195 protein-coding genes (1 of these 195 only partly in view) are annotated in these 230,686 nt (G+C 61.8%); 120 read left to right on the forward strand and 75 right to left on the reverse strand.

Annotated features, from left to right (window positions below; translation table 11 throughout):
- Positions 1–59: 59 nt before the first annotated feature.
- The 5 genes from ACJJV2_RS05215 to ACJJV2_RS05235 all read left to right on the forward strand — a co-directional run bounded on the left by ACJJV2_RS05215 (position 60) and on the right by ACJJV2_RS05235 (position 4,621).
- Positions 60–944 (forward strand): NAD(+) kinase, encoded by an 885-nt coding sequence (locus tag ACJJV2_RS05215; RefSeq protein ID WP_043334090.1) that lies wholly within the window; start codon positions 60–62, stop codon positions 942–944.
- 16 nt (positions 945–960) lie between these two features.
- A complete protein-coding gene (locus ACJJV2_RS05220; protein ID WP_405278736.1) occupies positions 961–2,037 on the forward strand; it encodes a metallophosphoesterase in 1,077 nt (358 codons plus the stop codon).
- A gap of 314 nt (positions 2,038–2,351) precedes the next feature.
- Positions 2,352–3,263: a rhomboid family intramembrane serine protease gene (locus ACJJV2_RS05225; RefSeq protein ID WP_405278738.1), complete on the forward strand. Its 912-nt coding sequence runs from the start codon at positions 2,352–2,354 to the stop codon at positions 3,261–3,263.
- Between the two features lie 138 nt (positions 3,264–3,401).
- The gene (locus ACJJV2_RS05230; RefSeq protein WP_131432440.1) at positions 3,402–3,677 is read left to right on the forward strand and encodes a YeaC family protein; all 276 of its coding nucleotides are present in this window, start codon (positions 3,402–3,404) and stop codon (positions 3,675–3,677) included.
- Complete coding sequence (locus ACJJV2_RS05235) at positions 3,665–4,621, forward strand: DUF2797 domain-containing protein (protein WP_242007667.1); 957 nt, start codon at positions 3,665–3,667, stop codon at positions 4,619–4,621. Before ACJJV2_RS05230 ends, ACJJV2_RS05235 begins: the two co-directional genes overlap by 13 nt.
- A gap of 158 nt (positions 4,622–4,779) precedes the next feature.
- Here ACJJV2_RS05235 and ACJJV2_RS05240 read toward each other — a convergent pair whose 3' ends face one another.
- The gene (locus ACJJV2_RS05240) at positions 4,780–6,375 is read right to left on the reverse strand and encodes a RimK family protein (protein ID WP_405278741.1); all 1,596 of its coding nucleotides are present in this window, start codon (positions 6,373–6,375) and stop codon (positions 4,780–4,782) included.
- Between the two features lie 168 nt (positions 6,376–6,543).
- Here ACJJV2_RS05240 and ACJJV2_RS05245 point away from each other — a divergent pair, with 168 nt between their 5' ends.
- The 6 genes from ACJJV2_RS05245 to pepN all read left to right on the forward strand — a co-directional run bounded on the left by ACJJV2_RS05245 (position 6,544) and on the right by pepN (position 13,712).
- Positions 6,544–7,185 (forward strand): GNAT family N-acetyltransferase, encoded by a 642-nt coding sequence (locus ACJJV2_RS05245; RefSeq protein WP_405278743.1) that lies wholly within the window; start codon positions 6,544–6,546, stop codon positions 7,183–7,185.
- Between the two features lie 78 nt (positions 7,186–7,263).
- A complete protein-coding gene (locus tag ACJJV2_RS05250; RefSeq protein WP_054556286.1) occupies positions 7,264–7,752 on the forward strand; it encodes a YajQ family cyclic di-GMP-binding protein in 489 nt (162 codons plus the stop codon).
- Positions 7,753–8,053: 301 nt separating this feature from the next.
- On the forward strand, positions 8,054–8,896 hold the full coding sequence (locus ACJJV2_RS05255) for a S1 RNA-binding domain-containing protein (protein ID WP_175089419.1): 843 nt from the start codon (positions 8,054–8,056) through the stop codon (positions 8,894–8,896).
- A 162-nt stretch (positions 8,897–9,058) separates the two neighbouring features.
- Positions 9,059–10,270, forward strand: a complete 1,212-nt coding sequence (locus ACJJV2_RS05260) for a glycerate kinase (protein WP_404325069.1) — start codon at positions 9,059–9,061, stop codon at positions 10,268–10,270.
- 265 nt (positions 10,271–10,535) lie between these two features.
- The gene (locus tag ACJJV2_RS05265; protein ID WP_225996323.1) at positions 10,536–10,961 is read left to right on the forward strand and encodes a YbaN family protein; all 426 of its coding nucleotides are present in this window, start codon (positions 10,536–10,538) and stop codon (positions 10,959–10,961) included.
- 99 nt (positions 10,962–11,060) lie between these two features.
- Entirely contained in the window at positions 11,061–13,712 is a 2,652-nt protein-coding gene (gene pepN, locus ACJJV2_RS05270) for an aminopeptidase N (protein ID WP_405278746.1), read from the forward strand.
- A gap of 200 nt (positions 13,713–13,912) precedes the next feature.
- Here pepN and ACJJV2_RS05275 read toward each other — a convergent pair whose 3' ends face one another.
- The 10 genes from ACJJV2_RS05275 to ACJJV2_RS05320 all read right to left on the reverse strand — a co-directional run bounded on the left by ACJJV2_RS05275 (position 13,913) and on the right by ACJJV2_RS05320 (position 24,594).
- A complete protein-coding gene (locus ACJJV2_RS05275) occupies positions 13,913–14,200 on the reverse strand; it encodes a hypothetical protein (RefSeq protein WP_043334097.1) in 288 nt (95 codons plus the stop codon).
- A 61-nt stretch (positions 14,201–14,261) separates the two neighbouring features.
- On the reverse strand, positions 14,262–16,472 hold the full coding sequence (locus ACJJV2_RS05280; RefSeq protein ID WP_405278748.1) for an EAL domain-containing protein: 2,211 nt from the start codon (positions 16,470–16,472) through the stop codon (positions 14,262–14,264).
- Positions 16,473–16,732: 260 nt separating this feature from the next.
- Positions 16,733–17,368 (reverse strand): endonuclease III, encoded by a 636-nt coding sequence (gene nth, locus ACJJV2_RS05285; protein ID WP_043334098.1) that lies wholly within the window; start codon positions 17,366–17,368, stop codon positions 16,733–16,735.
- A 90-nt stretch (positions 17,369–17,458) separates the two neighbouring features.
- Positions 17,459–18,169 carry an electron transport complex subunit E gene (locus ACJJV2_RS05290; RefSeq protein ID WP_405278750.1) on the reverse strand — a complete coding sequence of 237 codons (711 nt, stop codon included), beginning with the start codon at positions 18,167–18,169 and terminating at the stop codon, positions 17,459–17,461.
- Positions 18,162–18,941 (reverse strand): electron transport complex subunit RsxG, encoded by a 780-nt coding sequence (gene rsxG / locus ACJJV2_RS05295; RefSeq protein WP_405278753.1) that lies wholly within the window; start codon positions 18,939–18,941, stop codon positions 18,162–18,164. The genes ACJJV2_RS05290 and rsxG overlap by 8 nt, the downstream gene beginning before the upstream one ends.
- Positions 18,938–19,978 (reverse strand): electron transport complex subunit RsxD, encoded by a 1,041-nt coding sequence (gene rsxD, locus ACJJV2_RS05300; protein ID WP_405278755.1) that lies wholly within the window; start codon positions 19,976–19,978, stop codon positions 18,938–18,940. Before rsxD ends, rsxG begins: the two co-directional genes overlap by 4 nt.
- A 91-nt stretch (positions 19,979–20,069) precedes the next feature.
- A complete protein-coding gene (rsxC, locus tag ACJJV2_RS05305; protein WP_405278757.1) occupies positions 20,070–23,066 on the reverse strand; it encodes an electron transport complex subunit RsxC in 2,997 nt (998 codons plus the stop codon).
- Positions 23,066–23,704, reverse strand: coding sequence for an electron transport complex subunit RsxB (rsxB, locus tag ACJJV2_RS05310; RefSeq protein ID WP_043334101.1), 639 nt, complete (start codon positions 23,702–23,704; stop codon positions 23,066–23,068). The genes rsxC and rsxB overlap by 1 nt, the downstream gene beginning before the upstream one ends.
- A gap of 1 nt (position 23,705) precedes the next feature.
- Positions 23,706–24,287 (reverse strand): electron transport complex subunit RsxA, encoded by a 582-nt coding sequence (rsxA, locus tag ACJJV2_RS05315; protein ID WP_043334102.1) that lies wholly within the window; start codon positions 24,285–24,287, stop codon positions 23,706–23,708.
- A 16-nt stretch (positions 24,288–24,303) separates the two neighbouring features.
- The gene (locus ACJJV2_RS05320) at positions 24,304–24,594 is read right to left on the reverse strand and encodes a hypothetical protein (protein WP_152965392.1); all 291 of its coding nucleotides are present in this window, start codon (positions 24,592–24,594) and stop codon (positions 24,304–24,306) included.
- A 29-nt stretch (positions 24,595–24,623) separates the two neighbouring features.
- Here ACJJV2_RS05320 and ACJJV2_RS05325 point away from each other — a divergent pair, with 29 nt between their 5' ends.
- Positions 24,624–25,130, forward strand: coding sequence for a DUF3465 domain-containing protein (locus ACJJV2_RS05325; protein WP_405278760.1), 507 nt, complete (start codon positions 24,624–24,626; stop codon positions 25,128–25,130).
- Between the two features lie 125 nt (positions 25,131–25,255).
- On the opposite strand, the gene metG is transcribed toward ACJJV2_RS05325, so the two are convergent.
- A complete protein-coding gene (gene metG / locus ACJJV2_RS05330) occupies positions 25,256–27,307 on the reverse strand; it encodes a methionine--tRNA ligase (protein ID WP_405278762.1) in 2,052 nt (683 codons plus the stop codon).
- A gap of 249 nt (positions 27,308–27,556) precedes the next feature.
- On the opposite strand from metG, the gene ACJJV2_RS05335 reads away from it, so the two are divergent.
- Complete coding sequence (locus ACJJV2_RS05335) at positions 27,557–28,030, forward strand: TerB family tellurite resistance protein (protein WP_052384628.1); 474 nt, start codon at positions 27,557–27,559, stop codon at positions 28,028–28,030.
- A 189-nt stretch (positions 28,031–28,219) separates the two neighbouring features.
- Here the strand turns inward: ACJJV2_RS05335 and ACJJV2_RS05340 are convergent, their stop codons facing one another.
- On the reverse strand, positions 28,220–28,897 hold the full coding sequence (locus ACJJV2_RS05340) for a cell wall hydrolase (protein ID WP_082388629.1): 678 nt from the start codon (positions 28,895–28,897) through the stop codon (positions 28,220–28,222).
- A gap of 619 nt (positions 28,898–29,516) precedes the next feature.
- On the opposite strand from ACJJV2_RS05340, the gene ACJJV2_RS05345 reads away from it, so the two are divergent.
- The 4 genes from ACJJV2_RS05345 (at position 29,517) to ACJJV2_RS05360 (ending at position 34,241) form a co-directional block, all read left to right on the forward strand.
- Positions 29,517–30,230, forward strand: a complete 714-nt coding sequence (locus ACJJV2_RS05345) for an RNA pseudouridine synthase (RefSeq protein WP_159055855.1) — start codon at positions 29,517–29,519, stop codon at positions 30,228–30,230.
- A 162-nt stretch (positions 30,231–30,392) separates the two neighbouring features.
- A complete protein-coding gene (gene apbC / locus ACJJV2_RS05350) occupies positions 30,393–31,229 on the forward strand; it encodes an iron-sulfur cluster carrier protein ApbC (RefSeq protein WP_276315243.1) in 837 nt (278 codons plus the stop codon).
- A gap of 125 nt (positions 31,230–31,354) precedes the next feature.
- A complete protein-coding gene (gene dcd / locus ACJJV2_RS05355) occupies positions 31,355–31,921 on the forward strand; it encodes a dCTP deaminase (protein WP_043334107.1) in 567 nt (188 codons plus the stop codon).
- Between the two features lie 340 nt (positions 31,922–32,261).
- Complete coding sequence (locus ACJJV2_RS05360) at positions 32,262–34,241, forward strand: autotransporter outer membrane beta-barrel domain-containing protein (RefSeq protein WP_405278766.1); 1,980 nt, start codon at positions 32,262–32,264, stop codon at positions 34,239–34,241.
- A 165-nt stretch (positions 34,242–34,406) separates the two neighbouring features.
- Here the strand turns inward: ACJJV2_RS05360 and purN are convergent, their stop codons facing one another.
- Both purN and purM read right to left on the reverse strand, forming a co-directional pair.
- Positions 34,407–35,183: a phosphoribosylglycinamide formyltransferase gene (gene purN, locus ACJJV2_RS05365; protein WP_054556275.1), complete on the reverse strand. Its 777-nt coding sequence runs from the start codon at positions 35,181–35,183 to the stop codon at positions 34,407–34,409.
- Positions 35,180–36,262: a phosphoribosylformylglycinamidine cyclo-ligase gene (gene purM / locus ACJJV2_RS05370; protein ID WP_054556274.1), complete on the reverse strand. Its 1,083-nt coding sequence runs from the start codon at positions 36,260–36,262 to the stop codon at positions 35,180–35,182. Before purM ends, purN begins: the two co-directional genes overlap by 4 nt.
- A 312-nt stretch (positions 36,263–36,574) precedes the next feature.
- Between purM and ACJJV2_RS05375 the strand changes: the two genes are divergently transcribed.
- The 3 genes from ACJJV2_RS05375 (at position 36,575) to ACJJV2_RS05385 (ending at position 38,999) form a co-directional block, all read left to right on the forward strand.
- Positions 36,575–37,684 carry an AI-2E family transporter gene (locus ACJJV2_RS05375; RefSeq protein ID WP_405278768.1) on the forward strand — a complete coding sequence of 370 codons (1,110 nt, stop codon included), beginning with the start codon at positions 36,575–36,577 and terminating at the stop codon, positions 37,682–37,684.
- A gap of 40 nt (positions 37,685–37,724) precedes the next feature.
- Positions 37,725–38,423 carry a DnaA regulatory inactivator Hda gene (gene hda, locus ACJJV2_RS05380; RefSeq protein ID WP_043334111.1) on the forward strand — a complete coding sequence of 233 codons (699 nt, stop codon included), beginning with the start codon at positions 37,725–37,727 and terminating at the stop codon, positions 38,421–38,423.
- Positions 38,424–38,525: 102 nt separating this feature from the next.
- Positions 38,526–38,999, forward strand: a complete 474-nt coding sequence (locus ACJJV2_RS05385) for a phosphate-starvation-inducible protein PsiE (RefSeq protein ID WP_107336345.1) — start codon at positions 38,526–38,528, stop codon at positions 38,997–38,999.
- 149 nt (positions 39,000–39,148) lie between these two features.
- Here the strand turns inward: ACJJV2_RS05385 and ACJJV2_RS05390 are convergent, their stop codons facing one another.
- From ACJJV2_RS05390 to ACJJV2_RS05405, 4 genes are all read right to left on the reverse strand, one after another.
- Positions 39,149–39,970, reverse strand: coding sequence for a TIR domain-containing protein (locus tag ACJJV2_RS05390; protein ID WP_405278771.1), 822 nt, complete (start codon positions 39,968–39,970; stop codon positions 39,149–39,151).
- Positions 39,971–40,046: 76 nt separating this feature from the next.
- Entirely contained in the window at positions 40,047–40,478 is a 432-nt protein-coding gene (locus ACJJV2_RS05395) for a secondary thiamine-phosphate synthase enzyme YjbQ (protein WP_405278773.1), read from the reverse strand.
- A gap of 244 nt (positions 40,479–40,722) precedes the next feature.
- Positions 40,723–41,493: a hypothetical protein gene (locus tag ACJJV2_RS05400; protein ID WP_405278775.1), complete on the reverse strand. Its 771-nt coding sequence runs from the start codon at positions 41,491–41,493 to the stop codon at positions 40,723–40,725.
- A 394-nt stretch (positions 41,494–41,887) separates the two neighbouring features.
- Positions 41,888–42,796, reverse strand: coding sequence for a LysR family transcriptional regulator (locus tag ACJJV2_RS05405; RefSeq protein ID WP_043334115.1), 909 nt, complete (start codon positions 42,794–42,796; stop codon positions 41,888–41,890).
- A 717-nt stretch (positions 42,797–43,513) separates the two neighbouring features.
- On the opposite strand from ACJJV2_RS05405, the gene ACJJV2_RS05410 reads away from it, so the two are divergent.
- The 3 genes from ACJJV2_RS05410 (at position 43,514) to ACJJV2_RS05420 (ending at position 46,850) form a co-directional block, all read left to right on the forward strand.
- Complete coding sequence (locus ACJJV2_RS05410; protein ID WP_405278778.1) at positions 43,514–45,535, forward strand: TonB-dependent receptor domain-containing protein; 2,022 nt, start codon at positions 43,514–43,516, stop codon at positions 45,533–45,535.
- 367 nt (positions 45,536–45,902) lie between these two features.
- Entirely contained in the window at positions 45,903–46,364 is a 462-nt protein-coding gene (locus ACJJV2_RS05415; protein ID WP_043334117.1) for a flavodoxin domain-containing protein, read from the forward strand.
- Between the two features lie 69 nt (positions 46,365–46,433).
- Complete coding sequence (locus tag ACJJV2_RS05420) at positions 46,434–46,850, forward strand: hypothetical protein (RefSeq protein ID WP_405278780.1); 417 nt, start codon at positions 46,434–46,436, stop codon at positions 46,848–46,850.
- 202 nt (positions 46,851–47,052) lie between these two features.
- Here ACJJV2_RS05420 and ppnN read toward each other — a convergent pair whose 3' ends face one another.
- Complete coding sequence (gene ppnN / locus ACJJV2_RS05425; RefSeq protein ID WP_277876238.1) at positions 47,053–48,465, reverse strand: nucleotide 5'-monophosphate nucleosidase PpnN; 1,413 nt, start codon at positions 48,463–48,465, stop codon at positions 47,053–47,055.
- A gap of 16 nt (positions 48,466–48,481) precedes the next feature.
- Positions 48,482–48,781 (reverse strand): hypothetical protein, encoded by a 300-nt coding sequence (locus tag ACJJV2_RS05430; RefSeq protein WP_043334118.1) that lies wholly within the window; start codon positions 48,779–48,781, stop codon positions 48,482–48,484.
- Between the two features lie 307 nt (positions 48,782–49,088).
- Here ACJJV2_RS05430 and ACJJV2_RS05435 point away from each other — a divergent pair, with 307 nt between their 5' ends.
- Positions 49,089–50,030 (forward strand): LysR family transcriptional regulator, encoded by a 942-nt coding sequence (locus ACJJV2_RS05435; RefSeq protein ID WP_043334148.1) that lies wholly within the window; start codon positions 49,089–49,091, stop codon positions 50,028–50,030.
- Positions 50,031–50,354: 324 nt separating this feature from the next.
- Positions 50,355–52,091 (forward strand): acetyl-CoA hydrolase/transferase family protein, encoded by a 1,737-nt coding sequence (locus tag ACJJV2_RS05440; RefSeq protein WP_405278783.1) that lies wholly within the window; start codon positions 50,355–50,357, stop codon positions 52,089–52,091.
- Positions 52,092–52,148: 57 nt separating this feature from the next.
- On the opposite strand, the gene ACJJV2_RS05445 is transcribed toward ACJJV2_RS05440, so the two are convergent.
- The 5 genes from ACJJV2_RS05445 to ACJJV2_RS05465 form a co-directional block, all read right to left on the reverse strand.
- Entirely contained in the window at positions 52,149–52,478 is a 330-nt protein-coding gene (locus tag ACJJV2_RS05445; RefSeq protein WP_054556269.1) for a YkgJ family cysteine cluster protein, read from the reverse strand.
- A gap of 79 nt (positions 52,479–52,557) precedes the next feature.
- Complete coding sequence (locus ACJJV2_RS05450) at positions 52,558–55,044, reverse strand: YjbH domain-containing protein (RefSeq protein WP_405278786.1); 2,487 nt, start codon at positions 55,042–55,044, stop codon at positions 52,558–52,560.
- 99 nt (positions 55,045–55,143) lie between these two features.
- Positions 55,144–56,058, reverse strand: a complete 915-nt coding sequence (locus ACJJV2_RS05455) for a hypothetical protein (RefSeq protein WP_405278788.1) — start codon at positions 56,056–56,058, stop codon at positions 55,144–55,146.
- Positions 56,052–56,840: a YjbF family lipoprotein gene (locus ACJJV2_RS05460; RefSeq protein ID WP_405278790.1), complete on the reverse strand. Its 789-nt coding sequence runs from the start codon at positions 56,838–56,840 to the stop codon at positions 56,052–56,054. Before ACJJV2_RS05460 ends, ACJJV2_RS05455 begins: the two co-directional genes overlap by 7 nt.
- Positions 56,840–57,343, reverse strand: a complete 504-nt coding sequence (locus ACJJV2_RS05465) for a hypothetical protein (protein ID WP_405278792.1) — start codon at positions 57,341–57,343, stop codon at positions 56,840–56,842. The genes ACJJV2_RS05460 and ACJJV2_RS05465 overlap by 1 nt, the downstream gene beginning before the upstream one ends.
- A gap of 1,443 nt (positions 57,344–58,786) precedes the next feature.
- Here ACJJV2_RS05465 and ACJJV2_RS05470 point away from each other — a divergent pair.
- The 11 genes from ACJJV2_RS05470 (at position 58,787) to glmS (ending at position 75,170) form a co-directional block, all read left to right on the forward strand.
- Entirely contained in the window at positions 58,787–59,986 is a 1,200-nt protein-coding gene (locus ACJJV2_RS05470) for a polysaccharide export protein (protein WP_405278794.1), read from the forward strand.
- Between the two features lie 73 nt (positions 59,987–60,059).
- Complete coding sequence (locus ACJJV2_RS05475) at positions 60,060–62,423, forward strand: GNVR domain-containing protein (RefSeq protein WP_405278796.1); 2,364 nt, start codon at positions 60,060–60,062, stop codon at positions 62,421–62,423.
- A gap of 198 nt (positions 62,424–62,621) precedes the next feature.
- Positions 62,622–63,917 (forward strand): sugar transferase, encoded by a 1,296-nt coding sequence (locus ACJJV2_RS05480; protein ID WP_249330547.1) that lies wholly within the window; start codon positions 62,622–62,624, stop codon positions 63,915–63,917.
- Between the two features lie 2 nt (positions 63,918–63,919).
- A complete protein-coding gene (locus tag ACJJV2_RS05485; RefSeq protein ID WP_107336356.1) occupies positions 63,920–64,987 on the forward strand; it encodes an EpsG family protein in 1,068 nt (355 codons plus the stop codon).
- The gene (locus ACJJV2_RS05490; protein ID WP_405278799.1) at positions 64,984–66,375 is read left to right on the forward strand and encodes a hypothetical protein; all 1,392 of its coding nucleotides are present in this window, start codon (positions 64,984–64,986) and stop codon (positions 66,373–66,375) included. Before ACJJV2_RS05485 ends, ACJJV2_RS05490 begins: the two co-directional genes overlap by 4 nt.
- A gap of 151 nt (positions 66,376–66,526) precedes the next feature.
- Positions 66,527–68,044, forward strand: a complete 1,518-nt coding sequence (locus ACJJV2_RS05495) for a polysaccharide pyruvyl transferase family protein (protein WP_405278801.1) — start codon at positions 66,527–66,529, stop codon at positions 68,042–68,044.
- 1 nt (position 68,045) lies between these two features.
- Positions 68,046–69,320 (forward strand): glycosyltransferase, encoded by a 1,275-nt coding sequence (locus ACJJV2_RS05500; RefSeq protein ID WP_405278803.1) that lies wholly within the window; start codon positions 68,046–68,048, stop codon positions 69,318–69,320.
- Entirely contained in the window at positions 69,313–70,068 is a 756-nt protein-coding gene (locus tag ACJJV2_RS05505; protein WP_405278805.1) for a glycosyltransferase family 2 protein, read from the forward strand. The genes ACJJV2_RS05500 and ACJJV2_RS05505 overlap by 8 nt, the downstream gene beginning before the upstream one ends.
- Positions 70,052–71,002 carry a glycosyltransferase family A protein gene (locus tag ACJJV2_RS05510; protein WP_043334129.1) on the forward strand — a complete coding sequence of 317 codons (951 nt, stop codon included), beginning with the start codon at positions 70,052–70,054 and terminating at the stop codon, positions 71,000–71,002. Before ACJJV2_RS05505 ends, ACJJV2_RS05510 begins: the two co-directional genes overlap by 17 nt.
- 681 nt (positions 71,003–71,683) lie before the next feature.
- Positions 71,684–73,030, forward strand: a complete 1,347-nt coding sequence (locus ACJJV2_RS05515; protein ID WP_405278807.1) for a UDP-glucose dehydrogenase family protein — start codon at positions 71,684–71,686, stop codon at positions 73,028–73,030.
- Positions 73,031–73,223: 193 nt separating this feature from the next.
- On the forward strand, positions 73,224–75,170 hold the full coding sequence (gene glmS / locus ACJJV2_RS05520; RefSeq protein WP_279835955.1) for a glutamine--fructose-6-phosphate transaminase (isomerizing): 1,947 nt from the start codon (positions 73,224–73,226) through the stop codon (positions 75,168–75,170).
- 106 nt (positions 75,171–75,276) lie between these two features.
- On the opposite strand, the gene ACJJV2_RS05525 is transcribed toward glmS, so the two are convergent.
- Entirely contained in the window at positions 75,277–75,621 is a 345-nt protein-coding gene (locus ACJJV2_RS05525) for a hypothetical protein (protein WP_405278810.1), read from the reverse strand.
- On the reverse strand, positions 75,621–76,382 hold the full coding sequence (locus tag ACJJV2_RS05530) for a sulfite exporter TauE/SafE family protein (protein WP_054556253.1): 762 nt from the start codon (positions 76,380–76,382) through the stop codon (positions 75,621–75,623). The genes ACJJV2_RS05525 and ACJJV2_RS05530 overlap by 1 nt, the downstream gene beginning before the upstream one ends.
- A gap of 828 nt (positions 76,383–77,210) precedes the next feature.
- On the opposite strand from ACJJV2_RS05530, the gene ACJJV2_RS05535 reads away from it, so the two are divergent.
- From ACJJV2_RS05535 to ACJJV2_RS05605, 15 genes are all read left to right on the forward strand, one after another.
- Positions 77,211–78,263, forward strand: coding sequence for a glycosyltransferase family 2 protein (locus tag ACJJV2_RS05535; protein ID WP_405278812.1), 1,053 nt, complete (start codon positions 77,211–77,213; stop codon positions 78,261–78,263).
- On the forward strand, positions 78,260–79,441 hold the full coding sequence (locus ACJJV2_RS05540; RefSeq protein ID WP_405278814.1) for a glycosyltransferase family 4 protein: 1,182 nt from the start codon (positions 78,260–78,262) through the stop codon (positions 79,439–79,441). The genes ACJJV2_RS05535 and ACJJV2_RS05540 overlap by 4 nt, the downstream gene beginning before the upstream one ends.
- A gap of 226 nt (positions 79,442–79,667) precedes the next feature.
- Positions 79,668–80,777: a glycosyltransferase family 4 protein gene (locus ACJJV2_RS05545; RefSeq protein WP_405280683.1), complete on the forward strand. Its 1,110-nt coding sequence runs from the start codon at positions 79,668–79,670 to the stop codon at positions 80,775–80,777.
- Between the two features lie 1,387 nt (positions 80,778–82,164).
- Positions 82,165–83,283 (forward strand): polysaccharide export protein, encoded by a 1,119-nt coding sequence (locus tag ACJJV2_RS05550; protein WP_405278816.1) that lies wholly within the window; start codon positions 82,165–82,167, stop codon positions 83,281–83,283.
- A 90-nt stretch (positions 83,284–83,373) separates the two neighbouring features.
- Entirely contained in the window at positions 83,374–85,593 is a 2,220-nt protein-coding gene (locus tag ACJJV2_RS05555; RefSeq protein WP_405278818.1) for a polysaccharide biosynthesis tyrosine autokinase, read from the forward strand.
- Positions 85,594–85,648: 55 nt separating this feature from the next.
- The gene (locus ACJJV2_RS05560; RefSeq protein ID WP_405278820.1) at positions 85,649–86,959 is read left to right on the forward strand and encodes an exopolysaccharide biosynthesis polyprenyl glycosylphosphotransferase; all 1,311 of its coding nucleotides are present in this window, start codon (positions 85,649–85,651) and stop codon (positions 86,957–86,959) included.
- A gap of 151 nt (positions 86,960–87,110) precedes the next feature.
- Positions 87,111–88,253 (forward strand): DegT/DnrJ/EryC1/StrS family aminotransferase, encoded by a 1,143-nt coding sequence (locus ACJJV2_RS05565; protein WP_405278822.1) that lies wholly within the window; start codon positions 87,111–87,113, stop codon positions 88,251–88,253.
- A gap of 2 nt (positions 88,254–88,255) precedes the next feature.
- Positions 88,256–88,750 (forward strand): WbqC family protein, encoded by a 495-nt coding sequence (locus ACJJV2_RS05570; protein WP_405278824.1) that lies wholly within the window; start codon positions 88,256–88,258, stop codon positions 88,748–88,750.
- A complete protein-coding gene (locus tag ACJJV2_RS05575; protein ID WP_405278826.1) occupies positions 88,741–90,210 on the forward strand; it encodes a lipopolysaccharide biosynthesis protein in 1,470 nt (489 codons plus the stop codon). The genes ACJJV2_RS05570 and ACJJV2_RS05575 overlap by 10 nt, the downstream gene beginning before the upstream one ends.
- Entirely contained in the window at positions 90,204–91,328 is a 1,125-nt protein-coding gene (locus tag ACJJV2_RS05580) for a glycosyltransferase family 2 protein (protein WP_405278828.1), read from the forward strand. The genes ACJJV2_RS05575 and ACJJV2_RS05580 overlap by 7 nt, the downstream gene beginning before the upstream one ends.
- Positions 91,329–91,472: 144 nt before the next feature.
- A complete protein-coding gene (locus ACJJV2_RS05585) occupies positions 91,473–92,462 on the forward strand; it encodes a phosphoribosyltransferase family protein (protein WP_405278830.1) in 990 nt (329 codons plus the stop codon).
- Between the two features lie 114 nt (positions 92,463–92,576).
- Positions 92,577–93,374, forward strand: a complete 798-nt coding sequence (locus ACJJV2_RS05590; RefSeq protein WP_405278832.1) for a glycosyltransferase family 4 protein — start codon at positions 92,577–92,579, stop codon at positions 93,372–93,374.
- A gap of 8 nt (positions 93,375–93,382) precedes the next feature.
- The gene (locus ACJJV2_RS05595; RefSeq protein WP_405278834.1) at positions 93,383–94,501 is read left to right on the forward strand and encodes a hypothetical protein; all 1,119 of its coding nucleotides are present in this window, start codon (positions 93,383–93,385) and stop codon (positions 94,499–94,501) included.
- A gap of 111 nt (positions 94,502–94,612) precedes the next feature.
- Positions 94,613–95,779: a glycosyltransferase family 4 protein gene (locus ACJJV2_RS05600; RefSeq protein WP_405278836.1), complete on the forward strand. Its 1,167-nt coding sequence runs from the start codon at positions 94,613–94,615 to the stop codon at positions 95,777–95,779.
- A gap of 693 nt (positions 95,780–96,472) precedes the next feature.
- Positions 96,473–97,579: a glycosyltransferase family 4 protein gene (locus tag ACJJV2_RS05605; RefSeq protein WP_405278838.1), complete on the forward strand. Its 1,107-nt coding sequence runs from the start codon at positions 96,473–96,475 to the stop codon at positions 97,577–97,579.
- Between the two features lie 14 nt (positions 97,580–97,593).
- Here the strand turns inward: ACJJV2_RS05605 and ACJJV2_RS05610 are convergent, their stop codons facing one another.
- The 3 genes from ACJJV2_RS05610 to ACJJV2_RS05620 form a co-directional block, all read right to left on the reverse strand.
- On the reverse strand, positions 97,594–98,850 hold the full coding sequence (locus tag ACJJV2_RS05610) for an NAD(P)/FAD-dependent oxidoreductase (RefSeq protein WP_405278840.1): 1,257 nt from the start codon (positions 98,848–98,850) through the stop codon (positions 97,594–97,596).
- A gap of 243 nt (positions 98,851–99,093) precedes the next feature.
- Positions 99,094–99,666: a carboxymuconolactone decarboxylase family protein gene (locus ACJJV2_RS05615; protein ID WP_405278842.1), complete on the reverse strand. Its 573-nt coding sequence runs from the start codon at positions 99,664–99,666 to the stop codon at positions 99,094–99,096.
- A 65-nt stretch (positions 99,667–99,731) separates the two neighbouring features.
- On the reverse strand, positions 99,732–101,060 hold the full coding sequence (locus ACJJV2_RS05620) for an aspartate aminotransferase family protein (protein WP_405278844.1): 1,329 nt from the start codon (positions 101,058–101,060) through the stop codon (positions 99,732–99,734).
- Between the two features lie 166 nt (positions 101,061–101,226).
- On the opposite strand from ACJJV2_RS05620, the gene ACJJV2_RS05625 reads away from it, so the two are divergent.
- The 4 genes from ACJJV2_RS05625 (at position 101,227) to eat (ending at position 106,093) form a co-directional block, all read left to right on the forward strand.
- Positions 101,227–102,159 (forward strand): MurR/RpiR family transcriptional regulator, encoded by a 933-nt coding sequence (locus ACJJV2_RS05625; protein WP_405278846.1) that lies wholly within the window; start codon positions 101,227–101,229, stop codon positions 102,157–102,159.
- Positions 102,160–102,337: 178 nt separating this feature from the next.
- A complete protein-coding gene (locus ACJJV2_RS05630) occupies positions 102,338–103,744 on the forward strand; it encodes an ethanolamine ammonia-lyase subunit EutB (RefSeq protein ID WP_153636186.1) in 1,407 nt (468 codons plus the stop codon).
- Positions 103,741–104,601: an ethanolamine ammonia-lyase subunit EutC gene (eutC, locus tag ACJJV2_RS05635; protein WP_405278848.1), complete on the forward strand. Its 861-nt coding sequence runs from the start codon at positions 103,741–103,743 to the stop codon at positions 104,599–104,601. Before ACJJV2_RS05630 ends, eutC begins: the two co-directional genes overlap by 4 nt.
- A 73-nt stretch (positions 104,602–104,674) precedes the next feature.
- A complete protein-coding gene (eat, locus tag ACJJV2_RS05640) occupies positions 104,675–106,093 on the forward strand; it encodes an ethanolamine permease (RefSeq protein ID WP_405278850.1) in 1,419 nt (472 codons plus the stop codon).
- Between the two features lie 118 nt (positions 106,094–106,211).
- On the opposite strand, the gene thiE is transcribed toward eat, so the two are convergent.
- Both thiE and thiM read right to left on the reverse strand, forming a co-directional pair.
- Positions 106,212–106,835 (reverse strand): thiamine phosphate synthase, encoded by a 624-nt coding sequence (gene thiE, locus ACJJV2_RS05645; RefSeq protein ID WP_405278852.1) that lies wholly within the window; start codon positions 106,833–106,835, stop codon positions 106,212–106,214.
- On the reverse strand, positions 106,825–107,664 hold the full coding sequence (gene thiM, locus ACJJV2_RS05650; protein WP_405278854.1) for a hydroxyethylthiazole kinase: 840 nt from the start codon (positions 107,662–107,664) through the stop codon (positions 106,825–106,827). Before thiM ends, thiE begins: the two co-directional genes overlap by 11 nt.
- 409 nt (positions 107,665–108,073) lie before the next feature.
- Here thiM and ACJJV2_RS05655 point away from each other — a divergent pair, with 409 nt between their 5' ends.
- Positions 108,074–109,159: an endonuclease/exonuclease/phosphatase family protein gene (locus ACJJV2_RS05655; RefSeq protein WP_405278856.1), complete on the forward strand. Its 1,086-nt coding sequence runs from the start codon at positions 108,074–108,076 to the stop codon at positions 109,157–109,159.
- A gap of 191 nt (positions 109,160–109,350) precedes the next feature.
- On the opposite strand, the gene yghX is transcribed toward ACJJV2_RS05655, so the two are convergent.
- Positions 109,351–110,238, reverse strand: coding sequence for a YghX family hydrolase (yghX, locus tag ACJJV2_RS05660; protein WP_405278858.1), 888 nt, complete (start codon positions 110,236–110,238; stop codon positions 109,351–109,353).
- Between the two features lie 457 nt (positions 110,239–110,695).
- On the opposite strand from yghX, the gene ACJJV2_RS05665 reads away from it, so the two are divergent.
- From ACJJV2_RS05665 to ACJJV2_RS05690, 6 genes are all read left to right on the forward strand, one after another.
- Entirely contained in the window at positions 110,696–111,778 is a 1,083-nt protein-coding gene (locus ACJJV2_RS05665) for an iron ABC transporter permease (RefSeq protein ID WP_084589434.1), read from the forward strand.
- Positions 111,775–112,626, forward strand: coding sequence for an ABC transporter ATP-binding protein (locus ACJJV2_RS05670; protein WP_405278861.1), 852 nt, complete (start codon positions 111,775–111,777; stop codon positions 112,624–112,626). The genes ACJJV2_RS05665 and ACJJV2_RS05670 overlap by 4 nt, the downstream gene beginning before the upstream one ends.
- On the forward strand, positions 112,623–113,846 hold the full coding sequence (locus ACJJV2_RS05675; protein WP_405278864.1) for an ABC transporter substrate-binding protein: 1,224 nt from the start codon (positions 112,623–112,625) through the stop codon (positions 113,844–113,846). Before ACJJV2_RS05670 ends, ACJJV2_RS05675 begins: the two co-directional genes overlap by 4 nt.
- A 145-nt stretch (positions 113,847–113,991) precedes the next feature.
- Positions 113,992–114,162: a hypothetical protein gene (locus ACJJV2_RS05680; RefSeq protein WP_153636178.1), complete on the forward strand. Its 171-nt coding sequence runs from the start codon at positions 113,992–113,994 to the stop codon at positions 114,160–114,162.
- Between the two features lie 51 nt (positions 114,163–114,213).
- Entirely contained in the window at positions 114,214–114,612 is a 399-nt protein-coding gene (locus ACJJV2_RS05685) for a Lin0512 family protein (RefSeq protein ID WP_303595489.1), read from the forward strand.
- A complete protein-coding gene (locus tag ACJJV2_RS05690; protein ID WP_054556226.1) occupies positions 114,609–114,977 on the forward strand; it encodes a Lin0512 family protein in 369 nt (122 codons plus the stop codon). The genes ACJJV2_RS05685 and ACJJV2_RS05690 overlap by 4 nt, the downstream gene beginning before the upstream one ends.
- A 109-nt stretch (positions 114,978–115,086) precedes the next feature.
- Here ACJJV2_RS05690 and ACJJV2_RS05695 read toward each other — a convergent pair whose 3' ends face one another.
- The 3 genes from ACJJV2_RS05695 to ACJJV2_RS05705 all read right to left on the reverse strand — a co-directional run bounded on the left by ACJJV2_RS05695 (position 115,087) and on the right by ACJJV2_RS05705 (position 119,014).
- Positions 115,087–116,181 carry an NAD(P)-dependent alcohol dehydrogenase gene (locus tag ACJJV2_RS05695; protein WP_405278867.1) on the reverse strand — a complete coding sequence of 365 codons (1,095 nt, stop codon included), beginning with the start codon at positions 116,179–116,181 and terminating at the stop codon, positions 115,087–115,089.
- Between the two features lie 116 nt (positions 116,182–116,297).
- Positions 116,298–117,326 carry an HlyD family secretion protein gene (locus ACJJV2_RS05700; RefSeq protein WP_054556224.1) on the reverse strand — a complete coding sequence of 343 codons (1,029 nt, stop codon included), beginning with the start codon at positions 117,324–117,326 and terminating at the stop codon, positions 116,298–116,300.
- A gap of 86 nt (positions 117,327–117,412) precedes the next feature.
- Positions 117,413–119,014, reverse strand: a complete 1,602-nt coding sequence (locus tag ACJJV2_RS05705) for an MFS transporter (protein WP_405278869.1) — start codon at positions 119,012–119,014, stop codon at positions 117,413–117,415.
- A gap of 118 nt (positions 119,015–119,132) precedes the next feature.
- Here ACJJV2_RS05705 and ACJJV2_RS05710 point away from each other — a divergent pair, with 118 nt between their 5' ends.
- Complete coding sequence (locus tag ACJJV2_RS05710; RefSeq protein ID WP_405278871.1) at positions 119,133–119,882, forward strand: IclR family transcriptional regulator; 750 nt, start codon at positions 119,133–119,135, stop codon at positions 119,880–119,882.
- A 238-nt stretch (positions 119,883–120,120) separates the two neighbouring features.
- Here ACJJV2_RS05710 and ACJJV2_RS05715 read toward each other — a convergent pair whose 3' ends face one another.
- Positions 120,121–120,816, reverse strand: a complete 696-nt coding sequence (locus ACJJV2_RS05715; RefSeq protein WP_405278874.1) for a haloacid dehalogenase type II — start codon at positions 120,814–120,816, stop codon at positions 120,121–120,123.
- Between the two features lie 349 nt (positions 120,817–121,165).
- Here ACJJV2_RS05715 and ACJJV2_RS05720 point away from each other — a divergent pair, with 349 nt between their 5' ends.
- Positions 121,166–121,291 (forward strand): hypothetical protein, encoded by a 126-nt coding sequence (locus tag ACJJV2_RS05720; protein WP_267895301.1) that lies wholly within the window; start codon positions 121,166–121,168, stop codon positions 121,289–121,291.
- A gap of 448 nt (positions 121,292–121,739) precedes the next feature.
- Positions 121,740–121,985, forward strand: a complete 246-nt coding sequence (locus ACJJV2_RS05725; protein ID WP_043333917.1) for a hypothetical protein — start codon at positions 121,740–121,742, stop codon at positions 121,983–121,985.
- A gap of 155 nt (positions 121,986–122,140) precedes the next feature.
- Here the strand turns inward: ACJJV2_RS05725 and ACJJV2_RS05730 are convergent, their stop codons facing one another.
- On the reverse strand, positions 122,141–122,656 hold the full coding sequence (locus ACJJV2_RS05730) for a lactoylglutathione lyase family protein (RefSeq protein WP_043333918.1): 516 nt from the start codon (positions 122,654–122,656) through the stop codon (positions 122,141–122,143).
- A 242-nt stretch (positions 122,657–122,898) separates the two neighbouring features.
- On the opposite strand from ACJJV2_RS05730, the gene ACJJV2_RS05735 reads away from it, so the two are divergent.
- Positions 122,899–123,774, forward strand: coding sequence for a LysR family transcriptional regulator (locus tag ACJJV2_RS05735; RefSeq protein WP_405278877.1), 876 nt, complete (start codon positions 122,899–122,901; stop codon positions 123,772–123,774).
- A gap of 126 nt (positions 123,775–123,900) precedes the next feature.
- On the opposite strand, the gene ACJJV2_RS05740 is transcribed toward ACJJV2_RS05735, so the two are convergent.
- From ACJJV2_RS05740 to ACJJV2_RS05765, 6 genes are all read right to left on the reverse strand, one after another.
- Positions 123,901–124,224, reverse strand: a complete 324-nt coding sequence (locus ACJJV2_RS05740; RefSeq protein WP_405278879.1) for a gamma-glutamylcyclotransferase — start codon at positions 124,222–124,224, stop codon at positions 123,901–123,903.
- Between the two features lie 76 nt (positions 124,225–124,300).
- Positions 124,301–125,284 carry a LysR substrate-binding domain-containing protein gene (locus tag ACJJV2_RS05745; RefSeq protein ID WP_165873978.1) on the reverse strand — a complete coding sequence of 328 codons (984 nt, stop codon included), beginning with the start codon at positions 125,282–125,284 and terminating at the stop codon, positions 124,301–124,303.
- A gap of 297 nt (positions 125,285–125,581) precedes the next feature.
- Positions 125,582–126,058, reverse strand: a complete 477-nt coding sequence (locus ACJJV2_RS05750) for a GFA family protein (RefSeq protein WP_054556217.1) — start codon at positions 126,056–126,058, stop codon at positions 125,582–125,584.
- Positions 126,059–126,214: 156 nt separating this feature from the next.
- Positions 126,215–126,541 (reverse strand): gamma-glutamylcyclotransferase family protein, encoded by a 327-nt coding sequence (locus ACJJV2_RS05755; RefSeq protein WP_054556216.1) that lies wholly within the window; start codon positions 126,539–126,541, stop codon positions 126,215–126,217.
- A 254-nt stretch (positions 126,542–126,795) separates the two neighbouring features.
- Positions 126,796–127,395: an HD domain-containing protein gene (locus tag ACJJV2_RS05760; protein ID WP_054556215.1), complete on the reverse strand. Its 600-nt coding sequence runs from the start codon at positions 127,393–127,395 to the stop codon at positions 126,796–126,798.
- Positions 127,395–128,564 (reverse strand): TauD/TfdA family dioxygenase, encoded by a 1,170-nt coding sequence (locus ACJJV2_RS05765; RefSeq protein WP_054556214.1) that lies wholly within the window; start codon positions 128,562–128,564, stop codon positions 127,395–127,397. The genes ACJJV2_RS05760 and ACJJV2_RS05765 overlap by 1 nt, the downstream gene beginning before the upstream one ends.
- 540 nt (positions 128,565–129,104) lie before the next feature.
- Here ACJJV2_RS05765 and ACJJV2_RS05770 point away from each other — a divergent pair.
- From ACJJV2_RS05770 to ACJJV2_RS05795, 6 genes are all read left to right on the forward strand, one after another.
- Positions 129,105–129,773 carry an ABC transporter permease gene (locus ACJJV2_RS05770; RefSeq protein ID WP_176677398.1) on the forward strand — a complete coding sequence of 223 codons (669 nt, stop codon included), beginning with the start codon at positions 129,105–129,107 and terminating at the stop codon, positions 129,771–129,773.
- Between the two features lie 45 nt (positions 129,774–129,818).
- Positions 129,819–131,000, forward strand: a complete 1,182-nt coding sequence (locus ACJJV2_RS05775) for an ABC transporter ATP-binding protein (RefSeq protein WP_248377406.1) — start codon at positions 129,819–129,821, stop codon at positions 130,998–131,000.
- Between the two features lie 4 nt (positions 131,001–131,004).
- Positions 131,005–131,736 (forward strand): ABC transporter permease, encoded by a 732-nt coding sequence (locus ACJJV2_RS05780; RefSeq protein WP_216060389.1) that lies wholly within the window; start codon positions 131,005–131,007, stop codon positions 131,734–131,736.
- Between the two features lie 102 nt (positions 131,737–131,838).
- The gene (locus ACJJV2_RS05785) at positions 131,839–132,720 is read left to right on the forward strand and encodes a glycine betaine ABC transporter substrate-binding protein (protein WP_279838585.1); all 882 of its coding nucleotides are present in this window, start codon (positions 131,839–131,841) and stop codon (positions 132,718–132,720) included.
- A gap of 245 nt (positions 132,721–132,965) precedes the next feature.
- Complete coding sequence (locus ACJJV2_RS05790; RefSeq protein ID WP_405278884.1) at positions 132,966–134,270, forward strand: MmgE/PrpD family protein; 1,305 nt, start codon at positions 132,966–132,968, stop codon at positions 134,268–134,270.
- Between the two features lie 189 nt (positions 134,271–134,459).
- Positions 134,460–135,302 carry a nitrilase-related carbon-nitrogen hydrolase gene (locus ACJJV2_RS05795; RefSeq protein ID WP_131432377.1) on the forward strand — a complete coding sequence of 281 codons (843 nt, stop codon included), beginning with the start codon at positions 134,460–134,462 and terminating at the stop codon, positions 135,300–135,302.
- A gap of 107 nt (positions 135,303–135,409) precedes the next feature.
- Here the strand turns inward: ACJJV2_RS05795 and ACJJV2_RS05800 are convergent, their stop codons facing one another.
- From ACJJV2_RS05800 to ACJJV2_RS05810, 3 genes are all read right to left on the reverse strand, one after another.
- Positions 135,410–136,897 (reverse strand): CoA-acylating methylmalonate-semialdehyde dehydrogenase, encoded by a 1,488-nt coding sequence (locus ACJJV2_RS05800; protein ID WP_405278887.1) that lies wholly within the window; start codon positions 136,895–136,897, stop codon positions 135,410–135,412.
- A 95-nt stretch (positions 136,898–136,992) separates the two neighbouring features.
- Positions 136,993–138,276 carry a Xaa-Pro peptidase family protein gene (locus ACJJV2_RS05805; RefSeq protein WP_248377416.1) on the reverse strand — a complete coding sequence of 428 codons (1,284 nt, stop codon included), beginning with the start codon at positions 138,274–138,276 and terminating at the stop codon, positions 136,993–136,995.
- 103 nt (positions 138,277–138,379) lie between these two features.
- Positions 138,380–139,261, reverse strand: a complete 882-nt coding sequence (locus tag ACJJV2_RS05810) for a phytanoyl-CoA dioxygenase family protein (protein WP_200017222.1) — start codon at positions 139,259–139,261, stop codon at positions 138,380–138,382.
- Positions 139,262–139,373: 112 nt separating this feature from the next.
- Between ACJJV2_RS05810 and ACJJV2_RS05815 the strand changes: the two genes are divergently transcribed.
- A complete protein-coding gene (locus ACJJV2_RS05815; RefSeq protein WP_405278890.1) occupies positions 139,374–140,336 on the forward strand; it encodes a LysR family transcriptional regulator in 963 nt (320 codons plus the stop codon).
- 80 nt (positions 140,337–140,416) lie between these two features.
- On the opposite strand, the gene ACJJV2_RS05820 is transcribed toward ACJJV2_RS05815, so the two are convergent.
- Positions 140,417–141,430, reverse strand: coding sequence for a methylenetetrahydrofolate reductase (locus tag ACJJV2_RS05820; RefSeq protein ID WP_405278892.1), 1,014 nt, complete (start codon positions 141,428–141,430; stop codon positions 140,417–140,419).
- Positions 141,427–141,891, reverse strand: a complete 465-nt coding sequence (locus ACJJV2_RS05825; protein ID WP_405278894.1) for a methylenetetrahydrofolate reductase C-terminal domain-containing protein — start codon at positions 141,889–141,891, stop codon at positions 141,427–141,429. The genes ACJJV2_RS05820 and ACJJV2_RS05825 overlap by 4 nt, the downstream gene beginning before the upstream one ends.
- Positions 141,892–142,509: 618 nt before the next feature.
- Between ACJJV2_RS05825 and ACJJV2_RS05830 the strand changes: the two genes are divergently transcribed.
- From ACJJV2_RS05830 to ACJJV2_RS05855, 6 genes are all read left to right on the forward strand, one after another.
- Positions 142,510–143,280 carry a class II aldolase/adducin family protein gene (locus ACJJV2_RS05830; RefSeq protein ID WP_405278896.1) on the forward strand — a complete coding sequence of 257 codons (771 nt, stop codon included), beginning with the start codon at positions 142,510–142,512 and terminating at the stop codon, positions 143,278–143,280.
- 29 nt (positions 143,281–143,309) lie between these two features.
- Complete coding sequence (locus ACJJV2_RS05835; protein WP_405278898.1) at positions 143,310–144,080, forward strand: SDR family oxidoreductase; 771 nt, start codon at positions 143,310–143,312, stop codon at positions 144,078–144,080.
- A 122-nt stretch (positions 144,081–144,202) separates the two neighbouring features.
- The gene (locus ACJJV2_RS05840; protein ID WP_405278900.1) at positions 144,203–145,498 is read left to right on the forward strand and encodes an aconitase X; all 1,296 of its coding nucleotides are present in this window, start codon (positions 144,203–144,205) and stop codon (positions 145,496–145,498) included.
- Positions 145,489–145,902 (forward strand): aconitase X swivel domain-containing protein, encoded by a 414-nt coding sequence (locus ACJJV2_RS05845; RefSeq protein ID WP_405278902.1) that lies wholly within the window; start codon positions 145,489–145,491, stop codon positions 145,900–145,902. Before ACJJV2_RS05840 ends, ACJJV2_RS05845 begins: the two co-directional genes overlap by 10 nt.
- 34 nt (positions 145,903–145,936) lie before the next feature.
- Positions 145,937–146,845 carry a DMT family transporter gene (locus ACJJV2_RS05850; protein ID WP_405278904.1) on the forward strand — a complete coding sequence of 303 codons (909 nt, stop codon included), beginning with the start codon at positions 145,937–145,939 and terminating at the stop codon, positions 146,843–146,845.
- Positions 146,846–146,863: 18 nt separating this feature from the next.
- A complete protein-coding gene (locus tag ACJJV2_RS05855; protein WP_405278906.1) occupies positions 146,864–147,748 on the forward strand; it encodes an NAD(P)-dependent oxidoreductase in 885 nt (294 codons plus the stop codon).
- Positions 147,749–148,401: 653 nt separating this feature from the next.
- Here ACJJV2_RS05855 and ACJJV2_RS05860 read toward each other — a convergent pair.
- The 3 genes from ACJJV2_RS05860 to ACJJV2_RS05870 form a co-directional block, all read right to left on the reverse strand.
- A complete protein-coding gene (locus ACJJV2_RS05860; protein ID WP_405278908.1) occupies positions 148,402–149,460 on the reverse strand; it encodes a glycine betaine/L-proline ABC transporter ATP-binding protein in 1,059 nt (352 codons plus the stop codon).
- A gap of 11 nt (positions 149,461–149,471) precedes the next feature.
- Positions 149,472–150,335: an ABC transporter permease gene (locus ACJJV2_RS05865; protein WP_405278910.1), complete on the reverse strand. Its 864-nt coding sequence runs from the start codon at positions 150,333–150,335 to the stop codon at positions 149,472–149,474.
- Positions 150,336–150,409: 74 nt separating this feature from the next.
- Positions 150,410–151,417, reverse strand: a complete 1,008-nt coding sequence (locus tag ACJJV2_RS05870) for an ABC transporter substrate-binding protein (protein WP_405278912.1) — start codon at positions 151,415–151,417, stop codon at positions 150,410–150,412.
- Between the two features lie 262 nt (positions 151,418–151,679).
- On the opposite strand from ACJJV2_RS05870, the gene ACJJV2_RS05875 reads away from it, so the two are divergent.
- Complete coding sequence (locus tag ACJJV2_RS05875) at positions 151,680–152,801, forward strand: mandelate racemase/muconate lactonizing enzyme family protein (protein ID WP_405278914.1); 1,122 nt, start codon at positions 151,680–151,682, stop codon at positions 152,799–152,801.
- Positions 152,802–152,831: 30 nt separating this feature from the next.
- Positions 152,832–153,761: a 2-hydroxyacid dehydrogenase gene (locus ACJJV2_RS05880; RefSeq protein ID WP_405278916.1), complete on the forward strand. Its 930-nt coding sequence runs from the start codon at positions 152,832–152,834 to the stop codon at positions 153,759–153,761.
- 455 nt (positions 153,762–154,216) lie between these two features.
- On the opposite strand, the gene ACJJV2_RS05885 is transcribed toward ACJJV2_RS05880, so the two are convergent.
- The gene (locus ACJJV2_RS05885; RefSeq protein WP_405278918.1) at positions 154,217–155,101 is read right to left on the reverse strand and encodes a hypothetical protein; all 885 of its coding nucleotides are present in this window, start codon (positions 155,099–155,101) and stop codon (positions 154,217–154,219) included.
- A 162-nt stretch (positions 155,102–155,263) separates the two neighbouring features.
- On the opposite strand from ACJJV2_RS05885, the gene ACJJV2_RS05890 reads away from it, so the two are divergent.
- Positions 155,264–156,148, forward strand: a complete 885-nt coding sequence (locus tag ACJJV2_RS05890) for a LysR family transcriptional regulator (RefSeq protein WP_405278920.1) — start codon at positions 155,264–155,266, stop codon at positions 156,146–156,148.
- A gap of 98 nt (positions 156,149–156,246) precedes the next feature.
- Here ACJJV2_RS05890 and ACJJV2_RS05895 read toward each other — a convergent pair whose 3' ends face one another.
- Positions 156,247–156,918, reverse strand: coding sequence for a GntR family transcriptional regulator (locus tag ACJJV2_RS05895; RefSeq protein ID WP_405278922.1), 672 nt, complete (start codon positions 156,916–156,918; stop codon positions 156,247–156,249).
- Between the two features lie 174 nt (positions 156,919–157,092).
- Complete coding sequence (locus tag ACJJV2_RS05900) at positions 157,093–157,980, reverse strand: LysR family transcriptional regulator (RefSeq protein WP_405278924.1); 888 nt, start codon at positions 157,978–157,980, stop codon at positions 157,093–157,095.
- A 114-nt stretch (positions 157,981–158,094) separates the two neighbouring features.
- Here ACJJV2_RS05900 and ACJJV2_RS05905 point away from each other — a divergent pair, with 114 nt between their 5' ends.
- The 6 genes from ACJJV2_RS05905 to ACJJV2_RS05930 all read left to right on the forward strand — a co-directional run bounded on the left by ACJJV2_RS05905 (position 158,095) and on the right by ACJJV2_RS05930 (position 165,376).
- On the forward strand, positions 158,095–159,561 hold the full coding sequence (locus tag ACJJV2_RS05905; RefSeq protein WP_405278926.1) for an aldehyde dehydrogenase family protein: 1,467 nt from the start codon (positions 158,095–158,097) through the stop codon (positions 159,559–159,561).
- Positions 159,562–159,570: 9 nt separating this feature from the next.
- Entirely contained in the window at positions 159,571–160,572 is a 1,002-nt protein-coding gene (locus ACJJV2_RS05910) for a dipeptidase (protein WP_405278928.1), read from the forward strand.
- A gap of 119 nt (positions 160,573–160,691) precedes the next feature.
- On the forward strand, positions 160,692–162,308 hold the full coding sequence (locus tag ACJJV2_RS05915; RefSeq protein WP_405278930.1) for a BCCT family transporter: 1,617 nt from the start codon (positions 160,692–160,694) through the stop codon (positions 162,306–162,308).
- 1 nt (position 162,309) lies between these two features.
- A complete protein-coding gene (locus ACJJV2_RS05920; RefSeq protein WP_405278932.1) occupies positions 162,310–164,109 on the forward strand; it encodes a hypothetical protein in 1,800 nt (599 codons plus the stop codon).
- Positions 164,106–164,894 (forward strand): DUF3726 domain-containing protein, encoded by a 789-nt coding sequence (locus ACJJV2_RS05925; protein ID WP_405278934.1) that lies wholly within the window; start codon positions 164,106–164,108, stop codon positions 164,892–164,894. Before ACJJV2_RS05920 ends, ACJJV2_RS05925 begins: the two co-directional genes overlap by 4 nt.
- Before the next feature lie 98 nt (positions 164,895–164,992).
- Positions 164,993–165,376: a RidA family protein gene (locus ACJJV2_RS05930; RefSeq protein ID WP_054556192.1), complete on the forward strand. Its 384-nt coding sequence runs from the start codon at positions 164,993–164,995 to the stop codon at positions 165,374–165,376.
- 167 nt (positions 165,377–165,543) lie between these two features.
- Here the strand turns inward: ACJJV2_RS05930 and ACJJV2_RS05935 are convergent, their stop codons facing one another.
- From ACJJV2_RS05935 to ACJJV2_RS05950, 4 genes are all read right to left on the reverse strand, one after another.
- A complete protein-coding gene (locus ACJJV2_RS05935) occupies positions 165,544–165,756 on the reverse strand; it encodes a DUF2474 domain-containing protein (RefSeq protein WP_405278937.1) in 213 nt (70 codons plus the stop codon).
- 11 nt (positions 165,757–165,767) lie between these two features.
- The gene (gene cydB / locus ACJJV2_RS05940) at positions 165,768–166,775 is read right to left on the reverse strand and encodes a cytochrome d ubiquinol oxidase subunit II (RefSeq protein WP_405278939.1); all 1,008 of its coding nucleotides are present in this window, start codon (positions 166,773–166,775) and stop codon (positions 165,768–165,770) included.
- 17 nt (positions 166,776–166,792) lie between these two features.
- The gene (locus ACJJV2_RS05945; RefSeq protein WP_405278941.1) at positions 166,793–168,208 is read right to left on the reverse strand and encodes a cytochrome ubiquinol oxidase subunit I; all 1,416 of its coding nucleotides are present in this window, start codon (positions 168,206–168,208) and stop codon (positions 166,793–166,795) included.
- A gap of 548 nt (positions 168,209–168,756) precedes the next feature.
- Positions 168,757–170,178 carry a PLP-dependent aminotransferase family protein gene (locus ACJJV2_RS05950; protein WP_405278943.1) on the reverse strand — a complete coding sequence of 474 codons (1,422 nt, stop codon included), beginning with the start codon at positions 170,176–170,178 and terminating at the stop codon, positions 168,757–168,759.
- A 562-nt stretch (positions 170,179–170,740) separates the two neighbouring features.
- On the opposite strand from ACJJV2_RS05950, the gene urtA reads away from it, so the two are divergent.
- From urtA to zigA, 14 genes are all read left to right on the forward strand, one after another.
- The gene (gene urtA / locus ACJJV2_RS05955; RefSeq protein WP_405280686.1) at positions 170,741–172,015 is read left to right on the forward strand and encodes an urea ABC transporter substrate-binding protein; all 1,275 of its coding nucleotides are present in this window, start codon (positions 170,741–170,743) and stop codon (positions 172,013–172,015) included.
- A gap of 135 nt (positions 172,016–172,150) precedes the next feature.
- Positions 172,151–173,803, forward strand: a complete 1,653-nt coding sequence (gene urtB / locus ACJJV2_RS05960; protein ID WP_405278945.1) for an urea ABC transporter permease subunit UrtB — start codon at positions 172,151–172,153, stop codon at positions 173,801–173,803.
- Positions 173,804–173,806: 3 nt separating this feature from the next.
- Complete coding sequence (urtC, locus tag ACJJV2_RS05965; protein WP_405278947.1) at positions 173,807–174,976, forward strand: urea ABC transporter permease subunit UrtC; 1,170 nt, start codon at positions 173,807–173,809, stop codon at positions 174,974–174,976.
- On the forward strand, positions 174,973–175,800 hold the full coding sequence (gene urtD / locus ACJJV2_RS05970) for an urea ABC transporter ATP-binding protein UrtD (protein WP_175089551.1): 828 nt from the start codon (positions 174,973–174,975) through the stop codon (positions 175,798–175,800). Before urtC ends, urtD begins: the two co-directional genes overlap by 4 nt.
- Positions 175,801–175,847: 47 nt before the next feature.
- On the forward strand, positions 175,848–176,591 hold the full coding sequence (gene urtE, locus ACJJV2_RS05975; protein ID WP_405280689.1) for an urea ABC transporter ATP-binding subunit UrtE: 744 nt from the start codon (positions 175,848–175,850) through the stop codon (positions 176,589–176,591).
- Positions 176,588–177,526: an urease accessory protein UreD gene (locus ACJJV2_RS05980; protein ID WP_405278950.1), complete on the forward strand. Its 939-nt coding sequence runs from the start codon at positions 176,588–176,590 to the stop codon at positions 177,524–177,526. The genes urtE and ACJJV2_RS05980 overlap by 4 nt, the downstream gene beginning before the upstream one ends.
- A 40-nt stretch (positions 177,527–177,566) precedes the next feature.
- Positions 177,567–177,869: an urease subunit gamma gene (ureA, locus tag ACJJV2_RS05985; protein WP_024952521.1), complete on the forward strand. Its 303-nt coding sequence runs from the start codon at positions 177,567–177,569 to the stop codon at positions 177,867–177,869.
- A gap of 11 nt (positions 177,870–177,880) precedes the next feature.
- On the forward strand, positions 177,881–178,210 hold the full coding sequence (locus ACJJV2_RS05990; RefSeq protein ID WP_107336426.1) for an urease subunit beta: 330 nt from the start codon (positions 177,881–177,883) through the stop codon (positions 178,208–178,210).
- 117 nt (positions 178,211–178,327) lie between these two features.
- Entirely contained in the window at positions 178,328–180,031 is a 1,704-nt protein-coding gene (gene ureC, locus ACJJV2_RS05995; RefSeq protein ID WP_405278953.1) for an urease subunit alpha, read from the forward strand.
- A gap of 74 nt (positions 180,032–180,105) precedes the next feature.
- Positions 180,106–180,723, forward strand: a complete 618-nt coding sequence (locus tag ACJJV2_RS06000; RefSeq protein ID WP_405278955.1) for an urease accessory protein UreE — start codon at positions 180,106–180,108, stop codon at positions 180,721–180,723.
- A complete protein-coding gene (locus ACJJV2_RS06005; protein WP_405278957.1) occupies positions 180,713–181,414 on the forward strand; it encodes an urease accessory protein UreF in 702 nt (233 codons plus the stop codon). The genes ACJJV2_RS06000 and ACJJV2_RS06005 overlap by 11 nt, the downstream gene beginning before the upstream one ends.
- A gap of 81 nt (positions 181,415–181,495) precedes the next feature.
- Positions 181,496–182,134: an urease accessory protein UreG gene (ureG, locus tag ACJJV2_RS06010; RefSeq protein WP_175089557.1), complete on the forward strand. Its 639-nt coding sequence runs from the start codon at positions 181,496–181,498 to the stop codon at positions 182,132–182,134.
- A 103-nt stretch (positions 182,135–182,237) separates the two neighbouring features.
- Complete coding sequence (locus ACJJV2_RS06015; protein WP_405278960.1) at positions 182,238–182,822, forward strand: HupE/UreJ family protein; 585 nt, start codon at positions 182,238–182,240, stop codon at positions 182,820–182,822.
- A 353-nt stretch (positions 182,823–183,175) separates the two neighbouring features.
- Positions 183,176–184,432 (forward strand): zinc metallochaperone GTPase ZigA, encoded by a 1,257-nt coding sequence (zigA, locus tag ACJJV2_RS06020; RefSeq protein ID WP_405278962.1) that lies wholly within the window; start codon positions 183,176–183,178, stop codon positions 184,430–184,432.
- Positions 184,433–184,610: 178 nt separating this feature from the next.
- Here zigA and ACJJV2_RS06025 read toward each other — a convergent pair whose 3' ends face one another.
- Positions 184,611–185,480 (reverse strand): EamA family transporter, encoded by an 870-nt coding sequence (locus ACJJV2_RS06025; protein WP_405278964.1) that lies wholly within the window; start codon positions 185,478–185,480, stop codon positions 184,611–184,613.
- A gap of 133 nt (positions 185,481–185,613) precedes the next feature.
- On the opposite strand from ACJJV2_RS06025, the gene ACJJV2_RS06030 reads away from it, so the two are divergent.
- Entirely contained in the window at positions 185,614–186,099 is a 486-nt protein-coding gene (locus ACJJV2_RS06030) for a MarR family transcriptional regulator (RefSeq protein ID WP_324690035.1), read from the forward strand.
- A gap of 45 nt (positions 186,100–186,144) precedes the next feature.
- On the opposite strand, the gene ACJJV2_RS06035 is transcribed toward ACJJV2_RS06030, so the two are convergent.
- Both ACJJV2_RS06035 and ACJJV2_RS06040 read right to left on the reverse strand, forming a co-directional pair.
- A complete protein-coding gene (locus ACJJV2_RS06035; protein ID WP_405278966.1) occupies positions 186,145–186,999 on the reverse strand; it encodes a metal ABC transporter permease in 855 nt (284 codons plus the stop codon).
- Positions 186,999–187,883, reverse strand: coding sequence for a metal ABC transporter ATP-binding protein (locus tag ACJJV2_RS06040; protein WP_405278969.1), 885 nt, complete (start codon positions 187,881–187,883; stop codon positions 186,999–187,001). The genes ACJJV2_RS06035 and ACJJV2_RS06040 overlap by 1 nt, the downstream gene beginning before the upstream one ends.
- Before the next feature lie 126 nt (positions 187,884–188,009).
- Here ACJJV2_RS06040 and ACJJV2_RS06045 point away from each other — a divergent pair, with 126 nt between their 5' ends.
- From ACJJV2_RS06045 to ACJJV2_RS06070, 6 genes are all read left to right on the forward strand, one after another.
- Entirely contained in the window at positions 188,010–189,050 is a 1,041-nt protein-coding gene (locus tag ACJJV2_RS06045; RefSeq protein WP_405278971.1) for a zinc ABC transporter substrate-binding protein, read from the forward strand.
- A gap of 80 nt (positions 189,051–189,130) precedes the next feature.
- Positions 189,131–189,559, forward strand: a complete 429-nt coding sequence (locus ACJJV2_RS06050; RefSeq protein ID WP_405278973.1) for a DUF4440 domain-containing protein — start codon at positions 189,131–189,133, stop codon at positions 189,557–189,559.
- Between the two features lie 139 nt (positions 189,560–189,698).
- The gene (folE2, locus tag ACJJV2_RS06055; protein ID WP_405278975.1) at positions 189,699–190,598 is read left to right on the forward strand and encodes a GTP cyclohydrolase FolE2; all 900 of its coding nucleotides are present in this window, start codon (positions 189,699–189,701) and stop codon (positions 190,596–190,598) included.
- A gap of 455 nt (positions 190,599–191,053) precedes the next feature.
- Complete coding sequence (locus ACJJV2_RS06060) at positions 191,054–192,028, forward strand: TRAP transporter substrate-binding protein (protein WP_405278977.1); 975 nt, start codon at positions 191,054–191,056, stop codon at positions 192,026–192,028.
- Positions 192,029–192,031: 3 nt separating this feature from the next.
- A complete protein-coding gene (locus ACJJV2_RS06065) occupies positions 192,032–192,661 on the forward strand; it encodes a TRAP transporter small permease (RefSeq protein ID WP_405278979.1) in 630 nt (209 codons plus the stop codon).
- Entirely contained in the window at positions 192,658–193,941 is a 1,284-nt protein-coding gene (locus ACJJV2_RS06070) for a TRAP transporter large permease (RefSeq protein ID WP_024952532.1), read from the forward strand. The genes ACJJV2_RS06065 and ACJJV2_RS06070 overlap by 4 nt, the downstream gene beginning before the upstream one ends.
- Before the next feature lie 174 nt (positions 193,942–194,115).
- On the opposite strand, the gene ACJJV2_RS06075 is transcribed toward ACJJV2_RS06070, so the two are convergent.
- Complete coding sequence (locus tag ACJJV2_RS06075) at positions 194,116–195,084, reverse strand: DMT family transporter (RefSeq protein WP_405278982.1); 969 nt, start codon at positions 195,082–195,084, stop codon at positions 194,116–194,118.
- Between the two features lie 177 nt (positions 195,085–195,261).
- On the opposite strand from ACJJV2_RS06075, the gene ACJJV2_RS06080 reads away from it, so the two are divergent.
- The gene (locus ACJJV2_RS06080) at positions 195,262–196,182 is read left to right on the forward strand and encodes a LysR substrate-binding domain-containing protein (protein ID WP_405278984.1); all 921 of its coding nucleotides are present in this window, start codon (positions 195,262–195,264) and stop codon (positions 196,180–196,182) included.
- A 128-nt stretch (positions 196,183–196,310) separates the two neighbouring features.
- On the opposite strand, the gene ACJJV2_RS06085 is transcribed toward ACJJV2_RS06080, so the two are convergent.
- From ACJJV2_RS06085 to ACJJV2_RS06100, 4 genes are all read right to left on the reverse strand, one after another.
- Positions 196,311–197,891, reverse strand: coding sequence for an aldehyde dehydrogenase (NADP(+)) (locus ACJJV2_RS06085; RefSeq protein ID WP_405278986.1), 1,581 nt, complete (start codon positions 197,889–197,891; stop codon positions 196,311–196,313).
- A gap of 458 nt (positions 197,892–198,349) precedes the next feature.
- Complete coding sequence (gene araD1, locus ACJJV2_RS06090; protein WP_405278988.1) at positions 198,350–199,363, reverse strand: AraD1 family protein; 1,014 nt, start codon at positions 199,361–199,363, stop codon at positions 198,350–198,352.
- A gap of 10 nt (positions 199,364–199,373) precedes the next feature.
- Positions 199,374–200,546 carry an L-rhamnonate dehydratase gene (locus tag ACJJV2_RS06095; RefSeq protein WP_405278990.1) on the reverse strand — a complete coding sequence of 391 codons (1,173 nt, stop codon included), beginning with the start codon at positions 200,544–200,546 and terminating at the stop codon, positions 199,374–199,376.
- A 60-nt stretch (positions 200,547–200,606) separates the two neighbouring features.
- Positions 200,607–201,635: a 4-hydroxythreonine-4-phosphate dehydrogenase PdxA gene (locus ACJJV2_RS06100; RefSeq protein ID WP_215823095.1), complete on the reverse strand. Its 1,029-nt coding sequence runs from the start codon at positions 201,633–201,635 to the stop codon at positions 200,607–200,609.
- A 224-nt stretch (positions 201,636–201,859) separates the two neighbouring features.
- Here ACJJV2_RS06100 and ACJJV2_RS06105 point away from each other — a divergent pair, with 224 nt between their 5' ends.
- Complete coding sequence (locus ACJJV2_RS06105; protein WP_054556160.1) at positions 201,860–202,588, forward strand: FadR/GntR family transcriptional regulator; 729 nt, start codon at positions 201,860–201,862, stop codon at positions 202,586–202,588.
- 96 nt (positions 202,589–202,684) lie between these two features.
- On the opposite strand, the gene ACJJV2_RS06110 is transcribed toward ACJJV2_RS06105, so the two are convergent.
- From ACJJV2_RS06110 to ACJJV2_RS06125, 4 genes are all read right to left on the reverse strand, one after another.
- Positions 202,685–203,308 carry a helix-turn-helix domain-containing protein gene (locus tag ACJJV2_RS06110; RefSeq protein ID WP_405278993.1) on the reverse strand — a complete coding sequence of 208 codons (624 nt, stop codon included), beginning with the start codon at positions 203,306–203,308 and terminating at the stop codon, positions 202,685–202,687.
- 300 nt (positions 203,309–203,608) lie between these two features.
- Entirely contained in the window at positions 203,609–203,989 is a 381-nt protein-coding gene (locus ACJJV2_RS06115) for a nuclear transport factor 2 family protein (protein WP_284892004.1), read from the reverse strand.
- A gap of 145 nt (positions 203,990–204,134) precedes the next feature.
- The gene (locus ACJJV2_RS06120) at positions 204,135–205,511 is read right to left on the reverse strand and encodes an NAD(P)/FAD-dependent oxidoreductase (protein ID WP_405278995.1); all 1,377 of its coding nucleotides are present in this window, start codon (positions 205,509–205,511) and stop codon (positions 204,135–204,137) included.
- A 157-nt stretch (positions 205,512–205,668) separates the two neighbouring features.
- A complete protein-coding gene (locus tag ACJJV2_RS06125) occupies positions 205,669–207,432 on the reverse strand; it encodes a BCCT family transporter (protein WP_405278997.1) in 1,764 nt (587 codons plus the stop codon).
- A 1,249-nt stretch (positions 207,433–208,681) separates the two neighbouring features.
- Between ACJJV2_RS06125 and ACJJV2_RS06130 the strand changes: the two genes are divergently transcribed.
- The 5 genes from ACJJV2_RS06130 (at position 208,682) to ACJJV2_RS06150 (ending at position 220,397) form a co-directional block, all read left to right on the forward strand.
- Positions 208,682–214,087 carry an Ig-like domain-containing protein gene (locus ACJJV2_RS06130; protein ID WP_405278999.1) on the forward strand — a complete coding sequence of 1,802 codons (5,406 nt, stop codon included), beginning with the start codon at positions 208,682–208,684 and terminating at the stop codon, positions 214,085–214,087.
- A gap of 10 nt (positions 214,088–214,097) precedes the next feature.
- The gene (locus ACJJV2_RS06135; RefSeq protein WP_405279001.1) at positions 214,098–215,966 is read left to right on the forward strand and encodes a TolC family protein; all 1,869 of its coding nucleotides are present in this window, start codon (positions 214,098–214,100) and stop codon (positions 215,964–215,966) included.
- Between the two features lie 21 nt (positions 215,967–215,987).
- Positions 215,988–216,857, forward strand: coding sequence for an efflux RND transporter periplasmic adaptor subunit (locus ACJJV2_RS06140; protein WP_405279003.1), 870 nt, complete (start codon positions 215,988–215,990; stop codon positions 216,855–216,857).
- 33 nt (positions 216,858–216,890) lie between these two features.
- Positions 216,891–218,231: an efflux RND transporter periplasmic adaptor subunit gene (locus ACJJV2_RS06145; RefSeq protein ID WP_405279005.1), complete on the forward strand. Its 1,341-nt coding sequence runs from the start codon at positions 216,891–216,893 to the stop codon at positions 218,229–218,231.
- Positions 218,232–218,363: 132 nt separating this feature from the next.
- Entirely contained in the window at positions 218,364–220,397 is a 2,034-nt protein-coding gene (locus ACJJV2_RS06150) for an HlyD family efflux transporter periplasmic adaptor subunit (RefSeq protein WP_405279007.1), read from the forward strand.
- 28 nt (positions 220,398–220,425) lie between these two features.
- Here ACJJV2_RS06150 and ACJJV2_RS06155 read toward each other — a convergent pair whose 3' ends face one another.
- The gene (locus ACJJV2_RS06155) at positions 220,426–221,541 is read right to left on the reverse strand and encodes an NAD(P)H-dependent flavin oxidoreductase (RefSeq protein WP_405279009.1); all 1,116 of its coding nucleotides are present in this window, start codon (positions 221,539–221,541) and stop codon (positions 220,426–220,428) included.
- Between the two features lie 193 nt (positions 221,542–221,734).
- On the opposite strand from ACJJV2_RS06155, the gene ACJJV2_RS06160 reads away from it, so the two are divergent.
- From ACJJV2_RS06160 to ACJJV2_RS06175, 4 genes are all read left to right on the forward strand, one after another.
- On the forward strand, positions 221,735–223,465 hold the full coding sequence (locus tag ACJJV2_RS06160; RefSeq protein ID WP_405279011.1) for a thiamine pyrophosphate-dependent enzyme: 1,731 nt from the start codon (positions 221,735–221,737) through the stop codon (positions 223,463–223,465).
- Positions 223,466–223,814: 349 nt separating this feature from the next.
- A complete protein-coding gene (locus ACJJV2_RS06165; RefSeq protein WP_405279013.1) occupies positions 223,815–224,981 on the forward strand; it encodes a nucleotide sugar dehydrogenase in 1,167 nt (388 codons plus the stop codon).
- Positions 224,982–225,230: 249 nt separating this feature from the next.
- Positions 225,231–226,568: an O-antigen ligase family protein gene (locus tag ACJJV2_RS06170; RefSeq protein ID WP_405279015.1), complete on the forward strand. Its 1,338-nt coding sequence runs from the start codon at positions 225,231–225,233 to the stop codon at positions 226,566–226,568.
- A 209-nt stretch (positions 226,569–226,777) separates the two neighbouring features.
- Positions 226,778–227,428: a DsbA family oxidoreductase gene (locus ACJJV2_RS06175; RefSeq protein ID WP_054557317.1), complete on the forward strand. Its 651-nt coding sequence runs from the start codon at positions 226,778–226,780 to the stop codon at positions 227,426–227,428.
- Between the two features lie 181 nt (positions 227,429–227,609).
- On the opposite strand, the gene ACJJV2_RS06180 is transcribed toward ACJJV2_RS06175, so the two are convergent.
- A complete protein-coding gene (locus ACJJV2_RS06180) occupies positions 227,610–228,944 on the reverse strand; it encodes an aminotransferase class I/II-fold pyridoxal phosphate-dependent enzyme (RefSeq protein ID WP_216060927.1) in 1,335 nt (444 codons plus the stop codon).
- Positions 228,945–229,255: 311 nt separating this feature from the next.
- On the reverse strand, positions 229,256–230,686 hold the 3' portion of the coding sequence (locus ACJJV2_RS06185; protein ID WP_405279018.1) for an SDR family NAD(P)-dependent oxidoreductase. Its footprint extends 6,726 nt past the window's final position; only the last 1,431 of its 8,157 coding nucleotides appear in the window; the start codon falls outside the window, past its right edge — the gene reads right to left on this strand; its stop codon occupies positions 229,256–229,258.

Below are 230,686 nucleotides of genomic sequence, written 5' to 3' on the forward strand. Positions count from 1 at the left end.
ACATTGCTGCTCGCGCGGTGAGTCCGCATAATGGCCGGCATGACAGCCTGGGAGGCGTGATGAAGCAGCAATTCAATACGATCGGCGTGATTGGCCGGCTGGGCAGTGCCCAGGTGGTGGATACGCTCAAGCGCTTGATTCGCTTTCTGGATTCCCGTGGCCTGGCCATGGTGATCGAGGAACGCACTGCCACGCTGCTGCTGGACCACGGTCTGCAGGTGGCCAGTCGCCGTCAGATGGGCGAGCAGTGTGATCTGGTGATCGTGGTCGGCGGCGATGGCAGCCTGCTGGGCGCCGCGCGCGCGTTGTGCCGCAGCGGCACGCCCGTGCTCGGGGTCAATCGTGGGCGACTCGGCTTTCTGACCGACATTCGCCCCGATGAGCTCGAGGAGAAGGTGGCCGAGGTGCTGGGCGGTGACTATCTCAGCGAGCAACGCTTCCTGCTCGAGGCCGAGGTTTACCGCGAAGGCGAGCGCATCGGGGCGGCCGATGGCCTCAATGATGTGGTGCTGCACCCCGGCAAGGCGGCGCGCATGATCGAATTCGAGCTGTTCATCGATGGCCAGTTCGTCTACTCCCAGCGCTCGGATGGCTTGATCGTCGCCACGCCGACCGGCTCGACCGCCTATGCGCTGTCCGGTGGCGGCCCCATCGTGCATCCGCGTCTCGAGGCGATCACCCTGGTGCCGATGTTCCCGCATACCCTTTCCAGCCGTCCGATCGTGATCGATGCGGCCAGCGAGATCATCCTGCATATCAGTGCCAGCAACTCGACCTATCCGCATATCAGCTGCGATGGCCAGACCCAGGTGGTGGCCAAGCCCGGGGATGTGCTCAAGATTCGGCGCAAGAGTGAGCGTCTGACGCTGATTCATCCGCTGGAGCACAACTATTTCGAGATCTGTCGCACCAAGCTCGGTTGGAGCAATCGCCTCGGCGAATGACCTCAAGGCTCACAGCATGCAAGCATTCGTGGCGCCACAGGATGGCTATGACCTTATCGGCGATGTACACGGCTGCGGCGCCACTCTGGCGACGTTGCTGGAGACGCTCGGCTATCACATCATTGATGGCGTCTATCGCCACCCGACCCGCAAGGTCATCTTTCTCGGCGATATCATCGATCGTGGCCCACGCATCCGCCTGGCGGTGCAGCTGGCCAGCAGCATGGTCAATGCCGGCGAAGCGCTGATCGTGATGGGCAATCACGAATACAATGCCCTGGCGTATTGTCGGCGCGCACGCCCGAGTGCAGGCGGCGAGCATCGTGATTTCCTGCGCTCGCATACCTCACGTCACAATCGCATCATCCGCGAGACGCTTGACCAATATCAGCATCATCCCGATGAGTGGGACGAGGCGCTGCGCTGGTTCATGCGCATGCCGCTGTGTCTGGAGCTGCCGCCGCTGGCCCCCGGCCAGAGCGGGCTGCGCGTGGTGCACGCCTGCTGGGACGAGCCACTGGTGCGTACCTTCCTGGAGCGCTACCCCGATGGCTGCATCGATGAAGACTTTCTGCATGAGTCCATCGAGCACGACAGCTTCGCCTATCGCGTGCTGGACCGCATGACGCGCGGCGCGAATCTGCGCTTGCCGGAAGGGGTCGAGATCCACTCCGGCGATGGTTTCACGCGCCGAAGCTTCCGCACGCACTTCTGGGCACGTGAGCCCCGCACCTACGGCGATGTGGTCTTCCAGCCCGACAACCTGCCTGGCGAGCTGGAATCGCGCTGGTTGAGTGAGCAGGAGCTGGCCAATCTGCCTTACTACGGGCCAGAGCAGCCACCGCTGTTTCTCGGGCACTACTGGTGCGAGGGTTTGCCGGCGCTGCCGGCCCCCAACATCGCCTGCCTGGATTACAGTGCGGTCAAGTTCGGGCGCTTGGTGGCATATCGCTTCAGTGGCGAAGCCACGCTGGATGCCGCCAACTTCGTCTGGGTACCGGTACCGCGTGAGCCCTCCCGACGCCCCGTGCCGGAAGAGCTGTCCCGCGACACCCTGTCGAACCAGTCTTTCGCCAACGGCGCCAGTCAATAGCACTGGCCATTGGCACTGCTCAATAGCACTGGTTCATGGGCACGCCCCAATAGCGCCAGTGATGCTGCTGGCGAATGACGATTGTTTTTTACAATCACATATCGGTGAACCAAAGCCCGATTGCGCACTCTGAGTAAGTGTTCCCTTGAATGATCCTTGCTCAGTCCGGTGCCCCCCACCGGGCTTTTTTTATGTCTGTCATAAAGCCAGACACCTGCGGCGCTGTGGTAGATTTTCGCAGGCTGGTCTGACTTCTCCTTGTTTATCAACGTGTACTGAGTCTGTTCAGTCGCGTGTCATCTCCAGAGGCATACATGTTCAAGGTTCTGACGCTGCCCGAATCCTTCGACAGCCGCCCCCTGCGCGAAGCCCTGTGGGCCGAGAAGATCGGTCACCAGATCACTCTGAGCCAGACTCGCCCGACAGAGGCTGCGTCTGGCGACGATGCCGAGAGCCACGAGGGCGGCCAGGAGCTGTGGCTGGCCGACCCCGAGCAGCTGCCGCGCGTCATCGCGATGCTCGAGCGCCAGTCACGCGGTGAACCGTTGCGGGACGCCTCTGCGGGCGCCGCTACGCGCGGCACCGCCCGTTCTCAGTCCCTCATCGCCCTGATGCGCCAGACACCGCTTACCTGGCTGGTCGGTCTGGCCTGCTGCGTCACCGTGCTGTTTCAGTATGCGCTGGGCCAGGCGGCGGTATTCGAGTGGCTGGCCATCGTGCCCTTCGAGCTTGTCGGCAGTCGGCACATCGCACCCGAGCCGCTGTCCGTAACGCTGGCGGGGGAGTGGTGGCGGCTCTGGTCGCCGTCGTTGATGCACTTCGGGGTACTGCACCTGGTATTTAACCTGCTGTGGCTGTGGCTGTGGGTGTTCGGGCGACAGATCGAGGCCATCGATGGCGGTTGGCGCTTCGCGCTGGTCGTGGTGCTGAGCGGCGTGGCGGCCAATCTGGCGCAATACGCCACCGGCAGCGTGCTGTTCGGTGGGCTGTCGGGGATCGACTTCGCCGTCATCGGCTATGTCTTCATCGCCGCCCGCCGCCGCCCCGCGCTGGGCTATCAGATGCAGCGCTCGCTGATGATCTTCATGCTGATCTATCTGGTGCTGTGCATGACGCCGCTCTCGAGTGCCATCGGCCTGGGCGCCATCGCCAACGAGGCGCATCTTGGTGGCCTGCTGACCGGTCTGCTGCTGGGCTGGCTGCTCCCCAGGCGCAGCGCAGGCTGAGCGTTGGCGATTCGGCCCCAGGGATGGCACTGCCGGAAATGACACTGCGCGAAACGACAATGCTAGAATGGCGGCCATCCCCAGTGACTCCGATGGTCCGCCTTCGGCAGTCGTGGACCCGTATCAGGAGAGTATGTGATGAGCAACATGTCCTTTGACGGCATGGTCGAGCAGATGACGCCGACCATCTACGAGAGCCTCAAGCAGTCCATGCAGCTGCGCAAATGGCCGGATGGCCGCGTGCTGACCCAGGAGCAGGTCGAGCTGTGCATGGAAGCCGTCATCAAGTACGAAGCGCACAACAACGTGCCGGCCGAGTCGCGTGTCGGCTTCATCGACAACGGCACCTGTGGGCCGCGTGATGACGACAGCACTGCAAGCGATGAGCCGGAGCAGATCAAGTGGGTCAACTGACGCTGGATGATGCCCTGAGTGCGGATGAAACCTCTGGTAAGGCTCAGGATGCGGCGCCCATCACGCTGAGTGGCAACCTTCACAAGATGTCCATCGTGCCCGCCGGTGAGGCGCTTGCGATCGATACCTCGTTTGATGCGCCGTCGGTCACGCGCGAGCCGCTGGCGGCCAACTATGGCCTGCGTCTGGGCGAGATCACCCAGCCGCTGAATGCCTATATCGGTCACAAGGTGCGATTGAGCTTCACCGGTCAGATCCACTGCAGCCATTGCGGTCGCAAGACCAAGAAGAGCTTCGCGCAGGGGCATTGCTATCCGTGCTTTCGCAAGCTGCCGCAGTGCGATGGCTGCATCATGAAGCCGGAGACCTGTCACTACGCCGAAGGCACCTGCCGTGATCCGCAGTGGGGCGAGGAGCATTGCTTCCAGCCGCATATCGTCTATCTGGCCAACTCCTCCGGACTCAAGGTCGGCATCACGCGCAAGACCCAGATGCCGACGCGCTGGTTCGATCAGGGTGCCATCCAGGCGCTGCCCATCGTCGAGGTGTCCAATCGCCTGCAGTCGGGGCTGGTCGAGGTGCTGTTCAAGCAGGCGCTGAACGACCGCACCAACTGGCGCGCGATGCTCAAGGGCGATGTGGCAGAGCTGGACCTGGAAGCCGAGCGGGATGCCTTGCTGGCCCAGATGTCAGAGGGCCTGGCGGCGCTGCAGGCGCATTGCGGCGAAGGCGCCATCCGGGTGCTCGACACCACGGCGCTGGCCTTCGAGTTTCCGGTGCGCACCGCGCCGACCAAGGTCACCTCGTTCAACTTCGACAAGACGCCAGTGGTGGAAGGCGTACTCGAAGGGCTCAAGGGCCAGTATCTGATTCTCGACAGCGGCGTGATCAATCTGCGCAAGTTCACCGGCTATGAGATCGAGGCCCAGCTCGGCGAGCAATGAGCCGCGGCTGAGCCATACCCAAGAGCTCAGCACCGCACACACGACAGCGCCCACGCTCCGTCACGGAGGGTGGGCGCTGTCGTTTCAGTGCTTATTGTTTCTTGTTTCTTGTTTCTCGCTTCTCGCTTCTCGCTACAGGCTTGCAGACTCGGGGCGTGTCAGCCCAGCACGGGCTGGCGGCGCGCCTGCATGCGCGCCAGAAATACCTGCATCACGCGCCGGTAGAGCTCGCGTCCCAGCACCACATCCTCGACGCCGGCATCCAGATTCGGATTGTCGTTGACCTCGATGACCACCACGCGGTCCTCCAGCTGTTTCAAGTCGACGCCATAGAGGCCGTCGCCGATCAGGCGGGTCGCCTTCAGGGCCGCCTTGATCACGGCCGCTGGCACCTCGCTCGGGTCGACCGTCGCGAAGCCGCCGGAGCGGGTACGCGCGCCGCTGTGGTCGTAGATCTGCCAATGGCCACGCGCCATGTAGTAACGGCTGGCGAACAGCAGCTTGCCGTCGAGCACGCCGATGCGCCAGTCGAACTCGGTCGGCAGCCACTCCTGCAACAGCAGCAGGGCGGAGTCATGGAACAGTCGCTCGGCTTCGCGCACCAGTGTCTCGGGGCCATCGATCTTGACGATGCCGCGGGAGAAGGCGCCATCCGGCACCTTCATCACCAGCGGGTAGCGCATGTGCTGACCGCGCTCGGCCAGCTGGCGCAGTTCGCCCCGATGGATCAGGCGTCCCTGTGGGGCACTCAGGCCGCGTGCCTTGAGAAGCTCATGCAGGAAGACCTTGTTGGTGCAGCGCAGGATCGACTGGCTGTCATCGATTACCACCAGCCCTTCATGCTCGGCACGCTTGGCCATGCGATAGGTGTGGTGATCCAGACTGGTCGTCTCGCGGATGAACAGGCCATCGAACTCGGCCAGACGGCCTTCATCGCGCCGGGTGATCAGGCTGACATCGATGCCCAGGCGTCGTCCTTCGCGGATGAAATGCTTGAGTGCGGTACGGTTGGACGGTGGCAGCGCCTCGTCCGGGTCGACCAGCATGGCGAGGTCGAAGCGGTAATGGCGGCGTGCCTTGGGCGTGCGCCACACCTTGCGCGAATGGCGATTGAGCGCCTGGGCGAAGCGGTCTTCATCCGCCGCTGCCAGGTGGCTCAGGGATTGCGGGCGCACCCGCTTGAGCACCCAATGTTCGCCACGGCCTTCAAGACGCACTTCCAGCAGCGGGCAGGGCAGGCGCTCGAACAGCTTGCGTGCGAGACGTGCAAGCGCCGGGTCTGCGCTCTCGCCGAAGGTCAGCAGCAGGTCGAGTCGTGGCGGCTTGCCAGCCCCATGCGTCACGCCTTGCGGGGCGGGCAGGGCGCCCTTGCGTGTCAGCTCCTCGAGCAGCACGCGGATGCCGCCCAGTTCCATGTCGATCAGCGACTTGCGTGACAGCTGATTGAGGGTCTCCACCGACGGCAACGCCTTCTGACCGCGCGCCTGGGCCAGCAGCGAGACGTAATAGCCGATGCCCAGGTAATCCAGTCCGCCACACAGATTGATGACGTGGGTGGCGGGCTGCGGCGCATCGTCGGCGCGCTGGGCTGGCGCATCGCTTGAGAGTTCGGAAAGAAAGTCATGGGCGCTGATGACATCATCACTGGGATAGAAGGCGCGCCAGTCAGAAACACGGTCAACCACGATACGCAGGCGGGACATTGCGAAGCCTCGCAAGGCGGGCACCGAAGCGGTGCCGAATGCGCGCATCATGAGAAACAATCCCCGTCATCGCAATAGGCTGGAAAGTGAAATAATTTCATGCAAAGAGACCAAGACAAGACGCGCCTGCATGCCCAGAATGCAGCGCATTGCTACCGCCCCGCGACACGCTGATCCTCGGACAGCGTCAGGGCGCTGACAGGCGGGAGAGCCTGCACCATGACCCCCATTCTGCGCCCGGCCATCCGGGCCGATCTCGACGCTCTGGTAGAGCTCGAGGAAGTCAGTTTCGACAGCGACTGGTTCAGTCGTCGTCAGCTGTCCCATCTGATTCTGCGTGCCCATGCCCGTACCCTGGTGATCATCCAGCCCGATGACGATGTCATCCCGTCCGCACCGGCGGTGGACGATGTGATGGCCGCGCTATGGCCGGCCGGTAGCGTCGAGCGCGATGACGCCACGCCGCTGCGCAGCGTGCTCGGCTATGGCACCGTGCTGTTTCGGCGCAACTCACGCCGGGCGCGACTCTATTCCTTCTGCCTGCACCCGGAATCGCGTGGCCGCGGCCTTGCCCAGCGCATGCTGACATCGCTTGAGCAGCTGGCCATCGCGCAGGGCTGTACGCAGTTCGATCTCGAGGTGCACACCGGCAATGGCGCGGCGATCGCGCTCTACGAGCGTCACGGCTTCGAGAAGTGTGGTCGCCTGCGCGATTACTATGCCGATGGGGCGGCCGCCTGGAAGATGCGCAAGGCACTGACGCTGGATTCGCCGGCGCCGGTGGCTGAGGAACTCGCGGCCGGTGAGGCCGGTGAAGCGCACCCGGGGTCGCCCTCGACGGTGAATGCCGGCGCCGCCTGAGCCAGGGGCATGGCGCGCGTGGCCCCCATGGGCTAGGATGCGCTGTTTATTCTTCATGGCTTCAAAGGAATCGCTCCCATGCCGTCATTCGATATTGTCTCCGAACTCGACAAGCACGAAGTTCAGAATGCCGTCGATCAGGCCAATCGCGAACTCGCGACGCGCTTTGATTTCAAGGGCGTGACTGCCAGCTTCGAACTCGAGAAGGAAGAGAACGTCAATCTGGAAGCCGACGCCGACTTCCAGTTGCGTCAGATGATCGAACTGCTCAAGGGCCGTCTGATCGCGCGCGGCATCGACGTGCGCTGCCTGGAAGAGAAGGACGCCGACACCGCTGGCGTGCGTGCCCGTCAGCAGCTGGTGCTGCGTCAGGGGCTGGACCAGCCGACCGCCAAGAAGATCGTCAAGGCGCTCAAGGATGCCAAGCTCAAGGTCCAGGCACAGATCCAGGGCGAGAAGGTCCGCGTCACCGGCAAGAAGCGTGACGACCTGCAGGGCGCCATGGCGCTGCTCAAGGGCGATGAGAGCCTCGAGCTGCCGCTGCAGTTCAACAATTTCCGCGATTGATCCAGCGCGCAAGTGACTGGCGATCGCCATTCTCAGCACCGTTCGCTATCGGCGTGCGGTGCTGTATTCGTTTGATTCGCTGATTTGCGGTGTCGTGAGAGTCACTGATTCGCTTGTTTGCGGGATCAACAGATTCGCTTTGAAAGCATCATGTCTCGTCGCTGGCGCTACGCTTGTCCAGCTCGGTGCTTCACTCGAGACGACCGGACGCGTCGCTTTCAAAGCGTCTCACCCTATTCGTACGTAATATCTGCGCCATGCGGGCCGCCTCGGCACCCGACAACGCGCAAAGAGAGGTTATATGTCTGCTCCGCTCGCTATCGGCCAGCGCAACACCCTGACGATCACCAAGCGGGTCGGCTTCGGCGTCTTCCTCGATGGTGGGGATCGCGGGGAAATCCTGCTGCCGACGCCCTTCATTCCGGCGGGTGCCGACATCGGTGACGAAGTCGAAGTCTTCGTCAGCCTGGATGATGAAGACCGCCTGTTGGCCACCACGCGCTATCCACGCGCCATGGTCGGCGAATTCGCCGCGCTCAAGGTGGTCGAGGTCAATGACATCGGCACCTTCCTCGACAATGGCCTGGGCAAGGACCTGCTGCTGCCCTACGGCGAGCGCAAGCGTGAGCTCAAGGCCGGCCAGTTCGCCATGGTGCACGTCGGTCTCGACAAGCACAGTGACCGCATGGTCGCCTCGATGCGTCTGGATCGCTGGCTCGACAAGACTCCGGCTACCTACGCGGTGGGCCAGGAAGTCTCCGGTCTCGTCGCTGCGCGCACCGACCTGGGCATGAAGATCATCATCGATAACGCCCATTGGGGCCTGGTGCACCACGACCGTATCTTCACGCGTCTTCGCATCGGCAATCGTCTGCGTCTGTGGGTGTTGAAGAATGACGGCAACGGCAATGTCGATCTCACGCCGCAGGCGCCGGGTCCGGCTGGCCATCAGCAGCTGGCGGACCGCATTCTGGCCGCGCTGGAAGCCAGTCAGGGCGTGCTGCCGCTGGGTGACAAGAGCGAACCGGAAGCCATCAGTGAAGCCTTCGGTGCCAGCAAGGCCAACTTCAAGCGCGCCATCGGTCACCTGAAGCGCGAAGGCAAGGTCACGCTGGCGCCCACCGAGACGCGTCTGGTCAAGTAAGTCACTGCTGTCAGCCTGTGCTGCCACTGCCACCCGCGGGAGACCGACGGGTGGCAGTTTGCGTTTCAGGCTGCCGCATGGCACCAATGACAGCGTATCATGGGGGTATCTTGTGCTGAGTTGCCCCCAATCGCTCCTTCACTTTCGACAAGGAATGTCTGCATGACTGTCTCTGCTTCTGCTGCCTCCTCCGCTTCTGCTGCCTCCGCTTCTGCTGGTTCGCCGCGTCTGTTGATTGCTCCTGACAGCTTCAAGGAAGCGCTGGCAGCCAGTGATGCCGCCGAAGCCATGGCGCGGGGTGTTCGCCGGGTACTGCCCGAGGCACAGATCGATCTCTGCCCGCTGGGGGATGGCGGTGAGGGCACGCTGGCGGCATTGTTGGCGGCGGCCAGTGAAGCAGACCCCATCGAGGCGCGCAGCGCTCAGGTGCGTGATCCGCTCGGGCGTGAAGTCACCGCCCAGTGGGGCTGGCAGCCGGGTAGCCGCACGGCCATCGTCGAGCTGGCCGAAGCCAGTGGTCTGCATCTGGTCAGCCCTGATGAGCGCGACGCGCGTGTCGCCGACACGCATGGCGTGGGTGAGCTGATCCTGGCGGCGCTGGACGCCGGTGCCGAGCGACTGATCGTCACGCTGGGCGGCAGTGCCACCAACGATGGCGGCAGCGGCATGCTGCGCGCGCTCGGGCTGCGTCTGCTCGACGCTGACGGCAATGAGCTGCCCGCAGGTGGCGCGGCCCTCGCGCGTTTAGCGAGCCTGGACGTCACTGCGCTGGACCCACGCCTGGCCAACCTCAAGGTGTCTGCCGCGGTCGATGTCGACAACCCCCTGTGTGGCGCGCGTGGCGCGAGCGCCGTGTTCGGCCCGCAGAAGGGCGCCGATGCTGCGGTGGTCGAGGAACTGGATGCGGCACTGGGCCACTTCGCGCGCCTGAGCGCTGAAGTGCTGGGCACAGACCAGCAGCAGTTGGCCGGTGCAGGGGCCGCAGGCGGCATGGGCTACGCGGTGGCGGCCTGGTTGAACGGCGAATTGCGCCCGGGCATCGAGCTGGTGATGGAGCGCCTCAATGTGAGCGAACGTCTGGCGGGCTGTGATCTGCTGATCACTGGGGAAGGCGGTCTGGATGGCCAGAGCCTGGGCGGCAAGACCCCCATCGGTGCGGCGCGTGCCGCGCGAGCCGCTGGGGTGCCCGCCATCGTGTTGGCCGGACGACTGGCCGAGGGCTGGCAAGCCGCCCATGATGAGGGGGTCAGTGCCGTCTTCACGCTGTGTGACAGCGCCATGCCGCTTGAGCAGGCGCTGGCGCGCACCTCGGAGCTGCTGGCTGACCGCTGCGAGGCTATCATGCGTCTCTGGCAGTTGGCGCAGCGCGGCTGATCGCAGCCCGGCTGATCGCAGCCCGGCTGACTGCAGCTAACCCACGCCCAGCTCGACGGATTGCGGCATTGAATCCGGCCGCAGACAGCGGCCCACGGCCCCCATGGCGGGGGGGCGTGGCCTTTCGCGATATCGGCAAGCCCGTTACCATGCACGCAGTTGCTATCAGGCGGATAGTCAGAAAGTACTTTTCCCATGAACGACTTGGCGTTTGACTGATAGCAGGAAGCACACGGTGTGTGACCGCAGGTGGTGAGGAACCGACATGATGATCTTTCGGCGCATGAAGCGTATCTGCTGGCTTGGCCTGGCCTGGTTGTTCTTCGGCATCGGCTTCGCTGGCATGTTTCTGCCGCTGCTGCCCACCACCGTCTTCATGCTGCTGGCGCTGGCCTGTGCCAGCCGAGGCTCACCGCGCTTTGCACGCTATATCCGGGAACATCCCCAGATCGGGCCGACGCTGGTGGCCTGGGAGCGCGAACGCGCCATTCCGCTGCGCGCGCGCATCATGGCAGTCAGCATGCTGGCCGTCTCGATGCTGATCATCCTGTTCACCGTCTCAGTGCTGGCCGTCAAGGTCTCGCTGCTGGTCTTCCTGTCGCTGCTGGCACTTTGGCTGGCCACACGCCCGGAGCCCAAGGGCGAGGGGGCGAACCTTGCCGTCAGTGGCGAATCCCTTCCGCGCGAATGAGCGCTTCATCGCGGGCAGGTGAGGTGTCTGCTCCCTCGCTGTCCGCTGTCTTCCTGCCGTGAGGAGTCACCTCCCGCGGCGCTGATTGCGGAGTCTTTGATGTCACAACCTGCAGCGATTCATCTTGCCGATTATCAGGCACCCGCCTGGCGTGTGCTGGACACCCGCCTGACGTTTGATCTGGCACCGTCCGCGACCCGTGTGACGACCGTGCTGACCCTCGAGGCCAATCCCGATGCCGCCGTGGGCAGTGATGCCACGCCGCCGCTGGTGCTCAATGGCGAGCATCTGACGCTTGAGTCCGTGCGTGTCGATGGGCGAGCGCTGGCCAGTGATGAATACAAGCTCGACGAGACTCACCTGACGCTGGCCGGCCTGCCGGCCAACTGTGAGCTCGAGACGGTGGTGGTGACCGACCCGGCCGCGAATACCGCGCTGGAAGGCCTCTACGTGTCCTCGGGCATGTTCTGCACCCAGTGTGAGGCCGAAGGCTTCCGTCGCATCACCTACTACCCGGACCGCCCGGACGTGATGTCGGTGTTCACCACCACCATCATCGCCGACAAGGACAGCTACCCGATCCTGCTCTCCAACGGCAACCCCATCGAGCGTGGCGAGCGCGAGGGCGGTCGTCACTTCGTCACCTGGCAGGACCCGCATCCCAAGCCGTGCTATCTGTTCGCGCTGGTGGCGGGAGACCTGGTCAAGCATGACGACAGCTTCACCACCATGAGTGGCCGTGACGTCGCTCTGGAAATCTGGGTCGAGCCGGAAAATCTCGACAAGACTCAGCACGCCATGAACTCCCTCAAGGCCTCCATGAAGTGGGACGAGGAAGTCTACGGTCGCGAATATGACCTCGACATCTTCATGATCGTCGCGGTCAACGACTTCAACATGGGCGCGATGGAGAACAAGGGCCTCAACATCTTCAACAGCGCCTGCGTGCTGGCCAACCCCGATACCACCACCGACGCCGCCTTCCAGCGCGTCGAAGGGGTGGTCGCGCATGAGTACTTCCACAACTGGTCGGGCAACCGCGTCACCTGCCGTGACTGGTTCCAGCTGTCCCTGAAGGAAGGCTTCACCGTCTATCGCGACCAGACCTTCTCCGCCGACATGAACTCGGCGCCGGTCAAGCGTATCGAAGACGTCGCCATGCTGCGTACCGCGCAGTTCGCCGAAGATGCCGGCCCCACCGCACACCCGGTGCGCCCGGCGTCCTATATCGAGATTTCCAACTTCTACACCCTGACCATCTACGAGAAGGGTTCCGAAGTGGTGCGCATGGTCGCCAATCTGCTCGGGGAAGAGGCCTTCCGCCGTGGCAGTGACCTCTACTTCGCGCGCAACGATGGCAGCGCCGCCACCATCGAGGACTTCATCAGCGCGATGAGCGAAGCCTCCGGCCGCGACTTCAGCCAGTTCATGCGTTGGTACTCCCAGGCCGGAACGCCGAACATCGCCGCCAGTGGCACCTTCGATGCCCAGGCAGGCACCTATTCCCTCACGCTGCGTCAGTCCACGCCGCCTTCACCGGGGCAGGCGGAGAAGCTGCCGCTGGTGATTCCGGTGCGCATGGGGCTGGTCGGCGCCGATGGCAGCGATCTGACGCTGACCCTCGACGGCGAAGCGCTGGGCACGGAAACCGTGCTGGAGCTGACCGAAGCCGAGCAGACCTTCGTCTTCACCGGCCTTGCCGGCGATGCCGAGCCGGTGCCGTCGCTGCTGCGTGGCTTCTCCGCGCCGGTCAAGCTGGCCTTTGACTACAGCCGTGAGCAGCTGGCCTTCCTGATGCAGCACGACAGTGATGGCTTCAACCGCTGGGATGCCGGTCAGCGTCTGGCCATGGCAGCGCTTGAAGACCTGATGGCGGCCTGGCAGCGTGGCGAGCAGGAGGCCCAGCTGGATGAGCGCCTGCTGGCCGCCTATCGCTACCTCCTCCAGAGCGAGGCTTCCGACCGTGCGGTGCTGGCCGAGATGCTGACGCTGCCCTCGGAGGCCTATATCGCCGAGCAGCAGAGTGTCGTCGACGTCGATGCCATCCACTGGGCGCGCAAGACCGCCAAGGCGCAGCTGGCCAGCGCGCTGCGCGACGACTTCGTGGCGCTCTATCACGCCAATGCGCAGCAGGGTGACTACGCGCCGACCTTCGAGCAGATGGCGCGTCGCAGCCTCAAGAATGCCGCGCTCAGCTATCTGATGAGCATCGAGGACGAGGAGGGCGTGCGTCTGGCCCAGGCTCAGCTGACGGCGGCCCACAACATGACCGACGTGCGTGCCGCGCTGACGATGCTGGTGCACTCCTCACGCACCGATCTGGGTGACCCGGCGCTCAAGTCCTTCGCCGAGCGCTGGTCGCATGATCCGCTGGTGATGGACCAGTGGTTCTCGATCCAGGTCACGCGTCCGCAGGCCGATGTGCTGGACCGCGTGCGCTTCCTGATGGAGCACCCGGCCTTCTCGTTGACCAACCCCAACAAGGTGCGTGCCTTGATCGGCGCCTTCGCCGGCCAGAACCGCGTCAACTTCCACCGTCTCGACGGCGAAGGCTATCGTCTGCTGGCGGATGTGGTCATCGAGCTCAATCGTCTGAATCCGGAAATCGCGGCGCGTATCATCACGCCGCTGACGCGCTACAAGCGTTTCGATGCCAAGCGTCAGGACTTGATGAAGGCAGAGCTTGAGCGTATCCGTGGCGAGAAACTCTCGAACAACCTGTATGAAGTCGTGGAGAAAGCACTGGCCTGATCCTCTGAGCTGACCCTTGAAGACAGACGGCAGTCATCGCGCGATACGATGACTGCTGCTGACATGAAAAAGCCCCTGCCATTCGGCAGGGGCTTTTTCATGTCACGAGCCTGGCGCAAGTCCCGTCAGGGCATCGCTTTCAAGACCATCGAGTATACGATCATTGCGTACACGGTCATCGCTTTCAGGGTCATCGCGCGTCAGGCAATCATCCAGCCCAGGAAGGTCAGCCCGATGAAGGTCATCAATAGCCCGCCGATGATGGAGCCTCTCAACAGTGACGTGATGCCCTTGAAGAGCAGGTAAAGTCCCAGAATCAATCCCAGCAGGCTGAACAGCGAAGTGCTGAGCCCTAGCTCACCAGTGAGGCCATTGAAGAATCCCGATAGGGCATCATCGAAGTTGGCGAAGAAACCGCCCAGACCTTCGACGATGAAGCGAATGGCGGCACCCAGTTGCGTGCCGATCCAGTTGAAGAAGTCTTCCATAACGCATGATGTCCAGACAGAAAAGAGGCCCCAGTGTGCCATGAAAGACGCGGATGCGCTGTCATCCGAGCTGATACTTGGCGGTGAATGCCTCGATCGCCATCGGCTTGTCCATCAGATAGCCCTGCAGGGCATCACAGCCCATCTCCAGCAGCAGTTCGCGCTGCCTGGGGGTCTCGACGCCTTCCGCCACCACGCACATGCCCAGCTCACGCCCCAGCTGCACCATGAAGTTCACCATGCGGCGATTCATCTCGTCGTTCTCGAGATCATTGACGAAGCTGCGGTCGACCTTGAGCTCATCGAAGGGCAGGTGCTTGATGTAGGTCAGTGAGGAGAAGCCGGTGCCGAAATCATCCAGTGACAGGCGCAGGCCCAGCGAGCGCAGTTCGTGCATGCGTGCGACCGTGGCGGGCATGTCGGTGGCGAAGACGTTTTCGGTCAGCTCCAGCTGCAGATATTGCGGGTCAAGCGTGTGCTGGCTGAGTGCCTTGGCGACATTGCCGACGTAGTGAGTGGAGTCCAGCTGCTTGACGCTGACATTGACCGACAGATAGATCCTGGCGAAGCCGGTGCCTTTCTGCCAGTCCTCCAGCAGCTTGCAGGCCTGCTCCAGCACCCAGTCGCCGAGGCTGTCGATCAGCTGGCTCTTCTCGGCCAGCGGTATGAACTCATAGGGCGAGATATTGCCGAGCTTGGCGTGTCGCCAGCGCAACAGGCACTCGGCGCCGACCAGCTTGAGTCCCCGATCGAATTGCGGCTGCAGTTCCACGTAGAGCTCTTCATTCTCGATGGCGCGGCGCAGATCATTTTCCAGCTGCACAGCGCGCTCAAGCTCCACGCGCATGCTGGGATCAAAGCGGACGGTCTGATTGCGCCCGGCCTCCTTGGCGCGATACATCGCGATATCCGCGCGCCGGATGAGCTCCTCCGCACTCAGATGGCGATCATGGAACATGATGCTGCCCAGGCTCGCCGAGCTGTGATGTTGCAGCGGCTGCGCCTGTGGGCCCAAGAGCGAATACGGCTGGTTGAGCGCCTGCTGCAGGTGCTCCATCAGCTCATCCAGTTCGCGACAGGCAGTCTGTGGATCATGGCTCAAGGGCTGTACCAGGATGACGAACTCGTCCCCGCCGAAGCGCGCCACCAGGTCGCTGTCACGCACCGTGGAGCTCAGGCGGTGGGCCACCTCGATCAACAGATGGTCGCCGGTGGTATGCCCCAGCAGGTCGTTGATCTTCTTGAAGTGGTCCAGATCGATGAAGATGAGCGCGCCGTGGGTGTCACGGGCGTCGGTGATGATGATCGCCTGCTGCAGGCTGTCGATCAGGGTGGCACGGTTGGCCAGCTTGGTCAGCGAGTCGAAGCGACTGTGCTGGTGCAGCAGGGCCTCTGATTCGACGATACGCGTGATATCGGTGATCGAGCCGATCATGCGTAGCGGATTGCCTTCGCTGTCACGCTCGATGACATCGCCCTTGTCGATCACCCAGACGACGTCGCCACCGCGGGTCAGCATGCGGTGGCGGTGATAGTAGGCTGTCTTGCCCGCCATGCAGTCCTGGATGGCGATCATCGCCTCGGGCTTGTCCTCGGGGTGCAGCAGGCTTGCGAATTCTTCCAGGCTGTTGCTGAGCTCGCTCTCCGGGATGCCCAGAATCTGTGACCAGCGGCGATTGTGAGTCACGGAGCTGGTCAGGATGTTCCAGTCCCAGAAGCCTTCCAGCGAGGTGTCATAGATGTGGTCGATCTGGCGGGTCTTGCGCTCATGCTCACGGACTTCGGTGGTGATGTTGTGCGCCAGAACGGCGACCAGCGGCTGACCGTGAATGTCATGGAAGGGCTGCTTGATGGAGCGGAAGTGGTTGACCTCGCCGGTGGTGCCGTCGGTGGCATCCTCGAAGACCGTCTCGCGCTCGAACCTGCTGAGCACCTGCTCCACGCTGCGCCTGAAGAAGTGGCTCTGCTCGGTATTGCCGGTGTAATGACTGTCATCACGTCCGACGATGTCCTCGCGTGAAGTGCCATAGAAGTCGGTCAGGGTGCGGTTGGCGTAGCGAAACAGCCCCTTGGCATCCTTGATGAACATGATGTCGGGGTGGGTGTCGACCAAGGTGCGTAAAAGGTGGTTCTCGGCTTCCAGTGCCTCGAGACGTGACGACATCTCCTGCAGGCGCGAGTGCAGGCAGCTGTTGTCATCAGGCTGGCGGGAATCGTCGGAGCCTTCTGGGCGCGGAGAGCGGCGATCCCCGGCATCGGAAGGTGCGGTCATGGCAGGTTCCTGAGGCGACGGTCTGTGCTCTCAGTCTACGTTGCCGCTTGGTTGAATAGGCGGGGAGGCGGGGTTCATGCTCAATCAACGATCACGCATGCAGCCCACGCCTGCAGGCCACGCAGGATCGGGGCCTTTGCCAAGTACCTGGTGATCAAGTTTCAGTCATCAAGCTGTTGCTCACAAAGCCTCAGTCATCAAGCCCCAGTCATCAAGCCCCTGGTCATGAAGGGGTCATCAAATCCTCGTGCCTTGCGGCGTTACAGGTCGACCTTGTCCTTGTACTCGCAGAGGTCTTCGATGATGCAGCTGCCACAGCGCGGCTTGCGTGCCACGCAGGTGTAGCGGCCATGCAGGATCAGCCAGTGGTGGGCATCGACCAGGAACTCCTTGGGCACATGGCGCATCAGCTTGTGCTCGACTTCCAGCACGTTCTTGCCCGGGGCGATGCGGGTGCGGTTGGAGACACGGAAGATGTGCGTGTCCACCGCCATGGTCGGCTGACCGAAGGCGGTGTTGAGCACCACGTTGGCGGTCTTGCGGCCCACGCCGGGCAGCGCTTCCAGCGCCTCGCGGGTCTGCGGCACCTCGCCACCATGCCGTTCGATCAGCATGCGGCAGGTCTTGATGACGTTCTCGGCCTTGGTGTTGAACAGGCCGATCGTCTTGATGTACTCCTTCAGGCCCTCGACGCCCAGCGCGAGAATGCTCTCCGGCGTATTGGCGACCGGATACAGCTTCGCCGTGGCCTTGTTGACGCCCACATCCGTCGCCTGCGCCGACAGCAGCACCGCGATCAAAAGCTCGAAGGGCGTTGACCAGGCAAGCTCGGTGCGTGGCTCAGGATTCTCGTTGCGCAGACGGGTGAAGATCTCGAGGCGTTTCTGGGCGTTCATGATATCTCGGGTACGGCGGTAAGGGCTTGGGAGCAGACGTCGTCGACACAGGCTGTCAGCCAGCGGGCTGACAGCCTGTGTGAGAGGGGCTCAGGAGATGGTGCCGGTCACGCGTACACGACGCGATACCTTGGGCGCATCGGCGTTGGCCGCCTTGCGGCGCTGCTCGAGGCGCTCATCGATGGTCTTCTTGCCTGCGATGATCAGCCCCATGCAGAAGAAGGCGCCCGGCGGCAGCACCAGGAACAGGAAGGAGTAATCCGGGAAGATCGTCAGCTGCCAGTCGGCGGCCATCGGCCCGACGAGCAGTTCCATGCCGGCAAACAGCGTGCCCTGGCCGAACAGCTCACGCATGGCGCCCAGCAGTACCAGCACGGCCATGAACCCCAGCCCCATCATCAGGCCATCGGTGGCCGCCGGCAGCACGGGATGCTTGGCGGCGAAGGCATCGGCACGTCCGAGAATCGCGCAGTTGGTGACGATCAGCGGTATGAAGATGCCGAGAATCTGATAGAGCTCATAGGTGTAGGCCTTCATCAGCAGCTCGGCACAGGTCACGAAGGACGCGATGATCATCACGAAGGCCGGCAGGCGCACTGCAGAAGGTACCAGGTTGCGGATCAGCGACACCGCCATGTTGGAGCCGATCAACACCAGCAGCGTGGCAAGCCCCAGCCCGATGGCGTTGACGACGCTGGCGGTGACGGCCAGCAGCGGACACAGGCCCAGCAGCTGCACCAGCGCAGGGTTGTTGTCCCACAGGCCGTCGCGGCTGATCTTGCCAAGCGAGATATCACTCATGAGGTTCGTCTCCGCCGTGTTCAGAAGGCGCTGATGGCGTGAGCGTGTCATCAGCGGTGGGAGCTTGCGTGTCTTGCTGGGCCCTGGCGGCGCGGCGGGTCGCGGTCAGCGTCTCGCTGTCGCCGGCCAGCAGCGCCGTGCGGTGCGCCATGAAGTAGATCAATGCCTGACGAACGGCACCCACCACGGCGCGCGGGGTGATGGTCGCACCGGTGAACTGGTCGAAATCACCGCCATCCTTGTTCACCTTCCATTCCACCGAGCTGAGCGTCTGGTCATCGAATTCGTGAATCCAGTCGGACTTGCGCGCTTCGATCTTGTCGCCCAGCCCAGGGGTCTCGGCATGCTTGACGGCACGCACTCCGGCCACGCTGCCATCGGCACGGATACCGACCAGCAGGCGGATATCGCCGCTGTAACCCTTGCCGGTCACCACCGGCAGCAGCACCGCGACGGTCTCGCCATTTCGGGTGGCGCGCCAGCCGGTATCAGCGCTCTCCAGGCCCAGCACCTGGGAGGGCGGCAGGGCAAAGGCCGCGTCGAGCAGGTCATTGTCGTGCAGCGACGGCGGGATGATCTCGGCCAGCGCCGCGCTCTGGGCGGCACGCTCGTTGTCGGCGATGGTCTCGGCGGTGGTCATCTGGGTCACGGCGACGACGCCTGCGGTGACGACGGCGAAGACCGCCAGGCCCAGGGCGGCCCGCGCGATGGTGTGCTTCAGACCCCGGGCGGCCTGGGCTTGCTGTTCGGGCTGATCAGGCGTCAGGCTCATGCCTTGTCCTCCAGCTTGATGCCGCGACGGGCCTTCTTGTGACCATAGCTGCGTGGCTGGGTGTAGTAATCGATGAACGGCACGCTGAAGTTCATCAGCAGCACCGCGAAGGCGATGGCGTCAGGGTAGGCGCCGAAGGTGCGAATCAGGTAGATCAGCACGCCGATGCCGACGCCGTAATAGAGCTTGCCCTTGTTGGAGGTCGCCGCCGTGACCGGGTCCGTGGCGATGAAGAAGGCGCCGAAGATCGCCGCACCGCACAGCAGGTGGAACAGGGGGCTGGCGTGCTGCTCGCCATCCACGAAGGCGAAGATGGCGGAGATCACCGCCAGGCTGCCCAGCATCGCCACCGGGATATGCCAGGTGATCAGGCGACGCGCCAGCAGCACCAGGCCGCCGAGGCCCCAGGCGATGGCCGTCTGCTGCCAGGCCAGCAGGTTGGCGGCAGGCAGCAGGCCCGGGTCTGCCCAGAACTCGCTGCTGGAAAGCTCGCCCTTGTTGCGGAAGGCATCCAGCGGCGTGGCGCCGGTCAGGGCGTCTGGCGTGGCGATCACGCCGAAGAACTGCTGCAGGCTGTCAGTGAAGCCGAGCGCGAAGCCATCCGGGGATGACCAGCGCGACATCTCGACCGGGAAGGAGATCAGCAGCAGCGCGTAGGCGACCATCGCCGGGTTGAACGGATTCTGGCCCAGGCCACCGTAGAGCTGCTTGGCGACCACGATGGCCGCGATCACGCCGGTCAGTACCAGCCACCAGGGCGCCAGCGGCGGCAGCGACACCGCCAGCAGCACGCAGGTCACCAGCGCCGAATTGTCCTTGAGGAAGAAGCTGACCGGACGGCCACGCAGCTTGAGCAGCAGCGCCTCGAGGGCAACACCCGCCAGACAGGCGAAGACGAGGTTGAACAGCACACCCCAGCCATAGTGCCAGCACAGCACGGCGAGACCCGGCAGCGTCGCGGCCAGCACCCAGGCCATCACGCGCGAGGTGGCGGTTGGCCCGTGGGCATGGGGGGAGCTTGCATGCATCAGGCTCATGAGACGGTCAGATCCTTGCGGTAAATGGGCAATGACACGAGGCGTGCTTCAGGATGAGTCGCCATTGGCGCGGTAATTGGGCTCAGGTCACTCATTGGGCGTCCACCAGTGCCTGCACCTCGGCCAATGACTCGCGGGCGTGTTCCAGATTGCGGCGCGTGCGGTCGACCTTGGTCGCCAGGCGCTGACGGTTTTCGTCATCCGCCTCGCTCAATGCCGCCTCTGCCTTGCGGTGGGCCGCCTCGGCCGCCTTGACCGCGATGCTGACCTGCTTGTGACGCTTGGCAAGGTTCTCGGCGCGTGATGCCTCGATCTCGGCCTGGGAGAGCGTCACGTTGCTGGCCATGCTGCCGCGCCCGACAGAACCCGCGGCGGGCTTGGGCGCCTCGGGAATCAATTCGCCCGCGCCCTTGGCGGCAGGCGGCGCCTCAGTGCTGCCAGCTTGCGCGCTGTTGAGGCGCACCTCGGCGGCGCGCAGGTTTTCCTGGGCCGTGGCCAGCAGGGTCTGCAGGTCCTCGATATCGCCTTCGCCACTTTCGCTGGCGCGGGCCAGGGCCTTTTCGGCCTTCTTGACCGCGATATTGGCTGCGGCGCGCGCTGTCTTGAGTGCCTTGATATCGGCGCTGGGTGCCGCAGCTGCCGGTGCAGCAGCGTTGGCAGAAGAGCCAGCCTCACCTGTATCAGTGGTTTGAGCAGAGCCAGCCGCAGCGCTTGCCACAGGGCCTTTATCAGCGCCAGCGGCGTCGGTCGCCGCCTTGAGATCGACTTCGGCCTTGGCAAGGCGGGACTTGGCCTCGGTGACGCTGGCCTCGAGGGCGGGGATGTCACCCTCACCGCTGTCCTGGGCGGTCTTGAGGGCCTTCTCGGCCTTCTTGACCGCGATATTGGCCGCGGCCCGCGCCGTCTTGAGCGCCTTGAGGTCGGCAGCCGGGGCAGCCGCGCCTGTCGAGGAAGTGCTGGCCGCCGCCGGGGCAGCTGACTCGCTGGCCTCGCTGGCAGCCTTGAGATCGCCTTCGGCCTTGGCCAGTCGCGCCTTGGCATCCGTCACGCTGGCTTCGAGGGCGGGGATATCACCCTCACCGCTGTCCTGGGCGGTCTTGAGGGCCTTCTCGGCCTTCTTGACGGCGATATTGGCCGCGGCGCGCGCCGTCTTGAGCGCCTTGAGATCGGCGGCGGGGGCAGCCGTGCCGGCTGTCGAAGCGCCGGCAGCCGCCGGGGCAGCTGACTCGCTTGCCTCGCTGGCGGCCTTGAGGGCGCTCTCGGCGCTGGCGAGCTTGGTCTTGGCCGCGGTCACGTTGGCCTCGAGCTTGGCGATATCGCTCTCGGAGCTCTCACCGCCATCCTGCGCTGCCTTGAGGGCCTTCTCGGCCTTCTTGAGGGCGATGTTGGCCGCGGCGCGCGCCGTCTTGAAGGCCTTGATGTCGGTGGCCGGTGCCGGCTGGGCAGCGGCGGCCGCTGTGGTGGCAGGGGCGGCCGAGGCCGAAGTCGTGTCTGCGGCGGCGCTGGCATCGGCGCGGGCGGCGGCGGACTTCTGGGCCGCTTGAGCGCGCTGCTGACGCTTGGCTTCCTTCTCGGCTTCCTCGCGTGCCATGCGCGCCTGCTTGAATTCGAAGCGGTGACGAGCGCGCTCGGACTTGCGCGCCTCATGCTGGGCGCTGCGAATCTCGCCCTTTGCGAAGCGGTAATACTGCACCAGCGGTATCTGGCTGGGGCAGACATAGGAGCAGGCGCCGCATTCGATGCAATCCGCCAGATTGTAGAGCTCGGCCTTGTCGAACTCGCGTGCCTTGGAGAACCAGTAGAGCTGCTGCGGCAGCAGCTCGGCCGGGCAGGCCTGCTCGCACATGCCGCAACGGATGCACGGCTGCTCGACCGCCGGTGCCGGCAGTGACTCGGGAGAAGAGGCCAGCAGACAGTTGGTGGTCTTGATGATTGGCAGGGCGTCGCTCTCGAGCGTGAAGCCCATCATCGGCCCGCCCATCACCAGACGTGCGATACCCGTCGGCGCAGGCGCCGCCAGGCGCAGCAGGTCTGCAATGGAGGTGCCCAGGCGCGCCTCGACGTTGTGCGGGTGCTGCAGCGCCTCACCGGTCAGGGTGACGACACGCGAGATCATCGGCTCGCCGAAGCACACCGCACGCTGCACGGCGCGCACGGTGCCCGGGTTGTGCACCACCACGCCGACATCGGCGGGCAGGCCACGGCTGGGCACTTCGCGGTCCGTCAGCAGCTTGATCAGCTGCTTCTCGCCGCCGGAGGGATACTTGGTCGGTACCACCACGACTTCGAGGCGTGAATCCAGCGGCGGCAGGCGCTTGTCGGCGCGGCGGGCGCGAATCGCCTGTTCCAGCGCGATGACGGCCTCGGGCTTGTTGTCCTCGATGCCGATCAGGATGCACTCGGGGCCGATCAGGCTGGCGAGAATCTCGAGCCCTTCGATCAGCGCTTCCGGATGCGTGCGCATGGTCAGGTCATCGGCGGTGATGTAAGGCTCACATTCCGCCGCGTTCAGAATCAGGGTGTCGATGGCGTGGCGCTCACGCACCCGCGCCTTTACCGCCGAGGGGAAGCCGGCGCCGCCCTGGCCGACCACGCCGGCATCCTGCAGGCGCTGGATCAGGTCCTGGGCTTCCTGCTGACGCCAGTCGCGCCAGGCTTCCAGGCGCGCCCATTCATCGATCTCACCCTCGCGCTCGATCACGATGCACTGATCTTCCAGGCCCGAGACGTGGGGAATCTGGCGCGGCTCGATGGCGGTGACCACGCCGGTGATGCTGGCATGCACCGGGGCGGAGATCATGCCCTGGGCGCGGGCGATCAGCTCGCCTGTCTTGACGCGCTGGCCGATCTCCACCAGTGGCTGGGCGGGCGCGCCGATATGCTGGCTGAGCGGCAGCACCACCTCACGGGGCAGCGGGGCGGCCACCAGCGGGGCGCGGTTGGAGAGCGCCTTGTGCTCCGGCGGATGGATACCGCCGTGGAAGTCGAACACGCGCGGCGCGCCCTGACCCTTCTGCGTGTGTTCCGCCTCCGCCGTGGCAGAGGAGCGTGAGGAAGTCACCATGGATTTGAGTAACGACAGAACCATCAGGCGACATTCCTTGCAGATGTGGCAGTAGAATCGGCGGCATCGGTCACGATCAGATTGCCGCTGAAGCGGGCATTGTCGCGGGTCGGGCCCGCCGGTTGCGGCCAGTGCCAGCTGCGCACATCAGTGGCGACCGGCACCATGTCGATGCAATCGACCGGGCAGGGTTCGACACACAGATCGCAGCCGGTGCATTCGTCGGCGATCACGGTATGCATGTGCTTGGCGGCACCGAGGATGGCATCGACAGGGCAGGCCTGGATGCACTTGGTGCAACCGATGCACTCGTCCTCGCGAATCACCGCCACCTTGGGCGTGTTGTCGCTGTCGCCATCCAGCGGCGTGGCCTCACGGCCCAGCAGGTCGGCCAGCGAGGCGATGGTGCTCTCGCCGCCCGGCGGGCACTTGTTGATCTCGTCGCCTTCGGCGATGGCCTGGGCGTAGGGCTTGCAGCCCGGATAACCGCACTGGCCGCACTGGGTCTGCGGCAGCAGCTGGTCGATCTGCTCGACGATGGGGTCGCCCTCGACCTTGAAGGCCACGGCGGCAAAGCCGAGCAGGCCCCCGAAGACGACGGCCATGGCCACCAGTGCGACGATGGCGGAGATCAGCGTATGGTCGTTGAAGAATTCGAGCATGTCAGATCTGCACCAGTCCGGAGAAGCCGAGGAAGGCCAGCGACATCAGGCTGGCGGTGATCATCGCGATGGCCGGGCCCTGGAAGGGACGCGGCACATCGGCGACAGCCAGACGCTCGCGCATGGCGGCGAACAGTACCAGTACCAGCGAGAAGCCGACGGCCGCGCCGAAGCCGTAGAGCGTGGCTTCCATGAAGCTGGAGTTGCGGTTCAGGGTCAGCAGCGCCACGCCGAGTACCGCACAGTTGGTGGTGATCAGCGGCAGAAAGATGCCCAGCACCTGATAGAGCAGCGGGCTGGTCTTCTTGACCACCATCTCGGTGAACTGCACCACCACGGCGATCACCATGATGAAGGCGATGGTGCGCAGGTACTCGAGCCCCAGCGGCGCGAGGATGAAGTGATAGGTCAGGTAGGCGCACATCGACGACAACGTGAGCACGAAGGTGGTGGCCAGCGACATGCCCATCGCGGACTCCAGCTTGTTGGAGACACCCATGAAGGGGCACAGGCCGAGGAACTGCACCAGTACGAAATTGTTGACCAGGATGGTGCTGATCAGGATAAGAAGGTATTCACTCATCAGGGGCGTCGCTCGGTCAGGGTGTTTCGAAGGCGCTTCCGTGCTCGCGGCATGCGTGAACCGGCACTCGCAGGCGATCAGGGCTGTTGCTGCCGCAAGCTGTCAGGAAGCTGCAGGGCAGGGGATCGTCGAGCGCGGCGGTATTATACGCAAGATGCTGCTGGCCGACAGCCTGTAGCGTGGCAAGCGAGGCGTAGTGTTGCCAGCATGAGACGACCATTGTTTCGCGTTTTGCTTGGTTCTTGAAGTAATAAAGAAGAATTCCTTTATTACTTTTATTGATTATGGCGTGATCAGAGACTTTCACGGCATCCGGGGTGGCACAAGGAGCGGGATATGCGCAGGACAGGAACACGCGGCCGTCGGCCGTTATGGGTCATCATTCTGGTGGTGGCGATGGCGGGCATCTCGCAGCTGGCGGGCAATGGCAATTTCTCGCTCTCCCAGCTGTGGAATGACTTCCAGTCGCCGCAGGCCGAGGCGACGCAGGGGGAAGGCGCTTCCTCGGCAGACGAAAGCCGACTCAGGCGCGCCATCAGTGCCCAGCAGAGTGATGTGCAGGTGCGGGGCATGGGCGAGGTGACGCGTCTGCTCAGGGATGATCTCAAGGGCAGCCGTCATCAGAAGTTCCTGATCCGGGTCGCGGGCGGCACCACCATTCTGGTGGCGCACAACATCGATCTCGCGCCACGCATCGACAGTCTTCAGGTCGGTGATCGCATCGGCTTCTACGGGGAATATGAGTGGACCGACAAGGGCGGCGTGATCCACTGGACGCATCATGATCCCGGTGGCCGTCATGTGGATGGCTGGCTGGAGCATGCCGGTCGCCGCTACGAGTAGCCGTCCCGCCGACCGGATGTGACGCATGAACGACAACGCCCCGCCAGAGAGTCTCTGGCGGGGCGTTGTACTGAAGAAGCTTCAGTGAGGCTGAATCAGCACAGCATCAGTGCATCATCACTGTATCAAGTCACGCGCTGCCCCGGCTTGGCGCCGGTGTGCGGCTCCAGCAGGTAGATGCCTTCGTCGTCACCGGCGGCCAGCACCATGCCCTCTGACACGCCGAAGCGCATCTTGCGCGGCGCCAGGTTGGCGACCATCACCGTCAGACGACCTTCCAGCGCTTCCGGCGCGTAGGCGGACTTGATGCCGGAGAACACGGTGCGTGTCTCGCCGCCGATATCCAGCGTCAGCTTGAGCAGCTTGGCCGCCTTCTCGACGTGCTCTGCCTTGACGATCTTCGCCACGCGCAGGTCGGTCTTCATGAAGGTATCGAAGTCGATCTCGTCAGCGATCGGGTCGGCGTCGAGCGGGCTCGGTGCGGCAGCGGCTTCTGCCTTGGCGGTGCCGTCCTTGATCTTCTGTTCCTCGACCAGCACTTCGCGCGAGGCTTCGAGCATCTTGTCGATGCGCTCCGGCTCGATGCGGGTCAGCAGCGGCTTGAACTTGTTGATCGCATGATCGGTCAGCACGCTTTCACGGCTGGCCCAGTCGAGGCTCTCGAGGTTCAGGAAGTCGCGTGCCTTGTCGGTCAGCTCCGGAATCACCGGCGCCAGATAGACCATCAACTGGCGGAACAGGTTGATGCCCACGGAGCAGACGTCGAGCACTTCCTGCTCGCGGCCGTCTTCCTTGGCCATCGCCCACGGCGCCTTGTCGGCGATGTAGGTGTTGGCTTCATCGGCCAGCTCCATCACCTTGCGCATGGCGCGCGCGAATTCACGGGCTTCGAAGTCCGCCGCGATGCCTTCGCCAGCGGCGATGAAGCGCTCGACCAGCTCCGGCTCGGCGCAGGTCGCGGACAGCTTGCCGTCGCCGAACTTCTTGACGAAACCGGCGCAGCGGCTGGCGATGTTGACCACCTTGCCGACCAGGTCGGAATTCACGCGGGCGGTGAAGTCGTCGAGGTTGAGGTCGAGGTCATCGACGCCGGAGGTCAGCTTGGCGGCGAAGTAGTAGCGCAGGTATTCCGGGTTGAGGAACTGCGCGTAGGTGTCGGCCTTGATGAAGGTGCCGCGCGACTTGGACATCTTGGCGCCATTGACGGTCACGAAACCGTGGCAGTTGACGCCGGTCGGGGTGCGCATGCCGGCACCTTCCAGCATCGCCGGCCAGAACAGGGCGTGGAAGTAGACGATGTCCTTGCCGATGAAGTGATAGACCTCGGCGTCGGAATCGGCTTTCCAGTAGCTGTCGAAGTCGATGCCCTGCTTCTCGCACAGGTTCTGGAAGCTGGCGAGGTAGCCGATCGGCGCGTCCAGCCACACGTAGAAGTACTTGCCCGGCGCGTCGGGAATCTCGAAGCCGAAGTAGGGCGCATCGCGGGAGATGTCCCACTCGGCCAGACCCGCCTCGAACCATTCCTGCAGCTTGTTGGAAATCTGGCTCTGCACGCGGCCGCTCTTGGTCCACTCCTGCAGGAACTCGGCGAAGTTCGGCAGCTTGAAGAAGTAGTGGGTGGACGTGCGCATTTCCGGCGTGGCGCCAGAGATGGCCGAGACCGGATCGATCAGCTCGGCCGGCGTGTAGGCCGCGCCGCAGGCTTCACAGTTGTCGCCGTACTGGTCTTCGGTCTTGCACTTCGGGCAGGTGCCCTTGATGAAGCGGTCGGCGAGGAACAGGCCCTTGACCGGATCGAACATCTGCTCGATATCGCGTGTGGCGATATGGCCGGCATCGCGCAGCGCCAGATAGATGCGCTCGCTGTGGGCGCGGTTCTCCGGCGAGTGGGTGGAGTGATAGTTGTCAAAGCCGACGCCGAACTTGGCGAAGTCGGCCTGGTGCTCGTCACTCACACGCTGGATCAGCTGCTCGGCGGTGACACCTTCCTGCTCGGCACGCAGCATGATGGCGGTGCCGTGGGCGTCATCGGCGCACACGTAATGGCATTCGTGGCCACGGCTTTTCTGGAAGCGTACCCAGATGTCGGTCTGGATGTACTCAAGCAGGTGACCCAGGTGGATCGACCCATTGGCATAGGGCAGGGCACTGGTAACCAGAATCTTGCGCGCTGACATGAGGCCTCGTCTTGACGGTAAAGGGCGCCTGCTGCGCAGTGCGCAGCCACTCGCCGGGATGACTCGTGATAAGGGGCGAACGCATCGCCCCGTCGGGATGGGCGCTACTATATCGCGAAGGTGCGGGCGGCGCGAAGGGCGCGTCGCGTCACCGGCAACGCTGGCGTGCGCAACTGCGAGGTTGCAACCCGTGCCGCTGCCCTCATGAAGGATTCAAGGACACTACATTTTCCGTTCCTGGAGGTCAGCATGCCAGCACAGCTATCCGTCGCCGGTCAGATCAATCGTCTCATCCGCCAGGTGATGATGCCCGGCAGCAACGCCCGTCCCAACGAGGAGCCCGGCCCGGAACTCGCCATGGCCGTGCTGATGTTCGAGGTGGTACGCGCCGATGACCATCTCGATGTGCGCGAACGTGAAGCCCTGGCGCGCCAGCTGGCCGAGCGCTTCTCGCTGGGGGATGAGGAACTTGCCAGCCTGCTGACCCAGGCCGAGCAGGATGCCGAACAGGCCACGGACCACTACCGCTTCGTCAAGCAGCTCAATGAGCACATGAGCCTCGAGGAGCGCAGTGAGCTGATCGGCATGCTCTGGGAGCTGGCCTACGCCGATGGCGAGCTGGACCCGCAGGAAGAGCATCGCATCCGCCGTCTTGCCGGCCTGCTGCACGTCAGCCACAGCGAGTTCATCCGCACCAAGCTGGCGGCACAGCCGGACACCTGATCCGTCAGGCATCTTATATACGCTCCCCTATCCAAGCGTCCCTGCCTGGACGCCCCTGTCTAGACACTGCTATTCAGGCATCCTCAAGCAGACGCCCCCGTTGCCAATGGCAGCGGGGGCGTCGTGTTTGCGCCTTCTGGTCGCAGTGTCGCTGGCGCTCAACAGCGGTCATCCAGCAGCGGCTCGCACTCAGTTGCGATAGAACAGGTGCTGACCGATGCGCGCGGTGCGCACGAAGCGCTTGGCCCAGTAGGGCGTGGCGTAGCGGGCGTGGAAGTAGAGGGCGCCGTCGGTGACATCTTCCAGCTGATGGTTGAGCGCCTGACGGGCCACGTCGCGTGCCTCGGCGTAGGCGGCGGGTTCGCGAATGCGGTCGGAGCGCCCATCACACCACCAGGAGAACTGGCAGCTGCCGCTTTCGCCACCCTGCTTGACCACGCCGCACAGGCTGTCGGGGAAGCGCGGGTCAGCGGCGCGGTTGATCACCACATTGACGATGCCCTGCATGCCGCTTCTGCCTTCGCCCTTGGCTTCCCAGTAGGCGGCGCGCGCCAGGCAGGTCAGCGGGTCATCCACCGGACGCTGGCCGTTGGGGTCGATCGCCTTGGCACCGGCCTTGCTGAGCAGCAGGTTCTCGGGCACATCGCTCTCGCCTTGCACCAGCAGGCTTTCCAGCCGTTCGGCCTTGACGGCTGCCTTGGCCGCGGTGGTCGGTGCGGCAGGCGCGTCCGAGGCGTGCGGCGCGGAACAACCCGCGGCCAGCGTCAGGCCGAAGATCAGTACCAGATGACGAAGCGTACGTGCACTGCTGATGGCGTAGCGCCGAGTGTGAGTTAGTGGGCGGCGCGATGTGAGGGGTAAACGCATGCAAGATACCTGTGAACGTGGCCTGGGAAGCGCAGCAAGGCGGGATGGCGCGCAGGGTCAATCCGGGTTGATCGCACACCTTCGGTTGGCGAGTCACTGACGGAGACTGAAGCGTTGGCCACCGGCTTCCTCGGTAGCGACAGTCGACGCGCAAGCGCATCAGTTTGCCTGACCCTGACCTTGTATGGCCCAGAGTGAGCTTCAACGCAACTCTGACGCTTTGCCGCGCAAAGGGTTCCGCAACTGTCACCACGCGGTTGCGTGGCGATGGCGCGGGTAGCGCATCGTGCCTGCCAGCGCATGATCAGGCGGGTCAGAGGCAGCCGGATCGCTTGCGCCAGAGGGGTGGATGACCAGGCGTAGTGGATCAGATGCGCTGGCTTCGAGCGTCGAAGGACCTGGTGAGGCGCGGCAAATGATCTGCTCAAGCGCGCCGCGCCGATTTGTGGCCACGCAGCCTAGCATCTTCAGCGCGTCTCGTCCGTGCCATCCTCGGCGCATGCCGTTATCATGGCGGGCTAGCCTTGATGACCCTGTCAGGCTGTCCCACTTCTTTTTATCTGCGCTTCTGCGTGCTGCTGCTCTGCCTGTTGCCTGCGTCGCTGCCTCGAGAGTCCCCATGACCGAACCCGTCCGTCTTTCCAAGTTTCTGGCCCATCAGCAGGGCATCTCGCGCCGTGAGGCCGAGCATCTCATCGCCAAGGGGGTGGTACGTGTCGCGGGCGAGATCGTGGAAGCGCCTTTCTTCAAGGTCACCGATGAGGAGGTCACCGTCGATGAAGGCGCCAGCATGGCACCCATCGAGCCGCTGACCCTGGTCTGGTATCAGCCGCCAGGCACGCCGCTGCCGGACCCGCTGACCCTGCGTGACGGCGCACCGCGCAGTGCGCTCGACAACAGCGGTGCCGACTGGCTCAAGGTGCATTTCCTGTCCCAGCAGCCGCTGGCCGAGCTCGGCGAGGACGAATCCGGTCTCGCGGTGTGGTCACAGAACCGTGGCGTGATCCGCAAGCTGGGCGATGACCTCGACCAGCTGGAGCAGGAATACGTCGTCGAAGTGGAAGGGACACTGGATGATGAAGGCCTCAAGCGTATCGGCTTCGCGCTGTGCGCCGACATCCGTGGCCGCAAGCCCAAGGTCAGCATCAGCTGGCAGAGCGACACCCGTCTGCGCATCGCCATGAAGCGGGTGCCGGTGGGCGGTATCCGCGGCGCGGTCGAGGAGCAGGGCCTCAAGGTCATCGAGGTGCGTCGTCTGCGTCTGGGCGCGATTCTGCTCGGCCGTATGGCGCCGGGCGAGTGGCGCTTCCTGCCGGTCGACGTGCGCTTCTGAGACGTGCGCTTCTGATTTGCGCCCAAGGCCATGGCTGCCTGAGGCATGTCTTCCATGGACATGCTTCATCGGCTTGGCCCGTGTAGCGGTGGCAGGCATACTGTGCCCATCGTGTTCCACGGCTTTTTTCGCTGACAGTTCAGACGTCTGCGCGCCACATTCATCGCGCCGCGCAGGCCGTCACAGGAGTTTCAAGGTATGGAAGGTATCAAGCACATTGTCGCGGTCGCTTCCGGCAAGGGTGGCGTCGGCAAGTCCACCGTCACCGCCAATCTGGCGCTGGCATTGGCGGCGGAAGGTCTCAAGGTCGGCCTGCTGGACGCCGATATCTATGGTCCGAGTCAGGCGCAGATGTTCGGCGTGCCGACCGGCCAGCGTCCGGAGATGGCCGGTGAGCAGGTCTTCAGCCCCATCGAGGCGCATGGCATCAAGACCATGTCGATGGCCTATCTGGTCGACGTGAAGGACCCGATGGTCTGGCGTGGCCCGATGGTCGCCGGTGCCTTCCAGCAGCTGCTCAACCAGACTGCCTGGGGCGAGCTTGATGTGCTGCTGATCGACATGCCGCCGGGTACTGGTGACATCCAGCTGACCCTGTCACAGAAGGTGCCGGTCTCCGGCGCCGTCATCGTCACCACGCCGCAGGACATCGCACTGCTGGACGCCCAGAAGGGCATCGAGATGTTCCGCAAGGTCAAGGTGCCGGTGCTTGGGGTGGTCGAGAACATGAGCACTCACACCTGCAGCCAGTGTGGCCACAGCGAAGCGGTATTCGGCGCGGGCGGTGGTGAGCGTATCGCCGATGAGTACCAGACTCGTCTGCTGGGCCAGCTGCCGCTGACCCTGAGCATTCGCGAGAATGCCGATGGCGGTCGCCCGAGCGTGATCGCGGAGCCGGACGGCGAAGTGGCCGCGAGCTTCCGCGCCATCGCCCGTCAGGTCTCCGAGTCACTGGAAAGTGCCGGTGCGGACGAAGGCCCGAGCATCAGCTTCAGCTGAGCCCGACGCGCCAGGCGCAAGCCGCGCGTGCCGAGGTTTCCAGCGACACAGCGGGCCGGTATCATGCTGGCCCGCGTTTCATGGCGCTCACGCGTCTCTCCCCATCAGTCAGTCAGGTACGCTCGATGAGCATCAAATCCGACAAGTGGATCCGTCGCATGGCCGAAAGCCACGACATGATCGAACCCTTTGAGCCCGATCAGGTGCGCTTTCACGATGAGCGCCGTGTGATTTCCTACGGCACCTCCAGCTACGGCTACGATGTGCGCTGCTCGGATGAGTTCAAGGTCTTCACCAACATCCATTCGGCGACGGTGGACCCCAAGCACTTCGACGAGAAGAGCTTCGTGGACGTGAAGGGCGACTCCTGCGTGATTCCGCCCAACTCCTTCGCGCTGGCCCGTACCATCGAGTACTTCCGCATTCCGCGTAACGTGCTGACCATCTGCCTGGGCAAGTCTACCTACGCGCGTTGCGGCATCATCGTCAACGTGACGCCGCTGGAGCCGGAGTGGGAAGGCCACGTCACCCTCGAGTTCTCCAACACCACCAACCTGCCGGCGCGTATCTACGCCAACGAAGGCGTGGCGCAGATGCTGTTCCTCGAGTCCGATGAAGTCTGCGAGACCAGCTACAAGGATCGCGGCGGCAAGTATCAGGGCCAGCGTGGCGTGACACTGCCGCGTACCTGATACCTCTTGCTGCGCGCCTGGGTATTGCGTTCACGCGAGTGACCCGCACGCCGCAGGCCAAGAGTGCGGCAAGACAAGAGTGTGGCAAGCCAAGAGTGTGGCAAGCCAAGAGCGCCTCCTTCGGGAGGCGCTTTTTTTGTGCTTGTTTGTGCCTGCTCGTGGCGATGTGTGCCGACGGTGGCAGGTAGCGAGAACGTGACATGCTCGCAAGGCGCTGAGTCTTAGCCTGAAGTTGAACAAAACATGTGATTCAATCACTCGTTTTATTGCCTATGCTTGTCTACAGGCCACCCCCAGAGTGGCTGCAGGACGGATACCTCCCACAAGCAAGGGGCACGCCATGCCATCGCGTTCACATCGCGCTGTATTCCCTCCGGCCAGCGGTCTGGCCCGACGTTTCACTCTCACGAGTCTCGCTCTCGCCATCAGCACCACCTTGCTGGCGACTCCCGCGCAGGCCTATTCCAATCTCTATCTCTTTGGCGACAGCCTGAGCGATTCCGGCCAGTTCCCCGATACCACCCTGGGTGGCCTCAACAGCCTGCGTTTCACCAACCGCAGCGGCCCGGATTACGAAAACTCGGCCTATGGCAGCGTCTCGACCCAGTTGCTGGCCACGGAACTGGGGCTGGCGGCCGAGCCTTCCACCTCGGTGATCTATCAGCTGGCCGGCTTCAGTGACGGCACCAACTACGCGGTGGGCGGCTACACCACGGCGCAGATTCTGGCCTCGGTGACCGACGAGGATGGCTCCGAGGTGGTCATCCCGCCGGGAAGTACCGGCGCGGGCACGGTGCTCAGGGGCGAGGATGGCTATCTGGTCAGCACCGGCGGCACTGCCGACCCGGACGCCCTCTATTACGTCAACGGCGGTGGCAACGACTTCCTGCAGGGCGTTATCACCTCGCCGGCCACGGCGGTCGCCTCCGCCGGCAATCTGGCCTCCGCGGTGGAAGCGCTGGCAGCGGCGGGTGCCACCACCATCATGGTTTCCAACCTGCCGGATGTCGGCAGCACCCCGGCCGGCCAGTCAGCGGGCGCGGCGCAGGCGGCGGGGACCTCCGCGCTGGTAGACGTCTTCAATGATGCGCTGGGCGCGCGACTGGCGGCGCTGGATGGCGAGGTCAACATCATCCGCCTGGATACCGTCGGCATTCTCGAGGAGGTGCTGGCATCACCGGCCGAGTTCGGCTTCGCCAGCGATGTGCCGCTGACCCAGGTGTGTTTCTCGGACAGCTGCAACGTCACGCCCTACGGGCTGGGCGGCGCTGCGGAAGACCCCGACAAGCTGCTGTTCAATGATGGCGTGCACCCGACCACCGCCGGCCAGGAGATTCTGGCCGACTACGCCTATGCGATGCTCGCTGCGCCCTCGGTACTGGGGCTGGCACCGCAGCTGGGCACGGGCGCGCTCAATGCCAGTCAGCGCAGCCTCGGCGATGAATTGCGTCCCGGTGCGCAGGACAGGCGATCCGGGGAGGGCGTGCGCGTGTTCGCCATCGGCTCGGCCAGTGGTGGCAGCGGTGATGGCGAGACTTCCACCGGCCAGCAGGGCTTTGACAGCGAGCAGCGCGGAGCGGGTGTCGGCGTGATGCTGCCGCTGGACAACGCCCTCGGCCAGGCCTGGGGCGGTGTTGCGGTCAGTCAGCGCAATGCGGACTTCGATGTCGATGATGGCAGTGAGCTTGAGCTGGAAGGCCAGGTGTTCAGCCTGTTCGCGCGTCAGCAGCTGGGCAGGTTTGGCGTTCAGGCGGTGGCCAGCTACGGCGACTTCGATTACGACCTCGATCGCCATGTCGCACTGGGTCAGTCATCGCGCACCCTGTCCGGTGAGACCGATGGCGATGGCTTCAGCGCCGAGGCGCGTCTTGATTATCGTCTCACCGCCGACGATTCGCTGTGGTACAACGCGCCCTTCGTGGCCTACCGCCATACCGAGTCCGACATCGATGGCTACACCGAATCCGGCTCCGCCGCCAACGCCCTGAGCGTCTCGGATCAGACGCTGCGCGATCGCCGTGTCGAGGCCGGCTTCATGGTCGACCGCGCCATCGCGGAGGGTTTCGGCCTCTACGGTGAGCTGGCCTACGGCAAGCGTCTGGATGATGACGCCGACAGCGCCGAGGTGCGACTGGCGAGCCTGCCGACCAATGCCTACCGCGCCGAGGATTTGGATCGCGGCAGCGACAACTATCTGCGTGTCGACGGTGGTTGGCGCATGCAGCTGGGCCGCAATGCCATGCTGCATCTGGGCGCCGGTATCGAGACCTGGGATGAGGTGACGGCGCGCGGGGAGGTGGGGGTGAGTTACACCTTCTGAAAGCGAAAGCCATCGAGAGAGAAGTGAAGGTTTAAAAACAAGAAGACCCCGCGACATCGGCATGTCGCGGGGTCTTCTGTTTTCAGCTCGCTGTCAGCGCGCCATCAACTTGCTATCAGCTTGCTATCAGCTCAGTCGGCCTTGCCAGCAAGGCAACGTCACTGATCAGTCTTCTTCGCCTTCCGGCAGCTCATCGCTGAGCTCTTCTTCCACATCGGCGTGGGAGAGGCGCAGACCGCCCACCGGCAGGTTGTGGCCGTCGAGCTTGGCCACTTCACCGTCGAGCTTCAGGCGGCCTTCGAGGAACCAGCGCACCGCGATCGGGTAGATCAGGTGCTCACGCGTGTGCACGCGCTCCTTGAGGCTGGCTTCGTCATCGCCTTCCAGCACGTTGGCGACGGCCTGGATCGCGACCGGACCACCGTCGAGCTCCTCGGTGACGAAGTGCACGCTGGCGCCGTGTTCCTTCTCGCCGGCTTCCAATACCTTGCGATGGGTATCGAGCCCCGGCCAGGCCGGCAGCAGCGACGGGTGAATGTTCATCAGACGCCCGAAGAAGTACTGCACGAACAGCGGCGACAGGATACGCATGAAGCCGGCCAGCACGATGAGGTCCGGTTCATGACGCTCGATCACCTTGATCAGCGCGGCGTCATAATGCTCGCGGGACTCATACTCCTCATGCGGCAGCGCCACGGCATCGACGCCGGCGTCACGCGCACGCACCAGGCCGTAGGCATCGGCCTTGTTGGAGATGACCGCGACCACGTCGCCGCCCAGCTCGTCGTGTTCCTGTGCTTCCAGCAGCGCCTGCAGATTGCTGCCGCTGCCGGAAATCAGTACCACGACGCGCGGGCGAACCGGCGCATCGTCTGCCTCGAAACCGTTGCCGAAGCCGCCGAGAGTGTCACCGTTGGAGGCGTTGGTATTCGGTTCGATCATGCGGACAGATTCTCCAGCTGGACCTGCTCTTCCATGCCGTTGCGGGCACGGATGCTGCCGAGGGTGAAGACGGTCTCGCCCTGGGCTTCCAGGTGAGCGCGCGCGGCGGTGGCGTCGGATTCAGCGACGACCACGACCATGCCGACACCACAGTTCAGCACGCGGTGCATCTCGTGTTCTTCGACGTTGCCCTGCTGCTGCAGCCAGTCGAAGACCGCCGGACGCTTCCAGCTGGCGACGTCGATCTCGGCGGTGCAGTCTTCCGGCAGCACGCGCGGGATGTTCTCGAGCAGGCCGCCACCGGTGATGTGGGACATGGCGTGCACGGACAGGCCGCTTTCCTTGAGCAGCGACAGCAGCGGCTTGACGTAGATGCGCGTCGGCGCCATCAGGGCGTCAGCCAGCGGCTGGCCGTCGATTTCCTGCTCCAGCAGGGAGGCATCGGCGACTTCGAGAATCTTGCGGATCAGCGAGTAGCCGTTGGAGTGCGGGCCGGAGGAGGCCAGACCCAGAATCACGTCGCCTGCGCCGACCTTCTTGCCGTCGAGGATCTCGGACTTCTCGACCACACCGACGCAGAAGCCGGCGAGGTCGTAGTCGCTGCCTTCGTACATGCCCGGCATTTCAGCGGTCTCGCCGCCGACCAGCGCGCAGCCGGACTGCAGGCAGCCTTCGCCGATACCGGTGACGACGTCAGCGGCGATGTCGATGTCGAGCTTGCCGGTGGCGTAGTAATCGAGGAATTGCAGCGGCTCGGCGCCAGCGACCACCAGATCATTGACGCACATGGCGACCAGATCGATGCCGATGGTGTCGTGACGGTTGAGGTCCATGGCCAGGCGCAGCTTGGTGCCCACGCCATCGGTGCCGGTGACCAGCACGGGCTGGCGGTAGCCTGCCGGCAGTTCGCACAGGGCGCCGAAGCCACCCAGACCACCCATCACTTCCGGGCGGTGAGTGCGCTTGGCGACCCCCTTGATGCGTTCGACGAGGGCGTTGCCTGCATCGATATCGACACCTGCATCCTTGTAGCTCAAGGAAGTCTTGCTGGGCGAGGAGTCCTGGGGGCGTTGCGTCATGTGAGGTTCCTGTCGGTGCGGCCTGGGCGGTGAGACACGATCGATCGCGGGAAAAGAAAGGCGGCCATTGTAGCATTGCGCTTCGCGGCTGACACTGTGCCGATTCACAAAACCTCATCAAAATGTGAAAAGGCCGCCACGCCAGTCATGGCAGGCCTTGTCGCACCTTGGGTGGCGCCGGGGGAGGCAATGTCAGACGCGTGAGCGGCGCGTGTCTTGTGGGTAACTCGGCGACAGGCAACAATGGGTGATGCGTGCGCCGTCGGCAGTCAGCCGTCACGAGTGCCCCACGGCTTGTCTCAAGGAGTGAAGATGCAGCGTAAATGGTGGTTGCTGGCCGCAGGCGTGGCCTTCCTCGGCCTGTTGGTGATGCTCGAACCGATTCTGATGCCGTTCTTCATCGGCATGATTCTCGCCTATCTGGGTGACCCGCTGGCCGACTGGCTGGAAGACAAGGGCCTGTCGCGCCATCTGGCGGTCACGCTGGTGTTCAGCGTGCTTTCGGTGGTGCTGTTGATCGCACTGCTGGTGCTGGTGCCGCTGCTCGGGCGTCAGCTGGCGCAGTTGATCAGCTTCATGCCGGTGGTCTTCAACTGGATACGCGAGACGGTGCTGCCGGAAATCCAGTCGTTCACCGGGCTGGATTTCAGCGCCGACTTCGATCAGGTCCGCTCGCTGCTGCTGGGCAACTGGAAAGAGACCGGCACCTTCGCCGCCGCGCTGCTGGGCACCGTCTCCAAGTCAGGGCTGGCGATGGCCATCTGGCTGGGCAATCTGGCGCTGATTCCTGTCGTCACCTTCTATCTGCTGCTCGACTGGGACCGCATGAAGGAGAAGCTGCAGGGCCTGCTGCCGCGCCATATGGAGCCCACCGCCACGCGTCTGGCGCATGACTGCGATGAGGTGCTGGGCGCCTTCCTGCGCGGGCAGCTGCTGGTGATGCTGAGTCTGGGCATCGTCTATGCCATTGGCCTGGCGGTCATCGGGCTCAAGTTCGCGCTGTTGATCGGCCTGGTGGCGGGGCTTGCCAGTATCGTGCCGTATCTGGGCGTCATCGTGGGTATCCTGATCGCGGCGACGGTGGCCTTCTTCCAGTTCGGCGAGTGGTGGGCACTGCTGGCGGTCGGCGGAGTCTTCGCGCTCGGTCAGCTGCTGGAAGGCGTGGTGTTGCAGCCGCTGCTGCTGGGCGACAAGATCGGCCTGCATCCGGTCGCGGTCATCTTCGCGGTGATGGCGGGTGGCCAGCTGTTCGGCTTTACCGGCATTCTATTGGCCCTGCCGGTGGCGGCCGTGATCATGGTGCTCTTGCGTTATCTGCATGATCGCTATAAAAACAGTACTTTATATGACCAACAGCGTGATTCTCGCCCCGCGGTGGCAGCAGATCAGCCAGCGCCGCCGGCGGCAGAGGATACCCAGTGATCGAGAGACGAGATCACGGCAACAACAATCAGCATGACGGATGGCAATGACTCAGGGACAGATGGCACTCGGTGTCGGGGTACGTGACGCCGCGACCTTCGACAACTACCACTTCACCTCGACCTCGCTGGCGGAGGCCCTCAAGGGGCAGCTTGCCGACGGCGGGGAGCCCTTCGTCTATCTGTGGGGCGGCGAGCAGAGTGGGCGTAGCCACCTGTTGCAGGCGGCCTGTCATCTGGCGGGCGAGCAGGGCAAGCGTGCCTTCTATCTGCCGCTCAACGAGCTGGGTCACTTCCCGCCGCACATGCTCGAAGGGCTGGACGAGATGGACCTGGTCGCCATTGATGATCTCGATGTGGTGATCGGTCGTCAGCGCTGGGAGGAGGCGCTGTTCCACCTCTACAACCGCCTGCGCGACGGCGGGCGGCACCTGCTGGTCAGCGCCAGCTGCGCACCGCGTCTGCTGCCCGTCATCCTGCCGGATCTCGCCTCGCGGCTTTCCTGGGGCGTCACCTTCCACCTCTCGGGGCTGGATGACGCCCAGCGCCTCGAAGCGCTCAAATTGCGTGCACGTGACCACGGCCTTGCACTGCCCGACGAAGTCGCCCGCTACATCCTGCATCGTGGGCCGCGCAGCCTGCCGGGCCTGTTCGCGGCGATGAGCGAACTCGACAACGCCTCGCTCTCCGCCCAGCGCAAGCTGACCATTCCCTTCGTCAAGCAGACGCTCGGCTGGTAGGGCAACGCCTGCGCGGGCCCGGTGGCCCAATCTTGCCTTCATCACGACCGCGGCACCGATATTGCAGTCTCTTTCCATCATCTCTGTCTGAGGACACGCGGCATGAACAGGTTAGACAAGCATCGGGAGCGCATGCACAAGCAAGCCAACTCGATCGGCAACTTCCTGGTCGAAGGCTTCCACTATCTCGGCCTGTTCGCCATCGGCGGCGCGATTGCCATCGCCTCGGTATCGGCCTTCTTCGAGATGTTCGCCAAGGGCTCGGCCAGCGTCGATGACATCCTGCTGCTGTTCATCTATCTCGAACTCGGCGCGATGGTCGGTATCTACTTCAAGACCAACCACCTGCCGATACGCTTTCTGCTCTACATCGCCATCACTGCGCTGACGCGCTACCTCATCGGCGATGTCTCCCACCACAAGGCCCCCGATATCGGCCTGCTCTACCTCTGCGGCGGCATCTTCTTCCTCGCCCTCTCGGTACTCGCCGTGCGCTTCGCCTCCTACAAATACCCCTCCAGCAAAGCCATCGACCCAATGGGCGGCACGGTAGGGGACGAGGACTCGACGCGATAAGCCCGTGTTTCAGTAGCTCCTAAGACCCAAAAGGCCGCGATCACTCGCGGCCTTTTGGGTCTGTGGTTGAAACTTGGTAGGACTGATCTGAGTAATATTGTGTGGTTAGGGAAAAATGTTGTAATTATCAATGCCATTTGCGACTTTTATTATAGAAGCTTGTTTAAATCTATGGTATAGCCTGAAGCTTTCATTTCTTTGGCTAGCGAAAGTTGCCATACATCTTTATCATCAAGATCAATATATACAACTCCGCTTATATCATTTGGTTTTTCTATGTCGTTTTTAATTAACGTTACCACATTGCTCCTTCCTAGTTTTCCTATAAGGAAGCCATGCTCAAATATTACATTCTGTCTTGCTCTAGATTTTAAGTTTTCAGGTTCTGACTTCTGAGTGCCGATATCATCTGGTGTGTATAAGACGATTGCAAAGCCTATATTTGAGTAATGCTCAATCTTTTCAATTATTGTTCTGCCAGAGCTTGCTTTTTCATGTAATATTATAGGTTTATATCCTAGCTTCTCAAGGAATCGTGCAGCTTTTGCTTGAGCAAGCTCATCATGGCCATGCACAATGAATACTTCATTTGATAAGTTATCATTAGGGGCTTTGTGAGGTTTTTCTTTGAGGATTTTGTAACCAGCTTCACCGTTTATGTATTCGTCTGTTATGTTGTTGGCTCGATGAATGGCGCGAAGATTGTAAGGGCGAGTACTAAATATCGGGTACTCTGCAGCCGCATCCTCTCTCTTGATTTCTGCTATGTAATTTTCAAGAGTTTTGGGGGTTTCTGCAATAGTTATCCTTTCGATTGCATTGGGGTATATTGCTCTGCCATTTAACATAATTGTTTTGCCTTGTTCATAAGGCGTTATAAATTTATCTAGTAGTTGATCCTTGCTCAAGTTTTCTTTGAACTCTTCGTGGCCAGCGCTCGATTTTTCTGAAATAGCTACATGATAGTACATGACTTCTCGCCCGTTGAGTTATAGTTTTGTGTATAGTTTTTATATAAAAGTTTTTTAGAGTTGTAAATGATAATTTTTATTCCCCACTCAACGTCAGGTACAGCCTGCGGCTACCACCATGATCGCGGTGTTCGCCAAGCCAGATACCTTGCCAGGTACCGAGGGCGAGGCGGTTGACGCCGCGGCGGGCTTCGACGGGCAGGGTGAGCTGGGTGCCGAGCAGGCTGGCGAGCACGTGGGCAGGCATGTCGTCATCGCCTTCCAGCGTGTGGCGGAAGTAGGGCAGGTTACCGGGCACCAGGCGGCGCAGGAAGGCGTCCATGTCGTGACGCACGTCGGGGTCGGCGTTCTCGTTGAGCGTCAGCGAGGCGGAGGTGTGCAGCAGCTGCACATGCAAGAGGCCGACACTGACCGGCGGCATTTCAGCCAATGCCTGCTCCACCTCGTCACTGATGAGGTGAAAACCGCGCTTGCGGGCGGAGAGGGTGAGAGTGTCGCGTTGCCACATGAGAAGCCCTGCCTGTCGTTGATTCAGTATGTTCTAAATATGACGTGCCAGCACGCAAAAGACCAGTCCATAGGAGCTGGTCTTTTCGTGGTATGTAGCACTTCGTTATACTATCTGATCGTTTCAGCAGTTTGGTGATTATGGTTTGTAATCTGCTATTTTAATCTTTATAACTACAGTTGATGGCTGTTTTTCTATTAGGACAATATATTTCTCGATTGATATGATGTTTTGATGCTGTTTCCTAAGAAAGATGCCTCCTTTTTAAAAGACCGCTAATTCTCGTTGTATTTTTGTGTGTAGCTCTTTTTAGTTTTCTTGTTATCATTTTATTCCCGGTGGATAGAAAAGAAAAAAACCTTCTGTAAGGTGGCAGATGTCTATTGAATATTAAATCGTAGCGTGAGTTTTCATTCTCTATCAACTTCATCATTAATCTCAGCTTTTTCTGAGACTTATTAGTGTGATACAGAAATATAATCGATAGTGATATAGTTGATATTGCAATTAAAATATCGGATATTCCGAATGCTTGATTTTGGCTAGAGATGTGTTGAGTTTCTTCTGAAGCTCTGCCATATCCTCCTATTATCAATAGGAATATGTTGATCCCAAGACCAAATATTAAATATCCATAAAATGCGATGGTGAATATTGTTAATTGTTTTTTGATGTTGCGATAAACAAGAGAAAGCTGTCCGTTTTTATAATAGAAGAAAAGACTTCCGAATTTTTTCATGTTATCTAAAAAAATAAGGCGGTCATCTATTGTTAAAATTTTTTTTATTTTAATATAGGGCTCAGAGCAGCCAGTAATAATTTGAAATACCGACTCAAGATATAAAGCTTCTTGTCGGCTCGGGCTATCCAGATTTTCTATATTAGAGAATATCTCATATAATTTTATTTTTTCCATCTTTAGCCGTTCATGATTAAAGATTGGATTAGCTTTGTATATTATAAATACTGTACCTAACGATATTGCCAATGATATTGTTTGTGTTAGTGATTCCATAATGACTCTCGAGCTTGAATAGTATTTATAAAATGGTGGTTTATAATGCAGTTATTATAATAATTTGTTGATCAGAGTGGAGTAGGTGCGGAACTAAGCATATTCTGATTTCTAGCGCCTGCACAGTTGTGCATGCAATAGGCCAATGTTGGTGGGGAGCTCGGCTGGAGCTTATCCCCCTGCTTAGGACTGGGAGTGAAAACCGCGCTTGCGGGCGGAGAGGGTGAGAGTGTCGCGTTGCCACATGAGAAGCCCTGCCTGTCGTTGATTCAGTACATGCTAAACATGACAAGCCAGAACGCAAAAGGCCAGCCCCTGAGGGCTGGCCTTTTTGCTGCGTGCCGCGCTGATTCATGTCACCGCGGGGGTGAGAGACAGCGTTGCAATGCTGCCATCAACCGGCAGTAGTGGCGGCTTCGCTGACGGTGCGGCGGGCGGCCTTGGCGGTGACGCGCTCCGGCTCTGACTTGCCGATTTCGCGGGCGAGCCAGTCGGCGAGCATGCGCACGCGGGTCGGGATCGGGCCACGCGGCAGCAGCATGCCGATCTCGACCGGCGGGATCTCGCTGCATTCCAGACGCTTGAAGGACTGGCCGTTGCGCTCGCTGAGGGTGTTGACCCAGTCGGTCGGCAGCACGGCGCGAATCAGGCCATCGGCCACGTAGTCGGTGAGGACTTCGAGGTCATCGGACTGGATGTGATTCGGGCGCGGATCTTCCGGGTGACGCGAGAGGGAGGTGCCGGACACCAGCGGTTCCAGCTCGCCCCACGGCAGTTCTTCCGGGTTCTCGACGTGAGAGGCCGCGTAGGCCGCCTGATGCCAGTGGGTCAGCGGGCGGAAGACGTGGGTGCTGCCGGCCAGATGCGGGAAGCCGATCACCAGGTGCGGCTGATTCTCGAGAATCTCGCGACCGTTGTGCCACAGCTTCAGCTTGATATCGACGCCTTCGTGTTCCGACAGGAAGCTGGTCAGCGCGTGACCCAGGAAGTGACGACCCAGCGACGGCGTGGCGTGGATACGGATGGTACCGGTGAGGTCTGACTGGCGGTCTTCGATGGCGCGGTGCGCTTCATCATCGAGATTGGCCATCGAGCGTGCGTAACGGTAAAGGGTCTCGCCGGCTTCTGACAGGCGAATGCCACGATGACCACGCTCGACCAGGCGAGTGCCGAAACGGCCCTCAAGGGCGTCGAGGCGACGGCTGACGGTGGACTTGGGCAGGCGCAGGCGTTCTGCTGCGCGGGACAGGCTGCCGAGGTCTGCGACCATCAGGAAGGTGTTGTAGGCGTCGATATCGCTCATCGAATAGGTCCGGTTGTTCAGAGGGTCGGGGTGTGCCGTCAGGGAAACACCCACCTTGTACGGGCCAAACGGGCCCGTTGCAGCGCCAGTCGCTGCACAACGGATTGCCTGTCGATGACCGTGCCCCTCAGGCCGCAGGGGGATGCCCCGGGCAAAGACGCGCTCATCGATCAACAACCGTCACTGCCAGCCGAGCACCTCAGCGCGCGGCGACAGGTCTTGCATCTGCTGCAGATATCCTCAGGGCCGAGGCCATGACAGGGCACTGCCTTGGCGTGACAGCAAGCGCCCTTAATCTGAGCACGCTAACTATATCACTCTGGATGTAGTGTTGCATCTAAAGTCGCATGCATTGCGCAAATCCGATCTCCGCAGGATGAAACTCTGCCGTGAAGCGAGAAATTTGCGTGGGCCAGGCACTTGTCGAGGCATGTCGGCTAAGACGTCAGTGGCTGGCGATGGTTCCGTATCTGATGACAGACAGGTGATAAAAAGTGAATTTGGTGGCTGCACGGGTGAAAAAGTGTGCAAACCGGGCCGTTTTTGGCAGTTGAGGCACAATCTGGCGCTGTGAGTGATGAGAAATGACGCGGCCTGATTGCAGAAGTTGCAGAGCGGCGTTGCAGGAAGTGTTGATGACGCAAATGTGCAAACGCGTGCATTATCTCGTTCGCAAAGAGAATCATTATTATTATTAATCTTGGGAACCCTCCGCTCATGACCGATCGCCTCTCTCCGTGCGTGGCAGCCAGCGCTTCCCGCGCCACTGCTTTCACTCCGCGTCCGCTGGTGGCAGCCATTGCGCTGCTGTGTGCCAGTACTGCCAATGCAGAGACGCTGCAGATGGACACGCTGCAGATCGAGGACGATCGCCTCAACGCGACCGCGGTCATCGATAGCGAAGAGATCGCGCTGCATCAGGCGCATGATCTCAAGGATGTGTTCCGTGATACGCCGTCCGTCACCGTCGGCGGCACCACTGCCTCATCCGAGATGATCTACGTGCGCGGTCTGGAAGACACCAACCTCAACATCAGCGTCGATGGTGCCAGCCAGAACGGCTATCTGTTCCACCACAGCTCCAGCTTCAATATCGAGCCGGAACTGCTCAAGCGTGCTGAAGTCCAGGCCGGACCGGGCGCCGCCGACAATGGCCCCAACGCCCTGGGCGGCAGCATCAAGTTCGTCACCAAGGATGCCCAGGACCTGCTCAAACCGGGCGAGACCTTCGGCGGCATGGTCAAGGGCAGCACCGAGTCCGCGGCAGATGCCGTCAAGGGCACGCTGTCCGTCTACGGTGAAGTCGCGCCGAACGCGGGCCTGCTGTTCTCGACCAGCGCACGCAACAGCGATGACTACCGCACCGGCGGCGGTGATGAAGAGGAAGGTACCGGCGGCCATCAGCGCAGCTACTTCGGCAAGTTCAGCCTGCTCGACCAGGGCGCGCACAGCCTGCGCATCAGTGCCGAGCACAACGAGGACAGCGGCATCTACTGCACGCGTCCCAACATGGAATGTCAGCCGTTCAACAACGTGAAGGTCGACACCGAGCTGAGCCGCGACACCTACACCGCCAACTATGACTATGAGCCGGGCTCGCGTCTGGTGGACGTGCACACCAACGTCTTCCACACCAAGACCGAGCTGGACCGCACCACTGTCTCCACCGGCGCTGAGCTGAACGCCGATGTCGAGAGCTACGGCGGTGACCTGAACAACACCTTCCGTTTCGGCCCCGAGGACATGAACAACCGCCTGACGTTGGGTAGCGATTATGTCTACGACGAATCCAGCACCGGCAGCTTCGACGAGAAGGCCCGCAACCTCGCGCTCTACGCCCAGCACCGCATGACGCTCGGCGCGGTGGACCTGTCCTTCGGCGCGCGTGTCGATGACTACAAGACCGAATACGCCAATGGCGAGACGCTGGATGACACCGATGTCAGCCCGAACGCGAGCCTCAACTGGCGTGTCGGCGGCGGTGTCGAGCTGTTCACCGGCTACTCCACGGCAGTGCGCGGCAACAAGGGCCGTGAAGCCATCCTGGCCGACGATGGCGTCGGTGTCGGCGAGACGCTGACCGTCGAACCGGGTCTCGAGGCCGAGACCTCGCGCAGCACCGAAGTCGGTGCGCGCTGGAAGGGCAATGACCTCCTCACCCAGCGTGACCGCGCTGGCCTGGAAGTCACCTACTTCGATACCCACTTCGACAACTACATCACCGATGAGACCGTCGGCAGCGAAACCACCATCTACAACATGGAAGGCATCGTCACCAGCAAGGGTGTCGAGGCGCGTGCCACCTACGGCATCGGCGGCTGGGACATGACGCTGGGCTACCTGACCATGGACCTGGAAGACAATCAGGGCGAGACCGTGGTCGACGACATGGGCCTGGGCAACCAGACCGGTGATCGCTGGAGCCTGGACAACCGCTACACCTTCGTTGACCCGCAGATGACGATCGGCTGGACCGTGACCGCCTACGAGCGCCTCACCGACCTGCCGGAGGATCAGAGCGAGCGCGCCGGTTACGCCACGCACGATGTCTACGCCAGCTGGGTGCCGCGTGACATGCAGGACCTGACGCTGACGGCCGGTATCTACAACCTGTTCGACAAGGAATATACCGACCAGAACACCTACTTCCTGGAACCCAACAGCGCACGCGGCATCACGACGGGCGCCATCACCAGTCCGGGGCGTGACGTGCGTCTGTCAGTGGCGTACCGCTTCTGATCAGAAGGCTCTGAACCCGCAAGTTCGCACCTGACAGGGATTCATCGCCAGCGATCGTGATCCAGGCTCGCAACGCAGGATGCTTCACTGGCAAGACCCTCGCAGCGCCATCGTGTTCTTCACGGTGGCGCTGTTTCGTTTGCGGGGCGCACAGAAGGGCGGTGCTGCCAGCTCCTGCTGACTGCTGCCTGCGTCGCGCGGCCACGCTGTGCTACCGATTCATCAGACCAGGCCCGCCTGCTGCCTGCGTCCCGCAGGCGCGCTGTGCTACCATCGCGACCAAATGTCGGAGAGCGTCTGCGCGACTCTTCGCACTGCACTCACGTTCCCGCCGCTGGCGGGTGATCGTTCGAATAAGGAAGGATGCATGGCGCTTCTGAAGATTTTTGTCGGCACGATGTATGGCGGTTCACTGGATGTGGCCGAGCAGGTTCAGCCGTTGTTCGAGCAGGCCGGCTACACGGTCGAGGTGCTCGACCAGCCGACATTGGCTGACCTGACTGACGCGCGCCCTGATCTGGCGTTGTTCGTCACCTCCACCACCGGCAGTGGCGATGTGCCGGGCAATCTGACCGGCTTCCTCAATGCGCTGTCTGCCGAGTCCCCGGCGCTGGATTGGCTGCGTTACGGTCTGATCGCCCTGGGCGACAGCTCCTACGGCGAGACCTACTGTGGCGCGGGGCGTCATCTGGATGAGCGTCTGGCCGACCTGGGCGCCACGCGCCACGGCGAGCGCCTCGAGATCGACGCCATGGAAACCTTCATGGCCGACGACGCGGCGCTGCCGTGGGTCGAGAGCTGGATTCCGACTCTGCCGGCCACGGCCTGATCCTGCGGCGGTGGGCTGGCCCGCCGCCTGCTTCTTCTGTTGTCCGTTCTTTCATCGAGACTGCTTCACATGCCGAAACTGAATCCTGATCATCCGCGTGCCCGCAACCTGACGCCGCAGCGCGTCTCCGTGCTGGCGGGTCTGGCGGTGGTAATGGTCGCCAATATTCCGCGTTTCCTGATGAGTGGCGAGAATACGCGTCTGATGCTGATCGTCGGCTTTGCCGTCGCCGTCAGCGCGCTGGGTATCTATATCTATCGCCAGCTGTCAGACACCGCCAAGGCCAAGGTGCCGACGATGATGCGTCGTCTGCTGGTCTGGCTGGTGGTGGGGCTGGCGGCGATGGCAGCGTTCAACTTTGCCGCGCCGATGCTCAACCGTCCCCAGGAAGGCGGGCTTGAGGTGCTGGTCGATGGCCTGACGCTGGGCCTGCTGGCGCATGTGATCAGCATGTGGATGCAGCGCCGCCGTGGTGAGGAAGGCTGAGCCTCGACTCTTGAGGCCCTTGAGGTCTTCGAGGCCCTGTCAGCAAGATCTTCCAGATAGACCTTTAGACTGGTCTTGCAGAGGTAGCAGCACGTACCAACAAGAACGCCCCGATCAGCGATGATCGGGGCGTTCTTGTGATGGCGCTCTTGTGATGGCTGGTGAGGTGACGACACGCCTCAGCGTGCCATCACCGGGCCATTTACTTGCACAGGGTGTAGCAGGGCACGTAATCGCTGCCTGGCAGCTTCATGCGGCCCTGGGCGACGAAGGAGGTGAGCAGGGCGTCGAGACGCTCCATCAGCTCGGCTTCGGCGGTCAGGCGGAAGGGGCCGTCGCGCTCGATCTCCTCGATGCCTTCCTTCTTGACGTTGCCGGCGACGATGCCCGAGAAGGCACGACGCAGGTTGGCCGCCAGTTCGTGCACCGGCTGGTTGCGATGCAGCGCCAGGCCCGACATGTTGGCGTGGGTCGGCGCGAAGGGCTGCTGGAAGTGCGGGGCGATATGCAGGCGCCAGTTGTAGTAGAAGGCATCCTGATGCTGGCGACGGAATTCCGCCACCTCGTCGATGCCACCGCGCATGGTGCGTGCCACCTCGACCGGATTGTCGATGATGATGGTGTAGCGCGAGCGCGCTTCCTCGCCCAGGGTGTAGGCGATGAACTCGTCGATCTGCTTGAAGTACTCGGCGCTGGACGCCGGGCCGGTGAAGATGACCGGGAACGGCAGCTCGCTGTTTTCCGGGTGCAGCAGAATGCCGAGCAGATAGAGAATCTCCTCGGCGGTGCCCACGCCGCCCGGGAAGACGATGATGCCATGTGCGGTGCGCACGAAGGCTTCAAGGCGCTTCTCGATGTCCGGCATGATGATCAGTTCATTGACGATCGGGTTGGGCGATTCGGCGGCGATGATGCCCGGCTCCGAGATGCCCAGATAGCGACCTTCGGTGCGACGCTGCTTGGCGTGCGCGACGTTGGCGCCCTTCATCGGGCCCTTCATGGCACCCGGGCCACACCCGGTGCAGATGTCGAGGTCACGCAGGCCGAGGTGGTAACCCACGTCCTTGGTGTACTCGTATTCCTCGCGGTTGATGGAGTGACCGCCCCAGCAGGTGACCAGACTCGGCTCACGCGAGGACTTCAGCGCCCCGGCGTTGCGCAGGATATGGAACACCGCGTTGGTGGTGCCTTCGGTGGTCGTGAGATCGAAGCGCGGGGTGTTCTGGATCTCGTTGGCCACATAGACGATGTCACGCAACACGCTGGAGAGATGCTCGCGAATGCCGCGGATCATCTTGCCGTCGACGAAGGCATCGCCGGGCGCATTGTCGAGCTTGAGGCGAATGCCGCGGTCCTGCTGCAGCACCTCGATCTCGAAATTCTTGTGTGCGTTGAGCACCGCGACGCTGTCATCGGTCTGGCTGCCGCAGTTGAGCACGGCCAGCGCACAGCGGCGCAGGATGTCGTGCAAGCCGTTGGAGGAGGTATCGCGCAGGCGATTGACCTCATCCTGGGAGAGCACTTCCAGGCTGCCTTCCGGCGAGATGATGGTCGAGACCAGCATGGAGCTGGCATCACGTGAATAGGTCGTCGCTTCGCTGGTGACAGAATTCATGACTGTCTTCCTTGTGTCAGGCACCCACGGTGGTCTGGGCGCGTTTCCGGGCTTCTGCCCAGAGTTCAGCAATGCGCTCGCGGTCGTCCACGCTCATGCTGTCCTGGGCAAAGGCGTGCTGCATCCACTCTTCAAAGGTGGCGTCAAAGTCTTCCGCGACCACATCCTCGGGATCGTAATCGGCGTTTTCCAGCACCAGTTCCACCTGGGGGATCATGTACCCCAGCGGGAACAGGTCATTTTCGGCACAGTCGCTTTCCATGGCGAGCAGCGCCTTGTGAATGGCTTCGCCGCGTGCAGCCAGAGCATCAGACATCTAAAGCATCTCGTGTTTCGGGCCAGTCCGAAGATTGGCCAGGACAGGGGTAAAGCGCCGGGCCCTGGCGCGTCGCCGTGGCGTTGAACACGGCAGACGCAGCCAAGGTGGCAGCTGGCATTGTCCATGATGCTAACACGCGAGAGTGGCGGGGCGCAGCGCTGCGCATGGCGGCCAGCTCTGGTAGAATCATGTGCTTTGCGGGTCGGTGGCACCTGTGCAGACATGGCAGTTGCGTCATGCAGGTCGTCGCCGGCAACACGATGCGCCGAGTCGCGTCCCCCGTTCGTGAGTGGTCAGTGCCTTCATGTTCAACGCCCAGTATTTTCGTACCTTCATCACACTGGTGGAGACCGGCAGCTTTACCCATACCGCGCGCAAGCTGGAGATGACCCAGCCCGGCGTCAGCCAGCATATTCGCAAGCTGGAGCAGTATCTGGGCCGCTCGCTGCTCAATCGCCAGGGACGCAAGTTCTCGCTGACCGCAGCGGGGCGTCGCTGCTATGACTACTCCATCAAGCTGTTCGCCGAGCACACCCAGTTCATGCACTCGCTGGATGATGACTCCCCGGACAGCGGCGAATGTCGCGTGGCCAGCCCCTCAAGCGTCGGGCTGATGTTCTATCCGTTCACGCTGGGCTATCAGCAGCAGCACCCGGGGCTGACGGTCAGCTACAGCTTCGCCTTCAATTCCGAGATCGTGCAGGACGTGCTGGCGGGTCGCTTCGACCTGGGCATCGTCACCGAGCCGGTCAAGCATCCGGACCTGAACTTCGAGCTGTGGCATCAGGAGCCGCTGTGCCTGGTGGTGCCCGCCGATTTCGCCGGCAACAGCCTCAACGAGCTGATGGCGCTGGGCTTCATGAATTACGCCGATGGCGTCAACAATGCCAGTGCCTTGTTGCGTGAGAACTTCGCCGGCGAATTCCGCTCCATGAGCCACTTCCCGCAGCAGGGCTTCACCAACGACATCGGCATGGTGCTGGATGCCGTGGCGCGTGGTCTGGGCTTCACCGTCGTCTCGCGCACGGTGCTGGAGACCTCGCCGTGGCAGCGTCAGGTGCGTGAGATGCCGCTGACCGAAGCCGTCTACGAGAACCTCTACATCGTCACACGTGACAATGCCGAGGTGCCGCGCCGCTACGAGCAGCTGCTGGGTGAATTCCGCCTGCAGCGTCGCAACACGCTCTACGGCTATGCCGATGCGCCGGAAAGCTTCGACAACATGGACTTCGACAGCATGGTGTAACGCCTCGCGTCATCATCTGCGCCTCCCGAAAGCCCGCTCCTCATGAGCGGGCTTTTTTGTGTCTCGCCGTCGCCATCTGCGCCGCGCGAGGCGTCGCCCTTTGTGCACCACCTGGTTCCAGCTGCTGCCGCCGCCTTGCGACCAAGGCCTGATGCGGGGGCGGCGTACTGCGTGGGATGCTGAAAGCCAGCGCCTGGTGATTACAGACCTGTTTATTACAGCCCTGGCTATTTCAGGCTTGGCTATGCTTGGCTCAGTCAGCGTCTTGCCAGCGCCTTGTTTGCTCATTTCGTGGTGTCTTGCCCATCAGGAGGTTCTGCCGTCGTGTCTTCATCCGGTTCTCGCTCCAGTGTCACGCCTCATGCCCAGGCGGTCTCCGCAGAGCATGCGCCAGCCTCCACAGCTTCCGAGGCATCAGCCGCGCCTGCCGCATCAGCTGCATCAAGCGAGGTCTTCTCGCTGCTGGCGCGCATGGAGGTCGGCGAGCTGACCCCGGAGCAGCACGCCGAGGTCGCGCGTCGCTGCCGCTGGCCTGACTGGCAGTCGCGCCAGATGAGCGCCAGCCAGGCCGCCGAACTGATTCACGATGGCATGACGGTGGGCATGAGTGGCTTCACGCGGGCGGGGGAGGCCAAGGCTCTGCCGCTGGCGCTGGTCGAGAAGGCGCGCCGCGAGCCGTTCTCCATCACGCTGATGACCGGCGCCTCGCTGGGCAATGACCTCGACGGCCAGATGGCGGATGCCCACATGCTGGCGCGGCGCATGCCGTTTCAGGTCGATCCAGTGCTGCGCCGCGCCATCAATGCCGGCGAAGTCATGTTCATGGACCAGCACCTCTCCGAGACGGTGGAGCTGTTGCGCAATCACCAGCTGAGCGACATGAATGTCGCGGTGATCGAGGCCAGCGCTATCACCGCCGATGGCGGCATCGTGCCGACCACTTCGGTGGGCAACTCGGCCAGTTATGCGATTCTCGCCGACAAGGTGATCATCGAGCTCAATCTCGAGTCGCCGGCGGCACTTGAAGGGCTGCACGACATCTACATTCCGCAGATGCGCCCCAGCCGGCAGCCGATTCCAGTGGTCGCGCCGGATTCGCGCATCGGCACGCCGTATATCCCGATGGATCCCGCCAGAATCGCCGCCATCGTTCTGACCCGCGGCAGTGACAGCCCCTCGACCTGCACGCCACCGGATGACGGTACCCAGCGCATGGCGGGCCATCTGGTCGAGCTGCTCAAGCAGGAAGTCGCGCTGGGGCGTCTGACACCGGCATTGCTGCCGCTGCAGGCGGGCATCGGCAGCATGGCCAACGCGGTGATGAGTGGCTTGAAGGAAGGGCCCTTCGAGCACCTGACCATGTACTCGGAGGTGCTGCAGGATTCCACCTTCGATCTGCTGGATGCCGGCAAGCTCGATTTCGCCTCCGGCTCCTCCATCACGGTCACCGAGGAGCGTGGCCGCACGCTGTGGAAGGACCTCGAGCGCTATCGTGACCGCCTGATCCTGCGCCCGCAGGAGTTGTCCAATCATCCGGGCATCGTGCGACGCCTCGGTGTGATCGCGGTCAATACGGCGCTGGAATTCGATATCTACGGCAACGTCAATTCCACCCACGTCTGCGGCACGCGGATGATGAATGGTATCGGCGGTTCCGGCGATTTCGCGCGCAATGCCCAGCTGTCGGTGTTCATCACCAAGTCACTGGCCAAGGGCGGTGATATCTCGAGCGTAGTGCCGTTCGCCAGCCACGTGGACCACACCGAGCACGATGTCGATATCCTGGTCACCGAGCATGGGCTGGCGGATCTGCGCGGCCTGGCACCGCGCGAGCGGGCGGTGCAGGTGATCGAGAACTGCTCGGACCCGAGCTATCGCCCTGCGCTGCGCGCCTACTTCGAGGAGGCGTGCCAGCGTGGCGGCCATACGCCACATTGTCTGGAGCAGGCGCTGAGCTGGCATCGTGAGGTAGAGGTGAAGGGGCATATGCGCGCCATGCGCACGGCACCTGAGCCAAGTCTTGAAGAGGCGGCCCCGTCGCTGCCGGACGCCACTGCCTGATCGCACATCAGGCAGGGCGCTTGGGAGAGACAACCAGGACGAGCGCTGGCAGGCGGCCTACTGATCGAGGCCGTTTTCCAGGCGCTCGTCTTCGCATTCGGGGCTACCCATCTCGTAATCGCGGCACAGCTGAGGGCGCCGGTCGTAGATGGTGCACATCAGCGTCTCGCGGTCGACGGCGGCACACCAGCCATCGTCGAGGCGACGCATGACTTCGCCGCCCCATTCATCCTCGTCGATCAGGTAGTCCGGCACGCCGGTATCGGTGAGCAGGATGACCTCAAGCCGGCAGCAGCAGGCCTGGCAGTTGCTGCAGGCGATCTCGTGATTGGCGGGTGTCGCAGCGCCGGCAGTGGCCGGCGAGACGTCGGTAATCGGAATATTCATCGGGTCAGGGTCAGCCACAGTGAGTCAGGCGCCAACATCGGCACGCTTCAGCCGGCAGTGAAACACACTCACGCACGGATTACTTGTAGACCTTGTCGATGCCTTCCCAGTAAGTCTCGGGATCACGATCGCGCGTCATGTCATACAGCTGATAGCGGCGGTTGAGGCGTGCGCCACCATCACGGGTCAGCGGTGCCCAGGCAAAGCCGGTGCTGCCCTTGCTGGAGGTGGTGAAGAAGGCATCCAGCGGGATGCTGACGTAGAGCCCCTTGTCGAAGCTACCCTCGCCGTAGTCATCGCCGGCATCGGTCAGGGTCGCCCAGGCGCCGACGCTGACCCCGTTGGAGAAGCTGCGCGACAGGTCCAGCGTCGCGCCGACATCACCGGCCAGATAGCGCCCCACCGAGCCCTTGACCAGCACATCGTGCCAGCCGGACTGCCAGTAGGCGGTGGCGTGACCGGTGGTGACCGAGTAGTCACGCAGGCCGAATTGCTGGTCGAACTCGCGCTGGCGGACGCGGTTGATGTCCAGCCCCAGTGCCAGCGAGCTGTTCATCGGGCGATAGAGCAGCTCGGCGCCGACCCCGGCATACATCATCTCGAGAATGCCGCCGTAGGCCTGGGCGTACCAGTCGCGCCCGAACTGGTGGGTGCGGTTGTACTGCAGGCTGGTGATGCCCAGGTCGGTTTCCTTGATGTATTCCCCGACGTAGGTGCGCACGCGCGGCAACTCGGAATCGGCGATGTATTCGTAGCTGTCGAAGTTGTCGGCGAGCTGATAGGTCGCCACGCCGGTGAACCAGCCATTGCGGTCGGTGCGCCACAGGGCGTCCAGCTGCAGGTTGAGCTGATAGAGGTAGCCATCGGGACCGCCGAAGTTCTGCTTGAGGCTCGGCGAGAAGCCCCAGCTGAAGCCGAACGGCTCGCGCGCCAGCTTGACGCCATCCCCTGTCGCCTGGCGTGTCGCGTCATCGTCGCTATCGGGCGAGGTGGCACGGGGCGAGGCAGCATGGGCGGTGATGGAGTGCTCGTATTCGGCGCCGAAGCGACGGTCATTGGCGGCGGCCACGAAGGGCTGGCGCGGATGCTCATCTTCGCGCAGCGCCAGACCATTGCTGCTCAGGCGATAGCGGAAGGTGGTGATCTCGGCGGGCAGGCGGTTGTGCAGCACGCGGTTGGCGCGGCCTTCGGCCTGCAGGTCATCACGGAAGCGCGTCGCCTCGGCCTCGACGATCAGGGTGTCGCCCTCGACCCGCAGCTGTGACACCTCAAGCCCACTCTGGGCGCGCAGGGTATCGGCCAGCGCGTCCCAGTCGACGTCGGCAAGACGCGGGAGATCTTCTGCCTCTGGGCCATCAGCCGTACCCGGCTCGAGCGGGGAGTCCGCGGGCGCGCCGCCGAACGAGTCGAGTGTCAGCAGAGTGCCTTTCGCATCAGCTGATGGCGCTTTATTCGCTGATGGCTCTTTATGCGCTGACGGCTCTTCATGGGCTGAGGGCGCTGCCGCCACGCCTGCCGGTTGGGTAGCGCTGGCGGTGTAGGCGGAGGGCGCCGTGCCCGAGGAGGCGTCCGCGTTGAGCGAGCGCACGCGGAAGGCCTCGGGTGTCTGGTCATTTCGATAACGGCTGTGGGTGCTGGGGGCGACCGCTTCCGGCGTGCCGTCGTCCTTGGCCTGGGCGAGCCCGGCCAGATTGGTCGACAGCGACAGCCCGAGCATGGCGGTGTTGCCTCGCTCCCAGCCGCCATGCAGCGACAGGTTGTCATTGACCTTGACGGTCGCGCCCAGATTGACCGGCGAGTCCTGCTCGATCTCCACCGTCAGTGGCTCGTCGGAATAGTCGTTGCCTTCGTATTCCAGCATCAGGGTCAGCGGGTCCCAGGGCGTCTGGTATTCGATGCCGCCGAAGACGGCCGGGCTGCCGCTGAACATGCTGCCGAGCTGGAAGTCGCCGCCGTCATCGCTGGTCGAGTCGCTGCGCGTCTCGAGGCTGCTTCTCACCACTGCCAGCGGATTGCTGAAGTCGCCACGCGTGCCCAGATAACCCCAGCCGAGGCCCAGGCTGAAGTCGAGGTCGCCGTAGCGCTTGCTGGCGACCAGGTACTCGGAACTGAACAGGCCCGTACCGCCGAGATCTCGCAGGCCCACCGCGACTTCGGGCTGATAGCGGCCTTCCTGCAGGAGGCGGAACTTGGTGTCGAAGGATTTATCCAGGTAGTCGCGGTCCGGGGCGGCCGCGCCATAGCTGACGGTTTCCACCGAGACATAGCGAAAGCCCAGCTCCATCCAGTCGAAGGGCGCCGCGTTGACGCTGAAGCGCTTGTAGGGCTGGGTGCGGCTGTAGGTGAAGCTCAATTCGCCCTGGGGCGCAAAACGCGCCGTGGGCGTCTGCATCAGGCCCACGCCACCGAAGTCGCTCTGGGATTCGCCGGTCGCCGCATGGGCGATCTGCGCACCCAGCAATCCGCCCGCCATGCCGAGTGCCAGCCAGCCATTGCGTGCCAGGGTAGGGCGCTGCTCGGGGCTTGAGTGCGTAACGTGATTGGCAGGGCGAAAAGGACTCGACATGGGCGTCTCGCATGCACGCAAGCCAGGGGCTCACGTACGTGAATAAGGGATTGGGTTCGCGGTCAGGCGCAGTGTGCTGCGCCGGGGCAGCCTCGACGGCTAGCGCGGGGGTGTCGGCAGCTTCGCGGCGTCCAGCTGCCAGCTCTGGCAGGCATGGCCCGGCAGGCGGCTGGCAAGCCAGGCCGGTAGCGCCTCGTTCACCCACTGCTGCGCGGTGTCGATGCCCGGCGTGCTGATCACTACGCTGGCGCCGGGGGCAACGGGCAGGTCGGCGTCGCCGCTGGTCAGACGATTCCAGCTCGCCACCGGGCGGGTCAGCACCTGGCCCTGCGGCGTCACCAGGCTGACCTCGACGGCTGGCCCGATACCGCCGGCAGCGGCGCGCTCGTCGATCAGCGCGTCAAGACTGAGATTCGGCGTCCACTTGCGCTCGTGAACGCCGGTGGCGTCCAGAATCACCACGCTGCGCGGCGCCTGACAGGCACCGACCACCATGCCCGGGGCGATGCGGATCGCCTGCGGGCCGTCGCGCATGTCGCGGCGCGGGTCGAGCTGACCCGGCAGGCGCGCCACCACGGCGTCAGTGTCCGGCGCGCGGCCCTGCTCGACATAGGCCTGCCAGGCCTGCAACGCCTCGGCGTAACGCGCCTGAGGGCTTTCGTCCTTCGCGCCGACGGCGTAGCGCGCCGCGATCAGTTCGAGCTCGGCGCTGACGCGGTTGGCCCGCGCGGCCATCTGCTGGCGAATCAGCGGCGTGCTGACGAAGCTGTAACGCCAATCCAGTGCTTTGGATAGCGCCAGGCCATCCCATTGCGCCTGCAGCACCTGACTGGCCAGCGGCGTGCTCGCGGCACTGAACGGCAGCGGGGTGTCAGCAGCGCTCGACAGGGGCGCGGCCAGCAGTGCGCTCAGCCCGAGCGGCAGCAGGCGGGCGGCGCTGTTCAGACGGGCCAGCGATGACAGACGGGCCAGTGATGACAGACGGGCCAGAGATGAGAAGACGGGGATCACCATGCCTTGGCGACCTCCCAACCGAACCGCGGGCCATCGGGCCAGGCCGTCATGTCGGCCGCCCAGACGCGATTCTCGTCGCGCCAGAAGTCATTGCGCGTGGTGCTGCCGTCGTCCCAGCTCAGAATCTCGCGGCAGTGCTGCAGCGGCAGTTCTGCCAGCGGCAGCGAATAGGGGGCGGCGGCCTCGCATTCGAGTCGCGCAGTGGCCTCGTGTACCTGCATCACGGCGACGTCGTCCTGGCGCTGGCTGCCGGTGGAGGCGGCATCCTGACGCTCCAGCCGACGCGGGTAGGGGGACAGCGCACTGACACTGACCTGATAGGTCGTGCCACTGGCCATCAACCAGGCCGGACGCGCCAGAGCGCGCCCGGTAGTACTTTGCTCACGCCTGTCTGCCACATCACGCGCAAAGCCTGAAGTGGCGGACAGGACGCCATCGCGCAATTCGAGGATGCCGCGGTCGCGACTCTCGAAACGCGCGATGCGCCCATTGCCTTCCAGCGTCGCCAGAACCACCAGCGCGGTGCTGTTGGCATGCTTCAGCTTGAGGGAGGCATAGGGCAGCTCGCTGGCACGTGTGGCGTCAAACTCGTCCTTGCCCATCACGTCACCGAGCGAACTGGAGACGATCTGGGCACAGCCGGAAAGCGACACCAGACACGCGAGGGTGCCGAATGCCGCCAACGACCTGCTGCGCAGAGCACGGGAGACCACCGAGGTAGCCGCCGCGCCCCGCGCAGGGCTTGAGAACGTGAAGCGTTGCGTCGCACGTGCCGTTTTCATCAGCGAGTCCCGGTTGAACCAGTGGTGCCGGTTGTCCCGGTGGTACCGGTCGTGCCAGTGCCGCCGCCGACGGTGCCGGTGGCCGCACCTGCAGCGACGCTGCCGCTGCTGGCGCTCGGCGTCACGCTGCCGGTGGCATTCTGGCTGGCAGTGCCGGTGCCGGCTGCGCTACCTGTCGGCACAGTGCCGGTGGTCCCGGTGGTACCAGTAGTCCCAGTCGTGCCGGTGGTCCCAGTCGTGCCGGTGGTCCCAGTCGTGCCGGTCGTACCAGTGGTGCCGGTCGTGCCAGTAGTCCCAGTCGTACCAGTGGTGCCGGTCGTGCCAGTAGTCCCAGTCGTACCAGTGGTGCCGGTCGTGCCAGTAGTCCCAGTCGTACCAGTGGTGCCGGTAGTCCCAGTCGTGCCGGTCGCACCCTGAGGCGCTTCTTCTTCCGCGATGGCATTACCAGCGAGAAGCAGGGCACCTGTCAGGCCGATGATGGCTCCGAGATGTGTCTTGCGCATGGATAACTCTCCTTGATGAGCATTGTCGGCGGTCAGCCGACCAGGGAGGGATGTCAGACCACGGCGTGATGACTCAAGGGCTGAGGCATCGGCGTCGAGGCTGCCAGCAGATGCTGGCGATCACCCAACCTGCTGCTGAAGATATCGATAGAGGAGAAGAGCGCCGTCCCTGACACCATCCCTGGCATCCTCCGTGGCGCGACCTCGTCCTGAGGTGTTCCTGTCATGACCGTATTCCCTGGTCATGCGCTTGCCGAAATTCATCGTTGCACCTTGCTGTCTGCGCCTGACAGTCCTGTCAGGTGTCAGCCGCTGAGCGGTTGATGCAGGAAGTCCTTCTCCGCACAGATACAAAGCCGATGAGTCGTGGCAAAGCGAGGCTCATGTTAACGAGAATATGTGAACTGTCTAGCGTGAAGCATTGCGTATTATTCGCGTTGATCGCTTGAGGATTATTTATGTAAAAAAGAGTAATTGGGGTGTGGATGATTTGCGACGTGACTGTCGATATTCCACCGGGCGCTACGCCAGACGGGGTCCGCGTGGCGACTGGAGTCCTGCGCTTGAGTGTGTCGCATTGCCGACGATATGGGGCTTGGGGTGTCTGTCATCGGCAACGCGTCTTTCGTGGAAGTGGCGACATCGAGCGTACTTGCGGCGCTACAAACCAATGTTTTTATTGGATTTTTGTAACAGAGTGCTGATTGGCGGGAGGCGTGTATCAGGTAAAATGCACGGCAGACAGGGTTTGGTCACCTTGGCTAAAACGCCACGAATGGCGTGATCCAATGCATGGCGATGCCACGGCATTGGTATTACTGATTCAGCGGCAGATCCTCTGGCAGCTCCATGGGTCGTGGGCTGTGGTCGAAAGAGGTGTGCCGCATTTCGGTAAAAAAACTACAGAAAGTTCGCTCTGCAATGGCGCTGAAGATATTGCCCAAATGACAGCAAGAGTGGCATGAAGGCCGCCATGCAGAGAGTGGTGTCAGAGCCGCAAGTGGAAAGCACATTGAATGCACCTGCCGTCTGAGCATCGTCGGTTGCGGTTCAGGGTCGTGTTCTGAGCATCTTGAACGATACGCCTGCATTCTGACTGGGGATGACAGCGGAATATGACAAGCCATGTGCATGATTCATATGGCGGAAATATCGCTGTAAGAGTTGCGGATCACACTGGCGCAGCGTGAATGAAGTCGCAGCGGCCAGTCCCAAGACGCCAGACGCAAGACGCCGAGATCGCCACGGTCCGGTACCTAAATGCACGAGGGCCCACCCTCGGCAGCCGCGTGACAGCCAGGCAAGGCCGGCGACACGCATGACGCAGCAGGAACTGAAGACGTTATCGAATCCATCCCGGCGGCCATGTGCGGCGGGGGAAGGCGCGATGATCATGGCACTGGGGTGCCGGGTCATCGGGCCTGTCGACTCAACGGACTTCAGATGAAAAATGCACTGATAGCACGACTTCTGGGCGCCAGCTTGAGCATCGGCGCCCTCACCGGGCTCGCCGGGTGCGTCTTCGCCCCCGGTGGCAACATCGACTACGACACCAGCGCTGCGCCGGTGGACGACATCGTCGATGTGGAACCGATCACCTTTGGCCTGATCAAGGCCCAGGCGCGCGCAGACGCCGAATCACGCCAATCCAGTGGCGATGACAAGCAGCGTCGTGAGCTTGAAAAGGCGCTGGCCCAAGAGCTCAACAGCAGCACGCGCGCCAGTCTGGCACCGGACTATCAGTACCGTGTCGGCCCCGGCGACATCCTGACCATCATCGTCTATGACCATCCCGAGCTGACCTTGCCGACGGGTTCCGAGCGCAGTGCGCAGGAAGCCGGCAACGTCGTGCACGCCGATGGCACGCTGTTCTATCCCTATGTCGGTCGCGTCAAGGTCAGTGGCATGACGCTGGACCAGATTCGCCGTGATCTCGGCGAGAAGCTGCAGCCCTACCTGAATGCGCCGCAGATCGACGTCAAGGTCGCCGCCTTCCGCAGCCAGAAGGTGCGGATCACCGGCGAGGTGCAGTCTCCCGGCGTGCAACCGATCAGCGATGTGCCGCTGAGCCTGCTGGACGCCATCGCGGCGGCGGGTGGTCTGTCCGAAGACGCCGATTGGCACAACGTGGTGCTCAAGCGCAATGGCGAAGAGACCACCATCTCCCTCTATGAGCTGCTGGCCGAGCGCAATGGCGCCAACGATGAGGCGGGCAATGATCGCCTGCTCAAGGATGGCGACACCCTCTACGTGCCGGATGTCGGTACCCAGAAGGTGTTCGTGATGGGCGAGGTGGACAAGTCCATCAGCCTGCCGCTGGGCAGAAGCTCGATCTCGCTGACCGATGCCATCGCGCGTGCCGGCGGCATCAAGGAAAACTCCGCCGATGCGTCGGGCATCTTCGTCATCCGTCGTGATCGTGAAGACCCCGAGAAGCTGGCCACCGTCTATCAGCTGGATGCGCGCAATTCCACGGCGCTGATTCTGGGCGCGGACTTCGGCCTCAAGCCGCAGGACGTCGTCTATGTCACCGCCGCACCGGTCTCGCGCTGGAACCGTGTGATTACCCAGCTGCTGCCGACGGTGAGTTCCATCTACTACAGCACCGAAATCCAGGACAACCTCGATACCCTCGGCCAGTAAGGCGAGGGGTCGTCAAGGCGTCCCTGCCCGGCACCGCCGTGGCCGGGCAGGACACCAGGAGAGTGACCCAACGATGTCGAACCGCAATTCCCACACCACGCGTCAGGCCTCGGCCAGCGAGTCGTCAAGCGTGCCTGCGCGCACCAGTCTTGATCTCGGCCGCATGCTGGGCCAGCTGTATGACAGCCGTCTGACGCTGGCGCTGATCACCGGCACCTTCACCGTGCTGGCGGTGCTCTACGCGCTGCTGGCCACTCCGATCTACAAGGCCGATGCGCTGGTGCAGGTCGAGGAGGGCGGCGGCAACATGAACCCGCTGCGTGATGTCTCCAGCCTGCTGCGTGGCGAGGCGCCACCGTCCGAGTCCGAGATCCAGATCATCACCTCACGCCTGGTGCTGGGCGAGACGGTCAAGAAGGAGCAGCTGGATCTGGTGGTCAAGCCGTATCAGTACCCGCTGATCGGCACCTTCCTGCGCACCCACGAATTCGCGCGTCCGAGCTGGCTTGCCGGTTCCAGCATGGTCTGGGCCGGCGAGTCGATCGACGTGGCCAGCCTGGAAGTGCCGTCGGCCTGGGACAATGTGCCGCTGACGCTGGTGTCGCTGGGAGAGGGTGGTGAGTACGAATTGCAGTACGACGGCGATGCGCTGGGCACCGGTGTGGTCGGCGAAGCCTCGCGCTTCGATGGCCCGCTGGGCGAGGTGACGCTCAAGGTCAGCGCACTGGACGCGGCCAGGGGCGCTGAATTCACGCTGATGCATCAGTCGACCCTGGAAGCGACCAACGCGCTGCGTTCGCGCTTCGCGGTGGCCGAGATGGGCAAGGAAACCGGGGTGCTGGGCCTGGCGCTGGTCGGCGAAGACCCGCTGCGCACCCAGCAGACCCTGCAGCGCATCACCGATACCTACAAGCAGCAGAACATCGAGCGTCAGTCCGCCGAAGCCGAGAAGTCGCTCGAGTTTCTCAAGAAGCAGGTGCCGACGGTGCGTGAGCGCCTCGAAGTGGCCGAGAACCGTCTCAATGCCTATCGCGGCAAGAGCGATAGCGTGAATCTGGATCTCGAGACCAAGTCGGTGCTCGAGCAGCTGGTCAATATCGACAATCAGATCAACGAGACCCAGCTGGAAGAAGCGGAGCTGTCCGGCAAGTTCAATCCCAGTCACCCCAACTACGTGGCGCTGCGCAAGAAGCGTGCGGACCTGCAGCAGACCCGCAAGGAGCTGGAGAAGCAGGTCGGTGACTTGCCGGACACCCAGCAGGAAATCCTGCGTCTGGAGCGTGAAGTCGAGGTCAACCAGCAGATCTACGTGCAGCTGCTCAACAAGACCCAGGAAATGAACATCGCCCAGGCCAGCACCATCGGCAATATCCGCATTCTGGACGAGGCCGTCGCACAGCCGCATCCGATCAGCCCGCGCAAGGCGATGATCGTGGTGATCGCGACCCTGCTGGGCGGCATGCTCGGAGTGGTCTTCGTGCTGCTGCGCTCCATGCTGCATCGCGGTATCGAGACGCCGTCGGAGCTGTCCGACCTGGGCCTCAATGTCCACGCGACCCTGCCGCTCTCCGAAGAGCAGGCACGCCTCAACCGTCGTCTGGCGCGTGGCTTCAAGCGCTTCACCGGTCGCGGTGTCGCCGCAGCGGCCAATGACAACGTCGCGCCGGGTCTGCTGGCGATCCGCAATCCGGCGGATCTCTCCATCGAGGGCCTGCGTGGTCTGCGCACCAGCCTGCACTTCGCGATGATGGAAGCCCCCGACAATCGCCTGATGATCTGTGGCCCGAGCCCGGGCATCGGCAAGAGCTTCGTGTCCGCCAACCTGGCCGCCGTCTGCGCCCAGGCCGGCAATCGGGTGCTGGTCATCGATGCCGACATGCGCCGTGGCCATGTCCATCAGAGCATGGCGGGTGTCCAGCACAGCGACGCCGCGCCGGGCCTGAGCGACTTCCTGCTCGGCAAGGCCGACCGCGACAGCATCGTGCGTGGCATCACCGATCCGAGTCTGGCGATGTCCGAGTCCGCCGCTGCGGCGCCTGGCGAAGGGATGGCCGCCAACGGCGCGCCGAGCAACCTGTGCTATGTGGCACGCGGCACCTCGCCCTCCAATCCGTCGGAGCTGCTGTTGCAGTCACGCTTCAGCGACCTGCTGACGTGGGCCAGCGCCAACTTCGACATGGTCATCGTCGATACGCCGCCGATCCTGGCCGTCACCGATGCCGCCATCGTCGGCAAGCAGTGCGGTGTCAGCGTGATGGTGACGCGCTTCATGCATAACTCGCCCAAGGAAATCGAAGCGGCGCTGGAGCGCTTCGCCTCCAGTGGCGTGCACGTCGATGGCGCGATTCTCAATGCCGTCGAGCGCAAGGCCACCACGACCTACAGCTACGGCTACAGCTATCACGATTATCAGTACCAGGGTGGCGCCAAGGGTTAGCGGCCACTTGCATTAGAGCCCGCGAACCCGATGTCTGAGACTGCGTGCCTCGTTGGCAGTGGGGATCGGCAGTCGAGGCGAGAGCCGAGGCAGTACGGGTGAAGCATCGGGTAGCACGCCGTCGAGCGACGGCACCAGCGGCTCCGAGCGTGATGAACGGAACCACAACACGAACGCAAGCCAAGGGGGTAACGGCATATGAATACCACGACGAACCATGCAAGCTCCGGGCTGGAAGGGCGTCAGCGCCACTCCCGCATGTACGAGCGACTGATGTTCAACTCGCTGTGTCAGGCCATCGTCGGTCTGATTCTGGCAGTGGGTGTCCCGCTGCTGCTGATCAATGGCCTGCGCCCGTGGGTCAGCGAGATGCGCATGCACAGTGTCATCGCCGCCAGCGGCGGCTTCCTGCTCGCATTGCAGGCGATTCGTCACATGTCGCGCTACCCCGGCGCCAAGGCCTTCGCCTACGTGCTGCCGGCCATCACCATCAGCTATCTGCTGGCGATGAGCGTGCTGATCGCGCTGGATCTGCGCTTCAGCCGCCTCGTGCTCGGCAGCTCCTGGCTTGCGGCGATGCTGATCTGCTCCATCGGCTTCTGGGCTGAGCAGCGCACCCGCATCCGCAAGCTGGCCGTGGTGCCCTTCGGTGACTACCGCAGCCTGTTCACCACCCGTGGGGCACGCTGGAACCTGATGCGCGCGCCGGACCTGGGCGAAGAGCGCTACAACGGCGTGGTCGCCGACCTGGAAGCCGAGATGCCGGCAGAATGGCAGCGTTTCTTGGCCAACTGCGTGCTGCATCGCATCCCGGTCTATGACGCCAGCGAAGTCCGCGAGTCGCTGACCGGTCGTGTCGAGCTCGATCAGGTGCGTGAGAACAGCTTCGGTCAGCTGGCCCCCAACAGTGAATATGAGCTGTTCAAGCGTCTGTTCGACATGCTGGCCGTGCTCGCCGTGGCACCGTTCGTGCTGCCGATCTGCCTGGTGACCGCCGTGCTGATCCGCCTCGATTCGCCGGGTGGCGTGTTCTTCGTCCAGGAACGTGTCGGCCAGGGTGGTCGTCCGTATCGCATGTTCAAGTTCCGCAGCATGTGCCACGACAGCGAGAAGACCGGCGCCCAGTTTGCCCAGGCCAATGACATGCGCGTGACCCGCATCGGTCGCGTGATCCGCAAGACCCGCATCGATGAGCTGCCGCAGTTCATCAACGTGCTCAAGGGCGAGATGAGCCTGATCGGCCCGCGTCCGGAGCAGGTCAAGTTCGTGAATGAATTCGCCGAACAGATTCCGTTCTACAACTACCGTCACGTGGTGCGTCCGGGCATCACCGGCTGGGCACAGGTCACTCAGGGCTATGCCTCTGACGCCGACGAGACCCGCGAGAAGCTCGAGCACGATTTCTACTACATCAAGCGCTTCTCCGTGTGGCTCGACCTGCTGATCGTCGGCCGTACCATCAAAACCATGCTGACCGGCTTCGGGGCACGCTGAGCATGCTGACCGTCAGTGGCTATTACGTCGGCTTCATGGCCCTGCTGGTGGCAATCCTGCCGCTGGCCGCCAACGAGCGCACCCGCATGGTGGGTGCCTGGTTGGCCGGTGGGCTGTGTCTGGCGTTCATGGCATTGCGTTACGACGCAGGGTACGACTACTTCTCGTACCGCCAGATGGCCACCTGGCAGGTCGACCTGAGCTTTCTCGAGCCCGCACCTGCTGCCCTGGCACGCATGGCGCGGGCCTGGGGCGAGCCGCAGCTGTTCTTCATCATCACCGCCATCCTCTACGTGTCGTGCTTCGTCTCGGCACTGGTGATGAGCCGTCGCAATCTGGCCTGGTGCCTGCTGTTCTTCGTCTGCCTGCCGCTGATCTATCTGTCGGCCTTCGGGTTCGTGAAGCAGCACGTGGCGATTGCGCTGTTCATGCTGGCGATGGCGTGTCTGGAGCGCGGAATGCGGCTGCCCGCGCTGGTGCTGATGCTCGTCGGCACCAGCTTCCACTACACCCTGGCACTGTATCTGCCCCTGCTGGTGATCTATCCGCTGCTGCGCCGTGCCTACCCGTTCTGGCTCTACCTGGGGCTGCTGCCACTGTGTTTCGTGGCCGGGCCGCTGGCCAAGAGCATTCTCAGCGCGCTGGGCCTCTATGCGCATTATTTCGAGGATTTCTCCGGCGGTGGCGAGAAGCTCTACGTCATCTACCTGTTGATCTGCCTGGGCACCCTGGTGCTGTGGAAGCATTTCCGCCTGTCATTGGACCCCTGGGCCTTCAACCTGATGTTCATCGGCGTGGCGCTCTACACCCTGTTCATCACCTACGGTGAGCATGTGGCACGTGCCAGCTATTATTTCCTGCCGTTCGCCATCTTCGTCATCTGTGACGTGATCGAGCATTTCCGCGACAAGCTGTTGCCCAGCCTGATCAGCGGTGTGCTGATGATGGCGCTGTTCTTCATGTCGCTGAAGGTGGCGGCCGGCAATCAGGACCACGATTTCTTGAACAACTACGAGTTCTATTTCCTCAGCGATGAAGCCCTGGTCGTCGGCAACGGAGGCCAGTCATGAGCGAAGCGCTGATCTTCTCGCTGTTCAATCTGATGGCGCGCGGTCTGTCCTCCGCTGCGGGCCTGCTGCTGGCGCGTGCCGTGGCGCCGGAGGCCTTCGGTGAATACGCGCTGGCCCTCAACTACGCGGTATTGCTGGGCGTACTGGCGCGCATGGGCGGCAACGAGGTGTTGCTGGTCACCCGTGACGGCGCCAGCGCGTCGGCACTGCGCCGCTGGATGTGCGTCGGTATCTCGCTGTATGCCTTGCTGGCGATCGGCTTCGCCGTCGGCATCGCGCCGCTGCTGGGCCTGTCGGCCTTCATCTTCGCCTTCTGTGCGCTGCGCGCCGCGGCGGAGCAGGTCGGCCTGCAGATGATCAACTCACGCCTGCAGCGTCAGGAGCGTTTGGGTCGCGTCAATCTGATGACGGTGCTGATCTCGCTGGCGGTGGCGATCGCCGTCGCCTGCGCCGCGGGGCCGGCGCTCTATCATCAGGGCGTCGAGCTTGTGACCGGCGCCGAGTTCAGCGCTGACATGACCACCCCCGCCGGCATGTTCGGCCTGGCGCCGGTGCCGACCTTCGTGATGGTCAGCGCCATCGCGCTGGTCATCGTGATGGCGCTGGGCATGTGGCTGTCGCGTGATGCGCTAGCGGATGCCCGGGCCGAGGCCGACGCGGCGGCGGGCCATGAGGGCGTGGGGCAAGAGGGTGCAGGCCAGCGTCGCCTGCCGAGCAAGGCCGACTTCGCGCGTGGTCGCGGCTTTCTCTACAACAACCTGATGTCGTTCGCCTACCTGCAGGCCTGGGTGATTCTGGCCGGGCTGGCGTTTGCGCCCGCTCAGGTGGCCAGTGTCTCGGTGGTGACCTCCATCGTGTTCGCGCTCTATGTGTTCCCCACCAGCCTGTATCGCTACTACCTGCCCAAGCTGACCCACGGCGATGCGCGCCTCAAGGAGTACCTGGTCATCGCCAGTGGCTTCGCGCTGCCGGTGGCGGGAGGACTGGCGCTGATCGCGCCGTGGCTGGCGGAACACTTCCTGAGCGGCGCCTACCCGCGCCTGACCCTGACGCTGCGCGCCTTCGCGCTGGTCTATCTGGTGCACGCCTTCGTCACCTGCGCCTTCACGCGTCTGGCCGCGCTGCGTCTCAACGGCAAGCGCCTGCTGTGCCAGAGCACCGGCGCTACCCTGGTGGTCGGCGGCGGGCTTGCGATCGCGGCGCTCAATCACTCGCTGGGCGACGCGTCCGGCGACACCGGCAGCCTTCTGGGCGTCGATCTCTACAGCCTCTTCCTGTGTGTGCCGGTCGCCGCCGAGGTGGTGATGCTGGCGATGGCGATCCTCTTCCAGCCACCACTTTCCCGCGGCGGCAAGGCACACGAAGACAACGCTGCGGCGAGTGCCTGAGCCTGACCGGGCTTCACGAGCGCAGCAGGAATCGGAAGGTCAGCATCTGCGCCTTCCGGTTGATGACATGACGGCGATGCCGGGCATGCAGACACAGCCCTCAGGCATCGCGCGTTCGAATCGCGACATTACGGACAGAAGGACGAACAGCATGGCCAAGATATGCATGACGCACGGATGGCATGACGACAACAAGGGCGACTCCGCCATCCTGATGGGCACCATCGACTTTCTCGATCAGCTGATCGATGCCGAACAGGGCCGCAGCGATGTCTCCGGTGCCGGCGTGGCCAAGGCCGAAGGCCACCGCATCGACATCCTGCCCATCGATGATCAGGTGTTCGCCACCGAGCGCGGCCCGTTCCGCCATATTCGTCGTCGCTACCGTGAACGCGTCACCGTCGGCCAGCCGCTGATGCCGCCGATGCGTGACAAGCTGCGCTTCGTGACCTCGCTGCTTGGCTTGGGCGCCAAGATGATGTTCGGCAAGCAGGGCAAGAGTGGCAACGACATCATCGACGCCGCGGACCTGGTGGTCGTCAAGGGCGGTCATATCTTCCACAACGGCAGCTTCAAGAAGACGCTGTCCTCGTGGCTGGCGCTGATCGGCTACCTGGCGCCGGTGATGCTGGCCCGCAAGGCCGGCAAGCGCGTCTTGCTTCTGGGTCACTCCTTCGGCCCGTTCAAGACCCCGGCCCAGGAGCGCTTCTTCCTGCGCACCCTGAGCGATTGCCTGGTGGTCTCGCGTGAGGAAATCACTCACGCCATGACCCAGAAGGCCGACCCGAAGCTGCCCCACGCGCTGCTGGGCACCGACATGGCCTTCGCCATGGCCCCGCGTGCCAGCGACGAGCATGCCGCGGTAAAGGCGCCGAATGGCGTGGCCTCGCCGTACGCCGTGATCACCCTGCGCGACTGGTGGGGCCTAGATCAGCAAGCCTTCGCCGAGCGTGTCGAGGTGCTGTCGCGCTCACTGCTGGAATCCCGCGAGCGTCTGGGCATCGAGCGCCTGCTGGTGGTACCGCACGTGCTGGGCCCGACCGATATCGAGAATGACCAGCGCATCTCCCAGCTGGTGTTCGATCATCTGCAGAATGCCTTGGCCACGGCGGGCGGCGAAGACCTCGCCACGCGTATCGAGCTGGTGCAGGGCGACCCGAGCCCGGACGCGCTGGTCGATCTCTACCGCGATGCCCAGTTCCTGGTCGGCACCCGCTTCCACTCGGTCATCTTCGCGCTGATGTCCGGCACGCCGGTCTACGCGCTGTCCTACTGTGGTCCCAAGGCGCCGGGCATCATGCGTGACTTCGGTCTCGGCGACAGCGTGCAGGACATCGAGAACTTCGACCCGGCACGCATCGTGGCCGATATCGAACAGCTGGTCGCCGACAAGGCCTTCCCGGCGCTGGCCGAGAAGGTCATCGCCGAGAAGCTGGCGATCACCGCCGACATCACGCGTGATTTCCTGCGCCGTGCACCGGGGCGTGCCGGCGTCTGGGGCCAGCGTGAATTGAAGCTCAATGACGCTGCCTTCCCGGCACCGGTGGCGCCTAAGCCAGCTGCTGCCGAGGCGGCCGCGCCGGCCGCTGCCGTGGCCGCGGATGCGCCTGCCGGCGACAACAGCGCGACTGCCGCTCATGACAGCGAGCCTGTCGTGCGAGGAGCCTGATATGGCACATGTCGCTCTGTTGATCCAGGACATCAGTGCCTGTGGTGGCGTCGAGAAGGTGATGCATGGTCTGGCGCGGGACCTGAGCGCCAGCCACCGGGTCACGCTGGTCTCGGTGCGCGAAGGCGAGCCCTACTGGGGGCGTCTGGAGGGTGTCGAATATCGCACCCTCGGGCTGCCCGCCACCGGCACGCGCCAGAACTTCCGCCATTGGGTGACGCATCTGCGTCGCCTGATGCTGGAGGAGCGGATCGAGGTGATGGTCAGCGGCTACTTCGCCTTCCATCTGGCGGCGCAGCTGGCGGCACGCGGCACCGGTGGCGTCGATGGCGAGGGGCGCCCGCGTCCGCGCACGCGCATCATCGCCCAGGAGCACAGCGCCTATCATCACGACCGCCGTGCCAAGCGCATCGTCAAGCAGCTGGCCTATCGCCACCTCGACGTGCTGCAGGTGCTCAATGAGGTCGATGCCGAATGCTGGCGTCGCCGCGGCCTCACGCCGACGGTGATTCCCAATTATCTGGATGACCAGCGGGCGGACGAGGCACGCAGCGGCTGCGAGCATCAGGTCGATGTGGTGATGGTCGGGCGTCTGGCGCCGATCAAGCGCCTCGATCTGGCGATTCGTGCCTTCGCGGATTCGGGCTATCGTCGCGGCCGCCTGGTGGTGGTCGGTGACGGCCCGGAGCGTGAACGCCTGCTGGCGCTGTGCAACGAGCTGGGCCTGCGCGTCTTCCAGGGCGCCAACGACAGCACGGTGCCTGCCGGCACTCAGGTGCTGTTCACCGGCGCGCTCAGGGACGTCTCCCACGAGCTGCGGCGTGCACGCCTGTTGCTGCTGACCTCGGAGCGCGAATGCCTGCCGATGAACGTGATCGAGGCCAAGCGTGAGGGGCTGCCGTGCCTGTCGCGCCCGGTGCGTTCCGGTCCGCTGGCGCTGATCGAGCATGGCCGCGACGGGATGCTCAGCGCGGAGCCGGATGGCAGTGAGGATGCCGCCATCATCGCGGAGCTTGCCCACGAGCTGGCGCGCCTCGAGTTCGATGACGAGCTTCTGCTGCGTCTCTCGAACGGTGCCTGGCAGAGCTTTGACCGCTACAGCGCACACGCGGTGCTGCCGCAATATCAGCGTCTGATCTCGCGTCTCGCGCCGCCGACGCCCGGCGATGCGGCGACTACCGAGCAGGCGCGTCAGGACTCATCCGCAGACACGCGCCCAGACACACACTCGCGTCGCGTTCAGCGACAGCCGCTTGAGGAGAAGGCCCATGGCTGATGTCTCCGTCATCATGCCCAACTACGGCTATGACCGCCGCCTGCACGCCGCCGTCGACTCGGTACTGGCCCAGAGCGAGCCGGTACGCGAGATCCTGATCAGCGACGATGCCTCGCCGGATGGCGCCGCCAGTCTTCTGCGTGACGACTTCGCGGCGCTGGACACAGCTGGCGTCGAGATCCGCGTGCTGGAAACCGACACCAACGGTGGCCCGGGCCGGGCACGCAACCGTGCCATCGCCGAGGCCAAGGGCCGCTACATTGCCTTTCTGGATGCCGACGATGCTTGGCTGCCCGAGAAGATCGAACGTCAGATCGCCTTCATGCAGGACACCGGCGCCGGGCTTTCCTACACCGGCTACGAGATGGTCGATGAGCAGGGCGAGCACGTCTCGTACTTCGCACCGCCCGAGCGCCTGACGCGTGACGACATGCTGCGCTCCAACTCCATCGGCTGCCTGACCGCCATCTATGACGCCGGTCGCTACGGGCGCTTCTACATGCCGACGATCCGCAAGCGTCAGGACCTGGCGCTGTGGCTGATCATCATCGGTCAGCTGGGCCCGGCGCAGGGCATGCCGGAACCGCTGGCGCGCTATACGCGTCGCGAGAGCAGCGTGTCGTCCAACAAGTTCAAGGCCGCCGCCTATCAGTGGCGTCTGTATCGTGAGGTGCTGGGGATGGATGTGATCAGCGCCAGTCGCAACTTTGTCCATTACGCGGTGAACGGTTATGCAAAACATCGTTGAACAGGATGTCGCGGCGTCCGCGACACCTTCCACCGAGTCCACGGCGGCTTCCCGCCATGCCGATGCAAGCGCGCAGCCGACCCTCGATTCGCGCCCGCGCGTGCTGGTCGGGGCACGCCAGGTGGATGACAGCGCGCGTCGCCAGGTGCCGGAGCTGACCTTCCTGATCTCGACCCTGGATGACGGCCTCTATAGCGTGCCACGTCATGATGCGCTGCCCGGGGCGCGCTTTTTGATCGTGCATCAGCTGTCAGACCCTGCAAGCCGCGAGCAATATCGCGAGTACGCGCTGGCCAATTTCGATAGCCGTTTCGAGTACCTGGCGATCGACGGGCGGGGGCTGTCGAAGAGTCGCAACACGGCGCTGGCCGCCTGTGCCACGCGCTACGCCTATGTGCTGGATGACGACATCGAGCTGCATCCCCAGGCTGTCGCGCTGGTGATGGAAGCCTTCACCTGCACCGAAGCGGCCGCGATCAGCTTCCCCCACGTCAAGGCCTTCCCGCTGCATGAGCGAGACCCGGATCGGCCCGCGCCGCCGGTGTCCTTCAAGACCCACAGCCTGATGTCACTGGCGCGCGTGCGCTCGGTCGACATGGCGCTGGATCTCTGCCAGTTCCATGCACGCTTTGATGAGCAGTTCGGCCTGGGCACCGATCAGCCCTCCGGTGAGGAGTTCATCGTGCTGAGCGATGCGCGTCGTCAGGGCGCGCGTCTGATGCGTGCCAATCTGGGCATCGTCGCTCATGCGGGGGTCACCTCCGGCAGCGACTTCTACAGCACGCCGGCCAAGGCGCGCACCAAGGGGCGCATGTTTGCCCGCGCCACCGGCAGTCGTTTCTCGCCGTTGTCATTGGCCTTTTTCCTGCGCAAGGCGCCGGTCGCCATGAAGCATGGCCACCTGGCGACCTTCGCGAAGCATTACTTTCGCTGATGGCTGCCGCGCCGCTGATGGCTCTCATTGACTGACGGTTCTGATTTGATGATGACTCTAGCGCGAAGGCATGGCCATCCATGAGATGGCCATTGCCGCCCGGGTAGTCAATTGATCAAGTGGCATATCAGGGAAGTTGCGACAGGCAGGATCAGAAAGATAAGTCACAAGTTATATAGGGTCATGTTTTGGATCATATTGCGCCCGACAGGATGACTTTTCACGAAGTTGCTTTATAACAGAGCCACACTTCGGGCAGCGATGATTGCCCGTCACTGACTCAAGCGGCGCGTCTTTTTCCTGCGAGCTACCTGCAGTCTACCTGCAATCACCTGCGAGCCTTCTGGCCCGTGGGTTGGGTAACCTCGCGGCGCTGTCACGAAATATCGCTGTTCAATGGGGTGGATCCTCTTGCACAGGACATTGTCGGCATTTCATTTTCGGCCAATGAAGGCGGGAAATTCCGCCTGCGAAGACATCTCTTGAGAGAGACCCAAGGGAAACCCGAGCGAGTCATGAGGGAGTCATGAGGGAACAGAACTTTACGGCGAAATGCTCTGAAGTCCACCTCGATTGCCGCTGAAAAGCCGTCAGATGTGCACAGGATTCACCCGTCATTGCCTCGTTTCACTTTGAGTATCACGACACGATCTGGCGACAAGGCCAGCAAGGATGACATCAATGAAGATCACGATTTTTGGAAGCGGTTATGTCGGTCTGGTCACGGGTACCTGCCTGGCCGACGTCGGCCACGACGTAGTGTGCATGGATGTGGACGCCGCCAAGATCGAGGGTCTCAAGCAGGGCGAGATTCCCATCTATGAGCCGGGCCTGGAAGGCATGCTGCTGCGCAACGTGGAAGCCGGTCGCCTGAGCTTCACCACCGACGCGCGTGAAGCCGTCGAGCATGGCGTGCTGCAGTTCATCGCCGTGGGCACGCCGCCGGATGAAGACGGCAGCGCCGACCTCAAGTATGTGCTGTCCGTCGCCACCACCATCGGCGAGCACATGAATGACTACAAGGTCATCATCGACAAGTCCACCGTGCCGGTGGGAACGGCGGACCGCGTCAAGGCGCGGGTCAAGGACGTGCTCAAGGACCGCGGTGCAAGCGTCGATTTCGATGTCTGTTCCAACCCGGAATTTCTCAAGGAAGGCGCGGCGCTGGACGACTTCACGCGTGGCGCGCGCATCGTGGTCGGCACCGATTCCGAAGCGGTGCGTGAGCGCATGCGGGAATGCTACGCCCCCTACAACCGCAACCATGAAAAGCTGATGTTCATGGATGTGCGCGCCGCCGAGCTGACCAAGTACGCCGCCAACGCGATGCTGGCGACCAAGATCAGCTTCATGAACGAGATCTCCAACCTGGCCGAGCGTCTCGGCGCGGACATCGAGGAAGTGCGTCGCGGCATCGGCAGTGATCCGCGTATCGGTTACCACTTCATCTATCCGGGCTGTGGTTATGGTGGCTCCTGCTTCCCGAAGGACGTCCAGGCGCTGGCACGTACCGCCAGCCAGATCGGCTATGACGCCGAGCTGCTGACCGCCGTGGAATCCGTCAACAAGCGCCAGAAGGTCACCCTGTTCGACAAGCTGTCGCGGGCCTTCGATGGCGACCTCAAGGGCAAGACCATCGCTGTCTGGGGGCTGGCCTTCAAGCCCAACACCGATGACATGCGCGATGCGCCGAGCCGCACGCTGATGGAAGCGCTGTGGGCCGCGGGTGCGACCGTGCAGGCCTATGACCCGGAAGCGATGAAGGAATGCCGCCGCATCTACGGCGAGCGCGATGAGCTGGTGCTGGTCGCGGACCGTCAGCAGGCGGTCAAGGGTGCCGATGCGCTGGTGATCTGCACCGAGTGGAAGGAATTCCGCACCCTGGATGGCGAGTGGCTGAAGTCTCAGCTCGGCTTCCCGGTCGTGGTCGATGGCCGCAACCTGTTCGAGCCCGCCGCCATGAAGGCCGCCGGCCTGATGTACTACGCGGTCGGCCGCGGTGACACCCTGCTGCTGAATCAGGCTTGAGCTTGCGGCTTGGCATCACAGCCCGGGCGTCAGTGCTCAAACGTCAGTGCTCAGCCATCAAGGCTCAAGCAGGCATTGAGCGTCACTGAAAGATTCAGCACGCGTACCTGATCTGCGTACGCACTCCCTGAAAGACATCCATTCAGTCGTGCCACGCTCCCCATGAGGGTGGCACGCAGTAGAGGAATTTCTCATGTGTGGCATCGTTGCCGGTCTGGCTCAGCGTGATATCAGCAAGATTCTGATCGAGGGGCTGCATCGCCTCGAATACCGTGGGTATGACTCCGCCGGCGTGGCGGTCATCGACCCTGCCGGAGAACTGCGTCGTGCGCGTGCCGTGGGCAAGGTGCGTGCGCTGGAAGACGAGCTGCGCGAGGCGCCGCTGTCCGGCGCCATCGGCGTGGCGCACACCCGTTGGGCGACCCACGGGCGTCCTGCCCAGCACAATGCGCACCCGCATCTCTCCAGTGAGCGGGTCGCCGTGGTGCACAACGGCATCATCGAGAACCACGAAGCGCTGCGCGGCGAGCTGGAAGGCGCCGGTTATGTCTTCACTTCCGAGACCGACACCGAGGTGGTCGCGCACCTGGTCGATCGCGAACTGTGCAGCGGCCTGGCACTGCCGGAGGCCGTCAATGCGGTCACCGCGCGTCTCGATGGCGCCTTCGCGCTGGCGGTGATGGAACAGCGCAACCCCGAGCTGCTGGTCGGTGCCCGTCAGGGCAGCCCGCTGGTGGTCGGCGTGGGGATCGATGAGCACTTCATCGCCTCTGACCCGCTGGCGCTGCTGCCGGTCACCGATCGCTTCATCTATCTCGATGAAGGTGACATGGTCGCCATCACGCCGGCGGGTATCCAGGTGCTGGAACGTACCGGCGACCGCGATGAGCTGACGCCGGTCACGCGTGAAGTGGTGCGTTACGAACACAGCGTCGAAGCCGCCGGCAAGGGCGAGTATCGCCACTTCATGATGAAAGAGATCATGGAGCAGCCGCGTGTGCTGTCGCGCACGCTGGCCGAGCGACTGGACCCGCAGGGCGTGCGTCTGGAGGCCTTCGATGTCTCGCGCCATTCCTTCCTAGCGGCAGACAATGGGGCTGAGAAAGGCAAGCAGGTCGTGGATGTGGCCCGCCTGACCCAGCTGTTCGCGGATGTGCGTCAGGTACAGATCATCGCCTGTGGTACCAGCTATCACGCCGGCATGGTGGCGCGTTACTGGCTGGAAGAGGTCGCCGGCATTCCGGCTCAGGTCGAGGTGGCCTCGGAATTCCGTTATCGCGAGCGGGTCGCGGCGCCGGGGACGCTGTTCCTGACTCTGTCCCAGTCCGGTGAGACCGCCGATACGCTGGCGGCGCTGCGCGACATCCAGAAGCTCAACCGTGAAGGCCCGCAGGCCGGTCACTATCTGGCAAGCCTTGCCATCTGCAACGTGGCGGGCAGCTCGCTGGTGCGTGAATCCGACCTGTCACTGCTGACCCACGCCGGGCCGGAAATCGGGGTTGCCTCCACCAAGGCCTTCACCACCCAGCTGGTAGCGCTGATGCTGACCACCCTGGCGCTGCGTCAGGCCAAGGGCGATGGTCAGACGGATGACCTGCTGAGCCGTCAGCTGCTGATGCGTCTCAAGGACCTGCCGCACGTGATCGAGCAATCCCTGGCGCTGGATGGGGAAATCGCGCAGCTGGCCGAGAAGTTCATGCACCGTCACCACACCCTGTTCCTCGGCCGTGGCAGCCAGTATCCCATCGCCATGGAAGGGGCGCTCAAGCTCAAGGAAATCTCCTACATCCACGCCGAAGCCTACGCGGCCGGTGAGCTCAAGCACGGCCCGCTGGCGTTGATCGACGAAGACATGCCAGTGGTGGCGGTCGCGCCGATGGATGACCTGATGGAGAAGCTGAAATCCAATCTGCAGGAAGTTCGCGCCCGCGGCGGTCAGCTGTTCGTGTTCGCGGACCCGGAAGTCAGCCTCAAGGCCGGTGAAGGCGTTCACGTCGTCACCGTGCCGGGCGTGTGTCGCTTCCTCGCACCGATCGTCTACGCGGTGCCGCTGCAGCTGCTCTCCTATCACGTCGCCGTGCTCAAGGGCACCGATGTCGATCAGCCGCGCAACCTGGCCAAGAGTGTCACGGTGGAGTGATCGACTGCGCTTGAGGCCATGAAGCAAACAAAAGGGACTGCCCATGGGCAGTCCCTTTCTTGTTGCAGCGGTATGGAGGGCTCTATCGAGGGCTTTTGTCGATGAGTCAGCCTCGCGCAACGCCTGCGCGCTTCACGCGCGCCAGCAGACGCTGCCAGCAGCGAGTCACCAGTGACTGGCGGTGCGTGTCGGCGTCTGGCTCAGACTCGTCATCAGAGTCTTCATCAGTCTCTTCATCAAGGGCTGGGCCTGAATGACGAATGCAGAAGCGCTCCCCCGACGGTGCCATCATCCAGCGTGAGCTGCCCGCAGGAAGGCGTCCCGCCTGCACGTCCTCATCGAGCTTTCTGCCCGCTGCCTTGATGGCGTCAATCGTGCTCTCCGACAATTCGATGAAGCCTTCATCGCCCGCTGGATCAGTCGCGTCCTGGGCTGGTGGAGTCTGAGTCATCAGATCAGGCCCTTGATGATCAGATTGACACTCGAGACCAGCAGAATGGCATAGGCGACCTGACGCAGACGATTGTCACTCAAGGGCGGCGGGAAGCGACGCGCCAGCTCGGTGAAGAGCATCACGACGAGGGCGCCTGACAGACCCACAAGCAGCAGCTGGGGCAGGGTGTCGCCGATACGCCCCGGGGCCGCGATGCTGAGGCCCATGCGCACGATGCCGGTGACGATGAAGACACCGAACAGCGTGCAGCGAATGGCGATCAGGGTCATCGGCTGACGATAGAGCACGACTACCAGAGGCGGGCCATTGGCCGCGAACAATCCCCCCATCAGGCCTGACAGCACACCGGCGGTATGAAAGTGCCAGCGTGGCGATGTCGTGGCACGCGGGCCCGGTTGAGCCAGCAGGGCGAGACAGGCAATCAGAATGACGATGCCCAGCAACATGCCTAGCAGAGGGGCTCTTTCGCTGCCCAGCCAGACTGCCAGGAAATAGCCCACCGGCAACATTGGCAGGCTGGTGACTAGCAGGCGGCGTGCCAGACGCGGATTGATCTCTCGCCAGTGCCCGCGCATGGCCATCCCGTTGTTGAACAGGCCCAGCAGAGTACACAGCAATGCGGCGCTCTCGATGGGCAGCACATCGAGGGTCGCCAGCAGGCCCATCACGATCAATCCGAAGGCGAAACCGGTCAGGGTCTGGATATAACTGGCGAGTGCCAGACTCATCATGATGGCGACAAGTTGCCAAGGCTCCATGAAGTCTCCGTGGGCAAGGGGGGATAGAACAGAAAGGGCAGGGCGGCGCTGGCTTCAACATGCGCGAGGCCTGGCGCTGGCAGGCAAGGGTGCTTGAGAGCGGGCGCCGTGCGCGTGCGGGCAGGCCGACCAATGCCTGCCATCATAGCCTGCATCGCGCTCTGGCAGTATGACACTCGCGCAAAGTGCTCACGTTGATGTGCGTCACTAAGGCAGCGGGCATGACGGCTTTGGTCGCGATGGCTCAGTCGGCTCAGTGCCCTTAGTGTATTTCAGTGGTCACTCATTCTCAGTATATGGCATTAGTTATTGGGGAATTGGCGCATAAGCCCTCATGATTTCGGCTTTTGGCGACAGAGTGTCTTGTTTGCGATAGAGAGGATTATTAGTCTGTGGTCAACTTTGGGGCAGGAAGTGTCGCCATTTGCTGCCACATTCCTTCATCAGAGCTGCCATCCATCCAGCGATCCTCCTCATGGTGACCTCGCACACCTGTCAACTGCTGCGCAGAGTCAGGTTCTGCCATCCGGTGCAGGATTGTGCATGTCGCATCCCGTCATGCCAGCTAGGTGCTTAAGGGCTTGGCGGGTCTCACCGATGGGGGCTCGCGGGTAGGGCAGGCATGATGGATATGTCCGCAGGATGGCGATGTCTGTCTGGAGCTGATCACTAGTCTGGCGGCTAGGAAGCAGACGCTAAAACATAAGAAATTGCGGATAAAAGTCAGTCGCAAGAACTGACCCATTCTTCAGCGCAGTGTGTGCCCTGATCCAGGGGCGCTGGTCGGCTGCGCTGGTCAACGACAGTGAACAATAAAGAAGGCAGGGCATGGGACGCTATAGAGGGAAGTCGCCTTACTTTTCCATCGTTACGCCAAATCACAATTCAGGGGATGGTCTTGCGCGCTGTATCAACAGCTTGCGTGACAACCAGGCATCCTATGAGCACATCATCATTGATGATTGCTCGACGGATGATGGGTTCCTGTGGGCTGAACGGCAGGCGGAAAGGCAAACGCAGCAACAATATTCAGTGTCCTCGCAGCCAGTGGACGCTTCTGACATTACCGGGCGGCTGGTTCTGCGCCGTAACTCTCACAATATGGGGCCGGGTGGCACGCGTAATCATGGTCTGAGTCTGGTCACCGGTCGCTACGTGCTGTTCTGTGACGCCGATGATTATTTCGCGCCCGGCGCGCTGGATGTTCTGCAGGCCCGCATCGAGGCGTTCGACTCGCCCGAGGCGGTGGTCTTTCGCTACTGCCTGCAGGGGCCCAAGGGCGATCACGACAGCCTGGCATTCTGCCAGCAGGCCGAGGAGCGCCCGCTGGCCCGGGCCTTTCGTGACTTCATGCATGACACCATCGTGTCGTCCCCTTGGGGCAAGGCGATCCGCGCCGATCTGGCCTGCTCGCTGAGCTTCCCTGATCTTCCCGTGTCGCAGGATGGCCTCTATAACCTGGATCTGTTCGGACGCGCGGAGCGCGTGCTGTATCTGCCCGAGGTGCTGTATTACTTCGACAAGCGCAGTGATGGTTCTCTGACGCGCAAGCCGTTCAGCAACCAGGAGCTGGACAAGTTCCACCGCAGCTGGCGGGTCTTCGCGGAGCATTATCGTGAGCATTTCGCCGCGACGCACGGCATGGCCCTGCTGGAAATCCGCGGCCTGCGTTTCGTCGGCGTCAGTTTCATCATGCGCCAGGCGATAAACAAGACGGCGGATGATTCACGAGTGCGCAAGGTCGTACTCGATCAGGTGCGACAAGCGTCCTGGTCATCGCTGCGCCAGCTCTCGCTGAAGGAGCAGGCGCTGTTGATGAGCTATGCAGTGAGCCCGGCATTGTGCCGGCAACTTGTCCGCCGGAGCCAATACGCCGCATGAGCAATAACAAACACATCCTGTTTTATACCGGTGCCCAGTCACGCACCGGCGGCACTGAACGTGCCTGTGCCGATACCGCCAACATGCTGGCCGCCAGCGGTGATTATCAGGTCGAGATCCTCAGCGAATATGGTCCGGCGGAAAGTCCCTATCCGTTGCATGAGGATATCGTGCACGAATCACTCTATCCCGAGCGCTCGCATCTGGGCGCCGTACGTGGCCTGTGGCTGTTTCTGCGCCTGTTGTGGGTGGTGCTGCGCAAGCGCCCGGATGTGGTGGTGGTGGTCGAGAGCATCGGCTTCCTGCCCTTTCTGCTGCCGACGCTGGTATGTCGCCGCACGCGCTACTTGTGCTGGGAACACTTCAATGCCACCTCGGATCTCGGCGTTGCCCGCCGAGATACGGCGCGGCGTCTGGCGGCGCATCGCGCCGACCGCATCGTGGTGCTGTCGCATGAAGACCGCCAGTACTGGGAGCGACTACATTCGGCCGCGCGCGAGCGACTCAGCGTGGTGCCCAACCTCAATCCGCTGGAGCATGTCGTCGCCGAGCGTCAGGCGCATCAGAGTCGTGAGGGCAGTGCTGAGCGAGTGACGGACTCACGAGACGCCAAGTCGCCCAAGGTAGCGGTGGCCGTCGGCCGCCTTGAGCCGCAGAAGGGTTTCGATCTGCTGCTTGAAGCATGGGCGGCGTTGCCTGAGATGACCCGAGATGGCTGGGTCTTGCGCATCGTCGGCGAGGGCTCGGAGCGTGACGCACTGATGGCGCAGGCCGAGCGACTGAAGATCACCCATCAGCTACAGATGCCAGGCCAATGCCGGGACATTCAACGCGAATACGCCACGGCGGACCTGTTCGTGCTCTCGTCGCGCTTTGAGGGCTTTGGCCTGGTGCTGGTCGAGGCACTGAGCTGTGGTGTGCCCTGTGTCAGCTTTGCATGCCCGGCTGGGCCAAGCGAGATCATCAAGCATGGCGTCAATGGCTATCTGGTCGCGCAAGGCGATGTGGAGGCCATGACCCGTCAGCTTGATGAGGTGCTGGGGGATGAGGCGGTACTCGACAGGCTGCGCGCCAATGTGGATTACGGTCTGGACCGCTTCTCCCACAATACCGTCGAGGACAGCTGGCGCACGGTGCTTGAGGGGCTGGAAGCCCCGGCGCTGTTGAAGGTGATCTGATCGGCTTGCCGCCATGTTGGCACCTGTCAACAGGGGCGCAGCCTGAATCGGCATGACACTCTATGGCATGACGATCCATGGCATTACGACGACTGGTATGTCGAGGGTAGACATGGCGGCCGCTTGAATGACGGTGGTAGGCAAGATTGATAGTGGATAGACAAGTGAGGGCAGTCGCCCTCACTTTTTTCATGAACGACAGCAGGAGGCTATCGCCGTGAGAATCATGCATGTCATCTCGACTCCCGCCTCTGGTGGCGCCGAGGTCTACGTGAAGGACCTGAGTCTGGCGATGGTGGCCGCTGGCCACAGTGTGCATATCACCTTTCTGGAAACCGCCGCGGAATGTGGTCGTGACCTCGAATACGAGCATCGCTTTCTGAGCCAGCTGAGTGCCGGCAATGTCAGCTACTCGTTTCTGGGCATCGAGACACGCCGCCGCCCGTGGCGAGGCGCGACGAGGCTGCGCAGGGAAGTGAGGCGCTTCGCGCCGGACGTGGTGCACTGCCACCTGTATTACGCGCTGATGTTCGCCTTTGGGTTGCCGCGTCAGTTGCCGGTGATGATGACGGTGCACAGTATCGAACTGGGCGCGCCGGCCTGGATGTTCCGGCTGTTTGACCGTCGCGTGACGGCCTACGTTGGTATCTGTCGCGCCTGCACCGACAAGCTGGCGCCGATTGCGGCGCGTCCGGTGGTGCAGATCGACAACGCCGTCTCCGGGGCGCGTCTCAAGGCCAGTGGTTGGCGGGAGGCGAATCAGCAAGCCCCGGTACAGCTGGCGGCGATCGGACGTCTGACCGATGCCAAGCAATACCCCCTGATGCTGGAAAGCTGCGCCAGACTCAAGGCGCAGGGCCTGGCGTTCACGCTCAGGATCGCCGGTGAGGGCCCACACAAGGCACAGCTGATGGCGCAGATCGAGGCGCTCGGGCTCCATGATGAGGTCAGCTTGCTGGGCAATATCTCGGATGTGGCGGGGCTGCTGGCCAGCGCCGATGCCTTCATCATGTCATCCGCCTGGGAAGGCCTGCCGATCTCGCTGCTGGAGGCGACGCTCAGTGGCCTGCCGGTGCTGGTCACCGATGTCGGCGGCTGTGCCGAGGTGGTGCATCGGGTCGGCAATGGTCTGGTGGTCGACCAGCACACGCCTGAGCGCTACGCCGAGGCGTTGGGGCGACTGGTGGGGGATGCAGAATTGCGGCGTGCCTTTGCCCGTAACGCGCGCCGTTACGGGGCGAGTTATCACATCGATACCGCGCTTAGTGGGCACCTGGCGCTGTATGGCAGCCATCAACCGGCGCAGGCCGCCTCGGGGCTGGAGGTGACGCCTTGAGTATCAGTATGGCGGACACGACGGAGGTACATGTTTAGGGTAGACAGCGACTGCGGGGCAACTCCTCTCTCCACTTTGAGTGGGTGATGATAGCTATCGAAAGGCCAGAGATTGTCGCTGACAATCTCTGGCCTTTTCGTCTTTGAGAGCATGTGTGTGACATGGTTGGGGTTTCTCATTCTTTACAGATGAGTCGAATGATGAGGTGTTGCTAAATTAAAGTAGTTTTGTTTCGCAACCTGCATTAGATGGGTAAGGGTAATTATCCGCTTGTCAGGGTCTTGGCTGCTAATGATGAGGATTAGGGGAGGCAGCTTAAAGTTACCATTGCCAGTACAATCGTCTCGAGGAGCAGACAAGTCCTTGCTGTTGAAGTGAATTGATTTATTATCAGCCCTGTTGAAAAGGGGACAGCATTGTTGCTTATTGGCGAATCTGGGGTTGTTGGTAAAGCGTCAGGTAATCTTCGCTGTTTCAGGCGTCATGCGTAGACCCGTTGAGGATGAAGGGCATGACTGAAGCACGGTTGAAGCTTGGTCAGAGTCGAGCGACACAAGAGCAGGACGTGCCTCGTGAAAGGACAGCCAAGCACGAACTTGCCGGAATACATGCAATGCAGTGCGTCAGTTTAGGCAGGGTGTGCAAGTAAGTTATTGTATTGCTTTGACTTTATATGTTGGCTGTGGTTGCTGATCTCGCCAGTGCCTCACGGGCCCGCGGTGTGTCCTTCGCCTTCCAGGGATTGGACTGGGCGGTCGTCTCATTCGAGGGCGCGCGCAACCTGCCAGGTCAGGCAGGTTGCGTAGACTCATCCGGGCGATCGAGCGCTGCACCGCAATCATTGAGCTTCTCCATGGAATGCGTGTATGAGTACTCACCCCATTCTGGCGCTATTGTGCTAGCTGAATCACCAACGTGATCGTCAGATCTCGCCTGCTTGGGACAAATTAGTCTGGAAAATTCAAGCAGCGATTATTGTGGGTCGGAATATCAATATAAATGTAAATGGTATGTAATAAATGCCGTGGAGTATCCAGTCTTATAAGCATCGATTGATTAAGTGAGTCATATTGCCTTGATTGATGGGAAAGTCGATCAATGCAATATGTTTCATGTGTTAGATATCTGGTGGTGAATTACCAAAAGCCTAATAATAATTTCATTTCGGGGTTTGGTCATGGGTGTGTGTCATGGGCATATGCCTGGCGTGTGTTCGTGGGTGCCGCAGGGGTATCGCAGGGCAGACGTGACCACTCCATGACAGATGACATACACGCCTTCAGGGCGCCGCTATCGGCAGCAGGGGAGAACGCCAAATCCTCGGGGCGGTAGCGTGCCGAAACAGCGCCTGGCGGTATCGGTCAGGATCACAGGGGAGAGACAGGATATGGATATACCGTTCAGAACGACGCTCCGGGCGTTCTCATTTGCCGTCGTGGTATTGGCGATGAGCGGGTGTGCCTTCGCACCTGGTGGGCACATGGATTATGAAGCCGAGGTCGCGCCGCTGACGGATCAGGTGGAAGTCACGCCGATCACTCCCGGGCTGATTTCCAACTATCGGTCGCGCCCCGCTCAGACCGCTCCTGCTCCGCCTGCGCTGGTTGATGACATCAAGAAGTACGTCTACCGCGTGGGGGGTGGAGACATTCTGGCCATCAATCTGAGCACGCCGCTGGACCTGGCTCAGGAAAGCGGTGTTCAGCGTCAGACGGTCGAGGCGCTGACTTATAACGTGCAGCCGGATGGCACGCTGTTCTATCCCTACGTGGGGCGCATCAAGATTCGCGACAAGACAGTGGATGAGGTGCGCAGCGCTCTGGTGGCGGGGCTATCACGTTACATCACCGAGCCGCAGGTCAATGTCTCGGTGGCGCAATTCCGTTCCAAACGCGTCTATCTGAGTGGCGCCGTAACCGAACCCGGCTTCGTGCCGGTCACGGATGTTCCGTTGACCTTGATCGATGCCATCAGTGCCAGTGGCGGGGTCACTGCGTTGGCCAACACCCATGACATCACGCTGACGCGTAATGGTCAGCAGGAGCATCTGAGCCTCTATCAGCTGCTGCAGCAGGGTGATATGCGCCAGAACCGTCTGCTCAAGGACGGCGACGTGATCAATGTGCCGGTGGCGGAAGACCAGAATGTCTTCGTGCTCGGTCAGGTACTCAAGCCCGGCAATATGCCAGTGGGCAATGAACGCCTGAGCTTGACTGATGCATTGTCGCGGGCCGGCGGGGTCGATGAGGATCGCGCAGACCCGTCCGGCGTCTTCGTGGTACGTGAAAATCCCCCGGAGTCCGACAAGCTGGCCACGGTCTTCATTCTCGATATCTCGGATGCGACCTCGCTGATGCTGGGCGCGCGCTTCCCGCTGCAGCCGCGTGATGTGGTCTATGTGACCGCCGCACCAGTCAGCCGCTGGAACCGCGTGCTGAGTCAGTTGCTGCCGTCCGTGACAAGCACTGGGGCCTTTGTCTCGGTCATCGACGACATCGAGGATTGAGGTCATGCCCCACTCTCGCATGGCAGGTCGCGTCGCGACCTGCCGTATCACCTGCCTGCCGGGCCTGAATCGCTTACTCAAGGCGGCGTCATGAACCAGTACACCTCTCCCATGCCATCTTCTCCAGCGCAACCAGGCAAGGACGCGACGCGGCGACTCGATTTCAGCACCATCCTGGCGTTGCTTTGGCATCGACGCTGGTGGCTGATTGGCAGCACGCTGCTATTCACCCTGCTGGGGATCTATATCGTCGGTAGCCAGCAGCGCATCTATCTGGCCGATTCCCTGATCCAGATCGAGGACAAGGGAGGCAGCGCCAGCCTGCTGGGGCCGCTGGCCGGTCAGTCGATAGGCAGTGATGAGAGCAGTACCAGCGATGAACTGGAAATTCTCGCCTCACGACTGGTACTGGGTCAGGCCGTGGATCGCGAGCGCCTCAATATCGTGGTCTCTCCGGTGCGTTACCCGGTCATCGGTGACTGGCTCTCCAACCGCCATCTGCGCCTGCCGGCAAGCCTCGGCGGGCAGGATTACGCCTGGGGCGATGACACCCTCAAGGTCACCACGCTTGAGCTCGGCGGGCCGTGGCAACAGCAGACGCTGACCCTCGAGGCACTGGGTGATGAGCGCTACCGACTGCTGGATGCCGAGGGTCAGCCGATCGTCGATGGCAAGGTGGGCGAGAACGCGCTGGCGGAGGGCATCAAGGTCTTCGTGCGCGAGTTGTCAGCCGAGCCCGGTGCACGCTTCACGCTGACCAGCATCTCGGACCTGAGCGCCATCAACTCGCTCAAGTCGCGCTTCACCGCCGTGCGCAATGGCACCGACACCGGGGTGGTCACGCTGAGCCTGTCCGGCAGTGACCAGACCGCCATCGTCAATACCCTGGACACCATCACCAATGTCTTCCTGCAGCAGAACATCGAGCGGGAATCTGCCGAGGCGGACAATCAGCTCGGCTTTCTGGGCGACCAGATCCCGACGCTGCGTGGCCAGCTCGATGAGGCCGAATCGGCACTCAACGACTATCGCCGCCGTCGCGACTCGGTTGATCTGACCGCCGAGAGCCAGCAGGTGATGGAGAATCTCGTCGGGTTGGACAATCAACTGACCGAGATCAAACTGCGCCTGGCCGAGCTGTCACGCGCCTACACAAGCGCGCACCCGGCCTATCGGGCGCTGGTGGCACGCCGCGACTCGCTCAATCAGGAGAAGGCACGCGTGCAGAAGCAGGCCGAGCAACTGCCGGCCGCCCAGCGTGAGGCACTCAACCTGAACCGCAATGTCACCGTCAGCCAGGAAATCTATGTCGCGCTGCTCAACAAGCGCGAGGAAGTGCGCCTCAAGAAGGCCGGCACTGTCGGTAACGTGCGCATCCTGGACCCGGCGGTGCTGCAGCCAGTGCCCATCTCTCCGAAGACGTCGTTGATGCTGGCCGTGTTCTGCATGATCGGCCTGATGCTGGGCACGCTGGCCGCGCTGCTGCGCCATGCGATGCGCAAGGGCATCGATACTGCCGAGCAGATCGAGGCGCTGGACCTGCCCGTCTACGCCACGGTGCCGCTGTCACCGCAGCAGCACAACATGATGCGCCGCGTGCGCCTCAAGGGAGAGAAGGGCGGCCGGGAGATCTATCAGGGAGTGCTGGCCACCTCACAGCCGTCGGATATCAGTATCGAGGCCCTGCGCAGTCTGCGCACCAGTCTGCACTTCGCCCTGCTCGACAATCATCGCAAATCGGTGATGTTCACCGGGCCGAGCCCGGGCATCGGCAAGAGTTTCGTCAGCCTCAATCTGGCAGCGGTAAGTGCCGAAGCCGGCCAGCGCGTGCTGTTGATCGATGCCGACATGCGTCGGGGCCACCTGCATCACGCCTTCCAGCGTACCTCCGAGCAAGGGGGGCTGTCGGATGTGCTCTGTAGCGCCAGCCCGCTGGATGACGTGCTGTATCACACTCGCATCGACAATCTCGATTTCCTGGGTCGTGGTGTCGCGCCGCCCAACCCGTCGGAGCTTTTGATGCAGCCCAATTTCGCCGAGCTGCTGGAGCAACTTGGCGAACGCTACGACCTGATCATCATCGACACGCCGCCAGTATTAGCCGTGACCGAGGCGCTGATCATCGGTCGTCATGTAGGGGCCAGCCTGATGGTGGCGCGCTTTGGAATGAACCAGATTCGCGAGCTCGAACATGCGCGAAAGAAGCTTGAAAACAATGGCATATATGTCAAGGGCGCCATCTTGAATGCCATCGAACCGCAAGCTGGCGACAAGCATGGCTACGGTTATTACAACTACAGCTACGCCTGATGTCGTCTCGCCTGGCAGCTCTCATGACGCTTGATTAACGGAGGAGGTAAGCACGATGAGTGGTATTCCCTTGTCGATGGAACACCAGCGGCGCTACTCGCACCACTACGAGCGTCTGCTCGCGAGCAAGCGATTGCAGCTGGTATTCGGGATGCTGGTGGTGGTCATCGCGCCGGCACTTTACCAGGTAGGGCTGAACCAGCTGGTGCCGGGTGATGCACACTGGTGGTTGACCAGCGATGCCCAATGGCATGCCCTGTTGGGTACAGGCGCGGCATATACACTGTCGGTAACAGCGGTCAATCGGCTGTCCCGCCTGCCCGGCACGCGTTCCTACCTTTATGTCGTGCCGGCGATCGTCATCTCCTATCTCACACTGATGATGGTGCTGGGCGTGCTGGGGCTGGACTATTCGCGTCATCAGGTCGGTCTGTCCTTCCTGCTCGCGGTGAGCCTGTGCACGGCCTACTACTACATCGATACCAAGCTGCGCCGTATGCGCTTCGCGGTGGTGCCCTACGGCAAGGCGCCGAGTCTGTGCACCCGCCCGGGCGTCGAGTGGCTGTCGTTGCGCGGGCCGGACCTGGTCGGCCTGCCGCGTATCGATGGCGTGGTGGCGGACCTGCGCGGTGAGCTGCCCAGCGAGTGGGAGAGCTTCCTGGCGGACTGTACCATTCACCGCATTCCGGTCTATCACGCGACCCATGCCCACGAGATGATCACCGGCCGTGTACTGCTGGATCACCTCTATTCCAATGAGTTCGGCTCGCTGACGCCGCGGGAGGATTATGAGGTCATCAAGCGCTGGATGGACTTCACCGTCGCCGCGCTCATGCTGCCGCTGCTGGCACCTGTCATGTTGCTGACGGCGCTGGCGATCCGTCTCGATAGTCCCGGGCCGGTGATCTTCCGCCAGCCGCGCATGGGCTTTCACTGTCGTCCCTTCACCGTCTACAAGTTCCGCAGCATGTATGACGGCATGAAGGGCGCGGGCTTCACCCAGGAAGGCAGTGATCCGCGCATCACGCAAGTCGGGCGCTTCATCCGCAAGTGCCGTCTCGATGAGCTGCCCCAGCTGTTCAATGTACTCAAGGGCGACATGAGCCTGATCGGCCCGCGCCCCGAGTCGATGAGTCTGGCGGACTGGTATCGCAAGGACGTGCCGTTCTTCCACTACCGTCATGTCGTGCGCCCGGGCATCACCGGCTGGGCGCAGGTCGAGCAGGGCTACGCCGCTGAAGTGGAAGGCATGATCCGCAAGCTGGAATACGACTTCTTCTACATCAAACACTTTTCCTTCTGGCTCGATCTGCTGGTGGTGATCCGTACCATCAAGATCGTGATCAGCGGCAATGGCTCGCGCTGAGCGGGCCTGCATCACCCAGGCGAGTGTGCGGTCTTTCTCTAGAACGTGTACCGAGTCGCTGCCAGAGGAACCCGGCAGCGAACGCGCTGCACCGGGCACTCGTCTGCTGTCAGAGCCAACCTTCATCTGATGTACGAAAGGAGTCGATATCATGATTACGGTGACGCGTCCCTACTTCCCTGAGAGGGAGACTTTCGACCGCTATGTGGATTCCATCTTCGAGAGGCGCTGGTTGACCAACCACGGCCCGCTCGAGCAGGAGCTCACTCGGCGCCTGGAAACCTACCTGGGCGTCGAGAACCTGCTGCTGGTCAGCAACGGTACCCTGGCGCTGCAGATCGCCTATCGTGCGCTGGGCATCGCCCAGATGCCGGGCCAGTACGAACCGGCGGAGGTCATCACCACGCCCTTCACCTTCATCGCCACCGCCAGCAGCCTCAAGTGGGAAAGCATGCAGCCGGTGTTCACGGATATTGACCCGAACACCCTGTGCCTGGACCCGGAGGGCATCGAGTCGGCCATCACGCCGCGTACACGTGCCATCGTGCCGGTGCACGTATTCGGCAACGCCTGTGATGTCGAGGCCATCGATGCGCTGGGCAAGGCGCATGATCTGAAGGTCATCTATGACGGTGCCCACGCCTTCGGCGTGACCTACCGCGGCAACAGCCTGCTGTCACATGGCGATGCCAGCACCCTGAGTTTCCATGCCACCAAGCTGTTCCACAGCATCGAAGGCGGCGCGATCATCTTCAAGCGCAGGGAAGATCTGGAACATGCCCGCAAGTTGATCAACTTCGGCATCACCGGCCCGGAGTGCATCGAGGAGCTGGGGATCAACGCCAAGATGAACGAGTTCCAGGCGGCGATGGGGCTGTGCGTGCTGGATGAGATCGAAGGCAACCTGGAAAGCCGGGCGCTGGTCTGGCATGCCTATGCTCAGGCGCTGCGTGGCAATGTCCAGCTGCAGACCCGTCAGACTGGCGCCAGCCTGAATTACGCCTACTTCCCGATCATTCTTGAAAGCGAAAGCATGCTGCTCGAGGTGATGCAGCGTCTGCAGCATGAAGGCTATCTGGCACGACGTTACTTCTGCCCGTCGCTGGAATCGCTGTCCTTCCTCGGGCGCCCCGCCGCCGAACTGCAGGGCGAGGACATCATCACCCCGCCGATTGTGCATTCCACCGACATCGCCAGTCGTATCCTGTGTCTGCCGCTTTACTCTGGACTTGAGGTCAGCGAGATCCTTGGGGCGGTGCGCATCATCGTCAATCGTCATATCAAGGCCGCTTGACAATGAATATCGAGATCATGCAGCCCTCTCTGTTTCCGCACATCGGCTATTCCCATCTGATGCATGCCTGTGACGAGTTTCTCGTCTATGACGACGTCGCCTTAATTTCGCGTGGCGATATCAACAGCCTCGGCGGTCGCAACCTCTATCAGACAGCCCTTTTTTCGTCCAATGGCATCACGCTTTCGTTTCTTGCAAGCCAGTCGCGCAACTCTCGCCAGGCAACGTCCGAGCCGCGTAGCGAGGCGGGCGCTGATTCGCGTCATTCAGGACGTCAGGTGGAGTTCAGCGCCGGCCTGTCGATCATCGAAATGCTGATGTGGTGCTCACCGGGCGAGGTGCGCGAAAGACTCACCGAGTACCAGCTGCTGCCGGAAGACCTGGAGTTGCTGCGCGCCGCGGGTAACGTCGCTGGCGACACGGCGCCTGTGTCGAGACAGTCAGCGCGCGTTGTCGCGGCCCACGCGACTCAGGGGGGCCTCGCCTCGTGTCACTGAGCAACAAGACCGCCATTGGCATTCTGTGGAATTTCTCTGATCAGCTATTGCGGCGTGGTATGGCCAGTATGGTCACACTGCTGCTGGCGCGGATGCTGGTACCGGAAGATTTCGGGTTACTGGCGATGGTGCTGGTCTTTCTGACCATCGCCTCAGCCATGATGGATTCGGGCCTTCAGCAAGCCATTCTGCGCATGCCGGCTCTCGGTCCGCGTGATGCCAGCACTGCCTTCTTCAGCAATATCGCCTTCGGCGGGCTGGCCTACGGCTTGCTGTATGCCAGCGCCCCCCTGATCGCCGACTTCTATGCTGAGCCACGCCTGATCGTGCTGGTGCGTATCGGCGGCATCGTGGTGTTGATCAATTCCTTCGAGGTCATTCAGGGCGCGATGCTCAACCGTGCGCTGGATTTTCGCACGCGCATGAAGGCTGGCATTCCCGGCAGCGTGGTGTCGGGCGGGGTGGCAGTGCTGCTGGGCTGGCTGGGCTTCGGTGTCTGGGCACTGGTGGGGCAGATGTTGACGGCGGCGCTGGTCACTACTGCTTTGATGTGGTGGTGGGGAAATTGGCGGCCACGGCTGGAATTCGATGTGGTGTCGTTCAAGGCGATGTTCCGCTTCGGCTACAAGATGTTTCTGTCGCGCATGCTGGATGTGGTGTTCGTCAACCTCTACGTGCTGCTGGTCGCCAAGCTGTTCTCCGCCTCGGTGGCGGGGCTGTTCTTCTTCGCCGAGCGTCTCAAGGAGCTGGTGATCAATCAGTTGGTGACGGCAGTCCAGAACGTGACCTTCCCGGCGCTGGCGAGCATCCAGGAGGATCCGGTACGCCTCAAGAATGCCTATCGTCAGATCCTGCAGGTCATGGTCTACCTGTTGTTCCCGGCGATGCTGTTGCTGGCGGCACTGGCGGAGCCGCTGTTTCTGACGCTGTTGCCCGAGCGGTGGCTGGCGGCGGTGCCTTACTTGCAGCTGATGTGTATCGCGGCCGTCATGCATCCCTTGAGCACGCTCAATCTCAATGTGCTCAAGGTCAAGGGACGCTCGGACCTGTTCCTCGGGCTCGAGGTCATCAAGAAGGTCTTGATCTGTGCGGTACTGGCAGTGACCTGGCGCTATGGCGTGATGGCGATCCTGATCGGCCAGATCGTGGTGGCGGTAGTGTCCTACATCCCCAATGCATGGTTCTCGCGCGCGTTGATCAACTACAGCATCCGCGAGCAGCTGGCCGACTTCCTGCCGGCTTTGCTGCTGGCCACTGCGGTGGCGGGCTCGACCTGGTGGGTCGTGCCAGCGCTGTTGGCCATCTGGCCGGCGCCGGTGGTGCTGGTGGTATCAGGCCTGCTGGCAGGGGCGGCCTATCTGTTGCTGTCCTGCTGGCTGCGCTTCGCGGCCTGGCAGTACGGCGCAGGCTGGATCCAGGAGCGTCTTTCACAACGGAAAGTGGGGAATACTGCATGTTAGAACTGAGTTATGCCCGGGCACTCGCGACGCCCCTCATGGATGGCACACCGCAGTCAGGCCCCTTGCCTGTCCCGCCGGCGCCCGCAGAGGAAGCCGCCATCATGGCCGAGTGGGAGGGCGATCTCAGCGCCCCACGCGTCTCGGTGATGTGCTTCGCCTTCAATCATGGCGACTATATTCGCATGGCGCTGGATGGCTTTCTGATGCAGCGCACGCGTTTTCCGTTCGAGATCGTCGTGCATGACGATGTCTCGACGGATGGCACGCGGGAAATCATCGAGGAATATGCGGCCCGTTACCCGAACATCGTGCGGCCGATCCTGCAGGACGTGAACCAGTACTCTCAGCATATCTGGCCGATCACCTTCTGCATGCCGGTGATGCGCGGCGACATCATTGCCTATTGCGAAGGCGATGATTACTGGATCAAGCCCGACAAGCTGGCCCGTCAGGTCGCCTTGTTTGACGCTTATCCCGAGGCGACGGTCTGCTTCCATCCGGCGCTGGAGTTCAATGAAGCTACCGGCGAGCACTCACTCATTTGCCGCTATGCCGATAGCGTGAAGAAGATCTCTGCCGAGGCGGTGATCGGCCTGCGCGGCGCCTCCATTCCGTCACCGGCCTTCAGCTTCCGACGCGTCGATGCCACCGTAGACGCGATGATGACGTCCTATCGCGGCGCCCCGATCATGGACTTCTTCCTGCAGGCCTACATGGCATTGCAAGGCGACACCCTTTATTACGAAGATGCTGCCTGTGTCTATCGCCGCAATGCCAAAGGCTCATGGACTTCACAGCAGCAAGAGGCCGAGGTCGAACTGCGTTATCAGCACGAGATGATCTCGGCTATCGACGTCTTCCATGCCCATACTCGGCACATGCCGCATTCCGATAGTCTTTATATCCCGCTCTATCACTATTTCAAGCAGTACGTGATGGCGCCTGCGAGTGCCATGCAGCGCCTGGCCAACTTCCGGCAGGGCGTCGCGCTGCTATCGCACATGGACCGCAGTCGGCTGCTGCGCCTCGTGCGCCAGGATGTGATGACCAGGTTGACAGGGACTCGTCGCCGACGTGTGCCGTCGGACGGCGCGCATCAGGCCCGTCAAGGGGCCTGAATGCCCTCGGGTGTCGGGGCGTGACGAGGATGTATGAAGCATTTGATGACAGGACGTCGTCAAGACCACCAGAAAGCGCTGCAACATACAAAAGTGTGAAGGATATCGGCCTTGGGCCGTCGTGAGTCGCAAGGGGACCACAACATGAATTATCGCAGCTATGCCGACCTGAGTTCGGATATCGCTGGGCAGTTGTCACGTCTACAAGCCGGAAATTTCGATCTGATCGTCGGGATTCCTCGCAGTGGAATGGTGCCGGCCTACATGATCAGCGCCATGCTCAATCGGGCCTGTACGGATCTCGACACCTTCATCGCCAACGGCTCGCCCGGCAAGGGAATGACGCGCAAGCTTCGTGGTACGGCGCAGAGCGCCTGGGAAAATCAGCGCGTGCTGCTGGTCGACGACAGTTTCAACAGTGGTGCCTCGCTCAAGGCCTCCCTGGCGCGCATACCGACAGATTGCCCGTGCGAGATCATCACCTGCGTCATCTACGCCAACCCGGCACCGGTGGTGGGGGTGGACATGTATCTGGTCGAGCTTGAGCACCCGCGCGCCTTCCAGTGGAATCTGTTTCATCATCCAGCGCTGGCCGATAGCTGCCTGGATATCGATGGCGTGCTGTGCATCGACCCGACATCTGAGCAGAACGATGATGGCCCGCGCTATCGCGAGTTCCTGACCAACGCGGCGCCCCTGTATATCCCGACCTACCGTGTGCACTCGCTGGTCACCAATCGGCTGGAAAAATATCGTCCCGAGACGACCGCATGGCTGGCCCGTCACGGTGTCGAGTATGACCACCTGATCATGCTTGACCTGCCCAGCAAGGAAGAGCGCCTGCGCCAGAATCGCCATTCGAGTCACAAGGCGGATTACTACCGTGACTCCGGCTGTCGCCTGTTCATCGAAAGCGAGGTGGGGCAGGCCACCAATATCACGCGCATGACCGGCAGGCCCGTCTATTGCGTGGATGCCCATCTGATGATGACTCCCGAATGGGCCTCGATGTCAGCGCAGAAGAAGGGCCAGATGCTGATGCGCACGCTCAAGCGCATGGCGCGTCGAGTTGTGGCCTGGTTGCCGGCACCGCTGGCCCGCCATGCACGCAGCGTCTATCAGCGGCTGGCCTGAACGCACCGAAGGAAGTGGGGCTGACGGTGACCGCCTTGCGTAGATGGCATGGCGGTCATCGTGAATTGACACGAGCGATCCTGGCTCAAAGCAAACAATGGCGAAGGAATTGCAATGAAGACGCATCGGATGGCGCTTTTGGTCGCGGCACGGCAGATGACCCTCGAGACTCGCCAGATGCTGGCGTTGGCGGCAGGGCTTACGCGCCTGGGTCACGAGGTGGATCTCATCGTGCCCCAGGCCCATGAGGAGTTGATCGAAGGTCTGGCCCATGGGGTGCGGCTGGTAGAGCTGGGCGTGCACAGTGAGTTGACGTGCGTGCTGGCCCTGACGCGCTATCTGGCGCGCCATCGTCCGTGTGTCTTGTTGTCCAGCGGTCTGGCAGCCAACCTCAAAGCGCTCAAGGTGAGCCGTCTGGATCGTTGGCGCGTGCCGGTGATTGCGCATCATGCCGTGACGCCAGCCACTGAACTGGTGGCGGCGGGCAGTAAAGCGCGGGGGATGAGGCGCAGGATGGCGCTCAAGTATCCGCATGCGGCACTGGTACTGGTCGAAAGCGATGAAGCCGGCTGCCAGGTACGCCACGAGGGTGGGATCGAGGCAGTGCGTGTCGTGACGTTGCCGTTGGGCCCCGATGAGGACACGGGAGCATTGAGCGAGCATCAATTGGTGCAGTGCCTGTCGCTGATGCTCTCAGCAGCAGAGGTCGAGGACGCGTCACCCTTCTCGCCACAGAGCTGGCAGGTCGGCAGCGCCGGGCCTGCGGCTAGCCTCGCGCAGCCATCGCCATCACTCGAAACCTCTAGCATGGTGAGTCGGCAGGCCACCAGCGCTGATACCGGCGCGTCCGCGCCCCTCATGTCATCCGCCAACCTGCAGGCCAAACTGGTCAACAGCGGCGCACGAGAATAAGTCTTTCCATGGAACACATTCTGCTCGACCTGCCCAACCTGCTCGTCTGTCTGGTACTGGTGATGGTGGGCTTTCTGCGCGGCTGGGTGACGCGCAATGTCGCGATCATCCTGAGTCTGAGCAGTGCGGTGCCGTACCTGTTGAATAACGTGCTATTCGATGCCGAGTACATGCCGGACCAGTTCCGCTACTGGGAGCAGGTATTAGCCATGCGCAGCATGGATTGGGGAGCGCTGGACCACTCACTGACCGTCTCGGTCTCGTCGGGATTTCTGGCGCTGTTGCCGTTGCCGCTGGCGGAAACCATCACCAGTCTGGGGTTCTTCAACAAGTTCCTCTATATCGGTGGGCTGATGGTGATGCTGCGACGCGGCATCGTCTCTCACGCCGTATTGCTGTTCCTGCTCTGCTACCCGAGCCTGGTGCTCTACAGTTCTCTGAGTCTGCGCGACACCTTGGTGGCGGGTCTGATGCTGGGCAGCTTTCTGCTGGCCATCGAGAGACGACCCCTATGGGCGCTGATCTTTCTGCTGCCGCTATGGATCATCAAGTTCCAGAATGCCTTGATCATGCTCGTCTTCCTGGGGGTCTACGTAATCTATGATGTCAGCCGCCGCGGACTTTCTGCCCGGCGCTTCTGTTGGTTGCTGCTGGGTATGGGGGCCAGCGTGCTGGTGATCTATCCGCTGGCGGTGGACCAGATCAACTTCTTCCGCGCGGCCATGTATATGGAAGATGGCGGCAAGATGGAAGACGTGAAGATCATCCAGGGCTTCGGTGACTTCGTGGTGACCGGCATTCAGGGGGCGTTCTACTTCCTGATCAAGCCCTTGCCCTGGGAAGCGGCCAACCCGCTGCAGTTGATCCAGTCCGGCGAGAACATGCTGGTGGTGGCATTCCTGGTGTGGCTGACGATGCAGTGCTGGCAGATACAGCGCGAGAAGACGCTCTTCTGGCTGCTGTACCTGATAGGTGCCTTCACCATCTATGGTCTTGTCGTCTTCAACTACGGCACCGCTGCCCGTTATCGTTTTCCCTTCCTCGTCATCTATGTGGTGTGCATGGCCTATGACACAGGGCTGGTGCGCCTCTGGCAGCGGCAGCGTCGGCCTGCCTTGCTGGACTGAGCCACGACGTCCTTCTTTTCTCGATGGTTTCTCTTCCGGATGCTTCCGGCCGCACGCGTGGTGTTCATGCCCGCGCGTGATCTTTTTTGTATGACACGCAAGGAATGCCCCATGCCAACTCGTGACGCCCAGCCCTCCACGGTGGTGCTGGTCTCCAACTCATCCTTCTTTCTCTATAACTTCCATCGCGGTGTCATCGAAGGGCTACGCGATTCGGGTTATCGCGTGATATGCCTCGCGCCCACCGATGAGCACAGCGAGTATCTGGTGGATGAACTCAAGGTCGAACATCGTGCGCTGGGCATGGAAGGCAAGGGCACCTCGCTGATCGGTGAGAGCAAGAGTCTGCTGGCATTACTAGGGACATTGTTGAAGCTCAAGCCGCGCTATGTTCTCAACTTCACCATCAAGGCCAATGTCTATTCGGGATTGGCCTGTCGCCTGCTCAAGATCCCTTACACCAACAACGTCTCGGGGTTGGGCACCGCCTTCATACACGACAGCTGGCTGTTCCGTCGGGTACGAGCGCTGTATGGCTTCGCCAATCGTGGGGCACGCTGCGTGTTTTTCGAGAATCGCGATGACCAGCGGCTTTTCATGCGCCTCGGGCTTCAGAAGTCCACGCCTTCTGTTGTGCTGCCCGGCGCCGGTATCGACCCGCAACGCTTCGCCTTTGCGCCGCAGCCGCAGACGCCACCGCTGACCTTCGTGATGGTCGCACGCCTGATCGGCGACAAGGGGGTGCGAGAGTACGTGACAGCGGCTGAGCGGCTTCATGAGCGCTATCCGCAGGCACGCTTCTGGTTGATCGGCCCGTCGGGAATCAGCAATCGCACCGCGATCAGTGATGAGGAAATCGCCGCCTGGCGCGAGCGTGGCATATTGCATTATCTGGGCGAACAGCGTGATGTGCGCCCTTTCCTGGCCGAGTCCAATGTGCTGGTGCTGCCGTCCTATCGGGAAGGCATGCCGCGCACGGTACTGGAAGCCGCCTCGATGGGGCGCCCCGCGATCGTCAGTGATGTCCCGGGTTGCCGGAGTTCAGTAAAGCCCGGTATTACCGGCTGGCTATGCGAAGCGGCCAATGCCGAGTCTCTTGAGCAGCAGATGCAGGGCTGTCTGGACATGCCGCATGCGGCATTGATCGAGGCGGGGCAGGCGGCACGCGTGCGTATCGAGCGTGAATTTGATCAGCAGATCGTGGTGCGTGCCTATCTTGGCTGTCTGCAGCACACACTGGATATCGAGTCGCGTAAGTCAGTACTCGCTACTGCATGACGAATGCCAATAACAGACCGAAATAATGATGTTTTCTTGAGAATGATGAAGAGATTCGTCATTGATAGTCGGGTGGGCATCAGAAAATCCCATATAGGCAAACGTGCAAGCTATCCCCATCAAGGAAAAGTGATCAGGGGGCAAGGCCGCTGTCTCGCGCAGTCAACAGCGCTACAGCGATGGGCTTGTATCTTCCTGCACGGACCCAACTTTTTTCCACCATCATTTCACTCGCATGAGAGCGTCTTGATGCGCCTCGAGTGATGCCAGTGAAGATCGTCGATAAAGAACAGAGAGCTGTCATGAATGGATATCGCTTTTGTGTCCAATGTGGAGGCGCCAGCGTCCATCGCGTCAAGCGACATTGGTGGCAACGATTGCTCAAGAGCTCGCCTAAGTACCGGTGTGAGGATTGCGGCATCATCAATGAAGTGTCGACTGAGGCGCTACGACCGATTCGCAAAGTCGATCAGGACACATCTGAAGCTACACGATAGTGCCACCAGCCCCTTACTGTTCGCCACGACGTCGTGTCACCCCGCTTCATGTCATACCCCCTATCTCCCGCCATCGACCCTCGTCGGTGGCGGGTTTTTTCTGCGCCGCAGTTGGGCATTTCGATCAAGCAAGGCGATATCGCGCCTGCGGTCGGCTGCCTCGCGGCGAGCATTTCCCTGTGGAGCGCATGAGCCAATGAAGATTCTGTTTGTCGTCGGTAATCTTTCCAGCGACGGAGGCACGGAACGTGTCACATGCGAAATCGCCAGCGGACTGGCGCGCTCGGGTCATGAGGTGATGATCGCGAGTCTATTCGGGCCAGCGACCAGTTCGTTTTCCCTGGAGGACAGCATCACGACCTGTTGCCTGAATCTGAAGGAAGCCAGAGGCGGGGCCCGACGTTCTCTGGGAATCAGTTCGGCGTTGCTCACCAAGGTCCGTCATCAACAGGCCGATGTGGTGGTGCTGGTGGATTCGATCCTGTTCGCCTTCTGTGCGCCGTGGGCCCCGTTCCAGAGCGCCCGGATCATCTGCTGGGAGCATTTCAACCTCGCCACCGATCATGGTTCACGCCTGCGTTCGGTGGGGCGCTCGACCGCCGTGCGCCTGGCCGACGCCATCGTGGTGCTCACCGAGCGGGATGCCGAGGCCTGGCGAGCGCGCTATCGCATCCGCGACAAGGTCGGCGCGATCTGGAATCCGGTGCCGCACTTCCCCAAGCCCAGCGAAGAGGACGCAGCGTCGCGTACCGTGCTTGCCGTCGGGCGCCTGACGGAGCAGAAGGGCTTCGATGTGCTGCTGAACGCCTGGCACAAGGTCGTGTCGGTCCACCCTGACTGGCGGCTGCGCATCGTCGGCTGGGGCGAGGATGAAAATGACCTCAAGGCCCAGGCATGGACATTGGGCCTGAGTGACAGCGTCGTCTTCGTGGGCCGCACCTCTCAGGTGGAAAAGGAGTATCAACGCGCGGCGCTGTACGTGATGAGCTCACGCTGGGAGGGGCTGCCGATGACCCTGCTGGAAGCGCAATCCTTCGGCTTGCCGGTGGTCTCGACAGACTGTGAGACCGGGCCTGCCGAAATCCTGGCCGGCGGCAGCGGCGTGCTGGTGGATGTCGAGGACGATGAGGCTCTGGCGCGCGAGATCCGTGATCTGATCACGGATGAAGCCCGTCGCAGCGAGATGTCCCTGCTGGCGCGCGACAATGCCGCGCGCTTCGATGCGGACACCCTGTGCGGCGAGTGGCAGCAGTTGCTGGAGCGCCTGACCTCCGGTCGAACTCGCATCGCGGATGCCTCGTGAATCCTCCCAGAGTGTCAAAATCGGGCCGCAGAGCAGGGCGTGATCCACTCTGGTGAGCCTTTGGCTAAACATTCGCTGACCAGGCGCCCAGTCACGCCTGCCAGTGTCACCCCGATATGTTGATGGCCAAAGGCATGGATCACGCGTGGCTCATTGGGTGACGGGCCGATCACCGGCACGGAATCGGGCAGGGTGGGGCGAAAGCCCAGCCAGCGGCGGGCTACCGGGGCGTCAATGCCCAGCACCTTGCGCACCCGGCTTTCCAGATAGTCGAAACGGGCCGGGTTGGCTGGCCCCGCAAGCGAGCTCAGCTCCACGGTGCCGGCCACGCGCAGGCGCGCACCCTCGGCACTGTGCAGTGGCGTCATGTAGAAAGCGCTTTCCACCGGGCAGGTCGGGCGGTTGAGCGGTGAGTGCTCGAGATCGAATTCGATGTGATAGCCACGCTCGGTATCCAGCGGAATCCGGTCGCCGATCTGGCGCGCCAGATGTGCCGACCAGGCCCCGGCTGCCAGCACCACTCTGTCTGCCATGAGTCGCCGGCCATCGGCGTACTCCAGCAGCATGCCGGAGGCCTGACGGCTCAGGCGGGTGACCTCGGCGCTGACGATTCGGCCTTCTTCGCGCAGCGGGGTGGCCAGGGTGTCGATGAACACCTGCGGGTCATCGAGGTGACGGGAGGAGGGGAACAGTACGCCGCCCGCGGTGTGGCCTTCCATGGCGGGTTCCAGCGCGATCAGCTCGTCCGCCGTCAGCACCTGCTGGTGGATGCCGAGCTGGTCGCGCAGTCGGATATCGCCCTGTGCGGCCTGCAGGCTCTCGGCCTTGCCGTAGGCATACAGGCAGCCCTTGCGCTGAATCATCGCGGCGGCGGCGGGGGCATCGTCCAGCAGCGGCTGGTAGTCCGTGTAGGTATGGCTGAGCAGCTGGGCCAGTATCTCGCTGTTGGCGCGAAAGCGAGTGGCGTTGCACTGGCCCATGAAGCGCATCAACCAGGGCGAGAGCCTGGGCAGGCATTTCCAGTCGATGACGAAAGGCGAGTCAGGTGACAGCAGCAGCGAAGGCATGCTGCGCCAGATTTCCGGACGGGCGATGGGCAGGCAGCCGTAATCCGCCAGGGTGCTGGCATTGCCGAAGGAGGTGCCGCTGGCGATGCCTTCGCGTTCGATCATCGTCACCTCGTGGCCGCTGCGCCGCAGCCACAGGGCGCAGGCGACACCCACGGCGCCCGCACCGATCACCGCCACTTCCGTGTGTTCGCTATCACTCATTGATTGCTCACCTTGTGGTCATCTTGTTGTTATCGAGGTGTTGTCATCCTGGCGTCGATATCGAAGCGTCGTCATCGAGGTGTTCGCGCCGCAATGACGCACGCCCCGGGGGTGGCCGGGGCGCAGCAGGGGATCTTTCGAGCATGCCTCGCGGGCGACAGCTCGGCAAGCGCGCTGTCACCGGGCGTGTCGTTCTCAAGCGTTCCGGGCGTGGCGCAATCCAGGCCCTTCAAGACACGCGTTTCAAGATCGGCTCGGCTCCTCGAAGGGCAGCGGGATGTCATCACCACGCCGGACGGCGAAGACATTCAGCGTCATCGCCACCAGGGCGTAATAGCCCAGCACCCCGACCAGCTCCACCACCACGGTTTCGCCGAACATCGCGACGGCCTCGCCGTACAGGGCATCATCGACGCGCCGTTCGGCGTAGAGCGCGCGGGTGACGCGATAGATCAGCCGCTCATCGTCTTGTTCAAATGCGGGTTCACGCTCCTCGCGCAGCGCCGCGATGACCTCGGGCGCGAGGCCGGCCTGCTCGGCGATCGGCGCGTGAATCTGCCATTCAGCCTGGGATTTCCACCACACCGCCGTGGTGAGAATCGCCAGCTCGCTGAGACGTAGCTCAAGGCCGGTGGCGTAGCGGCAGAAGGCGCCGAGGCGCTGGGCATGATTGGCAAGCTCGGGGCTGTGGATCCAGGCCAGGAAGGGGCCGTCCAGATTGCCGCGCGGGCCGCTGAGAATCTCGGCCAGCACCTCGCGCTGAGCCGCGCTCATGCTGGCGTCATCCAGTTCGGTCAGGCGCGATGTGATCGCCATGAAAGTCACTCCATTCAAATCCATTCAAAGATCGTTAGGTAGGCAATGCGCTTGCAGCTGAGCCGTCACAGGCTGGCCAGCGTGGTGTCGATGGCACGCCCCAGCCTGGCGGTGATCTCGTCCAGATGCGACTCCTGCAGAATGAACGGCGGTGCCAGCAGGATGTGATCGCCCTGGCGGCCATCGAGGGTGCCGCCCATCGGATAGCACATCAGGCCTTCGGCCATGGCGGCCTTCTTGAGCCGCGCGTGCAGCTTGAGGGAGGCGTCGAAGGGCTTTCTGGAATCGCGATCCGCGACCAGCTCCAGCCCCTGGAAGAGGCCGCGACCACGGATGTCGCCGACATGGGGGTGATGCGCGAAGCGCTCGTTAAGGCGCGCCTTGAGCCCCTCGCCGAGGACATTGACGCGAGTGAGCAGGTCGCGGGCTTCGATGGTCTGCTGGACTGCCAGCGCTGCGGCACAGGCGGTGGCGTGGCCGATATAGGTGTGGCCGTGCTGGAAGAAGCCGGAGCCATTGGCGATGGCATCACGGATGCGCTGGCTGACCAGGGTCGCGCCGATCGGCTGGTAGCCGGCGCCCAGGCCCTTGGCGATGGTGATCAGGTCCGCCGTGACACCTTCCTGCTCGGCGGCGAACAGACTGCCGGTGCGCCCCATGCCGCACATCACCTCGTCGAGAATCAGCAGCACGCCGTAGCGATCACAGACCTCGCGGATGCGTCTGAAGTAGCCCGGTACCGCGGTGACGGCGCCCAGGGTGGCACCGACCACCGGCTCGGCCACGAAGGCCATCACGTTCTCGGCGCCCAGGCGCAGGATTTCCTCCTCAAGCTCCGCGGCGAGACGAATGCCCATTGCCTCGGGCGTCTCGTCGGGCTGCTGGTCCCGATAGGCGTAGCAGGGACTGACGTGGCTGACGTTGATCAACAGCGGCTCGAATTGCTGACGCCGCCAGGCGTTGCCGCCGGTGGCCAGCGCGCCCAGCGTATTGCCGTGATAGCTCTGGCGCCGCGCGATCAGATGCTTGCGCTGGGGCTGACCGATCTCGACGAAATACTGACGGGCCAGCTTGAGTGCTGCCTCGACCGCTTCCGAGCCGCCGGAGACGAAGTAGACGGAGTCGAGCCCTGCGGGAGCGCGTTCGATGAGAAAGTCGGCCAGCTGCTCCATCGGGTCGCTGGTGAAAAACGAGGTGTGCGCGTAGGCCAGTTGGCTGACCTGATCCTTGATGGCCTGCGCCACGGCCTCGTCGCTGTGCCCCAGGCATGACACGGCTGCGCCACCGCTGGCATCCAGATAACGGCGTCCCTCGCGATCGACGATGTAGGGGCCATCGCCCTTCACGGCGGTGGGATACTCCTGATTGAGGTTGCGATGCAGTACGTGGCTCATGCGGGCTCCGTGGTGGCAGGGATGCGAAGGCATAATGCAAATATGTAGTGCATTTATGGTTTATGCAATAAATAATTGCACAAGGTCGCTTGTGCCTTCGGACTCGACCGGCCAGAGATGCTACCGTTGCCACCATCTGTCCTGTCCCTTGCCAAGGAGGTATCCCATGCCCCCATCCTCCCGAGCCCCCGGGCCCGCATCCCCTGACTCGCCGCCGGAGACCCTGGAGGGGTTGAAGCAGTTGCTGGCGGCGATCGATCGTCGTGAGGTGGAGATTCGTCTCGGCGCGAGTTCCCGGCGCGTGCTGGCGGTGTTGATCGAGTCTCCGCAACGCACGGCGGTGTCTTCCATCAGCCAGCTGGCGGAGCTGACCGGCGTGAATGCCTCGACCTTCTCGCGTCTGGCCCAGCGGCTCGGCTACGAGGGCTTCAGCAGGTTTCAGGATGTCTTTCGCCAGGCGGTGACGGATGGCGAGCATTTCTACAGCCAGCAGGCCTCGCAGCTGCTGGCGCGAGACGCCGATAGCAGCGCCATGGCCCAGCTAGCGCGGCTGGGGCGTCAGGAGAGCGCCAACATCCTCAGCATGCTGGAGAGGGTGGACGCCGCGGCCTTCGAGGCCGCGACCACCTTGCTCGCCGAGGCGCCGCGCGTGCGCCTGCACGGCATGCGTCAGTTCAATTCCCTGGCACTGTTCATGGCCTATGGGTTGGGCATGCTGCGCCCGGACGTGGCACCGCTGGATGCCAGTCGTCAGGGTGTGGCCGATGCACTGGCTCAGCTCTCGGCCGGTGACGTGCTGGTGGTGGCCAGTTGCTTCCCCTACACCCCAAGCGTGGTGGCCTGCGCCGAGGTGGCGGTGAAGCGTGGTGTCGAGGTGATCGCGCTGACCGATTCGGCCAGCTCTCCGCTGGAGCCGCTGGCGCGCTACAGCTTCCATGTGCCCAATCACAGCCTCTTCTACAGCAACAGCATGAGTGCCTTCATGTTTCTCGCCGAAGGACTGCTCAGCGAGGTGGCCAGCAAGCTGGGCGATGCCGGGGTGGCTTCGCTCAAGCAGCGCGAGGTGATCATCACGGAGCTGGGGGGCGCACGCGGCTGATGTACGCGATGCACTGCACCGAGCGTGAACGCGGTCATGCACCACGGTGGTGCGGGCGCAGACCTGCGCAATGCGGCTTCAAGGCGCATGCAGGACCAAAGAGGCATGGAGGGAGATTGGCGTGATTCCTGCAAAACGACTGATATGAAATGACATCCGTCAGGGCAAGGAATTTCCCATGAGCCGCGAGTACCGTTACACCCTGGGCAGTCAGGTCCATCGTTTTGCCAATCTGGCCGAGCTGATGGCCAAGGCGACGCCCGCCCGCTCCGGAGATCGTCTTGCTGGCGTGATCGCGGAAACCGCCGAGGAGCGAGTCGTCGCTCAGCTGTGTCTGGCGGAGTTGCCCCTCAAGACCTTCCTCGAAGACGTGCTGATTCCCTACGAACAGGACGACATCACCCGCTTGATCATCGATGAGCATGATCCGGTCGCGTTCCTGCCGATCGCGCATCTCACCGTCGGCGACTTCCGCAACTGGCTGCTGAGTGACCTCGCGACCCCCGCGGTGCTGGCGCAGGTGCGCGCCGGCATCACCCCAGAAATGGCCGCCGCGGTCAGCAAGCTGATGCGCAATCAGGACCTGATTCTGGTCGCGAAGAAGTGCGAGGTGGTCACCGCCTTTCGCAATACCATCGGCAAGAGCGGCCATCTCTCGACCCGCCTGCAGCCCAACCATCCCACCGATGACGTCACCGGCATCGCGGCCAGCATTCTCGATGGCCTGCTCTACGGCAACGGCGACGCCGTGATCGGCATCAACCCGGCCACCGACAACGTGGCGCAGAGCATCAAGCTGATGCGTCTGATGGATGAGGTGATCCAGAAGTACGCGATCCCCACCCAGTCCTGCGTGCTGACCCACGTCACTAATACCCTCGAGTGCATCGAGCAGGGTGCCCCGGTGGATCTTGTCTTCCAGTCCATCGGCGGCACCCAGGCCACCAACGAGAGCTTCGGTGTCGAGCTCTCCGTGCTGGCGGAGGCGCAGCAGGCCGCGCTGTCGCTCAAGCGCGGCACGGTGGGTGACAATGTGATGTATTTCGAGACCGGCCAGGGCAGTGCGCTGTCCGCCGATGCCCATCACGGCCTGGACCAGCAGACCTGCGAGGCGCGCGCCTATGCGGTGGCGCGCAAGTACTCGCCGCTGCTGGTCAATACCGTGGTCGGCTTCATCGGCCCCGAGTATCTGTTCAATGGCAAGGAGATCATCCGCGCCGGTCTCGAGGACCACTTCTGCGGCAAGCTTCTGGGCCTGCCGATGGGCTGCGACATCTGCTACACCAATCATGCCGATGCCGATCAGAACGACATGGACACCCTGCTGACGCTGCTCGGGGTGGCGGGCTGCAACTTCATCATGGGCATCCCCGGCTCGGATGACATCATGCTCAATTATCAGACCACCTCCTTCCACGATGCTCTCTATGCACGGCGGGTGCTGGGCCTGGGACCGGCGCCGGAATTCGCCGCCTGGCTCGAGGAGATGCAGATCTTCACCGATGTCGCCACCCAGGCACTGCCGAGCGAAATGCCCGACCGCTTCGCCAATTCACTGCGTCAGGTGACAGGAGGTGACGCATGAGCCATGACCAGCCCTCTGCTGACGCGGTCTCGCGCAGCCTCGAACCCGATGCCATCGTCACGCCCAATCCCTGGCAGCGGCTTGGCCAGTTCACGGATGCGCGCATCGGCCTTGGCCGTGCCGGTATCAGCCTGCCGACCAATCGTTCGCTGGAATTCCAGCTGGCGCACGCCCGTGCCCAGGACGCCGTCCACCTGCCGCTGGAGATTCCTCGACTGATCGAGGACCTCAATCAGCTCACAGCGCTCGAGAATGCTCCGCAGATCCAGCGACTGCACAGTCGCGCCGTGGATCGCACCACCTACCTGCAACGCCCCGATTACGGCCGGCGTCTCGATGAGGATTCGCGTCAGCAGCTGTCCGCCCTCGACGCCCAGCCTGCCGATCTGGCCATCGTGGTCGTCGATGGGCTCTCGTCTCTGGCGGTGCAGAACAATGCCGCGCCCTTCATCGCCGCATTGCTGGAATCGCTTGCCGAGGATGGTCCGGATGCCTGGATGCTCACACCGATCAGCGTGGTGGAGCAGGGGCGGGTCGCGATCGGCGATGAAGTCGGTGAATTGCTCAAGGCTCGTGCAGTGCTGGTGATGGTCGGCGAGCGTCCCGGCCTCAGCTCTCCGGACAGCCTCGGGCTCTATCTGACCTGGCAGCCGCGCGTCGGCCTGAGCGATGCCAGCCGCAACTGCATCTCCAACGTGCGCCCGGCAGGGCTCGACTTCGCGATGGCCGCCCAGCGTCTGCATTACCTGCTGCGTGAGGCACGCAAGCTCGGCCTCACCGGCGTGGGCCTCAAGGACAGAAGCGGCGAGACGGCGCTGGAAGGCGGCACCGGTATCCAGAACTTCCTGCTGTCCTGATGGGACGGCAGCGCAGCAGCGGGAAACTCCCGATCCAACAATGACAAATGCCTGAGGCATACAAGGCGGCACCATGACTCGCGACACGAATCACGACACGAATGAGCAGGACTATCTGGCCAGGCGCCAATTGAAGAAAGGGACGGCAGGCTGGGTCCTGCTGGCGGGCCTAGGGGTCTCCTACGTGATTTCCGGCGATTTCGCCGGCTGGAATTTCGGCATCGGCGAGGCGGGCTGGGGCGGCTTCGCGATCGCCGCGCTCTTGATGGGCATCATGTACCTGGCACTCGTGCTGTCGCTGGCGGAAATGTCAGCGGCCATCCCGGCTGCCGGCGGCGGTTACAGCTTCGCCCGCCAGGCGATGGGGCCGGCAGGCGGCTACCTCACCGGTCTTGCCGTGCTGATCGAATATGCGCTGGCCCCCGCGGCCATCGTCATCTTCATCGGCAGCGCGGTGGAATCGTTGCTGGGCATCAATGGCCCGATCATCTACGCCATCTTCTATCTGGTGTTCATCGGCATTCATCTGGCGGGGGTCGGCGAGGCGCTCAAGGTGATGATGGTGATCAGCGGCCTGGCCGTGTTCGCGATCATCGCCACCGCCGTTGCGCTGATCGGTGACTTCGACAGCAGTCGCCTGTTCGACATCGCACCGACCGATGCCTGGGGGGCCAGCGACTTCATGCCCAATGGCTGGTATGGCATCTGGGCGGCGCTGCCCTTCGGCATGTGGCTGTTTCTGGCCGTGGAAGGGGTGCCGCTGGCGGCGGAGGAATCGCGCAACCCGGCCCGTGATGTCCCGCGCGGCATCATCGGCGCCATGCTGTTTCTGATGTTCACCGCCGTGCTGGTCGTCTTCCTGCTGGCCGGCGCCGCAGGTGCCGAGGCAATCGGCAGCAGCGCTGTGCCGTTGGTGGATGCCCTCGAGGCCACCGGCAGCGAGGGGCTGGCGACACTGGTCAATGTGCTGGCCCTGGCGGGGCTGGTGGCGTCGTTCTTCTCGATCATCTATGGCTACAGCCGTCTGGTCTTCGCGCTGTCGCGGGCCGGGTATCTGCCCAAGACGCTGTCGCTGACCAGCAAGCGCAAGGCGCCGACCTGGGCGCTGGTGGTGCCGGGCATCTTCGGGTTTCTGGTCTCGCTGACCGGCGAGGGCGATCTGATCCTGGGCATGGCGGTGGTGGGGGCGACAGTCTCCTACGCGCTGATGGCGGCCAGCCATATCCTGCTGCGCCTGCGTCAACCGGCGCTGGCGCGTCCTTATCGCACTCCGGGCGGCATCGTGACGTCCGCCATCGCGCTGGTGCTCTCGCTGATCGCGCTGACCGGGGTCTATGCCTTCGATCCGCGTGCCTTCAATTACACCCTGGTGCTGTTCGTGGTGGGCATCGCCTACTACGCCATCTTCAGCCGTCATCGGCTGGTGGCGAAGACCGCCGAGGAGGAGTTCGCGCTGGTGGCGAATGCCGAGAGTGACCTGGCGACCAGCTGATCCGCTCAATCAGCTCAATCAGCTCAATCAGTTCAGGTAGCAAAGACGACAACGCCCGCCATGGCTGACCATGGCGGGCGTTGTCGTGACTGGCGGGCTCAGCTCAGCTCAGTTCAGATCAGAACGGATACTGCGCCAGGAATTGCTGGGCGGCCGCGGCGGGATCTTCGGCACTGCACAGCGCCGAGACGACGGCGAGGCCGTCGGTGCCGCTGGTCATGACGTCACCGGCATTGGCCAGCGAGATGCCGCCGATGGCGACCGTCGGCAGCGGGCTTGAGCGCACGAGCTGCGTGAGTCCATCGATGCCCAGCGGTGCGGCATGATCCGGCTTGGTCGGGGTGGCATATACCGGGCCGAGGCCGAGGTAGTCGATGCGTTCGACATCGACGGCCTTGAGCTGCTCAAGCGTCTGTACCGACAGGCCGATCAAGGCGTCCTCGCCGAGACGGCGACGCGCCTCGACCGGGTCGCCATCACTCTGACCGATGTGCAGGCCATCGGCGCCACTGGCCAGCGCGACCTCGATGCGGTCATTGATGATCAACGGCACCTCGTACTCGTCCAGCAGCGCCTTGAGGCGGATGGCCTGGGCGATCATCTCTTCGTCGCTGGCATGCTTGTCGCGCAGCTGCACGACACTGACGCCGCCGCGCACGGCGGCCATCACGGTGGCTTCCAGGCCGCGCTCTGCGCACAGCGCGGGGTCGGTGACCAGGTAAAGGGATAGATCAAGTGACATCGGTCAGCTCCAGACGAGAGGCTAGCGGGGTGGAATCGGCGTCGAGAGTATACAGGGCATCCATGAAGCGTGGCACGAAGCTGCCCGGGCCTTGCGCCGACTGGCCCGCCGTCTCACCGGCCTCGGCGTAGCAGGCCAGCGCGGCGGCGGTGGCGTGCAGGGTGTCGTCATGTCCGACGAGGGAGGCGGCGAGGAAGGCGGCGACCACACTGCTCAGCGCGCAGCCCATGGCAGTGACGCGGCCCATCAGCGCATGGCCGCCCTGCACCGTGATTTGCCGCTGGCCATCGGTGACGACATCGACACGGCCAGTCATCGCCACCACGCAATTCTGCGCGCGCGCCAGCGCGACTGCAGCCCGACTGGCGCGCTCCAGCGCATCCTCACCGTCATCGCCGCTGTCCACGCCACGACCCTGATTCATCTCACCGGCCAGCGCCAGCACTTCGGAGGCATTGGCGCGAATCACGCTGGGGCGATATTCCAAGAGCGTGCGGCACGCATACTGGCGCAGGCTGGAGGCGCCGATGCCGACGGGGTCCAGCACCCAGGGTTTTCCATCGCGGTGGGCGCACATCGCGGCCAGCTGCATGGCCTCGATCCAGCTGGGTGACAGGGTGCCGATATTGATCGACAGCGCCGCACTGATGGTGGAGATCTCCTGGATTTCCTGCTGCGCATGCGCCATCAGCGGCGAGGCACCGATGGCCAACAGGGTATTGGCGGTCGGCGTCATCGCGACATGATTGGTGATGTTGTGCACCAGCGGCGTGGTCTGGCGCAGCTGATTCAGCAGGCTGCCGGGAGAAAGGGATGACGATGGGGTCATGGGATCTCGTGACTGGAGAAAGGAAGCATCAGCGCTCGAGAGTAAAAGCTGGCGCTGAAAGGTCAAGTGGCAAGGTCCGGCGCTGACGGTGGCATGACGCGCTAGCTCCCTGTCATCTATCAAGAGTCGCGCAAAGGATAATAAATAATATCGTGGTTCTATAAACCTTGACGACAAGTCCATAAGATACAGTCTCTTACGGTCTTTTGTGTACGAGTCATCAGTCAAGGGTCACGCAGTGATACGGATAGGTCAGCGCGGTAGCGTCAGCAATACGAGCAGCAGTCACCTGGATTTCGCTGGCAACAGCAGCACGAGCAACAACAGCACTAGGAACAGCAGCAAGCCCGCGCGCGGCCGACGGCGGTCTAACGGTTCTCGGCTTGAGCGCATCGCCAGAAGGGTGGTGATGGCGCTGACAGTGCCCGTAGTGCTGGGCGCTGCAGCCAGCAGTCAGGCGGATGCGGTGATCGCCAGCTGGAATCTGAAGCATGCCGGCTGGAACAACGGCAAGCATCTCGAGCAGGTCGCGGCGGTGGCAAGCCATATGGACCTGATCGGCCTGCAGGAGGTGATGAAGGAGGAGGTCGTCAGCGAGCTCGAGCAGCAGCTTGAGGCCCTGACCGGCGATGAGTGGGACAGCCTGGTCAGCCATGCGGTCGGGCGCAGCACCTATACCGAGCGTTACGCCTATCTGTATCGCGACAAGTCGATCGCCTATCAGGGCGGGGCTACCGTCTATCTCGATCCCGAGGATGTGTTCTCGCGCGAGCCGCTGCTGGCCACTTTCGTCGAGAAGGACAGCGGGCGGGCCTTCAGCGCCGCCAACGTGCATATCGTCTATGGCGACAGCAAGGCGGATCGCGCGCCGGAAATCCGTGCGCTGGCGGATATCTACGACCTGATGAAGGAAATCTCGCCCGACACCCCGGCGATCATCATGGGCGACTTCAACATGGCGCCGGATGAGCCTGCGTGGGGAGACCTGCGGACCCTCGGCCTGCGCCCGCTGATCACCGAGGGCGCGACGACGCTCTCCAAGACCGATGGCCGCTATGCCTCGCTCTACGACAACATCTGGTATGTGCCGAGCGAATGGCCCAGCGCCAGCGGCGAGGTGTTCCGCTTCCCGGACTATCTGGGGATCAGTCATGAGGCGGCGCGTGCCGATGTCTCCGATCACGCCCCGATCTATCTGTCGGTGACCGGCGAGACACTGGCGTTGCTGCCGCTGGACGGCGGCCAGCCGCAGGCGGCGGGCACAGAGGTGGCCAGTCGTGCATCAAATGCCTCCAGTTCGGCGAGTCAGACCTGTATCGACCTCAATACCGCCAATGCCGATCAGCTGGATCGCCTGCCCAATATCGGGCCGGCACGCGCCGCCGATATCATCCGTCAGCGTCCGTGGAGTTCCAGCGGTCAACTGACCCGCATCAGCGGCATCGGCAAGGGTACGCTCAGCGAGATCGTCGCCAGCGGCATGCTGTGCAGCTGAGCTGTTTTAAGAGCTGGTCTGTTCTGTACAGGTCAGTCTGAACAGGCCTGTTGTGAACTGATCAGGTCTGAGCCTGAAGGGGCATCGACCCCGAACACACGAAATGACGAAGCCAGCCATCACGGGGATAGCGTGATGGCTGGCTTCGTCGTCTTGAGGCGGGCAGGCCGTCTTCCTGGTGCCGTCTGAGGTCAGCTCAGATACTTCTCGAACCAGGCAAGGGTTCTGTCCCAGGCGAGCTTGGCGGCCTGTTCGTCATAGCGCGGGGTGGAATCGTTGTGGAAGCCGTGGTGGGTGTCCGGGTAGATGTAGGCCTCATAGACCTTGTCGTGCTCCTTCAGCGCGGCTTCATAGGCGGGCCAGCCGGCATTGACGCGCTCATCGTGCTCCGCATAGTGCAGCAACAGCGGGGCCTTGATGGCGGCGACTTCCTCGGCGCGCGGCTGGCGGCCATAGAAGGGCACGGCACAGGCAAGCTCCGGATAGGCCACGGCGGCGGCATTGGAGACGCCCCCGCCGTAGCAGAAGCCGGTGATGCCGATCTTGCCGGTGGTGCGGTCCTCGCTCATCAGGTAATCGATGGCGGCGAAGAAGTCGTTCATCAGCTTTTCAGGGTCTACCTGTGCCTGCAGCTCCTTGCCCTTAGGGTCATTGCCCGGATAGCCGCCCACCGAGCTCAGTCCATCCGGGGCCAGCGCGATATAGCCGGCCTTGGCCACGCGGCGCGCCACGTCCTCGATATAGGGATTGAGGCCACGGTTCTCATGCACCACCACCACGCCCGGCAGCGGGCCGCTGGCCTTGGCGGGCTTCACCAGATAGGCGCGCACCTCGCCGTGACCCTCGGGGGACGGGTAGGTGATGTATTCGGCGACGATATCGGGGTCGGTGAACTCGACCTGGGAAGCCAGCGCATAGTCGGGGCTCAGACTTGCCAGAATCGAGGTGGCCGTCATGCCCGCAACGGCAAAGGCCGCCGCGCGATCCAGAAACTGGCGGCGAGTGATGTTGCCATGCACATATCCGTCGTACAGCTCCAGCAACTCGGGAGCAAAATCCTTTGCAGTGAGGCGGGCCATGTCAGACTCCTGGGCAAGAGAAGGGGCGAGCGAATCTTGAACATAGCAACCCGTCATGACGCTACCAAGTTTTTGCCGGCCTGTTCACCGAGTCTGTCATTTTCCGGGTATGTCATTTGCTGTGTCAGGTATTTGCCGAGTCAGGTATTTGTCGAAGCGTGCGTGAGCCGGACGTGAGCCGGATGTGAGCAGGGCAGGCGTGAGCAGGGCGGGTGTGGGAAGCACTGGTGTAGGAAGGGCTGGCGGCGCCGCCTGGCTGGGTTGAATGGACGTGAGCCGGGGCGCGCATATCGCCAGTCGCGGCCGTGCGCATTGTGACTGCAGGCGTCAATCATTATCATCTGCGCATGATTCATGCTGATAGCCGAGCTGCCTGGCGGCTCCGGTGGGCCCTGATGCATGGAAGTTCACTTCCTCCTCCTAGTGGCAGACCTTGCTGGTGATTGAAAAAAGTCCGATGTCTCCCCCCGCGCACGCTCAGGCCTCAGCGCCTGAGTCGTCGCCTACGCTCGCCCAGCAATACCGGCGCTTCGCCTGGAAACGTGTGGTGATTCTCGCCGCACTGGGCCTGGCACTGCTGTTGGCCATCCTTGGCGACATCATGACCGGCCCTGCCGATCTCGCGCTGTCTGATCTGCTGGGCGAACTCATCAATCCCGGCTCGCACGGGCCGATCAATGAAGCCATCGTCTGGCAGATTCGTCTGCCGACGGCGGTGATGGCGGCGCTGGTCGGTGCCGCTCTGGGGCTTGCGGGCGCCGAGATGCAGACCGTGCTCAACAACGCCCTGGCCAGCCCCTTCACACTGGGCGTGGGCGCCGCGGCGACGCTTGGCGCCTCGCTGGTCATCATCCTGGATGTCGCCTTGCCGGGGCTGCCGCCCAGCTACACCATCGCGCTGATGGCCTTCGTGTTCGCGGCGCTGTCGATTCTGGCCATCGATGCCGTGGCCTCGCTGTATGGCGCCAGTCGCGAGGTCATCGTGCTGTTCGGCATCGCGCTGGTCTTCGTGCTCAACGCCGTCAATGCGCTGGTGCAGTTCGTGGCCAGCCCCGATGCGCTGCAACAGCTGGTGTTCTGGACCATGGGCAGCCTGTCGGAAGCCTCGTGGGAGCGAGTCGCGATCATCGCAAGCGTCTTGGTCGTCTGCCTGCCCTTCGCCATGCGGCGTGCCTGGGCGCTGACAGCGCTGCGTGCCGGGGAAGACCATGCGCGCAGCTTCGGCGTGCCGGTCACCCGTCTGCGCCGCACGGCGCTGTTGCGCGTCAGCCTGCTGGCGGCAGTGGCGGTGGCCTTTGTCGGCACCATCGGCTTCATCGGTCTGGTCGGGCCGCACATGGCGCGTCTGGCGCTGGGGGAAGACCATCGCTTCTATCTGCCCGGCAGTGCGCTGGCGGGGGCGTTGGTACTGTCCCTGGCCGCGACGGCCAGTGAGTCGCTGGTACCCGGCCTGGTGCTGCCGGTGGGGATCGTGACCTCGTTGATCGGCATCCCCTGTTTCCTCGCCTTGCTGCTCGGACAGCGCAGGGGGCAGGGATGAGCCATCACGTCTTTGATTCGCAAGCGGCCCTGAAGATCTCGCAGCTGACCACCGGCTATCAGCGGCGCATGATCTTCGATCAACTCGATCTGCCACCGCTGCCGGCGGGCTCCCTGGTCGGGGTGCTCGGGCCGAATGCGGTCGGCAAGTCGACCTTCCTCAAGGCGATTGCCGGCATGCGCCCGGCCAAGGGCGACATCCACCTCGGGGAGCTTGAGCTGTCGTCGCTGCACGGGGCAAACCGCATGCGTCATGTCGGCTACCTGCCGCAGACGCTGCCGCAGCCGACCAGTCTGGTCGCCTATGAAGCCGTGGCCAGCGCCTGTCGTGCGGCGCGTGCCGAACTGAGCCGCGAGGCCACGGATTCGCTGGTCGAGCAGGTCTTCGCACGCCTGTCGCTGCATTCGCTGGCCTTCCGGCGCATGGACACGCTCTCCGGTGGCCAGCGTCAGATGGTCGGCCTCGCCCAGGCGCTGGTGCGCCAGCCACAACTGCTGCTGCTGGATGAGCCGACCAGTGCGCTGGACCTGCGCTGGCAGCTGGCCTTGATCGAAGGCGTGCGCGGTGTGGTGCAGGAGCAGCAGGCCATCTGTCTGATCGCGCTGCATGACATCAATCTGGCGCTGCGTTTCTGTGATCAGATCATCCTGTTCGCGCCCTCCGGCCTGCTGGCCACCGGAGCCCCGCGGGAGGTGATCACCGCCGAGCATCTGCGTGAGGCCTACGGCATCGAGGCGCGGATCGAGAGCTGCTCGCTGGGCCATCCGGTGGTACTCACCGACCGCGTCGCCGACTCGGCCCACGCCGACATTGGCCATATCACGCGCGATGTCGGAGCCAGACGATGATGGCGGTGCGCAAGACTGAGCCCAGAAGCGAGCCCAGAAGACTGGCAGGCGCCTGCCTGCTGGCACTCGCTACTGTCTTCGCAGGCGCCTTCTCGAGCGCGCCGGGCAACCTTGCCCATGCCGCCGAGCCGGTCGCCAAGGGGCAGACCCAGGCCAGCTTTCCGCGTCAGGTCACGGATCTCGCCGGGCGCGAGGTGACGCTTGCGGCCTCACCGCAGCGCATCTTCCTCGCCCAGCCGCGCCAGCTGTATGCGCTGTTGACGCTGCTGGATGCGCCGCTTGAGCGCATCGTCGGCTGGGCCTACCCCTTGGCGGTGTTTGACCCGGCGATGACCGAGCGTCTTGAAGCGCGCTGGCCGCAACTTGCCACACTGCCAGCGCTGAGTCGCGCCTCGACGCCGAGCCTCGAGGGCGAGGCCCTGCTGGCGCTGACGCCGGACCTGGTGCTGTTCGATCTCTCCCAGCGTTCACGTATCGAAGGCTCGCCGCTGGCGGCGCTGCTGGACGAGGTCGGCACTCCCTATCTGTATGTCGAGTTCAATCACCATCCGCTGCAGGATGCTCCGGTCAGCGTGCGCCTGCTGGGCGAGGTGCTCGGCGTCGAGGCGCGTGCCCGCGAGGTGGATGACACCATCGCGGCGCATCTGGCGCTGATTGACGAACGTCTGGCGACGATAACCGAACGGCCGCGTGTGCTGATCAACATCGCACCGGGCGTGAAGGTGGATTGCTGTCGTACCAATCTGCACAACGGCGTGGCGGACCTGGTCACGCGTGCCGGCGGCCGCAATCTGGCCGCTGAACTGGCGCCGGTCAGCGGTGCCACCCTCAGCAAGGAGTGGGTGCTGGCACACCCGCCCGAGGCGATTCTCAATACCGGTGGCCAGTGGGCCAAGGGCGATGGCCTGCGTGCCGGCATCGGCATCTCGGGGGAGGATATCCAGCACGATCTGGCGCGCATGGTGCAGACACTGCCCGGCTGGCAGTCGCTGGATGCCGTCAAGCAGGGCCGGGTGATGGCGCTGTGGCATGGCTTCCACCAGGGGCCCTATGCCATCGTCGCGCTGGAGGCCATCGCGCGCTGGCTGCACCCCGAGACCTTTGCCGATCTCGACCCCATGGCCACCTTTGCCTACCTGATGAATGACCCGACGCTGTCGCGCAGCAGCGGCCACTTCTGGGGCCAGCTGGCGCTTGAGGCGCCTGACACGACCCAGTGAGCTGATTGGGGCTGGTGCCTGCAGGTGCTCGGGGACGGAAGTCGTATTTTCTACTTGAGGCTTTCCTGAAACGATGGGGCGACGTTGTCATTGCCCGACGTAGTCATCGCCTGATGAAGACATCGGGCCAGCGACGGGAGGCCGCATGTCAGAGCAGGATGACCGCAAGCCCACAGCGACGGTCAGCCCGGTGCGCAGTGCGCAGCTGGTGGCGATCGTCCTGGCGCTGATCGAGCTGTTCCAGGGAGATTGGCAGGGCGCCCTGCTGCTGGGCGGGTTAGGTTGGGTGATCGGGCTTTTCAAGCATCCGCGCTGATAGGCGGCGCGAGTGGTACGTCTTTTCCGTGACAGGAAATCAGGGGGTAATGTGGCCAAGACACGCATGGTGACCCAGTTCGGGATGGGCACCTCCATTCGCAGCCAGAACTACACCGAGGCGGCGGCACGTGGCATCCGCGATGCCCTGTGGCACAACTCGCTCAACGTGGCGGACGCCTTCGGCTTCCCCAAGGAGGCGATGCTGATCGAGGTCGAGATCGGCGTGCAGCAGCCCGACAAGGTCGACAGTGACGCCCTGCTGGGCATCTTTCCCTACGGTCAGCCCAGTGTGCGCGTGGTCAAGGGCGGGCTGGACGTCGCCAAACCGGATGGCAGCGGGGTCAGCGTGATCGCCAATGTCGCCATCATCGTGTCATTTGACATGGCGGCCGCCGGCGCGGCGTCCACTTCTTCCACGGCCGGGCAGTCGGCAGGAGGTCAGTCATGAGCGAGCAACGCATCATTCTCGAGATGGGCACCGGCAATGACCTCTACGGCATGGACTACACCAAGGCCGCCTGCCGTGCGGTGCATGACGCCCTGCATCATTCCTCCATCGTGATGTTCCAGTCACTCGGCATCGATCACCACCAGATGCGCGTCGAGGTCACCATCGCGGTCCAGGAGCCGGACGCCGTGGATACTGACGCGGTGGCGCGCGAGCTTCCCCGTGGGCGCGCCGAGGTGACGGTGGTGCAGGGCGGTCTCAATGTGCATGACGAGGCCAGTGGCCAGACGCATGTCATCGCCTCGGCCGCCATCGCCGCCATGCTCGATATCGACCACGACGCCTGGCAGCTGTGTCAGTCGTAGGCAATGCGCGAGTGCGCTGATTGAGGTCGTGTCGCCCAACGAGGAAAGCCCCCGTGCGTCAGTGACGCACGGGGGCTTTGCGGTTCAGACCAGGTGGCGCAGGCGCTGATTACAGCGAGCTGATGCGCAGCACCGGCTTGACGGTCAGACCTGATTTTGAATCCGCGAAGGCCTGTTCGATGTCATCGAAGTCATACATCTGGATCAGCTTGTCGAAGGGGAAGCGGCCTTCCTTGTAGTAGCCGACCAGACGCGGGATGAAGACGCGCGGCACGGCGTCGCCCTCGATCACGCCGATCATCGACTTGCCTTCCGCCATCAGGTCGTGGTGCACGTCCAGGGTCACATCGTGGGTCAGGCCGACGATGGCAGAGGTGCCCAGCGGACGCAGCACCTGCAGGGAGCTGCGCACCAGCATCGGTACGCCGGTGGTCTCGAGGGAGAATTCGCTGCCGCCATCGGTGATGCGCTTGATCTCGCCGACCAGGTCCTCGGTCTTGCCGTTGACACTGTGGGTCGCGCCCAGCTCATGGGCCAGCTCCAGACGGCTCTCGTGCAGGTCGACCGCGATGATGTTCTTGCAGCCGACGATTTTGGCCGCCATCACGGCACTCAGGCCCACGGCGCCACAGCCGAACACGACGAGACTGTCACCGAAGCCCGGCTTGAGGCGATTGAGGATGGTGCCGGCGCCAGTCTGGATGCCGCAACCCAGCGGACCCAGCAGGGCGAGATCGACATCGCTGTCGACCTTGACGGCATTGCGCTCGCTGACCACGGCGTGAGTGGCGAAGGACGACTGGCCGAAGAAGGTGGCGACGTCATGGCCGTCACAGCTCAGACGCTTGCCGCCATCATCCATCACACCGCCGAAGTTGAGCTCACCGCCGCGCTCGCAGACGGTCGGGTGTCCGGTCAGGCAGTGACTGCAATGGCCACAGTGTGCGAAGGACAGCACCACATGGTCGCCCACTTCCATGTCGCGGACATTGTCACCGATCTGCTCGACCACACCGGCCCCTTCATGGCCGAGCACGATCGGATAGGGGGCGATGCCCAGGTCGCGTGCGGCGGCATCGGTATGGCAGACCCCGGTGGCCACGACACGTACCAGAATCTCGTCACCCTTGGGGGACGCCAGTTCGACGTCCTTGAGGTCGAAGGGCTGGCCTTGGGTGGCGGTGACGGCGGCGCGAATTTTCATGGTGTTGATCCCGTTGATGATCGAGTGATGGCGTGATGGCGTTCTTCAGAGGCGTCCCGGGGCGGCGTGTCCTCCGGGACGGTTCTCTTGACTGTTTCAGGGCTGTCGCAAGGCGCTCAGGGCTGCTGGGTCGTGACATGGGCAATCACGGACATGCCGATGCGTACCTTGTCGAAGTCGGGCTGGTTCGGCTCGAACACGATCTTGACCGGCATGCGCTGGGTGATCTTGGTGAAGTTGCCGGTGGCGTTCTCGCTGGCCACGGCCGAGAAGGCGCTGCTGGAGGCCGGTGCGATGCTGTCGACATGGCCAGTGAAGGTCTTGCCCGGCAGGCTATCCAGCGTCATCTCGACCGGTTGGCCCGGCTCCATCTCGGCCATCTGGGTCTCGAGATAGTTGGCGACGACATAGGCTTCCTTGTGCGGCACGATGGCCAGCAGCGAATCACCCGGTTGCACGTAGGCACCGACACGCAGTGAGCGCTGGGTGACGATGCCATCCTTTGGCGCACGAATGACGGTATAGCCGGTGTTCAATTCTGCCTGCTCGAGCGCTGCACGTGAGCGTTCGACCTCGGCCAGGGCTTCCACGCGCTGGGCTTCAAGGACGCCGATCTGCTTTTCCGCCGAGCGCTGAGCTGCCTGGGCCTGCACGAGATTGGCTTCCCAGATGCCCTGCTGTTCATCGGCCTTTTCCTTGTCCTGCTGGGAGGCGGCGTTGGTCATGCGCAGGCTGCGGTAACGCTTGGCATCATTGCGCGCATAACGCAGCGAGGCCTGGGTGGACTTCACCTCGGCGATGGACTGCTGCACGACGGCGTGCTGACGCTCGATGTTGGCATCCAGGTCACCGACCGCTGCCTGTTGGGCGGCGAGATCGGCCTGGGCGGAGTGCAGGGAGGCCTGGTAATCGCGGTCATCCAGCGTGGCCAGGATCTGGCCTTCCTTGACCACTTCGTTGTCTTCCACCAGCACCTTGTCGATCTGACCCGCGACGCGTGTGGTCACCATCACGCTATCGGCGCGCACATAGGCATTGTTGGTGGCTTCGCGGCCATCGTGGCCCTTCCAGTAGAGGCCCGCGTAGGTCGCGACCAGCAGGAGCGCCAGAACGCTCAACAGTAGGGTGGTACGTGTCTTGTTCATGTCGGTGTCGTATCTCGTCGTCTATGTCGAAGAAGGGGGAAGTGGCTGAATCCTGGCTGGCGGGCAGCCGCCGGCTTTGTCTGTGTCTATGCCCCGGAGGGTTGTGCTTGAGGGGGCTGAGACTGAGAGGGCTGAGCCTGAGGGGGCTGAGCCTGAGAGCCCTGTGCTGGCTCTGGTTGAGTTGCCGGCGCCGGTTGGGGCGGATAGGCGCGGATCGGCAGCACCATGACCAGTATCAGCAGCGCCACCACGAAGGGGATGATGGCGAGGTAGGCATCCGCATAGCTCATCACGGAGGCCTGCTCGGAGATGCGCGTGGTGATATCGCTTGCCGCATCCACCTGGATGAGTCCGGCGGGCTGATTGCCCTGCAGGCCGAGTGCCTCGCCCAGGCGGGTGGTGTGCAGCGCTTCACGCGTGACGAGGAAGCTTCCGTAGACCGTGGAGGCCACCACCGTGAACAGGGCGCGCAGCGAGTTGACCATCGCGGTGGCGAACGGCCCTTCCAGCGGGCTGAGCGCCCCGGTGGCATTCATCAGCAGCGGTACCACCACCATCGGCTGGCCCAGGGTGTTGAGCACCTCGATGAGATAGAAGTTGTCGCGATTCCAGTCGCTGGTGAGCTGCGAGCCCAGCAGGCAGCTGATCAGGATCAACACCAGGCCCGTGGCCATCACGTAGCGGCTGTCGACGCTCTTGCGGTTGATCAGTGTCGCCACCAGCGGTGCCAGCAGCAGCTGCGGCAGGGCCATGGTCAACATGACCGGGAACAGCTGCATGGGGCGATAGCCCTGCACTTCCCCCAGGAAGGCGGCGGGAATGGTGCCGGCGGCCAGGGTCAGGAACATGAAGGTACACAGGGTGATGATGCCGAAGGCAAAGTTGCGGCGTGCCAGCAGCTGCAGCTTGTAGAGCGGCATCGGGTGGAACCACTCATGGATCAGGAAGGTCACGAAGACCAGCCCGCCCGTGGTCAGCAGGGCGACGATCAACGGCGAGTTGCCCCAGTCGAGTCGCTCACCCTGGGTCATACCGGCGACCAGCGCGCACAGGGCGGTGACGCCCAGCAAGGCACCGAGCCAGTCGAACTGCTTGCAGCGTTCCAGCTTGAGCGGGTCCTGCGGCAGGCCCCAGGAGACCAGCGCGGCGGCGAGAAGGCATACCGGCGCGGTTTCCCAGAACACCAGATTCCAGTCGCCCAGGTCGCCATAGAGAGCGGCCAGCGGCGCCGACAGATAAGGGCCGAAGGTGGCCGTCATCGCATAGGCCGACAGGCCATAGAGCTTGCTGTGCCACGGCAGGAAGCGCAGCGCCGACATCATCAGCAGCGGCAGGATGCTTCCGGAGGCCAGGCCCTGGGCCACGCGCAGCCCCGCCATCAGCGGGAAGCTGTCGGCGAGGGGCACCAGCAGCGAGAACAGGGCCAGTGACAGGCAGGCACCGATCGCGAAGCGGCGCAGGCTGAAGGTGACGGCCAGCCAGCCGGCGAGCAGCATCATCGAGACTTCCGCCGCGCTATAGATCGTGGTCAGCCAGCTGCCCTCATCGTGGGAGAAGCCGAAGTGTCCGACCACATCCGTCAGGACGGTCTGCGTGACACGCTCTCCCACACCGGACATCAGCGATGCGAGCAGAATGCCCACAAGACCGAGTGCGAGTCGTAGATTGAAGGGTTGAGGAGCGGCCACTGTAGAGTTCCCGTTTTGAGGTGAAGCGCTAGACACCTTGGGTGTCTCGTTATGCGGTACACTGTACCACTTGGTGGTTTTGCTAGGCAAGTAGTTAGCTTGTTAAGGAGTTGTGTCTGTGTCCACAAGAGAAGGTAGTGGCGTGCAGGTCGTGGCCAGGGTGGCGGCGATTCTCAAGAGTCTGGAAGGCAGTGAGCAGGGCATGAGCCTGGGGGAGATCGCCGCCAAAAACGATCTGCCACGCTCGACCGTCAAGCGGCTGGTCGATGCGCTGGCCCAGGAAGACCTGCTGGAAATCCACGGCCATGGCGGGATACGGCTCGGCTCTGCGCTGATGCGGCTGGCGCGACATAGCCAGCTCGATATCACCACGCATGCCAAGTCGTTTCTGGAGGCGTTGAGCGGCACCACCGAGGAAACGGTGGTGCTCTGCAGTCTGAGCGGCAACGAGCTGCTGATACTGCACTCGGTGTTGTCGCCGCTGCCGCTGCGGGTATCGCCGATGGCCGGCAACTTCCTGTCATTGCATGCGACAGCCAGCGGCAAGGTGCTGCTCTCGCATCTCGAGGATGAGCAGGTGGAGCGCCTGCTGGGGACGGATCTCACGGCCTACACGCATAACACCCTCGCGATGCCGGCACTGCTGACGCAACTGGCCGAGGTGCGTCGCACCGGCATCGGCCATGATGAGGATGAGCATATGCAGGGAGTTGGCGCGATCGGAATCGGCCTGGAAACCAGCCAGGGCCATTACTCCGTGTCCGTGGTCGGCCCCTCGTGGCGCATCAGCGAGCGCAGGGCGGAGATTCAGGCCGCGCTGCAGGCGACCCGTGATGAGATGCTCAAGGCCTTTCGTTCACTCAAGTGAGGGCGTTCCGCCAAGGCGGCAAGGCTGCCATGTGCGGCGGCTGATCGAACGGCGAGGTGGTGGAAAAAGCGAACAGTAAGGCAGGCACAAACACGCCGCCCGTCCGAATGGGCGGGCGGCGTGTTTTTACGAGGCAGCACTCAGAGACAGAGCTGAGAAACTGAGCTTGGAAAGAGAGTCTAGAAAGAGAGTCCAGAAAGAGAGTCCAGAAAAAGAGAGCTCAGAGGCCAGTGCTCGCTCAGGCCTCCCTGGCCGCGATCAGCTGGTCCGCCAGGGTCATCAGCTCCGCGGCGATGAAGTCCGGGGTCGGCACATTCTCGGCGGGCAGCACGGCATTGTGCGGGCGCGTCAGCAGGGCGCCCTGCATGCCGGCAGCCTGGGCACCGATGGTGTCCCACACATGGCAGGCGATCATGCACATGTCGCCCAGCTCGACCTCGAGCTGCTCGGCGACATGCTGATAGGTGGCCGGCGCCGGCTTGAACTGCTTGACGCTATCGACGCTGAAGTGCTGCTCGAAGGCCTCGCTGATACCGGCCTTCTCCAGCGGCGTCGGGGAGGCGCCTGCGGGGGAATTGGTCAGCGTCACCAGGCGAAAACCGGCCTGCTTGAGGCGCTCAAGCGCCGGGGCGACATCGGGATGGGCCGGCATCTCGGCCATGCGCGACTTGAGCTCATCGATATCGTCATCCGCGAGTCTGGCCTGATGGATGTCGGCGACCATCTTGAGGGCGCCCACGCCGAGCGCACCGAAGGGGGTATAACGTTGTGAGAGCGTCATGGTCTGCGAGTACAGCACCAGCTGTGCGAACCATTCGCGCAACACGCTTTCATCACCGAACACGCGTGAGAACAACGGCGAGAGCGTGGTGATGTCGAGCAGTGTCTCGTTGACGTCGAACACCAGTACGTCGGGAAAGGTCGTGTCAGACATGATGACTCCTGGGGTGATATTTCACACATGCAGTGGACGCGAAGCGAGGTAGCAGGCCGACGGGTAGCGCCAGGGGGTCAGCGCGGCGGATCAGCGCCAGGGAATCAGCGCTGGCAAGCCCACGTCATTTTATTCATGGTGTCAGACTACCTGTTGTTGAGTGGTTGCTCAAATCATGGCCGCTGGCAGTGTGATGACGTCGGTCAAAGGTCTGGAATGGCAGCGACAGCCTCAGCACCTGACGGCGCTCGATATTTTCATGATCAAATGTTGTACAAACATTGAATTTACGCCATATTGCGTCGCAGAAGGGCTGAAAAAACCAAGAAAACAGCAGGGGTAAGGGACAATGAGCAATATCGCTATCTGGATGGGGCTTGGCTTGGCCGTCACCTTTGTGCTGTTGGCGACTGGCGTCTTTGACAGGCTACTGACCCGTATCGAGCAGGATGATTCGGCGCGCAAGATGAAATGATCTGCTGGCGGTGACAGCCGAAGGGGTTCACGTAAAACCCACCCTCCAGGGTGGGTTTTTTCATGCCCGTTTGGCGACAGAGCCTGCAGGGCAAGCGCGCTTTGCGGTTTCGCGAATCTGAAGCCGGCTAGTCATCGGTCAGCGAGTGTAGTCTTGCGTATCGCTGTGTAATCAAGGCGAAGTGATTTGCTATCGGGATGTTCGTCACGGTCATGGTGACTGGCGAGTCGCGATGAGATCAACGTGCTGAACACGCCAGCAAGTTACCACTGGTTAACGTTTCGAGAAATGTCGCCCACAAGAGAGAGTTGTACAGATATCACATCATGGATAGTGTGAGTTCAGCGGGTTTTACAGAGTATGAGGGATGTTCACACCCGTAATGGTTACCTGAACGCGTGTGATCATTGCCGTAAATTCAATCAGTGTGGCTCCAGGGAATTGAATCATGGATGAGAAAGCCAACGCCGTTCTGTCCTGCCCGGTATGTAACTGCCTGAGCATGGATTATCAATATCATGAGCGCTCTGACGATTACCTGGTGCACTGTGGTGAGTGTGCCGAGTTCATCGGCACCTGGTCGTTGTTGCAACGTGAGCTTGCAGTGCAGAAGGCACGGATTGCCTTGCTCAGTCCGGAACTCGCCAGTCAGAGTCTTTACCGTCGTGTGCGCAGCATGCCCGTCATCCACTGAGGCGTGAACGAGTGGGCTTTCGCAGAGCTCGCCCCGACAATGGTCATCGTGTGTTGCTCTCGAAGCTCCTTTGGGGATGTCTCGAGCACAAATGTCAGATACAGCAAGGCCCCGCCATGGCGGGGCCTTGCTGTATCTGACGTCTGCGGCCGTGCTCAGTTCTGGTAGGCACCGGCGGCGTAGGTCATTTCATAGCTGTGGCTATAGACCTCGAGGATGTTGCCGAACGGGTCTTCCATGTAGACCATGCGGAACGGCTTCTCACCCGGGAAGTACTCGCGTACCGGCATGCGCTGCTTGCCGCCGGCGGCGACGATGCGCTCGGCCAGACCTTCGACGTCCGGGTCCTGGACGCAGAAGTGGAAGATGCCGGTCTTCCAGTACTCGAAGTTGTTTTCCGGCGTCTCGTGGTTCGGGAATTCGAAGATCTCGACGCCGATACGGTCGCCGGTGGACAGGTGGGCGATGCGGAAGCTGCCCCAGCCCGGTCCGAAGACATCGCTGCACATCACGCCGATGGCGGAGTCATCTTCGGTGATGGTGGTCGGCTCCATCACCACGTACCAGCCCAGCACTTCGGTGTAGAACTTGACTGCGGCTTCCACATCACCGACGGACAGGCCGATGTGGGAGAAGGTACGCGGATACGGTGTGTTCTTTTCGTTGCTCATGAGTCACCTCGAGATGTGAGTCGTGAAGGAAATGGCTCGGTCACTGCCTGCGTGACGTTGGAAGCCATCTTGGGTGTCATGAGCAATAATGAAAACTACGTAGCTGTTATGATAATGATAAGACTTGCTTATGGCGGTAGGGCGCACCGTCGCAGTCTTGCTGATGCTGCCTCCCTGACGCTGCCATCCTGATTCTGTCCCCTGACTCTGCCCCCTGATTCTTCCAGCCCCCAGGAGCTTGAATGCTGCAACCCCAATGGCTACGTACCTTTCGCACCCTGGTGAGTGTCGGCAACTTCACGCGCACCGCGGAGCGGCTCGATCTGACCCAGGCCGCCGTCAGTCAGCATGTGCGCCAGCTGGAAACACGACTTGGCACGCTGTTGATTCGTCATCCGCGCAAGATCGAACTGACGCCGGCCGGCCATGCTCTGCTGGATTTCGCGCGTGAGATGGAAACCGCTGAGCAGCGCCTGACCCAGCGGCTGGCGGGCAATGAAGACAGTCATGGCGACATTCGGCTGATCACGCCGGGCAGCATTGGCCTGGCGATCTATCCGCGCTTGCTGGCGCTTCAGCGGGAGTCGCCGGGCCTCAATGTCCACCATCGCTTCGCGCCGACGCGCGAGGTGGTGGAGGCCGTGCTGGAGAATCGCTTCGAGCTGGGGATCGTCACGCTCAAGCCGGATGACCCGCGCCTGAGCGTGACGGAGTGGGCGCGAGAGCCCCTTGAGCTGGTGGTGCCGGCGGGGGTCGAGATCCATGACTGGGGGGATCTCGAGACACTGGGCTTCATCGACCACCCGGATGGTCAGGACATGGCCTCGCGCCTGTTGAGTCGGCGCTTCCCGGGCAATCCGGGCATCAGCTCATTGCCGCGCAGTGGCTCCACCAACCAGATCAGCCTGATTCTGGAGCCGGTCGCCCGCGGGCTGGGCTTCAGCGTCGTGCCGCGTCATGCCCGTGAAGCCTTCCCCGATCATCAGGCCATCCGGGTGGTGCCACCGCCTGAGGGCAGCACGGAGGTGGTCGATACCCTGTGGCTGCTCACGCGAGCGGAATGGCCGCTCTCGGCGCGCGCCAGACGGGTGTTGGAGTATCTGAAGGTGTCGCTGTAGCGCGCCGAGGCATCAGTGCTCAGACCTCGACACTCAGGCATCGACACTCAGGCATCGACGCCGGGCATCAGCGCACTGATCAGCTTATGGAGCAGTTCATGGAACAGTTCATGGAGCAGCTTACGGCTAGCTCAGCGCATAGACCTGTGCCGTCAGGGTGCTGCCATCTTCCAGCGTGATCGTGGCCGGCTGGCGGAGGTATTCGCTGCCTTCGAAATCATCCAGCGCTTGCCAGTGATCGGCCAGGTTGTCGGAGGAGAAGACGTGACCGCGGATGGTGTCGCCCGCCTCATCCAGTCTCAGCCCCGGAAAGCCCATCTCAGCCCCCCAGCCAGCTGCCTCCAGGCGGCCCTTGAGGGTGCCGGGTGTCCAGCTGCCGCCAATGTCGAGCATGACGTGTTCGTTGGGGCCGCCCGGGCCGAGGGTGCCGTAGATGAATAGATGCTGCATGGGAGTCTCTGTCGTTCGTCGGGGGAGAAGCCTGTCTCGGCGGCGCGCGCCGGACGGAGCGAGGGCTTGCGGCCGTTCACGGCTGCCTTGAGGTAGGCCCCGGAATCTCGAGGCCGGAAAATTCGCGTGTCAGCCAGCGGGTGATCGGTTGGATCACGGCGCTGTTGGGATGGCGGACACTCATGCGATAGCCGTGGCGGTCCCGCGAGATATGCGGCGTCAGGGCGATCAGCGAGCCGTTGTCGAGCAGGTCCTGGATGACGTGGCTCCAGCCCAGCGCGACGCCCTGATGATTGACGGCAGCATTGAGCGTCAGCGGAAAGTTGTTGTAGGGGAAGGCCTTGTCGAGGCGCGGCACCGGCAGCCCCGCGTGGCGACACCAGGTGGCCCAGTCCAGCCAGCGGGTATCGCGCATGTCCAGATGCAGCAGGGTGATACGCGACAGCGCCTCGGCATCCAGCCCCTTCTCGAGCCCATGACGCCGGGCGTAGTCCGGGGAGCAGACCGGGAAGGCGCGCTCCGCGACCACCAGCGTATCGCGATGATCGCCCGTCAGCGGCGGGCCGAAGCGGATCGCGATGTCGGCCTGCTGCATCTGCGGGTCTTCATCGCGATCGATCGGCAGCAGCGTGAAGTGGCAGTCGGGGAAATCCTGTTCCAGCCGCTCCAGGCGCGGGCGCAGCCAGACATGCGCGAAACCGGCGCCCGCGGCGATGGTGATGCGCGGCGTCGGTTTGTGCACCTTGCGACGTGCTTCCGTGACGGCGCTGCATACCTTGCCAAGCCCGCCTGCCAGTTCGGCATGGAAGCTCTCGCCGTAGTGGTTGAGGATCAGCCGGCCGCCCTGGCGATCGAACAGCGGGTGGCCCAGATGCTCCTCCAGCGCGCGGATGCGCTGGGAGATGGTGGGCTGGGTGGTATCCAGCTCACTGGCGGCGGCTGTCATCGACCCCAGACGGACCGTCACGTCAAAGGCGACCAACCCGCGCAGGGAGGGCAGGTCATCCAGAGGGCTTGCGCTTTCCAGCGGCGCTGGGGAGCTTGTCTTTCGGGCCGGCACGAGAGTCCTCACTGTGATGCGCTGTCGCGGCGCCCCTGTCGTACTGTTGTGGCCTAGATGATGGCCTGGCTGATGGCTCGGGCGATTGCCTGGATAAGGCATGAGAAGGCATCAGCCAAGGATCACCGGATACGAACAGGAGTGCCGCCTTGTATAGGCGGCACTTATACGCGACGCAGCGAATGACATCAACGCTCAGCCCGGCGGATCAGGCCATGAAGTCGCAACGGATCCTGACCAGCGTCGCATCGGATCCTGATCGAGGCGTTGCTGGTCCTGATTGACGCGCCGCCGATATCAGTCGGTATCGCGCTCGGCAATTCGCGCATGCCAGGCGGCAATGCTCTCTTCGGGATACTCGGCGTGATGAGCATCACGCGCTTCGTGCGCGACTTCCACCCAGTTGGCCTTGCTGTCGAGCATGATGTGGACATGCTCCGGCGGCACGGGCAGCGGGGTGTCGATCGCCCCCGCCTGAGGGTGAATCAGCTCCGGCCAGCGGGCATCGTAGAGCCACAGCGCACTGCCGCAGCGCTTGCAGAAGTGACGTTCCGCCGGACTTTCGACCCCGTCAGTCACCGCGTGATAGATGGAGAGATTGTCCCGGCCTTCCACCTTCAGGGTGTTGGCATCGCCCGCCAGATTGATCGCGTAGCCACCGCTGCCCGCCGTCTTGCGACAGATCGAGCAATAGCAGCGCTGATACGGATAGGGGTGCGGCGATTCGAGCTGGAATGTAACGGCCTTGCAGTGGCAGGAACCTTCAAGCTGCATGAGGAATCTCCCTTGTGATGCATGAATGAGGACGCTGGCGCTGACTGGCCATGCATCGCCCGAAGGGCAATGTTACTCCATCCGGGCGCAAGGCGGCGGGCCGTCATTCATCACTTGCCACGAGCCAGTAATCGCTATCCGTGCCGCGCGTGAGTCTCACTGCGGCAGGGCGTAGACATAGGCCTCGAGTTCACGATTGTCATCGAGAATGACGGTGGTCACGGTGCGCTGATAGATGGGGCCCTCGAAGTCATCGAGGGCATCCCAATGCTCGGGCAATTGCGCCGAGGAGAACACGTGGCCGCGTATCACCTGGCCCGTGTTGTCGACGACCAGCCCCGGGAAGTTGTGCTCATCGCCGTGATCGGTGTTTTCCAGTCGGCCGCGTAGATAGGCCGAGCTCCATTCGCCATCGATATTGGCGATGACATGTTCGTTGAGGCCGCCGGGGCCCAGTGGACCGTAGATGAAGAGATGTTCCATGCGTCTGCCTGTCGGGTTGGGGAAGGGGGATGATTCGCGAGGGAAAGACGGCCGTACCGGCACCGTCTTCATTGACGCTGACGTTAGCCAATGATGATGAAGGTTGAGTGGCGAGGTTCAACCCCTTGTTGACGTGAAGCACTCAACGCAACGCCCACAAACCAGATTGCCCCCACTGGGCGGGCCAGTGAGGGCAATGGTCAAGCGGGGGGCGGAGCAGGTCAGACGCGTTTCACGCCCCCGCCTTCACACGCTCAGACGCGGCTGTCGAAACCGCCGGCCGGCTCTTCGCCGATCACGTCCGGATCGAAGGGCTTGCGCGCGAAGACGCGACGCAGTGCCGGTTCGAAGTGCTCCAGCGGCGGGGTCGGGTAGTCGGGATCGAAGGCCGCCTGATCATAACGCTCGCAGAAATCCACGCACTTCTGATACCAGGGGTGGTCCTTGTAGATCTCGCGCTCGTTGCGGTCCTCGCCGTAGAAGTGACCGTAGTAGAACTTCTGGAACAGACCGTGGTGATGGATGATCCAGGTCACTTCGGCACGTACGTACGGGCGAATGATGGCGGCGGCCAGCTGCGAGTGATTGTAGGGCGCCAGCTCATCGCCGAGATCATGCAGCAGAGTGGCGACGACCAGGTCGTCATCGGCGCCATCGGCCTCGGCGCGGGCCGCTGACTGAAGGGAATGCTCCAGACGACTGACCTTGTAGCCACTCAGGCCATCATCGAGCTTGCGCAGGGCAAGCTTGAGGCGCTCCACCAGCCCTTCATTGAACTGATCTTCAAGACGCTCGAGCAGCGCATAGTCTTCTGCGGTGCCGTCCTTCATCTGGGTGAATGAAACCTGATCCATTACGCCATTTCCTCACGGTTTTCTTGTTGTGCCTGCTGCTGACGCTGACGCATCAGGGTCGTGGCGAAGCGCTCACGCGGGCCATCGCTGTCCATGTAGCAGCCCTGCAGGTGGCGGTGCCCCTCATTGGTGTCGAACGCCGTACGGCCATGCAGCACGCGGGTGTTGTCGAACATCATCAGCTCTCCGGATTCGAGTTGGAAGCGAATCTCGTTGGCCGGGTCCTGGAACAGCTGCCCCAGACGCTGGCGGGCCTGATGGTAGCGGCGAGTGTTTTCCAGCGACATGTGCGGCAGATGATCGAGGCGCGGGCTGTAGTTGACGCCGATGGGTTCACCATCGGAATTCTCGCGAATCACGCAGCGACGCGTGGTCAGCTCGGTGCCGGCATCCAGGAAGCGGAAGCCGACCGGCGTGGTGCGCAGCAGTTCATAGCCTTCCGGCATCTCGGCCTTGAGCTGCTTGAGCGCATTGAGGCTGTCGACCAGCGTGGACAGGCCACCGGTGGTCTCGTTGACCAGGCAATGCAGCATCTGGATGCCCGGCACCGGATCACGATACGGGTTGTCGGTGTGCGGCCCGAGCGCCACGCTGCGGTAGGCCAGGTCATTGCCCGTCGGACGCGAGTACACCTCGAAGTAGCTGCCGAAGTTGGTGTCCTTCACGTAGCCGAAGTGACCGGCCACTTCCAGAATGCGCTCCGGATCGGTCGGCACGTTCTGCACGATGATGTAGCCAAAGCGCAGATAGGCCTTCAATGCCTTCTGGAAGTCCTCATTGTTGCCCATCTTCTCCCAGTCGACGCGCTGCGCCTGCTGATCGATGCTCGCATCCCAGCTCTCGGGCTTGGGGAACGGCGTGATGCCCTGCAGTTCATGCGCCAGCATGGTGAGGTCATACACCTCGCAATGCCCGTCACTGAAGGTGAATTCCACGTGCGTCTCGTCGACCGGGCGCGCCGCGGTCAGCTCGAGGTTGACGTCGATGGCATGCGAATCGAACAGACGCTGGGTGGTCACCTCATCGAGCTGCTCCGGGTCCTGGGTGCGCTCGCGCAGCCACAGCGGGCTGACCGGCTCCAGGCCTTCGGCGGTGATCAGGTTCAGTGACAGCGGTGACTCGCTCAGGGTCAGCGGCAGCGCATCGGACAGGGCATTGGTCAGGGACATGCAGGCATCTCTCCATTAGCACGGTTGTATATCGTGGCCATTATGGGAGCGAGGCATGGGACCTAAGTAGGGGGTGAGTGTTATTGGAGGGTATGCATTTTTCTTATGGGGGGCTGGTGGTGAGGGAGGTTCGCGCCCGCTACCCGGCCGCCATTGCGCGTGCCCAGGGCCTGTCCATATATGCTAAATAGATGATTTATAAATTGTTTTGTCTTTTTTGTTACCATCGTCGCGGACGAGGCGGATAGCGGTGGCGGATTGGCCCCAAACCTGCAGAGCGAATCGGTGATACCTGTCGTCAGTGAGTCGGTCGTGCTCTCGGGCTCGCGTGGCGCAAGGAGGATCACTGTTCTTGATAACTGGCATTTTGCATGCTCATCCAAATCGATAAATAACTGCTATCTCGCTTTGCTAAGCTAAGCAGGTTTCCGCTTCGGCATCTCAGCGACTTCGCTTGATGATATACCTGCCCTGACACCTGTGACGCCGGCTCAAGCCTGCCGTGCCGAACAGGACACAATAAAAGCAAGGAGATCCCGCTTGGAACTGATCCAGTATGCTCTGGACAATCTGGAGCTCTTGACCACACGCACGCTTGAGCACATCTCGCTGGTCGGGGTGGCGGTGGGAATCGCCACCCTGACGGGCGTGCCCATCGGTATCGCGATCACCAAGAACGAGCGAGCCGCCAAGACCGTGCTGTATATCGCCTCGATCATCGTGACGATCCCCTCCATCGCGCTGTTCGGCATCATGATTCCGATCCTGTCGTTGATCGGGCAGGGCATCGGCTATCTGCCGGCCGTGATCGCCGTACTGCTGTATTCGCAGCTGCCGATCATCCGCAACACCTATACCGCGATCAACAATGTCGACCCGGCGCTGCGCGAAGCCGCCAGAGGGGTGGGCATGAGCCAGAATCAGCGTCTGTGGATGGTGGAGATTCCGTTGGCCGTGCCGATCATCATGGCCGGTGTACGCACCGCCGTGGTGCTGAATATCGGGGTGATGGCGATTGCGGCCTATATCGGTGCCGGGGGGCTTGGCACCTTCATCAGTCGAGGGATTTCCCAGTCTGATCCTCGGCAATTGATTGTCGGGGCGGTGGCGGTCAGCGTGCTGGCCATCCTCGTCGACTATGCATTGTTGGCGCTGCAGAAGCGCCTGACGCCCAAGGGCATGGACCGCACCACAGCGGCCGCCGCCTGAGGCGTCATTCGCGCGCCATTCTGCCAACACGACAAGGAACGCTTCATGATCGAACTCGACAACCTGACAAAAGTCTTCGATACCCCGAAGGGCGCCGTGACGGCGGCTGACAATATCAGCATGAAGGTCCCGAGCGGTGAGATCTGCATCCTGCTCGGCCCCTCCGGCTGCGGCAAGACCACCAGCCTCAAGATGATCAACCGCATCATTCGCCCGACCTCGGGGCGAGTGCTGATCAACGGGGAAGACACCACCAATCTCGATACCCAGGAGCTGCGCCGCAACATCGGCTACGTGATCCAGCAGATCGGTCTGTTCCCGAACATGACCATCGAGGAGAACATCACGGTGGTGCCCCGGCTGCTGGGCTGGGACAAGGCGCGCTATCGCGAACGTGCCCGTGAGCTGATGCGCATGATCGCGCTCGAGCCCGATGCCTTCCTCAAGCGCTACCCGAGTGAGCTGTCCGGTGGCCAGCAGCAGCGCATCGGCGTTGCGCGTGCCCTGGCGGCGGACCCGCCCGTGATGCTGATGGATGAACCCTTCGGGGCCATCGATCCCATCAATCGCGCGGTGATCCAGGATGAGTTCCTCAAGATGCAGCAGGACCTCAAGAAGACCATCATGTTCGTCAGCCACGATATCGATGAGGCGATCAAGATGGGCGATCGCATCGCCATCTTCCGCGGCGGCAAGCTGGTGCAGTATTCACCGCCCGATGAATTGCTGGCCGCGCCGAAGAACGAGTTCGTCGAATCCTTCCTGGGCGAGGACCGTGCTCTGAAGCGCCTCAACCTGGTCAAGGTGCGCGACCTGGCCAGTGAAGACATCGGCATGGTCACGCCGGATGACACCCTGACCACGGCGCTCGAGCGCATCGAGGCCTACGGCTATCAGAACAGCATCGTGATGGTGAACGACAAGCGTCAGCCGGTCGGCATCATCAGTGCCGCCATCGCTCGCACCTCCAAGGGCCATTGCCGTGATCACTTCCAGAGCGTGCCCGTCGTGGTCAGCCTGGAGGATGACCTGCGCAAGGTGGCCTCGCTGATGTTCGCCAATGACATGACCTGGATGCCGTGCGTCGATGACGAGGGGCGTATCGTCGGCCAGATCACCCAGCGCGCCATCACCCATCATCTGGGTTCGCGCTATCGGGCGCATGCGGGTGGCGGGGCTTCTGGCCAGCAGGGTGAGATGTCCGCGACCGCGCTGCACAAGGAGTAAGCCCATGCCGACACTGAAATTCACGGGCTTGCTGCGGCTGGTGGCCGTGGTCGCGATCTTCATGGCTGGGGTCTGGAGCCAGTCGAGCGGGGTGATCGAAGAGTTCCTCTTCTATATCCCCGACATCCAGTTTCTGACGGTACAGCACCTCTGGTTGACGGCGCTGTCCGGCGGGCTGGCGATCCTGGTCGCGGTCCCGCTGGGCATCATCCTGTCGCGACCGAGCATGACGCGCTACGCCGAATCCGCCATGCAGGTGCTCAACGTGGGCACCACCATCCCGACGCTGGCGGTGCTGGCCCTGTCGATGAGCTTTCTGGGCATCGGCACCGTGCCGGCGGTCTTTGGCCTGTTCGTCGCGACCCTGCTGCCCATCACCCGCAATACCTACACGGGACTCAAGGGCGTGTCACCGGCCTTGAAGGAAGCGGCAGCCGGGATCGGCATGTCGCCCCTCCAGCGTCTGGTGCGGGTCGAGTTGCCCAATGCGCTGTATGTGATGTTCGCCGGGATTCGTACCGCCCTGGCGATCAATGTCGGCACGGTACCGCTGGCCTTCCTGATCGGCGCCGGTGGACTGGGGGAGCTGATCTTTACCGGGATCGACCTCTATGACCCCATCATGATGCTGTCCGGTGCCATCCCCACGGCGCTGCTGGCGATCGGGGTGGATGTGCTGGTGGCCTTCGTGGCCTTCCTCGTGGTGCCGCGAGGCGTCAACCCGGCACGGGCATGAATGAAGACCCACGCGCCGACCCGCTCGGCGCGTGGTGACAGACTGCACGACCTGAACAACAACAACCGGCTGGACCGAAATTTCACAGGATAGGAGAACACCATGAAGACCTTGACGACTCTGCTGACCGGCGCGGCACTGGCCGCTTCACTTTCCACGGCGCAGGCTGAAGAGATTGTGGTGGGTGGCAAGAACTTCACTGAACAACAGATTCTCGCCAGCATGACGGGGCAGTATCTGGAAGGCTTGGGGTATGAGGTGGAAGAGCGCTCCGGCATGGGCTCCGCCGTCCTGCGTCAGGCGCAGGAAAACGGCCAGATCGATCTCTATTGGGAATACACCGGCACCTCACTGATCAACTACAACGATGTCAGTGAGCGCCTGAGCCCGGAAGACACCTATGCTCGCGTCAAGGAGCTGGACGCCGAGAAGGGCCTGGTGTGGCTGGAGCCGTCTGCGGCCAACAATACCTACGCACTGGCGATGCGTGAGGCGGACGCCCAGGAGCGCGGTATCGCCTCACTGTCCGACCTCTCACAGGCGGTCAATGACGACAAGGGGCTGTCCTTCGCGCTGAACGCCGAATTCTATGCACGCGATGATGGATGGCGTCCGCTGCAGAAAGCCTATGACTTCCGTGTCGGGCGCGCCGACGTCAAGCGCATGGATTCCGGTCTGGTCTACCAGGCACTGCGTGATGGCCAGGTCGATGTCGGCCTGGTGTTCGCCACCGATGGCCGCATTCCGGCGTTTGATTTCACGGTGCTCGAGGACGACAAGGGCTACTTCCCGGCCTACGCCCTGACGCCGGTGGTGCGTGAGGAGTCGCTCAAGGCCAACCCGGAACTCGAGTCGCAGATGAATGCGCTGTCCGCCGAGCTCAATGACGACACCATGGCGAGCCTGAACGCCCAGGTCGATGTCGAGAAGAAGAGCATCGAGCAGGTCGCTGAGGACTTCCTGAAGGAACACGGCCTCAAGTGACCTTCAGGTACGCCTGATCCTCTGATAGCGAGGTTCAGGGACCATGCCAGCACGACAAGGCCGCCTGCGGGCGGTCTTGTCGTCTCTGGCGGCCGCGCCTGCCTCGCTCGCATCTGCCGCCATCCCGTTGGTCATTTTCGTGTTTGCCAAATTGGAGAAGTCCCATGTCTGCTCCGGATTGTCTGCCTCATGCTTTGCCCACCTCTCATGCCATGCCCACCTCTCATGCACCTGCTGAGGATGGCTTGGCGCCTGCGCCGCTGTCCCTGATCCATGAATATGATGTCACCCGTCTCAGCGCAGAGCAGCTGCACCAGGCCAAGCGCTGCCTGCTGGATCTGCTGGGCGTCGCGGCAGGTGCGACGCGGACTCCCCTGGCCGCCAAGGCGGCTCGCTACGTCACGCGCCAGCACGGCGGCGACTTGCCGTTGTTGTTTGCCAGCGGCACGGCCTCTTCCAGTGGTGTCGCCCTGCAGGGTGGCTGGTTGATCGATGCGCTGGATGCCCACGATGGCCAGGTGCTGACCAAGGGGCATGCGGGGGTAGCCTTGTTGCCCGGTCTGCTGGCACTCCCGGAAACTCGGCAACTCAGCGGGCAGGCGTTTCTGGCGCTGCTGGCCTATGGCTATGAGGTCGCCACGCGCGCGGGCATCGCCTTGCATGCCCAGAGCCCCGATTACCATACGTCGGGGGCCTGGAATGCGCTGGGCGTGGCCGCAGTGGCTGCGCGTCTGCGCGGCTTTGATCGTGAGACGTTGCACCACGCGTTGGGCATCGCCGAGTTCTACGGGCCGCGCAGCCAGATGATGCGCTGCATCGATCATCCCACCATGCTCAAGGATGGCTCCGGCTGGGGCGCGATGACCGGCATCTCGGCGGCGCTGCTGGCGGAAGATGGCTTCACCGGAGCGCCGGCATTGACGGTCACGGCGCCGGAGGTCGCTGCGCTGTGGCAGGACCTCGGTCAGCGTCATTATCTGTTCGAGCAGTACTTCAAGGCCTATCCGGTGTGTCGCTGGGCACAGCCGGCAGTGGAGGCGGTACTGTCATTGGCGGGCGCCGTGGCTGAGCCCGACGACATCACGCGTATCGAGATCATCACCTTCCATGAGGGCAAGCGGCTGCATGTCACGCACCCCGACACCACGGAGCAGGCGCAATACAGCCTTCCGTGGTCGGTCGCCTGTGCTCTGGGGCGGGGCAGCGTGGATGTGGCAGGTGTCTGCGATGCCCTGGATGATGACGACCTCAAGGCGCTGGCGAGCAAGGTGGTGATCGAGGAGGACGCCACATTCAATGCCCGTTTCCCCGCCGAGCGCTGGGCCCGTGCGCGAATCGTGCTGAAAAGTGGCGAGGTGCTGGAAAGCGCAGACCATGAGGCATTGGGCAATCCGGACAAGCCGCTGACGGATGCTCAGGTGCTGGCCAAGTATCAGGCCCTGGCGGAGCCGGTGCTGGGAGCTCGCGCGGCCAGGTTGCGGGATGTCGTGATGGATCTGGAATCTCGGCCGGTCTCCGAGCTGCTGGCGCTTCTGGGTGCACCGGCTTGAACATGGCGGCCGCGGCTGACATTCTGCGCGGCGCTTGATTCTCATTGGCCTGCTTTCTGGCCTTGGCCTTGGCCTTGGCCTTGGCCCTGGCCTTTCGCCTGGTTTTCTACCTGGCTCTGACCCTGACCCTGGCCCTGACCCTGGCTTCTGCTCTTCGTTGCCTTCTCTTTTCATTACCGAGACTTGCCCATGCACCATCAAGATCACCTGCGCGTTGGCGCGGCCCAGATCAACGCCACCCTCGGCGATATTGAGGCCAACCTGGAACGTCATCTCGACATCATCCATCAGGCGCGGGATGTCGATCTGGACCTGCTGGTCTTCCCGGAGCTGTCGCTGACGGGCTATGGCATGGGCAGCCGGGTCATTGATCTGGCCTTTCCGCCACATGACCCGCGCTTGCTGATGCTCGCGCGTGCCGCGGGCGACATGCAGCTGGTAGTGGGCTTTGTCGAGGAGGCCAGTCCGGGGGAGTACTACAACGCCCTGGCGATTCTGCAGCACGGTGCGCTGCAGGCCGTGCATCGCAAGCTGAACCTGCCGACCTATGGCGGGCTGGAGGAGGGCAAGCTGTTCACCCACGGCAGCGACCTGACCCAGAACGATGTGCGTGAAGGCTGGTCAGCCACCTCACTGATCTGCGCGGACCTGTGGAATCCGGGCCTGGTGCACGCCGCCATGCTCGCGCGTCCCACCGTGCTGTGTGCGCCGATCAATTCGGCCTCGGGCATCGTCAGCGATGATTTCTCCAACGAGCAGAACTGGGCGATCAACCTCCAGTTCTACGCCATGACCTACGGCACGCCGGTCATCATGGCCAATCGCTTCGGGCCGGAAGGCGGCAGTCATTTCTGGGGCGGGTCGCGAATTCTTGGCCCGCGCGGGGAGACGCTGGCCCAGGCGGAAGACCGCGAGATGCTGATACATGCCGAGCTGTCGCGCACCGCGATCGCCAAGGCCCGTTTCGAGCTGCCGACACACCGCGACGCCGATACGCCGCTGGTCCGTGACCTGATGCTGGGCTATCGCTGAGCGATTGGTGTTGAGCAATTAAGCCTCTCGAACAACAAGACGCCCGCGCCAGAATTCTGGCGCGGGCGTCTTGTTTGCGGTCTTGTTTGCGTTGCCGGCAATGCGGCTCAGGACGGGAAGCTGAACTGAGCGGCTTCCTGAGCACTGCGCTCAGGCCAGCGCTGGGACACGCTCTTGCGCCGGGTATAGAAGCGCACGGCGTCGGGGCCATAGGCGTGCAGGTCACCGAACAGCGAGTCCTTCCAGCCGCCGAAGCTGTGGAAGGCCACCGGTACCGGCAAGGGCACGTTGATGCCGACCATGCCGACCTCGATCTGGTCGGCGAAGCGGCGTCCGGCCTCGCCATCGCGGGTGAATAGGCAGGTGCCGTTGCCGTACTGGTGGTCATTGATCAGCGCGATGGCGTCTTCGAAGCTTGCCACGCGCACCACACAGAGTACCGGGCCGAAGATCTCGTCACGATAGATGCTCATGTCCGGCGTGACGCGATCGAACAGCGTTGCGCCCATGAAGAAGCCGGGCGAGCTCTCGACCAGCGGGTGAGTGCGGCCATCCACGATCAGCTGGGCGCCAGCGCTGGCGCCTGCCTCGATATAGCTGGCGACCTTGTCACGCTGCGAGGCATTGATCAGGGCGCCCATGTCGTGACCGGGTTCGGTACCCGGGCCGATGCTCATGGCGCGTGCCTGAGGGGCGAGACGTTCGATCAGGGCATCCGCGGTTTCATCCCCCACGCAGACGGCCACCGAGATGGCCATGCAGCGCTCGCCTGCGCTGCCGAAGGCGGCCCCGATCAAGGTGCTGGCGGCATTGTCGAGATCGGCGTCCGGCAATACCACGGCGTGATTCTTGGCGCCTCCCAGCGCCTGGATCCGCTTGCCCTGACGAGTGCCGCCTTCGTAGAGGCTCCGCGCCACGGGTGTCGAGCCGACGAAGCTCATCGCCTTGACCTCCGGGGCCGCGATCAGCGCCTCGACGGCTTCACGATCACCATGCACCACGCTGAAGAGCCCTGCGGGCAGTCCGGCTTCGTGCAGCAGGTGGGCCATCTTGTTGGCCGCCGACGGACTCTGTTCCGACGGTTTGAGGATGAAGGCATTGCCGCAGGCCAGCGCCATCGGGAACATCCAGAGCGGCACCATGGCTGGGAAGTTGAACGGCGTGACACCGGCCACGATGCCCAGCGGTTGATGGTTGGACCAGGTGTCGATGCTCGGCCCGGCATTGTGGGAATACTCGCCCTTGAGCAGCTCCGGCACGCCGCAGGCATATTCGACGTTCTCGATGCCGCGCTTGAGTTCGCCCATGGCGTCGTCGAGCACCTTGCCGTGCTCTTCACTGATCAGGGCGCAGATTTCCTGAGCATCCCGTTCCAGCAATGCCTTGAAGCGATACATGACCTGAGCGCGCTTGGCGGGCGGCATGGCGCGCCAGGCGGGCAGGGCATCCCTGGCGGTCTCTATCGCGCGTTGCACGATGGCGGCATCGGCCAGTGGCAGACGGCGCACGGCTTGCGCGGTGGCCGGATTGAGCACATCCAGGGTGCGTTCGCCAGTCACGGCGTCACCGCCAATCAGGTGAGTCAGGGTATCCATCGGTCAGTTTTCAGCCTTGTGTTCAGTCGCAGAGAATGGGGCAGGGAAAGTCGCTGTCTTGTGCTGAGGTTGCTTGAGCCTGGATTGACCAGTGCTCAGAATTGACGCCCCAGCAGTGCCTCATCGAAGGGATAGCGCGAGATCTTCTCGATGCCGGTCTCGGTGATCAGCACCTCTTCCTCCAGCTTGACGCCATCGGCCGCACCGACTTCGCCGATATAGCTTTCCACCGACACCACCATGCCGGGTTCCAGCACGCCATCCTTGGAGAAGCGATCAAAGTCCATGTGATGCGCGACCAGTGGCGTCTCGCCATGCATGCCGACGCCGTGGATGATCGAGGGGTAACGGCGGTCGAGGAAACGCTCGGGAATCTTCCAGGCGCTCTCGGCGATCTCGCGATAGCTGATACCGGGCTTGAGGATCGACATGTTGTGGTGCACCTGCTCATGCGCCATCTGGTACAGGCTCTGCTGATAGGCGGTCGGTCGGCCCGGCCCGACATGGAAGGTGCGTGAGAAGTCGGAGTAGTAGCCGTGGCAGCCGATGGTGTCGGTATCCAGTGCGACCAGCTCGCCGGGGCGAATCACGCGGTCGCTGGCCTCGTTGAACCACGGATTGGTGCGCGGGCCGGACGACAGCAGGCGCGTCTCGATGAACTCACCGCCCTGGCGGATGACATCGCCGTACATGATGGCGAACAGCTCATTCTCGGTGACGCCGGGCTTGATGGCGGCTTCCACGGCGGCAACCGCGGCCTCGCTTCCGGCCATCGACTGGGCCAGACAGGCAATTTCCTCAGGCGTCTTGAGACGGCGGCAATGCAGGGTGTCCTGCATGCAGTCGAAGACTTCCAGCCCCTGCGCTTCCAGCGAGCGCGCCAGATTCAGGGTGCAGCGATCCAGCCCGACCTTGCGATTGCCGCCACCATGTTCCTCGACCAGCTGGGCAATCTCGATGCCGAACGGGTCGCTCGAGAGGTTGTCGCGCTGGTTGACGGCGGACCACACCACCTTGGACGTGCGCGCCTCATCGATGGTTTCAAGCCAGGTCGAGACGTGGGCGCTGCCGGGGTATTCGAACAGGATCACCGGCCCCTCGAGAGGCACGTAGATGTAGCGGGTGGAGTTGCGCAGGAAGTAGCCGAACATGTTGCGCGAGCCGGTGGCGTAGCGCTGGTTGTTGGGATCAAACAGCACCACGGCGGCGTAGCCCTGCTCCGCCATCATGGCGCGCAGGCGGGCCAGACGACCGCCGCGCAGCTGCACAGGGTCAAAGGCCGTGGGAATGCTGTCGCCATTGGCCATTGGCGCGGACGGCACGATCGGGAAGCTTGAGGGTTCACTGTCGGTCAGGCGTTCAAAGTCGACGATGCTCATGGTTGGTCTCGGCTCACGGTCTGGTGAAAAGGTCAGGAAAGGCGCTGGAAAAAGGACTGGCACAGGCGCTGGTACAAGACAGGGCGCGCCGGGCTCGGGCATGTCAGTCCGCCAGGTTGTCGCTGCGCTGCATGCCTTCCTTGAGCAGGCGCTCGTGGATAGGTGCCATGCGGCCGAAGATTCGCTGGGCGCGCTCAGGGCGACCGATGAAGCCGGGCTCCTTGGCGTAAGCGAATATCACGGTATGGCGTTCGCGCTCACCGCGAACCGGGGTGACGCGATGCAGGGAGTAGCGACCGAAGAAGATCTGCAGGTCGCCCGGCTTCAGATCGATGGCGGTCAGGCGCGAGCGGTCTCCGTCGAGCACCTTCTCGACGCCCTCGAAGTTCTCGCCCTCGGGGCTGCGGATTCCGGCGGCGTATTCGAAGCGGCCACCCGCATCGGACTGGCGGGTCATCATGGTGACGATGAATTCGTTGGTGTCGTAGTGCCAGGGATGCTGGCAGCCATCGCGCAGCACGTTGACGACCAGATCCGCGAGCGGGTCGGCATATTGGTGAATGTCGTCCATGCCGACGACGCTGGCGATGAAGTGCTGGAAATCGGGATGCGAGTAGACCTGGCGAATCAAGGTGTCCGAGCCGATGCGATCGCCCGCCACGAAACCGTTGGTGCGATCATCGAAGCGATTGCGCGGATGTGATGCAGGCAGTGAGTCATCACCGTCGCTGTTGTAGGGGTTGGTGACGGTCTGGTTGTAGTGCGCCAGCGGTGAAAGGCGCTCCGTTTCCTGCTCCAGTCGGGCCAGCGCCTCCTGCGGCACGAAACCCTCCAGCACGACGCAGCCATCCTGAGCGAGCTGTTCGCGACATTGGCGCATCAGTTCGCGACCCCGCGCTTCTGTCAGTCGATGGATGGGATAGTGTTCAAGATCTATCAGCCCATCGAGAGAGGTATCACTGTCCTGCTGCTGGATTGCGTTCATGCCCGGCCTCCTGTTCCCTGATCGCTAAATAACGTAGGAATAGGTTAGGGGGCGTGTTTTGATAATAGAAATGAATGGTCAAGATCAAATGCATTGCGAGGGCTCATAGATCATGGATACCGACCTGCTTCGTGCCTTTGTCACGGTGGCCGAATGTGAAGGGTTCAGCGCCGCCGGCAAGGTGCTGCATCGCACCCAGTCTGCCGTCAGCCTGCAGATCAAGCGGCTGGAGGATCAGATGGGCGGGGCGCTGTTGTCCCGTACCAGCCGTCGGGTAGAACTCACGGCGTCGGGAGGGCGGTTGCTGCCCTATGCGCGGCACATTCTCAAGCTGCAGGATGAGGCGCGGCAGGTGCTCGGGGTCGACCGCAAGAATGAGCTCATCCGGCTGGGCACGTCGGAAGAACAGGCCAGTACCTACCTGCCCGAATTGCTGTCGCGCTTCGCCGCGGATCACCCCGGAGTACGTCTCGAAGTGACCTGCAAGATCAGCGCCTCGCTGGTGCATGATTTTCAGGAAGGCTTGCTGGACGCCGTGCTGGTGGTGCGTCACGGGCCGACCCAGACCGGGCGGCTGTTGGGGCGCGAACGCATGGTGTGGGTGGTCGCCGAGGACCAGTCGCTTGCAGACTGGGAGGTATTGCCGCTCGCGCTCAATCCGGAAGGCTGCATCTTCCGCGCGCATGCCTTCGCCGCCTTGGGCCGGGATGATCGACAGTGGGATGTGCGTTACTCGAGCCAGTCGCCGACAGGCATCAATCTGCCGGTGAAGGCCGGACTGGCACTGACCGTCAAGACACCGCGTAGCGTGCCGAAAGGTTGTCGTATCGTCGGCGATGACGAAGGCTTGCCGCCGCTTGGCCATGTGGAAATCGAGCTTCATCGCTCGCCTGGCCATGTCAGCGATGCGCTGAGTGACTTCTGCGATCATCTGGAAGCCATCGTCACCGGCAAGGGCAAGCTTGAGGAAGTCGGGGCGCTGGAGGCGAGCGCTGAGGTTGGCACTGAGGCCAGCCCTGAGGTTGGCGCCGATTCAGATATCGCGACAGTGCGTGAGGCAGCGACCGCCGGTTGAGCAGTACTACCAGTGTTGCGAGCAGGTTGAGCTGGTGAGCATGGCGGGATATCGATTCATGGATTTGACTCGGAGACATATCAGCCAATGGGCGATGTAGCGCCCAGCGGGGCTTGCGGCGTGTACGGCCTACGCGCCCCCAGAATGCCCGCGCGCTGGATGATCTCGGGCACGAAGGCTTCCTGACGATGCGCCATGATATGCACGCCACTGACACCCTCGATCTCACGTAGCTGCTGGATCATCTCGATGCAGATATCACGGCCCTCCGCCTTCTGATCCCGGGCTCCCTCCAAGCGTTTGAGCACGTCATCCGGGATATGTACGCCGGGAACATGGCGGCGCATCCACTCGGCGGTGCGTGCCGAGGCCAGCGGGCCGACGCCGGGCAGGATGAAGCATTTCTCCAGCAGGCCCAGATCACGGGCGCGATGCATGAAGTCCTGAAAGCGCGGTAGGTCGAAGCAGTACTGTGTCTGGATGAACTGGGCGCCGGCGGCAATCTTCTTGGCCAGACGATGAGGGCGAAACGCGAAGGGCGGGGCGAAGGGATTGGCGGCTGCGCCCAGAAATACCTGGGGCGCTGAGGTCAGTGTCCGGCCGCTGGCAAAGGCGTGCTTGTCACGCAATCCGGCGACGATTTCCAGCAGTGATAGAGAGTCGAGATCGAACACCGGCTTGGCCTCGGGATGATCCCCGACCTGCACGCCATCCCCGGTCAGACACAGCAGGTTGCGGATACCCAGCGCCGCAGCCCCCAATACATCGCCCTGGATGGCGATGCGATTTCTGTCACGACACGAGATCTGCATCACCGTCTCATGGCCTTCGCGGGCCAGCAGGGCGCACATCGCCACGCTCGACATATGGCAGTTGGCACCCGAGCCATCGGTGGCGTTCATGGCATCCACATGGCCGGCAAACAGCTGCGCGCGCGCATGCACCTCCTGTGGATCGGCAGAGTCGGGCGGCGCCAGCTCGGCGGTGACGGCAAACTGACCGCTGCGAAGTACTCGCTCCAGGCGACCGACGTTGCCGTCGCACTCGGCAGGTGGCAGCTGGGAGCTGTCCGGGATAGTGAGTCTGGAGGTCATTTCAGGCTCTCTCGGCGTCCAGCGGCTTGCCGGGCCACGCGTAGCCAGGATGAGGTGCCCTGCAGGCGATGGTCCACCGGCAACTGCACGATCTCGATCGCATCGCTGTCCTTCATCCGCTGGCTGCCTTCCCAGGCTTCCACCCACACGCAGCGCGTGTCCGGCTCGACTTCACAGTTGCCATTCTGCATGACACCGCCGCAGGGACCGTTGCGCAGGTGCTTGGGGCAGTTCATTGAGCAGGACATGCCGGTCGAACTCAGAATGCACTGGCCACACATCTGACAGTCAAACAGCAAACCCTTGCAGGCTTGCTCCAGCCTGGCGACAGGTTTCTCGGCACGTGCGTAACCGACGGACTTCCACAGCGGCTGCAGTTTGATGATCACCGGCTCGACGGCCTGATAGGTGAGCTCCAGCAGTCGCGCGTGACGTGCGGCCCACAGACGAATCGAATACACGCATGCCTCCTGTCAAAACCTGGCGGGGGTAACGCCCTGGGCGTTTCGGAGCGCTATCTTCGCATGGCCGCCACCCGGGCCGACATCCCGTGGGCGACAGCGTCACTATCGAAAGGCGCAGGATAAGCGGGGAAAAGCATCGTTGCTTGGACTGAAGCCAAAAAGCCCCCGAAACCAAGAAAGCCCCCCCAAACAAGAAAGACGCCGGAGCATTCGCTGCTCCGGCGTTTTTTGGTGTCTACGTCATGTCTTCTTTCTCTGCTCTCAGGGCGTAAGGCCCGCGGCCTGCATGAAGCGGCACAGTGCCAGAGAGGCGAGGCCTAGCGCGGGGACACTTGTTTTAAGGCATGGCTCATGTGCTTCGTGTGTCAGTGTCTTGAGCAGACCTCATGTGTCCTGATTGTGCATAACCTGATGCAGCAACGATGCTCTTTTCCGCTCGTGGTACGACACAAGTTGCCTCGATACAGCCCCCCTCGCCAGTGCTGATAGTGCCATGAGATGCGCTGACAAAAATATGGTGGCTCTTGTTAATAAATGATTGTCAACCATTAACCATGATGCTAGCTTTTGCTCATACCGCAGAAGGCATGCGGAGTTCATGTGTCCTGACATTCAGTGGAGGAAGCAGCAATGGCAGAATTTGAAGGGGCCACTTCGGCCAAGCCTCGCTTTACGCAAGATGAATGGAACGTTCGTGTCGACCTGGCTGCCATGCACCGTCTGGCGAATGTCTATGGCTACGATGACATCGTATGGAATCACATCACGGCGCGCGTGCCTGGAACCGACCATCACTTTCTCATGAACCATTTCGGTCTCCACAATACCGAGATCACTGCCTCCAATCTGATCAAGATTGATGAACACGGTAACGTGCTGGATGGCCCACCTGAGGTAAATACCGCTGGTTTCGTCATCCATCGCGGCATTCACCTGAACATTCCGAACGCCAAGTTCGTGTTCCACTCCCACGCCCCGGCGGGCCTGGCTGCCACCGCGATTCGTGATGTCGTGCACCTGGTGCAGGACTCTTCAATGCTTTACGGCAAGATTGGCTATCACGACTGGGAAGGACTCTCTGTGGATACCGATGAGAGCCAGCGCATTGCCGAAAGCATGGGCAACAACAAGTGCCTCATCATGCGCAATCACGGTTTCCTGACCGTCGGTGAAACCGCCGGTGAGGCCTTCATGAACATGCATTATCTGGTACGTGCCTGCGCCAACATGCTGCAGGTCTGTGCCACCGGTTTGCCGCTGGCCGAGACATCGCCGGAAATGTGGGAAAAAGCCGCTGAACAATATGCTGCCTTCGTGCCGGGCAAGTATGAGTGGCCAGCGCTGTTGCGCCAGATCGACCGCGTTGATCCGTCCTACAAATACTAATAACGATCAATAAATAGCTGGAGCTTGAAATGCAGATTTCTCTAGTAGGCAAACGCGTTTTCATCACTGCAGGCGGTGCTGGCATGGGCCGCGCCACGGTTCTGGCCATGCACGCACTGGGAGCGCGGGTATTCACCTGCGATATAGATGGTGAGGCACTTTCCAGCTTGCCTGAAGACATCACGACGTTCGTGTCTGATGTGTCAGACCCCACTGCCGTGGATGCGATGTTCGACGAGATCCTTCCTGCCGGTCTCGACATCCTGGTCAACAATGCCGGTATCGGCGGGCCGACCAAGCCGGTCGAGGATGTAACCAACGAAGAATGGCGTGCTTGCATGAGTGTCTGTATTGACTCGCAGTTCTATTGCGCGCGGCGTGCCGTGCCGACCTTCCGCAAGCAGAAGAGTGGCGTGATCATCAACCTGGTATCGGCGGCCGGTATCCTCGGGTTCCCTAACCGCAGCCCTTATGTGGCGGCGAAATGGGCGGTCACTGGCTTCACCAAGACACTGGCCATGGAGTTGGGCCAGGACAATATCCGGGTCAATGGCATCGTGCCGGGCAACGTCAGCGGCGAGCGCATGGAGAGGGTAATCAATTCCCACGCCGAAGCTGAGGGCATCGATCCCGAGGAGGTCCGGCGGCTTTATGGCATCGGCGTGTCCATGCAGTGCTACGTCGAGCCGGAGGAAATCGCCGACATGATCTGCTTCCTCTGCTCCGACTACGGCCGGCATGTCTCGGGGCAGGTCGTCGGTGTCGATGGTCACACCGAAACCCTCTACCCGCGTCAGTAAGCGTCTGCTCTGCTGAGTGTAAACGGGTAGCCCGGCGGTTGTAGCAGTGGCCGCCTGTTGTTGGGTCATGAGCGGTGCGGTCTTGATATTCAGTGGATCTGGCCGGTGAGTGGAGAAGAGTGATGATGCAGCTCAGTGAGTACGATGAGCGTCTATTGTCAGGCGCCGAGGGCAAGGCCAGACGACTGGCCATGCAAATGATGGTCAAGGCCGCCGAAGCGTTGGGCGCCGAACGACTTGTCGATGTTTCCATGGCACATGTCAATAGTTGCTTTTACAGCGGTCAGGTGGGGCTCGACTTTGCCGAGTTCTTGCTGGCCGATGGCGTCAAGGTGGCGGTGCCGACCAAGACCAATGTTGGCCTGGTCGATCTGCTGCATCCCGAGCTGCGTCCGGAAAAGGCCAATAGTGAAGCGGTGCAGGGCGCACGGCGATTGATGAAGGTATACGAACAGTTGGGCTGTGAGGTGGTGTGGACCTGTGCGCCCTATCAGCACAAGGTGCGGCCCAAACTTGGCGATCAGATCGTCGGTTCGGAGTCCAATGCCGTGGCCTTTTACAACTCGGTGATTGGTGCCAGAACCAACAAGTACGGTGACTTTCTCGACATCTGTGCGGCCATCACCGGCCGGGTGCCTTATGCCGGTCTGCACCGTGACGAATGTCGCAAGGGCGAGATTCTGTTCAGTCTGCAAGGCGTGCCGCAGAAGCTGCTGGAGCAGGACATTTTTTATCATGTACTTGGAATCGTACTGGGGCGAGAAGCTGGCAGCAGTGTGCCGGTAATCGAGGGCTTGCCAGCCTCGACCAGCGAGGATCAGTTGAAGGCGATTTCGGCGGCAGGCGCAGCTTCGGGGTCGGTCGCCCTGTTCCATGCCATCGGCATCACACCGGAAGCAACAACCCTGAACGATGCCTTCCACGGCGAGTTGCCGGCTCAGGTCAAAGCGGTGACACCACAGATGCTGATCCAGGCTCGTGATGCGCTGACTACCAACGTGTCTGGCAAGGTCAGTGCCGTGTGCCTGGGAACGCCACATTTCTCCTACACCGAATTCGAGCGACTTACGCCACTGCTGGCTGGTCGTCAGGTGCATCCGGGTCTAGGTCTGTATGTATCAACCAGTCGTTATGTGTTGGCTCAAGTACGTGAACAGGGTTGGCTAGCGCTGCTCGAGCAGGCCGGGGTGAAGATTGTGGTCGATACCTGCACCTACTTCACGCCGGTGGTCAACGGCATCAAGGGCCGAGTGATGACCAATTCGGGCAAATGGGCCTACTACGCCCCGGGCATTCTCGATGTGGATGTGGTCTTCGGCAGCCTGGAGGAATGCGTTGAGTCTGCGGTGAGTGGCGAAGTCTGGCGCGATGAGTGCTTGTGGAGTGGTGATTTCTGGGGGGCGGTGACATGTCAGTGAAAGCCAGTGTGCTGAATCCAGGTAGCGTCAGCGGTGAGTTGCTGGTGCTTGATGAGCCCCTGAGTTTCTGGGGCGGCTATGACCCGTTGACCGGCACTATCATCGATCAGCAGCATCCTCAGGTGGGTATCAAGGTGACTGGCAAGGTACTGGTGATGCCGGGTACCCGCGGTTCGTCGGGCACGCCAGGCGTATTGGGCGAGTCCCTGCGCCTGGGTACCGGGCCGATCGGTCTGATCCTCGGCAAGCCGGATGTCAACGTGATGGCGGCCGCGCTGGTGGTATCCGAGTTGTATGACATCCCGGTACCGGTGCTGGTGCTGGAAAAGGCGGGCTACGCCAGGTTGCACAGCGGCCAGGCAGTCAGGCTGGAAAGCAACGGCGGCGTGCTGCTGCAGCACTGAATGTCGACTCTCACAAAATAAAAATGGAGGGGCGATGAGCGAGTCTCTGGCGAATTCGCCTGCAGTGAGTGCGGCCTCGGTCGTTAATCGTGGCATCGGCTTGTGCCTGCTGGCGATGCTGGTGTTCGCCTGCCAAGACGCCATCACCAAGGTCTTAGTGCAGGGGCTTCCCGTGGCTCAGCTCATCATGGTGCGCTATTGGGTATTCGTTGTTTTCGCCCTGATTTATGCCCATTTGCGCGGTGGCTTGAATGCCGCGGTTCGCACTCGATACCCCTGGCTGCAACTTCTACGTTCGCTGCTGTCAGTCGGCGAGATCGCCATCTTTAGCCTCGGCCTGCGTTACTTGGGCCTGGCTGAAAGCCATGCGCTGTTCGCGATGTTTCCGTTGCTGGCCATGGCGCTGGCCGGATTTGTGCTGGGAGAGTTCACCGGTCTGCGCCGCTGGCTGGCGGCGGCGGTAGGCTTCGCCGGCACCCTGGTGATTCTGCGTCCGGGGCTGGGCCTGTTTGAACCGGCGGCGCTGATTCCGCTGTCGGCGGCACTGGCGTTTGCCGTCTACAACCTGATCACTCGGCTGGTTAGCCGCGAGGATGGCTTTACCACCAACATGCTGTACATGGCCGTGGTCGGCTGCATTGCGTCCACGGCCTTCGGCCTGCCGGTCTGGCAGGCCCCCAGCCAGGGGGAGTGGGGGCTGATGGGTGTGCTAGCCCTGACCGGCGTTCTTGCTCACCTGTTGCTGGTCAAGGCCCTGGAATATGCGCCGGCTGGGGTCTTGCAGCCATTCAATTACAGCCTGTTGGTCTTCGCCATACTCATCGGCCTGCTGGTCTTTGGTGAGCTACCCGATGCCTGGACCCTGGTTGGTGCTGCACTAGTGGTGGCAGGCGGGTTCTACGCCATTGGCGCACGCAAGTTAATCAATATATCGGCCGTCTGATACGGGAGAGAGCATCAAATGAAAATCGCTTTTATTGGTCTGGGAAACATGGGCGCGCCGATGGCCGCCAATCTGGTCAAGGCTGGCTTCGATCTGAACGTCCATGACGTCGATCACAACAAGGCCGAGAGTCTTGTTCAGGCCGGTGCGCATTGGGCCGACAGCATTCAGGCGGCCGTCAGCGAGGCCGATGTCGTAATGACCTCCTTGCCATCGCCAGCCATCATCAAGCAGGTGGCCAGTGCTGAGGATGGTCTGATTGCGCATATTCGCGAAGGCGCCATCTGGATCGAGCTGAGTACAAACAATCTGGATGTCTGGCGCGATGTACGTGAGTTGGCAGTAGCGAAGCAGGTGCGCACGCTTGATGCACCGATTTCCGGTGGTGCCGAAGGCGCGGCTGCTGGCACTCTGACCGTGCTGGTGGGCGGCGATCAAGCAACCTTCGATGAGTGCCAGCAAATCTTCTCTGCCATTGGCAAGCGCATCGATTATCTGGGCGAGGCTGGCGCGGGTTATGTCGCAAAGATCGCGCAGGTCGTACTCTGCTATCTGCACTCGGTGGCCTTGTCCGAGGCGTTGATGCTCGGCGTCAAGGGCGGAGTGCCAGCTGACAAGATGCTGGCAATCATCCAGAACAGTACCGGCCGCAGTTACGTCGCTGATCGCTATGGTCCAAGTATCCTTAATGGGGACTACGATCCGACTTTCGAGTTGGGGCTCGCACTCAAGGATATGCGCCTGACACTGGAGCTGGCCGGCCAGGTCATGGCTGAGCTGCCGATGTGTCGTCACGTCGAGCAGATGTATGGGCAGGCGGTCGACCAATTCGGTGGCAAGGCTCCGCACCTGATGGCCGTCAAATTGCTGGAACAGGCCAACGACAAACCGCTCCGCGGCTGAATCATGTGCCCGATACGAGCACGCTGAAACATGAACATCTGAAGCCCTGGATTCCAGGGCTTTTTCATGTTTGTCATCCCTGAGTTGGCGGCATGCCTTGGATCTCTTTCAGTAGCACTTGGCGATAGTGCTCGGCAGTAGCACCTGCCATCTATCGCCAACTGAGCCGTCACCATATGGGGGCAAGGTATAAGCATTGCTGGCGACATGTGTATCCAAGGAGAGGAAAACCACGGGCACCTGAGCGACGATGATGGGGGCATTGTCGTCGGTATCTATGCGTCGTAATTGCAGATGACTTGAGCAACGAGCCTGATCATGAAACGTCAGTGACGAGCCATCTGTAGTGCTTGTAGCCAGCGCTATAAGGACAGCATTATATAAATAATATCCTGGAGGTCGGGAAGCGTATATTGATACTAAGCAGAGCGGTGGGGAGGGCGGGAGAGGAGAGCAGGAGAGAGCGTGATGCGGGAATGAACAGCGAGGAAGGGTTAGAGGTTAAGCAGAGAGAGGCGATGCTATTGGCCGAGTCATGCTGCAGTGTGCAAGCCCCCGAGATGATTCCCGGGAGCTTGCGCGGTACAGCCAGAGGTGACGAGTTTAACGATGATTTATATCATTGAGCTGATAAATTGACATCGAATCAAAACTCAATGATATAGCACCGTCATTACCTTGTTCTTGTTGAGGTAACCAGTCAGGTTGGCATCATCGTCGAAGACCGCGAGATCGCTATCCGTATCCATCAGCAATGGCATGATTTCCTCCAGTGATTGGCTCGCGCGCACCATCTCATGGCCCGCGGGTGGCGTCTGACTGAAATTCTCGCCTCCTTTCACCATGGCCAGCGGTTGTGCCTCGCGCATCACGTGGCCGACACGAATCGCCTTGTAGCGATTGACCCCGCCGATGAAGGATTTGACGTAATCGCCCGCTGGTTCCATGAGAATCTGTGCCGGAGTCCCTTGCTGAATCAGCTCACCATCCTTGAGCAGGGCGATGCGGTCTCCAATCTTGAGGGCTTCATCCAGATCATGCGTGATGAACACGATGGTCTTGTTGAGTTTCTGCTGCAACTGCAGCAATTGATCCTGCATCTCGCTCTTGATCAACGGATCGAGGGCGCTGAAGGCCTCATCCATGAGCAGAATATCCGGATCATTGACCAGCGCACGTGCCAGGCCGACGCGCTGCTGCATGCCGCCGGAAAGCTGATGCGGGTAGTGTTCCTCGACGCCTGACAGGCCGACCTGCTCAAGCCAGTAGCGAGCCTTTTCTTCACGCTGTGAGCGCTCGACACCCTGAATCTTCAATCCAAAGGCGGCATTCGCCAATACGGTAAGGTGCGGGCAAAGCCCGAAGCGCTGAAAAACCATACTGATCTTGTGGCGACGATAATGCTCGAGTTCCTGCTTGTTGAACTGGAGCACATCCTGTCCATCGACGATGACCTGGCCGCTGGTGGGGTCGATCAAGCGGTTGAAGTGACGGATCAAGGTCGACTTTCCAGAACCGGACAACCCCATGATGACGTGGATATGGCCAGCTTCAATGCCAAGCGACACGTCATTGAGTCCAACGACGCAGCGGGTCTGATCCAGGATGTCGCTCTTGCTGGTACCGGCCTTGATCTTTTCCATGGCAGTACCCGGGTCGGCACCGAATATCTTGTAGATATTCTTGATCTCGATCTTGTAGTGGTTGCTCATAATCGTACCCATCAGCTGTTGGTGTGCAGGTGCGCCTGAGCGCGCTTTCCTGAGGCCTGGGTGATGCGGTCGAAGACCATGGCCAGGAGAACGATGGCAAGACCCGCCATCAAGCCGCGTCCTACCTCAAGGCGGGTAATACCCTGCAATACCTGGAAGCCGAGTCCCTGGGCCCCGATCATCGAGGCAATGACCACCATGGAAAGCGCCATCATGGTGGCCTGGTTGATGCCGGCCATGATGTTGGGGAGTGCCAGAGGTGCCTGTACCCAGAACAGTTTCTGCATGCGGTTGGCGCCGAAGGATTGCACCGCTTCGACGATTTCCTTGTCGACCTGACGGATGCCCAGATCAGTCAGACGAATCAGTGGTGGCACGGCATAGACGACCGTTGCCAGCACTGCCGGAATCTTGCCAGGGCCAAAGAGCATGATCGCGGGAATCAGGTACACGAAACTCGGCATGGTCTGCATGATGTCCAGAATGGGCAGCATGATCGCTCTGAAACGGTCAGACCATGACATCAGGATTCCCATCGGGATGCCGATGATGATGGCGACAAAGGTGCATACCAGCATCAAGGCCAGTGTGCGAATCCCTTCCTCCCACAAGCCGAGCAGGCCGATCCCCAGCATGGCCATGGTCAGGCCGATCGTCAGTGATATCTTGCGAGAGCTTGCGTAAGCCGCTGCAGCGACAAGGCCGACAATCAGCCACCAGGGGCAATTGATCAGCAATGATTCAAAGAAGTTGAGTGCCTTGAGAATGGGGTAGAACGACTCTTCCAGGAATGTCGCCCAATGGATGACGAACTGTTCTATCAAGTCGTCAATGGTGCCTCGTAGATACCGCGGGTCAATCAGGTCAGGGAACATGATGAAATCACCTGGTGGTCATTATTGTTGGCAATGATTCATTTGTGCCATTCGAACGATCGGGTCAATGCCAGTTACTTGAACTTGGCAATGACTTTCTCGGCTACCTCGGCGGGAACCCAGGCGGTCCAGGTCGCTTGCTGGGTCTTCAGGAAATGCTCAGCTGTCTGCTCAGGGTCTGCGTCATTGTCTGAATTCCAGGCCAGCAGCGTGTTGACCATGTCATTCTCGAACTGGACCTTGCTCAGGAATTGATAGATCGAGGGTGCGTTATCCTTGATGTTGTTGGCCACCAACGTATTGACTGCTGCGGTACGGAAGCCACTGGTCGTCGGGTTCTTGCAGTTCTGCTCTGCATTGCAGGAGTCATTTGCAGGGTCATAGGGGGCCATGTCCAGCTGTACCATGTCGTACTTGCCGAGAATGGCGGAAGGACCCCAGTAATAGAAGAAGATCGGCTTCTTGCGCTTGTAGTTCGAGACAATGGCAGCATCAAGTGCCGCCCCGGAGCCAGCCGAAAACACCTCGTACTTGTCATCCAGACCATAGGCATGCATCAAGTTGGTGCTGCGTGTCTCCGTGGTCCAGCCCGGGATGCTGTTGTAGAAACGCCCCTTGTCAGAACCGTTGGCCGCGAAGAGTTCGCTGTGCCTTGCCATGTCCTTGACTGACTTGATGTCCGGGTATTGATCGACGACATAACGCGGTACCCACCACGCATCCACTCCGCCACCTGCAAAGACATCACCTGCCACCACGGCAGTGCCTTTTTCCGCACCTTCTTCGAGCAGGGCCTTGGCGTTGCTGCTCCAAAGCTCAGGCGCGATATGCGGGCGACCTTTCTTCACCATCGTGGTGGCCGTGGTCACGGTCTCGCCCGGAATCAGTTGCGTTTTGCACTCAAAACCATTCTCGAGAATCTTGGCTTCTATGTGGGCGATCGTCGAGGCGGAAACCCAGCTCATGTCGGCAATCTGGATGGTTTCGTCCAGCTCGCAACTCGCCTGAGCCTGGTTCGTGAGTGCCAGCGAGGAAACGATACAAGCTGCCAGCGTCGTAGCGGTTCTGACGGACTTATTCATGCTCAACCCCTTGTAATTGTTGGTATCTGGTCTTGCCGATCAAGCGACTCGCATGTTGCTCATCACCCTTGTCGCCCATCAGAGGAACGGCGATGTCAGGAGTTATGCAACGCGTCTGGTGTTACAGCCTATCAATCTTGTAAATCGATAATTGATGATTGTCAACCATTGTCAGGAGTTCTATGCTGAGCCTCAGAAAGCCAGACAGCAATGACCCGATGGCATCCAGTGAGAGCGTGGCCAGGACAGCGCAGCGCCTCGGTTGACGCTTAAATTCAGTGAGTCAGGAAGCGTACAAATGAAGATTACGAATCTGCGTACCGTGTTGGTTGAGGTGCCGCTGGACAAGCCGCTCATCACGGCGATACACGAGACGCGCTCGGTAGGCTGCGTATTGATCTATCTGGAAACCGATAGCGGTCTGGTCGGCGAGAACTATATCTTCACCTTGAATAGTGCTCGCTTGAGTGTATTTGACAGCATGATCAAGAGCCTGGCCCATCATGTCATTGGCCAGGACCCGCATTATGTGGAGCGCATGTGGGACGGGATGTGGCGCGAGATAAACCCCATCGGGCATGAGGGGATTACCATCGGCGCGATGTCGGCACTGGATACGGCGTGTTGGGACCTGATTGGCAAGGCGGCCAATCAACCGGTCTACAAGTTGTTCGGCGCCTATCGTGACTCGGTCAAGGCTTATGCCAGCAGCGGGTTGTGGCTGTCGCAGACCACCGATGAACTGGTCGAGGAAGCTCGCGAGTTCATGTCGCAAGGCTTCCGCGCCATGAAGATGCGGCTGGGCAAGCCCCGCATGGCGGAGGATGTCGCTCGCGTGGCGGCGGTACGTGAAGCCATTGGCCCGGACATCGAGCTGCTGGCGGATGGCAATCAGGCATTCACGCCTTCACAGGCAATACGGCTGGGTCGGATGCTGGAACCTTACGATCTCGGCTGGTTCGAGGAGCCAGTGGCTTCCTATGACCATCAGGGGCATGCCGATGTGGCGGCCGCACTCGATATGCCGATCGCCTCGGGAGAGACCGAGTACACCCGGCATGGCATGCAGCGCATGATTCAGGCTCGGTCAGCGGATGTCTTGATGCCAGATCTGCAGCGAATCGGCGGCCTGACCGAATTCCGTCGCGTGGCCAGTCTGGCGGCGGGACACAATATACCCATTTCCACTCATATCTTTACCGAACAGAGTCTGAGCATTGCCGGCTCAGCTCCCAACTGCCTTTCGGTCGAACATGTCTCCTGGTTCTCGCCGCTTTACCGGGAAAAGATCGAAATTGTCGATGGACTGATCACCATCCCTCAGCGCCCCGGTCTGGGGTTCAGCTTCGATGCCGATGCCGTGGATCGTTTGCGTGTTCGGTGATGTCAATTCCGCTCTTTGATGGAGGCCACTATGGCATTGCTGTTCAGTTATGCAGGCGCAGACCCGGAAGCCTGGCGCCAGGAGTTCACGAAGCACTTGCCCGAGATTGAATTCCGGGTCTATCCCGAGGTGGGGGACCCGGCCGAGATTGAATATGCGGCCATCTGGATGCATCCGGTGGGGGGCCTGTGCCGCTATCCGAACCTCAAGGCGATACTGTCCTTCGGGGCAGGGGTCGAGCACATCATCCGTGATTCGGACCTGCCACAGGGTGTCCCCATCGTACGTCTGGTCGATGACCTGGTCGTGCGTGACATGGCGATGCATGCCGTGCATTGGGTGATCCATTTTCATCGCCAATATCATCGCTATCAGCAGGATCAGGCGCGAACCCTCTGGCAACGACATCCTCACCGTGACCCTGCCCAGCGTCGCGTCGGCTTTCTTGGCATGGGTGCCATGGGCGCCGTGGCCGCCGGTTTCGTGCGTGAGCTGGGTTTCTGTGTGGCAGGTTGGGGACGTGACGTCGTCGACATCGAGGGTGTCGAGTTCTACCAGGGGGATGCGCGTCTTGACGAGTTTCTGCAGCGCACGGATATCCTGATCAACGTGTTGCCGCTGACACCCGCCACCCAAGGGTTGCTCAACGCCGAACGCTTCGCGCAGCTGCCTCAGGGGGCCTGCATCATCAATATCAGTCGCGGTCCCATTCTCGTGGAAGACGACCTGGTGGCAGCGCTGGATAGTGGCCATCTGGAGGCTGCCGCGCTGGATGTATTCTGCAGTGAGCCTCTCGTGGCAGAGAGCCCCTTGTGGCGTCACCCCAAGGTGCATGTGACGCCGCATATCGCCGGCATCAATTACACCCACTCGGCTGCCAGGCTGATGGCTGACAATATCAAGCGCATCCAGCAAGGCGAACCACCGTTCCCTATCTATGACCCGGTGCGCGGTTATTGATTCTTCTCAGACGAGAATAACTCTCCGGCGCTTGTCGTTGCTCCCAACGTCAGGCGCTTTTGGTTTGTCAACGATATCGGACGGGAATTGAAGAGTTAGGCATACGATGCGCGGGGTCGCGTTGCAGGCATCAAGGGCATTGGCATAAGGGAGGAGCGCAGTAGGCAGCAGGGAATGGACAGCAGGCAATAGCAGGGCTGATGCAGAGAAGCAGGATAGGGAAAGAGCAGCAGGGTATAGGGCGTATAGAGGAAGAGACAGAGAGCGGGGCGTGGAAAAAGGATTGTAACGAAGCAGATATCGGTAAAGAGAGGGGCGTCGAAGCGAGTCGTAGCCAGAGGATTACCGCGAAGGGTGTTGGCGAAAAGCGAGCGTTAGAGAGCAAGGCATACCGAGTCTCTCAATCAACAAGACGCCCGCCATAACGCTGGCGGGCGTCTTGAAAGGTGATTCACTCAGTCAAGCAGCGAGTCAGGACGCTTGGCTTCACGCTCATAATGGATCGCTTCTGCTCGGCCATAGAACTGCTTGGCGCGCTCGGGTCGATTGACGCTGAAGGGGTCCAGAACATACGTCGGCAAGGCGATATAGCGGGGACGACTGCCCTCGACCTTCGTGACTCGGTGCATCGAGAAGCGGCCCTTGAAGATCTGCAGGTCACCCGGCTGGAGGTCCAGTACTTGAACCGGGCCACGATCACCGCGCAGTACCTGTGTGACAGCCTCAAGATTCTCGTTTTCCGCGCTGCGAAGATCCGGACAGTACTCGAACATGCCGCCTTTCTCCGCCGCCTGCACCAGGATGCTGATGGTGAATTCATTGCCATCGAAGTGCCAGGAGAACTCATGGCCCAGGTCCATCACGCTGTAGGGATTGCTACCCAGTGGGTCAGCCCAGCGATAGATGGGGGAGACGCCGAGGCACTCGGACACGAAGTTCAGCATCTCATCCGAGTCGTAGGCGCCTCGCAGGACGGAATCTGACTCGAGAATGTCGGAATTGATGAAGCCATTGCTGCGTTTGTTGAAGATTCTCTTGGGATGGTCTTCCGGCAAGGAAGGATCATCCTGGGTCATGTAGGGGTTGTTGGAATTTTCGGACCAGTAAGTCTGAGGCTTGAGACGCTCAGCTTCGTCAAGCATGCGGGCGATGGCTTCAGGACGAATGAAATTACGTACGCAACAGCAGCCGACGGCATCAAGTTCGGCTCGACATTGCTCTATCAGCGCCACGGTCAGGGGGTTGTCTGGCTGCTCGATAGGGTACCGCTCGAGGTCGATGATTTCTTCCAGTGCGAGGCGGGTATCGGGCTCAGCGAGGAGAGTTGCGGCTTGATGCATTGCAGTGCCTCCGAAGTTATTGTCGTTTTGTTGACTTCAATGGTTGTCGTCTTGATTACATCGCGTGATCCACCCCCGAATCATCTGAAAAACCGGGAAATTAGGAAAACGATTTTATTCGCTGGCCTCCATTGAAATATTCGATGCAATCAGGAATACACCTTGAATATCAACCATATGAAAGCATTCATCGAGGTCGCCAAGAGCGGTGGATTTCAGTTGGCAGCGGATCGCCTGCACATCACCCAGTCGACGGTAAGTGCTCGTATCAAGGTGCTGGAAACTCAGCTGGGCCGACAGTTGTTCGTACGCAAGCGTGAAGGCTGTGAATTGACGGTGGCCGGACGGCATTTTCATCGCTTTGCCTACACCGCTGTGCGCGCCTGGGAGCAGGCACGTCAGGAGGTAGCACTGCCTGAAGAGCTCAATGCCGTCGTCACGTTGGGTGTGCAGATGAATCATTGGGAGCGGATCGCGCCTGCCTGGGTCGACACCATGCAATTGCGTGCACCGGATGTGGGGACGCGTGTCGTGGCGGATTACTCGGAGAACCTGCTGACGGACCTCAGCGATGGACTGATTGATCTGGCCATCACCTATATTCCGCGTCAGCAGGCAGGTTTGGCCTGTGAATTGTTGATGGAAGATCAGCTGGTGCTGGCTTCGACCGCACCGCGCAAGGTCACCAAGCATTGGCAGCAGGACTATGTCTTCGTCGATTGGGGGGCCGAGTTCCGAGCCGCACATAGCCTGGCGTATCCAGAGACTCGTGCGCCGCGGCTGTCGGTGGGGATGAGCATGATCGGTCTCGACTACATCCTGAAATATGGCGGGGCGGGCTACTTTTCCGCGCGTACCATCGAGCCATTGCTCAAGACTGGTCAATTGCACCTGATCGAGAAGGCGCCAACCTTCCAGAGACCCGTCTATCTCCTGCACCCTCTGGTCGCCATCGACGCCGAGCTATTGGAAGTTGCCAAGAAAGGTCTGAAGGATGTCGTGAAGGATAAGGTGAATCAGTCATCTGGGAGTGATGACGGCATTTGAGGAGTCGAGACACCAGCCCCGTGAGGCAGGGGGCTGGTATGAGACGCATCACTTGCCATGAGGTATGACGAGTGATGATTCGCTTTGGGGGAAGGCACTCATTGAGTTTCCAGCTGACGCAGGCTGCTGATGAGTTCATCGCCTTGCGTAGCATTGTGCTCCTTGGCCAGACGTTCAGCCGTATCAGCATCGCCCGCCAGAATCGCTTTTATCAGCGGGCCGTGGCGTTTGCCAATATTCTTGTAGTCCGAGAATTCCGAGTCGCAGGAAGCGATGAATACGCGAATCTGCTGCTCTGTCAGCGTGTAATGTTCCTGCAGACGACGATGGCCTGACAGCGCGACGATCAGCTTGTGCAATTCGAAATCTGCATCCGCGATATCTCTCGGGTCACCGCTATCGCAAAGCCCGCATAACTTCTGATAGGCGTCTTCCAGCTTCTTGGCACCTTCAGGCTCGATGCGCTCTGCAGTCAATCGAGCCGCCAGTCCATCCAGAACACGACGCAGGTTATGCAGCTCCCAGGCATCCTGTGCATCGAGTGCGATGACATGCCAGCCTGTATAAGGTACCTGAGAGACGAGGCCTTCATTGTTGAGTTTCTGCAGGGCTGCACGAATCGTACCGCGGGAGACGTGGAATTGTTCGGTAAGCTTGGCTTCTGTCAGCCGTGAACCTGCCTCAAGACTGCCTGTCACAATCATTTCACGCAGAATATTGGCGGTTTGAACATCAAAGCTTTGTTTTGAAATCATACTGTTGCCAGGCATGTATGGCGCTCCAATCATGAGTGCGGTGTAAGCGGGATCAGTCACCCATCCTGTTATGGAGCGATTATCGTATAATGGTCAACAATTGTCATGCGCTGTTGCCATCATGCTGATTGATGGACAGGCTGGAATCTGCCCCATGGCACTTGTGTAGAGGGGGTGAAGCACGCCCCGTCATAGTGCGCTCTCCTCAGCAAATCGTTCACTGATGAAATCACCCATGGCCTGCGCCGCCGGCGACAAGCTGGCGCCCTTGCGGCGAATCAGGCCCACTTCGCGACTGACCCGCGGTTCAGCGAGCTCAATGAAGCGCAGGCGCTCATATTCCTGCGGAAATGCCAGGCGGGGCAGCGTCGTGACCCCCATCCCGGCGACCAGCGTGGCGGTCAACGAAATCATGTTGGAGATATACAAGGCATGCATCTCGAGCAGTGACTCCGCCGCCGTGCCCTGCAATAGCCGCGAGGTGCCATTGCCGATCAGGGATTCTGTCTCCAGTGCTTGCCATGTCAGAGTCTGGCGCTCGGCCAGGGGGTGATCGTCACGGCAGACCACGCCGACTTCGTCATGAAACAACGGATGAAAGAGCAATTCTTCCTCCAACCCCCACAGGCTGGTGATGCCGATGTCGACCTGACCGCTGATGACCTGCTCGCGGACAAAATCGGCGTTGCCATCGTGGAGACCGACCTTTATCCCCGGATAGCGACTGACGAACTCGGAGAGCAGTTTCGGCATCAGTCGGCTGGCCACTGACGGCACCACTGCCATGTCCAGTTGGCCTGCCTCCTTGGCGGCGCGCGCCTGCAGCTCCCGGCTCAGACGATCATGCTGATTGATCAGCTCCCGAAAGCGCGGCACGCAGTAGCTGCCATAGGGTGTCAGAGTCGCCTTGGCACCCTTCTCGAACAGCGCCTCCCCCAGGCGGTTTTCCAGCTCGCGGATGGCCATCGACAGGGCAGGCTGCGTGCGATGCAGATAACGAGAGGCAGCGTGAAAACCACCGTGATCCACCACTGCCAGGACATAGCGCAGCGGCGTGATCTTCAGCTCTGCGACCATCGCGTCGATCCTCTTCAGAGTGGTAAGGGAAATTTATCATAGGGTATTTATTATTGATTATCTTTATCCCTCTGGGCCTCCTAGTCTGTTGTCACCGCGTTCAAGGAGGTTCACATGTCACACCACACCACTACCGCCACTCACGCCGCTGTTCACGATCTTTACATCGATGGTCAGTGGGTCGCAGGTCAGGGCAGCATCGCCAATCTCAATCCGTCCGATACCCGTGATGTCATCGGCCAATATGCGCAGGCCAGTGTCGATCAAGTTGCCGATGCCATCCATGCGGCCAAGCGTGGCCAGGCACAATGGGCACAGTCAGGCCTCGAGCAACGTTATTCCGTGTTGATGGCCATTGGCGATGAGCTGATCGCCCGCAAGACGGAGCTGGGTGAGTTGCTGGCGCGTGAAGAGGGCAAGACCCTGGCGGAGGGAGTGGGTGAGGTTCATCGCTCCGGGCAGTTCTTCCATTACTACGGCGCTGAAGTGCTGCGCCAGATTGATGAGCGCGCAGACTCGGTGCGTCCTGGCGTTGAGGTCGAGGTCCGTCGGGAGCCTGTCGGTGTCGTCGGTGTGATCAGCCCCTGGAATTTCCCGATGGCGACAGCGGTCTGGAAGATTGCGCCTGCGCTGGCCTTCGGCAACTCGGTCGTCTTCAAGCCGGCCAATCTGGTCCCTGCGAGCGCATGGGCGCTGACCGAAATCATTCATCGCCAGTCACTCCCGGCAGGCACTTTCAATCTGGTGATGGGCCCGGGCAGCAGCATCGGGGATGAACTGATCTCCAGCCCTGACATTCATGCCCTGTCCTTTACCGGTTCTCTGGAAGTGGGTCGTCGAGTGGCGGCGGCCACTGCCGCCAATCTGGTCAAGTGCCAGCTGGAAATGGGCTCCAAGAACGCCCTGATCATCGCCGATGATGCCGACATGGAGCTGGCCGTCGAGGCAGCCTTCAATGGTGCCTACTCAGGCACTGGCCAGAAATGCACGGCATCTTCGCGGCTGATCGTAATGGAATCAGTCCATGACGAGTTCGTGGAAAAGCTGACTCGGCGACTGTCTCAGGTACGTGTCGGCCACGCGTTGGAAGAGGGCGTGCACATGGGGCCTGCTGTCGATGCCAGACAGCTCGAGTCCAATCTGTCCTGGGTGCAGCGCGCCCAGCAAGAGGGGGCAACGTTGGTCTGCGGCGGCGAGCGTGTGGAGTGCGCCACCGAGGGCTACTTCATGAGCCCGGCGCTGCTGGTAAATACCAGCAACGACATGGCCATCAATCGCGAGGAGATCTTCGGTCCCATCGCCTGTGTCATCAAGGTGAGCGACGCAGAAGAGGCCATCAATGTGCTCAATGACACGCACTTCGGGCTCACGGCGGGCATCATCACCAACTCCCTGAAACTGGCCAGCAGCTTCAAGGCGCGTGCCGAGACCGGCTGCGTGATGGTCAATCTGCCGACTGCGGGGACGGATTACCACGTGCCCTTCGGCGGACGCAAGGCTTCAAGCTTCGGGCCTCGTGAGCAGGGGCGATACGCGCGCGAGTTCTACACCATCGTGAAGACCTGCTACATCAAGGCGTGAGGAGGCCCCATGTCAAAGACAATGCTGACGATCGATGGCCTGCAGTATTCCAACTGGTCACGCGAGATATTTGAACAGATGCGTGAAGGCGGGCTGGACGCCGTGCACGCCACCCTCGTGTACCACGAGACGACGCGAGAGACGTTGTCGCGTCTTGGCGAGTGGAATCGCCGTTTCGAGGCCTGGCCTGATCTGATCATGCCCGTGCATGTGCCGCAGGACATCGCGGTTGCGCAGGCCAGTGGGCGTGTCGGCATCATCCTGGGGGCGCAGAACTGCTCCCCCATCGAGGACGATATCGACATGGTCGAGGTGATGCGTGACCTCGGGTTGATGATCATGCAGCTGACCTACAACAACCAGAGTCTGCTGGCCTGCGGGTGTTATGAGGCGGAAGACAGCGGGATCACACGCTTCGGACGCCAGGTGATCCGTGAGATGAATCGCGTCGGCATGGTCATCGACATGTCACACAGTGCAGAGCGCTCCACGCTCGAGGCGATCGAGATATCCGAGCGCCCCGTGATCATTTCCCACGCCAACCCGGAAAGCTTCCATCCGGCAAAGCGCAACAAGTCCGACAAGGTGCTCAAGGCCATCGCGGAGAGTGATGGGCTGTTGGGGTTCTCGGCGTATCCCTTCCATCTGCGCAATGGCTCCGACTGTACCCTGACCGAATACTGCGAAATGATCGCCAGAACCGCAGACCTGATGGGCATCGAGCACCTGGGGATCGGTACCGACCTGTGCCAGAACCAGCCGGTGTCCATTCTGGAGTGGATGCGCAATGGCCGCTGGTCCAAGGACATGGATTACGGTGAAGGCAGTGCCAGCAACGCTGACTGGCCGCGTCCGCTGTCCTGGCTGCGAGACAGTCGTGACTTCCCCAACTTGATTGCCGGTTTGCGCAAGGTCGGCATGTCCGAGGACGAAGTGGCCGGCATCATGGGCAAGAACTGGGTTGCGCTCCTCGAGCGCGCCGCGACCCGTCAGGAGGCCGCGCCTGCCTGATCGCCGTAACGCTATGCCATGGCACCTGTGCCGAGCCAGGAATCCTCAGGGTATCGCTCGGCAACCAACAACCATAATAAATGCCTGCCAATGACGAGAGCTCGTCAGAGGAATGCCACATGACTTCATCTCGCAAGACCACGGCGTCTGCCACGTCGGATGCGTTACCGCAAGGTCAGTACCGCTTTGGTGACCCTGTCGTTCTGACCTGCAGCATCGGCTTCATACTGCTGTTCGTCGGCCTGTCCCTGTTTGATCTTGAAGGGGTCGCGCAAGCCATCAGTGCCGGCTTTGCCTGGACCGCCAGAACACTGGGCAGCTACTTCCAGATTCTGTTGCTGCTTACCTTCTTCATTGCCCTGGGGCTGACCGCAACGCCTGCGGCCAGTGCCCGTATCGGTGGCACGCGAACGCCTGAGCTATCCACCTTCAAGTGGGTGTCGATCATCATGTGCACCTTGCTGGCGGGAGGCGGGGTCTTCTTCGCTGCCGGCGAACCGGTGTACCACTTCCTGGTGACGCCGCCTGCCTTTGATACCGAGCCGGGCACTGCGAACGCCATCGCGCCTGCACTGGCACAATCCTTCATGCACTGGGGCTTTCTTGCCTGGGCCATTCTGGGCAGCCTGACCGCCATCGTGCTGGCGCATGCCCATTACGACAAAGGTCAGCCCCTGCAGCCGAGAACGCTGCTGTATCCCGTGTTCGGCGAGAAGATCATGAAGGGCAAGCTGGGCGGCGTGGTGGATGCCATGTGCGTCATCGCCGTGGTGGCAGGAACGGTGGGCCCCATCGGTTTTCTGGCCACCCAGGTCAGTTTCGGCCTGCATGAGCTCTTTGGCGTGACCAATGACTATTCGACGCAGCTGAGCGTGCTGGTAGTGCTCGGGGTGATCTATGTGACCTCGGCCGTGACCGGCATCGACAAGGGCATCCAGATCATGTCGCGCTTCAACGTCTTCCTGGCGCTGGGCGTGGCAGCGGTAATCTTCGTCTTCGGGCCGACCCTGTTCATGGTCAATGCCTTCACTCAGGGCTTTGGCGAGTATCTGAGCTCGTTCTTCACCATGTCGACCATGACGGCACAGAGCGCTCCAGACTGGTGGATGCAGTGGTGGACCGTGTTCTTCTTTGCCTGGTTCCTCGGCTATGGCCCGCTGATGGCGATCTTCGTGGCGCGCATCTCCAAGGGCAGAACCATCCGTCAGATGATCCTGACCGTTGCCGTGCTGGCGCCACTGGCCACCGCCGTCTGGTTCACCCTGCTGGGCGGGGCGGGCATCTTCTATCAGTTCACCGGCGTGATCGACCTCACCGAAGCGCTCAACAGCTTCCAGTTCGATGTCGCGACCCTCACCGTGGCGCAGGCATTGCCCGGCGGGACTGCAATGGCAGCTGCCATCCTGACGCTGACCACCATCTTCGTCGCCACCACCGGTGACTCGATGAGCTACGCGATCGCCGTCGTCAGTGCTGGGCACGATGACCCCAGCCCGCTGGTGCGTGCCTTCTGGGGCATCAGCATGGCGTTGATGGCTGCGATACTCCTCTATATGGGAGCCGGCCAGATCAGTGCGCTTCAGCAGTTCATCGTCATCACGGCCATCCCTGTCTCGCTGGTGCTGCTGCCCTCCTTGTGGACAGGACCTCAATCAGCCTTCGCGATGGCACGTGCGCAGGGAATTACCAGCCAGCGGCCAGCCATGCCGGCCCCGGAAGACGCAGGAGAGCGTTGATATGTCTCGCAATCACCAGGGCGCGCGCCTCTCATCCACCGAGCAACGTCTGCGACTGCGGGCACCGGACGATGTGATGCAGCTGGAGCGTCTCGGCAGCCTGCATGCCAGTCGCCTGAGTTTCGTGAGAAGTCTGGTGCGCCAGATGGCACATGAAAAATGGAAGATCACCACGACCCGATTTGAACTGGATGCCCTTGGTCACGGTGTGGCGATCTACTGCCTGCAGACGCCCAGCAAGCGCTATCACGGCGTCATGTTTTCTCAGGCGCTTGAGGATTCCGCACGCTCTGACCGCGTCATCGCCGAGGCCTGGGATGTCACCTTTGGCGTAGTGGAGGGGGATGTGGATGATGCGCTTCTCGAGCAGATGGCGGCCAATGTGCCGTTGCAGGAAGCCGGGCGCCAGCATCCCAGACTGCTGGTCCTTTCGCGTGCCAATCGCAGCTTGCGCAACTTCGCAAGCTTCCTGGAGGCGCTGAGTGCAGGCCGGCAACCTGATCCTGAGTGGCTGACCCGGGTCGGCTATCTGTATCGGACCACGGCCGTCTATGGCAATGGCAAGTTCGGCATCGCGGATTATGGCCGTCTCAAGGACAACGCGGATTTCCATCGGCCATTTTCTGCCCAGATGCTGGGCGTCTATCTGCTGCGTCACTTCTCGATCCAGCAGATAGAGCACATGGCCCGCGCCCGGGCACCCGAGACCGCCGCACCTCTGGCAACCTCGTTGAAGCGCTATCTGGGCATCGGCAACTCCACTGGCCTCGGGATGGCGCCGTTCCTGATCAATCATCCGCAGTTGGTACAGCGCTGGGTGGAAAGCCGAGAACTGGCGCTTGCCGAGGTGACGGCACAGGTACCGGGAGAGCAGGAGCGTTCACGTCTGCTGGCACTCCTCAAGCGCGCTGAGACTCATCTGCGCCAGACGGTCACGGACGATCACGAGCAGACCCTGCGCAACCAGGCCACGGTGGCGTCCTTGCCTGAGCTGATGACCTGGCTCGAACTCGTGCCGCTGTCGCCGGAGCTCTGGCAGGAGCTGATCGACTGGAGTCACCAGCAGCATGGGCTCGAGGCTCAGGAGCTGGTGAATACTCTGCTGCTGGAGCTGTATCCGAGCATCGTCGACCGCTATGAGGACCTGATGGCGGTGGAGGAAAGCCTGGAGCTGACCCCTGACATGCCGCTGGTTCACCTCAAGCAGGTGATCGAAACGCACTACGACTGGGCGTTGCGCGTCGATTTTTCACTCGCCGAGAATCGCCACTGGTTCTGGTATCGCTCGGTCGAGAAGGAGGAGCCCCGTCTGGGAGTCCGCGACAGGGAGGCGGGTGCCGACAAGGAAATGAAGCTGGCGATTGCCCCGCGTGTCGCCGATACCCATGCGGCGATCAGTCAGTACCTGGAATATCACCCTCGTGCCTTGGTGGTGGAATTCCTGATCCATTGCCCGCGCCACAAGGATATCGTTCGCCGTATTCAGAGCATGGCCAGCACGAGTTTCGGCGAGATACGCGCCAATCTGTGGGCGCGCGACATGAAGCCCATGCACCTGTTGCGGACCAAGCTGTCGTTCTTCGGTGCCAGTCGTTTCGATCCCAAGTCTGATCGTTGGGTGCGTATCACGCTATTCCAGGGGGCTCCGCTGGTGGAGGAACTCAATGCCGAGCCGCAGGATCCTGTCGCGTTTGATGATTGGAGCTTCCCGCTGGCACCGCAGATTGCGCGCACTGCGCGACCACAGATGACCGCCGACCCTCGGCAGGGCAATACCACGACAGTGGGAGGTGTGTCATGAAGGTCTCCTACAACGAGCTTCACGGACTGTGTCGCAAGGCCTTTCAGGCGATGGGTTTCGAAGACGGTGACGCCAGTGATGCCGCCGACATGGTGGCCTGGATGCAGCTCTATGAGCTGGAAGGGCTGGCGGCGCTCAATCGCGGACTGCGTTTCTTGCTGGAGGATACCGATGAGCGTCCGCCGGAGATCGTCTATGCCGATGGCGACCTCGCGGTACTCGACAGCCACGGACACAGCGTATTGAAGAGCTCATCGCTGGCGCTGGAACTCGGCTTCGCCAAGGCACGTGCGCGTGGCCTCGCCGTCATCAAGATCCAGCATTGCCACAATCGGCAGCTGATCATGGGCTATCTGGCGCGCCTTGCGGGGCGCGGCATGAATGTCACCGCCTTCTGGCGCAACGCCCAGGACGTGGAAGAGGCGGTCGGCTGCCCCATGATCGAGCAGGTCGTGGGCTTCAGGGCCAACAGCTCGGTCCCCGAGATACGGGTCTATGCCGTGCGTGAAGTGCCAGAAGAGAATGAGCCCAATGATGGCATCACGCTGGTGATGGCCAACCATGTCGATCTGCTGCCATCCCTTCGCTCCGACTATGACGTTGACCTGCTGGCCTGTCATGAAGAGTCGAAACTGCTCGCCTGTCGCCAACGTGCCATGCAGGAAGGCATCGAGGTGGATGACGAACTCTGGTCACGCCTGAAAGCACTCTCGACACGCCTGTTGGTCGAGGCAACGGAAGACTCTCGCAGCGGTGCCGGCGCCGGTTCCACCGACAACGACTGATCTCTTTCTTCTCAATACGCCCCATCACTCCATGCTTCGCCGCTCTTGCGCCGGCGGGTCATGGAATGCGCCCATCAAAAGATTCTCGAGGAATACCCATGGTTCATCCCGTCAAGACTGATCTGTTTGCCTCTCGTGCGCCCCTGTCATGGGCGAGTGTCGGCAATGGCATCCTGTTCACTGCCCAGATTCCGATCGATGCCGCCGGCAATGTCGTGGAGGGCGGAATTGCTGCCCAGACCCGCCAGACGCTGGATAATCTGATTCATACCCTGGAATGCGCCGGTGGTGACGCCTCCTCGCTGACTCAGGTGTTGATCTATGTGACTGACCGCGAGCACCTGGCGACAGTGAATAGCCTCTATGCAGAATATGTGCGTGAGCCCTATCCCAATCGGGCTGCCATCATCGTCTCCGGGTTTGCTCGCGAAGAGATGCTGGTCGAGATGGTCGCCTACGCCGCACTGGAGGTTGATGTCTAAAGCCACCGGGATGCGGGCGAGGGAGTGCCCCGTCACATCTGCGCCCTGCATTGACTGGTCATTCAGGCCCATCGGTTTATCAAGCCCTCAGGCCAACAAGAAAGGCGCCGGAGCATTCGCTGCTCCGGCGCCTTTTTGTGTCTACGTCATGTCTTCTACAACTGCTGTCAGGGCGTAAGGCCCGCGGCCTGCATGAAGCGGCGCAGTGCCAGAGAGACGAGTCCCAGCGCGCTGACACTGCCTCCCCAGATCACCACCAGCCAGCCGATCTTGCTGAGCCAGCTTGCCAAGTGCGCGGGCGTCCCGGATGGCTCGCTGTCGAGTCTGGCGGTGGGGGCATGCAGTGGTGCTGAATGTGACTCGCGTGTCGGGGATGTCATGTCAGCACCTCTCAATGGTAGCCATCGGTATGACGGACCTTGCCCTTGAACACGAAGTAGCTCCACGCCGTATACATCAGGATGATCGGCAGGATGAAGAGCGTGCCGACGAGGGCAAAGCCCTGGCTTTGGGGCGGAGAGGCCGCTTCCCAGATCGTCACATGACCGGGAATGATGTCAGGCCACATGCTGATGCCGAAACCGCTGTAGCCCAGGAAGATCAAGGCCAGCACCAGCAGGAAGGGCTGGGCATGATATTCAAGGGCGACGGCGCGGATCAGCGCATAACCTGCCAGCACGACCAGCACTGGCACCGGCAGGAACCAGAACAGCTGCGGCAGCGTGAACCAGCGCTCGGCGATGGCGGGGTGCGCCAGCGGTGTCCACAGACTGACGGCCGCGATCATGATCAATACCCACAGCGTCAGCGGGCGCGTCAGGGCAAACATGCGCGCTTGGAGAATGCCTTCGGTCTTCATGATCAGCCAGGTGCTGCCGAGCAATGCATAGGTGAACAGCAGCGCCACACCGCAGAACAGCGGGAAGGGTGACAACCAGTCCAGCGAACCGCCGCTGAAGTGAACCCCATCGAAGGCGATGCCCTGGATGTAGCCTCCCAGTGCGACGCCTTGACTGAAGGTGGCCAGCACCGAGCCACCCACGAAGGCCTTGTCCCACCAGTGGCGGCTCGCGTCCGAGGCCTTGAAGCGAAATTCGAAGGCGACACCGCGGAAGATGAGGCCGATCAACATGGCGACAAGAGGAATGCTCAGGGCTTCCAGCAAGACGGCGTAGGCCAGCGGGAAGGCCGCGAACAGCCCCGCGCCGCCCAGCACCAGCCATGTCTCGTTGCCATCCCACACGGGCGCCACGGTATTCATCATCACATCGCGGTCCACCTTTTCCTCCACCCACGGGAAGAGAATGCCGATGCCCAGATCAAAGCCGTCCATGATCACGTACATCATCAGGCCGAACAGGATGATGCCCGCCCAGATGACAGAAAGGTCGATACCCATAGCGTTCATCGCTCCGGTCAGTGAGTGGTGCCGTCGAGAGATTCCTCGATGGCCGACAGTGGGCGGGAAGGTGTGCGCGGCTTGCCGGGGCCGCCGCTGGGGGCGTGGCTGTCATCAACCTCAGGCCCTTTCTTGATCAGCTTGAAGATGTAGTTGATCCCCGTGCCGAAGACGATGAAGTAGACCGTGACAAAGGCTGTCAGGCTGATGCTGAGGTGAACGGCGCTGTGGGCAGAGACGGCATCTTCCGTTCTCATCAAGCCGTAGATCACCCACGGCTGGCGGCCGACTTCGGTGGTGAACCAGCCCGCGAGTATCGCGATCAGACCGGCCGGCCCCATGGCGACGGCCAGCCTCAGCCAGCGCCGCGAGGTGAAGAGCCTGCCCTTGCGAGCCAGATAGACACCGGAGAGGCCGAGCAGAATCATCGCAAGACCCAGGCCGACCATCAGACGGAAGCTCCAGAACACGACGGTCGAATTGGGGCGGTCCGCGGCGGGGAAGTCCTTGAGCGCCGGTACCTGCTTGTCGATGTCATGCATCAACAGCAGGCTGCCGAGAGCCGGAATCTCGAGCGCGAAGCGCGTCTCTTCGCGTTGCATGTCGGGCACACCGAACAGGATCAACGGCGTCGGTTCCCCATGGCTGTTGTCCCAATGGCCTTCGATGGCCGCGATCTTGGCCGGTTGGTGCTTGAGCGTATTCAGGCCATGCATGTCGCCGACGAAGGCCTGCAGCGGGGCGGTCACCATCAACATCAGCACCGCCATGACCAGCATCTTGCGCACTTCCGGGGTGTCGCGTTTCTTGAGCAGCAACCAGGCGGCGGAGGCAGCGACGAACAGCGAGGTGCTCAGGAAGGAGGCCAGTGCCATGTGGGCCAGGCGATAGGGGAAGGAGGGGTTGAAGACGATCGCGAACCAGTCGACCGGCACGACGATGCCATCGATGACCTCATGCCCCTGAGGGGTCTGCATCCAGCTGTTGGAGGACAGGATCCAGAACATCGAGACCAGGGTGCCGAGCGCGACCATGCAGGTCGAGAAGAAGTGCAGGCCGCGGCCGACGCGATTCCAGCCAAACAGCATCACGCCGAGGAAGCCGGCTTCGAGGAAGAAGGCGGTCAGTACTTCATAGGTCAGCAGTGGTCCGGTCACGCTGCCGGCAAAGGCCGAGAAACCGCTCCAATGCGTGCCGAACTGGTAGGCCATGACCAGCCCTGACACCACGCCCATCGCGAAGTTGACCGCGAATATCTTCGACCAGAAATGATAGAGGTTGCGGTAGACCTGTGTGCCTGTCTTCAACCACATGCCTTCCAGCACCGCCAGATAGCTGGCGAGGCCAATGGTGATGGCCGGGAAGATGATGTGAAACGAGATGGTGAAGGCGAACTGTATCCTGGCCAGGTCGATGGCCTCGGTGCCGAACATGGCAATGTCTCCTGAGTAGGCGGCAAGGGGGACGGCCCTGCCTGAATCTTCGCCGCTACTCTAGGGAGCCACCGGAAGCCATAACAGGCTCAGTTGTGCGAGAAAAAACCATATCAGTTGCGAGCTGAATCTTGGTCAGTCGTTAAATGCCCGTGAGCCAGTCAGCCGGCAAGCCAAGTGGTATGGCGAGAAGCCAGCAAGGCGAGCCGAGCAGGGGGGCGCACTCTGATTCACGTCAGCACCATGACGGGATCAGGTGCTTGTCGTATCGCCCTTGGCGGCAGGCCCCGCCATGGCGGGCTCTGGCGCTTCCTTAAGGGGCACGCGTGCGACATCTGGTTATGCAATCAAGATGCGCAACAAGCTGCGACATCCAGGCGTGGCAAGCGGCTGTCGCGCGAGTGACATGCGCCGCAAAAGGGCTGTTTTCGCCCCCGCGGATAACGCGTGAAGACTGTGTGGCAAGGCGGCCGCAAGGGCTGCGGCATTTGCGCGCACATACTCAAGGCGCATCTCGCATCTCGCATCTCGTCTGAGCGGTCCGTGTTTCAGGCTGCCTTGAGCAATTCACCCAATGTCTGCATGGCGCGCTCTGACGCCGCATCCCACGGGTGGCCGTAGCTCAAGCGAATGCAATGCTTGAAGCCCTGGGTGGCAGAGAAGATGGGCCCCGGTGCCAGGCTGATGCCGTGGGCCAGCGCCTGCTGAAACAGGGCCAGCGAGTCGATGTGCTCGGGAAGCTCGCACCACAGGAAGTAGCCCCCGTGGGGATGGGTAACGCGGGTGTCTGCGGGGAAGTAGCGATCAATGGCTGCCAGCATGGCCGTCTGCTGGGTCTCGAGCGCCAGACGTAGCTTGCGCAGGTGGCGGTCGTAGCCGCCGTGCTGAAGGTAGTCGGCCAGGGCCACCTGGGCAGGCAGCGATGGCGAGATGGTCGTCATCAGCTTGAGGCGCGAAATCTCCCGGGTATGCCGCCCCGCGGATATCCAGCCCACCCGATAGCCCGGTGCCAGGCACTTGGAGAATGACCCGCAGTGCATTACCAGACCCTCGACATCCAGCGCCTTGACGGGCTGCGGGGGCGACACCTCGGCACGTTGATCGAAATACAGCTCCGCGTAGACATCATCTTCCAGCATCGGCAACTGATGACGGCAGAGCAGCGCATACAGTTGGGCCTTGCGCGCATCGCTCAGGCTGGCCCCCAGCGGATTCTGCAGATGGCTCATGAACCAGCAGGCCTTGATGGGCAGCGTCTCCAGACGATTCTCGAGCACTTCGAGATCAATCCCGTCGCGCGGGTGTACCGGAATTTCCACCGCGCGCAGCTTGAGCCGCTCAAGCACCTGAAGCGTGGCATAGAAGGCCGGCGCCTCGATGGCGACAAGGTCCCCGAGCTGGGTGACACATTGCAGGCCGAGGTTGAGCGCCTCCATGGCGCCATTGGTGATCACCAGCTCCTCCGTCGGCAGCTGCATGCCGTTGACCATGTAGCGCTGAGCGATCTGTCGGCACAGGTCAGGATGGCCAGTGGTCATGTCGGAGATCACGGCATGCGATGACAGCTGGCGCAGCCCGCGCGTCATGCTGGTCGCAAGCCGCGCGAGCGGGAAGAGCTCCGGGCTCGGGAAGGCAGAGCCGAAGGGGACGGTCTCGTTGTCGCGCAGTGAGCCCAGCACCGAGAACACCAGCTCACTGACGGCGACATCGGAAGGGGCTTGCTGCTGCAGGGCGACATGCGGCTCATCGAGTATCCGCGAGGCATTGTCACGCACGAAATACCCCGAGCGCGGCCGCGCACTGATCAGGCCCTGATTCTCCAGCAGGTAATACGCCTGAAAGACGGTAGAGGGGCTGATGCCATGCGCCTTGCTGGCCTGACGCACCGACGGCACGCGCTCACCCGGCGCGAGAATGCCGGTACGAATCAGGTTGGATATCTCGGCGGCAAAGCGTTCATAACGCTTCATGGGGGATTTCCTGACGGGGTGGAAGAGTGAAAGGGAGAGGGCAAGAGCAAGAGAGAGCAAGAGAGAGGGCAAGGATACCGCAGTGTCGATAGGCCGTGACCTATGGGGCGTCGTAGTGGATGCACCAATCTCACCAGCCTCCATCGCTTTCGTTCGGACTGATGGGGGCTCTGTCGGCGGTGAGCGCCACGCCCTGCACCACGCACAGCGCCACGCCCTGCGCTCTTCTCACCTGTCTGGTGCAAGGCAGGGCGAGGGTCGGTGATGGGTGCGTCATTCTGGTGCAGTGCTGCGCTTGAGCAATGTCGCTGTGCTCTCATCATGTCTCCAGCGTCTCTTCATCCTTTCTCGGTCTTTCCACTGTTTTTGCCCAGTCTTTCTCCCTGTCTTTGTGCCCGCCTCTCTGCCCGTCTCTCTTCTATCTCACCGCTGGCGCATTCTTGTCTGGCCGTTGGCCGGCGGCGTCAGTGTGTGGCTGGCACATCGATTGCACTACCTCAGCCGGGACAACAAGTACAACAAGACACGAGGGAATGTCGTGAACAAGAAAATCGCTGCCGCAATGCTATCCGCCTGTGTCGGTTTCTCGCTGGCCAATGTCGCCCAGGCAGAAGAGGGGCCGATCAAGGTCGGCATCCTGCATTCACTGTCCGGCACCATGGCGATCAGTGAATCGACACTGAAAGACACCATGCTGATGCTGATCGAGAAGCAGAACGAGCAGGGCGGGCTGCTGGGACGCAAGCTGGAGCCTGTCGTGGTCGACCCGGCCTCCAACTGGCCGCTGTTCGCCGAGAAGGCGCGTGAGCTGCTGGCGCAGGACAAGGTCGACGTGATCTTCGGCAGCTGGACGTCCGTCTCGCGCAAGTCGGTGCTGCCGGTGGTCGAGGAGCTCAACGGCCTGCTGTTCTATCCGGTGCAGTATGAGGGCGAGGAGTCCTCGGAGAACGTCTTCTACACCGGAGCGGCGCCCAATCAGCAGGCGATTCCGGCAGTGGATTACCTGATGAACGACGTGGGCGTGGAGCGCTGGGTGCTGGCGGGCACGGATTATGTCTATCCGCGTACCACCAACAAGATCCTGGCCGCCTACCTCAAGTCGAAGGGCGTGGCGGACGCGGATGTGATGGTCAATTACACCCCCTTCGGCCATTCCAACTGGCAGTCCATCGTCTCGGACATCAAGTCCTTCGGCAGTGCCGGCAAGAAGACGGCCGTGGTGTCCACCATCAATGGCGATGCCAACGTGCCGTTCTATCGTGAGCTGGCCAACCAGGGCATCAATGCCGAGGACATCCCGGTGGTGGCCTTCTCGGTGGGCGAACAGGAGCTCTCGGGCATCGATACCGCGCCGCTGGTCGGCCACCTGGCCGCCTGGAACTACTTCATGAGCGTGGACAGCGACACCAACTACGACTTCATCGATGAGTGGATCGATTACACCGGCAAGGAAGATGCGGTCACCAACGACCCGATGGAAGCCCACTACATCGGCTTCAACATGTGGATGGAAGCCGCGCGCAAGGCCGGCAGCGTCGAGGTCGATGCGGTCAAGGACGCCATCATCGGTGTCTCGGTGCCCAACCTGACCGGCGGCTACGCCACCATGATGCCCAACCATCACATCACCAAGCCGGTGCTGATCGGCGAGATCCAGGACAACGGCCAGTTCTCCGTCGTCTGGCAGACCCCGTCCACCGTGGCCGGCGATGCCTGGTCTGACTATCTGGAAGGCTCCAAGGACCTGATCAGTGACTGGCGCAAGCCGATGGAATGCGGCAACTACAATGTCGTGACCCATTCCTGTGGGGCTCAACAGAGCGTTGCGACGCAATGATGCGTAGCACGTTCTGAGAGCGAGGCGGCGTGCTGGCTCACCTGCATGCCGCCTCGTTGAGTGTCAGTTTCCGAGGCCACGATGCCCTCGGAGACTGATGACGCCTTTGCGCGTTCACCATGGATGGCCTTCTTGATGTCTATCACCGTTGCAACGATGTACCGCGGGTGCTGGCAGTGGATGCTGCTGGTCTGTCTTTTCTCATTCCCCCTGTTTGCCGCTGCCCAGTCCGAGACCGCGACTGGCCAGTCTGCGCGCCTGTCTGACGGCGCTGCTCAATCCCTGTTGACCCGGCTCGCCGAGGCACGCAACCCGGCCAAGCCAGCCGTGATCGATGAGATCGCCATGAGCGGGGATGCACGTGCACGTGGCTGGCTGGAAGCCTTTTCTGCCAGCAAGCTGGCTCGTCTCAAGGACGCCGAGCGCTTCTTGATCATCGACAACAATCGCGGCCGTGAGTGGGCCGTCTCCGACGCCCTGTCGGGAGAGTCGGCGGGCAAGGTCTCGCGCCGCGACCTCAAGACACTGCGCAGCAACAACTCGCTGCGTGGGCATATCGATGGCGTACTCTCGATGATCGACCTGTCTTCCCCGGATGCCGAGGTCAGACTCGCGGCGGCGCGCGGCCTGCGCGGCAGTGTCGATGAGGCCATGGCCGAGCGGTTGCCGAGCCTGATCGAGCAGGAAGTCGATGATGCTATCCGCGCCACTCTCGAGGAAGCGCTCGCCATCCAGCAGCTGGAAGCCAATGGCGACCCCGCAGCGCTGGAGACGCTCTCCGGCAGCCTGAACGCCGCCGCGATCGCTGCCATCAATGGCGCCGCGGCGAGTGATGATCCGCAGCTGGCCCAGGCCGCCAAGGTGGCGCTGGCCGGTATCGAGCAGAAGCTTCAGCTCAACAGCGGGCTCGAGACGCTCTACTTCGGCCTCTCGTTGGGCTCGGTACTGGTGCTGGCCGCCATCGGGCTTGCCATCACCTTCGGTGTCATGGGCGTGATCAACATGGCGCATGGCGAACTGATCATGCTGGGCGCCTACACCACTTGGGGCATGCAGCAGCTATTGCCAGGGCAGCCGGGGCTGGCGCTGTTGCTGTCGATTCCGGCGGGCTTTCTGGTCGCGGCGGCGGTGGGAATCGTCATCGAGCGCAGCGTCATCCAGCACCTCAAGGGGCGTCCGCTGGAGACCTTGCTGGCCACCTTCGGCATCAGCCTGATCCTGCAGCAGCTGGTGCGTACCACCATCTCGCCCCTGAATCGCATCGTGGTCACGCCGGAGTGGATGAGTGGCTCGCTGATGATCAACGAGGCGCTGTCACTGACGCTCAATCGCCTCTACATCATCGGCTTCGCACTGTTCGTGTTCGCCGGCCTGATGCTGATCATGCGCCGCACCCGTCTCGGCCTCGAAGTACGCGCGGTGACCCAGAACCGGGCCATGGCGCGCTCGATGGGCATCAAGGCGACCCGCGTCGACATCATGACCTTCGCGCTGGGCTCCGGTGTGGCCGGTCTTGCCGGTGTCGCGCTCTCCCAGATCACCAACGTCGGGCCGAACCTGGGCCAGAACTACATCATCGATTCCTTCATGGTCGTGGTGTTCGGCGGGGTCGGCAATCTGTGGGGCACGCTGGTGGCCGGCATGTCGCTGGGGCTGCTCAATCAGTTCCTCGAGCCCTGGGCGGGTGCGGTTCTCGCCAAGATCGTGGTGCTGGTCTTCATCATCCTGTTCATTCAAAAGCGCCCGCGGGGACTCTTCCCGCAGAAGGGCCGCGCCGCGGAGGGTTGATCCATGCCTGATTCACGTTCCTGGCTGGCGCGCCCCTTCACGGAGCGCTCCACCCAGATCTTCCTCGCGGTGCTGACGCTGTCGGTGCTCGCCATCACGCTGCTGCATGTGCTGCTGCCCGAGGGGCATCCGCTGCATGTCAGCACCTTCACCGTCACCCTGCTGGGCAAGTACCTGTGCTATGCGCTGCTGGCGGTGGCGGTGGATCTCGTCTGGGGCTACCTGGGCATTCTCAGCCTGGGTCACGGCGCCTTCTTCGCGCTGGGCGGTTACGCCATGGGCATGTACCTGATGCGCGAGATCGGTGACCGCGGCGTCTATGGCAATCCGGAGCTGCCGGACTTCATGGTCTTCCTCAACTGGCAGGAGCTGCCGTGGTTCTGGCAGGGCTTCGACATGCCGGTCTTCGCTTTCCTGATGGTGCTGCTGGCGCCGGGGCTGCTGGCGCTGGTGTTCGGCTTCCTCGCCTTCCGCTCCCGCGTCACCGGTGTCTATCTCTCGATCATCACCCAGGCACTGACCTTCGCCTTGATGCTGGCGTTCTTCCGCAACGAGATGGGCTTCGGTGGCAACAACGGCCTGACCGACTTCAAGGACATTCTCGGCTTCGATCTGCGCACGGATGCGGTGCGCATCGCGCTGTTCATCGCCAGTGGCGTGGCGCTGGGGCTCGGCTATCTGCTGTGTCGTGGCATCGTCGGCTCCAAGCTGGGGCGTTTGAGCATCGCCTGTCGCGACGCCGAGGCGCGCACGCGCTTTCTGGGTTACCGCGTCGAACGTGTGCAGCTGTTCATCTTCGTGGTCTCGGCGATGCTGGCCGGGGTAGCCGGGGCGCTGTACGTGCCGCAGGTCGGCATCATCAATCCCGGCGAGTTCTCGCCGCTGTTCTCCATCGAAGTGGTGGTGTGGGTGGCGCTCGGTGGCCGCGCGACGCTCTACGGCGCCGTGTTGGGCGCGCTGATCGTCAACTACGCCAAGACGGTGTTCACCGGCATCATGCCGGATGCCTGGCTGTTCGCCCTCGGCGGCCTGTTCGTGCTGGTCACCGTGCTGTTGCCCAAGGGTATCGCTGGCCTCTTTGCCCAGCGTGGCTGGGGCAGCAGCTCGCAGTCGTCCAACGCGAAGAGCGAATCGGCATCCAGTTCCCGCCCCATCGAGGAGGCCACCGCATGAGCCTGTTGAAAGAGATGGCCACGCGTGACCGCGTGTTCGACTTCCTGACCCCGCGCATCTCGCCGGTGGACGTGACCCACGGGCCGATCCTCTATCTGGAGGATGTCAGTGTCAGCTTCGACGGCTTCAAGGCGATCAATGATCTCAACCTGACCATCGACGATGGCGAGCTGCGCTGCATCATCGGCCCCAATGGCGCGGGCAAGACCACGATGATGGACATCATCACCGGCAAGACGCGCCCCGACAGTGGCTCGGTGTGGTTCGGCAGCCGGCACGATCTGCTGCGCATGAGTGAGCCCGAGATCGCCACCCTGGGCATCGGGCGCAAGTTCCAGAAGCCTACCGTCTTCGAGGCGCTCAGCGTGTTCGAGAATCTCGAGCTGGCCATGGCCACCGACAAGCGCATCTTTCCGACGCTGGCCGCGCGCATGAGCGGCGAGACCCGCGCCAGGATCGAGGAGGTGCTCGAGACGATTCACCTCAAGGAGTGGCATGCGCGCGAGGCCGGCATCCTGTCTCACGGCCAGAAGCAGTGGCTGGAGATCGGCATGCTGCTGATGCAGAAGCCGCGGCTGCTGCTGGTCGACGAGCCGGTGGCCGGCATGACCGAGCAGGAGATGGAGCGCACCGCGGAGCTGCTGACCAGTCTGGCGGGGCGCCAGTCGGTGGTGGTGGTCGAGCACGACATGGGCTTCGTGCGCTCCATCGCGCGCAAGGTCACGGTGTTGCATCAGGGCGCGGTATTGGCGGAAGGCAGCATGGATGCGGTATCGAGCGACCCGAAAGTCGTCGAGGTCTACCTGGGAGAGAGTGACGGATGACGCAAGCGCTGAACACCAAGGCACCGATGTCGAGCGGCGAGTCGCCGCTGCTGACCATCGACACGCTCAACCAGTTCTATGGGGAAAGCCACACGCTGTGGGACCTGACGCTGGAGATTCCCGTTGGGCAATGCACCTGCGTGATGGGCCGCAACGGCGTCGGCAAGACCACGCTGATGAAATGCATCATGGGCGAGGAGAGCGTCCGTGACGGCAAGCTCCTGTACCGCGCCGATGCCAGTGGCAGCGATTCCGGTCGCGATGCCACTAGCAATGAGCCGCTTGATCTGACGCGGCGCAAGCTCGAGGAACGCGCGCGGCTGGGTGTCGGCTATGTCCCCCAGGGGCGGCAGATCTTCCCGATGATGACGGTGGAAGAGAATCTGCGCACCGGGCTTGCCGTGCGCCGGGACGGCCTGCGCCAGATTCCCGAGCGCATCTATGAGTTGTTTCCCGTGCTCAAGGAGATGCGTCACCGGCGCGGGGGGGATCTCTCTGGCGGCCAGCAGCAACAGCTCGCCATCGGCCGCGCGCTGGTGATCGAACCGCGCCTGCTGATTCTCGACGAGCCCGGCGAGGGCATCCAGCCCAATATCGTCGCCCAGATTGGTGAGGTCATCCGCCGTCTGATCAAGGAAGACGGCCTGACGGTACTGCTGGTCGAGCAGAAGCTGCCCTTCGCGCGCAAGTACGCCGATCGCTTCGTGATCATGGATCGCGGCCGCCGGGTGGCCGAAGGCGAGATCGCGGCGCTGTCCGATGAACTGATCAAGCAGCACCTGACCGTATGACGATCCGGTGCGTGATTCCCGCTGACGGCGCGACGGATGCCGTGCGCAGTGAGGCCAATGCCTCCGGCCACCGCTTCGATGACCAGCGCCAGTGGCAGGCCTCGCTGGCGCTGCGGTTCGAGGCTGATGCGCGCGACACCAGTGATAGCGGGCGCGTCATCACCCGCCTGACGCGCAGACGTCATCATGGCCCGCTGCGTGTGCAGCGCCCGTTCTACCCCGAGGGCCGCCACGGTTGCTGCCATGTCTATCTGCTGCACCCTCCCGGTGGGCTGGTCAGCGGCGATGCGCTGCAGATCGAGGCCGAGGTGGAGGAGGGCGCGCATGTGCTGTTGACCACACCTGCGGCGGCCAAGCTCTACAAGGCGGACCGCAATGGCGTGGCCTGGGGCCAGCATACCCATCTCAAGGTCGCCGATGGGGCCACCCTGGAATGGCTGCCTCAGGAAACGCTGGCCTTCAATGGCTCGCGCGGCGAGCAGACCACCACCCTCGAGCTTGCCGGCTCTGCGCGCTGTCTGGGCTGGGAAGTGCTGGCGCTGGGCCGCCCGGTCGGCGAGCTGCCCTTCGTCAGCGGCCATCTCGAACAGCGCTTTCGCCTGACCCGCGACGGCAAGCCAGTGTGGATCGAGCGCCAGTCGCTGGACCCGCTGCATCCGCGCTTCACCGGGCGCTGGGGGCAGGGCGGTTGCAGTGTGCAGGCCACACTGTGGGCGGTCGGGCTCGAGGATGAGGCGGCGGCCATCGAGGCGCTGCGTGAGGCGTTGCCGGCTTCCCCGCGCTGGGCGGTGACCCGCCGCGAAGGCGTGTTGCTGCTGCGCTATCTGGGCCATGAACGCAACGAGGCCTGGGCGCTGTGCCAGCAGGCATGGCAGCTCCTGCGCCCCCTGATGACGGGGCTTGAGGCACAGGTGCCACGTATCTGGCTGACCTGATCTCGAAAGCCCACTGAATGACAACCACAAGAGCCATGACATGGAACTGACGCCAAGAGACAAGGACAAGCTGTTGCTGTTCACCGCAGCGCTGCTGGCGGAACGCCGCAAGGCCAAGGGCCTCAAGCTCAACTACCCGGAATCCATCGCCTTGATCAGCGCCGAGATTCTGGAAGGCGCCCGCGAAGGCTTGAGCGTGGCCGAGCTGATGGGGCGCGGCGCGGAGGTGCTGACCCGTGATGACGTGATGGAGGGCATCGCCGAGATGATTCCCGAAGTGCAGGTCGAGGCGACCTTCCCGGACGGCACCAAGCTGGTGACCGTTCACAACCCCATCGTGTGAGGCGAGCAATCATGATTCCCGGTGAATATCTGGTGGCGGACGGCGAGATCTCTCTCTGCGAGGACCGCCTGCGCACCACGCTCTCGGTCGGCAATACCGGCGACCGACCGATCCAGATCGGCTCGCACTACCACTTTGCCGAGGCCAATCCGGCGCTGGTATTTGATCGCGAGGCCGCCCTCGGGCAGCGCCTGGACATCGCCGCCGGCACGGCGATTCGCTTCGAACCGGGGCAGACGCGTGACGTCACGCTGATCCCTTTTGCCGGCAGTCGTCATATCTATGGCTTCCGCGGCGAGGTGATGGGGCAACTCAAGGATGACGGCAGTGTCGAGCGTTGAGCGAGCGACGCTCTTGACCTCAATGCGCCAGGCAATGGCGCTGACAGGCATTCGGCTCGGAGCACACTTGGCAACTGCAGTTAAGAAAACTGCGGCTCAGGGATCAAGAGGCAACCCATGAAGATAACGCGACAGGCCTATGCCGACATGTACGGCCCGACCACCGGTGACCGCGTGCGTCTGGGCGATACTGCGCTGTGGATCGAGGTGGAGAAGGATTTCACCCACTACGGGGAAGAGGTGAAGTTCGGCGGTGGCAAGGTGATCCGCGATGGCATGGGCCAGAGCCAGCGCGCCGATGATAGCGTGATGGATACCGTGATCACCAATGCGCTGATTCTGGACTGGTGGGGCATCGTCAAGGCGGATGTCGGTCTCAAGGCCGGGCGCATCGCGGCCATCGGCAAGGCGGGCAACCCCGATACCCAGCCTGACGTGGATATCGTGATCGGCCCGGGCACCGAGATCATTGCCGGTGAGGGCAAGATTCTCACCGCCGGTGGTGTCGACCCGCACATCCACTTCATCTGCCCCCAGCAGGTGGAAGAGGCGCTGATGAGCGGCATCACCACCATGCTCGGCGGCGGCACCGGGCCGGCCACCGGCACCAATGCCACCACCTGTACGCCGGGGCCGTGGCATATCGGCAAGATGCTGCAGGCGGTGGATAGCCTGCCGATGAACATCGGCTTTCTCGGCAAGGGCAATGCCTCGCTGCCACAGGGCCTTGAGCAGCAGATCGAGGCCGGCGTGATCGGCCTCAAGCTGCATGAGGACTGGGGCACGTCGCCGGCCTCCATCGACAACTGTCTGACCGTCGCCGATGCCTATGACGTGCAGGTGGCGATCCATACCGACACCCTGAACGAATCGGGTTTCGTCGAGGACACCCTGGCGGCCTTCAAGGACCGCTGCATCCACACCTTCCACACCGAAGGCGCCGGTGGCGGCCATGCCCCAGACATCATCACCGCCTGCTCGCGCCCCAACGTGCTGCCGTCTTCCACCAACCCGACGCGTCCCTACACCGTCAACACGGTGGACGAGCATCTCGACATGCTGATGGTCTGCCACCACCTGGACCCGAGCATTCCCGAGGACGTCGCCTTCGCCGATTCGCGCATTCGCCGTGAGACCATCGCCGCCGAGGACATCCTGCATGACCTGGGTGTCATCTCGATGATGTCCTCGGATTCCCAGGCGATGGGCCGCGTGGGCGAGGTGATCTGCCGTACCTGGCAGACGGCGCACAAGATGCGCGAACAGCGCGGCCTGCTGGCAGAGGACAGCGAGCGCGGCACCGACAACTTCCGTGCGCGTCGCTATATCGCCAAGTACACCATCAACTCGGCCATCACCCACGGCATCGCCCACGAGGTCGGCTCAATTGAAGTCGGTAAGCTGGCGGACCTGGTGCTGTGGTCGCCAGCATTCTTCGGCGTCAAACCGGCCTGCACCCTCAAGGGCGGCATGATCGCCGCCGCACCCATGGGCGATCCGAATGCCTCGATTCCCACGCCGCAGCCGGTGCATTACCGCCCGATGTTCGGCGCCTTCGGCAAGGCGGCCAGCGCCACGCGCCTGACCTTCGTCTCCCAGGCGGCGCTCAAAGCCGGTGTCGGGGAAGCGCTCGGGCTCGACAGCCCGCTGTCCGCCTGCCGCGATGTACGTCAGGTGCGCAAGTGCGACATGAAACTCAATGACGCCTGCCCGGAACTCAAGGTCGACCCAGAGACCTACGAAGTCTTCGCCGACGGTGAGCTGCTGACCTGTGAGCCCGCCAGCGAGCTGCCACTGGCCCAGCGCTACCACCTGTTTTGAAAGCCTGTTCTGAGGGCCTGTTCTGAGGGCCTGTTTCAAGTGCCTGTTCTGACTCCCTATTCGAGATTGACGCCATGATGGAACTGATACATCGCCTGCCAGACGCCAGTGGATCAGGCGACCCAGCGAGCGCTCACACCGACGTCGAGCCCATCGACACCCTGACCCTGCCGCTGGAGCTGCGCATCCGCGGTCGCCTGCGAGCCACCACCGACGGCGGGCGCGAGGTCGGCCTGTTTCTGGATCGCGGACCGGTACTGCGTGACGGCGATCGGCTGGCCTCGCGCGAGGGTGAGGTGATCCGCATCTGCGCCGCGGATGAGCCGGTAGTGACTGCCCACATCGCCGCCGGACGTCCGATGGCTGCGCTCTGCTATCACCTGGGCAATCGCCATGTGCAGCTCGCCATCGGCATGCAGGCGCCTGACGCTGGCGGTAGCGAAGGAAAGGGCGAAGGAAAGGACGAAGCAAAGGGTGAAGCAGAGAGCGCAACCGGCTGGGTGCGCTTCCCGCCGGATCACGTGCTGGAAGAACTGGCCGAGCGACTGGGCGCGACCCTCATCCATCACGAGGCGCCCTTTGACCCTGAGCCGGGCGCCTATGCCCAGGCGGGGCAGGGGCATGCTCATTCTCACGGTCATTCACACGGCCACTCACATGCCCATGACCATGAGCACACGCATGAGCACTGATGCCATGGCGGGCCTGCCGGCGCAGGAGGATCTGGCGCTGCTGGGGCTGTTGCAGCTGGTGAGTCCGGCCTTGCCCATCGGCGCCTTTGCCTGGTCTCAGGGGCTGGAGAGTGCCTTCGAGCTTGGCTGGGTCACTCAGGAGCAGGAGCTTGGCGAGTGGATCGACGGCGTGCTGGAAGACGGGCTTGGCCGTTGCGAGCTGCCACTGTTGGTGCGTCTGCAGCAGGCATGGGCCGAGGTGGATGCACCGGCGCTCGACGAGTGGGATGGCTGGCTCAAGGCCACCCGTGAAACCGCCGAACTCAGCGATGAAGACGCGCGACTCGGGGCGGCGCTGCTGCGTTTGCTCAGAAGTCTCGAGCTCGAACCGCCCGTCGCGCTGATGCCGCAGGCGCCCGGCTACGTGACGGTGTTTGCCTGGGTGGCGCACCAGCGTGGGGTACCACCGCGTCAGACCTTGATCGGCTTTGCTTGGGCCTGGCTCGAGAATCAACTGGCGGTGGCCTGCAAGGCCATGCCGCTGGGCCACACCGCCGCCCAACGCCTGACCGAGCAGCTGCGACCCCGTGTAGTGGAGGTCGTCTCACAGGCGCTTGAGCGTTTGGATGGTGAGCTTGGCCCGATATTGCCGGGGCTGGCGCTCGCCTCCGCCCAGCACGAAACCCAATATTCCCGTCTGTTCAGGAGTTGAGCCAAGACCGCCTGTCTTGAGGCGGCGGCGCCTGAACCGACCGACATGAACGTCTGATATCTCACGAGAAAGGAAGCTGCCATGAAGCATTGTCTACGCGTAGGAGTGGGTGGGCCGGTGGGCTCCGGCAAGACGGCGCTGTTGCGCCAGCTGTGTCTGGCCCTGCGCGATCATTACGACATCGGGGTGGTCACCAATGACATCTACACCCGCGAAGATGCCGATTTCCTGCTGCGCCATGAAGCACTGGACGCGGACCGTATCCTCGGGGTCGAGACCGGCGGCTGCCCGCATACCGCGATTCGCGAGGATGCCTCGATGAATCTGGCGGCCATCGATGATCTGCAGGCGCGTCACCCGGACATGGAGCTGGTGCTGGTGGAATCCGGCGGCGACAACCTGTCCGCGACCTTCAGCCCCGAGCTTTCCGATCTCACCCTCTATGTGATCGATGTCTCGGCAGGCGACAAGATTCCGCGCAAGGGCGGGCCGGGCATCACCAAGTCGGATCTTCTGATCATCAACAAGATCGACATCGCCGAGCAGGTGCATGCCTCGCTCGAGGTGATGGATCGCGATTCGCGCAAGATGCGCGGTGAGCGGCCCTTCGTGTTCGCCAATCTGTATGACGGTGTCGGGCTAGAAGAGATCATCGCCTTCATTCTGGATCGCGGCATGTTGCCGGAGCGTCGCCCGCAAAAGCTGGCGGCACAGGCCTGACCGCGCAGCGTTTTCCGCCGCTGGCTCAGGATTCATTGTCTCCCGGCATTCGTCTCACCACGGGTGTCGGGGGATTCATCATCATCTTGTTCAGGAATGACACATGAAGCGTTCTCACTCCGCACTGCTTGCCACCTCGCTGCTGCTGGTGGCGACCTCGGCCTCCGCCCACCCCGGCCATGATGCCCAGGGGCTGATGGCGGGCCTGTCGCATCCCTTCACCGGGCTGGACCACCTGCTGGCCATGCTGGCCATCGGCATCTGGAGTGCGCGTCAGTCGCGGGTCTTGACGCTTGCCACGCCGCTGTTGATGGCCGCCGGCATGCTGACGGGGGCGGGCATCGCGCTGCTCAGCGGTGGGCAGGCGCTGCATGCGCTGATCGCCGAGCAGGGCATTCTGCTCTCGGTGCTGGCCTCCGGTGCGCTGGTGGCGCTGCTGCTGCGTCTGCCCACCCTGGCTGGCGCCGTGATGGTCGCCGGCTTCATGGCCTGTCACGGCTTCGCCCATGCGCTGGAAATGCCGGCGGCTGGCAGCGCCGTGGGCTACATGGCGGGCTTCGTGGTCGCGACGCTGGCCTTGGCGTTGCTGGGCCGTGCAATCGGCCGGCGCCTGATGGGGGTACCTGCCATCGCTTCCCGTCTGGTGGGCGGAGCGGTGATGGCCTCTGCCGTGATCATGGCGGTCTAGGACGATTTCAGGTTGAGGGAATTCATGACGATGACATGAACTCTCGCATTGGATTCATTGCGCTATCGACGCCCCGCTGACCTGTCAGCGGGGCGTTTTTTGTCTTCTGGAGGCAGGGGGTAAGGGATTGCCTTGTAGAAATGTTATAACGTATCATTTTGGGGTCGAGTGGATGATGGCGCATTCCTCGACCTGCCGCGCAATCGTGCTTGCTGATGCAAGCCCTCTGTCAAGGGCTCTGACAAGGGCTCTGACAAGGGCTCTAACAAGGGCTCTGTGAGACAAGCCCTCATGGGCGTCATGCAGCACCTGATTCGGCGTGATGCCCCCTCATGAATCCAAGGCAATGACTGATGACAACTCTGCAATCGACTTCCTCTCCTGACAGGCCCGCTTCACTGCCTCCGGCGCTGCCAGTCACTGTGCTGTCCGGCTTTCTGGGCGCCGGCAAGACGACGCTGCTCAATCACATCCTTGCCAATCGCGAAGGGCGTCGAGTGGCGGTGATCGTCAATGACATGAGCGAGGTCAACATCGATGCCGCCATGGTGCGTGGCGCACCCGGTGCGGACAACGAGGTGACGCTCAATCGTGCCGAGGAGCAGCTGGTCGAGATGAGCAATGGCTGCATCTGCTGCACGCTGCGTGAGGACCTGCTCATTGAGGTACGGCGACTGGCCGAGGTAGGGCGCTTCGATTGCCTGGTGATCGAATCCACCGGCATTTCCGAGCCGCTGCCGGTGGCGGAAACCTTCACCTTCGAGGACGAGGATGGCCAGTGCCTCTCCAGTGTCGCGCGTCTCGACACCCTGGTCACGGTCGTGGATGGCGCCAACTTCCTCACCCAGTATCGCGAGGCGCAGTCACTGGCCGAAGCGGGGGAAAGCCTCGGCGAAGACGATGAGCGCAATGTCGCCGACCTGCTGGTCGATCAGATCGAATTCTGTGATGTGTTGTTGATCAGCAAGACGGACCTGCTCGATGCCTCGCAGCTTGCCGAGCTGAGCGCGGTGCTGCGCTCGCTCAACCCGGAGGCCGAGATTCTGCCCATGACGAAAGGCGCCGTGCCCCTTTCCAAGGTGCTGGACACTGGCCGCTTCAGTTTCGATCGCGCCCAACAGGCACCGGGCTGGCTGAAGGAGATGCGCGGCGAGCATGTGCCGGAGACCGAGGAATATGGCATCTCGAGTTTCTCCTACCATGCGCGCGTGCCGTTCCATCCCGAGAAATTCCACCAGCTGCTCCATGGTGACTGGTTCGGTGGCAAGCTGCTGCGCTCCAAGGGCTTCTTCTGGCTGGCCACGCGGCCGCAGTTTGCCGGACAGTGGAACCAGGCCGGTGGCATCGCGCACTACGGGTTCGGGGGCATGTTCTGGAAGGCAGTACCTGAGGTCGAATGGCCAGAAGACCCCGAGTATCTGGAGTCGATTCGGGAAAAGTGGCAGGAGCCGTTCGGCGACATGCGCCAGGAGCTGGTATTCATCGGTCAGAACCTGGATGAAGCCCGTATCCGCCAGGCGCTGGACGAGTGCCTGCTCGATGACGCCACGCTGCTGGCGGGCAAGGAAGCCTGGCGTGACCTGCCGGACCCGTTCCCCGCCTGGGAATGAGCGACGGCACCTGAGTCTCTGATTTGCTGACACTCGCCAAGACACCCCACTGATCCGCGATCAGTGGGGTGCTCTGTTTCTAGGTTCATTGCTCGATGCCCCTGCTCTACGTTCCTTGCAGGGATGGCTTGTCCGTTAAAGGCCGGCTGCCCATGCACGTCGGATTGCCCCCGGTGCGTCATCGAGTCAACTCATGACGGCTTGGCTGAGCGCTACGTCGCCTGAGCGATACCCAGAGGGGGAATGACAGGGCAGAAGCGATGCTGAAAGTGCCAAGCCATTGAAGGGGCCCGAATGACTCGCCCATCCACACAAAACCCAGCACCGTTGCCGTCAGCGGGCTGAAGATACCCAGCAGTGATGCGGAAAAGGCGGGCAGTCGCTGGATGCCGGCAAACCAGAGGCCATAGCCGAGCACCCCACCCGGCAGGATCAGGTAGCCATAGCCCAGCAGATGTTGCGGCTCGAGATTGGTCGGTATGCCTTCCGACCAAGCGGCCAGGGGCAGCAACAACAGTCCACCGAAGATCAATTGCCAGCCCGTCAGGCTCAATTGACTGACGTCGGGCGGACGTTGCCAGCGTTTGCTGAGTACGATGCCGGCGGCCATCGAGACAGCACCGAGCAGTGCGATCCCGACCCCTGTCATGTCCAGCCCACCTTGGCCGGGATTGAGCAGCAGCACCACTCCGACCATGCCCAGTCCACACTGCATTGCGGCTGTCATGCTGAACCCTGTCCCCAGCCACCAGCGGCTCAGCAGTAGAACCCACACCGACTGACTTGCCAGCAGCAAGGCGGCCATGCTGCCGGGGATGCGGTAGGCAGCGGCAAACAGGCAGGTAAAGAAGAGTCCGATATTGAGAGTGCCCAGCACCATGGCTTTCACCCACCACCCTCCCGACAAGGTCTGTCGAGTCCAGAGCAGAATCAGCATTCCCGCGGGAAGGGCGCGAATGGTGGCTGCGGTGAGTGGGGTGTCGGCAGGGAGCAGGGTCTGTGTCACCAGGTAAGTACTTCCCCATATGATCGGGGCCGTGGCGGTCATGGCGAGAACCTTTAGGTATGAAGATGGCATATTTGTCTCTCCTTGAAGTATCTTTCTTGAAAGATAGATGTGAGAGTACTCGCAAATCCGCCGTCATCAAAGTATCTTTTTGGAAAGCTAACTGGGAGGTTTCATGATGACGGATGCCGTGGATCGCATTCTTGCGCAGTGGGAGGAGGCTCGCCCCGATCTGGATTGTCGGCCGATGGGCATATTCGGGCGTATCAGTCGGGCAGGTCGCGTGTTTGGCTCGAGGATGGAGCAGGTATTCGAGAAGGAGGGCCTGTCGACTGTCGAGTTCGACATCCTGGCGACGCTGCGACGTTCGCAGGCGCCATTGACCCCGACTCAGCTGTATCAGACGTTGATGCTCTCTTCCGGTGCCATGAGCACGCGGATAGATCAGCTGGTGAAGCGAGGGTTGTTGCAGCGCCAGGCCAGTGATGAGGATCGGCGCAGCAATCGTGTCGCGCTGACGGAAGCAGGGCGTCGTCTGATCGACACCACTCTGGAAGCGCATGTCGAGAATCAGCAACGGATGGCGAGTGCGCTGGACAGCGATGAACAACATCAGCTTGCCTGTCTGCTGCGCAAGCTGATGACTGATGAACAACGCTAGCTATCGTACAGCGCCCATCGGGCCTCTGTATGGGCATGCACCAGCTCACCCTCGAGCAGACGCTTCGCTGCTGGTCTGTGAGACAAGACGTGTGACAAGGCGTGAGATGCGTGCCGCTGCACTGCTCAGGGCAAACAGCAGGGTGGCCAGGCACACGATGGTGGGGCCGGTGGGGGTATCCAGCCAGTAAGCTGCTTGCAGTCCGCCGGTGGTGGAGACTCCGCCGATGATGGCCGCGGCGATCGCCATCAGTTCCGGGGTGTGACAGAAGCGGCGCGCCGTGGCCGCCGGGATGATCAGCAGCGCGGTGATCAACAGCGCACCGACCACCTTCAATGCAACCGCGACCACCACAGCCAGCGACAGTGTCAGCACCAGCTGCTCGCGTCGCGGGTTGATGCCGCTGGCACGCGCCAGGTCCTCATTCAGGGTGGCGGTGAGCAGCGCCGACCAGCGCCAGTAGATGAGGCCGATGACCAGCACGCCACCAGTGGCGATGATTGCGAGGTCTGTCTTGCTGACCGCCAGAATATCGCCGAACAGATAGGCCATCAGGTCAATGCGCACGCCGGGCAGGAAGGAGACGGCCACCAGTCCGAAGGCGAGTGCGGAGTGCGCCATCACGCCAAGCAGGGTGTCCATGGCGTAGCCGCGTCCGCTGAGCAGCGTGACCAGGGTCGCCATGATCAGCGAGACGACGAGCACGCCGGCCAGAATCGAGGTGGACATCAAGAGCGACAGCGCCACGCCGAGGATCGCGGCATGGGCCGTGGCGTCGCCGAAATAGGCCATGCGTCGCCAGACGACGAAACAGCCCAGCGGCGCTGCCGCAAGCGCCACGGCAATGCCTGCCAGGGCGGCGCGGAGCATGAAGTCATCCAGTATCAGTCCCTCCGACATCAGTGACATCCCTCTGCGGTCGGTGCGATGAGCTGGAGCGTTGGCTCCCGACTCTGCGTTGTCTGCTTGAGCACAGGCTTGGCTGCAGGCGCGGGTGCAGGTGCAGGTCTGGACGCGGGCCGACAGGTGGGCGCAGCGTCAGCGGGCGAGTGGGTGTGAGAGTCAGAGTGATCGTGAGAGTGAGCAGAAGAATGCTCATGGCGATAGAAGGCCAGGGCGTCAGCGGTATCGAGCCCGAACAGATCCTGGTAGGCCGATGAGGCCATGACGCGCTCAGGCGTGCCCTGACAGCAGACGTGGCCATGCAGGCAGACGACACGATCGGAGGCGCGCATCACCACATGCAGCTCGTGACTGACCATCAGTACCCCGCAACCGAGGGTGTGGCGGACACGATCGATCTGACGGTAGAAATCCGCGATGCCACGGTGATCCAGCCCCTGGGTTGCCTCATCGAGCAGCAATATGTCGGGCGAATCCATCAGGGCACGGGCCAGCAGAATACGCTGGAACTGTCCCCCCGAGAGGTCGGCGATCTGCTGTTGCTCGACACCGGGAATGCCGGCCTGCGCCAGGGCATTTTCCACTGCCGCGCGCGAATGGCGATGGGGCAGATTCAGGAAACGCACCACCGTCATCGGCAGCGTCGGGTCCAGGCTCAGGCGCTGGGGCACGTAGCCGATTCTGCAGCCTTGCTGACGATGTATCCGCCCGCTCGTCGGGGCCACCGCCCCGATGATGCTGCGCAGCAACGTGGACTTGCCTGAGCCATTGGGGCCTACCAGGGTGACGATTTCGCCGCGCTCAACCTCGAGATCGATCGCATCGAGGATGCGATGCCTGCCGAGCGTGACACACAGATTCTTGATCGATAACAGCGACATGGGGACCTCTTGGCGCTGAAGAGTTGACGGGTCAGTGACCATTAATGTTATGTTATAACATATTGAGGGTGGCCATTGCAGCCTTCGATCTTCCTTCCGTGATTTCGCTTCTATTGGAGAACCGCCATGCGCCATCGGTTACTGCCTTCCCTCTCTCTGCCCCTGATGCTGGCACCTGCCGTGGCAGTGGCCGAGGTGCCATCGGTCGCGGTGGACATCCCCCCGGTGCACTCACTGGTGGCACGTGTCATGGGGGAGCTGGGCAGCCCCGATCTGGTCATCCAGTCTGGCGCCTCACCGCATGGCTATTCCATGCGTCCCTCCGAGGCCAGGGCACTGTCGGATGCGGATGCGGTGTTCTTCGTCAGTGATGAGCTGACGCCCTGGCTTGCCAAGGCGCGTGCGTCGCTGGCCGCGGATGCCGATGCCGTCGAGTTGATGGAGGTGCCCGGCACCCTGCACCTGACCTATCGCGAGGGGCCCACCTTCAAGGCACATCATCACGCTGATGAAGCGTCTTCCGCGCATGGCGAAGAGCACGACGAGCATGGTGGCCACGAAGCCCATGCGGATCACGACGAGCATCACGATGGTGATCACGAAGCCCATGCGGATCACGACGAGCATCACGACGAGCATGGTCATGACGGCGAGAATCCCCATGGCTGGCTGGACCCGGTGAATGCTCACGCCTGGCTGGGCGCCATTGCGGAATCACTGGCGGCACAGGATCCGGAGCACGCGGCGACCTATCGCAGCAATGCCCAGGCGGGGCAGCAGGAGCTCGAGGCGCTGACCGAGTCACTGTCAGCGCGTCTGGCACAGGTGCAGGGCACTCGCTACATCGTCTTCCATGATGCCTATCAGTACTTCGAGCATCGCTTCGATGTGCCGGCGTCTGGTGCCATCTCACTGGGCGATGCCTCCACCCCCAGCCCGGCCCGCGTCAAGAAGATCCAGGCGCGCGTGAAGCAGGACGACATCCAGTGCGTCTTCCGAGAGCCACAGTACAACCCTGCGTTGATCGAGAGCGTCTTCGAGGGCACCGGCGTCAAGACCTCCATCGTCTTCGAGCCGCTGGGTGTCGGGTTGCCGCTGGGCGAGACGCTGTATCCGCAGCTGATCGAGCGCCTGGGGCAGGGCATCCTTGGGTGTGCCGACGCCTGATCGCCCCGTGACACGACGACGGGGGCGCTGTCGGCCCCCGTCTTTTCTCAAGCGCCTCATCCTCAAGGGAGAGCCACCGCATGCCCCACCCGACATCGCCACCGCTGAGTGAACGTGACGCAGAGTTCTGCATCAATGCCGCGACACGCACGCTGGAGCGCTGGGCGATCGCCGTCACGCGCGGGGAGAAGGAGACGCTTCTCGCGCTTTATGCAGAGGACGCGATTCTGGTGCCGACGGTCGCCGATGATGTGCGTGAGAATCGCCAGCAACGTCAGGCCTACTTCGATGGCTTTCTCGCCAATGAAGCGCTGGCCTGCGAGTTGGGGGAGCACTCACCCCGAGTCAGTCGCAAGCTGGGTACCGTCGTGATCGGAGGGCACTACACCTTCGAATATCGCGCCGCTGACGAGACGGTCACGATTGCGGCCCGTTTTCTGTTCACCTTCGAGGAGATTCTCGGCGAGTGGAAGATCACCGGTCATCATTCCTCGCGACTGGCGGGATGATCCTGCGCTGATGGCGAGTCGTCCGCGCTCTGTTCTTTGCTTCTCGCTACACTCCCCACACTTCGGCTGAGCTCAGTGCCGCCTTCCTGCATCCTGAGGGAGGCGGTCACTGACGAGGGCCGCTTTGGATATCTGACGAATGACCGCAATACTCCCCGACGTTTCCCTGACCGAGCGCTCGCGCTCCTTGAGTCCCCTGGAATGGGTGGGCATGCAGGGGATCGATCTGCCTGTACTCATCGAGGAGGGCGATTATCGCCGTGAATTGCATGCCCGCGTGGATGCGCAGGTCGACCTGCCGATGCCGCACACCAAGGGCATTCACATGTCGCGCCTTTACCGCCTGCTGGATGGGCTGGCAGAGGGCAAGCCACTGACCCCTGGCAATCTGCAGGAGGTGCTCGCCGCGATGGTGGCAAGACATCACGACTGCGCCTCGCGCAATGCCCGCGTCAGGCTGGAATTCGCGCTGCTGGTGAAGCGTCCGGCGCTAGTCACGCCTAAGCTCTCAGGCTGGAAGTCCTACCCCGTCACGCTGGAGGCCAGCCTGCACGAGGGCAGGTTCACGCTGCAGACCAGTGTCACCGTGGGCTATTCCTCCACCTGTCCGTGCTCGGCGGCCCTGTCGCGCCAGCTGATCGAGCAGGCCTTTCTGGCGGCTCATCGCAATGCCACCACGCTGACGCCTGAGCAGGTCGCCGAGTGGCTCACCCATAACGCCACCCTGGCCACGCCTCACAGCCAGCGCAGCGAGGCGCAGGTCCAGGTCGAGCTGAAACCCACGGCGCAGGGTCTGGGGCTGATCGCACTGATCGATGCCATCGAACAGGCCGTGGCCACTCCGGTCCAGACGGCCGTGAAACGCGCCGATGAGCAAGCCTTCGCGGCGCTCAATGGACAGAACCTGATGTTCGTCGAAGACGCCGCACGCAGGTTGATCAATGGCCTGGCGATCTCAGACGGCGAGGCACATGTGCATGTACGGCATATCGAAAGCCTTCATCCCCACGACGCCGTGGCCTGGGGTCGCCGTGACTGAGTGACGTCCAGTCTGGTTCTTCAGCTTCGTTCCTCAGTTACGCCCTATTTCGAGGCGTTACGTCTCTGATCCGCATGCACGCCCCGCCGAGGAAATCGGCGGGGCTTTTGGTTTTGCAGGGCTGAAAACCTCCAGACACCGCGGCTGACGGCAGCAGATGGTTGATGTCGGTATGTGGTTTGCCATCCAGTCCAGATGAGGTCGGGGAAGGGGGATTGTTGCGTGTTTCGCTAGACAAAGGTCTATTTCTGCGGCGCTGTGATTGACCGATGCGGCAGTGGACGACTAAGTTTTGCTTCATCTGGTATGGTTTGCAGTCCACTTGAGGGGTGGAATTTGAACGTGACGCACGTGAGTCAGTCTCGCCAACACAGACTCAGGTCCGGAGTGATCAAGCGGCAAGCCAGACCCGATACGTCCATACCCCACAACAGAACAATCAAAGGGATTCGACAATGAAGCGAGCCATGCTTGCCGCCACGCTGTTAGCCGCCGCCTTGGGTACCACCACTGCACATGCCGAGAAGATCGTGTTTGCCATCGGCGGTAGCCCCAACAGTCTGCAGGGCCAGACTGCGCAACATTTCGCCGATAGCCTGCAGGCTCGACTCGGGGATGAGCATCAGGTCGAGTACTACCACAGTGGCCAGCTGGGCGATGAGCGCCAGCTGATCCAGAAGCTGCGCCTCGGCACGGTCGATCTGGCCGCGATTTCCTCGGTGATGTCGTCCGTCTCGCCAAGCTTTGCACTGTTTGACATGCCGTTCATGGTCAAGGATCGCGAGCATCTCAAGCGCATCGATGACGAGATCGTGATGACGGACCTGGCCGAGGATGCCAAGGCCAAGGGCCTCAAGCTGGTCTCCACCTGGGAGAACGGCTTCCGCCAGATCACCAACAATGAACATCCCGTGGTGGAGCCGGAAGACCTGGACGGTCTGAAGCTGCGCACCCCGCAGAGCGAATGGCGTACCGGCATGTTCACGGCGTGGGGCGCCAATCCGACACCGATGGCCTTCTCGGAAGTCTTCGTGGCACTCCAGACCGGGGTGGTCGACGGCCAGGAGAACCCGCTGTCCAACATCGATGGCGCCAAGTTCCAGGAGGTCCAGAAGTACCTGTCACTCTCCAATCATGTCTATTCGCCCATCTGGCTGACCAGCAGTCAGGCCGGCTGGGGCAAGATGCCCGAGGAGGTAAAGGCCGCGATTGCCGAGGTGTCCGCCGAGACCCAGAGCTGGGCCTTCGCCAAGGGTGCAGAACTGGATGACAAGCTGCTGGCGAGCCTCAAGGCGGGCGGCATGGCCGTCAATGAGGTGGATCGGGATGCCTTCGTCACCGCGAGTGCGCCGGTCTATCAGGCGTTCTCCGACAAGGTCGACGGTGGCCAGGCGATGGTTGACCGGGCCATGGCACTGGCCAAGGAGTAAGTCATGAGCTCGCATTCCCATGCGGCCAAGGCAACCTTCCCCACCGAGAGTGGGGAAGGACTGACGGCCACGGCTGATGTGACCCTGCTGGACAGAGTCAACAAGGTGGTGGAACGCTGCCTGGAAGTGTTCACCGTCGGGTTGCTGCTCTCGCTGACGGTGATCGTGCTGGCGGCGGTGGCCTTGCGTACCTTCGGTGGCTCCTTGCCCTGGTATGACGAAGTCGCCTCGATCAATCTGGCCTGGCTCAGCTTCTATGGCGCTGGTCTGGCGGCTCTGAAGCGTTCCCACATGGGCTTCCCTGGTCTGATCACCAAGGCGCCTATCGCACTGCGCAGTACGCTGTTCATTACCTCTGAGCTAATCGTGATCGGATTCTTTGCCGTGGTGGGCTGGTTCGGTTACCAGGTGCTGGACGTGCTGGCCTGGGACTCCCTCATCGCCTTGCCGACCATCGGTCTGGATGTCACCCAGTCGGTGATTCCGATCAGTGCGGCGCTCTTCATCCTGTGTGAACTGCTGAGTCTGCCTCACGCCTGGCGCAAGATGTGTGCAGGCGTCAACAGCGAAGAGGAAGAGATCGCGGAAGCCATCCGTCTGGCCGAGCAAGACCTCAAGGAGCACCGTTCATGACGCTACTGATCATTATCGCGGCGCTGTTCGCACTGGTGTTGATCAACGTGCCCATTGCGGTCGCCATCGGCACCGTCGGGGTCGTCGGAGTGGTGATCTTCATGGGCGTGGATGCGCTGGTGAACGTGCCGCTGACGCTCTTCAATGGCGCCACCAAGTTCCCGCTGATCGCGATTCCGCTGTTCATTCTGGCCGGCGCGCTGATGAATACCTCGGGCATCTCCATGCGACTGATCAACCTCGTCACGGCCATGGTCGGATTCGTGCGCGGTGGTCTGGCCATGGTCAATGTCGGGGTATCGCTGTTCTTCGCTGAGATTTCCGGCTCTGCGGTGGCCGATGTGGCAGCCACGGGCTCGGTGCTGATTCCCGAGATGAAGAAGCGCAAGTACACGCCGCAGTTCTCGGCGGCGATCACGTCGTCTTCGGCGTCGCTTGCCATCATCATCCCGCCGTCGCTGTCGATGATTCTCTACGGGGCCATCGCGGACACGTCCATCGTCAAGCTGTTCGTCGCCGGCATCATCCCGGGGATTCTGGGTGGTCTGGGGCTGGCGATGCTCTGCTACTACTACGCCCGCAAGTACGACATGCCGCGCGAGGCTGCCTTCTCGCTGTCGACACTCGGCAAGGCGTTTCGCGAGGCCTTCTGGGCCCTGACGCTGCCGGTCATCATTCTGGGCGGCATCTTCGGTGGCTTCGTGACCGCCACCGAAGGCGCAGGCATCGCCGTGCTGGCGGCGCTGGTCATCGGGGGCCTGGTCTACCGTGAGCTGAACCTGCAGGTGCTGTATCGCGCGGTGATCGATGGCGTGATCCAGACCTCCGTCGTGATGCTGCTGGTCGCCACATCCGCGGTGCTGGGGCTCTTCCTCACCGAGATGCAGCTGCCGCAACAGCTTGCCCAGGAGATCACCGCGATCACCACGGACCCGGTGGCGGTGTTGGCGTTGCTCAACATCCTGCTGCTCCTGCTCGGCATGTTCCTGCATGGTGCCGCTGCCATCATTCTGGTGGTACCGATCGTGATGCCGTTGATCCAGCAGATCGGCATCGACCCCATCCACTTCGGCCTGATCCTGACCCTCAATCTAGCCATCGGTCAGCAGACACCGCCTGTTGCCTCGGTACTGGCCACCTCATGCTCCATCGCCAAGACGGACATGTGGGAAACCACCAAGGTCAATCTGCCGATGATCTTCGTGCTCTTCCTGGTGCTGATGTTGGTCACCTACGTGCCGGCGATTCCCATGAGTCTTGTCGAGCACTTCTATGGTTGATAGCTATGGCTGAGAGCAATGGTTGAGAGGGCAGTGGTGGAGACTGCCCGCCAGACATGCCAAGGCCGCCCTTTGAGGCGGCCTTGGCATGTCTGAAATAGGTGAGTGAAATAGGCGAGTGAAATGTGCGGGGAATGACCATCGGCCAGGCCAGACTTCATCAGGCGGGGTATTTCACTGTTCTGATCCAGTAACAGGTACACCACCCACAGCCTTTCGAGGGCCGGCCACACGCTGCTCGGCGCGCAGCGTCCACATCACACCGCCGAGAATCAACAGCATGCCCAGCACTTCGTTGGTCTGCGGCCATTGCCATGCCAGCAGATATCCGTAGAGCAACGCACAGCAGGTCTCGAAGACGATCATCTGTCCGCCTACCGATACCGGCAGGCGCTGGGCCGAGGAATTCCACAGGGCATTGGCGATCCAGGAGCCTCCGACCGACATGAACAGGGCTGCGGCAGCGAAGGCCAGCCAGCGTTCAGACGAGAGCTCCAGCGGCAATATCCGCGGCTGCAAGACGGCGACCAGTACAAGAATCATCACTGCCACGACCCCGGTCGCGATGCCTTGCAGGGTGGACCATTCTCGCGCGGAAAAACGACCGGCCTTGAGCTGCTGGGCATTGCGCAGCGCGAACCATGCCCAGGACATCACGCCGAGCGAGCCACACAGCACGCCAATCAGGTCTCGCCACTCTCCTGCGCCCTGCAGGAAGCGAAGCAGAACAGGCACGTTCATGCAGACGATTCCCACCCCGATCAGCGTCAGGGACAGGCTCACGGACAGGCGGCTCGCCTGAATATGGCGTCTCCCGATCAACATCACCGCCACCGGCACCAGCCCGTTGATCAATGCCGCGATGGCCACGCCGGCATATTGGACGGCCGCCGTCAGCAGGATGAAATACGCCACATTGCCTGTCAGTGCCAACTCCAGCAGCAAGCGGGTATCGCGTGTAGTGAGGCGAGCAGACAGGCGGCGAGCATGGGGCAACGCGATCGCCGCGGCAAACAGCCCATAGAGCCCGAAACGTGCGCAGCTGATGACCACTGGATGGATGTCACCAAGCAGTGATGGCAACACGATGACGCCTCCCCAGAGGGCACCTGCCATGCCAGCATGGACTATTGCTTTCTTCATGATGAGTTGCCCTTGTCTTGATCAAGGGGCCACTCTAATGCGTTACTTAGCGATGAAGCAGCGACTTTGCCGCATCCAGCCATTCCATCAAGGAATGTGCGGCGCGAGAGCTGCCTGGAGCCATCCGCGCGAGCGCAATGACGAACACAGACACAATTCCAAATACAGGGAGCCACCATGGCAGGACGTTTCCGCCATCTTCCCTCACTGGAGGGACTCGCGGCCTTCGAGTCCGTGAGTCGCTTGGGAAGCTTCACCCGTGCCGCCGATGAGCTGTGCCTGACCCAGAGCGCCATCAGCAAGCAGATTCGCGCGCTGGAAGCGTCACTTGGCACGCCGCTGTTCGTGCGCAAGGCGCGCGGTGTCACGCTTTCCAAGGCGGGAATGCTCTACCAGCAGCACATAGTCCCGGCACTGCAAGGGGTCGAGATGGCCGGGCAGCGTCTGCGTGCACTGCAGCACCCTGACACCGTCAGCGTGCTGGCAACGCATGCCGTCTCCCAGTACTGGCTGTTCCCCTGCCTGTTGAGTTTCAGCGCCGAGCACCCCGAGATCACCGTGCACATCCATGCCAGCAACGAGATGGATGCCAGCATGGTGCCGGACCATGATCTCGCGATCCTCTATGGCGACGGCGAATGGCCAGCGCTGGGTGCCACGCCGCTGATTCACGAAGATATCTATCCGGTGGCGCGCCCGGATGTGATCAAGGAGCAGGGACTTTCGCTGGAAGAGCTGGCCCAGCGTCCGCTGATTCAGCTGGACTCCTCCTGGAACTGCATGGACTGGTCTCATTGGTTCGCCCATTTCGGTATTCGCTACCGCCCGCCCAAGTCCGACATCACCTTCAATCAGCTCACGCTGACCTACGCCGCCATTCAGCGAGGCGCCGGCATCGGGCTGGCGTGGGATTTCATGGCGGCAGACGCCATCGCCAAGGGCGAGCTGGTACGTGTCACGGATCATCGTGCGATCACCGGCCTCGCGGAGCATCTCGTGTTTGATCTCGATCGACCGCTCTCGGCCTCCGCGCGATTGTTCCGGGATTGGCTGATCGCCAAGGCTGGAGAGGGCGGTGTGACAGGGCAGAAGGACTGAGCAGAATGTCTGAACATGAGCCCTGAGCACAGTGTCTAGACATGAGCCCTGAACATGAAAGAGCCACCCCGTGGGGTGGCTCTTCTGGCAGGCGTGAACTGCACTACACCTTGTTCAATGGCGGGGTATCACCCCTCCCGCTCTCCATCCACCAAGCGGCTAATGCCTTCTGCTGGAGCATGCTTGAGCTCCGGTGGCAGCAGGGCATCCGGCAGGTCCTGATAGCAGACCGGGCGCAGGAAGCGGTGAATCGCGGCGGTGCCGACTGAGGTGGTGCGGCTGTCGGAGGTGGCGGGCCAGGGGCCACCGTGGACCATGGCGTCACAGACTTCGACCCCTGTCGGCCAGCCATTGACGAGGATGCGTCCGGCGCGGCGCTCCAGCACCGGCAGCAGCTGACGTGCTGCATCGTGATCGGCGTCATCCAGGTGCAGAGTGGCGGTCAGCTGGCCTTTCAGCGCGCTGCAGACCTGCTTGAGCTGAGCGAGATCATCGCATTCGATGATCAACGAGCTGGAGCCGAAGACTTCCGCCTGCATGGCTTCATTGGCCAGGAAGTCACTCGCCGGGGTGCTGAACAGCTGGGTCTGGCAGGGGCTGGCGATGGGCGAGTCGCTTTCGCCACTGGCCAGGCAGGTGATGCCGGGCTGTGAGGACAGGCTCGCCACGCCTTCGGCATAGGCCTTGTGGATGCCCGGCGTCAGCATGGTCTGCACCGGACTTGCCTGGATGGCGGGAATGGCGGCTTGCTTGAAGCGCTCCAGTGCTTCGCCCTTGACGGCCAGCACCAGCCCCGGGTTGGTGCAGAACTGACCGGCGCCCATGTTGAGCGAGCCGACGAATGCGCTGCCCAGCGCTTCGCCGCGGGCTTCCAGTGCGGCCGGCATCAGGATGACCGGGTTGATGCTGCTCATCTCGGCATAGACCGGAATCGGCTGCGGGCGCGCCTGAGCGAGGGCCAGCAGAGCGGTGCCCCCGCTGCGCGAGCCGGTAAAGCCGACCGCCTGGATCTCGGGATGCTTGACCAGCGCCTGGCCGACCTCATTGCCCGGGCCAAACAGCAGCGAGAAGACGCCTTCCGGCATGTCGCAACGGTTGGCGGCGCGCGCCACGGCCTGACCGACCAGTTCCGAGGTGCCCGGGTGAGCCGAGTGTCCCTTGACCACCACCGGGCAGCCTGCGGCCAGCGCGGAAGCGGTATCGCCACCGGCCACCGAGAAGGCCAACGGGAAGTTGCTGGCCCCGAAGACGGCCACCGGACCCAGCGGGATCTGACGCTGGCGCAGGTCGGCACGCGGCAGGGGCGCACGTTCCGGCAGCGCAGGATCGACGCGCACATCCTGCCACTCACCGCGACGCAGTACCTTGGCGAACAGCTTGAGCTGCCCGCAGGTGCGGCCGCGTTCACCGTTCAGGCGTGCCTCGGGCAAGCCGGTCTCCTGCATGGCGCGCTGGGTCAGGGTGTCGCCCAGTGCATCGATTTCCTCGGCGATGGTCTCGAGGAAGACGGCTCTCGCGTCGGGCGACGTGGCGCGATAGGCATCGAAGGCCTGGCTGGCCAGCTGGCAGGCCTCTTCCACCGTACTCGCGTCGGCGCCCGGGTAGGCAGGCTCCAGACGCTCCCCCGTCGCCGGATTGATGGCGTGGATCGCCTCGCCCTGAGCGGCGAAGCTGCGTTGTCCGATAAGCTGATGACCGTTGAGTGACATCGTCTCTTCTCCTTGATAAGTGAAGCCCTGAGGCAGGTTGAGTCAGGCCATGGGTGTCGTGTGGGTTGCAGTAGAGGTCGTAATAGAGGGTGTAGTAGCGGTGGAGCTGGGGACAGCGGCAGCGTCCGTAGGCGATGCGATAGCGGCAATCGGCAGCCGATAACAGTGAATGGCGTTGTCGTGCAGTACCTTGTCGCGCGTGCACTGGCGCAGGTCGGGTGACAGGAGGGCGGGAGGTGGTGCGACCTCTTGTTATTGTCATGAAGCCTGGACGTACGGCACACCATCGGAACGATGGGAGTGGCATTGCGGGTGGCGTCCATGTCCTTGGCAGTGTCGGACGTTGGCGGAAGCGCGCCCGACACTGGCTAACCTTTCTCTCAGGGTCGTCTTGTCGGTCTGTCTTGCAGATCTGTCTTGCCCCCTCTCTGAGTTGACTGCCGTGAGCGTCGGCGGCCCTAAAGCACCGCCATGGCGGATGGCTGCTCAGCGTCGTTGTCGTGGGACTCGAATGCGACCGGGTTGCGCAGCGCGCGCCCGAAGGCCGGCAGTTCGATCTCGAAGCGGTCTCCTTCCTGCACCTTGATCTGGTCGGCGAAGCTCAGCGTGGCGGTGCCGAAGAAGTGCACATGCAGGTCACCGGGCGCGCGGAACTGGGCGTACTTGAAATGGTGGTGTTCCAGGTTGGCCAGGCTGTGGGCCATGTTGGCCTCACCGGTCAAAAAGGGCTTCTCCCACAGGGTCTGGCCTTCGCGGGTGATGCGGCTGGTGCCTTCCAGGTGCTGGGGCAGTTCGCCGATCAGCAGCTCAGGCCCGTAGCTGCAGGCGCGCAGTTTGGAGTGGGCCAGCCATAGATAATTGGCACGCTCGGTGATGTGGTCGGAGAATTCGTTGCCCACGGCGTAGCCGATGCGGTGCGGCTGGCCATTGGCATCGTTGAGGTACAGACCGACCAGTTCGGGCTCCTCGCCGGCATCCTCGGCGAAGGCCGGCACGCTGATCGCGGTTTCCGGGGCGACCACGATGCTGCCGTCACCCTTGTAGAACCACTCCGGCTGCGCGCCGACCTGGCCTGCCGCGGGCTTGCCGCCCTCGAGGCCCATGCGGAACATGCGCATCGAGTCGGTGACGTTGGCGTCATTCTCGCTCTGTGCCTGGGCGGCGGCATGCATGGCGTCGCGGGTATCGGCACTGCCCAGGTGGGTCAGGCCGGTGCCGGTGACGGTGCAGCGCGCGCGGTCGGGGTGGGTGACCGGCGGCAGCAGTTCGCGGCGATCGATCGCCTGCTTGTAGTCGACCAGGGTGTGCGAGTAGTGCTGTTCGATCAGCGCGCTGAGCCCGATGCCCAGCTCGATGGCGCGAGTGGCCAGTTCATAGGTGCCACCGGGGAAGTCGAGCAGGCGCAGCTGGTCGCGGCTTTCGACCACGGCGACCCGCGGGCCATTGGCGGTGCGAAGTTGGACGAGTCTCATGATGGCTTCCTCACTCGATGATGTTGAACTGATCGAAGTAGTCGCTGTTCAGCTCGAGGCCCAGCCCCGGGGTCTCTTCGTCGAGATCGATGAAGCCGTTCACCGGCTCCGGGTCACCCTTGAAGATGTAGTAGAAGAGCTCGTTGCCGATCTCGACATCGTGCACCGGGAAGTACTCGCTCATCGGTGAGGCCAGTGAGGCCATGGTCAGGTGGTAGTTGTGCATCTGGCCGGCGTGCGGGATGACCGGCACGCTGAAGGACTCGGCGAGGGCGTTGATCTTGCGCGCGGCGGTGATGCCACCGACCCGGTTGGTGTCGTACTGGATGACGGAGACGGCGCGCTTTTCCAGCAGCTGGCGGAAGCCGTAATGGGTGAATTCGTGCTCACCGCCGGAGATGGGAATGCTGGTCAGCTGATTGAGTTCGGCGTAGCCATCGATGTCATCGGCGATCACCGGCTCTTCCAGCCAGCGCGGCTGGAAGCGTTCCAGCTTCGGCAACATGCGCTTGGCGTAGTCCAGGTTCCAGCCCATGTAGCACTCGAGCATCAGGTCGATATCCTCGCCGATGACTTCGCGCACGGCGGCCACGCTATCCAGGTTGGCACGCACGCCCTCGACCCCGTCACGCGGACCGTAGCCGAAGCGCATCTTCATGGCGGTGAAGCCTTGATCCAGATAGGACTGGGCCTCTTCCTGCATGCCCTTGAGATCGGTGCGGTAGAGCTTGGAGGCGTAGCAGGGAATCTTCTCCTTGGTACGCCCGCCCAGCAGCTTGAAGACCGGCTTGCCGATCGCCTTGCCCATGATGTCCCAGATGGCGATGTCGACGCCGGAGATGGCGGCCATGCCGATACCCTTGCGGCCCCAGGCGTGGGTGGAGCGGTACATGCGCTGCCACAGGTATTCGTAGTCGAAGGGGTCCTGACCGATGATCAGCGGCGTGAGGTACTGATCGATGATCGCCTTGGCGATGCGCGGCGCCAGCGCCACGTTGCCCAGCCCGACCAGGCCGTTGTCGGTCTCGATCTCCACCACTGTCCAGCCGTGGAAGCGGAAGGTGCCCATCGAGTCGCCCTTGTCCCACAGCTCGTCCATGGCGTTGGAGCAGAAGTGGGCGGTCGGGGGGACGGTGTGGCCTTTCCATTCGAAGACGCGGGTTCTGACGTTGGTGATCTTCATCGAATTATCCTTGTTGTGGATGGCGTTGATTCAGGTTCATGAGCGAGAGGAGCAAGCGCATCAGGCAGAAGCGGTCTCGAGACGCAGCGCACGCAGGTTGGTGCCCATGCGCTTGGCGATCGCGAAGGCATTGCGGGTCGGGTTGACGTCTGCCTTGCCCTGACCGGCGATATCGAAGGCGGTGCCGTGGGCCGGCGTGGTGATGGGGATAGGCAGGCCGCCCTGGACGGTGACGCCGGACTTGAAGCCCAGCAGCTTGATCGCGATCTGCCCCTGGTCGTGGTACATGGTCACGATGGCGTCGTACTCGCCATCGCGCGCCTTGATAAATATGGTGTCGGCCGGGAAGGGGCCCTCGACCGGGTAGCCCTGTTCATTGCAGCGCGCGACGGCCGGCGCGATGACGTCGATTTCCTCGCGGCCACAGGTGCCACCTTCGCCACCGTGGGGATTGAAGGCAGCGACGGCGATGCGCGGGCGCTCGAAGCCGGCCAGTTTCAGCGAGTCATGAATCAGCTGGCTGGCGGCGATGATGCGCTCCTGGGTGACGTACTCGGCGGCGTCCTTGAGCGGGATGTGCGAGGAGATGCGCGAGGTCCACAGCGTCCCCAGGGTGTTGAACTCGCAGAAATATCCTTCGACTCCGAGTTTCTCGGCGAAGAAGTGCAGCTCATCCTCGTGGCCGAGGCCACCTTTCTTCATCGACAGCTTGTTGAGCGGCGCGAAGCAGATGGCGTCGACTTCCTCGTTCTGGGCCGCTTCCAGGCAGCGAGACAGCACCGCGAGGGTCGAGGCGCCACAGGCGGCGCTTTCCTCGGCCAGCGTCACCTCCTGCTGCGCCACGCTTTCCACCAGCATCAATGACAGTCCTTCATGCTCGCGAGCCTCGGCGAAGCTTGCGACGCGTGGCAGCTGGGTGAAGAGACCGGCCTGGCGTTGGCCCTGCTCCCACAGCCACTGATCGCCGACCAGCACGCTGTGGGTCTCGGCGAATTGCTCGGGTTCCGCGACCAGGCGCGCGATCAGCTCCGGGCCGATACCGGCAGGGTCACCAAGGGTGAGGGCAATGACAGGGCGTGTTGCTGACATGTGAATTCCAGCCTTATGAGAGTTGGCGTTGTTGTTGGTTTCTTCAATCAATTCGCACTTTATGGTCTGCTGGTTGGTTTACCAGACCAGTTGAGATAAAAATTAGCCGAGCCCACGCTGATCGGTCAAGGTTTTCTCGAAAATTGCGACCATGGTCGGTTTGTGGATGCGCGATATGCGGTTGTCGGTTATGCTGGTATGAAATCTATACCAGTGGAGGCTGCATGAAGCAGACGCCTTTCGCCTTCGAGAAAGCGCTGAAGAATCAGACCAAGAAGGAAATTCTCGCCGACAAGCTCATCGAGATGATCCTGACGGGGCTGCTGCGCGATGGAGATGAGCTGCCCAGCGAGCGTGAGCTGGCGCAGTTGTTTGAAGTGAGTCGTGAGACGGTGCGTGGTGGGCTGGCGCTGTTGACGGGCTATGGTCTATTGAATGTCTCGCACGGCAGCAAGTCACGCGTCTGTGCCAGTGAGGCCGTGATCGACAGCTTCCGCAATCATCCCGCGCGTCAGCAGGGCGATGAGCTCAACAACCTGGATATCGAGAGCGTCTTCGAGAGCCGGATCGTGGTGGAATCGGCCATCGCCCGCCGCGCCGCGCGGCATATCGATGAGGTGGGGCTCAAGAAGCTCGACGCCTTGCTGGAAGCTCAGTCACAGCACTTCGACTCGCCGGTGAACTTCCAGCTCTCGGATCAGAACTTCCATCACGTCATCGCCGAATACTCGCGCAACGAGATCCTGATCCGCTATGCAGATGAGCTTTATACCTACGCGCTCAACATTCGCCGCCAGGTCATGGCCGAACACGGCTCGATCAAGCGCAGCTATGAAGAGCATGTGCGTATCGTCGAGGCACTGCGCGCCGGTGACCCGGATGCTGCTGAACGCGCCATGCTCTCGCATATCGATAGCGTCTATTACACCACGCGCGACAAGATGCCCCACTGAGAGGGGGTATGAAGCACGAGAGGTATGCATAAGTGGGATGTATATAAGTAAGAGAAAATAAAAGAGAGCGAACAAGCGGACTCTGGGCGCGAAGCCTCAATACTCGACGCCCGTCATCACCCAGACGATGCGGGTCTCGGTCTCGCCGGGGTTGCGAATCCAGTGGGGTTCTTCCCCGGTCAGCGAGAAGCTGTCGCCCGGGTTGAGCAGAAAGACCTGCTCGCCGAGGGTCAGCTCCAGCTGGCCGCTTTCCACATAGCCCGCTTCCTCACCGCGCCGTTCACGCGGCGTCTCGCCGCCGCTGCCACCGGGCTGCAGGCGGGTCATGATCAGGATGAGCTGACCGCTCAGGCGAGGGGAGAGCAATTCTTCCCGCGCGCCGATGGCGCCGAGATTCATGGCGCGGCGCTGATCTGCACGCACGATGGTTTCCTGTTCTACCGCCGAATCACTGCCGCCCGGCTGGAAGAACCAGCTGACGCGCACGTCGAGGGCGTCACTCAGCGTCTGCAATACCCCGATGGGCAGCGAGGAGACGCCGCGTTCCACCTGGCTGAGGTAGCCGACGGATTTGCCGACGCGTTCCGCCAGTTGGCTGAGGGTCAGCTGGCGGGACTTGCGCAGGTCGCGCAGCTGCCGGCCGATTCGGCGGTCTTCCTGTTCTGCATTGCTGAGTGTGCTGTCGGTTGATGCCGGTGAGGAGTCTGAGTCCGTGGTCATCCGGTTTCCTCTTGGCAATGGGCGCTGGCGGTCAATGAGTGGCGTTTCATGTGGATGAAAAGCATGCAGCGGTTTTCATCAGCAAGATTATCAGCATGCGGCGTCGAGAGATAAGCCTGTGTCGTTATCAAATCGTCGTGTCGAGGCGGGGATTGATAGGGGGTTGGCGGATCTTGATAACGGGCTTGAGACAGCGGCTCCTGAGACAGGGGCAGGAGATAGCAGCTTCTGAGATAACGCTTGAGACGCAAAAGGCCAGTCATCGCGACTGGCCTTTTGCGTCTGTGCTGCGCGTGAAAATCACGCGGCTGGCGTAAAGGCCGGTCGCTGCTTGCGGAAGGCCTGTTTGCGGGTGATCTTGCCCTTCTCGATGGTGAAGAGATCCACGCTATCGGCCTCGACACGCAGGCCATCGGGCTGGGTCGCCATGAAGGTGCATTCGGAGACGACGCGCTGATCGGCGAAGAAAAACTCGCCCTTGGCCCACTGCACATCGGGCATGGTCGTCCAGGTATTCACGAAGGCATCGCGCACGGCGGCCTTGCCGACGATACGCGTGCCGTGCGCCTCATCGCCGGACACGGTGTCGAAGACCACATCGTCGGCGAAGTACTCCATGACCTCATCGATGGCGTGGCGATTGAAGGCATCGAACATGGCGGTCATCTGTTCACGATTCATGGTGCGTCTCTCTGGTGCTTGCATGCCGCAAGAGGCATGTCAGTGGGAGGTGCCGCGACGGGATTCGAGAGCGTCGCGGCGTGTCGGGAAGTGATGGCGGGAAGTGATAGGGGCGATCGGTGGCGGAACTCGCGCGGCGCGTGACTCAGCTCACCTTGTCCAGCACCTGGAAATACTTGTAGAGCAGGTGTTGGCCCATGCGCCGGATAGGTCTGAGCGGATGGGCGGGCAGCGGCGAGTTGAAGATCGGCAGATGGGCTTCCGGCAACGACTGTCCGGCGATCAGCGCGGCCAGCTGCTTGGAAGCATAAGCCGAGAACGACACGCCGTTGCCGCTGTAACCCTGGGAGTAGAAGATCTGCTGCTTGGGGTCTGGCTGCACGATGCGCGGCATCATGTCGTGGGAGATATCCATCCAGCCATGCGAGAACCACGGCGTCTCGATGCCGGCCAGCGCCGGGAACTTGCGCGCGATGGCCTCATGCACCACATCCAGATGCCGGGCATTCTGCGCATCCGCGCCACTGATGGCGCTGCGCGTGCCGATCTGCAGGCGCTTCTCGGGCAGCAGTCGGTAGTAGTGGCGCAGCTTGCGTGTGTCCGTGGTCAGGATGGTCGAACGCAGGCCACAAGCCTCGATCTCATCGTCGGTCAGCGTGCGCGTCCACACCGAGTTGGCCATGATCGGCATGTTGCGATAGGCGGTCAGCGAGTGAAGGTTGGGGCTGGTATAGCCCGCCGTGGCGATGCCCACCGCGCGTGCCTTGACCGTGCCTCCCGGCGTCTGCAGATAGTGGATGCCGTTCTCGGTCGTCCAGTGCTGCACCGGGCTGCTGGTGTGGATTCGGGCGCCATGGCGGCGCGCGATACGCGCGTAGCTGTAGGCCAGCTTGAGCGGCTGCACGGCGATGCCCTCGGGCTCGAGCATCGCACCGTGACTCTCCTGATCGCCCATGAAGTCACGATGCACTGACGCGCGGTCCAGCGTTCGGGTCCGGTAGCCGAGGATGTTGTTGCACAGGCGCGATTCGGCCTCGAGATGCTGCATGGCTTGCGGGCTGTGGGCGATCAGCAGATTACCCAGCGGCTGAGGCTCGCAGTCCACCTCCGGGTCCTGGGTCAGGGACTTGAAGACCTCGAACCCCTCCAGGCTATTGGCGTGCAGCTGGCGCGCCATGTCGACGCCCCATTTCCTGACCCACTGGCTGCGGCTCAGGCGCCCCCAGGCCAGATGCCCCTGGCCGCCATTGCGGCTGGTGCAGCCCCAGCCGATCTGATTGGCCTCCAGCACCACTGCCTTGATGCCATGCTCACGCGCCAGGAACATCGCCGTGGCAAGGCCGGTGAAGCCGGCGCCGATCAGCACCACGTCGGCCTCCATGTCGTCAGTGACCGGGCCATCATCCTCGGGCGGCGGCCCTGCATGGTAGCGCCAGTAGCTCGGCGCATAATCCACTCCTTCGCCCGGGGAGCTGTCCTTGAGAGGGTCGTAGTGAGGGTTGTAAGGCTGCTTGACAGTCATCGTGGGTCACCATCCGTCTTGTTGTTGGCGATCGTTGTCATTGGTGATCGTTGTTGTTGGTGATCATTGTCATTGGCGATCAATGGCGGTGTTGGTTCGTGCGCGTTGCGCTCTGAGGTCTCTGCCTGCCCGAGACGACGTGAGCCCGTCATGCCGCTCAGGTCGCGCCCGGGATGGGTTGGCTTCCCGACCCAGGGAGGGCGGGTGGCGTAGCCGTGGTACTTGGCGATGTACTGGGCGTGCTAGCTGGCGTGGCGGGTGTCACAGCGCTGGAGGCTTCCGGCTCAGCGGCTTCGGCAGGCAGAGGCTTTACCTGAGGGGCTGGCTGCATGGCCGTCGCGGGCTGTTCATGGGTCGCCTTGAGCATGCGATAGACCGAGAACATGTAAGCGATGCTGACGAGGAAGAAGGGCGCGCCGACCACGATCGCCAGGCTCTTGATGGCGTTGAAGCCCCCGGCGAGCTGGAAGACGATACCGGTGACACCGATGATCACGCCCCACAGCAGGCGCATCAGGATCTTCGGATTCTCGTTGCCATTGGAGACCTGCATGGCCGAGAAGAACGAGGCCGAATCCGAGGTGGTGACGGCGAAGACGACGATGTTGAACAGCACCGCGAGGCACAGCCACCAGCCGCCGGGCATGCTCTGCAGCAACAGGTAGATGCCGGATTCCGGATTGCCCTGCACGCTTTCCCATAGCGGCACGATCTGATTGACCTCGGCATAGCCGGCCGAGCCACCCCAGATGCTGAACCACACGATCGACAGCAGCATCGGCACCACCACCACGCCGAACACGAATTCGCGCAGGGTGCGGCCACGGGAAATGCGTGCGATGAAACCGCCGCAGAAGGGGATGTAGGAGATGTACCAGAGCCAGTAGAAGATCATCCACCAGCCCACCCACTCACGCTGTTCGAAGCTGCCCGCGTCGGTCCAGAACTGGTTGACGAACACCGAGCCGAAGTAGTCACCGAACTGCTGGGTGATCATGTTCAGCAGGTACTGCGCCGGGGCGTGACCGAAGGCCAGCAGCGCCAGCAGTATGGCGCCGGCCATGATCATGTTGAGCAGGCTGAGGTACTTGATGCCGCGCTCGATGCCGGTCGCCGCCGATGCCACGTAGGCGATGATGATCACCAGCATCACCATGGCCTGACCGAAGGCGCCGAACTCGAGTCCGAACAGCACCTTCAAGGCATAGCTGATGGAGGTGACGCCCAGCCCGATCATGGTGGCATTGCCGCCGATGGTACCGATCACGCCAAGCCCGTTGGCAAGCTTGCCCCACAGACTGCTGTTGCAGCGCTCCCCCAGAAGACCGTAGAGGCCGGTGGCGACCGTCAGCGGCTGCCCGAGGCGATAGGCCGGAAAGGCGATGGCCCAGGCGGCCACGGCGAACAGCGCCCAGCCATTCATGCCCCAGTCCATCAGGGTGTTGCGGATCGCGGTCGAGACCCCGGCCTGCTGGCCGACTTGATTGAGGTCCTGCACATGCGAGGAGGTGTAGAGGTGCGTCAATGGCTCGGCGACGCTGAAGAACACGAAGCCGATGCCCAGCCCGCAGCTGAAGATCATCGAGATCCACGCCACATAGCTGAACTCAGGACGTGAATCATCCGGCCCCAGGCGAATGCCGCCGAAGGGGCTGAGCAACAGATAGAAGCTGAAGATCAGTGTCGCGGCGACCCCGAGCACGAAGCTCCAGCCGAAATTGAAGATCAGGAAGTCACGTATGCCGGACAGCGCCGCGCCGGTCTGCTCCGGCGCCGCCAGCGCATAGATCATGATCAGGGTGTAGATGCTGAGGACGGGCCAGAACAGCCCCTTGTCGTAGTCGCCAAGCAGACCGGATGAGCGCGGAACGCCGTTGCTGCCAGCGCGCTCAGCCGCTGCGGGATTGCGTGTTGCTGTCACTGGGGTGCCTCCAGGAAGGGGCCCTGATGCTCCATGCCAGATCTCGTCAGACACCTGACAAGCCGACAGGAATATCGAGAGCAGATTTTATTGTTGTCATGGGAGCGGGGGCTGGGACATCGCCTTCATCGAACCGGCAAGGTCCCCATCCATCGTCAATGAATGCGCTACAGCTGATACAGCACTCGATGAATCTTCTCGCGTCACAAATGAAAATAGACGGCGAGTAAAATCGTGCAAGTGAAATTTTTCAGTATTATTTCATTTATATGTGAAGCGTTCGACTGCCGTCATTAACATCTTGAAATACAGAAGAAATAACGCCGATGCGCCGCCTGGTCCGATGGTGGCAGGCCAGCGAACAGAGGCGGGAGGGCAGAGGGTGTGAGGGCGGAGGGCGTGAGGGCGGAGGGCGTGAGGGCGTGAGGGCAGAGGGCAGAGGGCAGAGGGCGTGGAAGAGGGCGCGAGAGGAGCAGGGAGAGAATAGAGGGAGGCGCGATTTAATACAGGCGTGTTGCAAGCCAATTGTGGGAGACCCCGATCAGATGTCTCTCAACAATTTGCGGTGGCCAGATCTTGAACTCTTGTGCTGTTCAGCAGGCAGCCAATGTTTTGACTGGTCGAGATGGAGGTCAAGAGGAGGGATGTGAAGATGCATGAGGCAAGTGTATTGAGGGGTAGTCAGCAGGGCCAGTTAATGTTGACAGCAGGCTGGCCAATGTTGTAGTGGAGCCTGTTACTCGTTTCCCTACTGCTGCTTTCCACCTTTGCTGTCTCGTAAATGCTGTTGTGTGGAATCAAGGATGTGTCAAGTCGAAAATCAACATCGGCTGATAGTGTTGTCTCTCATCGAAGGGTTGAGACCTGATTGTACATGATGCTGTCAAGATTGAGATTTCGATCCTGGCGTATATGGAGTCGTTTCTATTATGTGGCTTGGCTCTTGGTACATTGCCTTGAGTGCGACGAATGGCCAGTGAATACTGCCGTGTATGGCCTTGTTTGTCATGCTCAAGTATGAACGCTTCTCTGTTGGCGATTCGGAAACTCAATTCCGTGTGCTTATGTTGGCGGAGCCTGTTTCATTCATAAGGATTGTCTTATACTGTCGAAATAATGATTTTTGGGGGGGGCTTGATCTGGATGCCTTTCTTCAGCGTACGGTTGAGATTAAGCCAAAATGCTGATGCGCTTGATTACCGCACAGCCCCCCTTGACGAGCATGGACCGCGAGGTTAGGAGCGATAAGATGAGTGATAACAAGACCCCCAAGAAACTACGCCCAGCATTGATTCGCTCTTTGGAGCCCCGGTTCCTGTTTGATGGTGCCGCTGTCGGCACTGCCGCCGATACTGCGACGGATCAGGATTATTCCGTTAGTCATGGTGAGGCAGATCACTCTCAGCAAGGCAGCATGACGGCTGAAGCTGTGGCAGCTCAGTCCCAGTCTCCGGCCACCAAGGCGTTGCAAGCCAGTCAGTCGGCGCGGCAGCAGGATGACGCCACCAGTGATCAACAGTCTTCTGCCAGTGATACTGCTGATGACACAGAGAAGTCTGATACAGCATCACAAGCCTCTCGCGCTGTCATCTTCGTCGATAGCAATGTCACCAATTATGAGTCACTGGTTGATGAGTTGGATTCCGAGGCTGAGGTTGTAGTCCTCAATGGAGAGGCTGACGGTGTCGAGCAGATGGCCAGCTACCTGGATGGTCAGCAGGATATTTCAGCCGTTCACATTCTGTCTCATGGGGAAGAAGGTGAGCTGAGCCTCGGTACCGCAACGCTCGACGCGGCAAGCATGGCTGGTGAATATAGCGACGAGTTGGCAACTATCGGCAGCGCCTTGACGCAAGAAGGGGACATCCTTCTTTACGCTTGTGACTTCAGTTCGGGGGATGCGGGCTTGGAGGCAGCGACTCAGCTTGCCAATCTCACGGGAGCAGATATTGCTTCATCGTCTGATGATACGGGTAGCCAGGCTCTGGGGGGGGACTGGGACCTGGAAAACCAGACGGGTGATATTGAAGCTGTTTCAATTGTGGCAGCTGATTGGGGTGGTAAGCTGGCAGATACTGTAGAGCTCAACTTCTCAAATGATCGAGATTTTGTTAGTGGTAACGAAGACGCTTTTATAGCTGGGAATGTTTATCGCTATAATGATGTGGCAGAAGGACTCGATGCCATAGTTACAATCGATGAAGTGTCCTCGGGTGTAACGATAGACGAGATTGATGTTGGTGGTGGTATTGAATCTGCATTTGTGAGTCAGTTTAAATCTGATAATCTGTCTGGATATATTCAGTTTACTATTGATTTTGTTTCTGCTGACACCGACACGGCTCAGTATATTAGCTTTACTGCTACTGCGGTTGACTTGGATAAAAACACTGAGTCAGTCCTTTTTTATAATGCCAATAATTATACTACGGAAGAAGCTACCGATGTTTCTGCAGAAATAAATAGTGCCGATAGCTCTCTCAGCGCTGTTGGAGGGGGGGATACTGTACCATTGTCACGCGCTGAGACGCAGAATATGGTCTCAGCGGGCTATGAAAATGTATCCTCGTTCACTTACCGCGCTGGAATATCGAATGACTACCGTCAGATAGGTTTGTTATTCGAAGATGTTAACACTGGAGACGATGGGGATATCAACTACACCAATGATGGTGTGACAATAAGCCTCCCCGCGGCTCGTGACGACTTTACCTCAACCGAAGCCAATACCCCAGTCACCTTTGATCCGTTGGCCAACGATGGACAGGGCGGTGGAAGTCTGACAGTTTCGAAAATCAATGGTATAGCGATTGAATCAGGCGGCGATAGTGTCAGCGTGGAAGGCGGCAGTGTGGCCCTGTCAGCGGATGGCGAATTGATGTTTACGCCTGATGCTGATTATACCGGTACGTCTGATTTTCAATACACCGTGATTGACGTCAATGGTAATCAATCTACTGGGCAGTCCAGTGTTGCTGTTATCACACCGTATGAAAGCCAGTTTTCCTCTGATGGTGATTCATTTGCCTTGGAGGCGGCCGGGGTCTTTGGTGCTCTGGATAACTATGATGACTTGACGTATACGGCCGCAGGCCTGCCAGAAGGGCTCTCGATAAACGCCGAAAACGGGGAGATCACAGGAGAGCTCACTGCTGATAGTTCCGCAAATGGCCCATATTCCATTACTGTGGTGGGCACTGACTCACAGGGTAATCAGGTCTCGGATACTTTTGATCTGTCAGTCAATAATCCTGCGCCAGTGGCCGCTGCAGATACTGTGACTGTAGATGAGAAATCGCCAGCATCAGGTAATGTACTAGTAAATGATAACGATGGTGGCAACGACACTGATAACCTGACTGTAAGTCAAGTAGGCGAAGGCTCCGCCAATGTTGGTCAGCCGGCAGCCGGTGATAACGGTGGCCTATTCACTATCAATTCGGATGGTAGCTATGACTTCGCTCCGGGGGAGGACTTTGATGACCTTGCGGTCAACGAAAATCGCACTACCACCATCAGTTACCAGGTTAGCGATGGACAGGGGGGCTTCGACACCGCCACGCTGAGCGTTATCGTTAACGGTACGAACGACGCGCCGATTGTCAGTGCTCCGACAGATGATCTAACAGCCAATGATGCGGATGAAATTGATATCCCCGCGGGGGATGCTTTCAGCGATGTAGATGCCAGTGATGTGCTGTCCTTTACCGCTACGGGCTTACCGGCCGGCCTCAGCATCAATCAGACGACCGGTCGTATCTCGGGAACACTGGCGTCGGATGCCTCTCAGTCTGGACCCTTCAATATTATCGTCACAGCTGACGACGGTAATGGAGGTACTGTGACGGATACCATTCTGCTGGAAGTATCCAATATTCCTCCGGAGGCCAATCCCGATCAGAAAACGACAGGTGAGAATGCGCTCGCCGTTGGTAATGTGCTCCTGAATGATACCAGTGGTGATAATGATGCCTTGGTGGTGAGCCAGGTGAATGGCGACTCGGAAGGTGTCGGGCAGGCTATCGCTGGCACGCAGGGCGGGGAGTTCACTGTTTCTGAGGATGGTAGCTACGCCTTCATTCCAGGTGCGGACTTCGACGACCTCGCGGTTGATGAGACCCGAACTACCACCATTAGCTACCAGGTCAGCGATGGTCAGGGCGGTGTCGATACCGCGACCCTAAGCGTCACCGTGACCGGCACCAATGATGTGCCGGTCGTCAGCACTCCGACGCCTGACGCGAGTGCCGAAGACGGTGACGAAATCGATATTCCGGCTGGCGATGCCTTCCGTGATGTGGATGGCAGCGACGACCTGACCTTCACGGCCGCGGGTCTGCCGGACGGTGTCACCATCGATCCGGACACGGGCCGCATCACGGGTACGCTGACAGCCGATGCCTCCCAGAATGGGCCGTTCGAGATCACTGTCACTGCCGATGATGGCAATGGCGGTACCGTCACCGACACCTTTATCCTGACACCGAGCAACACCGCACCGGTTGCCCAGGATGACGCCGTGACCGTCGCCGAGAAGGCGCTGGCCTCCGGCAACGTGCTGGATAACGACGCGGACGGTGGCAACGACACGGATGCCCTGACGGTCAGCCAGGTCGGCGAGGATGCCGCCAATGTCGGTCAGCCGACTGCCGGTGACAACGGTGGCCAGTTCACCGTCAATGCCGACGGCAGCTATGACTTCGCGCCGGGCGCGGACTTCGATGACCTCGCGGTCGGAGAAAGCCGTACCACCACCCTCAGCTATCAGGTCAGCGATGGTCAGGGCGGTGTCGATACCGCGACCCTGAGTGTCACCGTGACCGGTACCAATGACGTGCCGGTGGTCAGCACCCCGACGCCTGACGCGACTGCCGAAGATGGCGATGCGATCGATATCCCGGCTGGCGATGCCTTCCGTGATGTGGATGGTAGCGATGACCTGACCTTTACGGCCGCGGGTCTGCCGGACGGTGTCACCATCGATCCGGACACGGGCCGCATCACGGGTACCCTGACGCCGGATGCCTCCCAGAATGGGCCGTTCGAGATTACTGTCACTGCCGATGATGGCAATGGCGGCACGGTCACCGACACCTTCACGCTGACGCCGAGCAACACCGCACCGGTTGCCCAGGATGACGCCGTGACCGTCGCCGAGAAGGCGCCGGCCTCCGGCAACGTACTGGATAACGATGCGGACGGTGGCAACGACACGGATGCCCTGACGGTCAGCCAGGTCGGCGAGGATGCCGCCAATGTCGGTCAGCCGACTGCCGGTGACAACGGTGGCCAGTTCACCGTCAATGCCGATGGCAGCTATGACTTCGCGCCGGGCGCGGACTTCGATGACCTCGCGGTCGATGAGACCCGTACCACCACCCTCAGCTATCAGGTCAGCGATGGTCAGGGCGGTGTCGATACCGCGACCCTGAGCGTCACCGTGACCGGTACTGATGATGCTCCTGTGGTTGTCTCGGAAATTCCGGATCGCATTGTGGGGAATGGCGGTGACATCTCGATTCCGGCAGGTGAGGCTTTTGCGGATACGGATGCTTCGGATGAGCTGATCTACTCGGCAACAGGCTTGCCTGAAGGCCTGGTCATAGACCCGTCAACCGGCCAGATTACCGGTCAGCTGGCCCTTGATGCTTCATTGAATGCGCCCTATGCCATCACTGTCACGGCTGATGACGGGAATGGTGGGGCTGTCAGTTACAGCTTTACATTGACCGTCCCGAATGAGCCGCTTGCATCACCGGCCACTACTCAAATATCAAGTAGCTTTGTACCTGATAATCGCGTAACGGACCCTTTTGCCAATGAAGTGATCGGCACTGACAGGGTTGCCAGTGACGCTGCGGATCAGCAACAGGCTTCTGGCAACGACATTGGTAATCTGGATTACTTCCTGCGAGCGGGGTCTGATAACGCGCTGAAGGATATTGGCCAGTTTGGCTTACCGGAAGCAATGACAGTTCGTTATCAGGGAACCCAAGTAGACGGGTCTCCGTTGCCAGGCACTTTGACAGTGGATGCTTCTAGTGGTCAGTTGTCTGGCAAATTACCGCCCGGGATGGAGCGTGCGCGTATCACCGTGATCGGGATTGATGAATACGGTAATACAAAGACGCGCGAAGTGCTGATCGATGCGGATGGTAAGATCCTCGATGAGCGAGAAGACCAAGTGCTGTATCGCCGTATTGAAATCAGTATGGGGGCTCAGGGGGCAGCAGAGGTTGTGCACGAAGAAAACACCGGTAACGATATGCAGATTGATCGCATGAGCCTTGCAGGGACACGACTCACCGTCACCTTGAATGACCCACGTGCAGCAGAAGTGGCCCGTTATGAGGGTTCTCTCGGCAATGGCTCGGCCTTGCCTGACGGGGTAAGCATCGACCCGCAGACTGGGGATGTCACGGGAGATGTGGCAGGGCAGGATCTCTCTTTGGATGTGCGAATCGTAGCGGTTTCGGGGGATGGAACGGTCCGTATATTGTCCTTGGATATCGCGTTGCCTGAAGGAATGGATACCGCGGATGCTCGCTGGCAGTCACTGGACCAGCAAGCGGAAGCTGCTTTGGCGGAAGCTGGGGATAATCACCAGGAAGAAAGTTTGGCCAATCGACTGGCCCGAATGCTTCAGCTGTCATGAAGCATCGAGAATGAATGTGAACAATGAACAGAAATCCAACGATCTGACTTCAGGAAAGGGACTCATGAGTCAAAAGCTATTCGCGGTATCACCTTTGGCAGCACTGCTGCTTCTCAGTGGTTGTGCTGTAAACCCTAGCCCACTGACGATGGCAGAAATACAGCCAAAAGCGGCGGAGGACGTAAAGGAGCTCAATGCTTCACAAAACAAGGTGACTGGACTGCTGACGCCAGAAATGGCGGTGGCTCGTGCGCTTCTCTATAACCGTGATCGCCATGTGAAGACGATGCAGACGGCGCTGCGGAGTCAGCAGCTGGATGCTGCGAATTATGACATGTTGCCGTCACTAACAGCCCGTGCGGGCTACACGACGCGCAGCGAGTACGAAGCTACGCAGAGTGTGCCGTTCGTGGATGGTGAGCCAGGGGAGCCCACCAACGACAACAGTTATAGTGTGTCCCAAGAGCGCAATCGCAAGACCTATGGTGTCGATTTCACTTGGAGCATTCTGGACTTTGGGCTGTCCTACGTGCGAGCCAATCAGAGTGCCGACCAATACCTGATATCTGTCGAGGAAGAGCGTAAGGCGGTGCAGAACCTTGCACAGGAAGTGCGTACCGCCTATTGGAAGTCCGTCTCCGCTGATCGTCTGTTGAGCAAGGTCGAACCGCTCATGGTCCGAGTCAACGAGTCGTTGGAGCGGAGTCGCACGATTTCTCGTCAGCGCCTCTCCAATCCGCTCGATAGCTATTCCTACGAGCGCAGCTTGCTGGATGTGAAGCGCAGCTTGGATAGCTTGCGTAATGAGCTGATTGGGGCGCGCGAAAAATTGGCCAGTCTGATGGGGCTACCGCCGACTACGCCGATCGAGCTTCCACAATATGATACGGCGCAGCTCAAAGCGCCCAAGGCCAAATTGGACGTGGCGACCATGGAGCAGACGGCGCTGCTGATGCGCCCGGAAGTATTGACAACACATTATCGTGAGCGTATCGCTCGCGATGAAGTACGTGCATCTTTACTCAAGATGTTCCCGGACCTGAGTTTCTCGGCGAGTTATTCCTATGATGACAACCAATATCTTCTGTTCCAGGATTGGACAAGTGCTGGTGCTGCAGTAAGTTATGACCTGCTCAATGTCTTCCAAGCCAGTGCCAACAAGGAGGCAGCTGAAACAAGCGTAGAGATCACTCGTCAGGAACGTTTGGCCGCATCCCTCGCTGTCTTGACTCAGGTCCATCTGGCGCAGCTTAAGTATATGGCGGCCAATCGTGACCTCGGAACAGCCCAGAATTACCTGCAGGTATCGCGCAACATCTCGGACCTGGTCACCCAGCAGTCACGTTCAGGCAGTATTGGCGAGCTGACAGCCATCAAAGAACAGCTTAACTCCTTGATCGCAGAACTGCGTCGTGATCTTGCCTATGCACAAATTCAGAATGCTTATGCGCGTGTCTACCAGAGTATCGGTCTTGACCCTTACCCTAAACTGGAAGACAAAGCTGAGCCGGCACAGCTTGCTAGTGCATTAGTACAGCGTCGCCAAGATTGGGATGATGGCCAGATAGGTGTTGTGGTGAAGCCCATTGCTGAGCAGTCTCCGGTATTGACTCAAGGCGATAATGGGGAGGCACCGTCCTTCAGTTTTGACGCCGATACCTTCGCAGTGGCGGGGCCTTTGCACTACAGCTTCTCTACCCCATCAGGGGAGGGGCTTCCGCAATGGCTGACATTCTCTGAAGCTACGCGTACCTTCACGACTGTACCGGGAGCGCCTGCGACGCCCGTGACCATTATGGTCAAGGCCGAGAATGACAAGGGCGTCTATGCGCTGGATCGCTTCATTCTCGCACCGGGGGATGGCCTGACAGAAATCTAGATTTCAGAAGCGAGTACCTCGTTGAGTGAGCGCCGTCTCTCGTGGGCGGCGCTTCTTTTGTTTCGCCTGCCAGAAAAGGTGACTTCACGTATGAACATCCGCGATGTACGACATCGTTACCCACAGAAGTTGCGCTGTCTCGTGATGCTGTCCTGTGCCACTTTATTGATGTCAAAGGTGCAGGCATCCGAGGCCATGAACGAAGCTCAAGCAACATTGGAGCCTCAGCGCGCAGTTATCGAGGCCACTGACAGGGCCACGATCAGCAGTGAAGTGAGCGGGCGTATTGAGTCGATGACTTTTCGTGAGGGAGATGCCTTCACGAAAGGGCAGACGCTGGTAAAGATGGATTGTGGTCAGTATGTAGCCGAGCGTGACCGAGTGGGGGCCAGATTGGCCAGCGCTCGCCGCAAGTTGGAAAACAATCAGCGGCTTCTGGAATTGCGCTCTGTAGGTCAGCTGGAAGTGGATCTATCCCGCTTGTCTGTCAATGAAAATGCTGCGGAATATCAAATTGCGCGTACTAACGTGAATCGCTGTGCCATCAAGGCACCTTACGCTGGGCGTGTTGTCGAGCGTAAAGCAAATGTAGGGCAAAGTGTTCAGGCCCAGGCTGAGTTATTGGCGATCGTTGGTCAGACACTAGAAGCACGTGTGATCGTGCCTGCAGACTGGCTTTCCTGGCTCAAGCCGGGGCGTCAGGCGCAGTTGACCATCGAGGAAACCGGCGAGAACGTCTCTGCCAAGGTGACAAGAATTGGAGCGAGTGTGGATCCGGTCAGCCATACCATTCCCATCTGGGTCGATATTAAGGTCACGCCTTCGCTGCGCCCGGGCATGACAGCCTCCGCTGTTTTCACTCCGCCCATCGATGTTGCTCAGGAGCAGTAAGGTTATGCATTGGTCAGTCGGAGTGAGAAAGACGTGAGTGAGCCGAACCAGTTCGATACCCCGCGTCTGTCGGCTCTATTTGATGTCGAGCATCGGATACGCCGAGCTGAGACGCTCAAGGCACTACGCTATGTCGCGGTCAATGAGTCCCGACAGGTCGTCGATTACCAGCAGGCTGCCATGGTGGAGAGGGCAGGGCCCAATGGATGGCGCGTCACTGCACTGGCCAATGTGCCATCGGTAGATCGCAACAGTCTCTATGTCCAATGGGTCGAACATGTCATGGGCCGCTACTTGCCAGATAGTATCGAGCCATGCGTCCTCAAGCCTCAGGGGATGGATGATTGGACGCTTGAGACCTGGCGAGAAGTCTGCCCGGGTGAGGTGCTACTGGTGCCTCTGGAAATGCGAGAGGGTACTAGAGCATGGTTGTTACTAGCACGTGAAGCTCGTTGGCAAGCTGCGCCGATGAATCTCGCAGCGCATCTGGGAGAAGTCGTGGGTCATGCTTTGCATGCCTTCCTCGAAACTCGCAAGCGGCGTCAGTTGCGCAATTGGTTGAGTTCGTCACGTTTGTGGTGGGGGGCGCTTGTCCTTCTTCTGTTGATCCTGTGTTTACCAGTACGCCTCTCTGCACTGGCACCTGCCGAGTTGGTCGCCAAAGCGCCGCGCGTGGTATCAGCCCCGATGGACGGAGTGGTAGATCGTGTGTTGGTTGAGCCAAATGCGCAGGTAGTACCAGGGCAACCGTTGGTCAAGTTGCAGGATATTGAAGCTAAAGCCAGGTTCAAGGTGGCGGATCAGGCTCTCAATGTGGCGCAGGCGCGCTTTGAACAGGCGCGGCAGGAAGCTTTTGGCGATGCAAAGTCACGCGCCAGCATGGTGGCGCTGAGTGCCGAAAGGGATCTGCGCGAAGTCCAGCGCAGCTACGCCGAGACCCAATTGGATCAGGTGGTGCTCAAGGCGGAGAGTGCCGGGCTAGCAATTTTCGATGACCCCAATGATTGGGCTGGGCGTCCGGTACGGACAGGAGAGCGTATCATGCAGCTAGCAAATCCGGCCGAGCGCAAGGTGAGTATCGAGCTACCAGTGGAAGATGCTCTGGTGTTGTCCCAAGGAGCTCCCGTAACGCTGTTTCTCGATTCCCGTCCATTGTCGCCGATAGAAGGCGAGGTCGAGAGGGTCAGTTATAAGCCGGTGGTCAACGGCCGCGACCAGCTTGTCTATCATGTCTCGGCGACACTCAATGAGTCACCCGACTTCTTGCGTATTGGGTTAAGAGGTACTGCGCGCGTCAGTGGTGATCGCGTATCACTGGCCTATTACCTTTTCCGCCGCCCCTTGGCGGGGCTGCGTCAGGCACTGGGGGTCTAGGCCATGCATACCGGTGGGGTGCCGCTAGGTACCGGCTTGGATCAAACAACACAGGAAGAGACGAAGCCGTTACCGGAACTTCGAGCAGATCTGCGCCTGAGCCGAAGTGCGCCAGATACTGACGGAGCGCCGATGTGGACGCTGTTTGATCCCCTGCGTGGCTTGTATTTCCACCTGCACTTGAGCGGGTTGCGGCTTATCCGCTTATGGCGACATTGCTCGACACAAGACGACTTGGTGTCACGTGCCCGTGCTGAAGGCGCCGATGTAGAATTAGATGATATCGAAGGCTTGATACGTTTTCTGCAAGCCAATCATTTGGTTGTGGCCACATCACAGCAGGATCAGCAACGACTAAGTGATGCTGATTCCAGCCGTAAGACTAGCGGCGTCAATTGGCTCTTGCATCATTATTTGTTCTTTCGTATTCCGCTTGTGCGGCCTGATCGTCATCTAGATAGTTTATTGCCTACGGCCCGTCGACTTGTCAGCCTGCCCGCCCAAATACTGCTGCTATTTCTAGCTTTGCTTGGGGGCTACTTTGTCGTTCGCCAGTGGCCTGATTTCGTTGGCACTCTATTGCGCTTTCTATCTTGGGAAGGAGTGTTCTGGTATGCACTAGCGCTGATGGTCGTGAAGTCTGCGCATGAGTTGGGGCATGCATTGGTCGCCAAGCACTATGGATGTCGAGTCCCTACCATGGGAGTGGCGTTTCTTGTCATGTTTCCCATGCTCTATACCGATGCGACGGACACTTGGCGGCTTGAGAATGATCGTGACCGCTTGAGAGTCGCCATGGCCGGGGTCATGACAGAGCTGTCTATCGCTGTGTTGGCTACTGTCTGTTGGGGATTATTGCCGGAAGGTCCCTTGCGGCAAGCGGCCTTTTTTCTTGCAACTACCAGCTGGATGACCTCACTGCTGGTAAACCTTAGTCCCTTCATGCGTTTTGATGGCTATCATGCCTTGAGCGATATCTGGGGCATTCGCAATCTTCAGCCACGTGCCTTTGCCGTCACGCGCTGGTGGCTGCGTGAGATGCTGTTTGGTTTCCGCGAAGCGCCGCCAGAGGCCTTCACACGACATCGTCGACAGTGGTTGGTGCTGTATTCAATCGGCACATGGATCTATCGATTCTTCCTCTTTCTCGGTATCGCGTTGCTGGTTTATCACTTTGCTTTCAAGGTGCTGGGTATCCTGCTGTTTGTGGTCGAGATTTACTGGTTCATCCTGCGTCCCATCATGAGTGAGGTAAGTGAAGTGAGCAGACGCCGTATCCCCTGGAATATTCGCACTGCCCTCACATGCTCGGCAGGCTGCTTGATACTTGGTCTGCTATTCATTCCGTGGCGGGGGCACGTCACGCTTCCTGGCGTGTTGGAGGCGGATGCTCATCTCGCGCTTTATCCATCAGAGCCTGCGAGGCTCAAGCAGCAACGTGTGGCTCAGGATGCCCATGTCGAGGCAGGCCAAGTGTTATATGAATTTGAACAACCGGAAATCGCGATAGGTTTGATCCAGGCCGAGCGGCAGCTTCAGGCGCTTGAAGCACGCCTGGCCCGCCGGGCAGGTTCTGCTGAAGATCTAGCACAGCAGGGGGTGCTGCGTAATCGACAGGCAGAGCTTCAAGCTGAGGTCAGTGGCCTTGAATCGCGAGCGAGCTCGCTGCTAGTGCGTGCCCCTATAGCGGGGCGTGTGGATATGCCAGAGGCATTGCATGTAGGGCAATGGCTTGATTCACGTCAGAAATTGGCAGACCTAGTCAGTCAACGTAGCGTGCGAGTCAATGCCTTCGTGCAAGAGCAGGATCTGGAGCGAGTGAAGGTGGGTAGCCATGCGCGCTTTATTCCTGACGATGGCAACCACTCAAGCGTATTACTGACGGTACGCGATATCGATAATATTGGGGCAGAGCGCTTAGCCTACCCCGGTTTGGCCAGTCGTTATGGAGGGCCGTTACCAGTAGAAAATCGTCGTCGCGATGAATCAGATGGCTTGCGCCTTGAAGATGGTATCTATCGCGTCACCTTGGTGCCGGATAAGGCAGCCTCTCTGGATGCTTGGCAGGTCTATGGCGAGGTGTCTATCGAAGGTCCCGCTGAGAGCCTGGCCGGAGTCATCTTCCGCCACGCGGCAAGTGTGATGATACGAGAGAGTGGTTTCTGAGGCTGCTATGGCACTCTCGCGGCTTTACTCACGCCTGAGTGGCTTCCCATTCTCGAATCAGTACTTTCATCAAATCTTCCGCTAGCATCGCCCTGGCCAGCGGGGCCCCTTGTCCCGCCCACTGCGCCCCGAAACCGGTTTCCCCTTTTGATCTGGCTGCGGCGTTGAGCGCCTTGCCTGCTGCGTAGCTCAGAGGGTAGTCCGGTGGCGTGGGGCGTGATTGCTCCTCCATCAGGCTGGCGAATCGGTTGGCGAGAATGCGCGCGGGACGGCCCGAGACGATCGAGGTCATTCGCGTGTGATGCGCTGCTGGCCCGGTGAGTGTGTCTCGATAGGCGTCATCGGCGCTGGATTCCGGGCAGGCGATGAAGGCAGTGCCGAGCTGTGCCGCCACGGCGCCACATGCGAGAGCAGCGGCAATGCCCGCACCATCCATGATGCCGCCCGCGGCGATGATCGGCAGGTGCGTCTCATGTACCAGCAGCCGTGTCAGTGCGGCAGTACTCAGCTCGGCATCCGCGGCTTGTGGATCGAACATGCCGCGATGTCCCCCGGCTTCAAACCCTTGCGCCACGATGGCGTCCAGACCAGCTCGTTCAATGGCGATGGCTTCCTCAAGACAGGTCGCCGTCGCGAAGAGCGAGATTCCCGCTGTCTTCAAGGCAGCAATGGCCTGCGAAGAGGGGAGTCCGAAGTGGAAACTGACAATCGGCGGACGAGTCTCGAGCAACATCGCCAACATGTCAGGATCATCGGCAAAGCTGGTATAGAGCGCATCGAGCTGGGCAGGAGGCTCTGTGTCGAAGGCTTGGAAGTGAGGGGCCAGCCATTTGAGCCATGCCGCTTGACGTTCTGTGTCATGAACGGGGGCCTGATGCACGAAGACATTGATGTTGAAGGGCTTGTCGGTCAGTGACTGCAACTCGTGGATCATGCGGCGTGCGCCTGCTGCATCGGTGGCTCCTGCTCCCAGCGAGCCCAGTCCACCGGCATTGCTGACAGCGGCTGCCAACTGCGGTGTCGAGACCCCGGCCATCGGAGCCTGGATGATCGGCAGCTCGACACCCAGCAGCTCGCCCATGGACGTGCGTTTGCTGTCGGGGTTGAGGCTGATTGAGCCACTGCTTCCCGCTGCTTGCTGCATGGTGTTCTCCTCAAGCCTCCAGGATGTATGGCCTCATCGTACGCTTGACGCAACGCGGTGTGCCAGCGTGAGTTTCGGGGCTGGCCATTGTTTTCCGCGGCTTGGACCCAAGGTCTTGTTCACTGTTTATTCGAATGAGTGAATGCCTTGCTCATCCTGACCCGAAAGCTCACCGGAAAAGGAAAGCACCTCCATGGCACTGTCAATATCTTCGTCAGCGTCCGTCTCCGAGATTATCGTCGATTCATTGCTCGAAGCGGGCGCTCAGCGTTGCTACGGCATCGTGGGTGACACCATCAACCACTTCACCGACGCCATTCGGCGCTCAGAGATGGAGTGGGTACATGTGCGGCACGAAGAGGTGGCCGGTTTCGCGGCAGGGGGCGAGTCCTTCATCAGTGGCGAGCTTTCCTGCTGTGCCGGTACCTGTGGGCCGGGCAGTACGCACTTTCTGAATGGCCTGATCGAATCACATCGCAATGGCGCACCAGTGGTGTTCATTGCCTCGCAGATCGATACCGCCGAGATGGGCGTCGGCTTCCCGCAGGATGTGGATCAGAAGGCGCTCTATTCCCAGTACAGCGTGTTCTGCGAGTACCTGACCAATCCTGAGAATGCTCGCCGCATGGTGGCCATCGCGGCGCAGAAGGCATTGGCGGAAGGCGGGGTCGCGGTGCTGATCGTGCCGGGGGACCTGTTCACCCAGAAGCCCAAGGGCTCGCTGCCGTGGCGTGCCCATCGCTTCGCGCCGGTGATTCGCCCCGGCGAGCAGGAGCTGGCCGCCGTGGCCGAGGCACTGAATGCGCCGGGCAAGGTCTCGATCTATGCCGGTATCGGCTGTCAGCACGCGCAGGAGGAAGTGCTGGCGCTGGCACGACGGCTCAAGGCGCCAATAGCCTGGACGTCGCGTGCCAAGGATTTCATCGAGCCGAACAATGAGCTCGAAGTCGGCATGACCGGCGTGTTCGGACTGCAGGGCGGCTACGAGGCCGTTGCGGAGTGTGACACCTTGCTGCTGCTCGGTTGCAGCTTCGCCTGGACCCAGTTCTATCCGGACAAGGCGACGGTGATCCAGGTCGATCTGGACCCCGGCAAGATCGGTATTCGCCACCCAGTGGATCTCGGGGTCGTCGGTAGCGTCAAGGACACCTGCGCGGCGCTGCTGACCCGTGTGGACCCGCGTGATGACAGCGCCTGGCTCGACAGCTGCCGCAAGAAGTATCTCGAAGCGCGAGACGATGCCGCCGTTACCTCTGATGACGAGCGTCTGATTCACCCGCAGGAGCTGACACTGGCGCTGGATCGCCATGCCAGCGAAGACGCCGTCTTCACCGCCGATGGCGGCAGCCCGATGGTGTGGTGCCTGCGCCACATTCGGGCCAACGGCAAGCGCCGCACGCTGCCGAGCCTGATGCATGGCACCATGGCCAATGCCTATCCTCAGGCCATCGGCATCCAGAAGGCCTACCCGCAGCGTCAGGTGATCGCCATGTGCGGCGATGGCGGTCTTGCCATGCTGATGGGGGACCTGCTGACCCTCAAGCAGGAGAAGGTCCCGCTCAAGATCGTCATCTTCAACAACAGCACGCTGGGCTTCGTCGAGCTCGAGCAGAAGGTCGAGGGCATCCTGGATACCTACACCGAACTCGAGAACCCCGACTTTTCGCTGCTGGCACAGTCCATGGGGCTGTGGGGGCGTCGCGTCGAGGAGAAGCACGAGCTGGATGAGGCGGTGCAGAGCCTGCTGGCCCAGGACGGCCCCGGGGTGCTCGAGGTCAAGGTCAACCGCATGGAGCTGGTGATGCCACCGCATGTGGAGGCCGGGCAGGTCGCCTCCACCGCGCTTTACTCCGCCAAGGCGGTGCTCAATGGTCGCATGGATGATGTGGTCGACCTGGTGCGCAACAACTTCACCAAGCGCTGAACAAATGACATGAGCCGGTAAACTGCTCAGTTATCTGTGCGCAGCTGATGCGAAAGAGGCCCCGATCCTGTGGATCGGGGCCTTCTGTGCCTTTCTGTCGGGGGGGATCGCTAGAATTTTTGCTACATTAGTTCCTTTCGTTGTTAACGGGGCACCTCGTGCTGCTCATATTAGAAATTTGCGTCGATTCGAGCTCAGGTTTGAAGTGCGGGTTATGGCTAAACAACGTTATCCTTTGTGGCCAGTATCCTTTTGACGGCAGCCGGCTCTTGGTGTAGTGATCGCAATGCTTGAATTCTCGAGTGGGCAGATGTCAATTGATATATGAACGAATATAGGAATTATTGGAATGAAAATTGCCATCGCAGGCACCGGATATGTCGGCCTCTCCAACGCCATGCTGCTCGCACAGCATCATGAAGTGATCGCACTGGATATCGTGCCAGGCAAGGTGGAAGGGCTGAACCGTGGTGTCGCACCGATTGAAGACGCCGAGATTGACGAGTTTCTGGCACGTGGGGACCTGAATTTCCGCGCTACCCTCGACAAGGAAGAGGCCTATCGTGGTGCCGATTTCGTGATCATCGCGACGCCGACGGATTACGATACCATTACCAACTACTTCAATACTTCCAGTGTGGAGTCGGTGATTCAGGATGTGCGCGACATCAATCCTGAGGCGGTGATGGTGATCAAGTCCACTGTCCCGGTGGGCTATACGGTAGAGGCGCGCGGGCGCTTTAACACCGAGAATCTGATCTTCTCTCCGGAATTCCTGCGCGAAGGCAAGGCGCTTTACGACAACCTGCATCCGTCTCGTATCATCGTCGGTGAGCGCTCCGAGCGTGCCGAGGTGTTCGCTGGTCTGCTCAAGGAAGGCGCGATCAAGCAGGGCATTGAAGTGCTCTTCACTGACAGCACCGAGGCGGAAGCCATCAAGCTGTTTGCCAATACCTACCTGGCGATGCGCGTTGCCTACTTCAATGAGCTGGATACCTACGCCGAGTCACATGGCCTGGACGCCAGGCAGATCATCGAAGGTGTGGGGCTGGACCCGCGCATCGGGCAGCATTATCACAACCCGTCATTCGGGTATGGGGGCTACTGTCTGCCGAAGGATACCAAGCAGTTGTTGGCCAATTATCAGGAAGTGCCCAACAACATGATCCAGGCCATCGTCGATGCCAACACCACGCGCAAGGATTTCATCGCGGAATCCGTGCTCAAGCGCAACCCGCAGGTGGTGGGGGTGTATCGCCTGGTGATGAAGTCCGGTTCTGACAACTTCCGCGCCAGTGCCATGCAGGGCGTGATGAAGCGCATCAAGGCCAAGGGCGTGGAAGTGGTGGTATACGAGCCTGTGCTGGAAGAAGACACCTTCTTCGGTTCACGCGTCATGCGTGATCTCGAGGCGTTCAAGCAGGAAGCGGATGTCATCCTGAGCAATCGCATGGCGGAAGAGCTCGCTGATGTGGTCGACAAGGTCTACACCCGCGATCTGTTCGGCAACGATTGATCCAGAGCTCTGATTCTTGATCGAAACGAAAACGCCGCATCCTTGTGATGCGGCGTTTTCGTATGGACTCACAGGGAACGGGGTAGAGGGAGCAGGTGATGACTTTCATGCTGCGTGCCTGATGCCAAGGAGGAGGGCAGTTGTGTCAGGCTATCCCGCTCATCAAGCTCACGATGACTCTCTGCCGAATTCGGTTGAGTTGCCTGTATCACCGTTCACATCGTCATCATTGGATCAGGAAGGCAAGGTATGCCGTCATTCGCTTCTGCTGCGCGCTCGGATTCATCCGGTGTTGCTCCGTATTTTTCCTCTAAGATCTCGCGCGCCGTTTCTTGCTGTGTCTTCCTGTTCGGCTTGCTTAGCCTGGTGATGCCTTCTGGCTATAGCCTGGGACCGGCGTTGCTGGTGTTGATCAGTGGCTATTGTCTGCTGCGCGAGCCGCGCAGGCTGTTGAGGGCCGCCCACAAGCAAGACCTGGCAGTAATCGGCGTGGTGGCAGGCCTCGCGGCCTTGTTGCTGGTGAGCATCCTGCTGCAGGGGGATGCATGGCAGACGACAGGAGTGCCGATTCGTCTGTTGCTGGCTGTGCCGGTGCTGTTGCTGGTGTTGTCGTGCCCACCCTCGCTCGGCGCCATGTGGGGCGGGTTGGTCCTCGGCAGTGTACTGACCGGTAGCTGGGCGATGTGGCAGAAGCTGGTGTGGGGTGTGCATCGTGCAGGTGGCTTCACCAATACCATCAACTTCGGCGATATCTGCATGTTGATGGGGCTGATGTGTCTGGCAGGCCTTGGCTGGGCGATGAGTCAGGTGGGAGCTCGGCGGCGCTATTGGTTGCTGGCGCTGCTGATCGGCGGCGCGTTTGGCATCATCGGCTCCTTGATGTCGGGGACGCGCGGCGGCTGGATCGGCTTCCCGTTTGCCGCCTGGGTGTTGTATCGCAGTTATGGTGAGGTGATCTCGCGGCGTGTGCTGCGGCTGGGCGTCTTCATGTGTGCCGGGGTGATCGCCCTGATGGTGATCACCCCGGCAACCGGTATCCAGCAACGTGTCGAAGCCGGTGTCTCGGATGTCACGAAGTACGTGGAGGACCGCAATGCCGGCACCTCGGCGGGGGCGCGCCTCGAGATGTGGCGGGGCGCCTTGCTGATGATTGCCGAGCAGCCGTGGCTAGGCAGGGGCGAGACCGGTTACGCCGAGGCGCGTGATGCGATGATCGAACAGGGCGAGCTGAGCCGCCATGTGCAGGAGTATTCGCATCCCCATAACGAGTTTCTCGATGCGTGGGTCAAGCGCGGGATATTGGGGCTGCTTTCGTTGCTGGCTCTGTATCTGGTGCCGCTGCGCCTCTTCTATCGTCGCCTGGACAGTGACGACCTGACATTGCGCTCACTGGCTGTCGCCGGGGTACTGCTGCCGCTGACCTTCCTCGATTTCGGGATGACCTGGGTGATGTTCTCCCAGGCCAGCGGCGTGATGGTCTACGCCTACTGGTTAGCGATCGTGTGGGGTAAGTTGCATGCCCATGAGCGCCGCCTTGAGGCAGCGTCGCCTGCCGCTTGCGATACAGCCCAAGCCAAGCATGTCTGATCGGCATGTCTGCATGGAATGTCAGACCTGAAGAGGCGACAGCGTTCAGCGCTTGGCGCTCTGGTGATTCGACGCTCTGGCGCTTCGGCACTCTGGAGAGGCTTTGACCTGAGCACGTACGGGGTCTACAGTACGCGCAAATTTGAGCAGTCGCTCACGAATATTGACGAGCGGTGAAGCCTATTGCCTTGCCGCTCAGGAGAATGGATATGCAAGACAAGCTCAAGATCGACATCGTCTCCGATGTGGTGTGCCCGTGGTGCATCATCGGTTACAAGCGCCTCGAGAGCGCCATTCAGTCACTGGGCCTGGAAGACAAGGTCGAGATCGAATGGCAGCCCTTCGAGTTGAACCCGGACATGCCGGCTCATGGCGAGAACCTGCGCGCGCACTCTGAACGCAAGTACGGCACCACGCCCAAGGGCAGTGTCGAGGCGCGCCAGAACCTCGCCAACCTGGCGGCCGAGGAAGGGCTGGTCTTCAACTACTTCGACGACATGCGCATGGTCAATACCTTCGAGCTGCACGTACTGCTCGAGTACGCCGCCGAGCAAGGCATGCAGCATGACCTGATGATGCAGTTCTTCGCGGACTTCTTCACGCTGCAGAAGGACATGTCGGACCGCGCCGTGATGGCGGACTCGCTGGCAGCGGTCGGGCTGGACGCCACGGAAGGTCTCGCGCAACTCGATGACGCCGAGGCACGTGAGCAGGTGGTGCAACATGAGAACCACTGGAAGCAGATGGGGATCTCCAGCGTGCCGACCTTCGTCTTCAACCGCCGCAGTGCCCTCAGCGGTGCTCAGCCCAAGGAAGTGTTCGAGCAGGTGCTGAGCGAGCTGATGGCTGAGCAGTCTTGAGTCACTGATACCTGGCTCTAGCACTTATTCCTGTCGTGACAAAAACGCGGCCCCGCTGAAAAGCGGGGCCGCGTTTTTCGTTGTGAGGGGGCAGCAGTGAAGGCATTGCGAAACCCCGATCAGCCTTGGCTCACCATTCTGACTTCCTGCGCTGACTTGTCACTCTGGCTCACAACCTTGGTCAAAGACCCGCCTTGATATTGCTCAGCTGCTGCATGAGCGTGTCGAGGACGGCGTCGACCTGCGCTTCGGTGTGCTCGCAGGAGAGGAAGAAACGCAGTCGCGCGCTCTTCTCCGGCACGGCGGGGTGCAGGATGGGCTGGACGTTGAAGCCTGCCTCGAACAGTTGATTGGAGAGGCGAGCGGCCACCAGCGAGCTGCCCAGAATCACCGGTACGACGGCAACGCCCAGGCTGTCGCCGACATCGAGTCCCAGGGCGCGGGCGCGCTTGAGGAAGTAGCCGGAGACATCGTGCAGGCGGGCGATGCGCTGCCTGGCATCGTCGCCCTGGAGCAGTTCGAGAATCTTCAGCGAGGGTGCGGCGACCTGTGCCGGCATGCCCACCGAGTAGAGGAAGCCCGGCGCGAAGTAGCGAAGCATGCTGACCAGCTCCTTGCAGCCGGCGATATAGCCGCCGCAGCCGGACAGCGTCTTGCTCATCGTGCCCATCCAGATATCGACGTCACGCGCAGCGATGTCGTAATGCTCTCTCAGGCCAAGACCGCGCTCGCCGAGCACGCCGAAGGAGTGGGCTTCGTCGACCATCAACCAGCAGCGGTACTTCTGCTTGAGGGCGATCAGGCGCGGCAGGTCCGGCACGTCGCCGTCCATGCTGTAGAGGCCTTCGGTGACGATCAGTACGCGCTCGAACTTGCCCCGCTGGGCACGCAACAACGCTTCCAGCGCGTCCGGGTCATTGTGCGCGAAGGGCATGCGGCGGGCGCCGGACAGCTGGGCGCCGACCAGCGAGCTGTTGTGGATCCACTCGTCATGCAGGATCAGGTCCTTCGGGCCGAGCAGATAGCCCAGCGTGGAGACATTGGTGGCGTGGCCACTGACGAAGACCACCGCATCCTCGACGTCGTAGGTGCGCGCGACGGCGGCTTCCAGCTGCTGATGGATCGGGCGCTCGCCGGAGACGGCGCGCGAGGCCGACACCGAGGTGCCATAGTGCGCGGCAGCGTCAGCCGCGGCCTTGACCACTTCCGGATGGCGCGAGTAGTCGAGGTAGTTGTAGCTGGCGAAGTTGACCAGCTCGCGCCCCTCGATACGCGTCGTGGCACCGGCGCAGCCTTCATGCACGCGGAAGAAGGGTTCCGGCACCCCAAAGGCGGCGCCGGCCTGCTGCATCATGCTGAGCTGCTGATAGCCCGGTTGGCGATCGAAACGCACGAAATCATCACTGATCTGAAGCGGTTCAGCGCTCTTGTGGGCGAAGATATCCTCATCATTCGACTGCGTATTGGCCGGGCGAGTGCGGCGCGCACGCGCCTTGTCGAGCAGTTGCTGCTTCATGTCACTGGCGGATGAACCGGGGGAATTGCGGGTTGCCAAGAGTCGAGTTCCTTACACATGTGATGCTGACCCAAAAACGGGCGCAAGAGCCTTGGCTCTCCGCCCGTCGGGTATCTTCAAGCTGATCGTGTGCGCTGACGAGGCATGGGCCTTGGCGAGAGCGGGGACTGCTGTCAGGGCCCGATCTGGCGATTTCCGTCTGCCTGTCACCGTTGCGCGAATGGGTCGACGTTACGCCAAGATGGCGCATGGCACCAGCCCACACCTGCCATCCGGCATGATGGCGTGGGCTGGGGACAGGGTGGAGGTGGCTACTTGCTGACCATCTCTCCGCGCTCTGTCAGCGTGGCCGTCTCGCCGCCATGCTGCTTCACCAGCTGCGCCATGGCCTGGTCTTCGGCGCTGCTTTCGGCTTCTTCGCCGTCGGCATTGCCCATCTTGTGCATCAGGCGCTCCGCGAGTCGCCACAGGGTGGCGGCTTCACTGATCATCATCACCGGAATGCTGATCCCCAGGCGTGCCTCGACCGCCGTCATCAGCTCGACCCCCATCAGCGAGTCGAAGCCCATGTCATAGACGCTCTTGTTGACGTCGATGGCGCTGACGTCGATCAACAGAATCTTGCTCAGCTCGCCCTTGAGAATCTCGACGATGGCGGTCTGCAACGCTTCGCCGCTCAATCCCGCCAGTGCCGTGGCGATATCATCCTGCTGCGCCTGGCTGTTGTCATCCTCACCGGCGCGGCGGGCGATTTCCTCGAAGCGGGGCGTGGCGGCGGTCGGCAGGAAGCGTGCAAGCGCGCCCCAGTCCAGTTCCAGCACGCCCAATGAGCGCCCCGGCAGGCCGAGTGTCTGGGCCTGCTGATCCGCACTGATCATCTCGCCGAGACAGGCCAGCGCGTGGTCCGCCATCAGCGCATCGCCGCCGAGGCGATTCTTGAGTGCTTCGCGGGTCTTCTCGTTGCGTGCCAGGAAGCCGGCATCCTCGATAGCGCCCCAGCGTGCGCAGGTGGCGGGCAGGCCACGCGCACGACGGTTGGCGGCGAGCCCTTCCAGCCAGTGGTTGGCCGCCACGTAGACGCTCTGTCCCGGGTTGCCGAACAGGGTGGTGGCCGAGGAGTAGAGCACGAAGAAGTCCAGCGCATGCTCGGCACTCAGGCGATCCAGCAGGCGCGCGCCTTCCAGTTTCGGCGTCATCACGCGCTGGATGCGCTCGGCATCGAGATGGCGAATCAGCGCATCATCGATCACCGCGGCGGCATGGATGATGCCCTTGAGCGGTGCGATGCCATCGCCGTCAACGGGCTTGCCGAAGCGTGCGAACACCTTTGATAACGCGGCGTCATCGGCGACATCACAGGCCAGCGCATGCACGTTCACACCCTGGGCCTCGAGACGCGCGACACCTTGCTGCGCTTCTTCACTGGCCGCGCCGGAGCGCCCGAGCAGTACCAGCTCACGCGCGCCCATCGCGGCCAGCCACTCGGCGCTGCGCAGGCCAAAGCCGCCCAGACCGCCGGTGACCAGATAGCTGGCCGCCGGGTCGATCATCAGTGTCTTTTGATTGGCCGCTAGCGCGTCGCGCTGATGGGGTATTGCACTTGCCCCCGCACTTGTCTGCTCCGCGGCGTGTTCGGCGACGCGCTGAGTGACGACGACCTTGCCGATCTGGCGGGCCTGCTGCATGTAGCGGAAGGCCTCGACCACCTGGCTGGCATCGAAGGTGGTGTAGGGCAGCGGTGC

Origin of the sequence: Cobetia sp. Ld8 (assembly GCF_045066615.1) — a bacterium.
GTDB classification, from domain to species: domain Bacteria; phylum Pseudomonadota; class Gammaproteobacteria; order Pseudomonadales; family Halomonadaceae; genus Cobetia; species Cobetia amphilecti.

Excerpts from the sequence above, each read along its gene's own strand:
- ACJJV2_RS05215 (WP_043334090.1), top strand. The coding sequence starts at position 60 with ATGAAGCAGCAATTCAATACGATCGGCGTGATTGGCCGGCTGGGCAGT.
- ACJJV2_RS05220 (WP_405278736.1), top strand. The coding sequence starts at position 961 with ATGCAAGCATTCGTGGCGCCACAGGATGGCTATGACCTTATCGGCGAT.
- ACJJV2_RS05225 (WP_405278738.1), top strand. The coding sequence starts at position 2,352 with ATGTTCAAGGTTCTGACGCTGCCCGAATCCTTCGACAGCCGCCCCCTG.
- ACJJV2_RS05230 (WP_131432440.1), top strand. The coding sequence starts at position 3,402 with ATGAGCAACATGTCCTTTGACGGCATGGTCGAGCAGATGACGCCGACC.
- ACJJV2_RS05240 (WP_405278741.1), bottom strand. The coding sequence starts at position 6,375 with ATGATGCGCGCATTCGGCACCGCTTCGGTGCCCGCCTTGCGAGGCTTC.
- ACJJV2_RS05245 (WP_405278743.1), top strand. The coding sequence starts at position 6,544 with ATGACCCCCATTCTGCGCCCGGCCATCCGGGCCGATCTCGACGCTCTG.
- ACJJV2_RS05250 (WP_054556286.1), top strand. The coding sequence starts at position 7,264 with ATGCCGTCATTCGATATTGTCTCCGAACTCGACAAGCACGAAGTTCAG.
- ACJJV2_RS05255 (WP_175089419.1), top strand. The coding sequence starts at position 8,054 with ATGTCTGCTCCGCTCGCTATCGGCCAGCGCAACACCCTGACGATCACC.
- ACJJV2_RS05260 (WP_404325069.1), top strand. The coding sequence starts at position 9,059 with ATGACTGTCTCTGCTTCTGCTGCCTCCTCCGCTTCTGCTGCCTCCGCT.
- ACJJV2_RS05265 (WP_225996323.1), top strand. The coding sequence starts at position 10,536 with ATGATGATCTTTCGGCGCATGAAGCGTATCTGCTGGCTTGGCCTGGCC.
- pepN (WP_405278746.1), top strand. The coding sequence starts at position 11,061 with ATGTCACAACCTGCAGCGATTCATCTTGCCGATTATCAGGCACCCGCC.
- ACJJV2_RS05275 (WP_043334097.1), bottom strand. The coding sequence starts at position 14,200 with ATGGAAGACTTCTTCAACTGGATCGGCACGCAACTGGGTGCCGCCATT.
- ACJJV2_RS05280 (WP_405278748.1), bottom strand. The coding sequence starts at position 16,472 with ATGACCGCACCTTCCGATGCCGGGGATCGCCGCTCTCCGCGCCCAGAA.
- nth (WP_043334098.1), bottom strand. The coding sequence starts at position 17,368 with ATGAACGCCCAGAAACGCCTCGAGATCTTCACCCGTCTGCGCAACGAG.
- ACJJV2_RS05290 (WP_405278750.1), bottom strand. The coding sequence starts at position 18,169 with ATGAGTGATATCTCGCTTGGCAAGATCAGCCGCGACGGCCTGTGGGAC.
- rsxG (WP_405278753.1), bottom strand. The coding sequence starts at position 18,941 with ATGAGCCTGACGCCTGATCAGCCCGAACAGCAAGCCCAGGCCGCCCGG.
- rsxD (WP_405278755.1), bottom strand. The coding sequence starts at position 19,978 with ATGAGCCTGATGCATGCAAGCTCCCCCCATGCCCACGGGCCAACCGCC.
- rsxC (WP_405278757.1), bottom strand. The coding sequence starts at position 23,066 with ATGGTTCTGTCGTTACTCAAATCCATGGTGACTTCCTCACGCTCCTCT.
- rsxB (WP_043334101.1), bottom strand. The coding sequence starts at position 23,704 with ATGCTCGAATTCTTCAACGACCATACGCTGATCTCCGCCATCGTCGCA.
- rsxA (WP_043334102.1), bottom strand. The coding sequence starts at position 24,287 with ATGAGTGAATACCTTCTTATCCTGATCAGCACCATCCTGGTCAACAAT.
- ACJJV2_RS05325 (WP_405278760.1), top strand. The coding sequence starts at position 24,624 with ATGCGCAGGACAGGAACACGCGGCCGTCGGCCGTTATGGGTCATCATT.
- metG (WP_405278762.1), bottom strand. The coding sequence starts at position 27,307 with ATGTCAGCGCGCAAGATTCTGGTTACCAGTGCCCTGCCCTATGCCAAT.
- ACJJV2_RS05335 (WP_052384628.1), top strand. The coding sequence starts at position 27,557 with ATGCCAGCACAGCTATCCGTCGCCGGTCAGATCAATCGTCTCATCCGC.
- ACJJV2_RS05340 (WP_082388629.1), bottom strand. The coding sequence starts at position 28,897 with ATGCGTTTACCCCTCACATCGCGCCGCCCACTAACTCACACTCGGCGC.
- ACJJV2_RS05345 (WP_159055855.1), top strand. The coding sequence starts at position 29,517 with ATGACCGAACCCGTCCGTCTTTCCAAGTTTCTGGCCCATCAGCAGGGC.
- dcd (WP_043334107.1), top strand. The coding sequence starts at position 31,355 with ATGAGCATCAAATCCGACAAGTGGATCCGTCGCATGGCCGAAAGCCAC.
- ACJJV2_RS05360 (WP_405278766.1), top strand. The coding sequence starts at position 32,262 with ATGCCATCGCGTTCACATCGCGCTGTATTCCCTCCGGCCAGCGGTCTG.
- purN (WP_054556275.1), bottom strand. The coding sequence starts at position 35,183 with ATGATCGAACCGAATACCAACGCCTCCAACGGTGACACTCTCGGCGGC.
- purM (WP_054556274.1), bottom strand. The coding sequence starts at position 36,262 with ATGACGCAACGCCCCCAGGACTCCTCGCCCAGCAAGACTTCCTTGAGC.
- ACJJV2_RS05375 (WP_405278768.1), top strand. The coding sequence starts at position 36,575 with ATGCAGCGTAAATGGTGGTTGCTGGCCGCAGGCGTGGCCTTCCTCGGC.
- hda (WP_043334111.1), top strand. The coding sequence starts at position 37,725 with ATGGCAATGACTCAGGGACAGATGGCACTCGGTGTCGGGGTACGTGAC.
- ACJJV2_RS05385 (WP_107336345.1), top strand. The coding sequence starts at position 38,526 with ATGAACAGGTTAGACAAGCATCGGGAGCGCATGCACAAGCAAGCCAAC.
- ACJJV2_RS05390 (WP_405278771.1), bottom strand. The coding sequence starts at position 39,970 with ATGTACTATCATGTAGCTATTTCAGAAAAATCGAGCGCTGGCCACGAA.
- ACJJV2_RS05395 (WP_405278773.1), bottom strand. The coding sequence starts at position 40,478 with ATGTGGCAACGCGACACTCTCACCCTCTCCGCCCGCAAGCGCGGTTTT.
- ACJJV2_RS05400 (WP_405278775.1), bottom strand. The coding sequence starts at position 41,493 with ATGGAATCACTAACACAAACAATATCATTGGCAATATCGTTAGGTACA.
- ACJJV2_RS05405 (WP_043334115.1), bottom strand. The coding sequence starts at position 42,796 with ATGAGCGATATCGACGCCTACAACACCTTCCTGATGGTCGCAGACCTC.
- ACJJV2_RS05410 (WP_405278778.1), top strand. The coding sequence starts at position 43,514 with ATGACCGATCGCCTCTCTCCGTGCGTGGCAGCCAGCGCTTCCCGCGCC.
- ACJJV2_RS05415 (WP_043334117.1), top strand. The coding sequence starts at position 45,903 with ATGGCGCTTCTGAAGATTTTTGTCGGCACGATGTATGGCGGTTCACTG.
- ACJJV2_RS05420 (WP_405278780.1), top strand. The coding sequence starts at position 46,434 with ATGCCGAAACTGAATCCTGATCATCCGCGTGCCCGCAACCTGACGCCG.
- ppnN (WP_277876238.1), bottom strand. The coding sequence starts at position 48,465 with ATGAATTCTGTCACCAGCGAAGCGACGACCTATTCACGTGATGCCAGC.
- ACJJV2_RS05430 (WP_043334118.1), bottom strand. The coding sequence starts at position 48,781 with ATGTCTGATGCTCTGGCTGCACGCGGCGAAGCCATTCACAAGGCGCTG.
- ACJJV2_RS05435 (WP_043334148.1), top strand. The coding sequence starts at position 49,089 with ATGTTCAACGCCCAGTATTTTCGTACCTTCATCACACTGGTGGAGACC.
- ACJJV2_RS05445 (WP_054556269.1), bottom strand. The coding sequence starts at position 52,478 with ATGAATATTCCGATTACCGACGTCTCGCCGGCCACTGCCGGCGCTGCG.
- ACJJV2_RS05450 (WP_405278786.1), bottom strand. The coding sequence starts at position 55,044 with ATGTCGAGTCCTTTTCGCCCTGCCAATCACGTTACGCACTCAAGCCCC.
- ACJJV2_RS05455 (WP_405278788.1), bottom strand. The coding sequence starts at position 56,058 with ATGGTGATCCCCGTCTTCTCATCTCTGGCCCGTCTGTCATCACTGGCC.
- ACJJV2_RS05460 (WP_405278790.1), bottom strand. The coding sequence starts at position 56,840 with ATGAAAACGGCACGTGCGACGCAACGCTTCACGTTCTCAAGCCCTGCG.
- ACJJV2_RS05465 (WP_405278792.1), bottom strand. The coding sequence starts at position 57,343 with ATGCGCAAGACACATCTCGGAGCCATCATCGGCCTGACAGGTGCCCTG.
- ACJJV2_RS05470 (WP_405278794.1), top strand. The coding sequence starts at position 58,787 with ATGAAAAATGCACTGATAGCACGACTTCTGGGCGCCAGCTTGAGCATC.
- ACJJV2_RS05475 (WP_405278796.1), top strand. The coding sequence starts at position 60,060 with ATGTCGAACCGCAATTCCCACACCACGCGTCAGGCCTCGGCCAGCGAG.
- ACJJV2_RS05480 (WP_249330547.1), top strand. The coding sequence starts at position 62,622 with ATGAATACCACGACGAACCATGCAAGCTCCGGGCTGGAAGGGCGTCAG.
- ACJJV2_RS05485 (WP_107336356.1), top strand. The coding sequence starts at position 63,920 with ATGCTGACCGTCAGTGGCTATTACGTCGGCTTCATGGCCCTGCTGGTG.
- ACJJV2_RS05490 (WP_405278799.1), top strand. The coding sequence starts at position 64,984 with ATGAGCGAAGCGCTGATCTTCTCGCTGTTCAATCTGATGGCGCGCGGT.
- ACJJV2_RS05495 (WP_405278801.1), top strand. The coding sequence starts at position 66,527 with ATGGCCAAGATATGCATGACGCACGGATGGCATGACGACAACAAGGGC.
- ACJJV2_RS05500 (WP_405278803.1), top strand. The coding sequence starts at position 68,046 with ATGGCACATGTCGCTCTGTTGATCCAGGACATCAGTGCCTGTGGTGGC.
- ACJJV2_RS05505 (WP_405278805.1), top strand. The coding sequence starts at position 69,313 with ATGGCTGATGTCTCCGTCATCATGCCCAACTACGGCTATGACCGCCGC.
- ACJJV2_RS05510 (WP_043334129.1), top strand. The coding sequence starts at position 70,052 with ATGCAAAACATCGTTGAACAGGATGTCGCGGCGTCCGCGACACCTTCC.
- ACJJV2_RS05515 (WP_405278807.1), top strand. The coding sequence starts at position 71,684 with ATGAAGATCACGATTTTTGGAAGCGGTTATGTCGGTCTGGTCACGGGT.
- glmS (WP_279835955.1), top strand. The coding sequence starts at position 73,224 with ATGTGTGGCATCGTTGCCGGTCTGGCTCAGCGTGATATCAGCAAGATT.
- ACJJV2_RS05525 (WP_405278810.1), bottom strand. The coding sequence starts at position 75,621 with ATGACTCAGACTCCACCAGCCCAGGACGCGACTGATCCAGCGGGCGAT.
- ACJJV2_RS05530 (WP_054556253.1), bottom strand. The coding sequence starts at position 76,382 with ATGGAGCCTTGGCAACTTGTCGCCATCATGATGAGTCTGGCACTCGCC.
- ACJJV2_RS05535 (WP_405278812.1), top strand. The coding sequence starts at position 77,211 with ATGGGACGCTATAGAGGGAAGTCGCCTTACTTTTCCATCGTTACGCCA.
- ACJJV2_RS05540 (WP_405278814.1), top strand. The coding sequence starts at position 78,260 with ATGAGCAATAACAAACACATCCTGTTTTATACCGGTGCCCAGTCACGC.
- ACJJV2_RS05545 (WP_405280683.1), top strand. The coding sequence starts at position 79,668 with ATGCATGTCATCTCGACTCCCGCCTCTGGTGGCGCCGAGGTCTACGTG.
- ACJJV2_RS05550 (WP_405278816.1), top strand. The coding sequence starts at position 82,165 with ATGGATATACCGTTCAGAACGACGCTCCGGGCGTTCTCATTTGCCGTC.
- ACJJV2_RS05555 (WP_405278818.1), top strand. The coding sequence starts at position 83,374 with ATGAACCAGTACACCTCTCCCATGCCATCTTCTCCAGCGCAACCAGGC.
- ACJJV2_RS05560 (WP_405278820.1), top strand. The coding sequence starts at position 85,649 with ATGAGTGGTATTCCCTTGTCGATGGAACACCAGCGGCGCTACTCGCAC.
- ACJJV2_RS05565 (WP_405278822.1), top strand. The coding sequence starts at position 87,111 with ATGATTACGGTGACGCGTCCCTACTTCCCTGAGAGGGAGACTTTCGAC.
- ACJJV2_RS05570 (WP_405278824.1), top strand. The coding sequence starts at position 88,256 with ATGAATATCGAGATCATGCAGCCCTCTCTGTTTCCGCACATCGGCTAT.
- ACJJV2_RS05580 (WP_405278828.1), top strand. The coding sequence starts at position 90,204 with ATGTTAGAACTGAGTTATGCCCGGGCACTCGCGACGCCCCTCATGGAT.
- ACJJV2_RS05585 (WP_405278830.1), top strand. The coding sequence starts at position 91,473 with ATGAATTATCGCAGCTATGCCGACCTGAGTTCGGATATCGCTGGGCAG.
- ACJJV2_RS05590 (WP_405278832.1), top strand. The coding sequence starts at position 92,577 with ATGAAGACGCATCGGATGGCGCTTTTGGTCGCGGCACGGCAGATGACC.
- ACJJV2_RS05595 (WP_405278834.1), top strand. The coding sequence starts at position 93,383 with ATGGAACACATTCTGCTCGACCTGCCCAACCTGCTCGTCTGTCTGGTA.
- ACJJV2_RS05600 (WP_405278836.1), top strand. The coding sequence starts at position 94,613 with ATGCCAACTCGTGACGCCCAGCCCTCCACGGTGGTGCTGGTCTCCAAC.
- ACJJV2_RS05605 (WP_405278838.1), top strand. The coding sequence starts at position 96,473 with ATGAAGATTCTGTTTGTCGTCGGTAATCTTTCCAGCGACGGAGGCACG.
- ACJJV2_RS05610 (WP_405278840.1), bottom strand. The coding sequence starts at position 98,850 with ATGAGTGATAGCGAACACACGGAAGTGGCGGTGATCGGTGCGGGCGCC.
- ACJJV2_RS05615 (WP_405278842.1), bottom strand. The coding sequence starts at position 99,666 with ATGGCGATCACATCGCGCCTGACCGAACTGGATGACGCCAGCATGAGC.
- ACJJV2_RS05620 (WP_405278844.1), bottom strand. The coding sequence starts at position 101,060 with ATGAGCCACGTACTGCATCGCAACCTCAATCAGGAGTATCCCACCGCC.
- ACJJV2_RS05625 (WP_405278846.1), top strand. The coding sequence starts at position 101,227 with ATGCCCCCATCCTCCCGAGCCCCCGGGCCCGCATCCCCTGACTCGCCG.
- ACJJV2_RS05630 (WP_153636186.1), top strand. The coding sequence starts at position 102,338 with ATGAGCCGCGAGTACCGTTACACCCTGGGCAGTCAGGTCCATCGTTTT.
- eutC (WP_405278848.1), top strand. The coding sequence starts at position 103,741 with ATGAGCCATGACCAGCCCTCTGCTGACGCGGTCTCGCGCAGCCTCGAA.
- eat (WP_405278850.1), top strand. The coding sequence starts at position 104,675 with ATGACTCGCGACACGAATCACGACACGAATGAGCAGGACTATCTGGCC.
- thiE (WP_405278852.1), bottom strand. The coding sequence starts at position 106,835 with ATGTCACTTGATCTATCCCTTTACCTGGTCACCGACCCCGCGCTGTGC.
- thiM (WP_405278854.1), bottom strand. The coding sequence starts at position 107,664 with ATGACCCCATCGTCATCCCTTTCTCCCGGCAGCCTGCTGAATCAGCTG.
- ACJJV2_RS05655 (WP_405278856.1), top strand. The coding sequence starts at position 108,074 with ATGGCGCTGACAGTGCCCGTAGTGCTGGGCGCTGCAGCCAGCAGTCAG.
- yghX (WP_405278858.1), bottom strand. The coding sequence starts at position 110,238 with ATGGCCCGCCTCACTGCAAAGGATTTTGCTCCCGAGTTGCTGGAGCTG.
- ACJJV2_RS05665 (WP_084589434.1), top strand. The coding sequence starts at position 110,696 with ATGTCTCCCCCCGCGCACGCTCAGGCCTCAGCGCCTGAGTCGTCGCCT.
- ACJJV2_RS05670 (WP_405278861.1), top strand. The coding sequence starts at position 111,775 with ATGAGCCATCACGTCTTTGATTCGCAAGCGGCCCTGAAGATCTCGCAG.
- ACJJV2_RS05675 (WP_405278864.1), top strand. The coding sequence starts at position 112,623 with ATGATGGCGGTGCGCAAGACTGAGCCCAGAAGCGAGCCCAGAAGACTG.
- ACJJV2_RS05680 (WP_153636178.1), top strand. The coding sequence starts at position 113,992 with ATGTCAGAGCAGGATGACCGCAAGCCCACAGCGACGGTCAGCCCGGTG.
- ACJJV2_RS05690 (WP_054556226.1), top strand. The coding sequence starts at position 114,609 with ATGAGCGAGCAACGCATCATTCTCGAGATGGGCACCGGCAATGACCTC.
- ACJJV2_RS05695 (WP_405278867.1), bottom strand. The coding sequence starts at position 116,181 with ATGAAAATTCGCGCCGCCGTCACCGCCACCCAAGGCCAGCCCTTCGAC.
- ACJJV2_RS05700 (WP_054556224.1), bottom strand. The coding sequence starts at position 117,326 with ATGAACAAGACACGTACCACCCTACTGTTGAGCGTTCTGGCGCTCCTG.
- ACJJV2_RS05715 (WP_405278874.1), bottom strand. The coding sequence starts at position 120,816 with ATGTCTGACACGACCTTTCCCGACGTACTGGTGTTCGACGTCAACGAG.
- ACJJV2_RS05720 (WP_267895301.1), top strand. The coding sequence starts at position 121,166 with ATGAGCAATATCGCTATCTGGATGGGGCTTGGCTTGGCCGTCACCTTT.
- ACJJV2_RS05725 (WP_043333917.1), top strand. The coding sequence starts at position 121,740 with ATGGATGAGAAAGCCAACGCCGTTCTGTCCTGCCCGGTATGTAACTGC.
- ACJJV2_RS05730 (WP_043333918.1), bottom strand. The coding sequence starts at position 122,656 with ATGAGCAACGAAAAGAACACACCGTATCCGCGTACCTTCTCCCACATC.
- ACJJV2_RS05735 (WP_405278877.1), top strand. The coding sequence starts at position 122,899 with ATGCTGCAACCCCAATGGCTACGTACCTTTCGCACCCTGGTGAGTGTC.
- ACJJV2_RS05740 (WP_405278879.1), bottom strand. The coding sequence starts at position 124,224 with ATGCAGCATCTATTCATCTACGGCACCCTCGGCCCGGGCGGCCCCAAC.
- ACJJV2_RS05750 (WP_054556217.1), bottom strand. The coding sequence starts at position 126,058 with ATGCAGCTTGAAGGTTCCTGCCACTGCAAGGCCGTTACATTCCAGCTC.
- ACJJV2_RS05755 (WP_054556216.1), bottom strand. The coding sequence starts at position 126,541 with ATGGAACATCTCTTCATCTACGGTCCACTGGGCCCCGGCGGCCTCAAC.
- ACJJV2_RS05760 (WP_054556215.1), bottom strand. The coding sequence starts at position 127,395 with ATGGATCAGGTTTCATTCACCCAGATGAAGGACGGCACCGCAGAAGAC.
- ACJJV2_RS05765 (WP_054556214.1), bottom strand. The coding sequence starts at position 128,564 with ATGTCCCTGACCAATGCCCTGTCCGATGCGCTGCCGCTGACCCTGAGC.
- ACJJV2_RS05775 (WP_248377406.1), top strand. The coding sequence starts at position 129,819 with ATGATCGAACTCGACAACCTGACAAAAGTCTTCGATACCCCGAAGGGC.
- ACJJV2_RS05780 (WP_216060389.1), top strand. The coding sequence starts at position 131,005 with ATGCCGACACTGAAATTCACGGGCTTGCTGCGGCTGGTGGCCGTGGTC.
- ACJJV2_RS05785 (WP_279838585.1), top strand. The coding sequence starts at position 131,839 with ATGAAGACCTTGACGACTCTGCTGACCGGCGCGGCACTGGCCGCTTCA.
- ACJJV2_RS05795 (WP_131432377.1), top strand. The coding sequence starts at position 134,460 with ATGCACCATCAAGATCACCTGCGCGTTGGCGCGGCCCAGATCAACGCC.
- ACJJV2_RS05800 (WP_405278887.1), bottom strand. The coding sequence starts at position 136,897 with ATGGATACCCTGACTCACCTGATTGGCGGTGACGCCGTGACTGGCGAA.
- ACJJV2_RS05805 (WP_248377416.1), bottom strand. The coding sequence starts at position 138,276 with ATGAGCATCGTCGACTTTGAACGCCTGACCGACAGTGAACCCTCAAGC.
- ACJJV2_RS05810 (WP_200017222.1), bottom strand. The coding sequence starts at position 139,261 with ATGAACGCAATCCAGCAGCAGGACAGTGATACCTCTCTCGATGGGCTG.
- ACJJV2_RS05815 (WP_405278890.1), top strand. The coding sequence starts at position 139,374 with ATGGATACCGACCTGCTTCGTGCCTTTGTCACGGTGGCCGAATGTGAA.
- ACJJV2_RS05820 (WP_405278892.1), bottom strand. The coding sequence starts at position 141,430 with ATGACCTCCAGACTCACTATCCCGGACAGCTCCCAGCTGCCACCTGCC.
- ACJJV2_RS05835 (WP_405278898.1), top strand. The coding sequence starts at position 143,310 with ATGCAGATTTCTCTAGTAGGCAAACGCGTTTTCATCACTGCAGGCGGT.
- ACJJV2_RS05840 (WP_405278900.1), top strand. The coding sequence starts at position 144,203 with ATGATGCAGCTCAGTGAGTACGATGAGCGTCTATTGTCAGGCGCCGAG.
- ACJJV2_RS05845 (WP_405278902.1), top strand. The coding sequence starts at position 145,489 with ATGTCAGTGAAAGCCAGTGTGCTGAATCCAGGTAGCGTCAGCGGTGAG.
- ACJJV2_RS05850 (WP_405278904.1), top strand. The coding sequence starts at position 145,937 with ATGAGCGAGTCTCTGGCGAATTCGCCTGCAGTGAGTGCGGCCTCGGTC.
- ACJJV2_RS05855 (WP_405278906.1), top strand. The coding sequence starts at position 146,864 with ATGAAAATCGCTTTTATTGGTCTGGGAAACATGGGCGCGCCGATGGCC.
- ACJJV2_RS05860 (WP_405278908.1), bottom strand. The coding sequence starts at position 149,460 with ATGAGCAACCACTACAAGATCGAGATCAAGAATATCTACAAGATATTC.
- ACJJV2_RS05865 (WP_405278910.1), bottom strand. The coding sequence starts at position 150,335 with ATGTTCCCTGACCTGATTGACCCGCGGTATCTACGAGGCACCATTGAC.
- ACJJV2_RS05870 (WP_405278912.1), bottom strand. The coding sequence starts at position 151,417 with ATGAATAAGTCCGTCAGAACCGCTACGACGCTGGCAGCTTGTATCGTT.
- ACJJV2_RS05880 (WP_405278916.1), top strand. The coding sequence starts at position 152,832 with ATGGCATTGCTGTTCAGTTATGCAGGCGCAGACCCGGAAGCCTGGCGC.
- ACJJV2_RS05885 (WP_405278918.1), bottom strand. The coding sequence starts at position 155,101 with ATGCATCAAGCCGCAACTCTCCTCGCTGAGCCCGATACCCGCCTCGCA.
- ACJJV2_RS05895 (WP_405278922.1), bottom strand. The coding sequence starts at position 156,918 with ATGCCTGGCAACAGTATGATTTCAAAACAAAGCTTTGATGTTCAAACC.
- ACJJV2_RS05900 (WP_405278924.1), bottom strand. The coding sequence starts at position 157,980 with ATGGTCGCAGAGCTGAAGATCACGCCGCTGCGCTATGTCCTGGCAGTG.
- ACJJV2_RS05905 (WP_405278926.1), top strand. The coding sequence starts at position 158,095 with ATGTCACACCACACCACTACCGCCACTCACGCCGCTGTTCACGATCTT.
- ACJJV2_RS05910 (WP_405278928.1), top strand. The coding sequence starts at position 159,571 with ATGTCAAAGACAATGCTGACGATCGATGGCCTGCAGTATTCCAACTGG.
- ACJJV2_RS05915 (WP_405278930.1), top strand. The coding sequence starts at position 160,692 with ATGACTTCATCTCGCAAGACCACGGCGTCTGCCACGTCGGATGCGTTA.
- ACJJV2_RS05920 (WP_405278932.1), top strand. The coding sequence starts at position 162,310 with ATGTCTCGCAATCACCAGGGCGCGCGCCTCTCATCCACCGAGCAACGT.
- ACJJV2_RS05925 (WP_405278934.1), top strand. The coding sequence starts at position 164,106 with ATGAAGGTCTCCTACAACGAGCTTCACGGACTGTGTCGCAAGGCCTTT.
- ACJJV2_RS05930 (WP_054556192.1), top strand. The coding sequence starts at position 164,993 with ATGGTTCATCCCGTCAAGACTGATCTGTTTGCCTCTCGTGCGCCCCTG.
- ACJJV2_RS05935 (WP_405278937.1), bottom strand. The coding sequence starts at position 165,756 with ATGACATCCCCGACACGCGAGTCACATTCAGCACCACTGCATGCCCCC.
- cydB (WP_405278939.1), bottom strand. The coding sequence starts at position 166,775 with ATGGGTATCGACCTTTCTGTCATCTGGGCGGGCATCATCCTGTTCGGC.
- ACJJV2_RS05945 (WP_405278941.1), bottom strand. The coding sequence starts at position 168,208 with ATGTTCGGCACCGAGGCCATCGACCTGGCCAGGATACAGTTCGCCTTC.
- ACJJV2_RS05950 (WP_405278943.1), bottom strand. The coding sequence starts at position 170,178 with ATGAAGCGTTATGAACGCTTTGCCGCCGAGATATCCAACCTGATTCGT.
- urtA (WP_405280686.1), top strand. The coding sequence starts at position 170,741 with ATGCTATCCGCCTGTGTCGGTTTCTCGCTGGCCAATGTCGCCCAGGCA.
- urtB (WP_405278945.1), top strand. The coding sequence starts at position 172,151 with ATGTCTATCACCGTTGCAACGATGTACCGCGGGTGCTGGCAGTGGATG.
- urtC (WP_405278947.1), top strand. The coding sequence starts at position 173,807 with ATGCCTGATTCACGTTCCTGGCTGGCGCGCCCCTTCACGGAGCGCTCC.
- urtD (WP_175089551.1), top strand. The coding sequence starts at position 174,973 with ATGAGCCTGTTGAAAGAGATGGCCACGCGTGACCGCGTGTTCGACTTC.
- ACJJV2_RS05980 (WP_405278950.1), top strand. The coding sequence starts at position 176,588 with ATGACGATCCGGTGCGTGATTCCCGCTGACGGCGCGACGGATGCCGTG.
- ureA (WP_024952521.1), top strand. The coding sequence starts at position 177,567 with ATGGAACTGACGCCAAGAGACAAGGACAAGCTGTTGCTGTTCACCGCA.
- ACJJV2_RS05990 (WP_107336426.1), top strand. The coding sequence starts at position 177,881 with ATGATTCCCGGTGAATATCTGGTGGCGGACGGCGAGATCTCTCTCTGC.
- ureC (WP_405278953.1), top strand. The coding sequence starts at position 178,328 with ATGAAGATAACGCGACAGGCCTATGCCGACATGTACGGCCCGACCACC.
- ACJJV2_RS06000 (WP_405278955.1), top strand. The coding sequence starts at position 180,106 with ATGATGGAACTGATACATCGCCTGCCAGACGCCAGTGGATCAGGCGAC.
- ACJJV2_RS06005 (WP_405278957.1), top strand. The coding sequence starts at position 180,713 with ATGAGCACTGATGCCATGGCGGGCCTGCCGGCGCAGGAGGATCTGGCG.
- ureG (WP_175089557.1), top strand. The coding sequence starts at position 181,496 with ATGAAGCATTGTCTACGCGTAGGAGTGGGTGGGCCGGTGGGCTCCGGC.
- ACJJV2_RS06015 (WP_405278960.1), top strand. The coding sequence starts at position 182,238 with ATGAAGCGTTCTCACTCCGCACTGCTTGCCACCTCGCTGCTGCTGGTG.
- zigA (WP_405278962.1), top strand. The coding sequence starts at position 183,176 with ATGACAACTCTGCAATCGACTTCCTCTCCTGACAGGCCCGCTTCACTG.
- ACJJV2_RS06025 (WP_405278964.1), bottom strand. The coding sequence starts at position 185,480 with ATGACCGCCACGGCCCCGATCATATGGGGAAGTACTTACCTGGTGACA.
- ACJJV2_RS06030 (WP_324690035.1), top strand. The coding sequence starts at position 185,614 with ATGATGACGGATGCCGTGGATCGCATTCTTGCGCAGTGGGAGGAGGCT.
- ACJJV2_RS06035 (WP_405278966.1), bottom strand. The coding sequence starts at position 186,999 with ATGTCGGAGGGACTGATACTGGATGACTTCATGCTCCGCGCCGCCCTG.
- ACJJV2_RS06040 (WP_405278969.1), bottom strand. The coding sequence starts at position 187,883 with ATGTCGCTGTTATCGATCAAGAATCTGTGTGTCACGCTCGGCAGGCAT.
- ACJJV2_RS06045 (WP_405278971.1), top strand. The coding sequence starts at position 188,010 with ATGCGCCATCGGTTACTGCCTTCCCTCTCTCTGCCCCTGATGCTGGCA.
- ACJJV2_RS06050 (WP_405278973.1), top strand. The coding sequence starts at position 189,131 with ATGCCCCACCCGACATCGCCACCGCTGAGTGAACGTGACGCAGAGTTC.
- folE2 (WP_405278975.1), top strand. The coding sequence starts at position 189,699 with ATGACCGCAATACTCCCCGACGTTTCCCTGACCGAGCGCTCGCGCTCC.
- ACJJV2_RS06060 (WP_405278977.1), top strand. The coding sequence starts at position 191,054 with ATGAAGCGAGCCATGCTTGCCGCCACGCTGTTAGCCGCCGCCTTGGGT.
- ACJJV2_RS06065 (WP_405278979.1), top strand. The coding sequence starts at position 192,032 with ATGAGCTCGCATTCCCATGCGGCCAAGGCAACCTTCCCCACCGAGAGT.
- ACJJV2_RS06070 (WP_024952532.1), top strand. The coding sequence starts at position 192,658 with ATGACGCTACTGATCATTATCGCGGCGCTGTTCGCACTGGTGTTGATC.
- ACJJV2_RS06075 (WP_405278982.1), bottom strand. The coding sequence starts at position 195,084 with ATGAAGAAAGCAATAGTCCATGCTGGCATGGCAGGTGCCCTCTGGGGA.
- ACJJV2_RS06080 (WP_405278984.1), top strand. The coding sequence starts at position 195,262 with ATGGCAGGACGTTTCCGCCATCTTCCCTCACTGGAGGGACTCGCGGCC.
- ACJJV2_RS06085 (WP_405278986.1), bottom strand. The coding sequence starts at position 197,891 with ATGTCACTCAACGGTCATCAGCTTATCGGACAACGCAGCTTCGCCGCT.
- araD1 (WP_405278988.1), bottom strand. The coding sequence starts at position 199,363 with ATGAGACTCGTCCAACTTCGCACCGCCAATGGCCCGCGGGTCGCCGTG.
- ACJJV2_RS06095 (WP_405278990.1), bottom strand. The coding sequence starts at position 200,546 with ATGAAGATCACCAACGTCAGAACCCGCGTCTTCGAATGGAAAGGCCAC.
- ACJJV2_RS06100 (WP_215823095.1), bottom strand. The coding sequence starts at position 201,635 with ATGTCAGCAACACGCCCTGTCATTGCCCTCACCCTTGGTGACCCTGCC.
- ACJJV2_RS06105 (WP_054556160.1), top strand. The coding sequence starts at position 201,860 with ATGAAGCAGACGCCTTTCGCCTTCGAGAAAGCGCTGAAGAATCAGACC.
- ACJJV2_RS06110 (WP_405278993.1), bottom strand. The coding sequence starts at position 203,308 with ATGACCACGGACTCAGACTCCTCACCGGCATCAACCGACAGCACACTC.
- ACJJV2_RS06115 (WP_284892004.1), bottom strand. The coding sequence starts at position 203,989 with ATGAATCGTGAACAGATGACCGCCATGTTCGATGCCTTCAATCGCCAC.
- ACJJV2_RS06120 (WP_405278995.1), bottom strand. The coding sequence starts at position 205,511 with ATGACTGTCAAGCAGCCTTACAACCCTCACTACGACCCTCTCAAGGAC.
- ACJJV2_RS06130 (WP_405278999.1), top strand. The coding sequence starts at position 208,682 with ATGAGTGATAACAAGACCCCCAAGAAACTACGCCCAGCATTGATTCGC.
- ACJJV2_RS06135 (WP_405279001.1), top strand. The coding sequence starts at position 214,098 with ATGAATGTGAACAATGAACAGAAATCCAACGATCTGACTTCAGGAAAG.
- ACJJV2_RS06150 (WP_405279007.1), top strand. The coding sequence starts at position 218,364 with ATGTGGACGCTGTTTGATCCCCTGCGTGGCTTGTATTTCCACCTGCAC.
- ACJJV2_RS06155 (WP_405279009.1), bottom strand. The coding sequence starts at position 221,541 with ATGCAGCAAGCAGCGGGAAGCAGTGGCTCAATCAGCCTCAACCCCGAC.
- ACJJV2_RS06160 (WP_405279011.1), top strand. The coding sequence starts at position 221,735 with ATGGCACTGTCAATATCTTCGTCAGCGTCCGTCTCCGAGATTATCGTC.
- ACJJV2_RS06165 (WP_405279013.1), top strand. The coding sequence starts at position 223,815 with ATGAAAATTGCCATCGCAGGCACCGGATATGTCGGCCTCTCCAACGCC.
- ACJJV2_RS06170 (WP_405279015.1), top strand. The coding sequence starts at position 225,231 with ATGCCGTCATTCGCTTCTGCTGCGCGCTCGGATTCATCCGGTGTTGCT.
- ACJJV2_RS06175 (WP_054557317.1), top strand. The coding sequence starts at position 226,778 with ATGCAAGACAAGCTCAAGATCGACATCGTCTCCGATGTGGTGTGCCCG.
- ACJJV2_RS06180 (WP_216060927.1), bottom strand. The coding sequence starts at position 228,944 with ATGAAGCAGCAACTGCTCGACAAGGCGCGTGCGCGCCGCACTCGCCCG.